General features: G+C 48.3%; 150 protein-coding genes, 2 tRNA genes, 1 rRNA gene, 1 other RNA gene and 1 riboswitch. Of the genes, 68 read left to right on the top strand and 86 right to left on the bottom strand.

Going from position 1 to position 176527, the window contains the following annotated elements; genetic code table 11:
* Window positions 1–72: 72 nt before the first annotated feature.
* A tRNA-Thr gene (locus A1OO_RS01665) sits at window positions 73–148 on the top strand.
* 116 nt (window positions 149–264) lie between these two features.
* Here A1OO_RS01665 and mrcB read toward each other — a convergent pair.
* Together mrcB and hrpB are read right to left on the bottom strand one after the other, a co-directional pair.
* Window positions 265–2607 (bottom strand): penicillin-binding protein 1B, encoded by a 2343-nt coding sequence (gene mrcB, locus A1OO_RS01670; RefSeq protein WP_017005065.1) that lies wholly within the window; start codon window positions 2605–2607, stop codon window positions 265–267.
* 11 nt (window positions 2608–2618) lie between these two features.
* The gene (gene hrpB / locus A1OO_RS01675; RefSeq protein ID WP_016960700.1) at window positions 2619–5078 is read right to left on the bottom strand and encodes an ATP-dependent helicase HrpB; all 2460 of its coding nucleotides are present in this window, start codon (window positions 5076–5078) and stop codon (window positions 2619–2621) included.
* Between the two features lie 161 nt (window positions 5079–5239).
* Between hrpB and sfsA the strand changes: the two genes are divergently transcribed.
* The 7 genes from sfsA (at window position 5240) to panC (ending at window position 11188) form a co-directional block, all read left to right on the top strand.
* Window positions 5240–5962, top strand: a complete 723-nt coding sequence (sfsA, locus tag A1OO_RS01680) for a DNA/RNA nuclease SfsA (RefSeq protein WP_016960701.1) — start codon at window positions 5240–5242, stop codon at window positions 5960–5962.
* 120 nt (window positions 5963–6082) lie between these two features.
* Window positions 6083–6532 (top strand): RNA polymerase-binding protein DksA, encoded by a 450-nt coding sequence (gene dksA, locus A1OO_RS01685; RefSeq protein ID WP_016960702.1) that lies wholly within the window; start codon window positions 6083–6085, stop codon window positions 6530–6532.
* 78 nt (window positions 6533–6610) lie between these two features.
* Window positions 6611–7483, top strand: coding sequence for a tRNA glutamyl-Q(34) synthetase GluQRS (gene gluQRS, locus A1OO_RS01690; protein WP_017005066.1), 873 nt, complete (start codon window positions 6611–6613; stop codon window positions 7481–7483).
* Between the two features lie 68 nt (window positions 7484–7551).
* A complete protein-coding gene (gene pcnB / locus A1OO_RS01695) occupies window positions 7552–8970 on the top strand; it encodes a polynucleotide adenylyltransferase PcnB (protein WP_083248027.1) in 1419 nt (472 codons plus the stop codon).
* Entirely contained in the window at window positions 8967–9449 is a 483-nt protein-coding gene (folK, locus tag A1OO_RS01700; RefSeq protein ID WP_016960705.1) for a 2-amino-4-hydroxy-6-hydroxymethyldihydropteridine diphosphokinase, read from the top strand. Before pcnB ends, folK begins: the two co-directional genes overlap by 4 nt.
* Window positions 9450–9500: 51 nt before the next feature.
* Window positions 9501–10295: a 3-methyl-2-oxobutanoate hydroxymethyltransferase gene (gene panB / locus A1OO_RS01705; RefSeq protein WP_016960706.1), complete on the top strand. Its 795-nt coding sequence runs from the start codon at window positions 9501–9503 to the stop codon at window positions 10293–10295.
* A gap of 14 nt (window positions 10296–10309) precedes the next feature.
* The gene (panC, locus tag A1OO_RS01710; RefSeq protein ID WP_016960707.1) at window positions 10310–11188 is read left to right on the top strand and encodes a pantoate--beta-alanine ligase; all 879 of its coding nucleotides are present in this window, start codon (window positions 10310–10312) and stop codon (window positions 11186–11188) included.
* A gap of 115 nt (window positions 11189–11303) precedes the next feature.
* On the opposite strand, the gene A1OO_RS01715 is transcribed toward panC, so the two are convergent.
* The 3 genes from A1OO_RS01715 to A1OO_RS01725 are packed head-to-tail and all read right to left on the bottom strand — an operon-like array spanning window position 11304 to window position 14664.
* Window positions 11304–12074 carry an ABC transporter permease gene (locus tag A1OO_RS01715; protein ID WP_016960709.1) on the bottom strand — a complete coding sequence of 257 codons (771 nt, stop codon included), beginning with the start codon at window positions 12072–12074 and terminating at the stop codon, window positions 11304–11306.
* The gene (locus A1OO_RS01720; RefSeq protein WP_016960710.1) at window positions 12071–12994 is read right to left on the bottom strand and encodes an ABC transporter ATP-binding protein; all 924 of its coding nucleotides are present in this window, start codon (window positions 12992–12994) and stop codon (window positions 12071–12073) included. The genes A1OO_RS01715 and A1OO_RS01720 overlap by 4 nt, the downstream gene beginning before the upstream one ends.
* Window positions 12995–13011: 17 nt before the next feature.
* Window positions 13012–14664, bottom strand: a complete 1653-nt coding sequence (locus A1OO_RS01725) for a SulP family inorganic anion transporter (RefSeq protein WP_016960711.1) — start codon at window positions 14662–14664, stop codon at window positions 13012–13014.
* 209 nt (window positions 14665–14873) lie between these two features.
* Here A1OO_RS01725 and can point away from each other — a divergent pair, with 209 nt between their 5' ends.
* Entirely contained in the window at window positions 14874–15524 is a 651-nt protein-coding gene (gene can / locus A1OO_RS01730) for a carbonate dehydratase (protein ID WP_016960712.1), read from the top strand.
* 64 nt (window positions 15525–15588) lie between these two features.
* Here can and hpt read toward each other — a convergent pair whose 3' ends face one another.
* A complete protein-coding gene (gene hpt / locus A1OO_RS01735) occupies window positions 15589–16122 on the bottom strand; it encodes a hypoxanthine phosphoribosyltransferase (RefSeq protein ID WP_016960713.1) in 534 nt (177 codons plus the stop codon).
* Between the two features lie 245 nt (window positions 16123–16367).
* Here hpt and A1OO_RS01740 point away from each other — a divergent pair, with 245 nt between their 5' ends.
* Entirely contained in the window at window positions 16368–16973 is a 606-nt protein-coding gene (locus tag A1OO_RS01740; protein WP_016960714.1) for a TetR/AcrR family transcriptional regulator, read from the top strand.
* A 99-nt stretch (window positions 16974–17072) separates the two neighbouring features.
* On the opposite strand, the gene A1OO_RS01745 is transcribed toward A1OO_RS01740, so the two are convergent.
* The 6 genes from A1OO_RS01745 to A1OO_RS01770 all read right to left on the bottom strand — a co-directional run bounded on the left by A1OO_RS01745 (window position 17073) and on the right by A1OO_RS01770 (window position 23237).
* Entirely contained in the window at window positions 17073–18101 is a 1029-nt protein-coding gene (locus A1OO_RS01745; RefSeq protein ID WP_017005067.1) for an ABC transporter ATP-binding protein, read from the bottom strand.
* Window positions 18098–19729 (bottom strand): ABC transporter permease, encoded by a 1632-nt coding sequence (locus A1OO_RS01750; RefSeq protein WP_016960716.1) that lies wholly within the window; start codon window positions 19727–19729, stop codon window positions 18098–18100. The genes A1OO_RS01745 and A1OO_RS01750 overlap by 4 nt, the downstream gene beginning before the upstream one ends.
* Window positions 19730–19803: 74 nt before the next feature.
* Window positions 19804–20820, bottom strand: coding sequence for a Fe(3+) ABC transporter substrate-binding protein (locus A1OO_RS01755; RefSeq protein WP_016960717.1), 1017 nt, complete (start codon window positions 20818–20820; stop codon window positions 19804–19806).
* A gap of 167 nt (window positions 20821–20987) precedes the next feature.
* Window positions 20988–22217: an ammonium transporter gene (locus A1OO_RS01760; protein ID WP_017005068.1), complete on the bottom strand. Its 1230-nt coding sequence runs from the start codon at window positions 22215–22217 to the stop codon at window positions 20988–20990.
* Between the two features lie 20 nt (window positions 22218–22237).
* On the bottom strand, window positions 22238–22576 hold the full coding sequence (gene glnK / locus A1OO_RS01765) for a P-II family nitrogen regulator (protein WP_002537421.1): 339 nt from the start codon (window positions 22574–22576) through the stop codon (window positions 22238–22240).
* 283 nt (window positions 22577–22859) lie between these two features.
* Entirely contained in the window at window positions 22860–23237 is a 378-nt protein-coding gene (locus A1OO_RS01770; RefSeq protein ID WP_016960719.1) for a YacL family protein, read from the bottom strand.
* A 97-nt stretch (window positions 23238–23334) separates the two neighbouring features.
* Here A1OO_RS01770 and A1OO_RS01775 point away from each other — a divergent pair, with 97 nt between their 5' ends.
* The 3 genes from A1OO_RS01775 to A1OO_RS01785 all read left to right on the top strand — a co-directional run bounded on the left by A1OO_RS01775 (window position 23335) and on the right by A1OO_RS01785 (window position 27022).
* Window positions 23335–24486: a sugar diacid recognition domain-containing protein gene (locus tag A1OO_RS01775; protein WP_016960720.1), complete on the top strand. Its 1152-nt coding sequence runs from the start codon at window positions 23335–23337 to the stop codon at window positions 24484–24486.
* 124 nt (window positions 24487–24610) lie between these two features.
* On the top strand, window positions 24611–25876 hold the full coding sequence (locus tag A1OO_RS01780) for a GntP family permease (protein ID WP_017005069.1): 1266 nt from the start codon (window positions 24611–24613) through the stop codon (window positions 25874–25876).
* Window positions 25877–25888: 12 nt separating this feature from the next.
* Entirely contained in the window at window positions 25889–27022 is a 1134-nt protein-coding gene (locus tag A1OO_RS01785) for a glycerate kinase (RefSeq protein WP_017005070.1), read from the top strand.
* A 161-nt stretch (window positions 27023–27183) separates the two neighbouring features.
* On the opposite strand, the gene acnB is transcribed toward A1OO_RS01785, so the two are convergent.
* The 8 genes from acnB to ampD all read right to left on the bottom strand — a co-directional run bounded on the left by acnB (window position 27184) and on the right by ampD (window position 42672).
* Window positions 27184–29781: a bifunctional aconitate hydratase 2/2-methylisocitrate dehydratase gene (gene acnB, locus A1OO_RS01790; protein ID WP_026024083.1), complete on the bottom strand. Its 2598-nt coding sequence runs from the start codon at window positions 29779–29781 to the stop codon at window positions 27184–27186.
* A 224-nt stretch (window positions 29782–30005) separates the two neighbouring features.
* A complete protein-coding gene (locus tag A1OO_RS01795) occupies window positions 30006–32276 on the bottom strand; it encodes a patatin-like phospholipase family protein (RefSeq protein WP_017005072.1) in 2271 nt (756 codons plus the stop codon).
* 352 nt (window positions 32277–32628) lie between these two features.
* Window positions 32629–34272 (bottom strand): methyl-accepting chemotaxis protein, encoded by a 1644-nt coding sequence (locus A1OO_RS01800; RefSeq protein ID WP_017005073.1) that lies wholly within the window; start codon window positions 34270–34272, stop codon window positions 32629–32631.
* A 393-nt stretch (window positions 34273–34665) separates the two neighbouring features.
* Complete coding sequence (gene lpdA / locus A1OO_RS01805) at window positions 34666–36096, bottom strand: dihydrolipoyl dehydrogenase (RefSeq protein ID WP_016960727.1); 1431 nt, start codon at window positions 36094–36096, stop codon at window positions 34666–34668.
* 241 nt (window positions 36097–36337) lie between these two features.
* The gene (gene aceF / locus A1OO_RS01810; RefSeq protein ID WP_016960728.1) at window positions 36338–38239 is read right to left on the bottom strand and encodes a pyruvate dehydrogenase complex dihydrolipoyllysine-residue acetyltransferase; all 1902 of its coding nucleotides are present in this window, start codon (window positions 38237–38239) and stop codon (window positions 36338–36340) included.
* Between the two features lie 13 nt (window positions 38240–38252).
* Window positions 38253–40916: a pyruvate dehydrogenase (acetyl-transferring), homodimeric type gene (gene aceE / locus A1OO_RS01815; protein WP_016960729.1), complete on the bottom strand. Its 2664-nt coding sequence runs from the start codon at window positions 40914–40916 to the stop codon at window positions 38253–38255.
* Between the two features lie 128 nt (window positions 40917–41044).
* Window positions 41045–41818, bottom strand: a complete 774-nt coding sequence (gene pdhR, locus A1OO_RS01820) for a pyruvate dehydrogenase complex transcriptional repressor PdhR (RefSeq protein WP_016960730.1) — start codon at window positions 41816–41818, stop codon at window positions 41045–41047.
* 311 nt (window positions 41819–42129) lie between these two features.
* A complete protein-coding gene (ampD, locus tag A1OO_RS01825; protein ID WP_026024084.1) occupies window positions 42130–42672 on the bottom strand; it encodes a 1,6-anhydro-N-acetylmuramyl-L-alanine amidase AmpD in 543 nt (180 codons plus the stop codon).
* A gap of 195 nt (window positions 42673–42867) precedes the next feature.
* On the opposite strand from ampD, the gene nadC reads away from it, so the two are divergent.
* From nadC to yacG, 8 genes are all read left to right on the top strand, one after another.
* Window positions 42868–43773 carry a carboxylating nicotinate-nucleotide diphosphorylase gene (gene nadC / locus A1OO_RS01830; RefSeq protein ID WP_017005076.1) on the top strand — a complete coding sequence of 302 codons (906 nt, stop codon included), beginning with the start codon at window positions 42868–42870 and terminating at the stop codon, window positions 43771–43773.
* A gap of 228 nt (window positions 43774–44001) precedes the next feature.
* Window positions 44002–44418: a prepilin-type N-terminal cleavage/methylation domain-containing protein gene (locus tag A1OO_RS23865; RefSeq protein ID WP_017005077.1), complete on the top strand. Its 417-nt coding sequence runs from the start codon at window positions 44002–44004 to the stop codon at window positions 44416–44418.
* A gap of 6 nt (window positions 44419–44424) precedes the next feature.
* Entirely contained in the window at window positions 44425–46119 is a 1695-nt protein-coding gene (pilB, locus tag A1OO_RS01840) for a type IV-A pilus assembly ATPase PilB (protein WP_026024085.1), read from the top strand.
* An 11-nt stretch (window positions 46120–46130) separates the two neighbouring features.
* Window positions 46131–47354 (top strand): type II secretion system F family protein, encoded by a 1224-nt coding sequence (locus A1OO_RS01845; RefSeq protein ID WP_017005079.1) that lies wholly within the window; start codon window positions 46131–46133, stop codon window positions 47352–47354.
* 139 nt (window positions 47355–47493) lie between these two features.
* The gene (locus tag A1OO_RS01850; protein WP_017005080.1) at window positions 47494–48366 is read left to right on the top strand and encodes a prepilin peptidase; all 873 of its coding nucleotides are present in this window, start codon (window positions 47494–47496) and stop codon (window positions 48364–48366) included.
* Window positions 48367–48987, top strand: coding sequence for a dephospho-CoA kinase (gene coaE / locus A1OO_RS01855; protein ID WP_017005081.1), 621 nt, complete (start codon window positions 48367–48369; stop codon window positions 48985–48987).
* Window positions 48980–49720, top strand: a complete 741-nt coding sequence (gene zapD / locus A1OO_RS01860) for a cell division protein ZapD (protein ID WP_016960738.1) — start codon at window positions 48980–48982, stop codon at window positions 49718–49720. Before coaE ends, zapD begins: the two co-directional genes overlap by 8 nt.
* Before the next feature lie 24 nt (window positions 49721–49744).
* Window positions 49745–49942 carry a DNA gyrase inhibitor YacG gene (yacG, locus tag A1OO_RS01865; protein WP_016960739.1) on the top strand — a complete coding sequence of 66 codons (198 nt, stop codon included), beginning with the start codon at window positions 49745–49747 and terminating at the stop codon, window positions 49940–49942.
* 99 nt (window positions 49943–50041) lie between these two features.
* Here the strand turns inward: yacG and mutT are convergent, their stop codons facing one another.
* Both mutT and secA read right to left on the bottom strand, forming a co-directional pair.
* Complete coding sequence (gene mutT / locus A1OO_RS01870) at window positions 50042–50446, bottom strand: 8-oxo-dGTP diphosphatase MutT (protein WP_016960740.1); 405 nt, start codon at window positions 50444–50446, stop codon at window positions 50042–50044.
* Window positions 50447–50531: 85 nt separating this feature from the next.
* Entirely contained in the window at window positions 50532–53252 is a 2721-nt protein-coding gene (secA, locus tag A1OO_RS01875; protein ID WP_017005082.1) for a preprotein translocase subunit SecA, read from the bottom strand.
* A 459-nt stretch (window positions 53253–53711) separates the two neighbouring features.
* Here secA and A1OO_RS01880 point away from each other — a divergent pair, with 459 nt between their 5' ends.
* Window positions 53712–54182: a DUF721 domain-containing protein gene (locus A1OO_RS01880; protein ID WP_017005083.1), complete on the top strand. Its 471-nt coding sequence runs from the start codon at window positions 53712–53714 to the stop codon at window positions 54180–54182.
* A 127-nt stretch (window positions 54183–54309) separates the two neighbouring features.
* Here the strand turns inward: A1OO_RS01880 and lpxC are convergent, their stop codons facing one another.
* From lpxC to mraZ, 15 genes are all read right to left on the bottom strand, one after another.
* Window positions 54310–55227 (bottom strand): UDP-3-O-acyl-N-acetylglucosamine deacetylase, encoded by a 918-nt coding sequence (lpxC, locus tag A1OO_RS01885; protein ID WP_016960744.1) that lies wholly within the window; start codon window positions 55225–55227, stop codon window positions 54310–54312.
* Window positions 55228–55345: 118 nt separating this feature from the next.
* The gene (gene ftsZ, locus A1OO_RS01890) at window positions 55346–56524 is read right to left on the bottom strand and encodes a cell division protein FtsZ (RefSeq protein ID WP_017005084.1); all 1179 of its coding nucleotides are present in this window, start codon (window positions 56522–56524) and stop codon (window positions 55346–55348) included.
* Between the two features lie 33 nt (window positions 56525–56557).
* Entirely contained in the window at window positions 56558–57814 is a 1257-nt protein-coding gene (gene ftsA, locus A1OO_RS01895) for a cell division protein FtsA (RefSeq protein WP_016960746.1), read from the bottom strand.
* 17 nt (window positions 57815–57831) lie between these two features.
* Window positions 57832–58602 (bottom strand): cell division protein FtsQ/DivIB, encoded by a 771-nt coding sequence (locus A1OO_RS01900; RefSeq protein WP_016960747.1) that lies wholly within the window; start codon window positions 58600–58602, stop codon window positions 57832–57834.
* A gap of 207 nt (window positions 58603–58809) precedes the next feature.
* Window positions 58810–60273, bottom strand: a complete 1464-nt coding sequence (gene murC / locus A1OO_RS01905; RefSeq protein WP_016960748.1) for a UDP-N-acetylmuramate--L-alanine ligase — start codon at window positions 60271–60273, stop codon at window positions 58810–58812.
* A 12-nt stretch (window positions 60274–60285) separates the two neighbouring features.
* Window positions 60286–61356 (bottom strand): undecaprenyldiphospho-muramoylpentapeptide beta-N-acetylglucosaminyltransferase, encoded by a 1071-nt coding sequence (gene murG, locus A1OO_RS01910; RefSeq protein WP_017005085.1) that lies wholly within the window; start codon window positions 61354–61356, stop codon window positions 60286–60288.
* Window positions 61328–62539, bottom strand: coding sequence for a cell division protein FtsW (gene ftsW, locus A1OO_RS01915; RefSeq protein WP_016960750.1), 1212 nt, complete (start codon window positions 62537–62539; stop codon window positions 61328–61330). The genes murG and ftsW overlap by 29 nt, the downstream gene beginning before the upstream one ends.
* Window positions 62536–63879 carry a UDP-N-acetylmuramoyl-L-alanine--D-glutamate ligase gene (gene murD, locus A1OO_RS01920; protein WP_017005086.1) on the bottom strand — a complete coding sequence of 448 codons (1344 nt, stop codon included), beginning with the start codon at window positions 63877–63879 and terminating at the stop codon, window positions 62536–62538. Before murD ends, ftsW begins: the two co-directional genes overlap by 4 nt.
* Window positions 63880–64962 (bottom strand): phospho-N-acetylmuramoyl-pentapeptide-transferase, encoded by a 1083-nt coding sequence (gene mraY, locus A1OO_RS01925; protein WP_016960752.1) that lies wholly within the window; start codon window positions 64960–64962, stop codon window positions 63880–63882. It lies immediately after the preceding gene.
* Window positions 64956–66317, bottom strand: a complete 1362-nt coding sequence (locus A1OO_RS01930) for a UDP-N-acetylmuramoyl-tripeptide--D-alanyl-D-alanine ligase (RefSeq protein WP_017005087.1) — start codon at window positions 66315–66317, stop codon at window positions 64956–64958. Before A1OO_RS01930 ends, mraY begins: the two co-directional genes overlap by 7 nt.
* Entirely contained in the window at window positions 66314–67801 is a 1488-nt protein-coding gene (gene murE, locus A1OO_RS01935) for a UDP-N-acetylmuramoyl-L-alanyl-D-glutamate--2,6-diaminopimelate ligase (protein WP_017005088.1), read from the bottom strand. The genes A1OO_RS01930 and murE overlap by 4 nt, the downstream gene beginning before the upstream one ends.
* A complete protein-coding gene (locus tag A1OO_RS01940; protein ID WP_017005089.1) occupies window positions 67801–69552 on the bottom strand; it encodes a penicillin-binding transpeptidase domain-containing protein in 1752 nt (583 codons plus the stop codon). Before A1OO_RS01940 ends, murE begins: the two co-directional genes overlap by 1 nt.
* Complete coding sequence (ftsL, locus tag A1OO_RS01945) at window positions 69552–69863, bottom strand: cell division protein FtsL (RefSeq protein WP_016960756.1); 312 nt, start codon at window positions 69861–69863, stop codon at window positions 69552–69554. The genes A1OO_RS01940 and ftsL overlap by 1 nt, the downstream gene beginning before the upstream one ends.
* Complete coding sequence (gene rsmH / locus A1OO_RS01950; RefSeq protein WP_017005090.1) at window positions 69863–70816, bottom strand: 16S rRNA (cytosine(1402)-N(4))-methyltransferase RsmH; 954 nt, start codon at window positions 70814–70816, stop codon at window positions 69863–69865. Before rsmH ends, ftsL begins: the two co-directional genes overlap by 1 nt.
* Window positions 70817–70828: 12 nt before the next feature.
* A complete protein-coding gene (mraZ, locus tag A1OO_RS01955) occupies window positions 70829–71287 on the bottom strand; it encodes a division/cell wall cluster transcriptional repressor MraZ (protein ID WP_016960758.1) in 459 nt (152 codons plus the stop codon).
* 123 nt (window positions 71288–71410) lie between these two features.
* Between mraZ and A1OO_RS01960 the strand changes: the two genes are divergently transcribed.
* Entirely contained in the window at window positions 71411–71596 is a 186-nt protein-coding gene (locus tag A1OO_RS01960; RefSeq protein WP_016960759.1) for a hypothetical protein, read from the top strand.
* Window positions 71597–71615: 19 nt separating this feature from the next.
* Here A1OO_RS01960 and rnpB read toward each other — a convergent pair.
* An RNA gene (gene rnpB / locus A1OO_RS01965) (RNase P RNA component class A) lies at window positions 71616–72014 on the bottom strand.
* 146 nt (window positions 72015–72160) lie between these two features.
* Window positions 72161–73021, bottom strand: coding sequence for a 16S rRNA (cytidine(1402)-2'-O)-methyltransferase (gene rsmI, locus A1OO_RS01970; RefSeq protein ID WP_016960760.1), 861 nt, complete (start codon window positions 73019–73021; stop codon window positions 72161–72163).
* Between the two features lie 55 nt (window positions 73022–73076).
* Here rsmI and A1OO_RS01975 point away from each other — a divergent pair, with 55 nt between their 5' ends.
* Genes A1OO_RS01975 through A1OO_RS01990 form a run of 4 tightly spaced genes read left to right on the top strand, consistent with a single transcriptional unit; the run spans window position 73077 to window position 76419 of the window.
* Complete coding sequence (locus tag A1OO_RS01975; protein WP_017005091.1) at window positions 73077–74918, top strand: penicillin-binding protein activator; 1842 nt, start codon at window positions 73077–73079, stop codon at window positions 74916–74918.
* Window positions 74902–75270 carry a YraN family protein gene (locus A1OO_RS01980; protein WP_017005092.1) on the top strand — a complete coding sequence of 123 codons (369 nt, stop codon included), beginning with the start codon at window positions 74902–74904 and terminating at the stop codon, window positions 75268–75270. Before A1OO_RS01975 ends, A1OO_RS01980 begins: the two co-directional genes overlap by 17 nt.
* 3 nt (window positions 75271–75273) lie before the next feature.
* The gene (locus A1OO_RS01985) at window positions 75274–75864 is read left to right on the top strand and encodes a phosphoheptose isomerase (protein WP_016960763.1); all 591 of its coding nucleotides are present in this window, start codon (window positions 75274–75276) and stop codon (window positions 75862–75864) included.
* 3 nt (window positions 75865–75867) lie between these two features.
* Complete coding sequence (locus tag A1OO_RS01990) at window positions 75868–76419, top strand: BON domain-containing protein (RefSeq protein ID WP_017005093.1); 552 nt, start codon at window positions 75868–75870, stop codon at window positions 76417–76419.
* A gap of 50 nt (window positions 76420–76469) precedes the next feature.
* Here A1OO_RS01990 and sspB read toward each other — a convergent pair whose 3' ends face one another.
* From sspB to zapE, 8 genes are all read right to left on the bottom strand, one after another.
* Window positions 76470–76961: a ClpXP protease specificity-enhancing factor gene (gene sspB, locus A1OO_RS01995; RefSeq protein WP_016960765.1), complete on the bottom strand. Its 492-nt coding sequence runs from the start codon at window positions 76959–76961 to the stop codon at window positions 76470–76472.
* The gene (gene sspA, locus A1OO_RS02000; RefSeq protein ID WP_016960766.1) at window positions 76961–77596 is read right to left on the bottom strand and encodes a stringent starvation protein SspA; all 636 of its coding nucleotides are present in this window, start codon (window positions 77594–77596) and stop codon (window positions 76961–76963) included. Before sspA ends, sspB begins: the two co-directional genes overlap by 1 nt.
* Window positions 77597–77682: 86 nt before the next feature.
* Complete coding sequence (locus A1OO_RS02005) at window positions 77683–78420, bottom strand: cytochrome c1 (protein ID WP_016960767.1); 738 nt, start codon at window positions 78418–78420, stop codon at window positions 77683–77685.
* Window positions 78420–79682, bottom strand: a complete 1263-nt coding sequence (locus tag A1OO_RS02010) for a cytochrome b (RefSeq protein WP_016960768.1) — start codon at window positions 79680–79682, stop codon at window positions 78420–78422. The genes A1OO_RS02005 and A1OO_RS02010 overlap by 1 nt, the downstream gene beginning before the upstream one ends.
* A complete protein-coding gene (gene petA, locus A1OO_RS02015) occupies window positions 79682–80272 on the bottom strand; it encodes a ubiquinol-cytochrome c reductase iron-sulfur subunit (protein ID WP_016960769.1) in 591 nt (196 codons plus the stop codon). Before petA ends, A1OO_RS02010 begins: the two co-directional genes overlap by 1 nt.
* Before the next feature lie 394 nt (window positions 80273–80666).
* Window positions 80667–81056, bottom strand: coding sequence for a 30S ribosomal protein S9 (gene rpsI / locus A1OO_RS02020; protein WP_016960770.1), 390 nt, complete (start codon window positions 81054–81056; stop codon window positions 80667–80669).
* 12 nt (window positions 81057–81068) lie between these two features.
* Complete coding sequence (gene rplM / locus A1OO_RS02025) at window positions 81069–81497, bottom strand: 50S ribosomal protein L13 (RefSeq protein ID WP_016960771.1); 429 nt, start codon at window positions 81495–81497, stop codon at window positions 81069–81071.
* Window positions 81498–81730: 233 nt separating this feature from the next.
* Window positions 81731–82834: a cell division protein ZapE gene (zapE, locus tag A1OO_RS02030; protein WP_016960772.1), complete on the bottom strand. Its 1104-nt coding sequence runs from the start codon at window positions 82832–82834 to the stop codon at window positions 81731–81733.
* Window positions 82835–83017: 183 nt separating this feature from the next.
* Between zapE and zapG the strand changes: the two genes are divergently transcribed.
* From zapG to degS, 3 genes are all read left to right on the top strand, one after another.
* Complete coding sequence (gene zapG, locus A1OO_RS02035) at window positions 83018–83431, top strand: Z-ring associated protein ZapG (RefSeq protein WP_016960773.1); 414 nt, start codon at window positions 83018–83020, stop codon at window positions 83429–83431.
* Window positions 83432–83517: 86 nt separating this feature from the next.
* Window positions 83518–84885 carry a Do family serine endopeptidase gene (locus tag A1OO_RS02040; RefSeq protein WP_017005094.1) on the top strand — a complete coding sequence of 456 codons (1368 nt, stop codon included), beginning with the start codon at window positions 83518–83520 and terminating at the stop codon, window positions 84883–84885.
* A gap of 128 nt (window positions 84886–85013) precedes the next feature.
* Entirely contained in the window at window positions 85014–86078 is a 1065-nt protein-coding gene (gene degS / locus A1OO_RS02045) for an outer membrane-stress sensor serine endopeptidase DegS (protein WP_016960775.1), read from the top strand.
* Window positions 86079–86207: 129 nt separating this feature from the next.
* Here the strand turns inward: degS and murA are convergent, their stop codons facing one another.
* Genes murA through mlaF form a run of 7 tightly spaced genes read right to left on the bottom strand, consistent with a single transcriptional unit; the run spans window position 86208 to window position 90772 of the window.
* Entirely contained in the window at window positions 86208–87464 is a 1257-nt protein-coding gene (gene murA, locus A1OO_RS02050; protein WP_017005095.1) for a UDP-N-acetylglucosamine 1-carboxyvinyltransferase, read from the bottom strand.
* Window positions 87465–87480: 16 nt separating this feature from the next.
* Window positions 87481–87714: a BolA family protein gene (locus A1OO_RS02055; protein WP_371733296.1), complete on the bottom strand. Its 234-nt coding sequence runs from the start codon at window positions 87712–87714 to the stop codon at window positions 87481–87483.
* Between the two features lie 26 nt (window positions 87715–87740).
* Complete coding sequence (locus tag A1OO_RS02060) at window positions 87741–88064, bottom strand: STAS domain-containing protein (protein WP_016960778.1); 324 nt, start codon at window positions 88062–88064, stop codon at window positions 87741–87743.
* On the bottom strand, window positions 88061–88708 hold the full coding sequence (gene mlaC, locus A1OO_RS02065; RefSeq protein WP_016960779.1) for a phospholipid-binding protein MlaC: 648 nt from the start codon (window positions 88706–88708) through the stop codon (window positions 88061–88063). The genes A1OO_RS02060 and mlaC overlap by 4 nt, the downstream gene beginning before the upstream one ends.
* Window positions 88709–88714: 6 nt before the next feature.
* Window positions 88715–89191, bottom strand: a complete 477-nt coding sequence (gene mlaD / locus A1OO_RS02070; protein WP_017005096.1) for an outer membrane lipid asymmetry maintenance protein MlaD — start codon at window positions 89189–89191, stop codon at window positions 88715–88717.
* 4 nt (window positions 89192–89195) lie between these two features.
* A complete protein-coding gene (gene mlaE / locus A1OO_RS02075) occupies window positions 89196–89966 on the bottom strand; it encodes a lipid asymmetry maintenance ABC transporter permease subunit MlaE (protein ID WP_198928352.1) in 771 nt (256 codons plus the stop codon).
* An 8-nt stretch (window positions 89967–89974) separates the two neighbouring features.
* Window positions 89975–90772 carry a phospholipid ABC transporter ATP-binding protein MlaF gene (gene mlaF / locus A1OO_RS02080; RefSeq protein WP_017005097.1) on the bottom strand — a complete coding sequence of 266 codons (798 nt, stop codon included), beginning with the start codon at window positions 90770–90772 and terminating at the stop codon, window positions 89975–89977.
* Between the two features lie 400 nt (window positions 90773–91172).
* Here mlaF and A1OO_RS02085 point away from each other — a divergent pair, with 400 nt between their 5' ends.
* The 12 genes from A1OO_RS02085 to mgtE all read left to right on the top strand — a co-directional run bounded on the left by A1OO_RS02085 (window position 91173) and on the right by mgtE (window position 100403).
* Window positions 91173–92135 (top strand): calcium/sodium antiporter, encoded by a 963-nt coding sequence (locus tag A1OO_RS02085; protein WP_016960783.1) that lies wholly within the window; start codon window positions 91173–91175, stop codon window positions 92133–92135.
* An 11-nt stretch (window positions 92136–92146) separates the two neighbouring features.
* Entirely contained in the window at window positions 92147–93115 is a 969-nt protein-coding gene (locus A1OO_RS02090) for a KpsF/GutQ family sugar-phosphate isomerase (RefSeq protein ID WP_016960784.1), read from the top strand.
* Window positions 93115–93672 carry a 3-deoxy-manno-octulosonate-8-phosphatase KdsC gene (kdsC, locus tag A1OO_RS02095; protein ID WP_016960785.1) on the top strand — a complete coding sequence of 186 codons (558 nt, stop codon included), beginning with the start codon at window positions 93115–93117 and terminating at the stop codon, window positions 93670–93672. The genes A1OO_RS02090 and kdsC overlap by 1 nt, the downstream gene beginning before the upstream one ends.
* Window positions 93669–94235, top strand: coding sequence for an LPS export ABC transporter periplasmic protein LptC (gene lptC / locus A1OO_RS02100; RefSeq protein WP_016960786.1), 567 nt, complete (start codon window positions 93669–93671; stop codon window positions 94233–94235). Before kdsC ends, lptC begins: the two co-directional genes overlap by 4 nt.
* A complete protein-coding gene (gene lptA, locus A1OO_RS02105) occupies window positions 94216–94725 on the top strand; it encodes a lipopolysaccharide transport periplasmic protein LptA (RefSeq protein ID WP_016960787.1) in 510 nt (169 codons plus the stop codon). Before lptC ends, lptA begins: the two co-directional genes overlap by 20 nt.
* Window positions 94726–94731: 6 nt before the next feature.
* Entirely contained in the window at window positions 94732–95457 is a 726-nt protein-coding gene (lptB, locus tag A1OO_RS02110) for an LPS export ABC transporter ATP-binding protein (RefSeq protein WP_016960788.1), read from the top strand.
* Window positions 95458–95531: 74 nt separating this feature from the next.
* On the top strand, window positions 95532–97007 hold the full coding sequence (locus A1OO_RS02115; protein WP_016960789.1) for an RNA polymerase factor sigma-54: 1476 nt from the start codon (window positions 95532–95534) through the stop codon (window positions 97005–97007).
* 25 nt (window positions 97008–97032) lie between these two features.
* Window positions 97033–97320 carry a ribosome hibernation promoting factor gene (hpf, locus tag A1OO_RS02120; RefSeq protein ID WP_016960790.1) on the top strand — a complete coding sequence of 96 codons (288 nt, stop codon included), beginning with the start codon at window positions 97033–97035 and terminating at the stop codon, window positions 97318–97320.
* 2 nt (window positions 97321–97322) lie between these two features.
* The gene (gene ptsN / locus A1OO_RS02125; RefSeq protein ID WP_016960791.1) at window positions 97323–97766 is read left to right on the top strand and encodes a PTS IIA-like nitrogen regulatory protein PtsN; all 444 of its coding nucleotides are present in this window, start codon (window positions 97323–97325) and stop codon (window positions 97764–97766) included.
* Window positions 97767–97784: 18 nt separating this feature from the next.
* Window positions 97785–98636, top strand: a complete 852-nt coding sequence (gene rapZ / locus A1OO_RS02130) for an RNase adapter RapZ (RefSeq protein ID WP_017005098.1) — start codon at window positions 97785–97787, stop codon at window positions 98634–98636.
* Complete coding sequence (locus tag A1OO_RS02135) at window positions 98633–98908, top strand: HPr family phosphocarrier protein (RefSeq protein WP_016960793.1); 276 nt, start codon at window positions 98633–98635, stop codon at window positions 98906–98908. Before rapZ ends, A1OO_RS02135 begins: the two co-directional genes overlap by 4 nt.
* 127 nt (window positions 98909–99035) lie before the next feature.
* A complete protein-coding gene (mgtE, locus tag A1OO_RS02140; RefSeq protein ID WP_016960794.1) occupies window positions 99036–100403 on the top strand; it encodes a magnesium transporter in 1368 nt (455 codons plus the stop codon).
* Between the two features lie 135 nt (window positions 100404–100538).
* Here mgtE and pmbA read toward each other — a convergent pair whose 3' ends face one another.
* Entirely contained in the window at window positions 100539–101879 is a 1341-nt protein-coding gene (pmbA, locus tag A1OO_RS02145) for a metalloprotease PmbA (RefSeq protein WP_016960795.1), read from the bottom strand.
* Between the two features lie 318 nt (window positions 101880–102197).
* Here pmbA and yjgA point away from each other — a divergent pair, with 318 nt between their 5' ends.
* Entirely contained in the window at window positions 102198–102728 is a 531-nt protein-coding gene (gene yjgA, locus A1OO_RS02150; RefSeq protein ID WP_016960796.1) for a ribosome biogenesis factor YjgA, read from the top strand.
* A 103-nt stretch (window positions 102729–102831) separates the two neighbouring features.
* On the opposite strand, the gene tldD is transcribed toward yjgA, so the two are convergent.
* From tldD to csrD, 24 genes are all read right to left on the bottom strand, one after another.
* Window positions 102832–104277: a metalloprotease TldD gene (gene tldD, locus A1OO_RS02155; RefSeq protein WP_016960797.1), complete on the bottom strand. Its 1446-nt coding sequence runs from the start codon at window positions 104275–104277 to the stop codon at window positions 102832–102834.
* An 82-nt stretch (window positions 104278–104359) separates the two neighbouring features.
* Window positions 104360–105178 carry a carbon-nitrogen hydrolase family protein gene (locus A1OO_RS02160; protein ID WP_016960798.1) on the bottom strand — a complete coding sequence of 273 codons (819 nt, stop codon included), beginning with the start codon at window positions 105176–105178 and terminating at the stop codon, window positions 104360–104362.
* Between the two features lie 2 nt (window positions 105179–105180).
* The gene (locus A1OO_RS02165) at window positions 105181–109053 is read right to left on the bottom strand and encodes a YhdP family protein (RefSeq protein ID WP_016960799.1); all 3873 of its coding nucleotides are present in this window, start codon (window positions 109051–109053) and stop codon (window positions 105181–105183) included.
* 51 nt (window positions 109054–109104) lie between these two features.
* Window positions 109105–110574, bottom strand: coding sequence for a ribonuclease G (gene rng / locus A1OO_RS02170; protein WP_016960800.1), 1470 nt, complete (start codon window positions 110572–110574; stop codon window positions 109105–109107).
* Entirely contained in the window at window positions 110571–111158 is a 588-nt protein-coding gene (locus A1OO_RS02175; protein ID WP_016960801.1) for a Maf family protein, read from the bottom strand. The genes rng and A1OO_RS02175 overlap by 4 nt, the downstream gene beginning before the upstream one ends.
* A 12-nt stretch (window positions 111159–111170) precedes the next feature.
* The gene (mreD, locus tag A1OO_RS02180) at window positions 111171–111659 is read right to left on the bottom strand and encodes a rod shape-determining protein MreD (RefSeq protein ID WP_016960802.1); all 489 of its coding nucleotides are present in this window, start codon (window positions 111657–111659) and stop codon (window positions 111171–111173) included.
* Window positions 111652–112632, bottom strand: coding sequence for a rod shape-determining protein MreC (gene mreC / locus A1OO_RS02185; protein ID WP_026024087.1), 981 nt, complete (start codon window positions 112630–112632; stop codon window positions 111652–111654). Before mreC ends, mreD begins: the two co-directional genes overlap by 8 nt.
* Window positions 112633–112673: 41 nt before the next feature.
* Window positions 112674–113717 carry a rod shape-determining protein gene (locus tag A1OO_RS02190; RefSeq protein ID WP_016960804.1) on the bottom strand — a complete coding sequence of 348 codons (1044 nt, stop codon included), beginning with the start codon at window positions 113715–113717 and terminating at the stop codon, window positions 112674–112676.
* A gap of 116 nt (window positions 113718–113833) precedes the next feature.
* Entirely contained in the window at window positions 113834–116875 is a 3042-nt protein-coding gene (locus A1OO_RS02195; protein WP_017005099.1) for a DUF6701 domain-containing protein, read from the bottom strand.
* Window positions 116875–117315 carry a hypothetical protein gene (locus A1OO_RS02200; protein WP_017005100.1) on the bottom strand — a complete coding sequence of 147 codons (441 nt, stop codon included), beginning with the start codon at window positions 117313–117315 and terminating at the stop codon, window positions 116875–116877. The genes A1OO_RS02195 and A1OO_RS02200 overlap by 1 nt, the downstream gene beginning before the upstream one ends.
* Window positions 117305–118060, bottom strand: coding sequence for a PilW family protein (locus A1OO_RS02205; protein ID WP_017005101.1), 756 nt, complete (start codon window positions 118058–118060; stop codon window positions 117305–117307). Before A1OO_RS02205 ends, A1OO_RS02200 begins: the two co-directional genes overlap by 11 nt.
* Entirely contained in the window at window positions 118060–118692 is a 633-nt protein-coding gene (locus A1OO_RS02210; protein WP_016960808.1) for a type IV pilus modification PilV family protein, read from the bottom strand. Before A1OO_RS02210 ends, A1OO_RS02205 begins: the two co-directional genes overlap by 1 nt.
* Window positions 118679–119140 (bottom strand): type II secretion system protein, encoded by a 462-nt coding sequence (locus A1OO_RS02215; protein WP_016960809.1) that lies wholly within the window; start codon window positions 119138–119140, stop codon window positions 118679–118681. Before A1OO_RS02215 ends, A1OO_RS02210 begins: the two co-directional genes overlap by 14 nt.
* Before the next feature lie 13 nt (window positions 119141–119153).
* A complete protein-coding gene (locus tag A1OO_RS23870; protein WP_016960810.1) occupies window positions 119154–119558 on the bottom strand; it encodes a type II secretion system protein in 405 nt (134 codons plus the stop codon).
* Between the two features lies 1 nt (window position 119559).
* The gene (locus tag A1OO_RS02225) at window positions 119560–120162 is read right to left on the bottom strand and encodes a hypothetical protein (RefSeq protein WP_016960811.1); all 603 of its coding nucleotides are present in this window, start codon (window positions 120160–120162) and stop codon (window positions 119560–119562) included.
* The gene (locus tag A1OO_RS02230) at window positions 120163–121380 is read right to left on the bottom strand and encodes a type II secretion system F family protein (protein WP_016960812.1); all 1218 of its coding nucleotides are present in this window, start codon (window positions 121378–121380) and stop codon (window positions 120163–120165) included.
* Complete coding sequence (locus A1OO_RS02235; RefSeq protein ID WP_017005102.1) at window positions 121380–123095, bottom strand: GspE/PulE family protein; 1716 nt, start codon at window positions 123093–123095, stop codon at window positions 121380–121382. Before A1OO_RS02235 ends, A1OO_RS02230 begins: the two co-directional genes overlap by 1 nt.
* Entirely contained in the window at window positions 123085–124230 is a 1146-nt protein-coding gene (locus A1OO_RS02240; protein ID WP_017005103.1) for a tetratricopeptide repeat protein, read from the bottom strand. Before A1OO_RS02240 ends, A1OO_RS02235 begins: the two co-directional genes overlap by 11 nt.
* Before the next feature lie 7 nt (window positions 124231–124237).
* Entirely contained in the window at window positions 124238–125071 is an 834-nt protein-coding gene (locus A1OO_RS02245; protein ID WP_017005104.1) for an ExeA family protein, read from the bottom strand.
* A gap of 16 nt (window positions 125072–125087) precedes the next feature.
* Window positions 125088–126698, bottom strand: a complete 1611-nt coding sequence (gene mshL / locus A1OO_RS02250; RefSeq protein ID WP_035008754.1) for a pilus (MSHA type) biogenesis protein MshL — start codon at window positions 126696–126698, stop codon at window positions 125088–125090.
* Window positions 126699–126703: 5 nt separating this feature from the next.
* The gene (locus A1OO_RS02255; RefSeq protein WP_017005106.1) at window positions 126704–127030 is read right to left on the bottom strand and encodes a hypothetical protein; all 327 of its coding nucleotides are present in this window, start codon (window positions 127028–127030) and stop codon (window positions 126704–126706) included.
* The gene (gene pilO, locus A1OO_RS02260; protein ID WP_017005107.1) at window positions 127014–127670 is read right to left on the bottom strand and encodes a type 4a pilus biogenesis protein PilO; all 657 of its coding nucleotides are present in this window, start codon (window positions 127668–127670) and stop codon (window positions 127014–127016) included. Before pilO ends, A1OO_RS02255 begins: the two co-directional genes overlap by 17 nt.
* A complete protein-coding gene (locus A1OO_RS02265; protein WP_017005108.1) occupies window positions 127670–129118 on the bottom strand; it encodes a hypothetical protein in 1449 nt (482 codons plus the stop codon). Before A1OO_RS02265 ends, pilO begins: the two co-directional genes overlap by 1 nt.
* A 154-nt stretch (window positions 129119–129272) precedes the next feature.
* Entirely contained in the window at window positions 129273–131225 is a 1953-nt protein-coding gene (csrD, locus tag A1OO_RS02270) for an RNase E specificity factor CsrD (protein WP_017005109.1), read from the bottom strand.
* Between the two features lie 219 nt (window positions 131226–131444).
* Between csrD and A1OO_RS02275 the strand changes: the two genes are divergently transcribed.
* Window positions 131445–132323: a LysR family transcriptional regulator gene (locus A1OO_RS02275; RefSeq protein ID WP_016960821.1), complete on the top strand. Its 879-nt coding sequence runs from the start codon at window positions 131445–131447 to the stop codon at window positions 132321–132323.
* 95 nt (window positions 132324–132418) lie between these two features.
* On the opposite strand, the gene A1OO_RS02280 is transcribed toward A1OO_RS02275, so the two are convergent.
* The gene (locus A1OO_RS02280) at window positions 132419–132982 is read right to left on the bottom strand and encodes a YbhB/YbcL family Raf kinase inhibitor-like protein (RefSeq protein ID WP_016960822.1); all 564 of its coding nucleotides are present in this window, start codon (window positions 132980–132982) and stop codon (window positions 132419–132421) included.
* 172 nt (window positions 132983–133154) lie between these two features.
* Window positions 133155–133688, bottom strand: coding sequence for a single-stranded DNA-binding protein (locus A1OO_RS02285; RefSeq protein ID WP_026024089.1), 534 nt, complete (start codon window positions 133686–133688; stop codon window positions 133155–133157).
* Between the two features lie 398 nt (window positions 133689–134086).
* On the opposite strand from A1OO_RS02285, the gene A1OO_RS02290 reads away from it, so the two are divergent.
* The 21 genes from A1OO_RS02290 (at window position 134087) to A1OO_RS02390 (ending at window position 161841) form a co-directional block, all read left to right on the top strand.
* The gene (locus A1OO_RS02290; RefSeq protein WP_016960824.1) at window positions 134087–134764 is read left to right on the top strand and encodes a LuxR C-terminal-related transcriptional regulator; all 678 of its coding nucleotides are present in this window, start codon (window positions 134087–134089) and stop codon (window positions 134762–134764) included.
* Between the two features lie 247 nt (window positions 134765–135011).
* Window positions 135012–135629: a calcium-binding protein gene (locus A1OO_RS02295; protein WP_016960825.1), complete on the top strand. Its 618-nt coding sequence runs from the start codon at window positions 135012–135014 to the stop codon at window positions 135627–135629.
* 320 nt (window positions 135630–135949) lie between these two features.
* Window positions 135950–136567, top strand: coding sequence for a calcium-binding protein (locus A1OO_RS02300; RefSeq protein ID WP_017005111.1), 618 nt, complete (start codon window positions 135950–135952; stop codon window positions 136565–136567).
* Window positions 136568–136689: 122 nt separating this feature from the next.
* A complete protein-coding gene (locus A1OO_RS02305; RefSeq protein WP_017005112.1) occupies window positions 136690–138402 on the top strand; it encodes a type I secretion system permease/ATPase in 1713 nt (570 codons plus the stop codon).
* Complete coding sequence (locus A1OO_RS02310) at window positions 138402–139691, top strand: HlyD family type I secretion periplasmic adaptor subunit (RefSeq protein WP_016960828.1); 1290 nt, start codon at window positions 138402–138404, stop codon at window positions 139689–139691. Before A1OO_RS02305 ends, A1OO_RS02310 begins: the two co-directional genes overlap by 1 nt.
* 422 nt (window positions 139692–140113) lie before the next feature.
* A complete protein-coding gene (locus A1OO_RS02315; protein WP_016960829.1) occupies window positions 140114–141511 on the top strand; it encodes an undecaprenyl-phosphate glucose phosphotransferase in 1398 nt (465 codons plus the stop codon).
* A gap of 3 nt (window positions 141512–141514) precedes the next feature.
* Window positions 141515–142729: an outer membrane beta-barrel protein gene (locus tag A1OO_RS02320; protein WP_016960830.1), complete on the top strand. Its 1215-nt coding sequence runs from the start codon at window positions 141515–141517 to the stop codon at window positions 142727–142729.
* A 26-nt stretch (window positions 142730–142755) separates the two neighbouring features.
* The gene (locus A1OO_RS02325) at window positions 142756–143247 is read left to right on the top strand and encodes a polysaccharide biosynthesis/export family protein (protein WP_198928378.1); all 492 of its coding nucleotides are present in this window, start codon (window positions 142756–142758) and stop codon (window positions 143245–143247) included.
* A 33-nt stretch (window positions 143248–143280) separates the two neighbouring features.
* The gene (locus A1OO_RS02330) at window positions 143281–145506 is read left to right on the top strand and encodes a GumC family protein (protein WP_017005113.1); all 2226 of its coding nucleotides are present in this window, start codon (window positions 143281–143283) and stop codon (window positions 145504–145506) included.
* A 32-nt stretch (window positions 145507–145538) separates the two neighbouring features.
* Complete coding sequence (locus A1OO_RS02335; protein WP_017005114.1) at window positions 145539–146510, top strand: DHH family phosphoesterase; 972 nt, start codon at window positions 145539–145541, stop codon at window positions 146508–146510.
* Between the two features lie 14 nt (window positions 146511–146524).
* Window positions 146525–147442 (top strand): sulfate adenylyltransferase subunit CysD, encoded by a 918-nt coding sequence (gene cysD / locus A1OO_RS02340; RefSeq protein WP_016960834.1) that lies wholly within the window; start codon window positions 146525–146527, stop codon window positions 147440–147442.
* Window positions 147443–147494: 52 nt separating this feature from the next.
* A complete protein-coding gene (gene cysN / locus A1OO_RS02345) occupies window positions 147495–148904 on the top strand; it encodes a sulfate adenylyltransferase subunit CysN (RefSeq protein ID WP_017005115.1) in 1410 nt (469 codons plus the stop codon).
* 64 nt (window positions 148905–148968) lie between these two features.
* Window positions 148969–150042, top strand: coding sequence for a glycosyltransferase (locus A1OO_RS02350; protein WP_016960836.1), 1074 nt, complete (start codon window positions 148969–148971; stop codon window positions 150040–150042).
* Window positions 150026–151276: an O-antigen ligase family protein gene (locus A1OO_RS02355; RefSeq protein ID WP_016960837.1), complete on the top strand. Its 1251-nt coding sequence runs from the start codon at window positions 150026–150028 to the stop codon at window positions 151274–151276. The genes A1OO_RS02350 and A1OO_RS02355 overlap by 17 nt, the downstream gene beginning before the upstream one ends.
* Entirely contained in the window at window positions 151273–152085 is an 813-nt protein-coding gene (locus A1OO_RS02360) for a putative capsular polysaccharide synthesis family protein (protein WP_016960838.1), read from the top strand. The genes A1OO_RS02355 and A1OO_RS02360 overlap by 4 nt, the downstream gene beginning before the upstream one ends.
* On the top strand, window positions 152085–153128 hold the full coding sequence (locus A1OO_RS02365) for a glycosyltransferase family 4 protein (protein WP_017005117.1): 1044 nt from the start codon (window positions 152085–152087) through the stop codon (window positions 153126–153128). The genes A1OO_RS02360 and A1OO_RS02365 overlap by 1 nt, the downstream gene beginning before the upstream one ends.
* Window positions 153129–153131: 3 nt before the next feature.
* Complete coding sequence (locus tag A1OO_RS02370) at window positions 153132–154853, top strand: SLC13 family permease (RefSeq protein ID WP_017007066.1); 1722 nt, start codon at window positions 153132–153134, stop codon at window positions 154851–154853.
* A 10-nt stretch (window positions 154854–154863) separates the two neighbouring features.
* The gene (locus tag A1OO_RS02375; protein ID WP_017005118.1) at window positions 154864–156177 is read left to right on the top strand and encodes a flippase; all 1314 of its coding nucleotides are present in this window, start codon (window positions 154864–154866) and stop codon (window positions 156175–156177) included.
* Window positions 156178–156293: 116 nt separating this feature from the next.
* Window positions 156294–157160 carry a UTP--glucose-1-phosphate uridylyltransferase GalU gene (gene galU / locus A1OO_RS02380; protein WP_017005119.1) on the top strand — a complete coding sequence of 289 codons (867 nt, stop codon included), beginning with the start codon at window positions 156294–156296 and terminating at the stop codon, window positions 157158–157160.
* 157 nt (window positions 157161–157317) lie between these two features.
* Window positions 157318–160140: an excinuclease ABC subunit UvrA gene (uvrA, locus tag A1OO_RS02385; protein ID WP_016960843.1), complete on the top strand. Its 2823-nt coding sequence runs from the start codon at window positions 157318–157320 to the stop codon at window positions 160138–160140.
* Between the two features lie 78 nt (window positions 160141–160218).
* Window positions 160219–161841 carry a Wzy polymerase domain-containing protein gene (locus A1OO_RS02390; RefSeq protein ID WP_017005120.1) on the top strand — a complete coding sequence of 541 codons (1623 nt, stop codon included), beginning with the start codon at window positions 160219–160221 and terminating at the stop codon, window positions 161839–161841.
* Between the two features lie 78 nt (window positions 161842–161919).
* On the opposite strand, the gene A1OO_RS02395 is transcribed toward A1OO_RS02390, so the two are convergent.
* Window positions 161920–163038 (bottom strand): pyridoxal-phosphate-dependent aminotransferase family protein, encoded by a 1119-nt coding sequence (locus A1OO_RS02395; RefSeq protein WP_017005121.1) that lies wholly within the window; start codon window positions 163036–163038, stop codon window positions 161920–161922.
* A 215-nt stretch (window positions 163039–163253) separates the two neighbouring features.
* Window positions 163254–163429: riboswitch (Lysine riboswitch) on the top strand.
* 107 nt (window positions 163430–163536) lie between these two features.
* Between A1OO_RS02395 and lysC the strand changes: the two genes are divergently transcribed.
* Both lysC and A1OO_RS02405 read left to right on the top strand, forming a co-directional pair.
* Window positions 163537–164892, top strand: coding sequence for a lysine-sensitive aspartokinase 3 (lysC, locus tag A1OO_RS02400; RefSeq protein ID WP_017005122.1), 1356 nt, complete (start codon window positions 163537–163539; stop codon window positions 164890–164892).
* A 239-nt stretch (window positions 164893–165131) separates the two neighbouring features.
* The gene (locus A1OO_RS02405; RefSeq protein WP_241819033.1) at window positions 165132–169790 is read left to right on the top strand and encodes an Ig-like domain-containing protein; all 4659 of its coding nucleotides are present in this window, start codon (window positions 165132–165134) and stop codon (window positions 169788–169790) included.
* 63 nt (window positions 169791–169853) lie between these two features.
* Here A1OO_RS02405 and metH read toward each other — a convergent pair whose 3' ends face one another.
* Entirely contained in the window at window positions 169854–173528 is a 3675-nt protein-coding gene (metH, locus tag A1OO_RS02410; RefSeq protein WP_016960847.1) for a methionine synthase, read from the bottom strand.
* 191 nt (window positions 173529–173719) lie between these two features.
* Between metH and A1OO_RS02415 the strand changes: the two genes are divergently transcribed.
* Window positions 173720–175060, top strand: a complete 1341-nt coding sequence (locus tag A1OO_RS02415; RefSeq protein WP_016960848.1) for a cation:proton antiporter — start codon at window positions 173720–173722, stop codon at window positions 175058–175060.
* A 39-nt stretch (window positions 175061–175099) separates the two neighbouring features.
* Here A1OO_RS02415 and metA read toward each other — a convergent pair whose 3' ends face one another.
* The 3 genes from metA to A1OO_RS02430 all read right to left on the bottom strand — a co-directional run bounded on the left by metA (window position 175100) and on the right by A1OO_RS02430 (window position 176404).
* Window positions 175100–176047 (bottom strand): homoserine O-acetyltransferase MetA, encoded by a 948-nt coding sequence (gene metA / locus A1OO_RS02420; RefSeq protein WP_016960849.1) that lies wholly within the window; start codon window positions 176045–176047, stop codon window positions 175100–175102.
* A gap of 152 nt (window positions 176048–176199) precedes the next feature.
* A 5S ribosomal RNA gene (gene rrf, locus A1OO_RS02425) occupies window positions 176200–176315 on the bottom strand.
* Window positions 176316–176328: 13 nt separating this feature from the next.
* Window positions 176329–176404 (bottom strand) — tRNA-Thr (locus tag A1OO_RS02430).
* Window positions 176405–176527: the final 123 nt, after the last annotated feature.

Genomic DNA, 176527 nt, shown 5'->3' on the forward strand with positions numbered 1-176527 from the left:
CTTTTAGTAATCGCTACTAGCGGTTACGAGGAAATGGTCTTCACGAAGAAGCAACGTTTCCAAAGTTTGTGTGCCGGCTTAGCTCAGTTGGTAGAGCAACTGACTTGTAATCAGTAGGTCACCAGTTCGACTCCGGTAGCCGGCACCATCTTTACGAAAGCCTCGTCATTGACGAGGCTTTTTCGTATCTGGATTTTGAATATCTTCGCTTACCAAACCCTAGGACTTTCCTTTCCTAGGGTCTGTTATTCGTAGTTTAAAGCCTCAATCAAACAAACTATTAAACCAACCCACCGGGTCCGGTTTATCACAACGCTTGCGCCAGTATCCTTTCGGATCCCACATTGGTAATTTCTGTTTGCTAAAGCAATTCGTCACGTATTGTCCCTCCTGTACTTGATACGGCACGCTAGTGACTTCTGAAGGCCAATTCAAAATGAGCTTTTTTGGCTGTCTCGCCGTGATGTAATCGGTGTAAACACGCAATGCACCCGAAGAGCCGGTGAGTTTCGTCGGCTTATTGTCATCTCTCCCCAACCATACCGTCACCACTTCGCGCCCATCAATACCGACGTACCAGCTGTCTCGGTTTTTATCTGTGGTCCCCGTTTTCCCTGCCAATGACGCCCAAGCAAGAGACGTATTGAGATATCGTGCCGTACCTTCTTTGACAACATGCTTCATGGCGTACATGGTCAGCCAACTGGCTTGCTCAGGTAGCGTTTGGCTTGATTTAGGCCAATTGCGATAAAGCACTTGGCCTTCTAGGGTCACGACAGCTCTTAGTGCCGTCAGTTCTGCCTTGCGTCCACCACTGCCTAGCGTTTGGAACATTTGCGTGACTTCCATCGGCGTTAAGGTAAATGCACCTAGCAGTAATGAAGGTACGCGGGTTATCTGATCTGGGTTCACGCCCAAATCATCAAAGGTGGACACGACCTTATCTAGCCCTAACGCCAAGCCAAGATTAACGGTAGGTATGTTATAAGAGTGCGCTAATGCTTGAAGTAAAGGCACTTGACCACGGTATTTTCTGTCGTAATTACGCGGACGCCATTCGCTGCCTTGATCGCCTTTGAGCACCAAAGGCTTGTCATCAAGTGGTGTCGCAAGGTTATATTTATCAGGCTGGGACAATGCGGCTAAGTAAACCGCTGGTTTGGACAACGAACCAATCTGGCGACTGCCATTCAGTGCACGGTTGAAACCCGCATAGCCGGGACGACTGCCGCCCACCATGGCGCGGATTTCACCGCTCTGGCGATCAGCAATGACAACGGCGGCTTCCAATTCCTCTCCAGCCACCTTCTTCAGCGCCTTAACCTTGTTAACCACGGTCTTTTCAATCAATGACTGTGACAGTGGATCTAAGGTACTGAATACACGGAGGCCACTTTCAGGGTTGAAGTCACTCCCGACTCGCTCACGAATTTCGCGCGTCAGCTGCTCAAAGTAAGCGGGCTGCCTGCTATTAAGGCTTGGCGATTTCTGCACATCGAGTTTACGCGCAGCGGCTTGCGCATACTGGTTGGCAGTCAGCACACCATTTTCCATCATCATTCGTAAGATGAGATCTCGACGCTCTTGCGCACGTTCAGGGTGGCGCCAAGGGTTATAGTAAGACGGTCCTTTTACCGTGCCCACCAGCATCGCCAATTGATCAATACGTAGCTCTTCGATCGGACGACCGAAATAGAGCCTTGCCCCTAACGGGAAACCATGTACCGACTGCCCACGCGCTTGACCTAAATAGACTTCATTGAGATAGGCTTCCAGAATACGGTCTTTGCTATATCGATAATCGAGAATAATCGCAATGTACGCTTCCTGCACTTTGCGCCACAGGGTGCGGTCACGGGTGAGAAACAGGTTTTTAGCCAACTGCTGCGTCAAGGTTGAACCACCTTGCACGGTACGTCCTGCTTTCAAGTTTACGACCATGGCGCGAGCGATGGCTAATGGCGACACGCCGTCATGGTGGTAGAAATCACGGTCTTCGGTTGTGAGCAAAGCATCAACCAAAAATTCAGGGAAACGCTCACGAGGCATGAAGATACGTTGCTCGTCAGTGTTGGACTCCATCATGCCGAGCAGTTTAGGCTCAATGCGCAAATAGCCGCGTTGTTTGCCGCTATCGAGTTGCTTAATAGAGGTAACACCTTGCGCGTCAAACGTTAGCATCACATGCTGTGCACTCTCAGGCCCATCTTCAAACTCGAAAGGACGACGAATAATTTCGACGCGGTTTTTAGATGCGGAGTATTCCCCCGCGCGAGTCGGTGAACGCACTTTATTGTAATTGAGCAGGTCTAATTCACGCTTTAAGGTGGTGATATCCACCGAATCGCCAGGCGCTAGATGTAATATTCGTCCATAAACCACCGCAGGCAGTTGCCAGATCTGTCCGTCAAAGCGGTCGCGAATTTTCCCATCAAGGTAAATACCCAGAATGGCGAGGGCTGCGATACCCACCAGCCCTAACTTAAAGCCCAGAGACAGCAGTTTCTTGCCCCAGCCTTTTGACGGTGGCGTTTTTTTCTTCTTGGCCGCGGGCGTAGAAGATTTACGCGTGCGGCTCGTGGTTTTCTTGGGAGTCTGTTTAGTCATGAATGTGGGGTTCAGGCGTCCGGTTTAAAATGGCGTTTGGTTAATGTCGTCGGCTGATGATTCGCAGGATCGTCCGGCCACACATGTTTCGGGTATCTACCCTTCATTTCTTTTTGCACGTCACGGTATGTGCCTTGCCAAAAGCCCGCGAGATCTTGCGTGATCTGCAAAGGGCGTTGCGCGGGACTCAGTAATTCCACCAGCAAAGTCACCTTGCCATCAGCAATCGCTGGAGACTGCGCCTGCCCATACATTTCCTGCATACGTACCGCGAGCGTTGGTTTTTGATCGAGTTGATAACGAATAGCGTGTCGAAACCCCGTTGGCACTTGATACGTTTCTGGCAACAATCGGTTCAGCTCTTTGGTCGTCGCCCAACCAAACCACGCTTCCAGCGCACTAAAGATATCGACTTTTTTCAGATCCTTCATTGAGCGCACGCCCGTCATAAAAGGCGCTAGCCACTCATCCAACGAAGAAAGCATACTTTCCTCATCGAGTGAAGGCAGTGTGATCGGCAGTTGCCATGCCTGCGCACAACGTGCACGTACCAACAGGCTTTCAGTTTTCTTCGGCAAATCCAAACACGCTAAGCCTTTTCGTTTGATGGCATGCAGTAATGCTTGCGTCATCATCTCATCGTTTCGCTGAGTGATGGGTTTGCGTGACAGGATAATCTCGCCACAGCACATTTGCATTTCCGCGACCAATGCGCCTTTTTTATCATCCCAGTCTACCCACTCTCGCTGAGAAAACAGTGAAGGCTGCAGGGTTTGTAGCGTTGAAAAGTCAGCTCTGCATGCAGTGAAAATACGGCTATCGCCTTGCGACACACTCATAAGATCAACGGCGATCAAAGCTTCTTCGCCTGAGAGCGGATGATCGGCATCGATCTGCGCACCATGGCCGTTACTTAATAAGAAGCGACCATTGTTGCCTCGAGATTTAGCGATACGGTCAGGCCACGCCGACGCTGCCAGCACAGGCAAGATATGTGGGTTAATGTCTGAAGACAATATTGCCCCCAAACGGCCCGCAAGCTGAGAAGCCCGTTGTCGATGCGGTCCTTTCTGCGCAGCAATCATGGAAAGTTGCAGTCTTAAATCAGGTTCTGTCTTTCCACGAAGTGGCTCTTCTGCCCAAGCAGCTAGCCAACATGCCGTTGAGATAGCGTCATCCCCCAACATGTTGGCGGTATAGAGCATGGCCCCGAGTCGTGCGTCCGTGCCAAACGCCACCACCTTCTTGCCTTTGGCGGTCAATGCACTATTTGTATCAAGTACGCCCAATTGCTGAAGTAGCTTAACGGCTTGCTGCCAATGTGCCGTGGGCGGAAGGTCAAGCCATTGCAAATCTTGCGCACCACAGCCCCACAGCACAACCTCCAACACCAGTTGCATCAGATCGCTGGTGACAATTTCAGGATCAGGCACGGCTCGCATACGCTGGAAAGTATCTTCACTATATAGACGAAGGCAAATCCCCTCGGATAATCGCCCTGCTCGCCCCATTCGCTGAATGGCGGATGAGCGAGAAATCTGAACCGTTTCCAGCTTGGTGATCCCAGATTTACGATTAAACCGCGCAACGCGCTCTAGGCCTGAATCCACCACTAGGCGAATACCTTCAATGGTCAAACTGGTTTCGGCAATATTGGTCGCCAGTACCACTTTACGTTTGCCATTGGGCGCTGGCGCAATCGCGTCTTGCTGTTCGTTGGCGGAAAGCTGCCCATATAAAGGACAAATCATCACATGACTTGGGACGATTTCAGCCAGCGCACTGGCAGTACGTTTGATTTCTGCCACACCCGGCAAGAAGACCAGTGCCGAACCTTCCTCTTTATTAATGAGTTTGGCTATTGCACTGGCAACGGCACTTTCATAACCATACTGCCGAGCAATTGTGAAATAGCGGGCCTCGACAGGAAAACTTCGACCTTCAGAAGACACAACGGCAGCATCAGGTAACAACCCACTTAACGCGTCGCTATCGAGCGTGGCAGACATCACCAGTAAGGTCAGGTCATCGCGCAGCCCCGCTTGAACATCCAGTGAGAGTGCTAGCGCCAAATCAGCGTGTAAGCTTCGCTCATGGAATTCATCAAAAATCACCAAGCTGACACCCTCAAGCTCAGGGTCAGATTGGATCATTTTTGTCAGCACCCCTTCGGTGACAATTTCAATGCGAGTTTTGTCACTTACACGGGTTTCACCGCGAACGCGCAAGCCAACGGTTTCGCCGACTCGCTCTCCGCGTTGCGATGCGAGAAAGCGAGCAATATTACGCGCGGCAAGACGACGGGGTTCAAGCAGGATAATTTTTCCGTCGAAAACCTCTCGCTCTAGCAGTACCAGCGGCAAGCGTGTTGACTTACCCGCACCTGGTGGTGCTTGTAAAATCACATGTGAACAAGTGTGCAATGCAGATATCACGTCATCAAGGACGCTATCGATGGGGAGCTGTGACAAATCAAAAGCCTTTGTGTCAGAATTACCTGCAGAGTATACCCGAGTCACTTCAAGATGCAGGGTTCCGATACCACCAAAACGAAGACACTGTATTCACTGCCCCAATCGCAGGGCACTGTCAGGATTACAATGCGTATTTCATTCGCACAGCAAGGACGTCCATGAAATTTGAACCCGCTTTAAAATCAGCAACCCTACTTCGCCGCTACAAACGCTTTCTGGCTGACGTGCAATTGCCCGATGGCAGTGAACGTACTATTCATTGTGCTAATACTGGGGCAATGACAGGCTGTGCGACTCCGGGCGACAAAGTGTGGTATTCCACATCAGATAACGTGAAGCGCAAATACCCAAACAGTTGGGAGCTGACTGAAACAAAAGCGGGCCATATGATTTGCGTCAACACTGCGCAGGCAAACCGTTTGGTTGTTGAGGCAATAAAAGAAGGGGCAATAAAAGAACTTGAAGGTTACCCCACCCTTCGAACTGAAGTGGCTTACGGAGAAGAAAAAAGCCGAATCGATGTCTTGTTGCAATCCCCGACGCGAGAAGACTGCTTTATAGAAGTGAAAAGTGTCACATTACTCGAAGACAATGATCAGGGCTATTTTCCCGATACAGTCACAACGCGAGGCCAAAAACACCTCAGAGAATTAGCAACCTTGGCGCAACAAGGAAAACGTGCCGTTCTCCTCTTCGCAGTGCTTCACTCTGGCATTGACAAGGTTTCACCAGCAAAACATATAGATGCGGTCTATAATCAGTTACTTATAGAAGCTGAGTCGCTTGGTGTGGAAATTCTGTGTTATCAAGCCTCACTCTCATCAGAGATGATGAGCATAAATAATAGGGTCCTGTTTTCCCAGTTTCGAGAAAAAATGTAGACATCTTCACACTGGGATTACATGAGGCGAAAACAAAGATTGCCTCACTATAGGGTTTCTGATATAGATACCGCCCTCTTTTGACCAAGCAGGTCAGGGTGTATTTAGGAGAACGCTTACATGCCAGAAAGCAAAGTTAAAAGATCGCTAGGCATCCTGGCTACGGCTGGGTTAGAACCTTACCAAGAGAAGGCTGGCGAGGAATACATGAATGATCTACAAGTAGATCATTTCCGTAAAATCCTCCAAGCGTGGCGCAACCAGCTCAGAGAAGAAGTTGACCGTACTGTGCACCATATGCAAGACGAAGCAGCAAACTTCCCTGATCCAGTAGACCGTGCTGCACAAGAAGAAGAATTCAGCCTTGAACTACGCAACCGTGACCGTGAGCGTAAGCTGATCAAGAAAATTGACAAAACATTGCAACGTCTGGAAGACGACGATTTCGGCTTCTGCGATTCATGTGGTGTAGAGATTGGCGTTCGCCGCCTTGAAGCTCGCCCGACCGCAGATATGTGCATCGATTGCAAAACTTTGGCAGAGATCAAAGAGAAGCAAATGGCAGGCTAAGCCTACCGCTTCATCGAGATTAATGGCAAAAAGGGAGCGGATGCTCCCTTTTTCCTTTTTACGGTAGGGTAAATCACCATGCAGTACGTCGGGCGCTTTGCCCCTTCTCCTTCAGGTCCTCTCCATTTTGGATCACTGGTCGCTGCTCTCGGCAGTTACTTGCAAGCACGTGCCAATCAAGGGCATTGGCTAGTACGTATAGAAGACATTGATCCACCTCGTGAAGTAAAAGGCTCCGCCGACGCGATTTTACACACGCTAGATGCCTACGGTTTGCATTGGGACGACACCGTGTTGTATCAACACACACGCTATGACGCCTATCAATCTCAAATCGAGACGTGGCTGAATGATGAAAACGCCTATTTCTGCCAATGTACACGTAGACAAATCAAGGATTCAGGTGGAATTTACCTCGGTACGTGTCGCCATAGAACCTTAAATAGCGAACATTCCGCCGTACGTATTTGTATCGATAATCCCGTTGCTGAATTCATCGACATCAAACATGGCACCATACAAATGGATAGCACCATGGCGACAGAAGATTTTATAATCAAACGTCGTGATGGTTTATTCGCTTATAATCTTGCTGTTGTCTTGGACGATATTTATCAAGGTGTGACCGAAGTTGTCAGAGGCGCCGATCTGATCGAGCCGACTGGCAGACAAGTTTCTCTTTATCAGAAACTCGACGCATCCCCTGTCAGTTATTTGCATTTGCCACTTGCACTCAACGCTGACGGGAATAAGCTTTCTAAACAAAACCACGCACCCGCAATCGACAATGCAAATCCAGGCCCAGCCTTGGAAGCGGCAATGGCCTTTTTAGGTCATCACGTTCCCGTCGACTTACACGGTGCGAATAGGGAAGAATTGTTACTTTGGGGCATCGAAAATTGGCAGATCCGTAAATTGCCAATTGCCACGGAAGTGATTACAGCTTTCTAAAATGCGAGGGCGTGATATATGATATGCCGTCGTTTTTATAGACCGACCTGTCAAATACGAGGTGAGTTATCTTTAATCGAGTTACCAGCTTTTGCCGTAAGGTATTGAATCGCGATAACAAAACACGCGAGGTTACTGACCTAAAGCTTGAAGTTATTCCTCGCCAAGAGCACGGTATATCAAGAAAAGGTATCAGCGAAAATGCGCTGAAAGTGCTTTACCGCCTGAATAAAGCGGGTTTTGAGGCATATCTTGTTGGCGGCGGCGTGCGTGATTTAATGCTAAATACGCAACCAAAAGACTTCGATATCGCAACCAATGCGACCCCGGAAGAGGTACGTAAGCTTTTCCGTAACTGCCGTTTAGTCGGCCGTCGCTTCCGCCTTGCTCATATCCTTTTTGGACGAGATGTCATTGAAGTGGCAACGTTCCGTGGACACCACGGCAGCGAAAAGGGCGAGAAAGGTGAAAAAAGTGAAAAGGGCGAGAAGAATGCCAGTCAATCAAATGATGGCATGCTACTTCGTGACAACGTCTATGGCTCTATTGATGAAGATGCCGAACGCCGCGACTTCACCGTTAATGCCCTGTATTACAACATCGACGATTTCTCGATACGCGATTATGCTGGCGGTGTTGAAGACCTTAACAACCGCGTGATACGCCTTATTGGCGATCCAGAAACACGCTATCGTGAAGATCCGGTTCGCATGCTTCGCGCCGTGCGCTTTGCTGCCAAGCTAGACATGACCGTGAATGAAGCCACTGCTGCTCCAATTCCAGCGCTGGCTCATTTGTTGCGGGATATTCCCGCTGCGCGTCTGTTTGAAGAAAGCTTGAAACTGCTTCAGTCTGGTTACGGTTCACAGACCTACAAACTGTTGCGTGATTTCAATCTATTTACGCCGCTGTTTCCTATCTTGAGTGAACACTTCACCGAAGATCGCAACAGCAAGTGCGAGCAAATGATAGAGCTTGTGCTGAAATCAACAGATGAACGTGTTGCTAGCGAACAACGTATCAATCCGGCCTTTATGTTTGCCGCGATGCTATGGTACCCGCTAGAAACTCGCGCGGAAGAAATTGCCTTCGAAAGCGGTCTAAGTTACTACGATGCCTTTATGGTCGCGGCAAACGACATACTGGACGAGCAAGTTAAAAGCATTGCTATTCCACGTCGATTTACCGCCATGATCCGAGACATCTGGCAACTTCAGCTTCGCCTGAGCCGTCGTTCTGGCACTCGCGCATACAAGCTACTGGAACAAAACAAGTTCCGCGCTGCGTTTGATTTCCTTGAGATGCGTGGTGAAATCGAAGGCGGTCAGTTGCAAGAACTGGCGCAGTGGTGGGATGACTTCCAAAAAGCTGACCGTGATGGACGTAACGACATGGTGCAAGTGCTGAACAAAGCCAGCTCGGCCAAGAAAGTACGCCGTCGTCGTAAAGCTAAGCCGCGTCGCCGGAAGCCGACCCAAGAATCATGATCCGAGCTTACATAGCGATAGGCAGCAATCTGGGTAATCCGGTAGAAAAAGCGCAGTGTGCTATTGAAGCACTGTCGCAGCTACCGGACAGCCAACTGACTGCTTGTTCATCGCTCTATAGTAGTAAGCCGATGGGTCCCTCAGACCAACCTGACTACGTGAATGCAGTGGTTTCTATTGACACCAAACTGCTTCCGTTGGATCTTCTTGATCACACACAACGTATTGAGTTGGCGTTTGGTCGAGAGCGCAAAGATGAGCGCTGGGGACCACGAACACTAGATTTGGATATTCTCCTTTATGGTGATGTCCAACTAGAGAGTGAACGGTTAACCGTTCCACACTACGGGATGAAAGTACGGGAATTCGTGCTTTTCCCTCTCGCCGAAATAGCCCCTGACTTGCACCTGCCCGATGGCAGTGCTGTCGCCGATTTAGTCGCCGTCACGGATAAGAACGGTCTGACTGCTATCGCGTAAGCACAAAAGCCTCAGCATCAACACCATAGCAAGCAGGGTTTGGGAGACGATATGAAAAAAATTACGATAAATACCTTAATGGCATGGAAGCAAGAGGGACGTAAATTTGCCTCGGCAACGGCTTATGATGCTAGCTTTGCTCAACTTTTTGAAGCACAAGAAATGCCCGTCCTGCTTGTTGGCGATTCACTCGGTATGGTATTGCAGGGTAAAAGTGACACCCTGACCGTATCCGTTGATGAAATTGCCTACCACACGCGCAGCGTTCGTGCAGGAAGCCCAAATTGCCTCCTAATGGCTGACATGCCTTTCATGTCTTTTGCCACGCCAGAGCAAGCCTGCGCTAATGCCGCCGAATTAATAAAGGCTGGCGCCAATATGGTGAAACTGGAAGGCGGTGCTTGGCTTGCCGAGACCGTAACCATGTTGACTCAGCGTGCCGTACCTGTGTGTGCTCACCTTGGTCTAACACCTCAATCTGTCAATGTTTTTGGTGGTTTCAGAGTGCAAGGTCGTGACGAAGTCAAAGCCGAGCAAATGGTACAAGATGCTTTGGCATTAGAAAAAGCAGGTGCACAAGTTATTTTGCTGGAATGCGTACCTAAAGCCTTAGCCGCACGTATCACTGACGCCGTGCGCGTCCCTGTGATTGGCATTGGTGCGGGCAACGCGACCGATGGTCAAATTCTGGTGATGCACGACATGTTTGGCATTTCAGCCAACTACATTCCGCGCTTTTCAAAAAACTACCTCGCGAGCACAGGCGACATGCGTCAAGCCGTTTCGCGATATATCGAAGAAGTTGCAACTGGCGAGTTTCCTGGCCCAGAGCAGACGTTTAATTAAGGAATGCTGAATTTATGCAAGTGATCGCTGACATTGCCCCACTACGAGATCAGATCCTTCAATGGCGTCGTGACGGGCAGCGAATTGCATTCGTCCCTACCATGGGGCATCTTCACGATGGCCACCTAACTTTGGTTCGACGAGCGCGTGAAAACGCCGATATTGTGGTAGTCAGCATTTTCGTCAACCCTATGCAATTCGACAAAGCAGACGATTTAGCGGCCTACCCTCGTACCTTAGATGAAGATGTTGCCAAGCTAAACAGCGAAGGGGTAGAAGTGGTGTTTACACCATCCCCAGAGATGATGTACCCCAATGGCATGGAACAACACTCATTTGTTGATGTACCTGGCCTTTCGAGCATTCTTGAAGGATCATCACGACCAGGACACTTCAAAGGTGTCGCGACGGTCGTCAGCAAACTATTTAACATGGTTCAGCCTGATGTTGCCTGCTTTGGTGAGAAAGACTACCAACAACTTGCCGTGATCAACAAAATGGTCAACGACCTGTGTATGCCGGTTGAGATTGTTCCCGTGCCCACGGTACGTGAAATGGATGGTCTGGCAATGAGTAGTCGAAACACTCGCTTGACGGTTGACGAGCGTCAACGTGCGCCCGTACTCGCCAAAACACTTCGTTGGATGAGCAGCCAAATGCGCGGTGGTCGCACCGATTACAGTGAATTGATCCTTGATGGCAACGACCAACTTCGAGCCGCAGGCTTGGAGCCCGATGACATTTTCATTCGTGATGCTCATACTCTGTTGCCTATCGTGGAGCAGTCTTCCAAAGCGGTTATCCTTGCGTCGTGCATGCTTGGACAAGTGCGTCTCATCGACAACCTGAGTGTGGACTTAGCGCCGCCCATCAGCGATGACAGCGAAGAGTGATGCAAAGCGCAACACCGAATAAACACGAGATAAACAAAAACCGCCGAAAGGCGGTTTTTGCTTTTTCGCATCAAACGCACCCGTTGATGCAAACTCATGTTGTGATTTCGGGTGACTAGCTTCTTAAACCAATACCTCGACTAATGAGATACCACGCGATGGTATACAGCACAGCAATCGCCCCAATGAGCACGGAAAATGAGGTATAGATACTCACATCTGACACGCCCAAGAAGCCATAACGGAAAGCATTCACCATGTAAACAATAGGATTTAGCTTAGACACGCCCTGCCAGAATTCAGGTAATAAGGACAGCGAATAGAATACACCGCCAAGGTAGGTCAACGGTGTCAGGATAAACGTTGGAATGATACTGATGTCATCGAACGTTTTCGCATACACCGCGTTAATCAAACCGCCGAGAGAAAACAAGATCGACGTGAGCAACACAGTCGCGACAATCACGCCAAGATGAGCGATGTTCAGATCGACAAAAAACATCGATACAACCGACACGATAAGCCCAACGGCCAAACCACGGCTCACTCCGCCGCCCACATAGCCCGCGATAATGATGTAATTCGGCACAGGCGCGACCATTAGCTCTTCAATGTTGCGCTGCATTTTGGTGCTAAAGAATGACGAGGCGACATTCGAATATGAATTGGTGATCACCGACATCATGATCAAACCCGGCACGATATACGCCATATAACTAAAACCGCCCATCTCACCGATGCGGCTACCGATAAGGTTACCGAAGATGACGAAATACAAGGTCATGGTAATGGCGGGGGGTACCAAGGTTTGCACCCAAATGCGGCTGTATCGCGTAATTTCTTTGATCAGCAAGCTTTTAAAAGCGACCCAATAGGCTTTGTTCATGCAGAAGTCCCCTCGCTGTTGCGCACTAAATTCACGAAGAGTTCTTCCAATCGGTTCGCTTTGTTTCGCATAGATTGCACTTGGATACCTTGTTCTGACAACTGTGCAAACACCGTATTCAACCCCGTGTTTTTATGGATTTCCACTTCCAACGTGTGATCATCAACTTGCTGCCACTTTACGTTTTCTAACTTCGTCACCTTACTGTCTGGCGCAAGGTCTAACACGAAGGTTTCCACATCCAGTTTTTTCAGCAGCGCCTTCATCGACGTATCTTCCACCAACTCTCCACGGTTAATAATGCCGATGTTTCGACACAGCATTTCCGCCTCTTCGAGGTAATGGGTGGTCAAGATAATGGTGATACCTTGCTCGTTGATTTCCTTCAAAAACGTCCACATTGATCGACGTAATTCGATATCAACGCCCGCTGTGGGTTCATCAAGGATGAGAAGCTTAGGCTCATGCATCAATGCACGCGCAATCATCAACCTACGTTTCATGCCACCAGATAACGTTCGAGAAGGTTCATCACGCTTCTCCCACAAATCCAGCAGTGTTAGGTACTTCTTCGAACGCACTTTAGCTTCTGCACGATCAACGCCGTAGTATCCCGCTTGGTTGAGAAGAATTTGTTCAACTTTTTCGTATTGGTTGAAATTAAACTCTTGCGGCACCAAGCCAAGCTGCCTTTTGGCATCAACAAGATGAGTATCAATGTCGTAACCAAAAATTTTCACTTTGCCGGACGTCTTATTCACCAAAGAGCTAATAATGCCAATGGTGGTGGACTTTCCTGCGCCGTTAGGGCCCAGCAGGGCATAAAAATCACCCTGTTGTACCGATAACGACACGCCTTTAAGTGCATGAACGTCCTTGCCATACACTTTGATCAGGTTATCTATCTCGATTGCTTTCATAAATAGTTTTAATTCTTTTAAGGCATGACTTCCGTTAACCGCTTTGCGGCATGCAATGCGTCGTGACGAGAGTCGAACGTGTGCGCATCATTGACCCAATCACCCACATGAAGGCGTTCCAATTGCTCTCTTGTTTGCTGATGAGGACATAAAAGGAAAACGGTGCAGTTCACTTCACGGGCATCTTTGATGGCATTTTCAAGCGCAAGACCAACGGTCATGTCGATCAGAGGCACATCGCTCAAATCCAAAATCATGACACGATATTCACCAATTCGGGCATGTTGCCGCGAAATAGCTTTTGATACGCTGAAGATCATTGGGCCGGACAGATAGAAAAACAACACCTTTCCATCAGAACTGTCTAATAGCGCCCGTTCATCTTCACTCAGGGGCACATCATCATCATCGGCATCACTGATGGCTTTCACTTGCTTGGCCTGCTCGCGACTCAAACGCTCAATAATCACGATGTTGGAGATAAAAACCCCAAGCCCCACCGCCACAATCAAATCCACAAACACAGTTAATGCCATCACTCCATACATGATGGCAGTTTGATGCAAACTGACCTTGTGCGCTCGTTGCAAAAAACTCCAATCAAGTATGTTGATACCGACATACAAAGCAATACCCGCCAACACAGCCATTGGAATCGGTTCGGTTAAAAAGCCGGCCACCAATACCACCGCTGCAAGGATCAAGGCGCGAACGATTCCCGAAAGCGGTGAACGCGCCCCCACCTGCACATTCACCACAGTTCCCATGGTGGCACCTGCGCCAGGCAATGCACCAAACAGACCCGAAATCATGTTTGCAATGCCTTGACCACGAAGCTCTTTATCTGAATTGTGCTCTTCACGAGTCAATGAATCCGCGATAACCGCAGTCAGCAAGGTATCAATACAACCGAGCGTGCCTAGAACCAGCGCGTCAATCACCATGGTTGTGAGCATTTCTGGCGTAAAGGTGGGCATGACCATTGAAGGTAGACCTGTAGGAATTTCACCGATACGGCGAATACTGTCGAGGTCGAACAACATGAGTGAAAGCAAGGTCACGAGTACCAACGCCACTAATTGAGCAGGCACGTAGCGGCGGTATTTTTTAGGAAAGAGGAAAAGAATGGCAAGGGTCGAAAGCCCAAGAAACAGCTCTTTAAAACTAAGATTAGCGACGGTATCAGGAAAGGCCTGAAGTGTCCCTATCACCCCTCCTGCCGGCGCTGCGTGCCCCATGAGCGGGCTGATTTGCAGCAAAATTAGAATGACACCGATACCCGACATAAAACCGGATATGACGCTATAGGGCATTAACGTGATGTACTTGCCCAGCTTGAGGGTGCCGAGAAGCACCTGAAATGCACCTGCCATCATGACCACAGTAAAGGTCATGGCCAACCCTGTTTCCGGATAACGCGCCATCATCGACGTCAATACTGCCGTCATGATCACAGTCATCGGCCCTGTAGGCTCTGAGATCAGACTTGATGAACCACCAAACAGAGCGGCAAATAATCCAACGAGAATTGCGCCCCATAAGCCCGCTTCAGCGCCAGCTCCCGACGCAACACCAAATGCGAGTGCGAGAGGTAAAGAAATAATCGCGGTCGTTACACCACCAAAAATGTCACCTTTTAGGCTCCATTGTTTGAATCGGTCAAAATTCACAACTTGCTCCCTTTTATTACTTCCTTTTCGGCAAGCCACCGAATTGCGCCGTTAGTATACCGATGAAACACAATTTGAGGGATCTGTTATACCAATGCTAATGCTGGTAAGAGGAGCTAATATGTTGAGAAGGAAGTGTTAAATTGTATCTAATTATGATCTTGAGTGGTGTATAGTATCTCGCAGCGCAAGTTTTGAGGGGAGTCTTCATGGCACAAATTAAGCAGCTTTTTGCGAACAATGTGAAATGGTCAAAAACCATCAAGAAAGACAGTCCGGCTTACTTTGCCGAGCTTGCTCAATCACAACATCCAGAATATTTATGGATTGGTTGTGCGGACAGCCGTGTTCCCGCAGAGCGGCTGACGGGCTTAGATTCTGGTGAGCTTTTCGTTCACCGTAACGTCGCCAACCAAGTCATTCACACTGATTTGAATTGCCTGTCCGTCGTGCAATATGCCGTGGATGTTCTCCAAGTCAAACACATCATTATCTGTGGTCATTACCGTTGTGGTGGTGTTCATGCCGCAATCGAAAACCTTGAACTTGGCCTAATTAACAACTGGCTCCTTCATATTCGTGACATTTACCGCAAGCACAAAAGCTACTTAAGCTCCCTCAGCCTTGAAGAGCAAGGCAACAGGCTGTGCGAAATAAATGTAGCGGAACAGGTATACAACCTTGGCAACTCCACCATTCTTCGATCAGCATGGGAACGAGGCCAGGACGTCAAGATACACGGCTGGTTCTATGATATCAGCGATGGCGTGTTAAAAGACTTGGGTATGAATGCCAACAGCCTTAAAACGTTAGAAGCGGTATATGAAGATGCAATGGCTGAATTGATCCCCGACAAATAGCCGAAGTAACGAAATATAAAATGAACACAAAAAAGCGACCAACGTGGTCGCTTTTTTCATGCCATCAATCTTCCAATGGAACGACTTTGCCAATGTATGGCAGATGACGATATTTCTGAGCGTAATCGATACCTACACCCACAACAAATTCATCTGGGATTTTAAAGCCATACCAATCAACATGAACATCCACTTCGCGACGCTCAGGTTTATCTAGCAAGGTACAGATGCGAATAGATTTAGGCTCACGAATAGACAAGATTTCACACACTTTGCTCAGCGTATTCCCTGTATCGATGATGTCCTCGACCAAAAGCACGTCTTTGCCTTTAATGTCATCATCCAAATCTTTCAGAATACGCACATCGCGAGTACTTTCCATCGCGTTGCCATAGCTAGAGGCTGTCATAAAATCAACGGTATGTGGCAATTCTATGGCGCGAGCAAGATCTGCCATAAAAACAAATGAGCCACGCAATAGGCCCACCATCACTAAATCTTCAGAGCCTTTATAGTGTTCTGTAATTTCAGCGCCTAGCACTTTCACGCGCTGTTGGACTTCCTGCTCTGAAATCATCACTTCTACGGTATGTTTCATTATAAACCTCGACGGTTTTCCGCCTGACTACCTGTGTAAATGAGGTTGAGTATTCTATCACTGTGCAAACTCGACGCCTACTCTCGATACACGTCAAAATTTCGACGCTTTATATGGACAGTTCGTTGTTCTGCAACTTGTTGCTGTTGTACACTTTGCAAGCAGTTGTTAAATATCACATTAAACCTATATAAATATTGCAAATTGCAAAAATTATTAGCGAGTTAAAGTTGGCAGGAACCAGGATGGCTACTTCAAGTGGACGTACAAGAACCCGATTGTCGCCGGAGCAGAGAAAAGAACAACTGCTCGGATATGCGCTTGAGGTGTTTTCAAAGCGCGGCATCGGACGCGCAGGGCATGCAGACATCGCCGATATGGCAAATGTCTCTGTGGCTACCGTATTTAACTATTTTTCAACCCGTGAAGAGTTGGTTGATGTTGTACTCAACCAAGCGGAAAAAGAGTTTCAACAACTCATTTCCCACAATATTAAACTTGGCAACGGCGATGCACATGCATCCCTATCTCACGTCGCATCAGCATTAATCAATGCGGCATTAGATGATAAAGAGTGGCTCAAAGTCTGGTTTGAATGGAGCACCTCCATTCGTGAGGATATTTGGCCAAACTTTGTCAATGGCAAGAACGTCGTACTGGAGCAATACGCAAGTTTGTTTGAGCAAGGCATTGCATCAAAAACACTGCCTGCTAATCGAGAGCCCATGGAAATGGCTCGGATGTTCGATGGCGTATGTTACATACTTTATTTGCAAGCCCATCAGCAACCTGACAAGGACGCATTAACCCGTCAGGCTGAAGGCTACATAGACATGCTTTGCAGTAAATAAGCGAAATATTGAGTACTAAGCAGTAAACCAATGTGCTTAATTAAAAAAACCGGCTATTCGCCGGTTTTCTTTTGTCTGCACATTATATACCGCGAACATTTACTGCGAAGCAAACAGGACAGGCGGGTGTGGACGGATATTGAGATTGACGGTATCGCCCATTTCCAGTAACTGGTTTGAATACACCATCAATGTCTGGTCATTCACTTTCACCAGATAGCGACAACTGTCTCCCATAAACTGGGCATCTATCACGACCCCTTCACCCGATGCATCGGATGAAATGGTCAGGTTTTGTGGACGAATGAGCCATTCGAGCATGGTTTCATTTTCAGCGTGCTCAATCGGCCACTCACCAAATGGAGTACTCATCGAGTTGTCACCATTCAGTGATACGGGTACATACGAACCGTGACCGAGAAAATCAGCCACAAAGCGACTGCTTGGCTGGTAATACAAGGTGGTGGCATTGCCATATTGCTCAATCACACCATGATTCATCACTGCCAGCTTATCGGCGAAAGCAAACGCCTCTTCTCGACTGTGTGTCACAAAGATCGCCGTCACGCCCTGCTCTTTGAAGATTTTACGGATTTCCTTTATCAAGCTATGACGCACTTGCGTGTCAATATTTGAAAACGGTTCATCTAGCAATAAGAGATCAGGTTTACACGCCAGTGCACGAGCAATCGCAACGCGTTGCTGCTGACCGCCAGACAATTGGTGTGGATAGCGACTTTCCAATCCCTCCAGCTTCACCAACACCAGCATTTCTTGCACCCGTGCCATCACATCAGCTTTCTTCCAGCCGGAGAGGCCAAAAGAAACATTTTCAGCCACGGTCAAGTGAGGGAACAAGGCATAATCTTGAAAAATCATGCCGATGTTACGCTGCTCAGGCGGAACATTGAGGTGATCGTCCATGATCGGGCGGCCATTGATGGTCATCTTTCCGCTATCTAATGGCAACAGACCTGCAATCGCTTTCAACAATGTCGTCTTGCCGCAACCGCTGGCACCCAACAAACAGACAATCTCGCCTTTTTCAACGCTAAACGACAAGTCGCTTAACACGGCCTGACCATTGTAACGACAGATTAAATTGCTAACAGTTAGCGCATCACTCATGAGTGGCTTTGCTCCAAAGAACGGTTAATCATGATCAGGGGGACCAGCCCCACCAGTACCAGAAGCACCGCGGGCAACGCTGCATATTCAAGATGCTCATCCGAGGCATAGTTGAACACGAAAGTCGCCAGCGTTTCGAAGTTGAACGGGCGCAGTAACAGCGCAGCATTCAGCTCTTTCATCGACTCGATGAACACCAATAACATCGCAATCAAACACCCTCGACGAACAAGCGGTAAATGCACACGCTGGATCATCCCACGCACGTTGCAGCCCATGGTTCGCGCCGCCATATCTAACGAGGGCGATACTTTCGCTAAACTTGATTCCACACTGCCAATCGCCACGGCACTGAATCGCACCACAAACGCCATTAACAACGCAAACATGGTGCCAGAGAAGAGCAGCCCTGGCCTGCCCCAGTCCATCGCTTTGGCAATGTCATTAATAAGATGATCGGCGCTGGTCAAAAAGATAAGTACACCAATGGCCAATACTGTTCCTGGCACGGCATAACCCAGTGATGCCATACGCATCGGAATGCTACTGACCGCATTGCCAGCAAGGCGGCGATAAAAATTAACGACAAGCGCGATAACCAATGCCGCAACTGCTGCAATAGTAGACACGTATAAGCTGTTTACGCTGTATTGCGCGAAATCTTGTATCGAGCTACTCGCATGGTAATCCCACGCGTAAATGACAAGTTGAGCCAAAGGGGCAACAAAAGCGATCACAAACAATCCCCAGCACCATATCGTCGCGAGGAATTTGTACTTCCCTTGTAATGGCGTTTTGGCGATCTTGTCTGGCGACACATTCTGGCTAAACAGTTTTTGCTTGCGGCGACTGTAACGCTCGGCACTTATCAGCAAGAAAATCACCACCAACATAATGGCCGATATTTTTGCTGCCGCATTAAGGTTGGAGTAACCCAGCCACGTATCGTATACCGCGGTCGTTAGTGTACTCACGGCAAAATAGCTGACGGTACCAAAGTCTCCAAGCGCTTCCATCGCTACTAAAGAAGCACCCACCGCAATGGCTGGACGCGCAAGTGGTAGAGAAATACGGAAAAAGCTTTGCAGCGGCGAGCATCCCATTAAACGAGCAGACTGGGTGAGCGTCAGGCTTTGCTCCATAAACGCAGCGCGAGCGAGCAAATAGATATATGGGTGCAGAACCAGTGACAGTACAAAACACGCACCTGGCAAGGTTCTTAAATCAGGAAACCAATATTGCGCGGCAGATGTCCACCCAGTTATGTCTCTAAGAAACATCTGAATGGGGCCAGCAAAATCAAACCAATCGGTATAGATATAACCCACGATATAGCCTGGCATCGCGAGTGGCAGTACAAGTGCCCACTGAAGCCAGCGGTCACCGGGTATCGAATAGTTGGCCATTAACCACGCTGAAGGGATCCCCATGAGCAGTGACAAACACACGGTGCCAACAACCAAAAGGGCAGTATTGAGGGTATAGGTTCCCATTACCGTCGACATCAGGTGACCAAACACTTGGTCGGATTCACCTATCGCGGTATAGAAGATCGCTAAAATCGGCAAAACCAGCAGTAAGGATAATACCCAGCTGCTGGTTTTCAAAAATCGGTTCTGTTCTAACATTGCCTACTACAAATTGGCGTCAGAGTGCTGCAAGGGGGAACAGTGCTCCCCCTTAACCGCTTAGATCGAAGCGATTACAAATCAAACTTCGTTTCATCAAGAAGCTTCATCGCCTTCTCATGATTCTCTGCAACGGTTTCCAGAGGCAGTTTGTCTGCACGGTAATCGCCCCATGATGCCACCAGCTCAGAGCTTGCTGCGCCCGGCTTAACTGGATCTTCATAGTTCAGTTCCGCGTACATTTTCTGTGCCACGTCTGACGTCAAAAACTCCATCAGTTTTTGCGCATTATCTTTATTAGGTGCGAATTTCGCCATGGCCATGCCACTCACGTTAACGTGAGCGCCTTGCGCATTTTGACCTGGGTAGTTCAGATAAACTGCTTCAGCCCATGCGTGCTGTTTTTCATCAGCCAGCATTTTGCCGAGGTAGTAACTGTTGCCCAGAGAAATGTCACACAGACCTTCGGAAATGGCTTTAACTTGCGCTCGGTCGTTGCCCTGTGGCTTACGTGCCAAGTTAGCTTTTACGCCTTCGAGCCATGCCTTTGCTTCTGCTTCGCCGTGATTTGCTATCACAGATGAAACAAGGGACACATTGTATGGGTGTTTACCTGAGCGAGTACAGATTTTTCCTTTCCATTCAGGCTTAGCGAGATCCATGTAGTCAAAATCGTCGCCTAATTTACCAACACGGTCGCGTGAAGAGTAAACACTGCGAGAGCGCAACGTCAGTGCAAACCAACGATCATCGCTATCACGAAACTGTGAAGGAACGTTTTCATCAATCACAGTGCTATCAACAGATTGGATCAAATCCTTATTGACCAATTCTTTCAAGCGAGCAATATCCACCGTCAGCAATACGTCGGCTGGGCTGTATTCGCCTTCCTGTTGAAGCTTTTCAGCCAAACCTTCTTTTGCAAACTTAACGTTTACTTTAATACCGGTTTCTTTGGTGAACGCGTCTAGCATTGGCTCTATCAAAAATGGCTGGCGGTAAGAATAGACATTCACTTCTTCCGCAGCGTTTGCCGCGCCCGCGCCTAAAACTCCTAGCATCAGTGCCGATGCTGACAGCAAATTTTTCATTCCTTGGCCTTCCTAAACTGTAATGAGAACGTTTATCAATGCGATTAGTATACACATCCTTATTTACGGTGCAACAAAATGTGCATGAACGAAAAGCAAAAAAAGCCCCGCATTTTGCAATGCAGGGCTAGCTATTGAGTTAAAGCGAACTCGTTTAGCGCTAAATATTATCTCACGCTGACGAACTCAGGGTAAGCATCCACACCACAATCGTGGAAATCCATGCCTTCAAGCTCTTCTTCCTCAGTGACACGAATACCCATGGTGGCTTTCAGTACAGCCCAGACCAAGAGGCTTGCACCAAATACCCAAGCGAAGATAACTGCCGCACCGAACAACTGTGCACCAAACGATGCATCTGCATTGCTGAATGGCACGACCATCAGACCGAACAAACCACACGTACCGTGCACTGAGATTGCACCCACTGGATCATCAATTTTCACTTTATCTAGGCCAACGATACTGATAACAACCAATGCACCTGCTAAGCCACCGATAACCAAGGCCGCAACTGGCGATGGTGACAATGGGTCAGCAGTGATGGCGACTAAGCCCGCCAAGGCGCCATTCAGAACCATGGTCAAGTCAGCTTTGCCCCACGTTGCTTTACAGACACCCAGCGCAACCAAAGCACCTGTCGCTGCCGCAGCATTGGTGTTCAAGAAAATTTGACCCACCGCTGTTGCGTTTTCAAAATCTGAAATCATCAGCTGTGAGCCGCCGTTAAAGCCGAACCAACCGAACCACAGGATAAAGGTACCCAAGGTTGCCAATGGCAGGTTTGAGCCTTGAATTGGATAGATTTGACCGTTCTTACCGTATTTACCTTTACGAGCACCTAGCAGCAACACACCCGCCAATGCGGCAGAAGCACCTGCCATGTGAACGATGCCTGAGCCAGCGAAATCGCTAAAGCCTGCTTCTGACAAGAAGCCACCGCCCCATGTCCAGTAACCTTCCATTGGGTAAATAAAGGCAGTCAGAATCACAGAGAAAACCAAGAAAGCCCACAGTTTCATGCGCTCAGCAACCGCGCCAGAAACCACAGACATTGCCGTTGCAACGAAGACAACTTGGAAGAAGAAGTCAGAAGCCAGAGAGTGATCCGCGCCTTCGCTTTGTACGCCAATCAACATGCCTAATGACGGCAACCAGCCACCTTCAGAGTTATCGACATACATGATGTTGTAGCCCACCAAAAGGTAAGTGGTACAGGCAATCGCATACAAACACACGTTTTTAGTTAATATTTCAGTGGTATTTTTTGAACGCACCAAGCCCGCTTCTAACATGGCAAAGCCTGCGGCCATCCACATCACCAGCGCACCAGAAATCAAGAAGAAAAAGGTATCGAGTGCGTAACGCAACTCTGTCACAGTGGTTGATAATTCCATTTTCAGTACTCCCTTAAACCTTAAATTGCTTCCGCATCCATCTCGCCAGTACGAATACGTACCGCTTGCTGGAGGTCATAAACAAAAATCTTTCCATCACCAATCTTGCCGGTCTGCGCCGCCTTGCTGATCGCTTCGATAATTTCGTCCACGTTTTCACTGTGCGCTGCAATTTCCAGCTTCACTTTTGGCAGAAAATCGACCTGATATTCTGCGCCGCGATACAGCTCTGTGTGACCTTTTTGACGACCAAAGCCTTTCACTTCAGATACCGTCATTCCATCCACGCCGACTTCGGCGAGTGCTTCACGCACGTCATCGAGCTTAAATGGCTTGATAATCGCATTGATAAGTTTCATTCCCGTCTCCTTGAAGAACCGTATTTAAGATGTTCTGTACAAATACATAACAAATCACGTGCCAGTTTTTATTATCGTTAAAATACAACAGCTTAACCAGACATCAGGTTGATCGGCAATTCATTGCGCACTAACTTGGTGCAGAGGGTTCACTAATTTCATGCAGAGAATGGCGTGCGGGGAATAGATGCACCAATACGTGGCGAATGGAAAAGCAGACAAGGATTAGAAAGGAAGTTGGGCATACAGCAGCAGCGCGCTGTATCACCCTTAAATCATAGTGTTAGCGACCGTATCGACGAATAAAGTCTTGCCATGCCTCTAGCACTAAAAGGAGATCTTCTGGTCCGCAAACAGACACGCTTTCTTCTTCATAGGTATGAAAATCATGCTCTGGCATTTCTTCATCGTGGTTTTCCAGCATTGCATTGGCTTGCACCACGGCTTCTTCTTGTGTCAACTGCAACAAAAATACCTTACCCGGGCGATCCCACTCGCCACCATGATTTATGACACGGTTAAGGTTTTCCAAAACCCTATCAATTTCAGCGTGATCTGTTGCCAGTTCATCAATGAGCCAACGTCCTAGCGCTTCATGTCCCATAGAGAGAGTGACATGAAAGCTGTCGTCTAAAGTATTGCGTCGAAATTCGTAATCCACGTGCTATCCTCGATATCACAACCTTTGCCAGCCGCAGGAATGCAAGGCACGCTGGCAAGTTAGAAAAGTTTGCTCATTTTCAGGATCTCGTCACGCAATGCAACTCAATACCATGATCGCGCGTCAAATCGTCGAACGCGCAATGAAAATCATCGGTCACTCCGTCAATGTCATGAATGAGCAGGGTCTTATTATAGGCTCCGGTGATCCTCATCGCCTGCATCAAAAGCACGAAGGCGCATTATTGACACTGGCAGAGAATCGCGTGGTCGAAATTGATGAAGCAACATCAAATTCTCTCAAAGGTGTTCGCCCAGGAATTAACTTACCTGTCATGTTCAATGGCAATGCCATCGGGGTAGTTGGCATATCCGGCCCCCCAGAGACAGTGCGAAGTTATGGCGAACTGGTCAAGATGACCGCTGAACTGATTGTCGAGCAAGCCGCACTGATTTCACAAATGCAATGGGACAAACGCCATCGCGAAGAATTGGTTTTGCAGCTTATTCGAGAATCTGAACTCAATGAGCGCCAGTTACTCTCCATTGCCCAGCGCTTAGATCTGGATTTAGAGCAACCTAGGGTTGCTGCCGTGGTAAGGCTTATCCCCAACAAAACCAATGCTCTCTCTTTAGAGCATCTTCAATCTATGGTCCATATGCTCGAAAATCCGGAACGGGATAACCTAGTGGGTATCACGTCTGTATCTCGTAACGAGATCGTCGTCCTCAAGCCTATATTGACGGACAATGGAGAGTGGTCCCGCCAATCTGAACAGAAAAAAGTACGCGCCTTACTCAAACGAGTCAGTTCTCAACAGGCTTTTCGCGTTCAGATAGCTTACGGCGGCTACTTCCCTTCTTTTCATGGGCTTGCACGTTCTTTTCAGACAGCGAGTGCAACGTTAGCGGCAAGTAGACAGCATGAAAGCGTGCTTTATTACGAAGATCATACTCTGCCAGTCTTACTCAGCGCGATGCCGGAGGACGATTGGCGCACGCGTCACCTCAACGAGCCCATGACATTGCTGGTCAATAAAGACGGTCGAGGCACGCTAATTAAGACCCTGACGTCATTTTTTGAACAAAATTGTGATTTAGTTCAAACGAGCGAAAACCTTCATATTCACCGCAATACTTTGCGCTATCGCCTACAACGCATATCCGAAATAACGTCCTTAGATATCAATAAATTAGAAGATAAAACACACCTCTATTTATCCTTCTTGAAATGGCAGCAAAAAACTTAAATGTGTGCAAACGCACAAATTTCTACGCTTTTTACCCGCTAACATCTGGTCTTTTGCCTAAAGATTGATACTGACAGTCAACGTACAGTGTCGACAGTTTTTCGTTTCAGCCGAGAAGTATGAGATGACCGAAGTATCTACCTTGGGCGCCCTCGCTGCCCTGATTGTTTCTATTACCCTGATCTTAAGAAAAGTTCCGCCAGCTTATGGCATGATCATTGGTGCACTCGTCGGCGGTATTGTCGGTGGTGTGTCTTTAACAGACACCGTGACCCTGATGATTGGCGGCGCACAAAGTATCGTAACAGCGGTACTTCGCATTCTTGCAGCGGGTATTCTCGCTGGCGTGCTGATTGAGTCTGGCGCAGCAACTACCATCGCTGAAACCATCGTCAAAAAAGTCGGTGAAACACGTGCTCTGCTTGCATTGGCTGTAGCGACCATGATTTTGACCGCTGTTGGCGTATTTGTTGATGTCGCCGTTATTACGGTCGCGCCCATCGCGCTGGCGATTGCACGCCGTGCCGACCTTTCCAAAATGGCTATTTTGCTCGCAATGGTCGGAGGCGGTAAGGCAGGCAACGTGATGTCACCAAACCCGAATGCCATTGCGGCGGCTGATGCATTCAATGTTCCCCTGACATCCGTGATGGCTGCAGGTGTCATCCCAGGCCTTTGCGGGATGATCGTGGCTTACTTCATCGCATTAAAACTGAAAAACCGTGGCAGCAAAGTAGAAGCCCATGAAGTGGTAACTGTCGACCTGAGTCGCCTACCGTCTTTTGCCACCGCCATGGTCGCGCCGCTAGTCGCGATTTCTTTGCTGGCACTTCGCCCCATAGCAGGCATTAACATCGACCCGCTCATTGCTTTGCCACTGGGTGGGTTGTTGGGTGCGCTGGCCATGCGCCGAGCACGTGACACTAATCACTTTGCGGTATCGGGTTTGAATCGCATGGCACCTGTTGCTGTCATGCTCTTAGGTACAGGCACCTTAGCTGGCATTATCGCAAACTCAGGCTTAAAGAATGGCCTAATTGATCTACTTACCACCTCAGGTCTACCGTCTTACCTGCTTGCACCTTTCTCAGGTGCGCTCATGTCCTTGGCCACTGCATCGACAACTGCTGGTACCGCAGTAGCGAGCAGTGTCTTTGCCAACACTATCCTTGAGTTAGGTGTACCCGCATTGGCAGGCGCTGCAATGATCCATGCTGGTGCAACGGTATTTGACCACATGCCACACGGTAGCTTCTTCCATGCCACGGGTGGTGCGGTTCATATGGATATGAAAGAACGTTTGAAATTAATCCCTTACGAGTCCGCTGTCGGTTTTGTGATTGCACTGGTCTCTACATTAATCTTTGGCGTGTTTGGCCTGTTTGTATAAGGATACCTGCTAATGAAAATTGTTATTGCCCCTGATTCTTATAAAGAAAGTCTCTCCGCGATGGATGTCGCGACTGCTATTGAGTGCGGCTTCCGACGCGTGATGGAAGATGTAGAGATCGTTAAGCTACCGATGGCAGACGGCGGTGAAGGCACGGTTCAATCTTTGGTTGATGCAACGGGTGGACACATCGTCGATGTGACCGTCACAGGCCCTTTAGGTCTTTCTGTTGAGGGCTTCTTTGGTCTACTCGGCGCGGGTGATACCGCGGTGATCGAAATGGCCGCGGCTTCCGGCCTACACTTAGTTCCCTCTGCTCAGCGTAATCCGCTCCAAACCACCAGCTATGGTACGGGCGAGCTAATCAAAGCCGCACTGGACCATGGTGCAAAACACTTGATCGTTGGCATTGGCGGCAGCGCCACTAATGATGGTGGTGCAGGGATGGCACAAGCATTGGGTGTAAAACTGCTAGACAAAGATGGTCATGCCATCGGTTATGGCGGTGGCGCACTGGCCAATCTACATACCATCGACATGACAGAAATAGACCCACGTCTTGCCAACGTAAAGCTGGAAGTAGCCTGTGACGTTGATAACCCACTGTGTGGTGAAAAAGGTGCATCTGCGGTGTTTGGCCCTCAAAAAGGCGCAACACCGGAGATGGTAAGCACCTTGGACAGCAACCTCGCACACTACGCAGAGATCATGAAAACTCAGCTCAACAGCGATGTGAAAAACCGTGCTGGCGCAGGTGCTGCAGGTGGCATGGGCGCAGCATTGCTGGGGATCTTCAACGCCGATCTTCGACCGGGTATTAATATCGTCATGGATGCCGTGGATTTGTCAGCACACGTTAAAGATGCCGATCTCGTGATCACTGGCGAAGGTCGTATCGACAGCCAGACTATTCACGGTAAAACACCGATTGGCGTCGCGCGTTGCGCCAAACAGTTTGGGATACCTGTTATCGGTATTGCAGGCAGCATTACCCAAGACAGCGTGGTGGTTTACGATCATGGCATAGATGCACTATTCAGTGTGGTCTCAGGCGCATGCACGTTGGAAGAAGCACTGGCTAACGCAAAAGAAAATGTCGAACTGACGGCAGAGAACGTGGCGAGAATGATAAAAATAAGGTGCTAGGAAGAACAAGTCCTAGTCCCTAGGAAAAGCTTTAGAGCAATGAGAAACCTAAACATTGCCTCAAAGCCCTAGGTCCGGTTTTCCTTCGATACAAAAAAGCCTCCAAATCTGGAGGCTTTCTCTTATCTAGCATCTCGTTTCTCGAGACTCACCACTGATGCTTATACCGCGGTTTGGATAATGACTTCATCCGCTTTTTTGGTGTACTCATCCATACGGTGGAAGTTCAGATAACGATAAGTATCTGCTGCCGTCGCATCGATTTGCTTCGCGTACTCTAGGTACTCTTCAACCGTTGGAATACGGCCAATAATCGCACCAACCGATGCCAACTCTGCAGAAGACAGATAAACATTCGCACCTGTACCCAAACGGTTCGGGAAGTTACGGGTAGAGGTAGAAATCACGGTCGCTTTATCAGCGACACGCGCTTGGTTACCCATACACAGTGAACACCCTGGCGTTTCGATACGCACACCAGCACGGCCGAAGATACCGTAGTAACCTTCTTCCGTTAGCTGATCACGGTCCATCTTCGTCGGTGGCGCAACCCATAAACGGGTCGACAAGGTGCCACCAAACTTCTCAAGCAATTTACCTGCCGCACGGAAGTGACCAATGTTGGTCATGCAGCTACCAATGAAGACTTCGTCAACTTTGTCGCCAGCAACATCAGACAGCAAACGCGCGTCATCAGGGTCGTTAGGTGCACACAGAATTGGCTCTTTAATATCAGCCAGATCGATTTCGATCACTTCTGCATATTCTGCGTCTTTGTCCGCTTCCATCAGTTCTGGATTCGCCAACCATGATTCCATTGCTGTGATACGACGCTCGATGGTACGGCGATCGCCATACCCTTCGCTGATCATCCACTTCAACATCACGATGTTTGACTGAAGGTACTCTGACACAGATTCTTGCGACAGTTTCACCGTACAGCCAGCAGCAGAACGCTCTGCAGAGGCATCTGAAAGTTCAAACGCTTGCTCAACCGTGAGATGTTCAACACCTTCGATTTCAAGAATTCGACCAGAGAATGCGTTGATCTTGCCTGCTTTCTCTACGTTCAACAGACCTTGCTTGATCGCAAAGTAAGGGATCGCATGGACCAGATCACGCAGTGTGATACCCGGTTGTAGTTCGCCTTTGAAACGCACCAAAATTGATTCTGGCATATCCAATGGCATAACACCTGTCGCAGCAGCAAACGCAACCAGACCTGATCCTGCAGGGAACGAGATGCCCAGCGGGAAACGGGTGTGTGAGTCACCCCCCGTACCGACGGTATCAGGCAGCAGCATACGGTTTAGCCATGAGTGGATAACACCATCACCCGGGCGCAGTGCTACACCACCACGGTTCTGAATGAAATCAGGCAGTGTGTGGTGAGTCACGACGTCAACAGGTTTCGGGTACGCTGAGGTGTGGCAGAAAGACTGCATCGTTAGGTCAGCAGAGAAGCCAAGACACGCCAAATCTTTCAACTCATCACGAGTCATAGGACCGGTGGTGTCTTGAGAACCTACTGTGGTCATTTTTGGCTCACAGTAAGTTCCAGGGCGAATACCCTGAACGCCACACGCTTTACCTACCATCTTCTGACCAAGGGTGAAGCCCTTATCAGATTCAACAGCAGGTAATGGACGGCGGAACACCTCAGAAGGTGAAAGACTCATTGCTTCACGAGCGCGATCAGTCAGACCACGGCCAATGATCAACGGAATACGGCCACCCGCGCGCACTTCATCGTACAGCACGTCAGTTTTCAATGAGAAGGTAGACAACACGTTGTCAGTGCCGTGGCTACATACTTCGCCTTTGAATGGATAGACGTCAATCACGTCACCCATGTTCAGCTTAGCAACGTCTAGCTCGATAGGCAGTGCGCCTGCATCTTCCATAGTGTTAAAGAAGATAGGTGCGATTTTACCGCCCAGACAAAAACCACCCGCACGCTTATTAGGCACGTTTGGAATGTCATCGCCCATAAACCAAAGCACAGAGTTAGTCGCAGATTTACGTGAAGAGCCCGTACCAACAACGTCACCAACGTAAACCAGTTGATGACCTTTTTCTTTCAAAGCATCAATTTGTTTGATTGGACCAACAACGCCAGCTTGATCAGGTTCGATACCGTCACGGGCGTTTTTCAGCATTGCCAGAGCATGCAATGGAATATCAGGACGTGACCAGGCATCAGGGGCTGGAGACAGGTCATCGGTGTTCGTTTCACCGGTCACCTTAAATACAGTCAGTGTGACTTTTTCAGGAACGTTTGGCTTAGACAGGAACCACTCCGCATCCGCCCAAGCTTGCATGACTTGTTTCGCGTACGCATTACCTGCTTTGGCTTTTTCTTCGATGTCATAGAAAGAATCAAATACTAGCAAGGTGTGTGACAGTGCTTTAGCAGCAATTGGCGCCAATGCCTCATCTTCTAGCATGTCAATCAGGGGCTCAATATTGTAGCCACCTTGCATGGTACCAAGCAGCTCAACCGCTTTTTCTTTGCTAACTAATGGTGAGCTTGCTTCGCCTTTTGATACAGCTGCCAAAAAGCCCGCTTTTACATATGCGGCTTCATCAACACCCGGTGGAATACGGTTTTCAAGCAGGTCAATAAGAATAGCTTCTTCGCCCGCAGGTGGGTTCTTGAGCAATGCAATTAGGCTTGCGGTTTGATCCGCATCAAGTGGTTTAGGGACAATACCCTGAGCAGCACGTTCTTCGACGTGTTTACGGTAGGCTTCAAGCACGACGTTTTCCTCATATTGCGGTCTGACCATCGCGGCCAGACATCCTTGGAATTAAGCTCGGCTTGCAGGCACCTTAACGAAACGTAGGGTAACTATCTTTCTATAGTGCCTTGCATGACGAAGCTGGTATGTTATCACTTTTTAACCAAATTTTAAATTCCAGCCATGGAATGAAACATTTGGTTTGATGATGAGAAAGTGGCTCTCACCTTCCTCGCAGTCCTTTAAAAATCAGACCCGACTATAAAATAGAACGAATCGAGATCATTTTCTGTACGACCATAGGCGACAATGATTGGGCCCAATGGCGAATCAACTCCCGCAAATATACTGCCTGCGGCATAAAACGGTACTTCTTTTAGCGAAAAATCTGGGTTGTTCCACACTCCGCCATACTCAATAGATGTCCCTAAATAAACAGGAGATTTAAACAAACCGAAGTCGTTATCCAGCAGACGATATCGATAAACAACTGCACCAAAAGCGATATTGTTTGCCCACAACGAGTCTCGCGGTATACCTGACAGGTTAAGGAACCCCCCTAATTCATGAGGTTCAATGGCAACGCTTCCGACTCGCGCATTAATGGTGCCGTACTTGGCTTTACCATAAACGGTATGTTTACCGATGTTCTTTGCGTAAATGCCCTCGATATTGAGCACACTGGCTTCGGCAATCGATCGCCCTTCGCTGCTGTCTAATTGATCTCTTGCGTAGCCCAACGACATATTAAGATAGCCGCCACGGTTCGGAAAAACACGATTATCCAACGCGTCTAACGTCACACTGATATAAGGCATTGCGCGCTGATATTTGAGTTCAGATAACCCACCCGCCAACTCTTCTTCACCATCGATATACCGGTAACCCAGCATAAACTCACCCCAAAGCTGAGGTTGCCAACCGATGCCAACATCTGCGATGACCTCACTGTAACGAGCATCCAAGGTGAATGTATCTTCGCCCAAATTGGGTTCATCAGAGCGGTAATACGCATCTCGCTCCCGCACTTCCAATCCACCAAGCACTTGCGCAAAGTAAAGCTGATCGGCAGAAAATGGGAGATACAACTCTGCCTGTGCGCGCTTGTCCGTGCCCAGCTCAAAGAGCGTTCTTAACTCTGCACCATAATCAGTAAGCCCTGTGCTGTTGATACTGACACCGGCAGAGAAATTGGTATCCGATTCAAAGTTGTCTTCTAATGCAAAACGGAAGTCGACAAAGTTAGGCCCCCAGCTTTTCTCTTTAACATCAACAACGAGAACATTTTCTTCACCTTGGCGCTCAAGGTGATAACGCACGGTTTCAAACCGATCTAAGGCGTAGAGATTTTGAACCGATTTCTCAAGTTCATTCGAGTCCACTCGCCCCGTTTCAAGGGATAATCTGGCTTTGAGGACGTCATCTGAAAAGCTGGTATCGTTATTGATGATAATGTTATCAACTGACAAAATATTGCCGTAAACCATCAATCTGCGGCGACGTTGTTTTTTCTCGATGTAAGTCTGATATTGCCCAGAGGTTAAGCCCAACTCTTTGAGCACGTCTTTGTGTTCAAACGCCACCAAATAGCCTTTCTCGTAAGCCTCGGGCATACGATCGAACTCGGTGGTTTCCATGTCTCCGACTTGTGGCGTCAGCAAGATATCGTCGTCGCTCATATTGGCTATCTGCTGATCGGTGCTATTTCGCACCATATAGTTAACCAGCTGATTCATGACCGAAAGGTAAGAACCGAGTTCAGCCGCAGGGCTGTAATCCGTACTGATATCCACCGCGATAACTATGTCTGCGCCCAGCGCTTTAGCGACATCAACCGGCATGTTGTTTACCGAGCCGCCGTCGACAAGGTAGCGCCCTTCAAGCTCAACAGGCGGCAATGCACCAGGCACGGCCATACTGGCCAGCATCGCCTCGGTTAACTGGCCGTCACCAATCACAACCGGAACTAATCTCTCGATATCCGTCGCAACCGCACGGTAAGGCACCACCATTTGATCGAAGGACTCAAAGGAAGGAAGATTACCCGTAGACTCACGCAGAATACGGATCATATTTTGGCCTTGGACAATCCCTTGGGGGGTTTTCAAGCTTTTGAAGTCAAAACCGAAATTCGTTGATAAGTTATAGCGATCTTCATGCTCTTTATCACGCGTGCGTCGATCTCCTCGATAGACGCGATCTTGATACCCGGCGTTCCAATCAATGGATTCCATCAGCACCGAGATTTCGTCAGCCGTCATACCAATGGCATACAGCCCACCAACATACGCCCCCATACTGGTCCCAGCGATATAGTCCACCGGGATCCGCATTTCTTCGAGAGCTTTAAGCACACCAACATGCGCAGCCCCTTTCGCGCCACCGCCGCCCAAGACTAACCCTACGGTAGGACGAGATATTTTCTCTTGTGAAAATGCGAATGATGCAAACAGCATGGCGACTGCAAGCACTAGGGTGGCGATGAATCTTCCTTTTAAAAGCCTAATCAACATGTTGTGCTGCCTTGCAATGTTAATATTTCTTTGCGCGTAATTAACACCGATGAACCATCGATACTACGGAGAAAACATGAATTCTGAGTATTTGGCGGTCTGTGAGATTAAGTAATACTGTTTGCGTGATTTTTTATTTTCAATCACTTAGCGTATTCACCTCGATAGCACACAGACTCTGGATGAATGGAACACAATATCATCTCACCTATGTATCAGGGAAATGTCTTACTGATGTTAATTAGCAAATGAGGAAGTGACAGAATAACGTGAACAACAATACCCTTTATATCCGTCATAAAAAAACGCCACAAATGTGGCGTTTTATCAACGAGAGATGAATATTTCTTTTTTAGACGCGAAAACCACTAACCACGTTATCTAACTGACGGCTCTTGTCTGCCAGTTCCGCGCATGTCTGCTCAACGCTCCCCAGATTCTGGTAAACACGCTGACCATTTTCGACAATACCGTGAATATTTCGGCTGATGTCTTCTGAAACTGCCTTTTGTTGCGATGACGCAGTAGCAACTTGTGCATTTTGATCGTTGATGGTGATGATCATCGAGGACACGGCATCAAGGTATTCAGACGTTTGTTGAATATGCGACACGGTGTCATTGCTTGCTTCGCTGCTTTCATTCATGGATGAAACCGCATTTCGGGTGCCTGTTTCCAGACGTTCGATCATGTTGCGGATCTCTTCTGTGCTTTGTTGCGTTTTATTTGCCAAGTTACGCACTTCATCCGCAACTACCGCAAACCCTCGACCTTGCTCGCCCGCACGTGCCGCTTCAATTGCCGCATTCAATGCGAGTAAGTTGGTTTGCTCTGCGATGCCACGAATCACATCAACGATTGACGCAATGCTATCTACATCGTGATTCAACGACGTGATCATAGTCTGTGACTGTTCAATACGGCTGCGTAACGAAGACATTGCCGCTACAGTGCCAGCAACACTGCTCTGCGCTGCACCAATCTCCTGCGTGGCCGTGCCTGTTGCATCTGCGGCATCCGACGCATTCTGGCTGATTTGCATGCTGCTTGCGCTCATCTCCTGCACCGCGGCGGCAATCATGTCACTCTCGCGATGCTGATTTTCCGTTTCCGTCACACTGCTGCGAATGGCGATTTCAATCTGTTCAGTGTGCTCACGAACATGATTAGATGCATCAACGACCTCTTTAATACTCGCCTGTATCTTAGCGACGAAGCGATTGAATGACTCGCCTAGCTGACCAATTTCATCCGTTGAACGCACCGTCAGACGCTGCGTGAGATCACCATCACCTGACGCAATATTTTCAAGAGCATCACCCATCTCTTTCACGGGTTTAAGTAGCATGTTCGACAGTAAAACACCGCCAAGCACCGCGAGAATTAGCGCGCCAATGGTGCCGCCGATAATCAAACGCTCGGCTTGAATGGTAGACGCATCGATATCTGCAGAAATTTGGGCTGATACCTGACTAATGGCTTTAGATAGAATTTTAATATCGCCGCGCAACTGAGCAAATGTATCTTCTATGCCTTCATAACTATTGGCATATTGGCGGCTCGCCGAATCAGGCGTTCGGATCAATCTTTCGAGCTCTGAAATCCATGAGTCTGTATTATTGATCAAACGATTCAGTGTCGCTTGATGGCTCACATCAATCACACCCGCATCGATAACACGCTGTACAACTTTCAAACGAGGAATGGTATTCGGTGCGTTGTCGTTAAACTCAAACGTCTGCTTCTCGACCATTTCTTGCGTCACGCCTTTCGCCAACAAACCTTCAACACTCCCTAGCACTTGATAGAGATCGCGATAAGCATCATCAATACTTTCAACCGTCGGATTAATCAGATCATTCAATGTCGAGTTAAGCGCGACCTGACGTTCGAACGTTTGGTAAGTCATCGCCAACACAATCGTAAAGATGACTGAAACAAACCCAAGGGGAATAAATAATTTGGTACGGAATGAAAGTTGACTAATGAACTGCATAATTCCTCAAGTGCGAATAGATGACGGCGTTAAATGATAGGAAAATAAGTGGATCTAGCGTCGATTCGCGAAATAAAGCGCGGCTATGAATATCCAAATAATCTGGCAGACACTGGGCGCCCTCTGCTGCAGCATATGCGTTGGCACCCAATATTCAGCATGGCGCATGGTATCAACTCAAACTATTGATACGAAATATAATATGCAGAATTATTGATATAACACACTAAAAAGTACAATGTACTTTTAATTTTCATTGCCTCCTTCCAAAATTCATCAACATAGCTAACCACCCCAGATTAACAGACAGTCGAATCAAAATAGCATGTGACAAATTGGCAAAAAAAAACGCCTCGAAAATCGAGGCGTTTCTAACAAATCAGCGAAAAATAATTACTTTTTCTTTTTCATTGCTTTTGCGTTTGGCAGGTCCGTGATTGAACCTTCAAATACTTCCGCAGCCAAGCCAACAGACTCATGCAGCGTTGGGTGAGCGTGGATAGTCAGTGCGATGTCTTCTGCATCACAGCCCATCTCAATCGCCAGACCAATTTCGCCCAGCAACTCGCCACCGTTAGTACCAACAACAGCACCACCGATTACACGGTGTGTGTCTTTGTCGAAGATCATCTTCGTCATGCCGTCTGAACAATCAGAGGCGATCGCACGACCAGAAGCAGCCCAAGGGAAAGTAGCAACTTCATAGTTGATGCCTTCTGCTTTCGCTTCTTTCTCGGTCTTACCTACCCAGGCAACTTCTGGCTCAGTGTACGCAATTGAAGGAATCACTTTCGGGTCAAAGTAGTGTTTCTTACCAGAAATCACTTCTGCCGCTACGTGGCCTTCATGAACACCTTTGTGTGCCAACATTGGTTGGCCAACAACGTCACCGATTGCATGGATGTGTGCAACATTGGTACGCAATTGCTTATCAACGTTGATGAAACCACGCTCATCAACTTCGATACCGGCTTTTTCTGCGTCCATCAGCTTACCGTTTGGTACGCGACCGATAGCCACCAGCACCGCATCATAACGTGTAGGCTCAGCGGGGGCTTTTTTGCCTTCCATTGAAACGTAAATGCCGTCTTCTTTTGCTTCAACCGCAGTCACTTTGGTTTCAAGCATCAGGTTGAATTTCTTGCTGATACGCTTAGTGAAGACTTTGATGATGTCTTTATCCGCAGCTGGGATAACTTGGTCAAACATTTCAACCACATCAACTTTAGAACCCAGTGCGTGGTATACGGTACCCATTTCTAGACCGATGATACCGCCACCCATCACCAACAGCTTTTCTGGAACTTCGTTCAGTTCTAGTGCGTCAGTTGAGTCCCAAATACGTGGGTCTTCATGGGGAATAAATGGCAATTCGATTGGACGCGAGCCCGCCGCGATGATCGCGTTGTCGAATTTGATGGTGGTTGCACCATCCGCGCCTTCAACCACGATGGTGTTAGGATCGGTAAATTTACCGTAACCATTGACCACGTTAACTTTACGCATCTTAGCCATACCGCCAAGACCGCCAGTCAGTTGATTAACCACTTTTTCTTTCCAAACACGGATCTTGTTAATGTCGGTTTGCGGCTCGCCGAAAACAACACCATGCTCAGACATTGCTTTGGCTTCTTCAATCACTTTTGCTACGTGTAGCAACGCTTTTGAAGGGATACAGCCCACGTTAAGACAAACACCGCCCAGCGTGCTGTATTTTTCTACCAGAACAGTTTCCAGACCCAAGTCCGCGCAACGGAATGCGGCTGAATAACCAGCAGGACCTGAACCCAGCACCACGACTTGGGTTTTGATTTCTTTACTCATTCTGACCTCGTTGTAGTCTTATATCCCTGACAGGCTAAGAGATTAATTTATTTTTCTATGACGGACTGTTATGTAGGAACAGTGTTGTTTCACTGCGAGCAGCAAGCCATTGGAAGATGCTCGTTTTGGCTCCACATTTTACAGCCGTGTTAACAAGCTGAAAAATAAAAACCCATAGCCTGTGAGCTATACATCAAATCAGCGTTCGCCATATGCAGACGAACGCAGATCGGGTGTCGTATTACAGTACCAAACGGCGAATGTCAGACAGACACTCGTTCAGGTACGTTACGAAACGTGCACCTTCTGCACCATCAACCACACGGTGGTCGTATGACAGTGACAGAGGCAACATCAGGCGAGGAACGAAATCCTTACCATTCCAAACCGGCTTCATTTCCGATTTAGATACACCCAGGATGCCAACTTCTGGCGCGTTAACAATAGGGGTAAACGCCGTACCACCCAAGCCACCAAGGCTAGAGATAGTAAAGCAACCGCCTTGCATGTCAGACGCAGTCAGCTTGCCTGAACGTGCCTTCTTAGACACTTCCATCAGTTCAGCAGACAGCTCGTAGATGCCTTTCTTGTTAACGTCACGGAATACAGGAACAACCAAACCATTTGGTGTGTCCACCGCGATACCGATGTTTACGTATTTCTTCAGGATCAGGCTCTCACCATCATCTGACAGCGAAGAGTTGAACGATGGGAACGCTTCAAGTGCTTTCGCAGCGGCTTTCATGATGAACACCAATGGGGTGATCTTCATGCCAGTATCTTTCTTCGCTTCCACGGCATTCTGCTCTTTGCGGAATGCTTCTAGCTCAGTGATGTCTGCGTTATCCCACTGTGTAACGTGCGGGATCATTACCCAGTTACGGTGCAGGTTAGCGCCAGAGATCTTCTTGATGCGAGACAGTGGTTTGGTTTCAGTTTCACCAAACTTGCTGAAATCAACTTTCGGCCAAGGAAGAAGACCCAGTGCTGCGCCATCGCCTTTGCCTGATGCAGACGCTGCTGCGCCAGATTCCAGACGCTTAAGCGCATCTTTCACGTAGCTCTGAACGTCTTCTTTCAGGATGCGGCTCTTACGGCCAGAACCCTTCACTTTCGACAAGTTAACGCCAAACTCACGTGCTAGACGACGAACCACTGGCGATGCATGTGCATATTCGTCGTTGTCGACGAAGTCTGCTGATGCTGCAGGGGCTGGTGCAGAAGCAGCTTGAGCGGCAGGCGCGGCTGCCGGAGCAGAAGCAACGGGTGCTGCTGCCGCAGGAGCAGGTGCTGCACCCGCTGCGCCAACGGTCTCAAATACCATGATCAAAGAACCGGTAGAGACTTTGTCGCCCGCTGCGATTTTGATTTCTTTCAGTACGCCAGCGAAGGGTGCAGGGACTTCCATTGAAGCCTTGTCACCTTCAACAGTGATCAGAGATTGCTCTTCTTCAATGCTGTCGCCAACCGCTACCATGATCTCGGTAACTTCAACTTCGTCGCCGCCGATATCAGGAACGTGAACTTCTTTCAGTTCAGCCGCCGCTGGTGCTGCTACTGCTGGAGCCGCCGCCACAGGTGCTGCTGCAACTACTGCGCCAGACCCTGCAATTTCGAAAACCATGATAAGAGAACCAGTAGACACTTTATCGCCAGTGTTCACTTTGATTTCTTTCAGCACACCCGCGAAAGGCGCTGGTACTTCCATTGACGCTTTGTCGCCTTCAACGGTAAGAAGAGATTGCTCTTCTTCGATGCTGTCGCCAACCGCTACCATGATTTCGGTAACTTCAACTTCATCACCGCCGATATCTGGCACATGAACTTCTTTCAGCTCAGCCGCTACTGGAGCTGCAGCAACAGGTGCTGCTGGCGCTTCAGCCGCTGGAGTTGGAGCAGGTGCCGCAGCGCCTGCCTCTTCAAAGATCATGATCAAAGAGCCAGTAGAAACCGTATCGCCTACGACGATTTTGATTTCTTTGATGATACCTGCTTGAGACGCAGGTACTTCCATTGACGCTTTATCACCTTCAACAGTGATCAGCGATTGCTCTTCTTCAACTTTGTCACCGACGCTAACGAGGATTTCTGTTACTTCAACCTCATCGGCACCGATGTCTGGTACATTAATTTCGATTGCCATTGATATATGCCTCTTACGCGTACAGTGGGTTCACTTTCTGAGTGTCGATATCGAACTTTGTAATCGCTTCAGCAACCACAGATTTTTCAATATCACCACGCTTAGCCAGTTCAGTCAGCGCAGCAACAACAACGTAGCCTGCGTTAACTTCGAAGTGACGGCGCAAGTTTTCACGGCTGTCTGAACGACCGAAGCCATCCGTACCCAGCACTTTGAAAGACTCAGAAGGCATGAACGCACGCACTTGTTCTGCGTAGTTTTTCATGTAATCCGTTGCTGCAATCGCTGGCTCAGACCCCATCACTTGAGTGATGTATGGCACTTTTTGCTCTGCGGTTGGGTTCAACATGTTGAAGCGCTCTGCATCTTGACCTTCACGCGTTAGCTCATTGAATGAGGTAACAGAGTAAATGTCAGACGCTACACCGTAGTCATCGCTCAGGATCTGCGCGGCTTTACGCACTTCGTTCATGATTGTGCCCGAGCTCATCAATTGAACTTTGTTTGCACCAGCATAAGACTCAAGCTTGTAAATACCTTTACGAATGCCTTCTTCAGCGCCTTCTGGCATGCCTGGCATTGCATAGTTCTCGTTCATCAGCGTCAGGTAGTAGAACACGTTTTCTTGTTCTGGACCGTACATGCGACGGATACCGTCTTGCATGATCACCGCTAGCTCGTACGCGAACGTTGGATCGTAAGAGATACAGTTAGGGATGGTGTTCGCCTGAATGTGGCTGTGACCATCTTCGTGCTGCAAACCTTCACCGTTCAAGGTAGTACGACCTGCCGTTGCACCCAGAAGGAAGCCACGTGCTTGTTGGTCGCCTGCCATCCACGCCATGTCGCCAACACGTTGGAAGCCGAACATTGAGTAGTAGATGTAGAACGGGATCATTGGCAAATCATTGGTGCTATAAGAAGTTGCTGCAGCGACCCATGAAGACATGGCGCCCAGTTCGTTGATACCTTCTTGCAGAACCTGACCAGAGGTTGCTTCTTTGTAGTAAGAAACGACGCTGCGATCTTCAGGCGTATAGTTCTGCCCATGTGGACAGTAAATACCAATTTGACGGAACAGACCTTCCATACCGAAAGTACGTGCTTCGTCGGCAATGATAGGAACGATGTTCTTACCAATACCTTTGTTTTTCAGGAGGATGTTCAGGGTACGAACAAACGCCATGGTGGTAGAGATGTCACGCTTCTGCTCATCAAGCAGTGGTTTGAACTCTTCCACTTCTGGAATAACAAGTGCTTCAGAGAACTTAGGCAAACGCTTAGGCGTATAACCGTGCAGCGCGTTACGACGTGCATGCATGTATTCGTACTCTGCTGAACCTTCTTCCAACTTCAAGTAAGGAAGTGCTTTCATGTCTTCATCAGACACAAGCTCTTGCAGGCCCAAACGATCGCGAAGGTGTTGAACATGCGTCATGTCCATTTTCTTCACGCCGTGTGCAATGTTTTTGCCTTCTGCCGCTTCACCCATGCCGTAACCTTTAACGGTTTTCGCTAGGATAACGGTTGGACGATCAGTGGTTTGCTCAGCATTTTTGAATGCGGCAAATAACTTAGACGGCTCATGACCACCACGCTTCAGCGCGAAGATCTCTTCGTCAGTCATGTCGGCAACCAATGCCAACGTCTCTGGGTATTTACCGAAGAAGTTCGCACGAACGTACGCGCCATCTTTAGACTTAAACGTCTGGTAGTCACCATCGATGGTTTCGTTCATCAACTGAAGCAGTTTACCAGTGGTGTCTTTCGCCAGCAGTTTGTCCCAACCGCTGCCCCAAACAACCTTGATAACGTTCCAGCCAGCGCCTTTAAATAGGCCTTCAAGCTCTTGGATGATCTTGCCGTTACCCATGACTGGGCCGTCAAGACGCTGCAAGTTACAGTTGATCAGGAAGCATAGGTTGCCCAGTTTTTCACGAGAAGCGAATGAAATCGCGCCACGTGATTCTGGCTCATCCATCTCGCCGTCACCCAAGAATGCGTAAACGCGTTGAGCGCCAGTTTCTTTCAAGCCACGGCCTTCAAGATACTTCAGGAAGCGCGCTTGGTAGATAGCAGAAATAGGACCCAGCCCCATAGAAACGGTCGGGAACTGCCAGAACTCAGGCATCAGTTTCGGGTGCGGGTAAGAAGGAATACCCTTGCCATCAACTTCCTGACGGAAGTTATCCAGCTGCTCTTCAGTCAAGCGGCCTTCAACAAACGCGCGAGAGTAAATACCCGGAGAGATGTGACCTTGGTAGTAAACCAAATCACCACCATCCACCTCGTTAGGTGCACGGAAGAAATGGTTAAAACATACTTCGTAGAATGCAGATGCAGACTGGTAAGACGCCATGTGGCCGCCCAGATCCAAGTCTTTTTTCGATGCACGCAACACGATCATGATCGCGTTCCAACGAATGATAGAACGAATACGACGCTCCAGGTTTACGTCACCTGGATATGCTGGTTCTTTATCCGCAGGGATGGTATTCACATAGTTGGTGGTGATGCCTGTTGGCATATCAACACCATCAAGGCGTGCCTTTTCCATAACTTGCTCAAGTAGGAACTGGGCACGTTCTACACCTTCTTCACGAACGACTGATGCAAGAGCTTCTAACCACTCTTGAGTTTCAAGTGCGTCCACGTCATTTTTCATGACTTCAGACATGGCGATTCTATCCTTTCGTTGATTGACTCGTACAAAACTAATGTTATCGCAGCTGAAAAAACGCATCCTGACAGCTACTTCGGCGTTGTCCTATTGGACACATACACTGACAAAGCTCTCAGGACGCGCTATTCCGACTCGTCCTTGCGTTGTTGAATCCGGCGAAGAGAGCGCTCACGGCGGCTTTCTTCCCTGCCCAGATCCAACAGGGTTTCTTCTATAAATGCTAAATGCGCATGCGATGCCTGACGGGCTTTTTCTGGTTCGCCAGCCGTGATCGCTTGCACAATGTTTGCTCTGTGTTTACTGACTTTATCAACGACATCTTCACGTCGATTCAGCAGTTCAAAATTCTGTAAAATGTTGTGCTCTAGCAACGGCGCCAAGCTGCGCATAATGTGCAGCAATACCACGTTGTGTGACGCTTCTGTCACCGCGATAAGGTATTGCATAACCGCAGCGGCTTCGGCTTTGATATCACCGAGTTGCTGAGCTTCGCGAATGTTATCGTGACAATGACACACTCGCGTTAAATCTTCTTCTGTGCCTCGTAATGCCGCAAAATAAGAGGAAACCCCCTCTAGAGCGTGCCGAGACTCCAGTAAATCCAATTGGCTTTCTGGGTGCTCTGCGAGCAAATCAATCAGCGGCTCAGAAAATCTCTGCCACAATCGCTCGCTGACAAATGTGCCACCACCTTGTTTCCGAGTCAGTAGCTTTTTAGCTTCTAATCGCTGAATTGCTTCTCGAACAGAAGGGCGTGAAACATCAAATTGTTTCGCTAACTCTCGCTCTGGTGGCAATTTCTGCCCCGGCGATAGCGTCCCTTCTAGAATCAGGCTTTCAAGCTCTTTCTCTATAACATCTGACAGTTTGGGTTGACGAATCCGTTGTATAGCCATCGTTCTTCTTCGTTATTTGGCGCCGGAGTGCCTGCGCGTCCTTTCCCATTTACCGACATTGTCAATTGGTAAGACCAATTACAAAACAGGTAAAAAGTTACCAGAATGCGGCTTAAGTGTCCACCGTAAACTTGATTTGCGTCATAGAAATTACAATTAGACTCGGGATGGCATTTAATCAACAAACTCGCAATGGTCAGACCAATTTATTTGGTCAAGCCAATGAAAATAGACTAGCGATTTCACTGTGGTGTCATTGAAGACGCAGTCTCGTCAACACAGCGTTACGCTATTAGGCTGTTTTTAATTTTTTATAAGTGATCACGAAACGTCTTCCAGTTAAATGACCGACCTGGATCCGTTTTCCTTCCCGGCGCTATATCTTGGTGCCCTGTGATACGTTCTTGAGTAATCGCGGGATAATGGTGCATTACCGCGGCGGCAACATTCCCTAGTGTTTGATATTGCACATCGGTGTACGGCAGGTCGTCAGTCCCTTCAAGCTCAATGCCAATGGAGAAATCATTGCACTGCTCTCGCCCTTCAAACACGGATACGCCGGCATGCCAAGCTCGTCGATTAAACGGAACAAATTGCACCACGCTGCCATCTCGCTTGATTAAGCAATGCGCAGAGACTTTCATATCGCGAATTTCATCAAAATACGGATGCGTGTTACAGGTTAGTTCACCTTGAAAAAATTGCTCAATGTAAGGCCCACCAAACTCGCCGGGCGGCAAGCTAATGTTGTGCACCACAAGCAATGACACATCGTCAGAAACTGGCCTGTCGTTGCAGTGTGGGGAGGGTAGATAGGAAGCGCTATCCAAAAGGTGGTGGGTAATCGTCAGCATGAAATGATTCTGTGTTTCATCCGTGTAAACAAGTGCTTTGTATTTTAGCGTATTCACACCAGATCCCTAGCAATTAAACCGGTTGATTTCAAAAAATGCATGCCTCGCAATCTCATTCCCTCACAGGTAAACTTGCACGCAACACGTTCAGGCTTTGCCTGTCTATATTCTGTATTTATCAGTGATGGAACCACCATGTCAGAACAAGCTAACGCGTCACGCGTTCATGATAGCCAAACCCGATTGGCCTACCTCAAAGAACACCTGCATGACGACATTGTTCGTTGTGTCACCGATACGTTAAAAGAAGACTTGGGCGGCAGCGTTGATGCAACGCACGACATCACTGCCAGCTTGATCCCTGCCAGCACTCACTCTACCGCGACCATTATTACCCGCGAACACGGCGTATTTTGTGGTCGAGCATTTGCTGATGAAGTTTTTCGCCAGTTAGGCGGCGAAGTCAGCATCACGTGGAAAGTAGATGATGGCGACAAGGTTGAACCTAACCAAGTGCTGTGTGAATTAAGCGGCCCAGCCCGCGCCCTGCTCACGGGCGAGCGCAACGCCATGAACTTCATTCAAACCCTGTCTGGCTGCGCAACAGAAACCGCGCGTTATGTTGAAAAACTGGCTGGCACCAAAACTCGCTTGCTGGATACCCGCAAAACCATTCCCGGCCTGCGCAATGCGCTGAAATATGCCGTGACCTGTGGTGGCGGTTTTAATCACCGTATCGGCGTTTATGACGCGTACCTTATTAAAGAGAACCACATCATTGCTTGTGGTGGCATTCAAGGTGCAGTCACTACTGCCAAAGCGCTCAACCCCGGCAAACCGGTTGAAGTGGAAACCGAAAGCTTAGAAGAGCTGCAACAAGCCATTGATGCAGGCGCAGACATTGTGATGCTGGATAACTTCACCACAGACATGATGCGTGAAGCCGTGGCGCTAAACCAAGGTCGCGTCGCGTTAGAGGTGTCCGGCAACGTGACGCTAGACACCCTTCGAGAGTTTGCTGAGACGGGCGTGGATTACATTTCTGTGGGCGCACTGACGAAGCACATCCGCGCGATGGATCTGTCGATGCGTCTCAAGTAAACGCCTAACATAACAAACAAAAGACCTTCTAAATTATTAATAATGCAGACATTACGTCTGCATTTTTCATCCCCTAATCACACTGCCGCAACTGACAAACACCTCAGTTACAAAAAAGACAATTCATCCCTCGAAAATCGCTTTTTATCCGCTGTTTTCCTATTTTTATCCGCCGTATCGTGACTCCACAACAGCACTTTGCTGCACATAAAAATGGAGAGAAAAGGCATGAGAAAACAAAAAGGTTTTAGCTTAATTGAGCTTTTGATTGTGGTGGGGATTATTGGTGCGTTGACGGCAATTGCAGTTCCAACTTATCAGGCACTACAAGAAAAAAGTGAAGTTGTAGCAGGTATTGGTACCTTGAAGAACCTTCGTTCAGTAATTGATTCTGACATCATAGATAGCAAAGGTTTCATAAGCGATGCCAATCTTACAGCTAATTATGGGATTGATACAGAAGTCAAAGCAACACCGGACGCTACTAATAAAAATGCTGGCAAAATAGAAACATCCAAAGTCAACATATTCATAGCTCAATACAGTCGTACCAATGCAGGCACCTGGACATGTAACTATAACGCCACAAGTTTCGCAGACCCTGTTGGAAGTTGTACTAAATTATCTACTTTAACAATTCCTTAGTAGATAATATTGAACAATTTACTATCTATCCTCCAACATGCAAATCTATTAAGTAGTGACCATGTGCAGGATTTGACAAAACAGCTGTCGCAGAACAATCATTCTGCGCCAGCTGCCCTCATTAATAATAACTTATTCTCAAGTGCTAGATTGGCAGAAGCTTTAAGTGAGTTGTTTTCCGAACCTATAGATACTATCCATAATTATCGGTTCGAATTGACAAACAAAGCTCTTCCCAACCACGAATTAATACTCAAACATCTTACACTACCTGTTGAAGTAACAAAGAATACACTAACACTTGCTGTCAGTGACCCCACCAACCTCGAAGCACAAGACGACTTCCGCTTTGCCACTGGCCTGCAAATAAAACCGGTTCTGGTAGACCACCAACAACTGGTGGGCGCGATTCGCAAACTCTACGGCAAGCAGATAGCATCAGGCCAGAGCGATTCAAAATCTGTTAGTGATTCAGAACTCGCCGATCTTGCTCAATTCGATGACGATGCCAACGCCGATGAACTGGTCACCGACGAAGCGCCTGTTAGCCGTTATATCCAGCAAGTGTTAATGGACGCCGTGCGCAAGCAAGCCTCTGATATTCATTTCGAGCCCTTTGAGCAGCGCTACCAAATTCGTTTTCGTTTAGACGGCATATTGCAAACCCACGGTACCCCACCAGTGGGCATTTCACGTCGCCTTTCGACTCGTTTGAAAATCCTCGCCAAGCTCAACATTGCTGAGCGCCGCTTGCCGCAAGATGGGCGCATTAAGCTTACCTTGGCAGACGGTAAATCTATCGACATGCGTGTTTCCACTTTGCCGACTTTGTTTGGCGAAAAGGTGGTGCTACGAATATTGGATGGCGGCAGTGTGGCGCTGGATATTGATTCGCTAGGTTATAGCGAAAAACAAAAACAAGATTACCTGACAGCACTAGATAAGCCGCAAGGGCTGATCTTGATGACTGGTCCAACCGGCAGCGGAAAAACCGTGTCGTTGTACACAGGGCTCAAATACCTCAATACCGCCGAGCGCAACATTTCTACTGCGGAAGATCCGGTGGAGATCAACTTACCCGGCATCAATCAGGTCAACATCAATAACGACATCAAGCTCGATTTCGCCACGGCGCTTCGTGCTTTTTTACGCCAAGATCCTGACGTGGTGATGGTGGGCGAGATGCGCGATCTTGAAACCGCTGAAATTGGCATCAAGGCCGCACAAACCGGACACCTCGTGTTATCGACACTACACACTAACTCGGCGGCAGAAAGCATTACCCGCCTAGCGAACATGGGGGTCGCACCTTATAACCTCGCCGCATCGCTAACCTTGATCATCGCCCAGCGTCTGGCGCGTCGTTTATGCCAACACTGTAAAGTGCCTCACGAAGTCGATGATCATCAACTGACCGCTTTGGCGCCGCTCTACCCCAGCTTAATGTTGAATCATGTTTATCAAGCTAACCCTGAAGGGTGTGACCATTGCAATAATGGCTATATTGGCCGAGTGGGCATTTACGAGGTAATGCGTATCGATCGCACGCTATCTGAAGCCATTGGTAACGGCGCATCGGCTTCGCAACTTGAAACTATCGCCCTCAATAATGGCATGCTCACGCTCTCGCTTTCCGGTATTGAAAAACTCAATCAAGGCATCACCAGCCTCGCAGAACTTCAACGCGTTATTAGTCTGTAAAGGGAATTACCATGGCCTCAAAACCCCGCAAGCTTTATGCATTCCAGTGGCGCGGCACGACCGCCAAAGGCGCCAAAGTCAAAGGCCAATTACTTGCTTACCATGAACAAGATGCCCGAAATTCATTAACCGAGCAGCGGGTTCGCATCATCAAAATCAAGCGTCGCTCGCCGTCTTCATGGGTAAAGCGCCGCAACACCGCCAATGCTAAAGACATCACACTATTTACGCGACAAATGGCCACCATGCTAGAAGCAGGTGTACCACTGGGAGAAACCCTGCAACTACTGAAAACAGGATCAAAGAAGGCTGAAATGAAGCTGATTATCGGCCAAATTTATAGCCATATTGAAGCAGGTTCCTCGTTATCGCAGGCAATGAAGTCAAGCTCAACGCTGTTTGATCAGTTCTACTGCGATCTGGTGGCAACGGGTGAGCAAACGGGTCGTTTAGAACAAATATTTGCGCGCATCTGCGTGTATCGTGAAAAGAGTGAGGATACCCGATCCAAAGTCATCAAGGCGATGATTTACCCCGGCATTGTCTGCTCCATTGCCATATTGGTGACCATCGGTATGCTGTTATTTGTTATCCCAACCTTTAAAGACATCTTCTCGTCGTTCAACGCCGAGTTGCCTTGGTTTACGCAAAAAGTTCTCGGTGTGTCTGATGCTATCCATGATTATGGCGTGTACATGCTGATTGGAATAATACTGGCGGCATTGGCGTTCAAAACCAGCTATCAAAAGAGTTACGCTTTTCGCCTCAAGGCCAGTCGATTTTCCCTGCGCATCCCTATTCTTGGCGACGTACTCACAAAAGCCACCCTCTCACGTTTTACGCGCACACTCGCCACCACGTTCAGTGCCGGTATCCCACTGCTCAATGGTTTGTCGGCAGCAGGGAAAACGGCGAACAACACCTACTTCAAACAGGTGATTGAAGAGGTTCACAAGCAAACCTCTGGCGGCCGCCCTTTGCATCGCGCCATCCGAGAAACTGATGCCTTCCCTGACATGATGATCCAAATGGTGATGATCGGCGAAGAGTCCGGCGCATTGGATGACATGTTGAATAAAGTCGCAGGGCTTTATGAAGCCGATGTCGACAACACGGTCGATAACTTGGGGAAAATCCTCGAGCCTATGATCATTGTGCTGCTTGGCGTGTTGATTGGCTCGTTAGTCGTGGCGATGTACTTGCCGATGTTCGATCTGATGAACGTCATGGGGTAGGCACTCCAAGCCTTCTGTTCTCTTATTTCACCTAAATACTCTGAGTATTCGATAGATGTTTAAATTCAGTTAATAAGAGGATAGAGGCGAGCCAAACAACCCGTTATCATGTCCCCATCAACTTACACTGGATTTCAACATGAATTGGCTGTTCGACTCTCCGAGTCTGTATGTATTTCTCGCGTCTGTGTTTGGGCTTATCGTCGGCAGCTTTCTCAACGTCGTGATTTATCGCTTTCCAAAAATGATGGAAGCGCAGTGGCGAGCGGAATGTCATGAGTGCTTTCCAAGCGAGATGCCTGCACCTAAAGATATGGGCGTATTTAACCTCAGCCTCCCCCGTTCGCATTGCCCTTCTTGTCAGGCGCCCGTTAAAGCGATTGATAACGTTCCCGTATTGAGCTGGCTGATCCTTGGTGGTAAGTGCCGACACTGCAAAACTCCGATTAGCATTCGCTACCCCTTTGTGGAATTGCTGACCGCACTGCTTGTGGGCACCACGGCGTATTTCCTGCCGGGCTCTTATTGGTCTCTCGCCGTGATTGCTGCGACGTTTGTGTTGGTCGCTCTGTGCTTTATCGATATCGATACCATGCTGCTGCCCGATCAAATGACTCTGCCTCTAATGTGGGCGGGTATTCTACTGGCGGTGATGGGTATATCGCCGGTTTCACTGCAAGATGCGGTGATTGGTGCCATGGCAGGCTATCTGTCGTTATGGAGCGTGTTCCAATTGTTTAAATTGCTGACTGGCAAAGAAGGCATGGGATACGGTGATTTCAAATTACTTGCCGCACTTGGCGCTTGGCTTGGCTGGCAACCGCTCCCTATGGTGATCCTCATTGCGTCGTTTGCGGGTGCAATCATTGGCATCATCATGATGCGTATAAAAGGGACAGGGAAAGAGACCCCGTTCTCGTTTGGACCATACCTTGCCATTGCGGGCTGGATTAGTCTGCTGTGGGGCAATAACATCATTGATTGGTATTTAACGTCGTATTTGGGTTATTAGATGACTTTTGTTGTTGGCGTCACGGGCGGCATTGGTAGCGGAAAAACCACCGTAGCAAACCTGTTTGCCGATAAACGCATTGAGGTTATTGATGCCGATGTGATCGCGCGTCAAGTCGTCGAGCCAGGTTCGGAAGGGCTAAACGCCATTGCTGCTAGGTTTGGTGACTCAATGGTATCCGCAAACGGCACACTGGATCGCGCTGCGCTGCGCGAGCACGTCTTTTCACATCCTGAAGACAAAGATTGGCTCAATAACCTGCTGCACCCAAAGATCCGCCAAGAAATGATTCGCCAAACAACTCAAGCACGTTCGCCATATTGTTTACTCGTGATCCCTCTTCTCGTTGAGAACGGACTTCAACGCTTGTGTGACCGCGTTTTGGTCGTGGATGTGTCAGAGCAAACACAAGTTGAACGTGCATCACGAAGAGACGGCGTCTCAAATGAGCAGGTTAAACGCATTTTGGCGGCTCAAGCGACGCGTGAGGATAGACTTGCCCTTGCTGATGACGTTATCGTAAACGAGTGCACGCAAGAAGAACTCAACGGTCAGGTTGACACCTTGCATCTGCACTACCTCACATTAGCCGGACACGATACTGAGAATCAACATGAGTAGCGATACCCTTTACGAGCACCCTTTGACTGAGCAGGTTCGCGTTTATCTGCGGCTCGAGTATTTGCTAAATCAAATCACCCAATCTGCAACGCTAACTGAGGATTCGCAATGGCGGGTTTTCTTTAAAAGCTTATTTGATTTAGCGGAGATCCTTGAACAAGTGCAAGTGAAAGGCGATCTGGCGAAAGATCTCGAAAAGCAGCGATCCAAGCTGGAAGCATGGCTCAATGTGCCCAATGTTGATACTGAGCAGCTAAATAGCCTGTTGCGCGAAAGTCGTCAGTTACAAAAAACCTTGCTGCAATCTCCTCGGTTGGGGCAAACGTTAAGAGAAGACAAGTTTCTTTCTTCTATTCGTCAGCGTTTCTCGATCCCAGGCGGCACCTGCAGTTTTGATTTGCCTTCGCTGCATCATTGGCTCAACCTACCATTGGCACACCGTCAATCAGATGCAAAGACTTGGTGCGACACACTTCATCCGTTAGAAAATGCGCTGACATTTTGGCTGCAACTCACACGTGGTGGTGCCACCATGCAGCCCCGCACAGTGAGCAATGGTTTTTATCAACAAGAGGTCGACGGCGCGAGTTTGTTGCGCATGAGAATCTCCCCCGATTACAATGCATACCCTTTGGTGTCTGGTCATAAATCTCGGTTTGCTATACGCTTCATGCCGTTTGATGAAAACCAAGCTATTGCCGAGAAAATGACACTCTCGATAGCGGTGTGCTGATCAGTTAGAAGAAATGAGGTTTCCGTGAACCAAGAAAAACCCATCGTCGTAAAATGCCCACAGTGTGGAATACCGGTTGTTTGGGGCGAAGTGAGTCCTTTTAGGCCATTTTGCAGCAAGCGCTGCCAGCTTATTGACCTCGGTGAATGGGCTGAAGAAGAAAAACGCATTGCGGGCGCGCCAGATATGTCCGACAGCGATGGCTGGTCGGAAAATCAATAGAGCCAAATGACGAGAACACGAGGTTCGAGTCATCAGGGCGACAATATCCAACGTTAGCGCTTTTACTCGTTCCTCGTTAATCTCAATGCCAGCCTAAGCCTAAGCAAACATCTCTTGTATCTTTGCCAACACAGGGCTGTTCGCTTCTGGAAATTCAAACCCAGAAAGCGCTAAGATCTCAACCCACTGTCCAGGTTGCCCTTCCTTGCCATACGGCACGCCATCAAACGCTTTAATAAGAAAGAAATCAAACGTCAGCGCTTTGTCAGGGTAGTCATGTGTCATCGACATAAACGCTTCGACGACGGTCGCGGTAATTCCAACCTCTTCTTCAAGCTCTCGGATCACCGCTTGTTCTGCCGTTTCCCCATGCTCGACTTGCCCTCCAGCAAATTCCCAAAACCCACCTTTGTGTGCTTTCGCTGGGCGCTGGGTAATGAAGATCTGACTGTAATCAGGATTGAGGATGATCCCTGCGGCGATGTGTATTCGTTTCTTATCCATGTTTGACGCGCTCTCGTCCCATAAAAAAGGCCGCTTAGCGGCCTTTTGTGTTTCGTTGTTAATGCCCTTTGATTCGCTAATTTTCTTAGCTCATCTTACCGTGGCATTGTTTGAATTTTTTACCTGAACCACAAGGGCAAGGATCGTTGCGACCGACCTTACGACCATCACGAACCACCGTTTCAGACGCTGGATCTTGATTGTCTTCCAGTTGGCTTCCCGCTTCCTCATGGCTCATTTGCTGGCGACGTGCTGCTTCTTCCGCTTGTGCACGACGCTGCTCTTCCATACGGTCAACTTCTTCTGGCTGCTGCACACGCACGCGACTTAGCGTCATCACGACATCAGACTTCAGTGAGTCAAGCATGCCTTCAAACAGCTCAAACGATTCACGCTTGTATTCCTGTTTCGGGTTTTTCTGTGCGTAGCCACGAAGATGGATACCTTGACGTAGATGATCCATCGCCGCTAGATGCTCTTTCCAAAGCGTGTCCAGCGTTTGCAGCATCACGGCTTTTTCAAAGTTACGTAGGGTTTCGGCGCCCACAGTACCTTCTTTCGATTGATAGACGTCGATAATCGTACTTAGAATGCGCTCACGTAGCTGCTCTTCATACAACTTGTCGTCATTTTCCAACCACTCGCGCAACGGCAAGTCAGCATCAAAGTCTGCCTTAAGGCGCGTTTCAAGACCTTCAACATCCCACATTTCTGCCAGAGATTGTGGTGGAATGTACTGATCAACCACATCACCCAACACATCCTCGCGGTTGTGTTCAATCATCTCGCTGATGTCCGTGCTGTTCATCAGTTCGTCACGCAGCTCATAAACCACTTTACGTTGGTCGTTGGCTACGTCATCAAACTCAAGAAGCTGTTTACGAATATCGAAGTTGCGGCCTTCAACTTTACGTTGTGCGTTTTCAATCGCTTTGTTCACCCATGGGTGCTCAATAGCTTCGCCTTCTTCCATACCTAGCTTCTTCATCATGTTAGATACACGCTCAGACGCGAAAATACGCATCAGTGAATCTTCCATAGACAGATAGAAACGGCTAGAACCCGGATCACCCTGACGACCAGAACGACCACGTAGCTGGTTATCAATACGGCGAGACTCATGACGCTCTGTACCGATGATGTGCAGGCCACCTGATGCTTTTACTGCTTCGTGCGTTTCACGCCATTTGGCTTTGATATCCGCAATTTGCTGCTCAGTCGGGTTTTCCAGCTTGGCAATGTCTGATTGCCAACTACCACCTAACACAATATCCGTACCACGACCCGCCATGTTGGTTGCGATGGTAACCGCACCTGGCGAACCCGCATCTGCAACTATATCCGCTTCGTGAGCGTGGAACTTCGCGTTCAATACTGCGTGTTTTACACCTGCTTTTTTCAGTGCTTCTGACAGCAGTTCAGATTTTTCTATCGACACAGTACCCACCAAACTAGGCTGGCCATTGGCGCTGCGAGTTTTGATGTCTTCAATGATAGCGTCGAATTTTTCGCGTTCAGTCATGTAAACCTGATCCGCCATGTCATCACGAACCATGGGTTTATTGGTCGGAATAACGACGGTGTCCAAACCATAAATGGATTGGAACTCGAACGCTTCGGTATCAGCCGTACCTGTCATGCCTGACAGTTTGTCGTACAAACGGAAGAAGTTCTGGAAAGTGATCGACGCCAGTGTTTGGTTTTCGTTCTGAATCTTAACGCCTTCTTTTGCCTCAATGGCTTGATGAAGACCTTCAGACCAACGACGACCCGGCATAGTACGTCCTGTGTGCTCATCAACGATGATAACTTCGTCGTCTTTAACGATGTAATCGACGTCTTTCTCAAACAGTACATGGGCACGTAATGCGGCATTGATATGGTGAAGCAATGAAATATTAGCAGGCGAGTACAGGGTATCGTTCTCGTCCATCAATTCATTTTTCTTCAGCATATCTTCAACAAACTCTTGACCATTTTCCGTCAGGTGAGCTTGCTTAGATTTTTCATCAACGGTGAAGTGGCCTTCTCCGCGATACTCTTCACTGTCTTCTTTTTCCTGACGGATCAGCTGTGGGATCAACGTATTAATACGCGCATACATCTCAGAGCTGTCTTCCGCAGGACCAGAAATAATCAGCGGTGTACGCGCTTCATCGATCAAGATGGAGTCGACTTCATCCACCACGGCAAAGTAACGCTCACGCTGAACGCGATCTTCTGGACGGAAGGCCATGTTGTCACGCAGGTAATCGAAACCAAACTCGTTGTTTGTTCCATAAAGAATGTCTGCAAGGTAAGCGGCTTTTTTCTCAGGTGGTGCCATATTTGGCACATTCACACCCACCGTCATATCAAGGAATTCAAACAGGGCACGGTTGGTTTCAGCATCACGCTTGGCCAGGTAGTCATTCACGGTAACAATGTGAACGCCTTTACCAGTCAACGCATGCAAATAGGCAGGCAAGGTCGCAGTCAGGGTTTTACCTTCACCAGTACGCATTTCAGCAATTTGGCCATTGTTCAGCACCATGCCGCCAATCAGCTGTACGTCGAAGTGGCGCATACCGAATACACGCTTTGATGCTTCGCGCACCGTTGCAAACGCTTCTGGCAGGATCAAATCTAGCGATTCGCCTTGCTCGATACGCTGGCGATATTCAGCGGTTTTCGCTTTCAGATCGTCATCGGTGAGGGCTTCAAATTGAGGCTCTAGATTGTTGATTTCATTTACGACTTTGCGAAGGCGACGCAGTGTACGGTCATTGCGGCTTCCGATTACTTTTGTGATTAATTTCGATAACATGGCTTTGCCGTTTCTCTCATTTTGTCGCTTTAGCGTCGGGGCCAAAGCCTGGATACTGCACGGCAGAGAAAGTCAGCATGTCCCTCTGCCCAAAATTCTTTTCAGAAGAATTAGCGATGATTAAAAAGCATGGTTCTTTTCGTAGTATTGATCTTGTGCCTTAAAATGATGTTTTCAAGGGCAATGATTCAATTAATAAAGCTAGGTTAGCACTAAGGCTATTTATAATAAGCCATAACTGCGGTGCATCCCACCTGTAATGCGGGTCGCATCAAGTTAGATAGTAAAAATTAGAACCTGTTCATTCACTAGAACCAAGTTAGTGCATTTTATGTTCAATCTTGGTGCGTTTTTTCTTCTCTTACGTGGAAGGCTGTTACTCAGTTATCTACAACAAGCATGGCCGGAACCCTAAAGCCCTGTTACTCTTTGAAGCAGTGCGACCACAGCGAATTGATTATGAGAGACCACAGACCCAAAGCGGCACAAGATTTACTGGAAAATGGCCTGACGGGACAAGTACGCCAGCGTGCGATGGTGTTGTCGCAACTCAGCCAGCAAGTGAAAGCGCTATTGCCCCAAGCCTCTGCAGAGCATTGCCGAGTGGCAAACTATCGTGATGGGATTTTAGTGTTGGAATGTGGCTCGTCGTCTTGGGCGACTCGGCTCAATTATGACCGCCATACGCTGATGTCAGCGCTTCGCCGTGGCACTTTGCCCTCGCTCATGACTATCGAAATCAAGGTTAACCCTGAACTGGCAAGACGAGAACGTGCAGAAGCGGAAAAAGTTGAGAAAGCGAAAGAGTGGCGAACAGTCAGTCCGGCTGCGGCTGAATACCTGAAAGCCATTGCTCAAAGCGCACCTGACAACGTGAGAAAGAAGCTGGAAGCTATTGCAGAATTAGCAGAGCGAAATAGGCACAAGTAATACAATTGACGACTGTTGCCCTGCCGCCTAGGGATCCTACCCAGTGAGCAAGTACGACGAATAGGGTTATACGGACATAAAAAAACCGGAGTGAATCACTCCGGTTTTTTTTGTATTCTTGATTTTCTTAGGCCAGAACCATACCGGGCTCTGCAAATCTAACGGGCAGAGTCTGCTCGTTTTCAAATGTCGCCCATTCCCAAGCTTCTTGGTCTGCAAGTACTGCGCGAAGTAGCTGATTATTCAACGCATGGCCTGACTTAAACGCACGCATTTCACCAATGATGTTATGACCACACATGTAAAGGTCGCCAATGGCGTCCAGTACTTTGTGTTTGACGAGTTCATTGTCAAAACGCAGGCCGTCTTCATTCAGGATGCGGTAATCATCAAGGACAATGGCACAGTCGAAACTACCACCAAGACACAGATTACGTGACTGGAGGTATTCGATATCGCGCATGAAACCAAAGGTTCGTGCTCGGCTAATGTCTTTGATAAACGCTTGTGAAGAAAAATCCATCACCAGGCTTTGCTGCTCTGATTCAATCGCTGGGTGATTGAAATCAATGGCGAAGTCTAAGCGGAAACCGTCATACGGTAACAACTCAGCCCATTTGTCGCCATCTTCGATGCGAACAGGCTTCTTAATGCGCACAAAGCGTTTTGGTGCATTAAGGGTTTCAATACCCGCTGATTGCAGCAAATATATGAATGGGCTTGCGCTGCCATCCATAATTGGAATCTCTGGTGCGTCTACTTCAACGATAACGTTGTCGATACCCATACCTGCCAATGCAGCATTAAGATGCTCAACGGTAGAAATACGAACACCATCGTCGTTAACCAGTGCAGTACACAGCATTGTATCGCGCACTGAAGCTGGATCCGCTGGGAAATCCACAGGAGGATTCAAGTCAGTACGACGATAGATAACGCCAGTGTTAGCTGCAGCTGGGCGCAGGATCAACGTGACCTTACGTCCAGAGTGCAAACCCACTCCTGTCGTTTGAACAATAGTCTTTAATGTTCGCTGTCTAATCATCTGTCATTCCCAACTGAAAATCTCTTTTTGCGCCCCATGTCACTCATTACAGTGTCACAACGAGACAAAACGGGCAGCATAATATCATGCTGCTGTACACAAACCAAGCACTGCCTGATTAATCCGCTTGCTTACGTAAAAACGCAGGGATATCCAGATAGTCTTGTTCTTGCTTAGGCTTAGGTGCAACGTTCGTTGTCTGTGTTTGAACAGATGATTCGACCGCATGTCCGCTTTGGACATTCGTTGCCACCTTCGTCTTTTCTTGCAAAGGTTGTGCCTTATTGTCCACTGGCGCTGGTTTTTGTGTACCCGGAACCAAAGTGATATCAGGCTTACGCTCGTTACCGATGCCAGTAGCAACAACGGTCACTCGAAGCTCATCACTCATCTCAGGATCCATCGACGAACCGATAACCACAGTGGCATTATCTGAGGCAAAAGCCTTAACAGTGTTGCCTACAGTTTCGAATTCATCCAGTCGCATATCGAATCCAGCTGTAATATTTACAAGAACACCTCGTGCTCCAGCCAAATCGATGTCTTCTAGTAGTGGGCTAGAAATCGCCATTTCAGCGGCTTCTTCTGCACGGTTTTCACCGGTTGCAATCCCACTACCCATCATGGCATGACCCATTTCCGACATCACGGTACGTACATCCGCAAAGTCGACGTTGATCAAGCCAGGACGCGTGATTAACTCAGCAATACCTTGGACTGCATTTCGCAGCACATCGTTCGCTTTTGCAAAAGCATCAAGTAGTGTAATTCCACGACCCAATACTTTCAGTAGCTTCTCATTCGGGATGGTGATCAGTGAATCGACGTGCTTAGATAGCTCTTCAATTCCCTGCTCAGCAAACGCAAGACGCTTCTTACCTTCAAAGCTAAATGGCTTAGTCACAACGGCTACGGTAAGAATACCCAGCTCTTTTGCGATTTCAGCGATAACCGGAGCAGCACCTGTACCTGTACCACCGCCCATTCCCGCTGCGATAAATACCATATCGGCACCTTCGAGCTCAGCTTTAATCGCTTCACGATCTTCAAGCGCTGACTCACGACCTACTTGTGGGTTTGCACCCGCACCTAAGCCTTTTGTGATATCGCCGCCAATTTGAATTACCGTGCTAACTGCCGTCTTACGAAGCGCCTGAGCGTCCGTATTGATGGTGATGAACTCCACCCCTTCAATTGACTCACGCACCATGTGCTCGACTGCATTACCACCGCCGCCGCCAACACCAACGACTTTAATTACCGCATCATTGGACATTTCCATCATCGGTTCAAACATGTGTTCTCTCCGTCATTCCTGTTCGCATCAGGTTCAAAATTCTTTCTTGAGCCAGCCACTAAACTTACTGAACATTCCTGATACAGTACGTTTAGGCTCTGGCTCGCTCGTTTCGTTCAATAGGTTGTCTTTGCCATAGTGCAGCAAACCCACCGCGGTAGCGTGATAAGGGGCATTGACGTAATCCGTCAAACCCGTCACGCCAGAAGGAAGGCCCACGCGGACTTGGTTTTGGAATACGCGTTCTGCGCACTCCACCAATCCTTGCATTTGCGCAGCACCGCCAGTCAGGACAATACCTGCGGCCAATTGATGCTTCACACCCTGCGCGCGTAAACGCTCCTGAACACGCTCCAATTCTTGCTGCACCAACCCCAGCAATTCACTGCAACGTGGCTCAATGACTTCAGCCAATGTTTGACGCTGTAGGCTTCGCGAAGGACGCCCACCGACGCTCGGTACATTGACCTTGGCATCTTTGTTCACCAGCTCACCTAACGCACACCCATGCTTCACTTTGATTTTCTCAGCGTCACTTAAGGGCGTACCGAATGCATAAGCAATGTCACTGGTGATTACATTACCTGCGTATGGGATCACCGCTGCATGTCGCAACGCACCACCTGTCCATACTGCAATGTCCATGGTTCCGCCGCCAATATCGACGACGCAAACGCCTAATTCTCTTTCATCAGCGGTGATCACCGCGTGGCTTGCCGCCAAACCGGAGAAAATCAACTGATCGACTTTCAGGCCACAACGCTCAACCGCTTTTTCAATGTTGCGTGCTGTGTCGCTGTGGCAGGTAATAAGATGCACGCTGGCTTCCATGCGCACACCCGATAATCCAACTGGGTTTTTGATCCCTTCTTGATAATCGATTTTGTATTCTTGCGGGATCACATGCAGCACGCGCTGCTCATCACTAATTTTTACAGACTTCGCGGTATGGATAACCATTTCCACGTCATCTTGAGTCACTTCTTCGTCAGAAATCGTGCCCATTCCACGCTCTGTTAAGCAATGGATATGTTTTCCTGACAGTGACAAAAACACGGAGCGAATTTTACAGTCAGACATCATTTCTGCGCCATTGACTGCACGTTCAACCGATTTTACTACAGATTCCAGGTCGTTCACGCCGCCTTTATCCATACCCTGAGACGGTGTTGTACCCACGCCCAGTATATTGACAGCACCGTCAGGCAATATCTCACTGACTAACACAGAGACTTTTGATGTCCCAATGTCTAATCCAACAATCAGCGGTCTGTCAGTTGCTTGCTTCATTCCATTTACTCTTAGGCTTACTCTTCACTGGGTGCTTCATCAGGGGCTTTCCAACCCACGGCAGCACCCGTGTCATAGCGCAAATCTACGTATTGAATATTTCGCCCTGTTGCGTTCATGTCATCAAACAAGTCCACAAAGCGATGTAATCTCTCATTTCTCGACTCTCGCCCTAACTCGATACGGACGCCGCCTCGAGTGACGATTCGCCATGAACGACGTTCATTTAGCGCCAGTGCCGTGATGTGAAGCTTTGTTGGTAGCAGAATGTCACGCATTTCACGCCATGCTGCCAACACTTCCTTTTCGCTGCCCTCGGGCCCATGCAAAGAGACTAAGCCTCTCTCTTTAACATCATCGGGGCTTGCGCTGAACGCAATACCACCAACATCCAGTAGCTGCGACCCATTCCAGACTGCTTCAGGCTGGTATTCAGTCACATCCACTTTAATGGTATCTGGCCATTGCTTTCGAACCGCCACATTGGCGACCCAAGGCAAAACTGAAATCGCACCGTGGATATCATCCACATCTTGCAGCATAAAGCTGTTTAATGGACCAATCTGAAGCACCGCATTTCGCACTTCAAGGGTCGACAAGTGTGCCAATTCACCTTGTACAACTATCTGGGACAACGGCAACTGCTTTTCGTCACCCATCCACGTCAGAACACGGAGCAATAACCAAAGAATCGCAAGAATGACAAATACCAAAAACACCAGCCCCCCCCAATGCGCTTTTAACATTGAAGGTTGAGCCGGTATGTCATTCGCGGTCACATTAGTCATATCAGGCTATTGCCTCGCCTCTCTTGGGCAACCTGTCGCTTTGTTGCGTACAAAGTCGACCGGATTATAACGGTCAGTTTGACAGGTCACCAAGCCTTGTTGACGCATAAGTGATAAAGCTGAGATCAAATACATGCAAAACACGCAAAATCAGGTTAAAAGTTAGACACAACTCTTTTCTCGGCTCTGCAACGCCTCACATTACACTTATTTCTCTTTGCTCAACGCTTTTTTATCAAGTTTCAATTCAGCCAGTTTTTTAGCTACTTTGCCAACATCGCCCGCACCTTGGGTCAAAACCAAATCTCCCGCTTGCAGCACAGCTGCTAACGCGGCAGGTAATGAGTCCACGTCAGGAACAAAGATTGGATCGATTTTCCCACGACCACGAAGAGTACGACAAAGGCTACGCCCGTCTGCGCCTGCGATAGGTGCTTCACCCGCTGAATATACATCCAACATCAGCAGCACATCGACATTCTCTAGTACATTGGCAAAGTCATCATACAAATCGCGTGTACGGCTATATCTATGCGGTTGGAATACCATTACCAGACGGTTATCTGGCCAGCCTGCTCGTGCAGCCTGAATGGTCACATCAACTTCACTCGGGTGATGACCGTAATCATCCACCAGCAATACTTCGCCATCGTCCACAGGGAACAAGCCCAATTGGTCGAAGCGGCGACCTGTGCCTTCAAAATTCACTAGCGCACGCCAAATCGCATCGTCTTCCACGCCATCTTCAGTCGCGACAGCAACCGCTGCTGCGGCATTGAGTGCATTGTGGCGTCCAGGAATATTCAGCTCAATATTCAGCGCAGGTTTGTCTTTACGCAAAATCGTGAAAATGCCCTTTTGGCCTTCTTGACGATAGTTCTCCAACTTCACATCAGCATCATCAGAAAAGCCGTACGTGATCACTTGGCGTCCAATGGACGGTATCACGTCTCGCACTACAGGATCGTCAATGCACATCACCGCCTGTCCGTAAAACGGCAACTGGTGCAGAAAATCAATGAAGGTCTGCTTTAAGACTTCAAAATCACCACCATAGGTGTCCATGTGATCCGCTTCGATGTTTGTCACAATCGCGACCATCGGCTGCAAATGCAGGAAGGAGGCATCACTTTCGTCAGCTTCAGCAATCAAGTAGCGGCTACAACCTAAACGCGCATTGGTGCCAGCACTTTTGACTAACCCACCATTCACAAATGTTGGGTCAAGGCCTGCCTCTTGATAAATCAGCGTGGTTAGTGCTGTGGTGGTGGTCTTTCCGTGCGTACCAGCCACTGCAATGCCATGGCGATAACGCATGAGTTCAGCCAGCATTTCTGCACGGCGAACCACGGGAATACGTGCCGCTTTTGCCGCAACCAGTTCCGGGTTATCTTGCTGAATGGCGGTAGACACTACCACCACGCTAGCGCCGTCCACATTGCTTTCAGCGTGACCGAAAAAGACCGTCGCACCTTTACTCACAAGGCGCTGAGTCACCGGGTTTTCTGACAAATCAGAACCCGATACTTCATAGCCTTCATTTAATAACACTTCGGCGATACCACACATTCCAGCGCCGCCAATACCGACAAAGTGAATGCGTTTTACACGGCGCATTTCTGGCACCATGGTTCGGATTTTTTCTAACTGATGACTATCAAACTTGCCCATCACTGTGTTCTCTTATTTCGCTACGTCTTTGATGACTGATGCAACTCGCGTGGCAGCATCGGTAATCGCTGCTTGTTTTGCCGAACGCGCCATCGTCATCAACGACTGTGAATCTAGGTTTTCCAATACCGTCGCCAGCTTTTCAGCGGTCAATTCCGGCTGCTCAATCATGATGGCTGCGCCACCTTGGACTAAATGCTCTGCGTTCAATGCTTGTTGGCGATCTTGGTGCTGAAACGGAACAAAAATCGCAGGGACACCGGCGGCGGCCACTTCTGAAACAGTTAACGCTCCAGAGCGGCAAATCAGGATGTCCGCCCAATGATAAGCTTCTGCAACGTCGTCAATAAACTCAGTAACATCTGTGTTAGCGACGCTTGCGTGACGAAACCGCTCTGCGGTGTCCGCTTGATTACCTTTACCCGCTTGATGGCGAACAACCACATCGCGTTTGAGCAATGCTAACGCCGCTGGCACGGTGTGGTTAAGAATACGCGCGCCTTGGCTACCGCCCATCACTAACACTTTAAGCGGCGTGCCATCCTGATAAGCCTTAGGGGCAGGCAACTCGCAAACATCTTTTCGTACTGGGTTTCCGACCACATCAGCATGAGGAAATGCGCCCGGAAAAGCCTGCAATACGCGCGTGGCAATCTTTGCCAGCCATTGGTTGGTTAATCCCGCCACGGCATTTTGCTCATGCAACACAACAGGAACACCGCTTAACCAAGCAGCCAAACCACCAGGTCCACTCACATATCCGCCCATGCCAAGAACAGCATCTGGTTGCCACTTCTTGATATGTTTTCGCGCTTGAATAACGGCATTCAGCACCATCCAGGGGGCGAGAAGTTTACGCGTAAAGCCTGAGCCACGCAGCCCTTTTACTTCAATAAAGTCGATCTCGATGCCATGTTTCGGCACCAGATCCGCTTCCATTCTATCCGCTGTACCTAACCAGCGGATTTCCCAACCTTGTTGCTGCAATTCACTGGCAACCGCAAGCCCTGGGAATACATGACCACCAGTCCCGCCGGCCATCACTAATAATCGTTTATGCTTTTGTTCGTTTTCGTTTTTCATGAGTCACAATTCGTTGGTGCGCTTGAGAGGTCTCTAGCCGGTATTCATGGTCAATACGAAGGAGAATAGCGACCGCTGTCGACATAATAAATAAACTGGAACCGCCATAACTGACCAGCGGCAAGGTCAAACCTTTGGTGGGCATAATGCCAGCCGCTGCACCGACATTGACGAGAGCTTGAAACGCAAACCAGATCCCAATACCAAAGGCGAGGAACCCACCGAAAAGCTGGTTACTTTCCAGGCAGCGTTTACCAATAAACAAGGCGCGAAATACCAGCCCAAAAACCATCAAAAGTACAGCAACCACGCCGACCAAACCTAACTCTTCAGCCAAAACGGCAATAACAAAGTCGGTGTGCGCTTCAGGTAAATATTCGAGTTTTTGAATCGAATTACCCAACCCCTGGCCCCACCAATCTCCACGACCAAAGGCCATTAAAGATTGCGTCAACTGATAGCCGCTCCCAAAAGGGTCTTGCCATGGGTCTAGAAATGAAGTGACACGCGCAACACGGTATGGCTCTGCGATGATCAGTAGACCGACTAGCCCCAAACCGCTAAATAGCAGGACACCAAACTGCCATAGCTTGGCACCAGCGATAAACAACATGCCAACAGTCGTGACAAACATTACCACCACGGAGCCCAAATCAGGCTGAATCAGTAAGAGGCCGGCAATGATCACCAGCACTGCCAGTGGCTTCAAAAAGCCCATCACACTCTCTCTCACCTCGCCATGGCGACGTACCAGGTAACCTGCCATAAACAGGAACAGTGACAGTTTCGCCACTTCTGCGGGTTGTAAGTTGATCACACCCAATGGCAACCAACGCACTGCGCCGTTAACAGAGCGGCCAACAACTAATACCGCGACGAGCAATACCAGTGAGATAAACAGCATTGGCACGCTGAATTGTTGCCAGCGAGTAAGCGGAATTTGCAAGGCGATCGCGGCAATGGCCAACGCACCGACTAAATAAATCCCTTGTCGCATAGCAAAGTAGAACGGCTGATCAACCAGACGTGTTGAAACTGGGATAGAGGCAGACGAGACCATGATCAGGCCCACCATCATTAAACCAAACGAGAGCCAAACGATATATCTGTCGTACAAAGCAGTGGGCGATGGTCGCGATAACCAGCGCAAGACATGCATGTCTTCCCACTTCATGCTCGTCATTCGGAAGCCGTCTCCAAGGCGCTATGTGCAGTAATAGCTTGTGCATAGGCCGCGAACGTCTCTCCGCGCACCATAAAATTAGTAAATTGATCGAAGCTAGCACACGCTGGCGATAGCAATACCATGTCTCCTGACTTCGCGGTTTGTGCGGCAATATCCATGGCTTGCTGCATGGTGTCGACGACAACAGGTGTCTCGACCAACCCTGCAAATGCTTGTCCATCGCGGCCATAGCAATACAAGGTGACATCAAGCGCTGCTAGTACAGGTTGTAGTGATGAAAACTCTGCCCCTTTTCCATCGCCGCCAACAAGAAGATGCAACTTACCTGGCAATTGCAGCCCATCTAATGCCGCTAGCGTGCTGGCTGGATTGGTAGCCTTTGAATCGTTGACCCACAAAATGCCGTTATGTTCCAACACTTGCTGACAACGGTGAGGCAAGCCACAGTATTCACGCATCGCCTGACATTGTGCGTCTCGCGCAATGCCAACAGAATCTGCCAACGCCATCGCAGCAAGGCAATTGGCAACGTTATGGCGCCCCACTAAGGCAATGTCAGACACTGCCATCACTGGTTCACCTTTTGCGGTCAACCACTCGTTACCCTCTTTCAAGGTGAGTGTGTAATCCCCTTGCGAGAAACCAAAACTTTCAGAGTATTTATCTTCAGGTGCTTTGGTTTGCAGATCGTCTTGATTCCACAGTGCCAGTTGGGTTTGATCAAAAATGCGCAGCTTGGCCTGTCGGTAATCTTCCATGCCGTCATAGCGATCCATATGATCTTCTGACAGGTTCAAAAACACGGCAGAAGCCATATCTAACGACGACGTGGTTTCTAACTGGAAGCTTGATAATTCGAGTACGTAAAGCGCGTGGTCATATGCCAGCATATCGAGCGCAGCAAAACCGATGTTGCCACCCACACCGACGTTAACACCCGCGGCCTTGGCCATTTCACCCAAAAGACTCGTGACCGTGCTTTTTCCGTTTGACCCGGTAATACCGATCACTGGTGCGGCAACATCACGAGCAAACAGCTCAATATCACCAACAATCTCGATGCCTTTTTCTGCCGCTGCTTTGAGCTCGGGAGTTGCCAATGCAATACCTGGGCTGGCGACGATCAGATCAGCATTGAGTAGCCAATCCATGTTCCAGCCGCCCGCATGAAGCGCCACGTTTTGCGGCAACTTGTCTGCGCCTGGAGCCGCATCTCGCGTATCAATCACACTGATCATCGCGCCATCATTTTTAGCGACAAGATGATTCACAACAGAGAGCCCGGTCATACCAAGCCCTATCACCACAATGTGCTTGTTCGCGGCGTCTGTCTTCATTTAACGCACCTTCAAGGTTGCAAGGCCGATGAGTACCAGCATCAAGGTAATGATCCAAAAACGGACAATCACACGCGGTTCAGGCCAGCCTTTCAGCTCGTAGTGATGGTGGATAGGTGCCATGCGGAAAATACGCTGTCCGCGCAGTTTGTAAGAACCGACCTGCAAAATCACAGACAAGGTCTCCATAACAAACACACCGCCCATGATCACCAGCAAGAATTCTTGACGCACCAATACAGCAATCGTGCCTAATGCACCACCCAACGCCAATGAGCCGACATCGCCCATAAAGACTTGTGCTGGGTAAGTGTTGAACCATAAAAAGCCAAGACCCGCCCCGACAATGGCGGCACACACCACCACCAGCTCGCCCGCGTCTTTGATATAAGGAATATGCAGATATTCGGCAAAGTTGACGTTGCCCGTTGCCCAAGCAATGAATGCGAAACCACTTGCTACCATGACGGTCGGCATGATGGCCAAGCCATCAAGACCATCCGTGAGGTTAACGGCGTTACTGGTACCAACAATCACGAAGTAAGTGAACACGACATAGAACAAGCCAAGCTGAGGCATGATGTCTTTGAAGAAAGGCACCACCAACTGCGTAGCGGCAGTATCTTTACCATGGGCATACAGCGCGAAAGCGACAATCAGCGCAATGGCGGATTGCCAAAAGTACTTCCAACGCGCAATAAGTCCGTCAGTGTTCTTGCGCACCACTTTACGGTAATCATCCACAAAGCCGATAGCACCGTAACCCAAGGTCACAAACAGCACGGCCCACACATACGGATTGGATAAATCGGCCCAAAGCAGCACAGTCACGGTAATGGCAGTTAAGATCATTAACCCACCCATCGTTGGTGTGCCACGTTTACTGAAGTGAGATTCAGGGCCTTCGTTACGAACAACCTGACCGATTTGCAGCATCTGCAAACGGGCAATCAAGCGCGGCCCCATCCAAAGTGACATCACTAAGGCGGTTAACACGCTTAAGATGGCGCGAAACGTCAGGTAATCAAACAGTCGGAAAAACGGTATGTGCTGGGCAAGAATGTCCGATAGCCAATCTAGCATGACGCTGTCTCCTCGATAGCTGCGACGACTTCTGACATTTTCATTCCGTTGGCCCCTTTGACCAAAACAGATACTTCACGTTTTGTTTTCATGAGTTCTACTACATGCGCTATCAGTGCGCTTTTATTATCAAAATGCTGTCCACCACAACGCTCGCTAATCGCGGCGCTGGCGGGTCCATATGTGAGTAAGGTTTGAATCGACGCCTGACTGAGATGCTCTGCCACTTCCTGATGCACAGCATCAGAGTGCTCTCCCATCTCACCCATATCTGCCAAGACGATCACCTTGTCGCCGTCAAAACCATCCAGTAAATCAACGGCGGCTTTCATCGCAGCAAGGCTTGCGTTGTAGCTATCGTCAATGAGACGAAGTCCAGGGCGCGGGAAGCTTATCGCGCCACGTCCCTTCACAGGCGACACAGATGCGAGACCGCGCGCCACATCGTCCATGGTAATGCCATCAACATTCAGCGCTGTCATTGCCGCCAAGACCGCATTCGCGACATTATGCGCACCGGGCAAGTTAACAAATAGTGGAGAAACAACGCCTTGTGTGACTAAATCAAACTGATAACAACCGTTTTCAGCTTGTTGAATATTCTCTGCGCGATAGTCAGCATCTTTACCCGCCACTGTCATGGTAAGTACTTGCTTACTTTTCAGCACGGCGTCCCAAGAATGCCCACCACAACTATCAAGGTTCACGATAGCAAGAGCGCCATCGGCCAATCCTTCAAAGATTTCGCCTTTGGCTTGTGCCACGCCTTCCAACGAGCCAAACCCTTCAAGGTGAGCTGCCGCAAGGTTAGTCACCATGGCAATATCTGGTTGTGCCAGTTGCGTGGTGTAGGCAATTTCACCGATATGATTTGCCCCTAATTCCATGACAGCAAAATCGTCGGAAGGTGTTAAACGAAGCAAGGTTAATGGCACGCCGATATCATTGTTAAAATTGCCCGCGGTATACAGGGTTTGCCCCTTTTGCGGCAAAATAGCCGCCAGCATTTCTTTGACCGTGGTTTTGCCACAGCTGCCTGTCAGTGCGATCGTTTTCACATCACATTGAGCTTTTACCCATGCACCGAGCTGACCTAAAGCCAACTTGGTGTCATTCACAACCAGCTGTGGCAACTCTGACGCAACAGGCGTGGAAACCAACAGTGCTGAGGCACCATTAGCTTCTGCAGTATCAACAAAATCGTGTGCATCGAAACGCTCACCGACCAGCGCCACAAAAAGTGCGCCTTGACCCAGTGTGCGCGTGTCGGTTGATACGGCATTGATGACGACGTCTTCACCTTTTAGGTCAGCCTGTAAAACAGACTGCAATGTCTGAAGTGAAACCGGGATCATCCCTTTACCTCCAAAAGATCGCGAACCGTTTCACGATCAGAATAATGAACCGTTCCTGATGCCAAGACTTGATAGTCTTCATGGCCTTTTCCTGCCACTAATATCACATCATCTTTTGATGCATTTTCAAAGGCATAACGGCAAGCTTCTGCGCGATCATGGAGGATAACAGCTTTCTCTGGCGAGACCATGCCCCTGAGCATGTCTGCCACGATGATTTCTGGAGATTCTGATCGCGGGTTATCGTCAGTTAAAATAGCGACATCGGCGAGACGTTCTGCAATTTCTGCCATCATAGGGCGCTTGCCCGTGTCTCTGTCTCCACCGCAACCGAATAAGCACCACAGCTTTCCTTCACAATGGCGACGTAATGCATGAAGCGCTTTTTCAAGCGCATCGGGCGTGTGAGCATAATCAACCACTAACATAGGTTTGTCAGCGTGGTGAAAAACTTCCATACGGCCGATAACGGCTTGAAGTTGTGGGGCGACATCCAGAAGCGCGGCTTTGTCATACCCCAAACCGAGCAATGTTGCCAAGCTAAGCAACAGGTTCATCACGTTGAATTCACCAACCAGTGGTGCTGTAAATTCCCCTTCTCCCCACGATGAAGAGAATGCAATAGATACACCGCTGGTCGCATAGCTCACGGAGGTCAACCAAAGCTTGCGTCCTTGGTGAGTGTTCACTGCGGCTTCGGACATGGACACCGCAATCGCTTCTGGCATATTTGCCACCCAGCTCGCCCCCACAACATCATCGGCGTTGATAACGGATACTGGCGTCCCATAGTGGGTAAACAAACGTAACTTGGCTTCGGCATACGCTTCCATGGTGCCGTGGTAATCAAGGTGATCACGACTTAAATTAGTAAAAATCGCCGCGTCAAAGGAAACCGCTTTCACCCGATCTTGTACTAAACCATGAGAAGACACTTCCATGGCGACATGCGTCGCGCCTTGTTGCTTGAATTGCGCCAGCTGGTGCTGAATATCTAGCGCACTACCCGTGGTGTTTAACGCGGGCTCAAGTGATGCCAGAAAGCCATTACCCGTGGTTCCCATGACGGCAGCTTTACTGCCAAGTAAATCAATCCACTGCGCGATAAGCTGACTAATTGTCGTTTTACCGTTCGTTCCCGTGATACCAATATTCGTCAGACCATGACTAGGCGCTTGATAAAAACGCGCGGCGATATCGGAAAGCGTCGATTTCATGTGCGGAAATGCCACGACAGGCACATGACCGTTTAGCGTAATGCCAAACTGACCGCTGGTATCGCCATCATCTGCAATCACTGCAACGGCACCCGCTGCAATCGCGTTAGGAATATACTGACGTGCATCTAGGCTGTGGCCTTGAACAGCCACAAACACATCACCAGGTTGGATCTGGCGGTTATCCAGTTTCAAGCCGGTTATCTCAATGTCTGGCACAACATCAAACCACGGTGCCAAAAGTTCTTTAAAGCTGGTAATAGACATCAGTTTTGCTTGTCCGTTTTAGCAATATGTAACGAGGGTTGCTGAGCGTCCGGCGCAATGTTCAATATCTGCAGTGCGCTCTTCATTACGTCTGAAAACACAGGGGCCGCAACCTGACCACCGTAATATTTATCGCCTTGTGGTTCATTGATGACCACGACTAAGGCAATGCGGGGATCGCTGATTGGAGCAATCCCTGCGGTATATCCGATATATTCGTCGCCGTAGCCACCAGCAATCGCAACTTTGGCCGTACCCGTTTTGGCACCAACACGATACCCATTAACCGCCGCGCGTCGCGCACTGCCGCCCTCTTGAGTCACCGACTCAAGCATATCAATGACCTTACGTGTGTTTTCCCGAGACGCGACTTGTTTACCGGGCACCACCGCTTCGGTTTTTAGAATCGATAATGGGCGATTAACACCTAAGCTACCAAGGACTGCATAAGCGCGTGCCAACTGAGCGGGCGTGATTGATAAGCCATAGCCAAATGACAAGGTGGCTCGCTCGAAATCAGACCAGCGACGGCGATTTGGAAATAGACCATAGGATTCACCCACAAGGTTGACCCCAGTGGCATCACCCATGCCAAAGCTGCTGTAAATGCCCAATAAGGCTTCAACCGGCATAGAAAGGGATAATTTACTGACGCCGATATTACTGGATTTTTTCAGTATCTTACGAAGGTCGGCTTTGCCCGCTTTTGACACGTCACGCACTCGGGCTCCGCCAATGGACATGACGCCATTGCCGGTATCGATAATGGTGCTCTCATCAGCCACACCATTTTCAAGGGCAGCTAATACCACCAGCGGTTTAATGGTTGAACCGGGTTCAAAAACATCCGTAATCGCACGGTTACGCATTTTGAAGCTTTTTAGGTCAGCGCGATTGTTGGGGTTGTATGATGGCGCATTGACCATCGCCAACACTTCTCCCGTTCGCACATCAACCATGACCAATGACCCTGATGTGGCTCGATAGTCAGCAACCGCTTGTTTTATTGCGCGATAAGAAATGGCTTGGAGACGTTGGTCGATACTCAACTGTAACGGCTTGCCTTCTTCTTTGGCTTCCAGTGAAATATTTTCAACCACGCGACCGTATCTGTCTTTGCGCACAGTTCGGCGCCCAGGCTCACCACTTAGCCAACCGTCATAACCTCGCTCAATACCTTCAAGACCGCGCCCATCGATACCCGTTACACCGACCAAATGGGCACTCACCTCTCCCGCAGGATAAAAGCGACGGGATTCATCATTCATACCGATGCCCGGCAATTTGAGTGCGGCAATGTAATTTGCCATGGCTGGGCCAACCTGACGCTGGAGATAGATAAATCGTTTTTTGCGGTTTTTCTCGATGCGATCCAGCATCTTTTGACGATCAAGCCCCAGTACATCAGCAAGCGCAAACCAACGGTCTTTTTCAACTAGCCCACCATTTTTAAACACAGTAACAGGGTCAACATACACCGCTTCGACAGGCACACTCACCGCAAGTGACTCGTCGTTTCTGTCAGTGATCATACCGCGAGCAGAAGGGAGGGCTTTGACGCGAACTGAACGCAAATCGCCTTCATAACGAAGGCGATCGGGTTCAATAACTTGAATGTAAGCAGCGCGGGCAATGAGCGCGAATAAGGCAAGAGAAATACAGACGCAAACCGTAACGAAACGCCACTTAATCAGCGTAGGCGCTTGCTTCTTAGCGCGTTGGTTGCCTGGTTTGCTCTTTCCCTTAAACACTATTGGCTCACTATGATTTCACGTCGACTATCAGGACGGATCATGTCCTGATCATTGCGTGCCATCGACTCGACACGGCTGTGTTCAGATAATGCATGTTCTTCGAGGATTTGGTTTCGCCATTCAACCTCTAGCCTTTCTCGCTCCATCAACAACTGATCTTGATGTGCAATGGCAGTCCGAGTTTGTTGAGTGACAAACACCACGGATAACGCAGAAATCAGCACCAGCAATAGCAACACCAAAGGCACCTTACCGACAGAGGTAAGATCCTGAAAAATTTGTCTGCTAAGTCCTGGTGCTCGTTCCATTAGTCACCCAATTTTTCTGCAATTCGCAATACAGAACTGCGAGAGCGTGTATTGTCTGACACTTCTCCGTCTGTTGGCTTTAAGGCCTTACCGACAGGTTTCATGCTCGCACTGCCCAAGGCTCGAATTTGCGCTTCCGTCAGAGGCAAGCCATGAGGTACTGATGGCCCTTTGCTTTGTTTTCGGATGAATTGCTTCACCAAGCGATCTTCCAACGAATGGAAGCTGATAACGGATAAGCGCCCTTCTGGTGCAAGAACATTTAATGCACCTTGCAGAGCGGTTTCAATTTCATCCAACTCACTGTTGATATAGATGCGGATAGCTTGGAAGCTTCGCGTGGCTGGATGTTTTTTGCGGTCACGAGACGGCGCGACGTTAGCGATCAGTTTCGCCAGTTGCAATGTACGTGTCAGCGGCTCTTTTTCTTCGTCTTCGCGATGCTCAACAATGGCGCGAGCGATACGCTTTGCAAAACGCTCCTCACCAAACACTTTCAACACCCAAGCAATATCGTCTGCATCCGCTTCTTGAAGCCACTGTGCGGCTGAAACACCTGACGTTGGATCCATGCGCATGTCCAACGGGCCGTCACGCATAAAGCTGAAACCACGTTCAGCGTCATCGAGCTGCGGCGAGGACACACCAAGATCAAGCAGTACGCCATTGATCTGACCACTCAAACCAAGATCTTCAATATATTGTTGAATACCTGAAAAAGGACCTTGGATAATGTTAAAGCGAGGATCATCAATCTTGGCCGCTTCGGCGATAGCTTGTGGATCTCGATCAATACTGTAAAGGCGCGCATTCTCGCCCAAACGAGATAAAATCTCGCGAGTGTGTCCACCACGTCCAAATGTGCCGTCGACATAAATGCCGTCAGGCTTAAGGGCCAAACCCTCAATGGATTCGTGGAGAAGAACGGAAATGTGTGAAAATTGCTCTGACATAATCTTGGGTACCTAAAGCGAGAAATTGCTGAGCCTGTCACTCAACGCTTCCGCTGATTCGGCTTGAATTTGAATATCTTGGTCAATCTGTTGTTGCCATTTATCGCTGTTCCACAACTCAAACTTATTGAGCTGCCCAACCAGCATGGCTTTTCCATCTAACCCCGCATAGTCACGAAGTGTAGGGGCAATCAGTATTCGACCCTGTCCGTCCATCTCGCACTCAAACGCATGCCCGAGCAACAAACGTTGCAATCGACGCTCTGCGGGATTGAGGCTGGATAGACGGGAAAGTTTGGCTTCAATCCGCTCCCATTCCGGTAACGGGTAAAGCAGCAGGCATGGTAACTGATGATCAATGGTGCACACAAACACGCCATCACAAAGCGCATCAAGATCTTCTCGATATCGCTTCGGCAATGCTACTCGACCTTTTACGTCGAGAGATATGGCGCTCACCCCTCTCAACATGTCACTTAATTCCCTTTCTCACCAGAATAACCCACTTTACTCCACAATTTCCCACTTAGAAGTGTAAGTATCAGGCAAAAAGAAAGTCAAGCAACCCTGTAGGGCGACACGGATCACGGTTTCGTGAACTACATTCTATTTCAACAGCTTGCCATCCATTTCGATGGTGCTGTTTTTTTAACCGCATATCATGCCGACGACAATATGGCTACTTTAGCAGTCGCTAAATCAAATTCTCCGGCATTTAAAGCTATTATTCCGATCAAGAAAATGGTTTTCCGATCTTTAAAACTAAAGAAGGCGAGCTAATGCTCGCCTTCTGGGGTATTAAGTGAGTCGGCCTGTAAGCCGGGTTCTGTACCGTAAAAAACGGTGGTAACCATTCGTCTAGGCCTGCAATCGCTCACAGGCTCAAGCAACCTACCCGTCCCCAACGCGGGCCGCGCCAATAGGGACCTATTTGGTCTTGCTCCGGGTGGAGTTTACCGTGCCACGAACTGTTGCCAGCCGCGCGGTGCGCTCTTACCGCACCCTTTCACCCTTACCTGTGCACTTTATCTCCTTGCGGAATATAAAGGCCATCGGCGGTTTGCTCTCTGTTGCACTGGTCGTAGGCTTGCGCCCCCCAGGCGTTACCTGGCACCCTGCCCTGTGGAGCCCGGACTTTCCTCCCCCCCGTCAGTCTCCCAAAGGACATCAACGAAGCAGCGGTTACCCAGCCAACTCAGGCCGCGGATTATATAGAAGTCTCTATAGCCGAGCAACCTCAAGACGCGCTTATCCGCAAATTTAAAAGCCTCAGTAAGTACATTCACCTATAAACGGCGTTTTAAACACCATTTACAGGTACAGGACTCGGTATAGCGCCTCTTACTAGTCGAGGTTTTCTAAGCCCCATTTGTACAAGGCATTCTTTTTCACGCTATAAAGTTCTGCTGCAATCGCAGCCGCTTTTTTCAACGGCAATTCCTTCGCGATCAATGCAACAGCATTGGTTGCTTCAACAGGCAGATCATCTTTCTCTGCACGGTGACCTGCAATCAAAAGAACCATTTCGCCACGGAGGCGATTTCTATCTTCATTCAACCACGCAATCAACTCGCCCAGTGGCGCGCCATGAATGGTTTCATACGTTTTTGTCAGTTCACGTGCCAAGACCACTTGGCGATCCGCACCCAGCACGGCAAGCATGTCATCCAAGGTATCGGTAATACGATGAGGTGACTCGTAGAATATTAAGGTACGCGGATCTTGCGCAATCTCAGTAAACTTATCACGTCGCCCTTTACTCTTTGGCGGCAAGAAGCCTTCAAAACTAAAACGATCAGAAGGTAAACCCGACGCACTTAACGCCGTGATCACCGCACAAGGACCCGGTAAGGGCACAACTTTGACACCGGCCTGACGACAACGCGTGACCAAGTGGTAACCTGGATCAGAGATCAACGGCGTACCCGCATCAGAAACCAACGCAATGGTTTGTCCACTGACCAATTTTTCTATCAGAAAATCCGCTTTTTGTTGTTCATTATGGTCATGAAGAGCAAAAGTTCGGGTCGTGATACCAAAATGGGACAGTAGTCTGCCAGTATGGCGGGTATCCTCGGCAGCGATGATGTCAACCTGCTGCAAAATTTCGAGTGCACGCTGGGTGATATCTCCCAGGTTTCCGATCGGTGTCGGCACGATATACAAAGTTGAGACGTCAACCACGGTTGAAGTTTCATCAGTCATTTGTTTCACAACCCTTCGGCGATTAATATAGAGGGCAACAAGTTACGGACAGAAGATGTTCATGCGTAAAATAACCCATAAGTGCAAAAGTGTATCACGACTTCTCTCTCCAATCGCGCTGGCATTGGTGCTTTCGGCCTGTCAGACAACGCCTCCTGTTGAGCAAGGACCTCAATATGACATCACTGCGCCTGCGCGTGAGTCATCAACATTCTACTTGCTGAAAGCTGAAACCAGTGACGCAGGAGAAAAAGCGGATTGGTACCTGTTGGCATTAAAGGCACTGATTGAAGAAAAACAAGTCGCGCAAGCGGATGTTTTAGTCGGTAGATTGGCAAAAATGCCGCTTACCCCATTGCAGCTTTCTGAATGGCAACTTGGCCGAGCGCACCTTCTTCAGCAAAAAGGAAACGCGCAAGCGGCGGTGGATAGCCTCAACTTTTTACCTGCATGGCAACTTCCTGCCATTCAGTATCAGCGCTATTACACGCTGAAAGGCGAACTGTATCAGCAATTGGGTAATCAACCTGGTGCTGCGTTGTCTTTTGCCGAAGCCTCTCCCTACCTGACTGATAGTTTCGATAAGCAACAAAATTGGAACCGCGTTTGGGATGCTTTGGTGAAAATGCCCCAATCAGAGCTAAACACGCTGTCCGCAAGCGGCAATCAAGTATTGGCTGGCTGGGTCGAGCTCGTCAACGTTTTACGCCGCTATGCAGGCCGTCCAGCAGAGCAACAAGAGGCACTTAATCAGTGGCTTTCTGCCAATCCAGCACATCCTGCTAATCGATACCTGCCAGAGAATTTGGCAACACTGAAATCGATGGAAATCGTACGTCCTGAGCGTATTGGCGTCATGCTGCCGCTTAGCGACAAATTTGCAGTGCAAGGTGAAGCCATCAGAAATGGGTTAGTTCAGGCATTACTTGATGATGACTCAGAAAGTATCGCCCCTTCTGTTATGTTTTATGATACCAACGCCATGCCAATGACAGAGATTGTCAACGCCATGCGTAACGATGGTATTCAATTCGTTGTTGGGCCACTGCAAAAAGACAAGGTGGACGCCTTCCTGACAACAAGCCAAAACAGCTTCCCTACGCTGGCACTCAATATCCCTAAGAATGAAGATGGAGAAGCCAACACCTGCTTCTTTACTTTGTCGCCAGAACAGGAAGCAGAACAAGCTGCGCTGCACATTGCTCAAAACAAGCATAAGTTTCCGTTGGTGATTGCACCTAACAACGGTTTTGGTCGTCGTGTTAGCGAGGCTTTTTCTAAGCAGTGGGAAGCCGAGACTGGCGAACCAGCCGAAGTGGAATTCTTTAAAAACCGCGCTGCAATGCAGAAAACCGTTCAGCGCGTCTTTGGTTTGACCGAGAGTCAGGGCCGTATCCAGCAAATGAACCAATTGCTAGGTTTGGACATGGAATCTGAACAACGCAGTCGTCGCGACGTGGATGCTGTCTATCTGGTTGCCAACGCGGGTGAATTAACGCTGTTGAAACCTTTTATTGAAGTGGCTATCAACCCAGACGTGAAACCGCCGAAACTATATGCAAGTTCTCGCAGTAACAATCGCGTCAATGGTGTGGGTGAAATTGGCGAGTTGCGCGGCATTGAATTCAGTGATGTCCCTTTACTTGTTGATGCAAACAATCCAACAGCTGCAAGATTTAACCAGCTTTGGCCAGACCTCGATAATGGCATGACGCGCCTGTATGCACTGGGGATGGATGCCTACGCTCTGATTGAAGCACTGCCTCAGATGCAAGCATTGCCACAATATCGCTATGAGGGTCACTCAGGTGAGCTATCACTGGGTGATTACTGCACGGTAAACCGCTCCGTGTCTTGGGCGATGTTTGGGGACCAAGGGATTGTTTCAGTTAAATAAGAAGCAAACTGGCGACCATTATGAACAACAGGCTTGCCGCTTCTTGGAGCAGCAAGGCCTGATAGCTCTCGACAAAAATGCTCGCTTCAAAGTGGGTGAACTAGACCTTGTCATGCGACAAGGTAGCTGCATCGTGTTTGTTGAAGTCAAATTTCGAAAACAATCTGGTTTTGGTGGTGCAGCCGCCACAATCTCACGCCAAAAACAGCGCCGCTTACTGAAATCTGCCTACCTTTGGCTAGCCAAACAAGGGCTTTCCGCGACACATACTGAATTTCGCTTTGACGCTGTGGCTTTTGAAGGTGGTATAAACGCTGTAAACTGGATAAAGAATATATTTATTGAAGGGTAATCAATGCTAGACAGCATCAAAGATAGCTTCACTGAGAGCATCCAAACACAGATCGCAGCCGCTGAAGCATTGCCAGAGCCAATATCAAAAGCTGCTATGGTCATGGTTCAGTGCCTGCTAAACGGCAATAAGATTCTTTGCTGCGGTAACGGTGGGTCGGCAGCAAATGCCCAACACTTCGCATCGTGCTTGCTTAATCGCTTTGAAACTGAGCGCCCTAGCTTGCCTGCTTTAGCACTGACCGCTGATACCGTTACCCTCACAGCCGTCGCCAATGATTATCACCATGACGAGGTGTTCTCAAAACAAGTGCGCGCCTTTGGCCAAGCCGGCGATGTTTTATTAGCACTATCGACCAGCGGTAACAGTAAAGACATTATCAAAGCCATGGAAGCGGCAGTAACACGTGATATGACTATCATTGCGTTTACAGGTAAAGATGGGGGCGAAATGGCTGGCTTACTGGGTGAACTGGATGTTGAAATCCGTGTTCCTTCACAACGCACAGCACGTATACAAGAAGTCCACCTTGTCACGCTTCATACACTTTGCGATTTAATCGACCAGTTTCTTTTCCCGACTCACGGAGAATAAGTCATGAAAAAGGCGCTTTTACTTGCAGCAGTCTTCGCGTTAAGTGCCTGTTCCGCCATTTATGAGCAGGACACACGAAACGCAAAAACAGAATGGACGGATACACAAATTTCAATGCAAGTGGCAGGGATCGCTAATAAAGCGCCTTATTTGGGCGAAACTCGAATCAATGCCGTGTCCTACGATGGGAAATTGTTGTTGATTGGTCAGGCCAAAACCGCTGCATTAAAGAAAACACTGGTGGCAAAAGCGCGTGAGCTGGATGGCGTTGAGACCGTTTACGATCAAATACGTGTAAAAGAGCCTCTATCGCTTACTGACGTGAGCAAAGACACCTGGCTAACCACCAAGGTGAAGTCGGCGTTGATTGGCAGCAAGAAGCTTAGAAGCGTCAATATCAAGGTGTTATCTGAAGATGGTGAAGTCTTTTTGCTAGGCTATGTCACTCGACAACAAGCAGAAGAAGCAACAGAGATTGCACGTAATCTTAGTGGCGTTAAACAGGTAGTAAAAGGCTTTCAATACTACGAGCCTCAAGCATCCACGGAAGAGTGAACTACGGTTGGTGCTCTAGATAAGAAAAAAGCAGCCATTGGCTGCTTTTTTTATTTCACGACCGTGAGTGTAGGGCGGCCTTTGAATTTATTGTCTGATTCTGCATCAACAGAGGTATCGTCATCGGATGCGACGTTACCAGAGATGACGGAGATATCAGTATCTTTAGGCTCAACTTCTGGCTCAAGTTCAATTCTCTCCAATTCTGCTTCATAAGCAGGCTCTGGATCGAACATAGTACCAGCGCCATTCTCTCGCGCATAAATGGCGAGTACGGCGTAAAGCGGTACAGACACCAACATTGGACGACCACCAAATCGAGCATTAAAGCAAACTTCATCATTTCCAAGATCAAGATTACCTATAGCCCGTGGTGCAACGTTCAACACTATTTGGCCATCCTGAACATACTCAGTCGGTACATTCACGTATGGCAGTGTTGCGTCTACAACCAAATGGGGAGTCAGATCGTTGTCTATCAACCAGTCGTAAAACGCCCGCAATAAATACGGGCGACGAGGTTTTAGCGTAGCATCATCCATTACTGAGCCAGACGCATCTCACGCTCAGCTTCGGTCAATGAAGCCAAGAATGAATCACGTTCAAAAACGCGAGCCATGTAAGTCTTAACTTCTTTCGAACCTGGGCCGCTTAGCTCGATACCCATGACAGGCAAGCGCCATAGCAAAGGTGCTAGGTAGCAATCAACCAAGCTAAATTCTTCACTCATGAAGAACGGATATTCAGCAAACACTGGCGCCAGAGCCAGCAATTCTTCACGTAACTGACGACGAGCTTTATCAGCTTCTTCCGCATTGCCTTTTTCGACTTTCACAGCCAATGTGTACCAGTTACGTTCAATACGGTACATCATTAGGCGACTGTTACCACGGGCAACAGGATAAACCGGCATTAGCGGTGGGTGCGGGAAACGCTCATCCAGGTATTCCATGATGATGTTCGCGTTATACAACGCCAATTCACGGTCAACCAAAGTCGGTACCGAGTTGTACGGATTTAGATCGAGTAAATCCTCTGGCAGGTTATTAGGATCAACAAGCTCAATCTCATAGGTCACACCTTTCTCAGCGAGAACGATGCGCACCTGATGGCTATACATGTCTGATGCGTCTGAATACAACGTCATCACCGAGCGTTTATTGGCAGCAACAGCCATTAACCCCTCCAGAATATTTCATCTATAGAAAAAACAATGGGAGCACCTGCCCCCATTGTGGATCAGCAACTCACTAGATTAACCGATCAGTGAACGTCACGCCAATACTCTTTCTTGAGCAGAATGGTCAAGATGAGCAAAATAACAAGGAAGCCAATCACCCAATAACCCATTTGTTGGCGTTCCAGTTTATTTGGCTCCCCCGAATACTCGAGAAAGTTAACCAAATCGCGGACGGCATCATCGTATTCTTCTGGGCTCAGTTCACCATTACCCAAAGATTCAATACCAACAAAGTCTTCCACTTGCTGACCATCAATCATCACAGATTTATACTGCTTGACTGGTGTGCCCTGAAGTTCTTCCAACACATGTGGCATCCCCACACTTGGGAATACGGTGTTGTTCACACCAAATGGACGTGATGGATCTGCATAGAAAGAACGCAGGTAGGTATAAATCCAATCTGTACCGCGAACACGTGCAACCAAGGTCAAGTCAGGAGCTGGGCCACCAAAGAAAGTGGCTGCATCATCAACAGTAATCGCATTGGTGACCAAGTCGCCAATCTTTGCATTCTCGTCAAAGACCAAATTTTCCATCATCAGTTCTTTGGGGATATCGAGATCTTCTGCGATACGCTCATAGCGCTGATACTGGGTAGCGTGACAGCCAAAGCAATAGTTCATGAAAAGCTTAGCGCCATTCTGTAATGAAGCTTTGTCTGACAAATCGTTATTCGCCGCTTCCAGCGGAACCTTCGCACCAGCTGCCATCGCGAGAGAAGGCAACAATGCGAACAAGATTACAATCCACTTCTTCATTAGTAGTTCACCCTCTCCGGTAATGGTTTCGTTGCCTCGTTTTTGCTGTAAACAAACAACAGAACAAAGAACATAAAGTAACCAAAGCTAAAGATCTGAGCCAACAGTGTGTAAAGGCTAGTCGCAGGTAAAGTACCTAAAACACCTAAAGCAATGAAGGAGATAACGAACTGAACAATGTTCGCCAGATGCAACTTGCTACGATAGCGATAAGAGCGCACTTTACAGCGATCTAGCCAAGGTAGTAGGAACAGCACAGCGATTGACAAGCCCATAAGTACAACGCCCGTCAACTTATCAGGGACCGCGCGCAAAATGGCGTAAAACGGCGTGAAGTACCATACCGGTGCAATGTGATCCGGTGTTTTTATCGGGTTCGCCGCTTCGAAGTTAGGTGGCTCAAGGAAATAGCCGCCCATTTCTGGATTGAAGAAAATAACGTAGGCAAACAAAATACCAAAACCTGCAACACCGATCAGATCCTTCACCGTTCCGTATGGGTGGAAAGGAACAGCATCAATGATGTCGTATTTCTTGGTGTAGTACTTGTGGAAAGCAAATTGGGTTTCGTACCCTTCGCCCTTCGCACCTTTTGGCAATTTGGTTTCAATGCCATCCGGATTATTCGAGCCAACTTCGTGCAGTGCAAGAATATGCAACACCACTAGCAATAGAATAACGATTGGCAACGCAACGACATGCAGCGCAAAGAAGCGATTTAGCGTTGCTCCCGAGAGGACAAAGTCACCACGGATCCACAACGTAAGATCATCACCAATAACAGGGATTGCGCCAAACAGCGAGATAATGACCTGGGCGCCCCAGTAAGACATTTGTCCCCAAGGTAGCAAGTAGCCCATGAACGCTTCTGCCATCAGCGCTAGGAAGATCAACATGCCGAACAGCCAAAGCAGTTCACGAGGCTTTTGATACGAACCATAAATCAGGCCGCGGAACATGTGCAGGTAGATAACGACAAAAAACGCTGACGCACCCGTAGAGTGCATGTAACGCAATAGCCAGCCGTACTCCACATCACGCATGATGTATTCAACCGAAGCAAACGCGCCTTCCGCAGAAGGGTTGTAACTCATAGTTAACCAAATACCGGTAAGCAGTTGGTTGACTAATACCAGCATGGCTAGCGAACCAAACAAGTACCAGAAGTTAAAGTTTTTCGGCATTGGGTATTCAGACAAATGCTTTTTGTAAGCATTCATCACAGGAAGGCGTTTCTCTATCCAGTTAAGAAAGTTTTCCATTACGCTGCTCCCTCATCGGCACCGACCAGAATACGTTTATCATTAAGATACGTATAAGGAGGTACCACTAGATTAAGTGGCGCCGGTACACTCTGGAATACACGACCCGCCATATCAAACTTCGAACCATGACACGGGCAGAAGAAACCGGACGTAACACCTTCAACTTGCTCACCAAAACTGTCTGGTAGATAGGTGGGCGAACAACCTAGATGCGTACACAATCCTACTGCGACAAAAAGCTCAGGCTTAATGGAACGGTAAGTATTGGTAATATATTCGGGCTGCTGTGGTTCAAGAGAGTCAGGATCGCGAAGCTTATCGCCAATCTCATTCAACGTCTCTAAGGTCTGTTCGCTACGACGAACAATCCATACAGGCTTGCCCTGCCAAATCACCCTGATTAACTGGCCTTCTTCAACTTTACTCACATCGACTTCAACCGGGGCACCGGCAGCCTTTGCTTTGGCGCTAGGGTTCCAAGACTTAATAAAAGGTACAGCGACTGCTGCTGCACCCACACCACCAACCACAGCGGTTGATAGAGTCAGGAAACGGCGTCGGCCGGAATTCACTGGCGCATTGCTCATCCAACATTCTCCCATGTGCTCCCGCATGGATTTTTAAAAACTGTCCTTATGCGTCCCTGGAGCGTACGGCTAACTCAAAAAAGTATATTTCTTACGTAAACAGCCTATTGATTATCTTAAGATAGCACAGGCATACGTGGGTTAAATGATAAGGAAAACCCCACTTTTTGACAAGATAAAGCTACTTTTTTGTAACAAATGTGAGGTATGCACCGTTTTTTTAACTAACTGCCAAAAAAGAAAAAAATCGGAAAAATATCAAAATGGAGAAGTGTAGAAAGAGAGAGGGATAGTGTGTCTTAAAAAAGCTATTGCGTTGAATTGGGACAATAAAAAGCCTGGCAATAAGCCAGGCTTTTTTTGACCATAATTCCCGAATAAATTCGGAAGCGAATTAACGCTTAGAGAATTGTGGACGACGACGTGCTTTACGTAGACCAACTTTCTTACGTTCAACTTTACGCGCGTCACGAGTAACGAAGCCAGCTGCACGAAGAGCAGGACGCAAAGTTTCATCGTATTCCATCAGTGCACGGGTAATACCGTGACGGATAGCGCCAGCTTGACCAGAGATACCACCACCAGAAACGGTGACGTATAGGTCTAGCTTGTCTAGCATTTCAACTAGTTCAAGCGGCTGACGAACAATCATACAAGCTGTTGGGCGACCGAAGTACTGCTCCAATTCACGCTTGTTGATTACGATGTTTCCGCTGCCCGGCTTGATGAATACACGAGCTGTGGAACTTTTGCGACGACCAGTGCCGTAGTATTGTTCTGCCATTGTTATATCCCCTTAGATGTCCAGTACTTGCGGCTGTTGTGCCGCGTGCTTGTGCTCAGCGCCCGCGTAAACTTTCAGTTTACGGAACATTGCACGACCTAGAGGACCACGTGGCAACATACCTTTAACGGCAAGTTCGATGATCATTTCTGGTTTCTTCACTTGCAGCTTATCAAAGCTGATTGACTTGATACCACCAATGTAGCCTGAGTGGCTGTAGTAGATCTTGTCAGTGAATTTCGCACCAGTTACGGTAACTTTGTCCGCGTTGATAACTACGATGTAGTCACCAGTGTCAACGTGCGGAGTGTATTCTGGCTTATGCTTACCACGCAGACGAGATGCGATCTCAGTTGCGATACGGCCCAGAGTTTTACCTTCTGCGTCTACAATATACCAGTCGCGTTTTACGCTTTCTGGTTTAGCAACGAAAGTTTTCATGCTAATAAATACCCGATAATTAAAAATTTCACTTAAGGAGCTTTCGCTCCCACTGTATAAGAGCCCATTCAACACCCCTTCGAGTGGTGTTCCCTCGGCCTTAGCCTTTCAACAGTAACGGTGGGTCGCAGGATTATAAGGAAGGGTGGAGAAAAAATCACCTTTTTTCCAAAAATAATCGCGACTTTTTCTTCTTCTCGACCCGAAAGATAATGCCAATAAATGGGATATCGCTAAGGAAGGTGTTCCAACGCCAGGTAATCATGGCTCTGCATCTCTTTTAAACGCGAACAACAGCGTTTAAATTCGAAAGACAACCTGTCGCCGACATACAGTGATGACAGGGCGACTTCCGCAGAAATGATCAGTTTCACGTGCCTTTCGTAAAATTCATCGATCATGGCAATAAATCGCCTCGCTGCATCATCTTTTTCCGCCCCCATTTGAGGAACATTGGCCAAAAGCACCGTGTGATAAAGCCGGGCAAGCTCAATATAGTCAGACTGGCTTCTTGGGCTGTCACACAAAGTGACAAAATCAAAATGCACCACCCCCTCCGCTTCCCTCACTGCATGCAATTGTCGATGATTGATCTCAATGTCATGAGCATCAAAGCAAGGCTCTGTCGCCAATTGATAAAAGTAGTCTTTCAAATTGGCATTGGCCGCATCGTCCAATGGGGAGTGATAGATTTCCGCCTGCTCCAATGTTCGTAAGCGATAATCTGTCCCCGCATCAACATTAACAACATCGCAGTGTTGATTAATTAACGCTATAGCAGGAAGAAAACGAGCACGCTGTAATCCATTACGATACAACTCATTTGGGATGATGTTTGATGTGGCAACTAAACAAATACCACGTTCAAATAGTGCTTCAAGCAACGTACCGAGGATCATGGCATCAGTGATGTCTGAAACAAAAAACTCATCGAAACAAAGGATATGCGCTTCGTCTGCTAACTTGTCTGCAATTTTCAGTAACGGATCTTGCTCACCATCAAGGCCTCTTAATTCATCGTGTATGCGATGCATAAATCGATGAAAGTGCATCCGCTGCTTTTTCTCAAACGGCAAGCTTTCAAAAAACGTATCAACCAAATACGTTTTGCCTCGCCCAACACCACCCCAAAAGTACAACCCACGCTCTGGGCGCGGTTTATTCTCTGTCTTTTTGAAAATAGACTGTAAAAGACTCGGCTTTTGTGCAGGCGCATTGGCACGCGCAATAAGGCGATGATACAAATCATCCAGCATCGTTACCGCTTGCTTTTGCGAAGCATCCTCGAAAAAATCTGGCCGCTGTAAATCGTGACTGTATTGCTCTAAAGGCGTCATTCCCTGAACCTAACCCTTACTGGTGACAATAATAATGTTCTCAAAATCAATAGTACCACGCGTAACTTTTGCCATGTATAGTAAAACCTGAACATTAAGGGGTATGCCACTTCCTAATTACTCCCCGCTAGACGGTGAGAATTGCATTACATTCAATTAGTTACGGAAAGCTAAGGAGCGCTTATGGCTTGGATAAACACACTTGTTTTTGTGATCATCGGTGTCGTGATTGGCTTCATCATCGCCCGTTTAACGATGCGCGATAACACACAACAAAAAGATTTAAAGAAAGAGCTCGAAAAATCACGTTACGAGCTTGAGCAGTATCGCCAAGAGTTGGTTGATCACTTTGCCCAAAGCGCTGAATTACTCGATAACATTTCCCGTGATTACAGTAAGCTTTATCAGCACATGGCGACCACTTCAGCGGAATTGATGCCTAACTTGCCAGAGCAAGACAATCCCTTTGCCAAGCGTATCAGTAACCTGTCAGAAGTCATTGACGATACGGCGTCAACACAAGAGCCACCTCGTGACTATTCAGATGGTGCTTCTGGTTTACTCAAAGATGCTGAAAAAACAAGCAAAGCGAGTTAAGTAGATCACAGATCTACCATACAAAGGCATTGAACTTTTTTGAACCATCCCCACTCTTAAAACGTACCTATAAGGGGAGTGTGGATATGAAGAAAACATCTTTGCTTACGCTAAGTGCAGTCGCGCTAGCGTTTAGTACAACTTTTACAGCCTTGCCAGCAACAGCAGCATTACCTGTCGCTATTGCTGGCGAGAGCCTGCCAAGCCTTGCGCCTATGCTAGAAACTGTCAGCCCTGCTGTTGTCAGTATTTCTGTCGAAGGTAGCCATGTTTCAAAACAACGCATCCCTGAATCTTTTCGCTTTTTCTTTGGTCCTGAGTTCGATGCAGAGCAAACCAGAGAAAGACCTTTTCGCGGTTTAGGTTCGGGCGTCATTATAGATGCCGATAAAGGGTATGTGATCACTAACCATCACGTTATCGATGGTGCCAATAAGATTTTGGTGCAACTTCATGATGGCCGCGAATACGACGCAGAGCTGATTGGCAGCGACAGCATGTCAGATGTGGCACTGTTAAAGCTTGAAAAAGCGGACAACCTGACACAAATCAAACTGTCTGACTCCGACGGACTGCGTGTTGGCGATTTTGCGATTGCAATCGGCAACCCGTTTGGACTCGGCCAAACTGTCACTTCTGGCATTATTTCTGCGCTAGGTCGTAGTGGTTTAAACCTCGAGAACTTTGAGAACTTCATTCAAACTGACGCCGCTATCAATAGCGGTAACTCAGGCGGAGCACTGGTTAATCTCAACGGTGAATTGATTGGTATCAATACCGCTATCCTTGGCCCGAATGGTGGTAACGTCGGTATCGGTTTTGCCATTCCGGTCAATATGGTGAAAAACCTCTCTGATCAAATTCTTGAGTTTGGCGAAGTCAAACGCGGCGTACTTGGGGTTCAAGGTGGCGAACTGACGTCTGAACTTGCAGAAGCGTTTGGGTATGAAACCAATCACGGCGCATTTGTCAGCCAAGTGGTACCCGATTCAGCGGCAGAAAAAGCTGGCATTGAAGCCGGCGATATCATTGTATCGGTTAACGGTAAAGATATTCGCACCTTCGGTGAACTGCGCGCTAAAGTAGCGACACTGGGTGCGGGTAAAAAAGTAAAATTGGGTATCATTCGTGACGGCAAAGAGAAAACCGTCACTGCTGAGCTAAAAGAAGCCGCACTAGCCAAAACCAATGCAGAAACCCTTCATGAAGCGTTAAAAGGCGCCAAGCTTGAACATTATTCAGAAGGAAAAATCAATGGTGTACGTGTTGCCAGTGTTGATAAAGATTCTGTTGCGGCGCGCTATGGCATGAAAGAAGGTGACATTATTGTTGGCCTAAATCGTGACAAAGTGAAAAACCTTGGTGATCTACGCAAACAGCTTGAAGACAAACCTAACGTCCTCGCGTTAAACATTGTGCGTGATGGCTCAACCATGTATTTAGTTATCCGTTAAGTAATTCATCGCAAAAACAGGAGCCTGTCCCGCTAAGGCTCCTGTTTCTTCCCGACCCAATCCCTACTCTTATTGCTGTTTCAATGGTATGCTCGTCGTTTTTCAATGATGGTCATTTAGGGAGTAGCATGCTGGCTTTTCTGGCACGTTCTGTAGTTTACGGCACCTTAGTCGCCGTCGTTTTGCTGCTTGCCCTTCCATCGTTACGAACCGGCCAATTGGTTTCTGATGTCGCCTTGGCACAGTTTGAAACCGATACTTCATTGCTTTCTTATAACTATGCCGTCCGCCGAGCCTCTCCTGCTGTCGTCAATATTTACACTCGCCGCTACAGCAGTGAAAACCGACTTCAGCTCAACGCTGAGGGTTTAGGCTCTGGCGTGATCATGAGTGACAAAGGCTATATCGTCACCAACTACCACGTTGTTGCACGCGCAGATCAAATTATCGTGGCCTTGCAAGACGGACGGATCAGCACGGCACAGCTCGTTGGTAAAGATCAACGCACCGATCTTGCCGTGGTGAAAATCGATCCAGATAGCTTACCCGTGATTCCCTTTAACGATAGTTATGAACCCGCGGTTGGCGATGTCGTGTTAGCAATAGGCAACCCTTATAACCTCGGACAAACCACCACCTTCGGGATTATTTCTGCTACGGGTCGCCCCGGTATGAGCTTTAATCGTCAGCAAGATTTTCTGCAAACAGATGCGGCTATCAACAAAGGAAACTCTGGTGGCGCATTGGTAAATAGCAGAGGGGAATTAGTCGGCATCAATACCGCCTCATTCCAACAAGCAACAGACACGGATACCTACGGCATTTCCTTTGCGATCCCCTATTCCCTGACAGTCAAGGTGATGCAAAAACTGATTGCTGATGGACGGGTGATCCGCGGCTATATCGGCGTTGAAGGACGAGAAGTGAATCCCGTGATGGCGCGACTATTAGACGCGGAGCAATTGCGTGGTGTGCTTATCGCAAGCACTGAGCCCAATGGCCCTGCAGATCGCTCTGGGCTTAAGGTAAATGATTTGATCATCGAGATTGATAATCTACCCATCAGCAGTTTTCGTAGTGCACTCGATGTTGTTGCTGACAACCGTCCCGGAACCAAGGTCCCGTTTAAGGTTATTCGAGAAGGCGAACCTCAAGAGATCATCGTCACTATCGGTGAAGAGCCGACGCAATAACCCTGTTATCTCTTTGATCTCTGGTTGGGCTTTTTTCAAATTAAGCATGATTTACAGCAACAAAAAAGGTCACCCCTGGGTGACCTTTTGCGTTTAGCCTGTTAGCAATTAGCCATTGATAATTAATGGTTAGTCGCTGAAGCGCTCAATCTGAACACCCAACTTCTGCAGTTTGTCTTCGATGTGCTCATAGCCACGATCGATATGGTAGATACGATCAACAACCGTCTCACCCGTTGCAATCGCACCGGCAAGCACCAAACTCGCTGATGCACGAAGATCAGTTGCCATCACTTGCGCACCACTTAAACCATCGCAATCACCGCAAACTACCGTGTTGCCTTCAATTTCAGCGTGTGCACCCATACGCTGTAATTCAGGTACGTGCATAAAGCGATTTTCGAAGATGGTTTCCGTAATAATGCCTGTTCCTTTTGCCATCAAATTGAGCAAAGTGAACTGTGCTTGCATATCGGTTGGGAAGCCAGGATGCGGCGCTGTGCGGATATTTACCGCTTTCAGTTCGCGATCCGTCATATCAAGCGAGATCCAATCATCACCCGTTTCTACTAGCGCACCCGATTCTTCGAGCTTAGCCAATACAGCTTCAAGCAATTTAGGTGACGTATTGCGGCACAATACTTTGCCACCCGATACTGCAGCACCAACAAGGAACGTGCCCGTTTCGATACGGTCAGCAACCACTTCGTGGTAACCACCACCTAGGCGTTCAACACCTTCGATAGTAATGGCATCAGTACCTGCCCCTGTAATTTTCGCACCTAAAGTGTTGAGGAATGTTGCACAATCAACAATTTCAGGCTCACGTGCTGCATTCTCGATAACCGTCGTACCTTCAGCAAGTGTTGCTGCTGACATAATAGTGACAGTTGCGCCAACGCTGACTTTATCCATCACAATATGGGCACCTTTAAGGCGACCATCAACGTGGGCTTTTACATAGCCTTCATCAAGCGTGATGGTTGCACCAAGTTGCTCTAAACCATGAATGTGTAAATCAACCGGACGCGCACCAATAGCGCAACCACCTGGCAAAGACACTTGGCCTTGACCAAATCGCGCGACCAGAGGGCCAAGCGCCCAAATAGATGCGCGCATGGTCTTAACCAGATCATACGGCGCGCAGTATTCAGTAATATTGCTAGCATCAACATGGACTGAACCATTGCGTGACACTTTCGCCCCTAGGCGGGATAGCAATTCCATCGAGGTATCGATATCGCGCAGTTTAGGGACGTTAGCAACTTCTACCGGCTCTTCAGCCAATAGAGCAGCAAATAAAATAGGCAATGCGGCGTTTTTAGCACCTGATATTGTGACTTCACCACGCAGTGGGCCACCACCGTGGACACGGAATTTTTGCATGCTGTTCCTCGTGGATTTATAGCGGTTGCATCAGTTTCTTGTCGCGAGCCCATTCAGTCGGGGTCAGCGCTTTGATGCTAAGAGCATGGATAGCATTTGTTCTAATGTGTTCCATCAACGGCCCATAGATGGTCTGTTGTTTTTTGACGCGTGACATACCGTCAAAGATGTCACCGACAGCAATAACTTCGAAGTGACTTCCGTCGCCTTTTACATGCAGTTCATCTAAAGATAAGGCGCCTTCGAGCATCGCTTTAATTTCTGTTGGTTCCACAATTATTCCTCGTGAACCGATGAGGTATCATCAGTAAAAAAACGTTCTACATTGCTCAGTTGTAACAGCACTTTCAATTGCGAAGGGATGTTACTTAATGCCAGCGTTTGCTGGTTAATCTTGAGCTGCTGTTGTAGGTGCAACAACATTGCCATTCCGGCCGAATCAACGCGCTTTACCGAAGATAAATCTAGGACGATATGCGAGTCTTTCGGCAACCAGTCGGTGCGGCGGCTCCAAAATGGAGGAACTGTGTCACGATCAAGCTCTCCTGACAAGCAGTAATCACCATTTATGCGCCTTTCAAACGCCAGTGATTCACTCACGATTCACTCTCGTCTTTGGTGATTGGAGCCTTGGCTCGCTCAGTCAGTTCTTTCGCAACAGCATCGATACCATTTCTGCGCAATTGACCACTCCATTCACTGGATTTAGTGTCCAACATGCTGACGCCTTCCACCTGCACATCAAAGCCCTGCCATTGCTCGGTTTTTCGATTCTTACGCAGCTTAAAATCCAAGCGAATAGGTGGGCGGGCAGCATCAACAATGTCTACGCGCACAGAAACCACCGTGCGATTCTCTGCAATGGATTTTGACGGCTCCACGTTCACGACTTGATCAGTATATTGGGTCAGTATTTGCGCATAAGATGCGACCAAATAATCGTAGAATGCATCCGTAAACTGATCGCGTTGTTCCTTACTCGCTTTTCTAGCCTGTGGCCCTAATACTTTCAGTGCCGCATAGCGCGCATTGATATAAGGCATTAACTCCTCTTCTACCACCACACGAAGCAACTCAGGATTTTCCTGATAGATCTCTTTATCTTTCTTTAACCGACTAAAAGCGTTCTCTGCTACGCCATCGATCAGTACATAGGGGTTTGTGGCATCTACTGTCGCTGCCACAGACAGCGACGGCAACATCATACTGATTGCTGCAAACACCAAAGCTATCCATTTTTTCATTATTGATTACTCCTTCGAGTCCCCGACGCTATACAAGAATTGACCAATCAAATCTTCTAACACCATTGCTGAACGGGTGTCTTCCAGTAAATCGCCGTCTTGAAGTAGCTCAATGTCTTCATCAAGAAAACCAGGACGGATACCGATGTATTGCTCTCCCAGCAGACCTGAGGTCAAAATTGCTGCGGAGCTTGTTTCTGGAAAAAAGCCGTATTGGCGATCAATTTCCATCGTCACCGACGGCACGTAATCTGGCACTGTCAGAGCAATACTACTAACACGACCGACCACAACGCCCCCCACTTTCACAGGAGAACGCACCTTTAAACCACCAATATTGTCGAAATGTGCTTCCAAACGATAGCTGTCGCCACGAGAAAAACTCTTCACATCAGCCACTTGAAAAATAAGCAGCATCACTGCGATGATCCCAACAATCACGAACGTGCCGACCCAAAATTCTGTTTTACGATTTTGTTGCATTTACTTAGCTCCCAAACATCAGTGCTGTAAGGATAAAATCCAACCCCAACACTGCTAAAGACGAATGCACGACAGTACGTGTCGTTGCTCGGCTGATCCCTTCTGAAGTGGGGATCGCATCGTAGCCGTTGAAAAGAGCAATCCAGGTGACCGTAATGGCAAACACCAAACTCTTAATGAAAGACTGGCCAATGTCATAGCCTAACTCGACTGAAGACTGCATGACGGACCAGTAGCTGCCGTAATCAATTCCTTTCCAATCAACACCGACAAGCTGACCACCCCAAATACCGACAATCATGAAGATCATGGTCAGTAGCGGCATAGAAATCACTCCCGCCCAAAAACGCGGTGCAATGACACGACGCAACGGATCCACTGCCATCATTTCCAAACTAGAAAGTTGTTCAGTGGTTTTCATCAAACCAATTTCAGCGGTCAACGCCGAACCGGCACGACCCGCAAACAAAAGCGCGGTGACAACAGGTCCTAATTCTCGCAATAAAGACAGTGCAACCATTTGTCCCAAAGAACTTTCAGCGCCAAAGCCGGCCAAAACCAGATAGCCTTGCAAGCTCAAAACCATGCCAATGAACAAACCAGACACCATAATGATCGCGAGTGAACGTACACCAACGGAATAGAGCTGAGTGATTAATAGCGGGAACATTTTCTTGGGTTGCGGCTTGCCAATTAACGCCCCCATTAAAACAAAGGTGGCACGCCCCATTGTCCGAGACACGGACATAACGCGGGCGCCAAGATCTTGGACCATATTAACGATCACGAAAACAGCTCCTGTGTGATGTCTTTGGCGGGATACCGAAATGGCACAGGGCCATCTGCATCGCCTTTAAGAAATTGACTAACCCTCGGGTCCGGATTGTCACGTAATGATTGCGGTGATCCTGATGCGATAATTTTGCCATCGGTGAGCAAATAGACATGATCAGCAATGCTCATTACCTCAGGTACATCATGCGACACCACTATCGCCGTAAGACCTAACGCTTGATTGAGATTGCGAATCAGAGAGACCAACACGCCCATAGTGATCGGATCTTGCCCAACAAAAGGCTCATCAAACATGATCATTTCTGGGTCAAGCGCAATCGCGCGCGCCAACGCGGCACGTCTCGCCATGCCGCCAGACAAACTGCTCGGCATCAAATCTGCCGCCCCTCGAAGCCCCACAGCCTCTAGCTTAAGTAAGACGATGGTTTTAATAAGCGCTTCAGATAGTTCTGTATGCTCTCGCAAAGGGAAAGCAACATTATCAAAAACGGTCATATCCGTGAACAGTGCGCCAGATTGAAACAGCATGCTCATGCGCTTTCGAACGTCATACAATTTGCGACGTGAAAGGGTCGGAATATCATGTCCAGCAAACTCGATAGTGCCGCGATCAGGCGGTAACTGGCCGCCAATCAAACGGAGTAATGTGGTTTTACCTATTCCGGATGGGCCCATGATTGCTGTGATTTTGCCGACGGGTACGGTCAAGCTCACATCATCAAATATCACCCGATCGCCACGGGAGAAGGACAGGCTATTGATTTCCACTAAGTTATTTGTACTCATCGACGGCCTTTGATAATAACGTCCTTGAATATTAAGTGCCCGATCATAGAGTTAACGGTATTGCAAAACAAGTAATTGAACAGTATTCATTTGTGATTTCTCAGTAAGAAAACTATCAATTTCCGCGCAAACACTGTCTTTTTATGTATGCATCACGTTGAATCAAGATCACTTCTTTAATCAGGCTAGAAAACTCCTCCCCACTACGCGCTGATAAAGACAGACTTTCCCCCAAGAATGTGACCTAACCTGCCTTAATTACTTGGCACGTCACCCCTTCATTAGCCTTTAACACTTAAGCCTGTCGCAACTATCACGCCGTTTTCCTTCACATTTACTCAATTAGCAGTCAAAATTGCTTTTTGATTCATCCGCACTATTTCTGATCAAAGGTAATTAAATGTTTGAAGCGACCGCCATTCTCGTCGTTGGACTGTGTTTGTTAGTATGGAGTGCTGACAGGCTGGTCTACGGTGCAGCCGCTATAGCCCGTAATGTTGGGATTTCACCGCTAGTCATCGGTATGACTATTCTTGCGATGGGCAGCTCAGCCCCTGAAATGGTGGTGTCAGCAACTGCGGCTCTTAGTGGTAAAACCGACACGGCAGTGGGCAACGTTCTTGGTTCGAACATCGCTAATATTGCTTTGATTTTAGGCGTAACTGCGCTTATCAAGCCACTTGCTATCAGTTCGGGCATCCTTCGCCGCGAATTGCCATTGATGCTTGCCGTTACCTTGGTCGCCGGCGCCATGCTATGGGATAATTACCTTGGCTACTTTGAAGGTATCGCGCTCGCCGTTATGTTTGTCATTTTCCTACTTATCATGATGAAATTTGGTAAAGAAAGTGACAAAGAAGACCCTATGCTTACAGAACAAGAAGCAGAGATCCCTCAAGGGGTAAGCAATGTTTCCGCTGGTATATGGGTTGTTATCGGGCTGGCACTACTTATTTTCAGCGCCGACATGGTCGTAGGCTCAGCCGTGATTATCGCTAAGTCATTCGGTATGAGTGATCTGGTCATCGGTCTAACCATTGTCGCTGTAGGTACAAGCCTTCCTGAACTCGCCGCTTCTGTCGCTGGCGTATTGAAAGGTGAAGACGATCTGGCGGTGGGTAACATCATCGGCTCAAACATCTTCAATATTCTTGCCGTCATGGGCATCCCAGCGATTCTGGCACCATCATCCCTTAACCCACTTGCGATGGAACGTGACTTCTATGTCATGCTCGCCCTCTCTGTATTGCTATTTTTGTTTGCTGCAGGCAAAAACAGAATCATCAGACGCTGGGAAGGTATCGTGCTGTTGATTTGTTTCGTCGGCTATCAAGGCTACTTGCTCACTAACTTTGCATCCTGATCGGATTACCTATGACTGATTTTGATTTTTGCCAAGCAGGCATCACCACACTAAAAATCGAACTGGATGCCATTGCTCAATTGGAGCAATACATCAACCAAGATTTCGAACAAGCTTGTCAGCTGATTCAAAGTGCTACAGGTAAGGTCGTTGTCATGGGGATGGGCAAATCTGGTCACATTGGCAATAAAATCGCGGCGACGCTGGCAAGTACCGGTACGCCGTCCTTTTTTGTGCACCCTGGTGAAGCCAGTCATGGCGATCTTGGCATGATCGAAAAAGGCGATGTGGTGTTAGCAATATCAAACTCAGGGGAAGCAGCGGAGATCATTACGTTGCTGCCCGTCGTTAAACGTCGTGGCATTTCACTGATCACCATGACGGGCAACCCATCATCAACCATGGCGCGTTTGGCACAAGTTAACCTTTGTATCAAAGTACCAAAAGAAGCCTGCCCTATTGGCCTTGCACCAACCTCGAGCACCACGGCGACATTGGTGATGGGTGATGCACTCGCTATTGCGCTAATGCAAGCCAAAGGCTTTACTGCCGATGACTTTGCTCTGTCTCATCCCGGTGGCGCACTTGGTAGAAAACTGCTGCTGCGCATTTCTGATGTGATGCACTCCGGTGATGCGCTACCGACGGTCATACCCGATGCTACCGTTCGCGATGCCCTGCTCGAGATATCTGCCAAAGGGCTAGGTATGACAGCCATTGTGGAGCATGATGGTGCGCTATGCGGTATTTTCACTGACGGTGATTTACGCCGCTTACTCGACCAACGCTTGGATTTACACACCACACGCATTGGCGATGTGATGGGTCAAAACCCACAGTCTGTCAGTGCCGACTTACTGGCGGCTGAAGGCCTTAAGCAAATGGAAGAGAAAAAGATCAATGGTTTGCTGGTCACTGAAAACGGCAAGCTGATTGGCGCGCTAAATATGCACGACCTGCTTAAAGCTGGAGTCATGTAATGCATACTGAGACCGAAACGCTATACGGCCCCGTTCCCACCCGCATCGTCGAACGTGCGGCATCGATAAAGCTGCTGATCTGCGATGTGGATGGTGTGTTCTCTGATGGACGCATCTATATGGGTAACGACGGTGAGGAGCTTAAAACGTTCCACACCCGAGACGGCTACGGCATCAAAGCACTAATGAGCGCAGGTATCGACATCGCTATCATTACGGGCCGAAAGTCAGCCATCGTTGAACGACGCATGTCTGCCCTTGGTATCACCCACATTTATCAAGGCCAAGATGACAAGGCTTCGGCTTATCAAGATCTTGCGGCAAAGCTGGGTGTACCTGCCGAGCAAACGGCCTACATGGGTGACGATTTAATTGACTGGGCGGTCATGTCACAAGTGGGTCTGTCAGTCTGCGTCAATGACGGACACCCTTTGCTCGCACAACGTGCTGATTGGGTAACACGTATTCCAGGCGGCTACGGCGCGGTTCGTGAAGTGTGCGATCTTATCCTTGAAGCGCGAGGAGAGCTCGATGCGCATAAAGGACTGAGCATATGATGCTGCAACGTCTCGGTATGGTTGTACTGCTGGCGGTGTGCGGTTACACAGGCTATTACCTGTTGAACCAACACTACTGGCAAACCGAAGCACAAGTGGCTCCCGATGCTGAAAAACCCCTATTCACGGCGGAAGATGTGAAATCTACCTCCTACAACGAACAAGGTATTCGCAATTACACGCTGGACTCAACACATCTAGAGTATTATCAGCAAATTGACGAGACCCATTTTAATGAACCCGTCTTGTGGACTTATAAAGATGGCACTGCCGAAGAGTGGCGGATAAGCTCTGAGTTTGCTGTTCTTGAGAATAAGCACATTCTAGTGATGACAGGTCGCGTCAGGATCTTTAACCTGTTGCCAGACGCACAGATAAAAGTTGTCACCACAGAGAAACTCACCCTCAACCTTACCTCACATGATTTTTGGTCAGATACAGAAACCGAAATCACAGGAACAGGGCTTCAAACGAGTGGGCTCAGGGCGAAAGGCAATTTTGGCTCCCATCAGATGGAACTGATTGAACAAGTGAAGAGTAGGTATGAAGCAAAAACGAAATAAATTCTTTGCCGTCATTGTGATGCTAATTTCAAGCAGTGCTATGGCCTTGTCAACAGATGCTGAGCAGCCAATTTATATTGACTCCGACTCGCAAAACCTAGACATGACAACCAACACCGTGATTTTCACGGGCAATGTTTATCTCCGTCAAGGCTCTATTCGCCTGAACGCCGACAAAGTTGTGGTGACTCGTCCATCGGGTCAAGAAGGCGCTGAAATTATTGACGCTTATGGTAAGCCTGCGACCTTTGAACAAACGTTGGATGATGGCAAAAAGATAAACGGTGAAGCGCTCGATCTTCAGTACGAAACAGCAAAAAGCTTCCTGACGATGACCAACAGGGCCGTATTGACCCAAGAAGGTGGCAATCAGGTCGAAGGTCAAAAGATCACCTATAACATCGATAAACAGCTTTTGGTCGCAGAAAGTGATTCAAGCAGTCGCGTCACGACTGTACTGCAACCACAAACCAAACAAGATAAGAAATAAATCTGAATGGCCATACTCACCGCTAAAAATCTTGCGAAAAGCTATAACGGACGAAAAGTCGTTACTGATGTCAGCCTCGAAGTGAAATCTGGCGAAATTGTTGGCTTACTTGGCCCTAATGGCGCCGGTAAAACCACCTCTTTCTACATGATTGTTGGCCTAGTGGCCCGCGATGAAGGCACGATTCATATTGATGATCTCGACATCAGCATCCAGCCCATGCACAACCGCTCTCGCATGGGAATTGGCTATTTACCCCAAGAAGCCTCTATTTTTCGTAAGCTCAGTGTTTACGATAATTTGATGGCGGTATTGCAAACCCGTTCAGATTTATCAAAAGAAGAGAAACAAGACAAAGCTGAGGACTTACTCGATGAGTTCAACATCCAACATATCCGAAACAGCATGGGTATGGCATTGTCCGGTGGTGAACGTCGCCGTGTGGAAATCGCCCGAGCACTCGCGGCAAACCCAAAATTTATTCTTCTTGATGAACCATTTGCGGGTGTTGACCCCATTTCGGTTATTGATATCAAAAAAATCATTGAACATCTTCGAGACCGTGGCTTAGGTGTCTTAATTACGGACCACAACGTACGTGAAACGCTCAGTGTGTGTGAGCACGCCTATATTGTGAGTCAAGGACACTTGATTGCGCATGGTACTCCTGATGAAGTGCTCAACGATGAGCATGTAAAACGAGTCTATCTCGGAGACCAGTTCAGGCTATAGTTATAGAGTTCGGTTGGCGAACCGCTCCAAATATATGCACTAATAATAAAATTAGGAAAGGTGCCAGAATCAGTATGAAACCCTCGCTTCAGCTTAAGCTTGGCCAACAACTTGCGATGACGCCGCAGTTGCAACAGGCGATCCGCCTATTGCAGTTGTCGACGCTCGATCTGCAACAAGAAATCCAAGAAGCATTGGAAGCTAACCCTCTCCTAGAGCAGGACGAGTCGACGGATAGCGAAGACGGTGAGGGTGAAGAGACGTTTAACGGTGATGACAACACAAGCGCCACTGCCGACAGTCAACAAGACACGCTCGATAGCTCTGATGCCATGGAACAACAGGAAATGCCCGAAGATCTTCCTGTTGATACAACATGGGATGACATGTACAGCGCCAACACCGGCAGTACAGGTATTTCCCTCGGTGATGACATACCTGTCTATCAGGGAGAAACCACCGAAACCCTGCACGATTACCTCACTTGGCAAGTCCAGCTCACACCATTTTCTGAAGTCGACCTCGCAATCGCTACGGCTATCATTGATGCAGTCGATGATAAAGGCTACCTCACCGTAACTTGCGAAGACATCTTAGAGAGCATGGGCGCTGAAGATGACGACATTGAATTAGATGAAGTTGAAGCCGTTCTTAAACGCGTTCAGCAATTCGACCCTCTCGGTGTCGCATCCCGATCTTTGCAAGAGTGTCTGCTGCTCCAACTCGCCGCCTTTGCGGAAGATACGCCATGGCTTGCTGAAGCCCGTATGGTGCTAAAAGGCCACATGAACGCGTTGGCTAATCGCGATTTCCGGCTGATAATGAAAGAAAGTAAACTTCGCGAGCCCGAGCTCAAAGAAGTGATGCAACTCATTCACACGCTTGAGCCTCGCCCTGGCAACCTCATTGTGACCAATGAAGCGGAATATGTGATCCCAGATGTGTCTGTGATCAAAGATCGTGGCAAGTGGATGGTTAACATCAACCCTGACAGCGTGCCTCGTCTAAAGGTGAATCAGCAATACGCCGCGCTCACCAAAAATGGCTGTAGTGCAGCAGATAGCCAATTTATTCGCAGCCACTTACAAGATGCTAAGTGGTTGATAAAAAGCTTAGAAAGTCGAAATGAAACCTTGCTCAAAGTGGCACGATGCATCGTTGAGCATCAGCAAGATTTCTTTGAATTCGGCGAAGAAGCGATGAAGCCAATGGTACTAAACGATATCGCCATGGCAGTGGAAATGCATGAATCCACCATCTCTCGGGTGACGACCCAAAAATACATGCATACCCCTAGGGGCATTTTTGAACTGAAATACTTCTTCTCGAGCCATGTCAGTACTGACAATGGCGGTGAATGCAGCTCTACGGCAATTCGTGCATTGGTCAAAAAGTTGGTAGCCGCCGAAAATCAGGCAAAACCACTTAGCGACAGCAAGATTGCCACACTGCTGGCGGAGCAAGGGATCCAGGTCGCAAGGCGAACAATCGCCAAATATCGCGAGTCTCTGGGTATTGCCCCGTCAAATCAGCGTAAACGCCTTATCTAGGCGTCCAATCAAAAGGAAGATGTTTATGCAAATCAATCTCACCGGTCACCACGTAGAGATCACCGACGCCCTTAGGGAATATGTGACAACCAAGTTTGATAAGCTCGAACGATTTTTTGATCATATCAATAACGTTCATGTTGTGCTTAACGTCGAAAAACTCCAACAGATTGCCGAAGCGACCCTGCATGTAAACAACGGCGAGATTTTCGCAAAAGCAGATTCAGAGAACATGTACGCTGCCATCGATTCGCTTACAGACAAGCTAATTAAGCAGTTAAGTAAACACAAAGAAAAGATGAATCACCATTAATCATGGAACTTAAAGACGTACTTAAATTGGACTGCACGAAAAGTGCAGTCCTTTGTTCAAGTAAGAAACGCGCACTTGAAATGATCAGTGAATTCGCTGCCATCGAATTGGATCAAAACCCACAGAAACTCTTTGAGTGCATGTTGGGCAGAGAAAAAATGGGCAGTACGGGCATTGGGAATGGAATAGCCATTCCCCATGGCCGTATCTTCAACAGCGATCACGCCGTCGGTGTATTCATTCAATGTGCTGAACCTATTGAGTTTGATGCCATTGATAACCAACCCGTCGATCTCTTATTCGCGCTACTGGTTCCTGATGATCAATGCAAAGAGCACTTGAAGACCCTGTCTTTGATCGCGCAGAAACTCGGCGACAAACAAATTTGTCGGCAGCTACGTCATGCAAACTCAGATCAAGAGCTTTACGACATCATTACCGGATAACGCCACCAGGAATACACCATGCAGTTGAAAATCGTCAGTGGCCGTTCGGGTTCAGGAAAGTCTGTTGCGCTCCGTGTTTTAGAAGATCTCGGCTACTACTGTGTCGATAACCTTCCTGTAAATTTGTTGCCTCAGTTTGTCGCGGCTCAAAATGGCGACGACTCTCAAATTGCCGTCAGCATCGATATTCGCAACATGCCGGCCGACCCAGAAGAGATCACCCAGACCCTCGCCCAATTGCCTGATGACGTTGATGTCGATATCTTCTTTCTTGATGCTGATGACAACGAATTGGTGAAACGCTTTAGCGAAACCCGACGCCTACACCCGTTATCTCGCGACAACCTCTCGCTCGAACAAGCTATCGACAAAGAGAAGCAACTGCTGACGCCGTTGAAAGAGCGTGCCGATAAAGTTATCAACACCTCCAAACATTCCATCCATGATCTCAGTGAAGCGGTTCGTGCGTTAGTGTTAGGAAGAACCAACCGAGATCTGGTGATGGTGTTTGAATCTTTCGGCTTCAAGCATGGCTTGCCGTCTGACGCTGATTTTGTGTTTGATGTGCGTTTTTTGCCAAACCCACATTGGGAACCGGCACTACGCCCGCTCACTGGTCTCGATGAACCTGTCAAAATGTTCCTCGCCGCAGAGCAAGACGTTGCCATGTTGATCGCGCAAGTCAAAAGCTTTCTCGAGTCTTGGTTACCGGCACTTGAGAAAAATAACCGCAGCTACCTGACCGTCGCTATCGGTTGTACGGGTGGGCAACATCGCTCTGTATATATCGCGCAATTTTTAGCCGATTACTTCGCCGCGCACAACCATCAAGTCCAAATTAGACACCGCACACTCGAAGGGAAAATATGAATCATGTCAGCAAGGAAGTGCTGATTCAAAATCGACTTGGGTTACACGCTCGTGCAGCCGTCAAACTGGTAGAAATGGCACAAAGCTTTGAAGCCGAAGTGATGATTTCTAAAGACGACCAAACCGTCACTGCTGACAGCGTGATGGCTATCCTTTTGCTGGATTCTAGTCAGGGTGAGCAAATTACAATATCAGCCGAAGGGCAACAGGCACAGCAAGCCTTAGACGCGGTTACCGCGCTCATCGAAGCGGGCTTTGACGAAGAAAGCTGAGTAAATTCTCATCTGAGACGCAACCGCCCATTTCGTTCTGCTTGGGACAAAAAACGCATAAGACAGCCTGTTCAGATTACGTTAATATTCATACCATTGCGCCACTCGCCGTCACACGGACATTTCCATGGCAGAGAATTACGAAGTAGAAGCGTCAAGTCAGACGCATCAAACCTTGCAGGAAGTTAGCCGCGCCTTAGAAAACGGCATGTTTGTTCACGTCCGTCGTTTACTTGAGGACATGGAACCTGAGGACATTGCTCACCTTCTAGAAGCCTCCCCACCAAAGAGCCGCTTGGTTCTGTGGCAGCTTACCGATCCCGAAGAACAAGGTGAAATCCTCGAAGAGCTTTCCGAAGATGTAAAAGACGGCATCATGGTCCGTATGCAACCGGAGCAGCTTGCCGCTGCAACGGAAGGCATGGATACAGATGATGTCGCTTATCTACTTCGAAGCCTACCGAATAGCGTCTCTCAAGACGTTCTTGCCCAAATGGATGCACAAGATCGTGCACGGGTTGAGCAAGCTCTGGCATACCCAGAGGACACCGCAGGCGGGATGATGAACACCGACGTGGTGACCATTCGCTCTGATGTTACCGTGGATGTAGTACTGCGTTACCTGCGTATGAAAGGCGAACTGCCTGAAGCCACTGATACCCTCTATGTGGTGGATGAAAACAGCCATCTTATCGGTTCATTACCTATCACTGCCCTGTTGACCACGCAGCCCGACACCGACATTCTCGACATCATGGAAGACGCAGACGAAGCGATTCCTGTTGATATGGATGATGGTGAAGTCGCGAGCCTTTTCGAACGCCGAAATTGGGTCTCCGCACCTGTCGTTGACGAAAATCAACACCTTGTGGGGCGTATCACCATCGATGACGTGGTAGATATTATTCGTGAAGACGCCGAGCATTCCATGATGAGCATGGCGGGTCTGGATGACGAAGAAGATACCTTTGCACCCGTACTCAAATCTGCCCGTAGCCGTAGCATTTGGCTCGGCGCCAACGTTCTCGCAGCCCTTGCCGCTGCATCCGTCTCTAATCTATTTGAAAACACACTCGAGCAAATGGCTGCTATTGCTGTTTTGATGACCATCGTACCCTCGATGGGTGGCGTTGCCGGTAACCAAACCGTGGCACTGGTTATTCGCGGCTTGGCCGTCGGACACATTGGTGACTCCAACACGCGTTGGTTGCTAAGAAAAGAAGCACTCGTTGGCTTACTCAACGGCGTTATTTGGGCGTGTATCATTGGTGGCGTGGTCGTTCTCTGGAAAGGTAGCCTCATGCTAGGGGCAATTATCGCGGCAGCGATGTTGACCAACTTAGTGGTGGCTGGTGTTGCAGGTGTGACTGTACCCATCATGCTCAAGAAGATGAAAATCGACCCCGCTCTTGCTGGCGGCATGGCACTGACCACGATTACCGATATGATTGGCTTGTCTGTTTTCCTCGGTCTGGCGACGGTTTTCTTAGTTTAACGAGATCTTAGATGCCAAACCTTAGATCCTAGGTCCTGAATAAAAGCTTAACTGAACTCGATACAAAAAAGCGGCTTCTGAAAACAGAGCCGCTTTTTCTTTTCCTAGGATCGGCTATTCCTAGCCTTTAACCTATCACTCACCGCCAATTTTCAGTGATTCCACCAAAATCGATCCGGTTTGGATTTGGCTGCGATATTCTATATCAGCACCGACAGCAACAATCTGTTTGTAAATATCGGCAAGATTTCCTGCGATGGTAATTTCACTGACTGGATATTGAATTTCACCATTCTCTACCCAAAAGCCCGCGGCGCCACGCGAATAGTCGCCCGTAACAATATTCACGCCTTGGCCCATCACTTCAGTGACCAACAACCCAGTGCCTAGGGCTTTCAGCATTTGCTCAAAAGATTGCCCCGTGTTACCCACAAACCAGTTATGAATCCCACCCGCGTGACCTGTCGGTTGCATTCCCAACTTACGCGCTGCGTAGCTGGTCGCCAAGTAGGTTTGTAGCGTGCCATCTTTGATAATATCGAGATCTTTGGTGATCACCCCTTCGCTATCAAACGGAGAGCTGGCCATCCCTTTAAGGATATGTGGACGCTCATAGATAGAAAACCACTCAGGTAAAATCTGATGGCCTAGCTTATCCAACAAGAACGAAGACTTACGATACAAACTTGAACCGCTAATCGCGCCAACTAAGTGACCAAGCAGCCCTGTTGCTACATCAGCAGAGAACATCACAGGCACTTTGCGCGTGGTTAGGCGACGCGGCTCCATACGATCAATCGTGCGTTGTGCCGCTTCGATACCGACTTTTTCAGGAGCCCAAAGCTCGTTTTTATCACGAGAAACCGTGTAGCTATAATCTCGCTCCATGCCTTTGCTGTCTTCAGCAATCACGCTACAGCTAATGCTGTGACGGCTTGAAGCGTAGCTACCCAGCATGCCATGGCTGTTGCCATACACACGCACGCCGTAATGGCTGTCGTAACTCGCACCATCACTGAACTTGATACGCTTATCGTAATCCAGTGCCGCACGTTCGGCGGCAATCGCTTTTTCAGCGGCATGATCAGGCTCAGGTTCGTCAGGGTAGAACAAATCTAAATCGGGGTAATCGTAAGCCATCAATTCAGCTGGTGCGGGACCTGAAAACGGATCTTCTGACGTGTAGTTAGCAATATCTAACGCAGCAGCAACAGTTTGGGCAATGGCTTTTTCAGACAGATCAGACGTTGATGCGCTGCCTTTACGCTGGCCACGATATACCGTGATACCCAGAGCACCGTCGCTGTTAAATTCGACGCTTTCCACTTCGCACATACGAGTAGCAACGCTGATCCCCGTGGTTTTGGTGATCGCGACTTCAGCGGCATCTGCTTTTTTCCCAGCCAGCTCTAAAGCACGGGTGACCGCAGCTTCTAACTCAGCACGTTGCTGAGCAACCTGTTGTTTCACGTCCATAAAGTCTTAAATTGATGTGTGTTGCTAATAAGCATACCATTCGAAGCCATTACCGTGCTTATAAAACACCTGCAAAACTCCACATTCTTGACCATACCAACATGAATCAATCTCCCTAATTCACATCCCGCACTGTCCCAACATCCTGCCACAATGAAACAATCACAATGGGCGAGCAACCACAGAAGTGGCTGAACACGCTCATATCAATGCTCATCACATAATATTCGATGATTTTAAGCGCTAAGAATGAGCGAATATTTGTAGATATTGGTATAAACTAAGGCGCTAAAGTAAGCGATAACCTCGGGAAAGATTATGGGCCGTAAGAACAAACGTGAGCCTTGGGAAGAGGAAGAAGAGATCATCTGGGTCAGCAAATCCGAGATGAAGCGAGACATGGAAGCATTGCAAAAACTAGGTCAAGAGCTGGTCGAGCTTAGGCCGTCAGTACTGGCAAAGTTTCCACTGGACGACGATCTGCGTACCGCAGTGACGGATGCACAACGCTTTGAAAAAGAAGCACGACGTCGCCAGTTTCAGCTTATCGGCAAAATGATGCGTACCCGCGACATTGAGCCTATTCAAGCTGCAATAGATCTTCTACAGAACAAGCACAATCAGCAAACCATCGAGCTGCATAAGCTTGAAAAAATGCGTGACCGCATGATTGCTGATGGTGATGACGTCATTAATGAAGTCATGGATGCGCACCCTAATGCCGATCGTCAGAAGCTTCGTCAATTGGCTCGTCAGGCGAAAAAAGAGCAAGAAAGCAACAAGCCCCCTAAAGCGTCTCGTGAGATTTTCAAAATCCTACGAGCACTCAAAGCAGAAGCCGATAAATAGGTACTTCTGTTTTGCGACCAATCAGGGCGACATTGCTATCTATAAAAAAAACCGGGAGATCCCCGGTTTTTTTGTTTCTGCTTCAACGCACAATATCTGGCGGTTATTCTGTTCCACCGACGGTCATCGCATCGATTTTCAGCGTTGGCTGTCCAACCCCGACTGGAACACTTTGACCCGCTTTACCACACACGCCCACACCACGATCCAGTTTAAGATCGTTACCGACCATCGAAATCTGTTGCATCGCTTCAATGCCGCTGCCGATTAAGGTCGCCCCTTTCACTGGCGTTGTCACTTTACCGTTTTCAATCAGATACGCTTCACTGGTAGAGAACACAAATTTGCCAGATGTAATATCGACCTGACCACCGCCAAAGTTCGGTGCATAAAGGCCGTATTCAACACTGCTGATCATCTCTTCCGGTGTGCTTTCACCACCCAACATGTAGGTATTGGTCATGCGTGGCATGGGCAGGTGCGCATACGATTCACGACGGCCATTCCCTGTTGGCGCAACCCCCATCAGATGTGCATTATGCTTATCTTGCATATAGCCTTTCAAAATGCCGTTTTCAATCAGCACATTGTATTGGCCTGGAACACCCTCATCATCGATGTTTAACGAACCACGTCGATCTTGCAGCGTACCGTCATCAACAATAGTGCAAAGCGTTGATGTTACTTGCTCACCGATTTGTCCGGTAAACACAGAGGACTCTTTACGGTTAAAGTCACCTTCCAAACCATGGCCTACCGCTTCATGAAGCAGCACGCCTGGCCAACCTGCACCTAATACCACGGGCATAGTGCCTGCAGGTGCTGCTTTCGCATGAAGATTAACCAATGCTTGACGGACAGCTTCATCGGCATAATGCATCGCCACTGTTTTTCCGTCTTCATCTGACACGAAGTATTGATACCCAAATCGACCGCCACCACCTGCAGAGCCACGCTCACGACGTCCGTCTTTTTCTACTAGTACGCTAATAGATAAACGCACTAATGGGCGAGTATCTGCAGCATAAGTGCCATCTGTTGCTGCAATCAACACTTGTTCATACACGCCACTAATGCTGACCGAGACTTCCTGGATCAAAGGCTCTTTCGCGCGAATATACACATCCACTTCTTTTAGCAGCGCAATTTTATCTTGCTTTGACATGCTTTGAAGCGGGTCAATAGCTTGATAAATCATAGGATATGCGCGATTAGCAAAAGCAGAAACTTTGAGCTTACCGCCTTTATCTGCAATACCGCGCGCCGCCGTTGCGCTTTGCATCAAGGCATCAGCATTGATTTGGTCTGAATACGCAAAACCGGTTTTCTCACCGCTAATAGCACGAACGCCAACACCACGATCAATGTTGAAAGAACCATCTTTAATAATGCTGTCTTCCAAGACGAGCGACTCATGCCAGCAAGACTGGAAGTAAACGTCACCGTAATCGATGTTTCTTGCGGCCAGATGCTCCAGCGTTTGGCTGAGTTGACTTTTGCTCACACCCGACAGGTGCAGCATCGTTTCTTCGACGTGTTCCAGACTCATGGATAAATTGCTCTTTAGCGCTGAAAAAAGAAATGTCCCGTCACGGGTTTAGTCACGGGATTAATAATGAATTGAGGTTGCGCTATTTCATCACGCATTGCAACTGAGCATGCTGTAATAGCGGCATTTTGCTGCGTATCGCGCTGTTAGAAGCCAAATCCACATCGGCCCACGCAGTGCCAATATTGTTGTTTAGCTCGCACGCAACTTGCCCCCAAGGGTCAATAATCATTGAGTGCCCATAAGTTTCGCGTCCGCCTTGATGCTCACCGCATTGCGCTGCTGCAAGTACCCAACACTGGGTCTCAATGGCACGAGCACGAAGTAAAACTTCCCAATGCGCCGCACCCGTTACCTTGGTAAACGCCGCAGGCACAACAATGATGTCAGCGCCGCGCTGACGAAGTGCCGCGTAAAGTTGCGGGAAGCGAATGTCGTAACATATGGATAAGCCAAGCATGCCAAATGGCGTATCAACCAGTGCAAGATTTTCACCGGCACGGAAAGTATCTGACTCGCGATAACTGCGATGATTATCCGCAATATCAACATCAAACATGTGCAGCTTTTCGTAAGAAGCACGCAAATTGCCGGCAGCGTCATAGACTAAACACGTGGTACTCAATGTGCCGTCATGATTACGGATCGGAAACGAACCCATCACTAGCCAAATACCGAGTTCAAACGCTAACTCTGATAATCGCTTTTGAAGCGGACCATGGCCCAATTCTTCTGCATACTTCTCATAGTCTTCTTTGCGGCCGAAAACGAGTGCATTTTCAGGCGTCAAAATCAAACGGGCACCTTGTGCTTGTAAATGCTTGAGCTGACTTTCCAGCACATCAAGGTTATCTTCAGCATTTACACCCGAGTTCATTTGTACAACACCAAACTTGGTCATTACTATTTGCTCCCTTGCTGCTCGGTACGCAGGCGCTCTGTGGCCTGCTCCGGTAACGTCACTTCGCTTGAACTTCGCGACACTTCCCTGACTAATGGGTCATCAATTGCCCCAGTTACTTGATATCGGACTTGCGTAAACGCATCCACGACAGGCGAGAGAACGGTTGTCACCGCCAAGACATAGAGCGCAGTCTGAGGCGCCACAGCAAACGCGGTTAAGACCGGAATGCCCGACGTTATATCAGGGATGAAGCGCACCTCAGCATTTACCTGATTTTTCACCAGATTCGCTATCCCTTTAATAAACATATCACCTGCCAGCGCTTTCATCTGGATATTATCCGTGACAACGACCCCGTTAGTGATTGATGCGCTACCGCTGATCTCATCAAAAGCAAGACCATCCTCAAACACGCCGGTAAAGTCGAGCTGCATTTTTCGCAGAATAGAATCTAGGCTAAACAGACCAAGCAAGCGCCCTGCGCCACCCACACCGCTGACGTATCCATCTTCTATCTTGGTCTCTAACATACCGTTCAAACTGGCGATATCCATCGACCACGGCGCCCCCTCAAAGCGCAGATCGCCTTTGGTTTTTACGCTGGCATCTTGAATGCCCCCCGTCACCGCAAAGCGCCCCATCAAATCGCTGCTGTTTTCACCCTGAATATCAAAAGTTAACTGACTCTTGTTTATCCCTTGAGGGGTAATTTCCCAATCACCATTGGCCGTTAATTGGGTACTACCGCTGCCGAGGTTAAATTTGGATAACGTCAGTTTTTCACCCGATTTCAAAAGCTGTGATTCCACACGACCAATACGATAGCCTTGCAGCCACAATTCGTTGATCACGAGATCGGTCGAGGGGATTTTCGCCATCAACGCGCGATCCATATCAGTTGCGGTCGGGTTTTTCTTTGTCGAATCGCGCAGTTTTACGTCATCATCTAGATCAATATTGAGGAATAAATGCTCGATAGAGACGGTTAGGAATTTATCTTCATCCCACCACGCATCACCTGAGAGCTCCTCACTGCCCACAAGAATATGGAAGCCATCACTTTTCTCTCTAGCAGCCAGCGAGAAATGGTTAAACGTCAGCTCACCAGCTAGGACTTTTTCCGCTTTCACGTTCACTCGAGAAGGCGAAGGCACGTTAACTGGCATTTCCTGCTTCTTACCTACCAGGCTTTGCTGGTAACGGGCAAGTACTTCCTTCCATGCCAAAACATCCAGTAAGGGAACATCCACGCTCACAGCATTGCCAGAAAGCGGCTTTAACGAGAGCTCTCCTTCTCCCATGAGTATTCGGCTGCGCGTAATCGTGGGTTTCTCACCACTGATATCCACGTCCGCTTGGTATTTGAGTTGCGGTAGCTCGACTTGCCCGACCAAAGCTTGCCCATTCCCCGACGCTTTGAGGTAGCCATGGCCTTTAATAAATGACGACTTTTCAAGTGGTGCAGGCAGGTTCACATCCATTTGAGTGAGGTCTGCATCCAAAAGTACATCGTAGGTAAAACCAATGTCTCGCAATGCAATACCGACATCAAGATCCCATGATGAGCGTCCTTCAATGAAATCAAGATCCGGCAATTCCAGCGCAGCTTTTAGCTTATCGGCCTGCCATTTTCCTGCAATGTCGATATTGACCAAGTAATTATCCGCTTCACTTTCCCCTTTAAACCCAACGCTAATAGGCTGATTGAGCAAATTGGCTTTAAGGTTTTTTGCCCAAATCAAATCGTTATCAAACTCTAGTTTGCCTTTCACGTTGTTAAGGGTGATTGGCGGGCTAACAATCGCCACCTTGCTATCATTTAATGAAGCGGAACCCTTAACGCTGACATCATCTCCATTGAGCGGAATAGCCAACGAGATGTCGCCCATGACCTGGCCATCTACCTGTACATGGGTCAGTGCTGCGCCGACTGAATCAACCAATGGTGTTGCGAGCATATATTGGTGCAAATCTTTACCGCTAGAAGCGATTTTTGCATCAATAAACAATTTGCCATTCTCATTGCTGAGCGACGGAATTTCACCTTTCAGATCATAGCCTCGGGCACCCATCAGATCGACGTTACTGGCTTCCAAGAAAAGCGTGTCGTTTTGAAACAATAAATCGAGATCGAGACCTGTCAGCGTCGGCCATTGGGTATCGAAGCTAAATTTTGCATTTCTGATCGGCACAAATGCTTGAAAAACGCCTTGATGCTCTGGGTAAGGGAATGTACTGAAATCGCCGTACCACACCAATTTAGCAAGATCCGCTTGCCCGCCTCTAATAGCCGCAGAAAGAAAGTCCGTCAGATCATGACCGAGTGCCAAGGTCGGTAAATAGCGCCATGTTTCCCCAGCATCACTCAGACTCGCTTCGGCGTAAAAAGCCAGCCAACTGTTTCCTTCAAACGGAATATCGAGTTTAAACTCACCCACTACATCCAAATGCGGAGAGCGCACGGCAACACTGTCTGACCAAATCACAACGCGATCGTCGTTATAGTCCCAAAACGCCGTGACATCACCTTGCTTAATATCCAATGGCGCTTGGAAAAACTCGCCATAAGGTAAGGTGTCATCTTGCATTGCCAGCGTCACTTTGCCGTTGGTCCCTTCGCCAACCAACGCCAATTGAAGCTTGTGCACTTCTGGTAAATAGCTCCAGTGTTTAAATGCTAGATCCTCAAACGTCGCCGAGTAAGCAATATCTGATGTTGTTGGCTTAGTAATACGAATGTCTTTTGCTTGTCCTGATGGTGCGAGGGAGGTGATGGCCTGCTCTACGCCGGAAGGAATATCGAACACTTCCCTCAGTGGCAGCAATAAAGGCAGGTCTAGCATCGCCAGATTCATCTTCCATTCATTGTCAGAAAATTCAGCACGCAGCCCCGGATCGGGCCAAAGCTCCTTTCCGGTTTTAATCGCTAGATTATCTGTCGCCACTCGCCAGCCCGCATCGTCTGACCGTTCCAGGAGGATATGGCCGTTCTCAATCGAGACCGACTGCAACGTATCATGCGCTTGCAACGAGGGCGTCTTTGAATGCCACGCCATGGCGCTGTTGGTTAGGCTCACTAGCGCAGTTTTTGGCATACCATCTGCAACCGTTAACCACGCCTCACCCGCCACTTTCGCATGCGATAAAGTGATCTTTGGATTAATGAATTTGGCAATCCAAGCCCGTAAAGATACGTCCTCAGCATGAAGGTAAAAATCACCATCGAGTGAGCCAAGCCCATTGCTTTCCGTGAAGACACCACGAATATCGACCTGATTGAGCGATGTTCCAACCACACTCACCACGCCTTGAACATGATGTTGACCGGATTGGTTATCCCAACGCAGTGACTCAATGTTGATGGTTTTACGCTCGTCAGACGGTGACATCACAGTGACGCGAGCATTGTGAACCGCAAACTGTCCCAGTCCTACTAAGAACAAGCGCTCTAGCTGTGTTTTTAAGCTGCCATCAGGGGTGTTTTTTCGTTCAGGTATTTGCGTAACGTCAACATTCAACCCATCAATACTGATATTGGAAAACGTTGGCTCTCGACGCTGCAAGCTGGCAAACAGGTCGAATTGCATGTCGATGCTGTCAGCCGTAAGAATTTTTTGCCCGCCCTCTGTCGAAGAAAGCGAGAAATCATGGAGGGATAACGAGGGCACCAGATAGCGCCAATGCCCTTTAAATGTGCTGAATTCGACGTGAAAACCACTGGCATCACTTGCCCAACGCTGGATAGGCGCCTTGGCCGTATCCAAATTGGGTAAAACAAGCCGCATGGCAGCAGTCAAAATAGCGATAGCCACCAGCAGAACAACTACCAGCCAAGTGACAATTGCGCCTAAACGCCTGGCAAATCTCACCATGTTACTCTATTCACCGTGCCACTATTCATCACGCTAAATCTGCGCCCATCACTACATCATGACCACATCAAACTGCTCTTGGGTATACAGCGGCTCAACATGGACTTTGACTTGCTTACCGATAAAGACTTCTAGCTCAGCGACAGCATGAGACTCTTCACCTTCCAGTGCCTCACCGACAGCAGGTGATGCATACACAACAAATTTGTCGGCATCGTAAGCGCGATTAACGCGGGTAATTTCACGCAGCACTTCATAACACACGGTTTCTACCGTTTTAACCGAACCACGTCCGACACAGGTTGGGCACTGTCCACACAGCACGTGTTCTATGCTTTCGCGGGTACGCTTACGTGTCATTTCCACCAAACCAAGTTGAGTGAAACCATTGATGTTGGTTTTAACGCGGTCTTTTTGCAGCGCTTGCTCAAGCGATTGAACCACACGCTGACGGTGCTCATCAGAAATCATATCAATGAAATCGATAATGATAATGCCACCGAGGTTACGCAAACGAAGCTGACGGGCGATGGCCTTTGTCGCTTCAGTATTGGTGTTGAAAATTGTCTCTTCGAGGTTTCGACGACCAACAAACGCACCCGTATTAATGTCGATAGTTGTCATCGCCTCGGTCTGATCGATGATGATGTAGCCGCCAGATTTCAATTCAACTTTACGATCCAATGAGCGCTGAATTTCATTTTCTGTGTCATACATGTCGAAGATAGGCTGCTCGCCAGTGTAAAGCTCTAGCTTATCCGTCAGCTCAGGAACGAACTCTTCCGTAAACTCACGCAGTGCTTCCATACCCGTGCGGGAATCAACACGAATAATGCTCAGTTCCGTTCCAACAAAGTCACGCAGAATACGCTGAGCCAAACCCAGTTCGCCATATAACATAGATTTTGACGGGCGCTTCGAGCGACGTTCAATCACTTTGTTCCACAAGCGCTTGAGGAAAGCCGCATCTTGATTCATCTCTTCATCAGAGGCACCTTCTGCTGCGGTTCGGATAATAAAACCACCCAAATCATCACAGTAACGCGACACGATTTTTTTCAGACGATCGCGCTCTTTCTCGCTCTCAATACGCTGTGAAACCCCAACATGGGATGCCCCTGGCATAAAGACTAAATAACGGGAGGGTAAGGTGATATCCGTAGTCAGGCGCGCGCCTTTGGTTCCTAGCGGGTCTTTAACCACTTGCACCACGATGTCTTGTCCTTGACGGACCAACTCAGAAATGTCGCGAACCTGAAATTGCTGCTTTTCGTTTTCTGACACACATTCGGTATGAGGAACAATGTCTGACGCATGAAGAAAGGCGGCCTTATCAAGACCAATATCCACGAATGCGGCCTGCATGCCAGGAAGTACTCGACTGACTTTACCTTTGTAAATATTGCCGACAATACCGCGCTTCGCTTCACGCTCAATATGAATTTCCTGAAGGCTACCACCCTCAATCATGGCAACTCGGGTTTCCGTAGGCGTAACGTTGATCAATAACTCTGCGTTCATAGGGATTCACCACATAATTTTTGGAATTCTTTCAACAGAGCATCTGTCTCGTAAAGTGGCAAGCCCACCACAGCATGGTAACTGCCGTCGATACGTATGACGAAACGGCCACCCAGCCCTTGAATTGCGTAACTGCCAGCTTTATCGCAAGGCTCGCCACTTTGCCAATAGGCATCAATTTCCTCGACGCACAATGGCTTAAACCATACCTGAGTTGTGACAAGCGTCGTGAGTGATTGGTTCCTGTCGGCCAAAGTGACTGCCGTCATAACTTGATGCTGACGCCCAGAGAGCATACTCAGCATACGGCGAGAATCATTAAGATCTCTGGGTTTTTCCAACACATCGCCATCACACACCACGATGGTGTCCGAACCCAAAACAGGATGTGGAGATGGCGCAACCAGCACGCCAGCCTTTGCTTTATCAAGTGACAAACGGCGGACATAGTCCGCCGCTTCTTCATGGGGTTGTCGTTGCTCTTCTACGTCAACGCTCAGCACAGAGAAGGATACGGAGAGCTGTTCAAGCAACGCCTTCCTGCGAGGTGAAGCAGACGCGAGGTAAAGCTGAATATCTGCCATTGCTTCTCCAGATTATCGGATAGAAAACTGACGGCGAACCCGTCGCAGCAATAAAAATAGCCAAGGCCACAATAAGAAGTTAAGCACACCCGCCCAAAGCTGTGTTGGATCAAACTGCACGTTGGACACCAAGTATTCTGCCCAAAACTCTAACACCTTCCCGGCTAAAGTCAGCAAGGCCAAAATGGCGGCTTGTTGCCACAAAGACATGTTGCGTAGCATCTGGAAGTTCAGCGCGACAATGTAGACTAGAACAGACATCATCAAACCGCGCACGCCCAGTGTTGAACCGAGCATGAGGTCCCACAGTAAGCCAACCACAAGAGCTGTACCCACATTCACACGATGTGGCAAGGCGAGTACCCAGTAGAAAGCCACCAATAGCACCCAAGAAGGACGAAAAGGCGCGAGCTCTCCAGGCCAAGGAGCCGCTTGCAAAATCAAAGCAACAACAAACGAGAGCCAGATGAACACATGACCGCGAAACGTAGAATTAGCCATTGGTTATCTCTTTTTGTGCATCTGCTGCAGGTGCTTGTTGTTCGGCTTCTGGCCTTTGGCCTTCAGGCATTTTCTTATCGGTCTCTGGCGCTAAATCGCCTTCGGCGTTAAGCGACATATTCGCTTCGGCTGCCGGAGCATGACCTTTTTCAACATTGCTTGGCCATACCAACAACAGATAACGCAGACGATCAAACTGCACTTCAGGCTTAGAATCTACCTGTGCAAACGGACGACGATTGTCAAAAGAAAACGACGTCACTTTCGCCACTGGGTAGCCTTCAGGAAACACGCCACCCAAGCCAGACGTCACTAACATATCGCCAGGTTCAATATCCGCACTGCTTGGAATGTTCTCAAGCTGAATATTGTCAGTTTGCCCACGACCTGCTGCGATAACACGTACGTCGTTACGCACGACTTGAACAGGAATAGCGTGGGTTGGGTCGGTGATCAACAGCACTCGGCTATTGTGAGCACCAACGTAAGAAATTTGCCCAACAATCCCGCGTTCATTAATCACGGGTTGTCCTTCGTATACGCCGTTTGTTCGCCCTTTATCGATCATGACCTGATGCTTGTAAGGGTCAGAATCGACTGCCATCACCTCTGCCACCATTTTGCGTTCATCACGCACAAACGGAGAACCAAGAAGTTCGCGCAATCGTTGATTCTCCTGCTCCATCTGATCAAACAGCAATTGGCTGCTGCGAAGCATCAAGACTTCTTCTTTCAACTGGGTGTTATCAATCAAAAGTTGTTGATGAGACGAAAATTGACGGAACAGGTTATCAAGGAGGTCTCGCGGCATATTCGACGCGTATTGCAGCGGAGCGACCACTGAATTAAGCAGATAGCGAAAATTAGTGAAGGCACCAAGACGACTATCAGCCAGCATAAGGCTGGCTGATATCAAAAGAGCAAACAACAGGCGTAATTGTAAAGATGGCCCACGGCCAAACATTGGTTTCATTCAGTTACAACCTGTTAAACCGATTAGTTGATCGAAGAGGTTTAATCTTCGCTGAATAGATCGCCACCATGCATGTCGATCATTTCCAGTGCCTTACCACCACCACGAGCAACACAAGTGAGGGGGTCTTCAGCCACAACAACAGGAATACCGGTTTCTTCTGTCAGCAAGCGATCTAGGTCGCGCAGTAATGCACCACCGCCCGTCAATACCATGCCGCGCTCAGAAATATCTGACGCTAGCTCTGGTGGACACTGCTCAAGGGCTACCATCACAGCTGAAACGATACCGGATAGCGGCTCTTGCAGCGCTTCCAAAATTTCATTTGAGTTCAACGTAAAGCTACGCGGCACACCTTCAGCAAGGTTACGACCACGCACTTCAATTTCAAGCACTTCATCACCTGGGTAAGCAGAGCCGATTTCGTGTTTGATGCGTTCAGCGGTTGCTTCACCAATCAAGCTACCGTAGTTACGACGCACATAGTTGATCACAGACTCATCAAAACGGTCACCACCAATACGAACAGACGAAGAGTAAACCACACCGTTCAGTGAGATAACGGCCACTTCTGTCGTACCGCCACCGATATCGACAACCATAGAACCGGTTGCTTCTGATACAGGTAAGCCAGCACCAATCGCCGCGGCCATTGGCTCATCAATCAAATACACTTCACGTGCGCCAGCACCCAGTGCCGATTCACGAATCGCACGACGCTCAACTTGTGTAGAACCACAAGGAACGGCAACCAACACGCGAGGGCTTGGGCGCATGAAGCTGTTGTCATGCACGGTTTTGATGAAGTGCTGCAGCATTTTTTCAGTCACGTAGAAGTCAGCGATAACGCCGTCTTTCATTGGACGAATGGCTGCAATGTTTCCTGGCGTACGGCCCAGCATTTGTTTTGCTTCATGACCGACTGCCGCAACGCTTTTTGGTGAGCCTGCACGATCTTGACGGATAGCAACAACGGAAGGTTCATCAAGAACAATTCCTTGTCCTTTAACATAGATAAGGGTGTTAGCGGTTCCCAGATCGATAGACAGATCGTTGGAGAACATACCACGAAGTTTCTTAAACATAGTCTTCGGTTAATCCTGCAAGCGTTAAAATTCTTCAAATTGCGCTAAATGTACCAACGCAGACGGGGCGCGGCAAGGTGATGATCTACAAACCTGAATGAGATCAGTCTTTTTTTTCATTCCCCTGTCAAAGTGATGTTTTTTTCACCTTTATAGATAACCCGATCACTTCCTCGATAAAAACCGAATGTTCCTATTGCAGAAGGATCATCATCAAACTGGGTTCCTTGCCAATTATGCTGTAACCAAGTTTGCGGCACCACACCACTGACAGCCTTATCCAGTTGCTGCCAGTAACGGAACTGCTCGCGGTTTAATCCTGAACTTTGGTCGGGTGCGATCACGTGAAAATCGGCACGGCCCTCTTTAACGTTTTTTGTAGCCACGACGTTTTTTGCATCGTCACGCAGCTCTATCTTAGCCTGTAAAGCGGCGTTATCACTGAACAACACGTCTTTCTTACCAATGTCCGTAGAAACAATTGTCGCGTTGTCTCGTGTATTGGTAACAAAGTGCGTGCCGTTAAAGACTTCGACTGCAACAGGCTGGGTTTGTTCATTCGTTAAATCTTGAGTTTCAGCGAAACCTTCAATGCGCATACGGCCAAAGAAGAAGTCGCCTTTGCCGAATTTGGCGCCGTCGCTTCCCCCTTTGGGGTTTGGAACATTTTCTACGCACTGAGCACCGACATTTTCATCGCAGAACGTAAATCCCGTTCCGTCCCGATCCGGCGATTTAACCCCAACAGCAAAACGTAGCGATTCAAAAGGCCCATCCGGCAAAGCGCTTTTTTGCATCATCATGCTTCCATCAATCGCGACCTCGCTCGCTCGGCCAGCACCGGCTTTCCATTGCTGCGCAGCCTGCGAAGGCAATGCGGGATGCTCCCATCGAGAGGTCAAATCAGTCGTATTGTGGAGCGCCCAGTCTTCAAACGCGGCTTTGTCGTTGGCACCCGAGAACAAGTGGTAATTTTTAACGGGCTTATTGTCCGTCGTCATCGCATTAATGACATAATTGCCACTAAACGGCTGCTCGAGATAGGTAAATCCTTTGCTCTCAGCATCGTAAGCTGGCTCAATACCGGGGCTTATTTTCGCACTGAGCCCAAAATGGGAGGGATAAAAACGGCCAATTTCGCGTTCGCTAGGAGTGACCTCCATCCCTAGATAGGTAGATAGAAGTTCTGAATGAAATTTATAGCTACCCACATCATTGACGACAATATCGTTAAACGCATATCGTCCATTGACCGCATCAGTATGAGGCTTGGATAAGTCCCCAATAGAAACATCGTCTCCCCCTGCAGGTGCACTAATTTTCGCTGTGGGATTTAAAGCAACAGAAGCAGATGGTGCACCACCTTTCCAGAAGTTAGGTGTACTTGCCCAATCAGAATCACAATGCTCTAGCCGCCATTGAATGACAGACGCCCCGCCTTTTTTAGGTCCTATCATATGTTCTTTACTCCAGATGATAGGTTTTAATGCCAAGCTGAATGACTCTCCCGCTTTTATAAATTTGTTGTCAGAACCAATCTCACTATCATCAGGCAACGAGGATCCTGCTTCACAGATCGCCAACGTATAAGGGCGAGCATAAATAGTTGCTCGTGCTTTCTCAGGGGGAGTTTCAGGTAAGGGCTTTCGTTGATTATCTATATGTTCGATTATCTCTGCGCTTGGAGATAGCGCAACCTCTAAATCAACACTGATATGCCCCGCATCCAGATAGTCGATATCAATTTCTCCCACACCTTTTTTAAATTTAATTTCAGTGAGGTTATTCCCATCGCCAGTTTCAACACCATTGAGTACCGCTTTTCGCATCCCGGAATTTGGACTCTCGAAGTTAGTCTTGGTATTGAAGTAAAATTTTCCATCTATGCCTTCCTCAGTTTCACATTGCCCTCCTCCGATTGATGTAACTACTTTTATATTTACAGTATTTGTTTTACCAGCAATTAGTTCAACCGGCCTACCTTCGTTCACCAAATAGCCAGATGGGGAAAACGAGAAGGGGCCTGCAGAGCCCATAAGACTTTTTGCACTGGATGAGGTTGGGTCATAAAAACCAACAATATCAATGCTTCCACCCCATCCGGACAATAGCAAGTTAGCAACGCCATTTTTTACTTCTACTTCTCTAAGAGATATGGCATGGCAAGTTTCTGTGGCGTCATCAGGTTTCGTCCAGCAAATATCCTTATTTTCTGACGTCACAAATACATCCAGGAGGCCATTTGCATTCCTGTTCAGATTACCGTTGGAATCTTTCACACTGAATGTTAATGGAATACGTTCGCAGGCGGATGCTGAATAAGAGATGGGAGAGATATCTAGCTGCTCGCCATAAAGTTCACCCGAGTAAACAATTTTTGCATTGCCTTGCATGAAGATTTGTCGGGCTGTTACCGAGCCAAATAAAGTCCCATCCCATGGAATTTGCACCACTCCAGAGGAATAAACATAAGCTTTAATATCAGCAGGCGTATTAAACGTAAACATGTCCTCCACACTGACAGTCGGAGCTTCATTGAAAACATAGTTCTTTTCAAACTCTTGATTATGATGATAAAAAACAAGATTCCTTGGCTGCCCACTTGCATTAACATCATTGTCCCCCCCTGCGGAAAATTGGTTGACATGAATTTCAACCTCTCCGTTAACAACAAGCTTTGCGCCATTATTTAGTCGAAAGGAACCGAAGTAATAGATTCCTGGCTCAAGCGTTAACGTGGCACCATATACGGTGTAACTCGAGAATTTGTTATTTGATGATGTCAGCGTGCATTTCTTCCCCCACTGACAAGAGCCAGTTGCTGACCCGAACTCCTTGCTAGTGAGAAGCTCAAGACCGATATTAGCAGCTCTGTAATTCGGAGCATGGGTACAGGCAAACGTTTTAAAACCATCAGAACAAAATGTATTTTTTTCCCATGGCGGCGGATAAACATAACGCTCAAAGCCAATCTTAACTTTGTCCCGCCCAAACCACTCAACAACTCCCGTATCCGCCTTAAACGCAAAAACGGTGGTATTCATGCCAGCAGGGCTTTGAGCAGGACCCGGAAAGAGTGTATCTGCACCTGAAAAAGCTGGTAATGACAAAGCTGGTAATGACAAAGCCATCAGCAAAAGAAAACAAAAGGTTTTCATCACAACATCAACTCCCTCGCCCAACTCTCTTGCACGCGCACCACGTTCAAATGCGCACTTCCGCACTCGCCTTTGCTCTCAATACGATATTGCGCCAAGGGTGCAACGCCAACGGTTTCACAGGTGACAGAAACAGAACAGCCCGTCAGGCCAGCGGCATTAAAATTGGTGGTTATCACCGCCGCACTGCAGCTGGCTTCTGGGAGGTTATCTGCATCTTTTGCTATTGGAAACAACCTTGCCATCGCCATTTCCGTTCCGCTGTTCGCTGCCAACCACGCGCGCGTACCTAACACCTCTCGGGTCGTGGTGTCGCTTTGTGACCAAGTGATTTGCATCAAGGCTGCGCCAAGCGCAGCCAATGCAGTAATCGCAAACACCGCGACAATCAACATGCTGCCCTGTTGGCGTTGTAAAGAAGACAAAGAACTAAGGCGCATTGAGAACCTGCACTTGTTGGTTGTAGATCGAGGTTTCACCGGATTGGGTAAAGCGATAATAAATGTTAATCAGGTTACCGCTTGAGAGTGATTCGCCAGAAAGATTGAAACGACTACCCGCCGCGATATTTTGTGCCAGTGTGACATTCTTGGGCGTCGCGCCATTGTTCACGCGTCGAAGAAGCTCACCATTATCAAAGCAAAGTGTCACTGAATGATGATAGATGTAGATCCGCTTAGATGGCGAAGGTGCGGGCCATTCGTCTGTAAGAGGTTTATCAAGCTTCAGGGTGCTCCCCGACGCATCAGTAATCGCAAAACTGTTCGCCGCACCACCGACAAGATCAGACGGCGTCATGGGTAGAAAGACCAAGCGATGATCACCGCCTTTGACTGCGTCTTGCCAATCTGTTTGCTCGGTAGAAAGGACGACATCCAGTGTGTTCGAATTTTCTTCTAACTGGTTATACACACCTGAGTAACGAATTGGGGTATAGGTTAAACACGAACCGCCATCCCACACCGTCATGCTGTTTGGCACAGCATGGCGAAGTTCTCGTCCTAACCGCTCAACCGCAAAACGCGCTTGCGATTGCAAGGCTTCACGGTCACGAGATTCAACGTAACCCGTGGCGCTCGATTCAATAAAGCCAAAGATGCCCACAGACACAATCGCCAGAATTGTCATGGTGACGATAAGCTCAACCAGCGTAAATCCGCGTTGTTTGCGAGAGAGCAAAGCCATCAGAAGTTGCTCCGATAGGCGGTGAAGTCATATCGGCCAAAGTTGCCGGTATCCACATACAAATCAATGCGCTTGTACAATTTGCTGTTGTTTGTCGAATCATCAAACGTGCTGTTGTCATACACCACGTTAATATCTACCGTAAAACCACGGTAATCATCGGCTGCGCCGCCAATCAATTTATCTAGCGCGCCGCGATGTGTTCGTGGACAGGAACCGAGGTCACCCCAACAGCCAATGTAATCTTCTGTGGCAATGAAACCTTCGTTCGCTGAGAGCGATGTCGGTATCGGTATCGGTGTGCATACCGGCACAGGGTTGGGGGAAATAATACCTTGCGCGAGCAGCGCTCCGGCATCTTCATCACAGCGCCAACGGCTGCCATTAGGATCAGAATTGCGATCAAACTGTCGCGCCAATACTTGGTTCATCACCGCTTGCCCTAGCGCAGCAGCGCGAGCTTCGAAATGCGGGTTGGCTGATTTGGCGAACATGGGGAATAAGGTTGTGCTGATCAGCACCATGGCAACGCCGAATACGACGATGCCGATAACTAATTCCACCAGCGTATAACCACGCTGATGGCGAGAAATTGGGTTTGAAGCTCTATGCAATTTTTCAGCGACAGGCATAAAAATAACCCTCGCTGTTTAAACAGATACTAGCAGAACTAGAACCTTGCGAGAAGGTGATTTTGCATACCGATGAGATGCACAGGCGTTTGCCATCATTGTTAACGCGGCGACCGAGCAAATCAAAACGATACGTTTGTGCTGGTGACACACGAACAGAAGAATCAGATAAGTCCACCACATCACTGCGATCGGTTTTGAAACCACAGCCAGAAGCAGCACTGCCCCCCATGCGGGTGGCAGTGCTGCTCAGGGTATGGCAATCAGCAGACGGCGTCTCCTGCTGCATCGCCCTAAGCTGAACTTGCCTTGCGACAGACAAGCCCGCATCCCGCGCCCCGATCACTGAAAAGGCTTCAGATCCCGACAGGCGCGGTACGGCAAACACACTAATAATACCGAGGATAACCAAGACGGTGATGAGTTCGATTAGTGTGAAGCCTTTCATCTAATTACCCCAATTAACAACCTGAAGTATCTGAAGGGTAAGTTGGTTCTGCGTTTGCTTCAGCAGGCGCTTGATAGCCTGCATAGCAGGTATCGCTGTAACTCCAAACATAACCAACATCTGTGAGTGCTTTAACTGTCAAATCATCGCTCACTGATACTAGCTTCCCAATACCACCAGCATCTGCTGTTGGATACTGATGAATGTCAGTAAATTCATCAGTAGTAGGATTCAAAAGCAAGACACCATGCGCCATGCTTGCCGCACTTACTATTGCAGCTTCAATACCTTTCAGAGTTCCAGCTTTCGCTTCTTTTTCCAAACTCAAAAACTTAGGCGCAGCCGTTACCGCCAAAATACCCAAAATTACAATCACCACGATCATTTCGATCAGTGTAAAACCGCCTTGACGTTTCATTTTATAACTCCTGATTTTCTCTCAAAACCTCTACGCGGCCAGTCACCGGGTAGTAAGCAAAAATATGACGCGTCAGGTGTTCTGACGAGTCATCACTCCAAATACCGGTGCGAACCGGCCTTTCAAATCGGCAATAGGGCTGCGGAGAGTCTTTTTCTTTACCCAACATCACCACTGCGCGAATCTGTGGCTGAGGGCGCTTTAACGCCTCCGGCCTTGTATCTGTCTCCAACCAATAGGATTGGTTGGTAAAGTTTGCCAAAAGCTCACCACAATCTTTTGATGACATCGCCATCAAGGTGGTTGCGCCTTGCACCAGCGCAAAAGGAAAGCCCGCTTGTGCATGTTGGCTTGGCGATAATCTGAAACTGACATTATCGACAGTAACGATATCGCTTTGTTTATTCTCTGTTTTTAATGCAGATCGCATTTGTACGCTTCTGGCTGAACCTTCGAAGGCATTCGCCAGATAACGAAACTCGACTTCATCAGCAAACAGCATCACCCGATCGAAAACAGGGACAGTTGCCAATGCCAGAACGCCAATGATTAACGTAACAATCCCCCACTCTGTCGGGGTGCGATCCCAGCTTAGAAATCCCATTTATCCGCCACGGATCAGGTCGAGCATGCCCCACATCGGCAAGAAAATACCCAGCGCGAGGATCAACACCATACCTGCCACGATCATCAGCAAAATAGGCTCCATGCGCGCCGACAGTGTTTTCAGGTCGTAATCCACTTCGCGGTCATAAAAATCGCTCGCTTCTAACAGCAGGTTATCTATCTGCCCCGTTTCTTCACCGACTTGGATCATCTGGTGTACCAGCGGCGTAAACAGCTTGCTGTCTGCAGTAACGGAACTAAGGTTGATACCGGATTCAATCGCCGCCTTCATTTTGTCCACTTCTGCCGCGAGGAAGTGGTTGTCTAACGCTTCGCCAGACATCTGCAAGGCCGTGTTAAGCGGCACGCCTGCGCGTAGCATCAAGGCAAACGTGCGTGAAAAGCGCGACATCAAGGCGCGGTTGACCAAGGGCCCTACCAAAGGTATGCGCAGTTTGAATTGGTCCCACTTCACGCGCCCGTTGTCGGTTTGCTTCCACAAATGCCAGCCCATAAACAGGCACGCGGTGGAGAACACAATCAGCCACCAGAAATCGACAAAGAAGCTCGATGTCGCCATCAATATCTTGGTCGGCAGCGGCAAATCCGAACCAAACTTGGCAAACATGCCCGCAAACTGCGGCACGACTTTGACGTTCAAAAATGCCATTGCCGCCACGATCACCATCAGTACAAATGTGGGGTAACGCAGCGCCGATTTAATGCGTCGGCGGGTCTCCATTTCTTGTTCGTAGTATTCCGCAAGCTGCAACATGGCCTCATCCAATCGACCCGTGTTCTCACCCACTTGGATTAAAGACACGAACAGATCGCTGAACACGTTGCTGTGATCGCGCATTGCCGATGACATAGGGCGACCATTGGAAAGCTCGCTGCCGACGCTATCTAACGCCTCTTTAAGTGACTTATCCGTGGTGCTTTGCGACAAACCTTTAATGGCACGAAGCAAAGGCACGCCTGCTTTGGTCAGGCTGTACATTTGGCGACAAAACACCACCAGTGATTCGAGTTTCACTTTGCGCTGAAACAGCGGCGTCGAGGCTTTTTTCACACTCGCTTTCGTCGGCTCAAGCGAGAGCAATACCATGCCTAAATCGCCTACTGATGCGATCGCTTCTCGCTCGCTCGCCGCATCAACAACCGCAGTGATGCGCTTGCCTTTAGCGTTACGTGCCGTGTAGCGAAAACGCGCCATTACGCACTCGCCATCGACAAGGTCGCAGCCTCAGAAAGCTTCATGGCTTCTTCCAGCGAGGTTTGTCCTTGCTTAGCGAACTCTAGCGCGCAGTGCACTAGCGGCTTGTAGCCCGACTGCTGCTCCGCCAACATCGCAAAGGCTTGGGTATCATTGGCGCGTAAGGCATCCATCAAATCAGGCGTAATTTCAAGCAGCTCAAACACACCGATTCGGCCTTTGTAGCCCGTGAAGTTACAGCTTTGACAACCGCGGCCTTTATAAAACCCCTGATTGACCATGTCGAGTTGGGTCACGCTCAGCCACATCTTCTCCATGTCTTCTGTCGCATGGGGAACTTTGCAATCGGGGCAGATACGGCGGATCAGACGCTGCGCCAATACGGTGCGTACTGCACTCGCCACCAGATAACCCGGCGCTTCCATATCCAAAAGACGCAACGCACTGTCGATGGCATTGTTGGTGTGCAACGTCGACAAGACCAAGTGTCCTGTCAGAGCGGCGCGAAGGCCGATTTCGACGGTTTCGAGATCGCGCATTTCACCGACCAAAATGATATCGGGATCTTGGCGCAAGAAGGTGCGCAGCGCTGACGAAAACGTCAGGCCAATTTTGTTCGCGATCTGTACTTGGTTGATACGCGGCAGACGGTATTCCACCGGATCTTCCGCGGTCAGTATTTTCTTGCCCGGCACGTTGAGTTCATTCAATGCGCCATACAGCGTGGTGGTTTTACCGGAACCTGTTGGCCCCGTGACCAAAATCATGCCGTGTGGACGACGCAATTGATTGCGAAAACGCTGCAGCATGTGTGCATCCATGCCGACGTCTTCCAGTTGCAATATGCCTGCGGATTGATTCAGCAAACGCATCACCACCGACTCACCGTATTGCACGGGTAGCGTAGACACACGCACGTCAATGGCATTACCACGCACCGTGAGGTTAAAGCGCCCATCTTGCGGCAAACGCTTTTCCGAAATATCCATGCCGCTCATGAGTTTGAGGCGCAGCACCAGCGCAGAGGCAATGGCGCGCTCTTTCAATAGAGTCTCATGCAACACGCCATCGATACGCTGGCGAATACGCAGCATGTCGGCGTCAGGTTCGATATGAATATCTGAGGCGTTGACCTGAACGGCGTCTTCAAACAAAGAATTAATCAGCTTAACAACGGTGACTTCTTCCGACTGATCGTCTTCCGCGCCAAAGTTTTGCTCAAGCTTCACGCCGTGTTCGGCTTGCAAACGCTCAGCAAATGAGGCGATATCGCTGGTGCGGCGATAGTAGCGATCAAACGCGTCGATCAATGATTGTTCGGCTGCGATCAATAGCTCTACTTGGTATTGATTGAGCAGATTAAGTACGCTTTCCTGCGACGCGAGATCGGCAGGATCAGACATCACCACGCGCACTGTGTTGCCAATACGGCCAATCACCAATGCTCGCAAACGGCGAGCATGCACTTCAGGTATTAAGGTCACCGCACTTGGATCAACCTGAGTCAGACTGAGATCGATCAGCGGAACGCCTAACTGACGCGCCAAAAAGTCCAGCATCTGGCTTTCAGAAAGAATACCCATCTCAATCAAGGTATCACCGAGCTTGTTGCCAGTTTGAGATTGACGGTTCAGCGCAGCGTTCAGATTCTCATCAGTAATGATGTGATCTTCTACCAGCAAATCACCGAGACGCTTTCGCAGTTTAACGGTCATTTTCGGCTCCTTTTGCAAGCTGACTATTGAGATAAGCCAAGCGCTGACGAGCAAATTGCACCGACTCATTGCTGAGGCCACCTGCCGTTATCGCTTTCGCGTAACCGCGCTTCGCAGCGTCATCGTCTTTTTCGCGCTCGGCTGAAATAGCTAAACCCAACCACCAGCGACCATCGGCAGGCTCGCGCTCAGCCAACCATTGATAGCTTTGTTTGGCGATGTCATATTTCGCTAGTTTCTGTGCCAATGCCGCGCGCAAAGACACATAGCGAACGTGTTCGCCATCTAGTCCATGCTCAGGTGCCATCAGCACATTCAGCGCAGATTCTTCACGCTGACTTTGTTGATACATACGCGCCAGCGTGAGTTTCAGTGACGCCGACGATGGGTTCGCGCTGATGCCTTTTCGCAGTACCGATTCCGCATCACGCAGCTTATTACGACCATAAAGCAAACCCGCCAATTGATTGGTCGCAGCGATATGATTTGAATCGTATTTCACGGCATCGCGCAAGTAGGCAATGGCTTTTTGGGTATCACCCACTTGTGCGCGTTTTTGCGCTTTGTCGTAGGCGATATCCGCCAATTGCTCGCCGCTCAATGCGATGGTTTCTACCGACAAGGAGGATTCAGGTGCAACCTCTTCCACCATTGGCTCAGTAACCAATTCGGGGATTACCGCAGCCTTTGCAGGTGTCGCTTTGATTGGCAAAGCATCAGCTTTCGGCGACTGAACTTGCACGACCAAGACTGGCTCAGGCACATCAGCAACGGGGGTCGGTGTCGGTGTGACGCGAACGCGCTCTTCCACAGTGTTTACATGCACAAAGTTTCTATCACGCGTCGACACTTTTTGCGTCGGTGACGGAGCGGCAATCGCAGGCGTTTCTGTTTCTTGAGGTGCTAGCGCCAGAACTTGAGATGGCACTGAAACTTCAGTAGAAACGGCAGCATGATGGTCACCACTCGATACCGCCCACGCAATACCCGTCGCACACACCAAGGTGGCCACTAGTGCCAGCACAACACGAGCGAAACGAAATCCCCACGTAGAAGGAATGGTTGCCGCGGCGACACGATTGGCGTTGTTATCTGGCGATGTCAGATCGCTCAGCATGCGGTTCAATTCACTCATGTGATTCCTACCCCCACATCGCTTGCAGCATGGTGTGCTGCTTGGCAAGTGGCGTATCTTTAATGGCTAATCGGACAGCGCGGCTTGATACCTTTTTCTGTCCTTTACCGAAACTCAGCAACAGCGCTTTATGGCAAAGCTGGTGCATTAAACGGGGAATGCCATGACTGGCAACCCAAATACGTCGTTTGGCCCACACACTGAACAAACGCGTTGAAGCGCCTTGCTCGCGAATGCGGTGATCGATATACGCCGAAGCTTCGGCAAACGTCAGCGGCGCTAAACGGGCACTGAAGCTAATGCGTTGCAACAGTTGGCGCATGTTGTGCTGAGACAATCTCTCATCAAGCTCGGGCTGGCCCAGCATGATCAGTTGAATGAGTTTTTGTTGCTCGGTTTCTAGGTTACCCAGCAACCTAATGGCTTCTAGTACGTCATCGGGCAAGGTCTGCGCTTCATCGCACAAGATCACGACGGGTTTTTCTTGGCGCGCGGATTCAATAGCCGCGTGCTGAATAGCGCCCAGTAATTTGTCTTGTGACAATGCCCCATCAACGCCAAGTTCATCGGCGATCATGCGATGTAAGCTTGCCACCGTGTTGGCGGGATTGGGCAAAAAAACCAGTGTGAATGCATCGGTCAAAGCTTTAACCAGCAGACGGCACACCATGGTTTTTCCCGTGCCAACCTCTCCAGTGACTTTCACCAGTCCTTCACCCATTTCCATTGCAGACATACAGGTATTGATGGCATCCACATGTGAGCGGACACCAAAAAAGCACCGAGTATCTGGGGTCAGGCTAAAAGGAGCGGCATTGAGGCCAAAGTGCGCTAAATACATCTGCGTTCAGTGACGATTAGTTTTCAGGAAACCAGTCGTTCAGCAGATCGCGTGAACGCTGAATTTCTTCTTGCCATGTCTGATCGCCCACCACCGACGGCTGCAGCAAAATCACCAATTCGGTTTTTTGCTTCATGCGATTCACGTTGCGGAATAAGTGACCAAGACCGGGAATATCGCCCAACAAAGGCACCTTCGAGACCGCCTCTTCGTAGCTCGATTTCATCAAGCCACCGATCACCACCACATCCCCCGAGCGGGCATGAATAATCGAATCTGATTCGCGGATCGAAGTTTTCGCCAATGGCAACACATAAGGCACAGAGGAGCTGCCTAGCTGAATCGTTTTCTCTTCGGTGATCACATCAATCACGGCAGGATGGACATGCAGCAAGACACCGTTATCGTCATCAATTTGCGGCGTCACATCGAGCGAAATACCCGAGAAGAACGGCGTGAGTTCGATATTGGGCCCAGAGTCTGAGTTGTCACCTGAAGAATCGCTAGAGGAAATGTCCGTCACGAAGTATTCATCGCCACCGACTTTGATCACCGCTTTTTGGTTGTTTGCCGCCGTCACGCGAGGGCTAGAGAGCACGTTCACGTCGCCCTGCGTATCAAGAAAGCTCAGTACCGCATCAAAATGCCCATCGGTGATGGTGACATTGGTCTGCCCGCCAATGGCGTTGGAAATCAAATCGCCAGCGAGATCTGTGACTGGACGACTGATATTCACCCCGCCATTTCCAATGGCCTTGCCAATATTGCTCCAACTAACACCTTGCTGATAACCGTCACTGAGGGTCACTTCGAGGATTTTAGCTTCGAGGATAACCTGACGCTTTAAGCGTTTTTGTGACACTTCAAGGAAACGCTTCACTTCACGCAGTTCACTCGGAAACGCTTTGACCGTGATAAGACTCGCCTGCGGTGACACTACAATGCTTCGCCCTTCACCCGGGCCAATCATGGCGCTGACGGCGCGTTCAAGTTGCCCCCAGAAATTACTTTCTGCGCGCGTTTCAATCACAGTGCCACCGGTTGATACCGATGAACGTTCCGTGCTTTCGCTGTCGCCACTACTTGACGTTGAATCGGTAGAAATAGCCCCAGTGCTAATCGATGTCAGCGATACGCCTGAGCGTTGCAATTGCAGGTAATCAACCGGAAAGGTTTCAGTGCGCAAAATGGCGGGGAAAATTTGGATCAGGCGCCCTTGCATCTCGACGTTGTAGCCATAGATATCAGACACCACGTCCAGCGCCTCTGGAACCGTCACGTCTTTAAGCGATACGGTGACTTTCCCGCTCACATCCGGATGTATCACTAAGTTGTAATCCGTGCCCTGTACTAAGCTGCCAAAAAAAGCTTTTGCATCAACATGATTGGCATTAATACGCAGACGGTTTTCCGACAATTCACCGCTGCCGGAACGATCAGAAAAATCGCCCATGAGATCTTGAGAAACCGCATCGGGTAACTCACTCAGCGGCTGACCACTGTTTTGCGCATACGCTTGGTTCAGCGCTTCTTGCACTTCCGTCGGTTTCTGGTGGCCGACACTTTGACACGCTGATAACAGCAAGCCTGCAAAACATATTATCAATCGCTTGCTCAATAGATTCATGTTGCTCACTGTACTACCTGCTCGTTAAATACTGTCAGTGACCAGCGACGCTCGCCACGTTTCAACGTCACACTGCTGTCATTGATCGCGCTAATAACATACCCATTAATGGATTGCCCTGCGGTTAGGCTGCGCCCATTCATCACCGCCGAACAGCGGTTGTCACTGCTGCACAAAATGGCGTTTAAGTTCGGTAAACGTTGCGTGGTGGCTTTCTTCGCCTGACTCGGCGCTTGATAGCCCAATGGCGCGGTCGGATCGTTATCCGCAAACACCAAAAACGGCATCACACTCATGGCAAATAACACGGCCAGTTTATTCAGTACTTTCACTCGCACCTCCAATAAACACGGCGCTTTCGCCCAAGGTATAAACCTGCACAGTCACTTCAGCCCAAGGGTAATCAGTGACGCGATAATCCAACCCCTTCCAGTAGTATTTCACCGGAAGGTTTTCGAGCGCTGTCAGGTATTCCACAATGTCGAAATAGCGCCCTTTAAGCGTCATTTCGATAGGATGAATAAAGTAACCCGCATCTTCGGTGTGTGTCAGTTGCTCGGCGGGCAGTGATGCCATCGAAAGGAGCGTGAGACGATCAGATTGATTGAGCACACTTTCCATCAAGGACGCCATTTGATCGGCATTGACCAAGCCTTCCACTTTGTCAGCCATGCGCTGATCTAAATCAACAAGCTGCTGTGACAATTGAGCAAGCTTTTGTTCAAGCTCGACGCTTGGTGAAACGCTCAGTTTTTCTTGTTTAAGCTGATTCAGCGTCAGTAAATCTTGAGTGCTTTGTTGCTGCTGCGTGATTTGATGGCTGATCTGAGTCAGCGTCTTGGTCATGGGTTCAAGAAATAACAGTGCACCCATGGCGATAATTGCGGCCCAACCCGCCAGTGCAATCAGCCATTGTTCACGGCCAGAGAGACCGTCGAAGCCCTGCTTCATGCGTTCAATCAATGGATTCATCACAACGTTTCCCCCTTCTCACGCTTAGAGGTCAAGCTAAACGACAGGCGATTATTGTCATCGCGACTTAATGCCATTTGCTCAAACACACGCCCCGCAAGTGGCGGCTGAGTTTGAAAGCTTTGAAGCCACGCAGGTACAGACGAAGGGGTGGCTGCCAACCCTTTCACATCCAATGCATCTTGGCTGATCGCAATGTCTGACACTGAGATATCTCGGCGTGACACATCGGACAGCGCGCGAAATACCGATGCGTAGCCTTGCTGCAAAGCAATGTCGTGTTGGCGAACAGCTTCCAGTGCCTTACGTTTCGCCGCAATCGCTTCTTCAGTGCGATTGACGTCATTGACCAAATTCAAAGAAGGAACATGAAGTTTGAGTTGCTCATTCAACTGATTGGATAGCGACTCTGCCGTGCTTTGCTCCTGTGTCGCAATACTCAACATCTTGTCAGATTGCGCCAATTGCCATTGTTGGTAAGCGGCCACTAACACGATGAGAAGCCCTGTCAGTCCCCACGTCACCACCATTTTCTCGAACGTCAGCAAAGCTCCGCGAGGCGTAAGATCATCGCTGAACAGGTTAATATCAGGCGAGCATTCTCGATTCAGCGCGGCTAATGCAATGTGCTGGTGATGCTCGCCAGAATCAAACAGGGTTTGCGGACGAACGGCGACGGTAAGCCTTGAAGAAAGCTGGAATGCCAGCTCGGTATCATCGATGTTCTGAACGCCCACGACCAAGCCACTGACTTGCGCATTTTTAAGCTGTGAGCGTAAATAATCGAGCGATCGCTGAATTTCCAAAGCCAGATCGTCGACCACCAATGGTTGCAGCTGCTGACCTTCAAATATCACGCCACGAACTTGGCGCTGAAAGCACAACTTACCCTGGTCAAACACGGCGATCTGGAGCATGCCCTGACCATCACGGGTCAGCACCATTTCGGTTTTATCCAGTTGCGTCCACTGGCGCAACACCACATCCTCCAACGAGACATTGGCTAATTGGCATTGACGCTTTTCAAGTGCGTGACTGAGCTGAATTAAGGGTAACTTATGGCAAACAAACGCTTGGTAACGGTTAGCGATAGGGGAAGAAAAACCATCAGCGACAATGTCGGACGGAGAATCAGAAATGAAATCTTTGAGCTTAAACGGCAACGCTGCACGTTTGTCCTCATCGGACAATTGTGGGTCATCAATCAGCAAGGTTTGATAGAGCCCATGCCCTAATACCAAATGAATGTCTGACTTGGTGATCTCATGCCGCTTCAGCAGCTGTAATGCAGCCGTCCAAGGATCAGATTGCGTGATGGGCTGGCAATCAACTTGCGCACTCCCATCAACACGAAAGCCAATAACAACCTGACTGGCAGATACAACAAGGCTAACAACATTTCGCTGCCTTGATGAAGAAAAACGCGCAAGAAGAGTGGGAACGGCCATTTACGACTAATAATTACTCTAAGCTGTTAAAAGGATGGTTGTAAATCATTTTTGGCGTACAGCATATTCTATCAAAATTCCCGCCAAAAAATAAGTCTGTGAGCGACAGTTTTATGACACAATTGAGTGCTTTATAAACAATCTTCGAGCTGGGTCATTTTTTACGCCAGCGTTGGCGCTTCAAAGTTACCGGATTGCCAGACAATTCCGCACCGAATAAACGACCTTGTCCACCTTGAACGCCTAGCTGTAAAAGCACATTCCATTCAGGCTCAGATTCCACGCCAACGGCCAGAACTTCGGTCGGTGTCGCCTCACAGGCTCCCAGCATACTGCGAACGTAAAGCTGATTTTCTGGGCGTTGATGAATATCTCGGATCAGGCTTCGATGAAGCTTGATGTACTTAGGTTGAATATCTTTGACGTAGTGGGTACTTACCACTGAGCGCCCTGCTTGATCGACAACCAGTGGACACCCTAGCGCACGAACCATGCGTAATGCGGGACGAGCAGCGTCAAAATGCTTCACCAATGGCCCTTCTGACACTTCAAATTGCATACGGTTCAGTACGCTTCGAGGCGTTTGCAATAAAATATCTCGTAACCATATTTGAAAGGTCCGCTGTCGCAACGAATCGGCGCAGATATTCAATGACAAGACTTCGCGACCATCGCCGTTGCGCAGTTGATGCAGCGTCTTACTCACCACACTACGATCAAGGACTGTGTTCATTCCAACCAATTCAATGCCATTCAAAAAACGGGACGCTTTAATCACCAAACCATTTTCGTCTTTGATACGGGCAAGCAATTCGGTATGAAGTAACTCTCCCTGCGTGTTTTGCACCACTTGTCGATAAAGCTCAGGGCCACCGTTTTCAAACACTCTGCCTAACAGTGTTCTCCAGCGAACACTGCCGCGTGCCTCGTCAGCGACCACATCTTTTTTGAAGGCATGCCAGCCGTTACTGCGTTGCAGCACCGCACTGCGCTTGGCCATATCCGCCTCTTCCATTAACCGCCCGCGACGCTCACCGGTGCTGAAAAAGGTCATGCCCATGTGCGCCCAATTTTCCTCTTCCAAGGGATCTGGCGGTGATAATCGTGCTAACGCTTTCATCAGTTGATTGGCAAAAAGACGCGCATCTTTCGCAGATTGATGAGTCAGCAAAATGGCAAATTCCGTGTCGTAATAACGTGCCAGTATGGCATCGGGGAAACGTTGAATGGCGTTAGATAAGACGTTACCCACCTCCTTCACCCATTCATCTGCACCCGATTTCCCGCTATTCTGAGTAAGCGTTTCCCAATCGCCAATTCGAAGCATCAATACTGCGCCTTGCGCGCCTTTGTCTTGCAATAGCGTTTGCAGACGGTTATCAAACATCACGCGGTTTGCCGCGCCTGTGAGTTTATCCAAAAAGGTATTACTTCGAATAAAGGTGTCAAAACGGCTTCGCTCTTGCCGAGCGTCACGCAATTCAACAATCATCTGATCCAACGCGATACTTGCCGTCGATGGCCACTCTCTGTCATCGCCTGTTTGCACATCTTCGGCTCGCCCAGCCAAAATGAGTCGCCCTCGATGTTCAAGCAATTCAGCACCAAGTAACTGCGTACGCAACCATTTAATCCCCCACGTCAGCGCGAGCACAATGACGAGTACGGCAAGAGATAACGAGGACATTGCACCGATGGAGTAGGCAAAATCGGCATAGGGCGGGACGGATTTTATCGTAATGAAAAAGCCAGGGTTACTCGGTAAGTCATAGCGATTTTCAATCAATTCAAGCGGCTTGACTGCCGTTTGGATCTGCTCATAACGATAGAGCATCCCTGTTTTACTGCTGATTTCCAGTTCAACGACGTCACTCGCTTTTAACAGCTGGGGCAGCCAAAGGCCGATATTTTCATTGGTGTTAGGATCGGCAATGGCTTGGTCAATTTCGACCACCACTTTCCCGAGATAATGAGAAAGAAAATCCGTGCCTAATTTACGAAAACTCACTGCACCGCCAATAAATAAAACAAACATGGCACAGACAACGATTAACGTAACGAAAGCGACCAAACGGTTGGTCAGCTTCATCCCTGCAACTTTTCGCATTCGATATCCAACTAAAGGAATGTACGGCTTACTGTTCAGCAATTTTAACGGCTTAACGCTTTTTTACGCCGCCCAATTGGCTATTATACCCAAACAACCTCAAGATGCTGGATTCAGAATCATTCATCACGTTCAATTTGAGGTTGCTTGGATATATCTATCGTTTTTCACGTAGCGAAAGTGAACGCAAACTCGATACACAATGGAAAGAATCAGTAGATGGATTGGATTACCTGCGCCAAAAGCTATATCACCGTTGTTGAGATGGGTTCGTTGGCGCAAGCCGCAACCAAGCTCAACACGTCCAGCTCTGCGTTATCAAAGCGCCTAGCATGGCTAGAAAACCAACTTGGTGTGCAGCTACTAAAACGCACCACCCGTAACCTCACCATGACGGATGCGGGACGTTTGTTTTACCAGCGAGGAAAGCTGTTACTCGATGATTGGACACAGTTAGTATCAGAAACCACCTCAACCTATGGTGAAGTCAGTGGGGTGTTGCGTATTGGTGCTCCACTGGCAACGGGCAGTCGATTGCTGGTAAACAACATCGGGGAGTTTCTTGCCACTTACCCCAATATTCAAGTTGAGCTGCACACGCTAGCGCCCGGTCAGTTACCTGACCCGAATTTAGACATAGTGATCACTCGCGAACTCGCGGATTTTAATTCATCCAGTTTTATTGCCACCAAGCTGTTTGATTTCCAGCCGCGTTTTTTTGCATCCCCCACCTATCTCGCTCAACATCCACCGATCATTGAGCCCGAGCAACTGCTCCACCATAATTGCTTGCTGTACGGTTCAACAAGCCACCCACAAGAGCATGAATTTGAACATGGTCGTCGACTGCGTTTAAGCGGAAACTTTGTCTCGCCAAATCCAGAAGCGCTCGTCAATGCTGCCGTAGCAGGACTTGGCATTATTTTGGTGGGCGATGTCACCATCCGAAAAGAGCTCGACCAAGGATTGCTCGTTCCCGTCTTGTCCGATGTACGTCAACCCAAAAGCCCAGCCTACGCGTATTATCCCAAACTGGAATACAACCACACCAAAACACGATTGTTTATCGATTTCCTCAAGCAAAAAGTGGTGCATTAACGAAGAAGCGCCAACGCATCACGCTGACGTTTGCATCATTGAACTAAGACAATGTCACTACGATAACCGTGAATTGCCAATAGAGAGCAAATTGGCTATTTCCGCGCCTTGGTTGGCGCGATTAACTGCGCCTCTCCCACTCGGTGTTGGAGAATATAATAGCCTGCGAGAGCTGGAGAACCATTGACGGGAACCCCCAGTTTTTCAACATCAAGCGCATAAACCGTGATCTGATAATTATGGGGTGATGCTTTGGGCGGTGGACATGCACCACCAAAACCGTGAAAGCCGAAGTCATTGCGCTGCATTTGCGCACCCGCTGGCATCAATTTGCCACCTTCATCACCGGCATTAAGCTGCAAATGATGGACATCGGCTGGAATGTTGATCATCGACCAATGCCACCAACCACTGCCTGTCGGTGCATCCGGATCATACATGGTGACCGCGAAACTTTTTGTTCCTTCAGGAATATCTGTCCACCTAAGTTCGGGGGATTTGTTATCGCCTTCGCAACCCCATTGATTGAATATCTGCTGTGTTTTTAACGTTTCACCTTCAACAACCTGAGGGCTAGTTAAGGTTAACGCTGACGTTCCCATCGACACCAACACCATTGACAGGGCGATGCCTAATCCATTTCGTTTCGCTTTATTCATCGTATTCACTCCGATTGATTAATGCACGTTAGGGCGATCGAAGTATCGTAGCGATGCATATGGATAAATGACTCATACCTAATACTTGTTGCACTTAATTCGTCATACCATCGAAACAAAAAAGCCCCGTAGATACGGGGCTTTTGAATGTCTTTAGCTAACTGATTTATTCCTAGAATGGAATATCATCATCAAAATCAGGCATTTCGTTGTATTGCTGAGGCGCCTGTTGCGGAGCCTGCTGAGGGGCTTTTTGTTGCGCAGGTTGCTGCTGGTAAGCAGGCTGTTGCGGCTGTTGCGGCTGGCCCCAATTACCTTGTTGCTGGTTTTGCTGCGCAGGCTGACCTTGACCCATACCACCACCGGCACGGCTATCTAGCATCTGCATTTCATTCGCAACAATTTCCGTTGTGTAACGGTCTTGTCCGTCTTGGCCTTGCCATTTGCGTGTTTGCAGACGGCCTTCCAAATACACTTTTGACCCTTTTTTCAGGTACTCACCGGCAATTTCAGCTAAACGACGATACATCACCACACGGTGCCATTCCGTCATTTCTTTGTTTTCACCAGTGCTCTTGTCACGCCACGTTTCTGAGGTCGCAACAGTCAGATTGGCAACCGCACCGCCATTTGGCAGATAGCGAACTTCAGGATCGTTACCCAAGTTGCCAATCAAAATTACTTTGTTTACACCACGGCTGGCCATATTTTGCTCCCAAACCTTCTTCATTGCGTCATCAGGTACATTGCGCCACTCAGTGCGCGGATGACAATTCAACGGCGATGATAACAGAAGCCAGAACATTGATCACAGGCTTTCAATTGAAACTTCGAAGACCGCTCAGTCCCAGCGCAACATGATGAAAACCTCACTTTAAAGATGAAAAGTAGAAGGCATAAATCAGCGATAAGAACGAATTTGTATTAGACTAACAAAGAGTTTGAGATAGTTGCTGCGAGCAAAGCTCAGTCTGAGAGTTCTAAAAATGATACGAAAGGCTTTCCGATTGCGCTTTAGAATGCTGCGAAATGCGTTTTTTAATCTGTTACCGTGAGATAGCGAGGAAAAACGCGAAGTCATCATCAAAAGCATTAGGGATACACATGCAGAACATTGAGACCACCTCTGACAAATACACGATTCTCCTTGTTTCCGAGCCAAGCATGACGATCACTGCGCTAATTTCATGCCTCGAAAAAGAAATTAAGAGTAGTGTATCTCTGGTAGAGAAGCAGACCATTAGCGAAAAGCTCGCTACCTCTTCAGGTCTGGTCTTGATCGATTTAAGCGCTTTTGAAGGCGATACCGTGAATTTTGTTAAACAGAGCCTGTCTCCTTTTAGTGAGCAGCATGTTTTTGCACTGTTTAATGCTCATGATTTATCTGCCAAAGAACTCGCCAGTTGGCCGTTTATTAAAGGCGTTTTTAAGAAAGAGGATGATCTCGAACACCTTTGCCACGGCATTGAAAAAATGTTGTCAGGTGAATATTGGTTGCCAAGGCAAAAACTGGCTGAGCTCATTCATTACTACCAACAGAACAATAACAACGCCATCGACTACTCAGAAATCTGCCTGACCAACCGTGAGCAGCAAATTCTGCGCAAGCTCGTCACTGGCGCATCCAACAGCGAAATTGCGGATGGCCTTTTTGTATCAGAACACACGGTGAAATCGCACTTATATAATATTTTCAAAAAGATAAATGTTAAAAACCGCGTACAAGCTGTGTTTTGGGCAAAAAACAATTTGTCAGTAATCGGATTAGACTATCAAGGCTAACCCACTGAGACCTTTCCCCTTTATAAGTAGGCGCTCATGTATCTTCATGAGTGAGACACTTACCTAAGCGCTTTTACGCCATAGTTAGAATTGCAAAGCGTAGGTAAGCAATATCTAATAATTCCCCATAATTCGCTTGCCTCGTTGATGTTTGCACTGATGCGAGGACTGCTCCTCAATGTCGACGTACGCATCCCATCTATTCGTTTTGTGACTTAGGTATATTCAAAAATAGAGGGTTAGCATTATGGCTAATATAAACGGTACCGCTTACGCGGAGACACTATTAGGCACCAGTGAAAGCGACAATATTTTCAGCTTCGGTGGAGATGATGTAAAAGTCGGCTACGGTGGAGACGATTTTGTCTTCGGTGGTCGAGGCCATGACACCATGACTGGTGGTGCAGGTAACGATTTCGTCAGCGGTGGTATTGGTAACGATATCGTTGGCGGTGGTAGCGGCGACGACATTCTGTTTGGCGGTGAAGGCCATGACATTGTATTGGGTGGCGTCGGTAACGATCTACTGTTCGCCGTATCGGGCAATGACGTGCTTTATGGCGGCGACGGTGACGACTGGCTAGTCAGCGGCATAGATAATGATTTCCTTGTCGGTGGCGCAGGAGCTGATACCTTCCTGTTCGATAACATTCTTGGTTTTCACACTGGGAACGATCGTGTGGTTGATTTTGAAATCGGGGTCGATCTGCTCTTTATCAGAGCAACGGGAGATACTGATTTCGCTTCTCTTTCCATGACTCAGGTGGGCAGTAACACGCTCGTTGATCTGGCTGATGGTTCTAGTTTTATCCTGAACGGTATTACTGCTGCAGATCTCTCTGCCAGTGATTTCCATATTGTCTAACAAACTCAAGGTCTAACACCTAATGGGCAATAACGAATTTGACCTATTGCCCATTTTTATTATCTCACAGTCCATTGTAAGTATTAAATAACTAGAAACCCCTCCATATCAGACTGTTATTTCTGCATTGAATATTAGGCATTATTTTCCCACCACAACTCACCAATGAGACACCATTCTCGCGTCAACTCGTTCAAAGTGTTACAGCCATTTTTCGGCAAGCTCATGATGGCTAATTGCAGCTTGCCTAAGGCAACGTGCTGACCATGTCGGCCGTACATCATGACAAAGGTATGAAATAACTATAAAGGGAAGAAGTAATGGCTGACATTAATGGAACCGCAACTACAGATACGTTGGATGGAACCAGTGACACAGATGTAATCAATGGTTTAGGCGGTGATGACCGCATCATTGGCTATGGTGGCGACGACACGATATTTGGCGGTAGCGGTGATGATTTTCTGATTGGCGGTGGCGGTAATGACGTTATTAGCGGCGGGTCAGGTGACGATTACGTTGGCGGCGGTAGCGGCGATGACACCTTGTATGGCGGAGAAGGCAACGATGACCTTCTTGGTGGAACGGGGAACGATTCCCTTTACGCAGGTTCAGGCGCAAACAGATTGTTTGGCGGTTCAGGTGATGATTGGTTAGTCAGTGGATCAGGCAATGACTTTCTAATTGGTGGTGCAGGTGCTGACACTTTCCTGTTTGACAATATTCTTAACATGCACACTGGCAATGATCGCGTGGTGGATTTTGAAATTGGTATTGACACTATCTTTATCCGTGCAACCGGTGACACTGATTTTGGTTCGCTCGACCTTGCACAAGCTGGTAACAATACTTTGATCAGTTTGGCCGACGGTTCAAACGTTATACTTAACAATATTTCAGTCGGGGATCTCTCTGCCGACGACTTTCAAATCGTCTGATTTAAGCAAGCTATACTCAAGGCAATCAGTGCATAAACTGGTTGCCTTTTTTAGGGTCATTTAAGCATTCGCTTCGTTGCAGTATAAAAAAGACAAAGTGATTAGAAATCATTGGATACGACATGTCTCTTTCTACAGAAAAACAGCTACAAACAACCATCGAACAATGTAAAAAAGCCATGGTATTTGTTATCGCTTTCAGCTTTTTCATCAATATTCTGGTGCTGAGCGTTCCCATTTACATGCTGCAAATCTATGACCGTGTCATCAGCTCTCGCTCAATAGACACACTACTACTGCTGACGATGATCACCGTGTTTGCCCTACTCACCATGGCAATACTAGAAAACGTGCGAACCCGCATCATGGTGCGAATCGGTGCGTGGTTTGATCAAAGCTTATCCCCCGACATTTTAAGCGGCAGCATTGCGCTGCAGCTTCGACAAGGGCTATCAGCCTCCGTGCAAAGTCTGCGTGATATCGCCGCCATTCGAGCATTTATCGGTGGCAATGCAGTCATACCCGCCTTAGATGCACCTTGGACTCCTGTATTCCTAGCCTTTGTTTTTCTCTTGCATCCTTTGCTCGGTATCATCGCGACGGCAGGGGCACTCATACTATTTTCTATCGCCATCATTAATGATGCCACCACGCGAAAAGCTCACAAAAGCGCTAACGAATCAGCGATTCTCGCCATGCAACAAGCAGAGTCAGCAGCCCGAAACGCAGATGCCATTGAAGCCATGGGTATTATGCCAAACTTCATCAAAAACTGGTCTGAGCTGAATAACAAAAGCATCGATAGCCAAGTCAGCGCAAACTCCAAAGGCGCACTACTGACTGCCACGTCTAAATTCATCCGAATGCTGCTACAAATTGCGATGCTGGGTGTGGGTGCTTGGCTTGTCATCGAAAACGAACTCACTGCGGGCGCCATGATTGCCGGTTCCATTTTGATGGCACGCGCATTGGCGCCAGTAGAGCAATCCATTAGTGCATGGGGGACTGCTATCTCTGCAAGACAAAGCTATCAGCGCCTCAAAGAGCAAATCCCAGCGTTTCCAGAACGTGCCAAATCAATGCCATTGCCAAAACCACAAGGTGTCATATCGGTAGAAAAAGTGACCTACTTCCATGCGGGCCAACCTGAGCCAGTGCTGCATGGCATCACTTTCAAACTCAATGCCGGAGAAGCACTTGGGATCATTGGACCATCCGGTACAGGGAAATCAACACTTGCACGTTTAATGCTCGGAAACTTGACAGCAACTGCTGGCACAATTCGACTGGATAATATGGATGTGGCCAAATGGGATCCCGATGATCTTGGCCCCCATTGCGGCTATTTGCCACAAGATGTAGAACTGTTTCCTGGCACGATCCGTCAGAACATTGCACGCATGTCAGAAGGCGAGCCTGAGCTTGTCATTCAAGCCGCAAAACTTGCGGGCTGTCATGAGCTCATCTTGCGTCAGCGTCAGGGTTACGACACCGTTGTCGGCGAGCGAGGCCTTGGCTTATCAGGCGGTGAACGTCAACGTGTAGCGCTTGCCAGAGCACTTTACGGCGACCCAAGCTTGGTGATCCTCGATGAAGCCAATGCCAACCTTGATGGTGTTGGAGAGATCGCACTACAGCGTGCCATCGCCTATCTTAAATCTCGCAAAGCCACTGTTATCTTAGTGGGACACAGACCCAGCATGATGCAATCGATGGACAAATTACTCGTACTGCAAGATAGCCAAGTTCGCGCCTTTGGTGAGCGAGACGAAGTACTCAAACCGTTAATGGAGCAAAGCGCAGCCATTTCTTCCAACAAAGGAGGGAAGCAGTAATGGGCATTCCTGCTATTCGCCAACTCGCTTTGTTCGGTTTCGGTGTCATCGCACTTTTCTTTGGCACATTTGGTGTCTGGTCCGTATTTAGTCCGCTCGAGGGAGCATCTATCGCACCCGGCGTTGTTACTGTGGATAGTCAGCGCAAAACCGTGCAGCACCTTGAAGGTGGCATTATTGACAAAATAACCGTCACAGAAGGGGCAAATGTCACCAAAGGTCAAACGCTTATTTTGCTTGATGACACACAAGCGCGTGGTCAATTGGAGCAATACAATAGTCGTCAGCGTAATGCATTGGCACGTGAAGCAAGACTGATCGCCGAGCGCGATAATCTCGACACGATTGTATTTACCGAGCAACTTGAATCAAATAAACAAGACCCACGCGTAGAGGAGATCCTCACCAATCAGCGTCGGATCTTCCAAGCCAGAAATGATTTCTACGCCTCTCAACAGGAAGTCCTAAAAACACAACTCGCGCAGAATCGCGCAGAGCTTGATGGACAGAAGCAGCGCTTCGTGATTGAAAAACGTCGATTAGCCATCATTGGCGAAGAAATTGCTGGCAACCGAAAATTGGCAGAAAAAGGCTATGCGAGCAAGACTCAAGTGTTGCGGTTAGAACGTGAGGAAAGCCAAATATTAAGTACCATCAGCCAATTGCAATCCAATGCTAGTCGCTTGGCACAAAACGTGGCTGAAAGTCAGGCTCAATTAAAAGAGCAAGAACTTGAACGTATTAAAGAAGTGGTGGAACAGTTACGTGAAACTCGGCAAGAGCGTTATGAATTAGATGAACAATTGGCAACGGCGCAAGATATTCTCAATCGCACAAAAATTGTTGCCCCACTGTCAGGAACGGTATTAAACCTTCAGGTGTACTCGGAAGAAGGTGTCATTTCCCCCGGGCAACCGCTACTCGATATCGTGCCTAACAACGAAAGCTTGATGATTGAAGCGCGTGTTGATCCTTCAGATATCGACCAAGTACGCGCTGGCATGAAAGCACAAATCCGTCTTACTGCCTTGAGTATGCGAAGCATCAAGCCCCTCAACGGTGAGTTACTAACCGTGTCTGCAGATAGGCTCATCGATGAGCAATCAGGGTTGGCTTATTATCTGGCGCGCGTCAAGCTCATCGACAATGTTAACGAGCTTCTTAACGGCATCGTTCTTTATCCCGGCATGCAAGCTGAAGTCATGTTGCTTACAGAGCCTCGAACTCCGATAGAATATTTGGCCAAACCACTCACTGAGAGCCTCAATCGAGCATTTCGAGAAGAGTGATCTCTATCATGCGCTCTCATACTTAACTCACACCTAAGAATGAGGGCGCTTAATACTGTGCAAAATAGACTGATAACTTGTTAGATACTTTTCGAATCAAAATCTTTTCATTGATACAAGTCACCCTTAAAAGTGTGATCTGGATCACTGCGCATACAACTCGATTCAACGCCAATTTATAGGGCAAAGTATGTTCCATTTTCTGGCAACATAAATGTCACAAGTGAAAATCGGACAAAGTTCATCTTCTTTCTGTCTTCTCATACTGTTCTACTTGCTGCGTCTTGTTGGAAAAATAAACCAATCGTCAAAGGCACCTCCCTAGCGAGGTTGCGATGCGTGGTTTACTTTTAAGAGTAAGAAATGAAATAAAAAAGTGATCGAATAATCGAGAACACAAAAAAATATGAGCTTTATATCTTATGGACAGCAGAAAAATTCGTACACATGGAACCGAATCCGCCATTCTTTACCGTCTTTGTGATCTTGCGGTAATTGGTGGGTCACTTGTCGTCGCAAGTTTTCTCTACTTAGGAGCCGTCAGTGAAGACTGTCTCTTGCTCGCCACACTGACATCCATTTTCTACCTGCTTTTTGCCGAAAGCTCCCACCTTTATCGTTCGTGGCGCATCAGTAATTTTCAAGGCCAAATGGTCGCAACTCTGCTTCCTTGGTTGGGTGCATGCCTTGTTCTGGTCGCTTACTTTTTCTTTACGCAACGCGGCATCGAGTTTTCCCGCATTGTGATGACAATGTGGTTTGTACTTGGCGGTATTGGCCTCGTACTTTGGCGCTATCTTGCCCGTATTGCATTAAGTCGCCTTCGCAATCATGGCATTAACACTCGTTGCGCTGCCATTATTGGCACCACCGCAAACGGCATCGAATTGGCTCAAGAGTTTCAACGCAACCATGCACTTGGCATAAAGTTAGTTGGTTTTTATGAAGACCGCAGTAGCGATCGTATTGAAGGAAGCTTGCCCGCACCAATGCTGGGCAAAGTAAGTGATGCGCTAGAGCAAGCAAAACAAGGCAAGCTTCAGCATGTCTATATTGCCATGCCTATGCATGCGAAAGACCGCATTGCTCGCTATCTCAACCAATTTGCAGACACCACTGCTACCACCTATTTGGTACCAGACTTTTTCACGTACAACCTATTACACAGCCGTTGGCAAACCATTGGTCACGTGCACACATTAAGTGTTCACGACACGCCATTCAGTGGCATCGCTGCGTGGGCTAAACGCCTTGAAGACATTATTCTATCGACGCTCATCATCATTTTGATCTCTCCGGTTCTGATCGCTGTTGCGGTTGGCGTGAAAATGTCATCACCCGGAAAAGTCATCTTCAAACAGCACCGATACGGGCTAGATGGTCGACAAATCAAAGTGTGGAAGTTTCGTTCCATGTCCACCACTGACAATGGTGACGTAGTGAAACAAGCGACAAAAAATGATCCTCGAGTCACGCCCTTTGGTGCATTTATTCGCCGTACGTCGCTCGACGAACTTCCGCAATTTTTTAACGTATTGCGCGGCTCTATGTCTATTGTTGGTCCTCGTCCTCACGCTGTTGCCCACAACGAACAATACCGTGCCATTGTTGATCGCTACATGCTACGCCACAAAGTGAAACCCGGAATTACCGGATGGGCGCAGATCAATGGTTATCGCGGTGAAACAGACACACTAGATAAGATGGAAAAACGCATCCAATTTGATCTGGAATATATCCAAAACTGGTCTTTATGGATGGATATTAAGATCGTCTTTGCCACTGTGTTTAAAGGCTTTGTTGGCAAATCGGCGTACTAGGAGATGGGTGTGATTCGCAATAATTTTTGGGTGTGTCCCCTTGTCTTGCTGCCGCTCTCAGTGGCAGCCGTCGAACCTTTGGCATACCAAACTGAAAATGGCATTGACATCATTCCAACGCTAAAAGTCAGCGCGGGACACAACGACAATGTTCGCCGAACAACCAAGGATCCGGTCAGTTCGCCGATGACGCTCATTTCCCCTAAAGTTATCGCGTTACTGGAAACAGAAAGCACTGCCTATCAATTCGATTATCGTATGGATGCGTTGTATTTCACCGATAGCAGCGATGACAACACTGTTGACCAACAAGCTCATGCCGCTGGGTTGTGGCTTTTCAATATCCGGAATCGTCTACGTCTAGATTACCTTTATAAAATCGTTAGCGAACCAAGAGGTACTGGCTTGACCGAAGGTAATAGTCTGGCCGTTGAAGAACCTCTACGTTTTCACTTTCAAGATTTCAATGCCCGCTACACCTATGGTGCAGCGGGTGCCAAAGGTCGTTTAGTCGGTATCGCGGGCTACGAGAGCAAAGACTACAAAGACGTGACCTACGTAAACAATGGCGGTCAAACCGATGAAAGCCGCTATTACAATTGGGAGCAGCCTTATCTAAGTGGCGAATTCTATTATGCCTTCTCAAGCTATTTCCATGCTATCGCCATGGCGCGTGTTGAAGATCGTAGCTATGAGTTTGTTCCGCCGACATCAGGCTCCCGTGATAACCAAAACACCTTGCTGTATGGCGGTCTGGAATGGGACATCACAGGAAAAACCCAAGGCAAGCTACTCGTCGGCATGCAAAATAAAGACTTTGATGACTCTAATCGCAAGGATTTTCAAGGATTTAGCTGGCGCGCGAATGTAAGTTGGGCACCAACAGATTACAGCACGTTCAAATTGGAAGGACGCGATTATGCTCGCGATCCCGACATTAATGCTGACTACGTTCAAGATCGTTCAATTAAGCTCGATTGGGAGCACAGTTGGACACCACAACTAACATCCATTGCCACTGCCCGTTATGGCACCAACGACTACCCTGGCGGGTTGCGAAATGATGACGACACATTACTTGAGCTTTCCGTGGTTTATAGCTTAACGAGATGGTGGGATGTGTCTGTGGGTGCAAGCAAATTTGAGCGCGATTCAAGCTTTGCAGGATACAGCTACGACCAAACACGTATTTTCATTGGCATGGAGGTGAGTTTGTGATCCATCGATTTCTATTACTCCTTTTAATGTTTCTACCCTTCTTTAGTGGAGCCGCAGAGACAGAGCAATATGTGTTAGATGATGGAGATCGTATCTCCATCAAAGTGTACGGGGAAGAAGACCTTTCCATGGACATTTTGCTCAGCACACGAGGGCGTTTTGATTACCCTTATCTAGGCCGCCTTGAGGCTGCTGGGAAATCCGTCGGTCAACTGCAACGCATTATCGAACAGGGACTTCGGGGTGATTATTTAATCGACCCGAAGGTAACGGTTAACGTTATTCAGTTTCGCAAGTTTTATGTTAACGGTGAAGTAAATCAGCCTGGTGGTTATGACTATCAACCAGGGCTGACCATTGGTAAAGCGATTGCGATTGCGGGCGGATTTACCGACCGAGCATCACGTAAAAAAATTCAAAAGACAGAAGCCAAAAATGGAAGAACACAAAAAAATGTTGGCCTGTCACAAACTGTGGGCCCCGGTGACATCATCGTGGTTGATCAGAGCTTTTTTTAGATAGCGCTGCGAGAATAAAAGGAAATTACCACCATGAAATTGACCGAGCCTAACCCGGCAAGCGGGCAATCACGTATCGATCTTAAACGGTATTTCAGCGTGATCGGGCGTTACTGGATGCCCATCACCTTGTTTGTCATTGTTGTTACGCTCATTGCTACGCTGCTGATCCTTGCCATCACACCAGTTTACCGCGCGACAGCCACACTGCTTATCGAGTCTCAGGCCAGTAAAACAATTTCTATCGAAGAAGTGTACGCGCTCGATACCAGCAAGAAGGAATATTACCAAACACAGTTTGAGATCCTTCGCTCGGATTACCTATCAGAAAAAGTTATCGAAGAATTGGGTATATCGCAAATTAGAGAGTTCAATAATCTCGTCGGAAAACCTTCTGCGCGAGATAAATTGCTCGCCATGCTCCATCAAGTAGAGTTTTTACAGGGCTTTTTACCCAAGCAAAAGCCGCTAACTGACGCCGTTGATAAGGGTGCAGCAGATCAAGCTGTCTTGAAGAAATTCAAATCCCATTTAGCAATAGAGCCTATTCGCAACACACAGTTAGTCAGAATTCAATTTGGTTCAGCCGACCCCGTGCTAGCCGCGAATGTCGCCAACGCACTCGGTCAAGCGTATATAGAGTCAAACCTTGAAGCACGACTGGTTGCAACACAGACTGCATCAGGCTGGATTACAGATCGATTGGGTGAGCTTAAAAACAACTTGGACATCTCCGAGCTAGCCTTGACTCAATACCTGCAAGACGAAGGACTGATTGAGCTAGATGATATCGATGAACTCGCGGGTACCGAGCTCACTAACTTAACCATTCGCGTGGCTGAAGCCAGAGAAAAACGCGTCGCCGCTGAAAGTTTGTATTCACTGATGCAAGGCAACGGTGCAGGCAGTGCAGCCTTGCTGTCGGTACCTGAAATCTCAAACCATCCACAGGTTCGTGATGTCAAAAATGCCGAGACCGATGCGCAGCGCAAAGTTTCAGAGCTGTCAAAACGTTATGGCGAAAAACACGACAAGATGATCCAGGCTCGTGCTCAGCTGACGGCTGTCCGCAATCGCGCCAACTCTGTGATCAACGAATTGGCACGCGGTATCGAAAAAGAACTCACCAATGCACGCAAACAAGAAGCGTCGCTGATGACTTCGCTCGCCAACAAAAAGAACGATTATCAACACATTAGTTCAAAGCGTGCACAATACGAATCGCTCAAGCGCGATGTTGACTCCAGTCGTCAGCTTTACGATATGTTCTTGAGTCGGCAGAAAGAAACGACTGCAACCAGTGACTTTGAATCGGTGATTGCTCGGTTTACCGACAAAGCGAAAACAGCACAAGACCCCTTCCGTCCGCAAACCACCAAATTAATCGTGATCAGCGCCGCATTCGCTCTTCTGATCGCTATCGCGGGTGCATTTTTGGCAGATGCTTACCGCAACACGATTGAAAAACCCGATGATGTTGAGGAGAAACTCGGTTTGCAGCATTTAGGCTTTCTTCCCCGGGTCAAAGCGAAGCGATTCAAAAATACGCCACTGGATCACACCCTTTATCTTGACCCCGATGCCGCCCTATTCAGTGAGTCAGTGAGGACAATACGCACCTCGATACTACTCACTTTAACAAACAGTAAACGCAAAATATTGGCGGTAACGTCTTCTTTGCCGGCTGAAGGCAAAACCACCGTAGCACTTAACTTGGCTCAATCATTGGCGAAGATGGAGCGCACTTTGCTGATTGATTGTGATCTGCGCATGCCCGCTATTGGTGGTCGCTATGGTTTACCACGTAACCAAGCAGGCCTCACCAATGCACTGGTCATGGGCACACCGATAAGCGAGTGTATTTACCATGATGACGAGTCGTCACTGGATCTCTTGCCAGCCGGTCTGTTGCCACCGAATCCGCAAGAATTGCTAGGCTCGCCCAAGTTTGCCGCGTTAATTGATCAGTTAAAGCAAAGCTATGACCGCATCATTCTTGATACGCCGCCAGTGCATGTTGTGAGTGACAGCTTGCTCCTCGGACGCTTAGCCGGTGGCATGGTGCTTGTCGTGAAAGCGGAGTCGACCACAGAGAAGCAAATCAACTTTACGGTCTCTCAGCTCGTACGCCATGACATCGCCATAGACGGAGTGGTGCTCAATCAGCTCTCCAGCAAGTTTGCCGAAGAAAAATACAAGCTGCACTATGGGTACTACAACGCTAACAAACAAAGTGATGACGCGCTCGAAGCCAGCTAAGGCTCGAGTGTTGACAAGGACATATAACAAGAATGAAGACAAGTTTTGATGTATTTAACGGCGATGCCGATGGGATTTGCGCACTCTTACAGCTTCGATTAGCCACCCCAAAAGACAGCGTGCTGATCACGGGTGTGAAACGTGATATTGCTTTGCTCAAGCAAGTCGATCCTGCCATTGCACAAGATGTCACTGTGCTGGATGTCGCCATGGGCAAAAACCGGGCTGCGTTGGATAATCTCCTGTCGCAAGGCGTGCGGGTATTTTATGCCGACCACCACAATCCAGACGATATCCCTGAGCACAATGGGTTAACCACGCACATCAACACTGCAGCCAATACATGCACTAGCTTGATCGTCGATAAGCTGCTTGATGGCCGATACCGCGAATGGGCTTTGGTTGGTGCTTATGGTGACAATTTGTTTGCAGTTGCCGATACGCTGGCAAATAAAGCGGATCTTTGCGATCAAGATAGGCTCACGCTCAAGCAATTTGGTACTTATCTCAACTACAACGGTTATGGCTCGTCGCTGGCAGATTTGTTGTTCTCTCCTGCTGAGATTTACAAACTGATGTCGCCATATCCTTCGCCATTTAACTTTATAACTGAACGCCCTGATGTATACGACACACTAGAGAATGGCTTTATGAATGACAGTGAGAAAGCGGCTGCCATTGTGCCTTTTTCTGAGCAATCAGGTTCGCGCGTTTACATGTTGCCTGATGAAGCTTGGGCTCGCCGTATTAGCGGCGTGTATTCAAACGATCTTGCTAACCAAGACCCCAGTGTCGCCAATGCCGTTATTACCGAAAAAGCAGACGGTAGCTACTTGGTCAGTATTCGAGCGCCACTGAAAAATCGCATCGGTGCAGACGAACTTGCCGCTGCATTTCCAACTGGGGGTGGCAGAAAAGCCGCCGCCGGCATCAATGCTCTGCCCGCAGAATTACTCCCTGAATTTATAAAAGCGTTCCACCAGCGTTATCCGCTGGCAACGTAACAAAAGGATACACAATGGTGGATAAGATTTCGCTAAACCAGACCCATCTCAAACAGCTTGAAAACGAATCGATTCACATCATTCGTGAAGTCGCTGCTGAGTTCGATAACCCCGTGATGATGTACTCCATCGGCAAAGACTCAGCGGTGATGCTGCATCTTGCCATGAAGGCATTTTATCCCGGTAAGCCGCCCTTCCCGCTACTCCACGTCGATACGACGTGGAAGTTTAAGGAAATGATTCAGTTTCGCGATGAATTCACCAAAAAACTGGGACTAGATCTTCTTGTTCACATTAATCAAGACGGCGTCGACATGGGGATCAGTCCCTTTGAACACGGCAGTGCAAAACACACTGACATCATGAAGACACAAGGTCTAAAACAGGCGCTGGACAAGCATGGTTTTGATGCTGCATTTGGTGGTGCCCGTCGCGATGAAGAAAAGAGCCGCGCCAAAGAACGCGTGTACTCATTCCGAGATAAACACCATCGCTGGGATCCGAAGAATCAACGTCCGGAGCTTTGGGATACTTACAACGGCCGTGTAAACAAAGGCGAAAGCATTCGCGTGTTCCCTTTGTCTAACTGGACTGAATTGGATATCTGGCAATACATTTACATGGAAAATATCGATATCGTTCCTTTGTATTTCGCCAAACAGCGCCCGGTTGTCGAGCGTGATGGCACGCTAATCATGGTAGATGACGAGCGCATGCCATTAGAAAAAGGCGAGAAGGTTGAAATGAAATCCGTGCGTTTTCGCACCCTGGGTTGCTACCCATTAACGGGCGCGGTGGAATCTACCGCTGCGACCTTGCCTGAAATCATTCAAGAGATGCTGTTAACCAAAACCTCTGAGCGTCAAGGTCGGGTTATCGATCACGATCAGTCTGGTTCTATGGAGCAGAAAAAACGAGAAGGCTACTTCTAAAAGCCTCACCACTTTACTGAATGAATTTGCTTGTTTGCATAAGGAATGCCCCATGAGCCATAGCTCAACTCTGATAGCCTCGGATATCGAAGCGTATCTCCATCAGCATGAAAATAAAGATCTGCTGCGTCTTTTGACCTGCGGCAGTGTCGACGACGGTAAATCTACATTGATCGGCCGCCTACTTTACGACACGAAGCTGATCTTTGAAGATCATCTTTCCACCTTACACAAAGACAATGCACGTGTCGGTAACGCGGGCGAATCACTCGACCTTGCCTTGTTGGTCGATGGCCTGCAATCCGAGCGCGAGCAAGGCATCACCATTGATGTGGCCTACCGCTATTTCTCGACCGAAAAGCGCAAATTCATCATTGCCGATTGCCCAGGGCATGAACAGTACACACGGAACATGGCAACAGGCGCATCTAACTGTGAATTAGCTATTGTGATGATTGATGCACGTAAAGGGCTGTTAACCCAAACTCGCCGCCATAGCTATATCGTCAATAAGCTAGGGATTCGACACGTTGTTGTCGCGATCAACAAAATGGATTTGGTCAATTTCGACCAAGCTGTGTTTGATGGCATTAAAGCTGACTATCAGGCAATGGCTGCACAACTTGGGATCAAAGACGTGCATTACGTCCCTCTTTCAGCGCTCACTGGCGACAATGTCGTGTCCAACAGTGACAACATGCCGTGGTACACAGGTCCATCTTTGATGGCGCTTTTAGAAGGCATGGAAATCAATCGAGATCAGAATCTTGATTTGATGCGTTTTCCTGTTCAGTTCGTTAATCGCCCTGACGATGGATTTCGCGGTTACTGCGGTACGCTCGCTTCTGGCATTTTGCGCAAAGGCGATGAAGTCGTAGCACTGCCTTCAGGTCAGAAGAGTACTGTCACCGCCATTGTGACTTTCGACGGCGAACTGGAAAGCATTGCCCCAAACAATGCCATCACCGTCACCCTTGCTAATGAAATTGATATCTCACGTGGCGACATGTTGGTTCACGCAGACACGGCTCCGGTATCTACAGACCGCCTTACAGCCAGTCTGGTTTGGATGGCGCAAGATACGCTGAAATCCCGTCACGATTATGACTTCAAGTTCGCGACACATAATGTCACTGGGCGAATCACGAACATCGTGCATAAAATCGATATCAACAATTTCGAAACGCTGACTGCCAACGAACTAGCACTGAATGAAATTGGTGTGGTTGAGCTTCAACTCAATGCACCAGTCGCGGTCGATCACTACGCAGACATTCGTAAAACGGGCGCCTTTATTGTCATTGACCGACTGAGCAATATTACCGTTGCCGCTGGCATGGTTGAAGCATTGCATTCGTCGCAAGACGCACAGCAAAGCCGCAGCTACACTGCCGCTGAAGTCGCGCTTAATCACTATATTCGTGAACACTTCCCAGAGTGGGAAACCAAACCGATTAAGTGATCTGCGAGAAAGAAACAGCATGGACACTGTGTCTTTACACGCTGACAAGGAGAGCGAACCACCCATGACCGTCAAGGTTTTGCATATTATCAATGACTTGTCACGCAATGGCGGCGCACAGCGTTTCGTGATCGATTTGATCTCACCGCCGCCTGACGGTTATGAAATTCGCGTGATCACGCTGGAAGACACCAATGACTTCCGTGCTGAAATAGAAGCACAAGGTGTGGCCTGTTATGTGTGGGATAGGCTGTCACTAAAAGAAAAATGGCAACTTTTACGTTGGCCAGATTTGGTGCACGGGCATCTGTTCCCGTCTATCTACATCGCCTTGGCGGCCTTTGGGAAGAAGCGTATTCAAACTGAGCACGCCACTCACAATCGTCGTCGTGATCATGCATGGATGAAGCCGTTCGAGTTTTTCCTCTACTGGCGCTATCACACCACAGTGTGTATTACCGAACAGGTTCAGCATGCGTTAGAAGCATTTTTGCCACAGTGGAAAAGTCATTATCAGGTGATCTTAAACGGGATTGATTTAAGTAAGTATCCGTTAATTGCCAAGTCAAGACCTGAATCGGATTCGCCGATCCGCATCGGTATGGTCGGACGTTTTCATGTGTATAAAGATCATCCGACGTTGATCCGCGCACTTGCCCTGTTACCGGCAAAGTACGAACTTCATTTTGCTGGTGACGGCGACCGACGAGAGGAATACCAAACATTGGTTAAATCGCTTGGGTTAGATGATCGCGTTATCTTTCATGGTGTCCGGGCGGATATTCCTGCGTTTCTCGACGGAGTGGATATTTATGTTCAAAGCTCCATTGTCGAAGGATTTGGTCTAGCCGCAGTGGAAGCCATGGCTGCGGGCTTGCCTGTTTTAGCGTCACGGGTGCAAGGCATGAGTGAGGTTATCGACAACGAGGCATCTCTGTTCAACGTGGGTGATGAAAAGATGCTGGCACAAATGGTCGCCTCGCTGTGCGACGATGCCGCTAGCTACCAAACATCTGCACAATATTCGGTTTCGCGCTGCCAACACTTCACCTTATCGGCATTTCGTGAACAGTACTACGACACCTATCAATCATTAGTCGACAACAAACAGAGGTTAGCCGATGGCAAGGCCTCTTGAGCATTTGGCGGCACTTGCCGTCATCTTGTTTTTTGTTCCACTAAAAGTGAATGTGTCTGGCATTTCACTGTATCTGGCGGATCTCGAAAGTATTGCAGCCCTAGGCATTCTTACCATTATCCTGTTTCGAGGCAAGTTGAAGCAAACGACCATCAAAGCAACCGGTTTTATTCTGGTGTTTGTGGCTTACATACTGCTCGCTGGGGTGCTCAGTGATGTCTCCTTCAAGCTGGTCATGATTGAAATGATCCAATGGCTATCTGTGGCCGCATTTCTCGGCGTGCTTCATCAAGCAGGCCTGCTTGCTTCACCACGCTTTTTGTCCATCGTGGCACTTTATGCATTCGCTGGCGCAGTCTATACCGCCATCTGGCACTTAATGCAGCCAGGCATGCCCGATTTCAAACAGCTCGCTAACACCAAGTACTTCTTTGGTTTCTGCTGCGTGATGTTGTATCTGATGCGTGATCACATCCGTTTCAGCCATATTCTACTTGGCATCGCGTTGGTTTTATTAGTGATGTCTGGCGAGCGAAAAGCGTTACTTGGCGTCATGCTGATGATTGCATGTGACTACGCATTTTGTCGCAAGGTGGGCGATGCCAAGACGCAACGCGCCTTTCATACTCTCGGCTTTATGGTTTTTTTTGGTGCCATTATCGCCCTGTTTTCTATCTGGTCTCTGATGGGGCTCCCTGCCATATTAAACCATCTAGAGTTTACACAGTTTGACATTCTGTTTGCCGACCAAGAGCAAGCCCGTTGGGATTCTGAAGTGTGGCGAAAACTGCTCCTTGCTAATGGCTTCTCGCTGTTTTTAGAGCACCCCATTTTTGGTGTCGGCCCCAAAATGCTGCCGGAATACATGGCGAATTATTTCCATAATCAGGAACTGGCCATCTATACCCATAATTTTGCGCTTGATGTTGCGATCGAGTACGGCCTTGTGGGTCTTACGATCCTCATTGGCGGTTTTGTGCTTAGCATGCGCCAGCTATTCCATCAGCGCATGCTAAACCCTGTCGCGTTTCTTATGGCCGTCTACATTCTTGCGATGGTGCTGTTTGTTGCCATCAACAGCACCATCATGCTGATGTTTTTATTCCCGTTCTTCGTCAACACTCGCGCAGAGACTCAAGAGTCACCAGACCCATCGATAAATACTCGATCAATAAAAACCACCGTCACCGCTAAACCATTTTCAAACGTCGTTATGCATAAGGATAAGCAATGAAATTCAGTCTGGCCCGACAACGCGCCTTCGACCAAACTCTGCGCGAAAAGGATTTCGTTTTGGTATACCAAATGGGCAAAGTTGGCTCGTCATCTATCGAAGCATCACTCGAACATGCAGGGATCCCAAGCTGGCACATTCATACCTTTGATGACAATGAAGAGTTCCAGATGTACCGCAATACCGCTGATGTTGCCTGTTTCTTTGATTGGCCAGTACGAACCGCATATAGATTGACGTTGGCGCATCGCTGCCGCGTGCTGCAAAAACGTGATTACCTCAAAATCATCACCTTGGTTCGTGATCCTGTGGCCACCGTGGTTTCTCGTTTCTTTCAAGATCTGCACATCCAGTTTATTTCGGGTAAAAAGAATGATGCGATTCACGGTGACATCGATGCCACGCTAAAGCACCTCACCGATGCGTTTGAAAACCAAATGCATTTGGATTATTTCACTGAATGGTTTGACCGAGAGCTAAAGCGTCGGTTTGGCGTAGATGTGCTCAAGCACATTTCCGATCCAACACAAACCCATTGGCACATTGAACAAAATGGTTGCGATGTCTTGCTGATGAAATGCGAAGCTATCAATCAATCTGCCGATGTGTTGGCCACTTTTTTAGATCATCCGGAGTTCACGCTTGAGTCCAGCAACGAAGGTTCTAACAAGTGGTATTCTGCGCTTTACCAACGCTTTAAAGAAACCTATTCGTTTGAACGTTTGTTCCATCTTTATGACGCGCCACTGTATCGCGCAGTCTACAGTGAAGAAGAAATCACACGCTTTAAAAACAAATGGAGCAAGTGATGAAAACGGTTCTCCATATCACCGAGGCATTTGGTGGCGGTATTCAAACTGCCCTGTGTAGCTATGCTCGCTCGACAAAAGATGATCCAATTCATCATAATTTGCTCGCCCGTTTGCGCCCTAAAGACAATACGGGCATGGCAATCCAGTCACTGTTTGATGAGGTAAAAACCGTAGAAGGCGGACTGCTCGCTTTCTATCGCGCAGCGCGTCATGCAGTAAAAGAAATTCAGCCCGATATCATTCATCTGCATTCGAGCTTCGCTGGCTTTCTCGGGCGCTATTTGCCCAAAGGCAACGCTAGCATTGTTTATACGCCGCACTGTTATGCATTTGAACGACGCGACATTTCTGATTTGATGCAAAACGCGTACATGCGCCTTGAACAGCTAGGATTATCGCGTATTGATGTGGTGGCAGGGTGCAGTGAGCGTGAATGCGAGCTGGCATTAGAACTTGGCGCCAAGCGCGCTGTTCATCTCAATAATTACGCCGATTTACCCAGCGAATTAATAAACAATAAAGCGGAAAAGTCAGCGCCTCCTCCCTTCAATGTCGTCGTGGTTGGTCGCGTGTCTGCACAAAAAGACCCAGGTTTTTTGCTCGAAACCGTAAGAAGTTTAAAAGCCTACCCCGAGTATGAGCAGATACATATCCGCTGGTTGGGGGGGGGCGATCAGGAACAAGAAGACGCACTAAGAAAGGTTGGCATAGAAGTAACGGGGATGATTCCCCACCAACAGGTCATGCAAACACTGCAAAATGCCGATCTCTATCTGCATGCTGCAGCATGGGAGGGCATGCCATTAACACTTCTTGAAGCTGCTCGCATGCAGGTACCGATGATTTTGCGCATTATTGGCGCAACGCAAAGCCTACCGTATCCATATATGGTTAGCTCACCAGAAACGATGGCAAAGCAAATCGTGGAATTTTGTCGCCATCCCGAACACCCGGACTACCAAAGCGCACTTATGCTATTTAACAACGATTTCAGTGCCGATAAGCAACGTAACACCTTACTGTCCATCTACGAGGTGTAGCCGGTGAGTTGGTTAGTCGCACTCATTATAGTGGGATTACTGGTGACATTGGTTTTCACCAGCCTTCGTCCTGCATTGGTGTTTGGTGCAGTTTTCACGGTATTGCTTCTCGCAGATATCGTGCCGGCTAATCAACTTTTTAATAACTTCACCAATCCGGCACTCATCACTTTGGTTTTGCTGATACTGGTGTCAGTGATACTGGAACGCACAGTTTTAATCAGCGCTCTCGGTCACTGGTGCACTCGCGGAAGCTTGCGTCGTGTCGTATTGCAAACCACAGTGTCAGCCGGATTGTTATCGGCGGTCATTAACAACACGGCCGTAGTATCAACACTGATGCGCAGCATGACACGCACCAAGCATCCAGGCAGTAAGCTGCTTATTCCGCTCTCTTATGCCGCGATCCTTGGTGGCACCATGACCTTAATTGGGACATCTACCAATTTGCTGGTTAATGGCTTCACCCTCAATGCCGGATTTGAGGGGATCAATTTCTTCGATTTCACCTTGGTCGGTGGTCCGTTGTTTGTCATTGGTATTGTGGTGATTGTTTTTCTTTCACTGCCTCTTTTACCAAGCCGCGATACGGCTCCCGACAACGACACAAACCAGTACTTACTCGAATCCCGCCTTGATGCTGACTCCCCCATGATAGGCCTTAGCGTTGAAGCCAGCGGACTCCGGCACCTAGAAAGACTATTTCTCGTGGAGATCATTCGAGGGGATCGAATCATTTCCCCCGTCACGCCCAGTGAACCACTGCAAGCAAATGACGTTTTAGTGTTTTCTGGTGATCTTGAGGCTACGCCACTGTTGGCTCGCTTTAAAGGCCTCACCCTTCACTCCCAAGGCGAGAAATTGCCCTCTGATAACTTAATGGACGTGGTGGTGGCACCGCATGCCATGGTGTCAGGGAAGACCATTAAATCTCTCAATTTTCGCACGCAATTTGACGCAGCAGTTGTTGCCGTAAAGCGCGGTGACCATCAACTTCGAGGCGGTCTCGGTCAAGTCAGACTGCAAGGCGGTGATTTGTTGGTATTGGCAGTGGGTGACGATTTTTATCGTCGCGATACGCTAGTACAAAACTTCGTCTTAGTCGGAGAGCGCCAACACGGGACATTTCTCAGCGCACGACAATCCGCGTTATTTTGCTTAGGTGCTGTCATTGCATTGCTCGCGAGCTTCGTTGAAGTGTTGCCGCTGTACAAAGGACTGATTTTACTTCTGGCAGCCGCAATTGGTAGTCGACTGGTGTCGATACACGACCTTCGTCGTCGATTCCCATTTGAATTGGTCTTGGTCGTCGGCTCAGCGCTTGGACTTGCTCAGGCCATTAGCCAGACAGGATTGGCAGATAATATTGCCTCTAACATGATGTCATGGAGCCAAAACAGTGGCCCGTTTGGGGCTTTAGTCATGTTGTACCTCGCCACATGGGTAATGACGGAACTTATCACCAACAATGCCGCAGCGGCGATTGCATTTCCTATTGGGCTCGCCATTGCCGCCCAGTACCAAGTTGATCCCATGCCTTATATCATGACCGTCGCTTTCGCAGCCAGCGCCAGCTTTCTCTCGCCGTTTGGTTACCAAACCAACCTCATGGTGTTTACAGCCGGACGCTACCAACCCAAAGACTATATCAAAGCGGGTTTGCCCCTGACTGTGATTTACGGACTTGGCGTTATCACTCTTGTTCCACTTGCATTCCCTTGGTGAGGATCGAGTCATGCTTTCCACCCTCATAAACCGCGTTCAATCCATGTCGCCAGATCGTCGGCAGTTTCTTTACCATGCTGCCCTAGCCGCACTATTTCGCGTGTTCGCAGCAGGCGCTGCTTTTTTACTTAGTGTTGTCGTCGCGCGGATACTCGGCGCTGAACAATCAGGTTTGTTTTTCCTTGGTTTAAGCCTTGCCACATTGATGGGCACTTTGTGTTTACTCGGTATGGATAACGCCATGCTACGCTTTATTGGTCAATCCCATACTTCCGATAACCCGGTGCAAACCAATCAGGTATTTACCAATGCTTACGCAGCGGTCGTGCCCGTTTCAGTGTTATCTGGCGTGATTATCTATCTCTGTTCGCCCTGGCTAGCTGATGCAGTGTTCAATAAACCCGAAGCGACAGCAACGTTGCGTTATTTTGCAGCGGCTATCCCTTTTGTCAGCCTATTTTTCTTAAATGGGTACGCCCTTCAAGCAACACGAAAAGTGATTGCATCGGTCTGTTCAATGCAACTTGGGGTTACGATAATTGCGCTCCCCGCGCTACTTTATTTGCCACACTATCAAGCGGTTCCTCTCGCCAGCAGCGCTTCTTTCGTCTATGTCTTGGCGTCAGTGCTGGTTGTTATCGCTGGCTTATGGCTGTGGTTCAACGTGCCTGAACATCGCATCGATAGTACCCATTTACGTATGCCTGCCCTTTGGGGAGCAGCCCCCAACCTTTGGCTTATTTCAGCAACCGGGCAGGCGATCCCCTGGGCATCAGTCGTGATCGTTGGCTTTTTTGTAACCAGCGAGGAGGTTGCATTTTTTTCTGCGGCGCAGCGCACCTCTATGCTCATCAGTTTTATGTTGATGGTGGTAAACTTCGTCGCGGCACCTCGATTCTCAGCGTTGTATAAAGCCGGTGAATTCAATCAGCTTAAGAGATTGGCACAGTTATCAACACGGTTGATGATTGGCTTTTCACTCCCCGTATTGTTTATCGTACTTATTTGGCCAAATGCCATCATGTCTTTGTTTGGAAATGCCTTTTCTCAATCAGGGCAACTGCTTGTTATTCTGGCTATCGGTCAGACGATCAACGTGATGACAGGCTCGGTCGGTTTCTTGCTGACCATGTGTGGCTATGAAAAAGACATGCGTAACGTCACCGTTTTTGCTGGGGTTTTAACCGTGACTCTAACGGTTATATTTACGTCTATATGGGGAATACTCGGTGCGGCTATTGCGGTGAGCTTAGGTGTCAGCACTCAGAATCTGTTAGCGCTGCACAAAGTGAAAAAGCGCCTCGGCTTTTGGCCTATAGGCTGAACGAAGCCATACTCTAAGAAACAATCAATATTGTCATGGGTTAGTGGTAGTATTTATTGCCCAATTAAAACGACATGACCCACAGTTAGTTAGATGTGAAAAATTAAGGATATCTGATGATTAAGAAGTGCCTATTCCCGGCAGCGGGTTACGGAACCCGCTTTTTGCCTGCCACAAAATCCATGCCCAAAGAGATGATGCCAATCGTCAACAAACCGTTAATTGAATACGGCGTCGACGAAGCCATTGAGGCAGGAATTGACGGTATGTGTATCGTGACGGGACGTGGTAAGCACAGCCTGATGGATCATTTCGATAAAAACTACGAACTTGAGCATCAGATAAAAGGCACCAATAAAGAAGCCCTGCTGGAAGATATTCGCGCCACCATTGATGCCGCATCTTTTACGTATATTCGCCAAAAAGAAATGCGCGGTCTTGGACACGCCATACTGACCGGACGTGATTTGGTCGGTGACGAAGCCTTTGCCGTTGTCCTTGCCGATGACCTTTGTGTCAACCAAGATCAAGGCGTTTTGTCGCAAATGGTCGCACTGTACAAACAGTTCCGTTGCTCAATTGTCGCCGTTGAAGAAGTGCCAGACGACGAGACACATAAATACGGCGTTATTTCAGGCCAAGAAATCAAAGATAACCTGTTTCGCGTTGATAATATGGTTGAAAAACCTGAGCCGGGCACAGCGCCAAGTAACCTTGCCATCATTGGCCGTTACATCCTAACTCCAGATATTTTTGATATTCTGGAGACAACGGAGCCGGGTAAAAACGGAGAAATCCAGATCACCGATGCATTGCTACAACAAGCGCAAAGCGGTTGTGTGCTCGCATACAAATTCAAAGGCGAACGTTTTGACTGTGGCAGTGTAGAAGGCTTTATTGAAGCGACTAACTACTGTTATCAAAATATTTACCTTCAATCTGACGCGCCTAAACAGCCTCAGAAAACCGTCAAATTCGAATGATCTTTTTTCGCGAGTTTCACGTTTAATATCGTCGCTATTCAAACCAAGAAGGCTGTATATTTATACAGCTTTCTTCTTTTTCATTACACGATATTGTGGGATACTCCTCTCATCCGTTTTTCTTCAGACTCAGGTCTGATAAGTAGGCAAGGTAGACATGGATACAATTGACGTCAGAGGGGCTCGCACCCATAACCTGAAAAACATTAACCTGACGATCCCTCGCGATAAGCTGATTGTGATCACAGGGCTTTCCGGTTCAGGAAAATCCTCTCTCGCATTCGATACCTTGTATGCGGAAGGCCAACGTCGTTATGTTGAATCGCTGTCTGCTTATGCTCGTCAGTTTTTGTCACTGATGGAAAAACCAGATGTTGACCACATCGAGGGCCTTTCGCCCGCGATCTCCATTGAGCAAAAATCCACTTCGCATAACCCGCGCTCAACCGTGGGTACCATCACTGAAATTTACGATTACCTGCGTCTGCTCTACGCGCGAGTCGGCGATCCGCGCTGTCCCACGCACAACGTGACATTGGAAGCACAAACCGTCAGTCAGATGGTAGATAAAGCGCTGGAGATGGAAGAAGGCACCAAACTGATGTTGCTGGCGCCAATTGTCAAAGAGCGCAAAGGCGAGCACCTCAAAACCCTTGAAAACTTGGTCGCCCATGGCTTTATTCGTGCCCGTATCGACGGAGAAGTGTGCGATCTTTCCGATCCACCGACACTTGAACTTCATAAAAAACACACGATTGAAGTGGTCGTTGATCGCTTTAAAGTGCGCAACGACCTTCATCAGCGCCTAGCGGAATCATTTGAAACTGCACTGGAATTAACCGGCGGCACGGCGGTGATTAGCCACATGGATGGCGATGGCGACGATCTTATTTTCTCTGCAAACTTTGCCTGTCCGCACTGCGGCTACAGTATGCAGGAATTGGAACCACGCCTGTTTTCATTCAACAACCCAGCGGGCGCCTGCCCGACTTGCGATGGCTTGGGCGTGCAGCAGTATTTCGATGAAAATCGCGTTGTGCAAAATGTCGCGGTTAGCTTGGCGGGTGGTGCTATTCGTGGCTGGGACCGTCGCAATTTTTACTATTTTCAAATGTTAACTTCATTGGCAGAGCACTATAAGTTCGACATCGAAACGCCATGGCAAGACTTGCCTGACGCGATTCGCGATGTGGTACTCGACGGCTCAGGTAAAACCAACATCGACTTTAAATATGTCAATGACCGCGGCGATCTCACCGTACGCAAGCACCCATTCGAAGGCATCTTAAATAACCTTAATCGGCGCTATCGCGACACTGAATCTATGGCAGTACGTGAAGAGTTAGCGAAATATATTGCCAACAAGCCTTGCTCTAGCTGCGGCGGATCTCGACTTCGCGAAGAAGCACGTCATGTATTTATTGGCGAAACCAATTTGCCGACCGTGTGCGAAATGAGCATTCATCAAGCATTGACGTTTTTTGCAGATCTCTCTTTGACCGGGCAACGTGCGCAGATCGCCGACAAGGTGATGAAAGAGATTCATGACCGCTTGCACTTTTTGGTCAATGTCGGCTTGAACTACCTCAACCTATCGCGCAGTGCAGATACACTCTCCGGCGGTGAAGCTCAGCGTATTCGCTTGGCCAGCCAAATTGGTGCGGGCTTAGTCGGTGTGATGTATGTGCTTGATGAACCTTCAATTGGTCTTCACCAACGTGACAATGAACGTCTGCTCAGCACACTGAACCACCTGCGTAACCTCGGTAATACAGTGATCGTGGTTGAGCATGATGAAGATGCTATTCGTGCGGCTGACCACATTATTGATATTGGCCCCGGAGCTGGTGTTCACGGCGGTTTCGTCGTTGCAGAAGGCACCTATGAAGACATCATTACTAATGAGGCTTCACTAACAGGTCAGTACCTTAGTGGTAAGAAGAAAATCGATATTCCAGCTAAACGTGTGCCGTATGACAAAACGAAAGTAGTGAAGCTCAAAGGTGCATCGGGTAATAACTTGAAAAACGTTAACCTGACACTGCCTGTCGGTTTGTTTACGTGTGTCACTGGTGTATCTGGCTCAGGTAAATCGACACTTATCAATGACACCTTTTACAAAATTGCCCACCAGCGTTTAAATGGCGCGACCACTGGCGAGCCCGCCCCGTTTAAAGATATTGAAGGGATTAACCACTTTGACAAGGTGATCGACATTGATCAGAGCCCGATAGGTCGTACACCTCGCTCAAACCCCGCAACTTATACCGGTATTTTTACCCCTATTCGTGAGCTGTTTGCAGGTACTCAAGAGTCGCGCACGCGTGGCTATAAAGTGGGGCGCTTCAGCTTTAACGTCAAAGGGGGTCGCTGTGAAGCATGTCAGGGCGATGGCGTGATTAAAGTTGAAATGCACTTCTTACCTGATGTTTATGTTCCTTGTGATCTCTGTAAGGGCAAACGCTATAATCGAGAAACATTGGAAATTCGCTACAAAGGAAAAACCATCGACGAAGTGCTGCAAATGACGGTCGAGGATGCACGTGAATACTTTGATGCAGTACCAGCCATTGCACGTAAGCTGCAAACCTTAATGGATGTGGGTCTGTCATACATTCGTCTGGGCCAAGCGGCAACGACGTTATCTGGCGGTGAAGCGCAACGTGTTAAGCTTGCAAAAGAGCTTTCTAAGCGAGATACCGGTAAGACGTTGTATATTTTGGATGAACCAACAACGGGGCTGCATTTTCACGACATCCAACAGCTACTGAATGTGTTGCATCGTCTTCGCGATCACGGGAACACTATCGTGGTTATCGAACATAATTTGGATGTCATTAAGACCGCAGACTGGATTGTTGATTTGGGTCCTGAAGGTGGTAATGGCGGCGGAATGATCATTGCTGAAGGCACACCTGAGAAAGTAGCGAAATCGAAAGAATCGCATACTGCACGCTTTTTGAAGCCGCTTCTCGCGTAAAAAGCCTATATCATCGAACGTTAGGTACTGAATAAGTTAAGCATGCCAACAACACGACTCCATCTTCACTGGCCATCAATGGTGGCCAGTAAGCCATTGGTCAAGCCAGTATTGATTGCTATGGCCGCACTGTTTCTGTTCTGTCTTCCTTTGAATCAGATCCAGCTTGCGGTGTCTGGCATACAGCACCCCTCTATTGCGCTCACTTTTTTATTAGCGGTCGCCATCGTTTGTTTTGGGCTTTGGGAAATTGCACGCCAAAAACGTTTTTGCAGGACATCTCTCACTGGATGGCTGTCACTCAGTGCGCTGTTTTCCGTTGTACCCGCGTTTTACCTTCACGCTAGTTTTGGTGCATCGCTTTGGCATGTCTCCAGTATTGCCATCGCGCTACTCACATTTAGCACCTTACAACAATTCAGTTTCAACCATTTACAGCGCCAATACTTGCTTTGGCTACCGTTACTGTCGGGTTGGCTAGTTGCATTTTTGTTTTTCCTACCCAGTATTCTGAATACGTCAGGATTACAAGAATTGGCTTGGCAAACTGATAGCTTGTACCAAGACACCGCCAGTATTGTGTTACTCACATCAGTGGCACTGTCGGCATATCTACTCGCGCGTACTCGCGTCTACAAACGCAACATTGCGCCCGTTCACATCCTATTATTGGCAACACCAACAGTGACGTTATGCGCCCTTATGGCCTTACGCCAAGCATGGCTAGTTACCATTGCAGTGCTGATCATTATTCTCATCCAGCCATTCTTGTATCGCTTTTGTCGTAAGCTTCATCATGGGCTTTGGAACTGCGCCGTTTTTTTAGGTTTTTTGATCGCAGGTTATGCTGACTGGCTACCGTCTGCCGCCTTGTTCTCTCCCCGCTTTTCAACGCAAGAGTTTTCCGTTGTCGAACAATCCTTAGCGCTGCTAAAAAGTGCACAATTTGAAGGGGTAGGCCTTGGTCAACAGTTCACTGCACAGTTACTTTTCGGTGTTGAATCTCAACATGTATTAGCAATGCCCACCCTTCACCCTAGTTGGTTAGTCAAATCGCTCACCGAAGGTGGACTTGCTCTTTGCGCAGGTATTGGGTTGCTCACTGTATTGGTGATTCGACGCCTAAATGATGCCCCTTGGGGGACACGTTTAATGCTAACGGCCATCATGTTGCCATCATTAATCGGCATTGTTGTAACGCCTTTTGTCAGTGTGAATCCGGCGTTGGCTTTGCTATTTGTGGTCTTGCTCTATTGGATTGATAACCTGTCAGCTCGCTATCAACGCATTTCCGTACGCCCAATAAAAACCGTCAAACTGGTTGCCTCTTCAAGTTTGATTTTGGCATCCACCGTTGTGTTAAGTTCTGTGTATCTTGGTGAGCAGGCGCTGCATACCTATCAAATCAGTGATAGCAAACTGGCTCAATATCAGGCACACCCATGGTGGCGCAGTTTCTATCATGAAGAAGCTGGAAAACGTGCATTTCTTACCAGCGTAGAGCGCAGAGATATACGTGCGCAGGAGGCTTATTTACGCCAGCAAGTACAGCGACTAACGTTAAATCCGAACGCCGATGATTATCAGTCACTGATTGAGCTTGCAATGTTAACGGGCAACAAAGCGATGGCGAAACAGATAAAACAGGAAGCCAACTCATTGTTTCCTAACCGTGTATTTCAACCCTCGTTTTCTGAGTAACTATCCCGCGCGACCAAACACTGACAATAAAAAACGCCCCGAGAGGCGTTTTTTGTTAATTGATGATGGGGTCTATGACTAACCCAATACGTCCTTTAATGCTTTGGCGCACAGGGCAACATTTTCTTTTCTCGCGGTGTATCCCATCAAGCCAATACGCCATGCTTTGCCTGCTAATGCGCCGAGTCCTGCGCCTATCTCAAGGTTGTATTCATTGAGCAAACGGCTACGCACGCTGGCATCATCAATACCATCAGGCACTGACACTGCATTTAGCTGTGGAAGACGATCGGCTTCATCGACAAGAAAGCGAATGCCCAACGATTCAAGTTCGGCTTTCAACAACGCATGCATATCGCGATGACGCTGCCATGCATTTTCTAGCCCTTCTTGTTTGAGCATCAGCAGCGATTCATGGAGCGCGTATAAGCTATTTACAGGTGCAGTGTGATGGTAACTGCGCTTACCTGTGCCGCTCCAATATGCGAGCACCAGGCTCTGATCGAGGAACCAGCTTTGCACTTTCTCCGTGCGCTTCTGCATTTTCTCAACCGCGCGTGGAGAGAAGGTCACGGGCGATAGTCCTGGTACGCAAGACAGGCATTTTTGGCTGCCGGAATACACCGCATCCAGTTGCCATTCATCCACCAGCAATGGCACACCGCCTAACGAAGTCACAGCGTCGACAATGGTCAAGCAATCATGCTCTCTCGCTAAAGCCGATAACGTTTTTGCGTCACTAAGCGCACCGGTAGAGGTTTCTGCATGCACAAATGCCAACAATGACGCCTGAGGGTTGTCACGCAATGCTTGTTCAACTTTGGCTGGGTCAACTGGCTTACCCCACTCATCGTCTACCATTACCGCCGTTGCACCGCAGCGTTCAACGTTTTCCCGCATACGGTCGCCAAACACGCCATTGCGGCAAACGATAACGGTATCGCCCGGCTCAATCAGGTTAACAAAGCACGTTTCCATGCCCGCGCTGCCGGGGGCAGAAACAGCAATGGTGAACGCGTTTTCAGTTTGGAATGCGTATTGAAGTAGCGCCTTAACCTCATCCATCATGCCGACAAAAAGTGGGTCTAAGTGACCAATCGTTGGCTGGGACAAAGCTTGCAATACCCGCGGTGATACGTCTGAAGGGCCAGGGCCCATCAAGGTACGTTGCGGCGGAATAAATCGGGATATTGTCATTGTCGGCTCTCCATAAGCATCCATTCGTTTACTTACCCTATCACCGGAACTGCATTTGCCAAACCCCCGTCCACGCATAAACCAAAGCTTCGTCATGCTTCATTTGATCGACTCAATCGAAAAGAGATGCAAGTTGATGCAATCGGTAATTGACAAAAACGTCACAAAACATTATCAATAGAGAGCAATTTTTGCGCAGTGCATTTTTGCCACGCAAAAGCAGAAGAGGCGCGTCTATCAGGCAGTCTGTTTGCGGAGCCCCAACTCCAAAGCAAACCGATCAGGGGATAAGACGCCGAGACAAAGCCAAACCTTGGGGGTTGGATTGTCGGTCTTGAGGGTTGAATCCTTCGGATTGTCATCTCTAATGAGATGGAGCGCTTCTGGAGAAATATCCTTTCTTCCGTACCCGCCCTCTTACTGCCATACAATTTTTACTATTTTAAGTTTCAAATATTTTGGGATAACTCCATTCGCAATTAAGGGAGATAAAGGGAAGTGAACGCATTAAATGTCGCAAAATTTGGCGGCACGAGTGTCGCCGACTACGCTGCTATGACAAACAGCGCATCGGTGATCAAAGGGAATTCAGACACTCGACTGGTAGTGATTAGCGCTTGTTCTGGCGTGACAAATTTACTGGTTGAATTGGCAAATGGTGTTGCCGATGCAAAAAAACAACAAGATGTGTTGGCCAAAATTGCCGATATTCACTTCAGCATTTTGGAACACTTGCCTGCGAACGCAGCGGTGGACATTGCCATCAATGACGTTCTTGATGACGTTGCGACTTTCGCAACTACCGCTGCAACGTCCCCTTCTGACCGTTTAACGGATAGCCTGGTTGCATGCGGCGAATTGATGTCTACGCATATTTTCACGCACCTGTTAAATGCCCAAGGCATTGATGCTGAACGCGTCGATGTACGCCAAGTATTAAAAACAGACAATGTCTTTGGCAATGCAACCCCAGATTTGGTTGAAACTGCCTTTCATGCTCAAGGAATTCTGCGCCCGCTGTGTGATGCAAAGGTCGCGGTAACCCAAGGTTTCATTGGCGCGGACAATGACGGCAATACCACCACCCTAGGCCGTGGTGGTTCAGATTATAGCGCCGCGTTGCTGGCAGAAGCCGTGCAAGCAACCTCACTGGAAATCTGGACGGATGTGCCTGGTATCTACAGTACCGATCCTCGAATTGCGCCTGCAGCCAGCCCCATTGATGAAATCAGCTTCAGTGAAGCGTCTGAGATGGCCAATTTTGGTGCGAAAATCTTGCACCCATCCACCTTAGTACCCGCAATGCGCCACGATATACCGGTGTTTGTTGGCTCATCAAAAGCGCCTGAGCAAGGTGGAACTTGGATTCGCGATACCGCGAAACAATCTCCTCTATTTCGCGCACTGGCACTGCGTTGCAACCAAACCATGGTGACGCTCACTAGCCTGAATATGTTCCACGCTTACGGTTTTCTTGCCGAGGTCTTCAACATTCTGGCCAAGCACAAGGTCTCCGTGGATCTCATCACCACTTCTGAAGTCAGTGTTTCCTTGACTCTTGATCAGACAAACACCCGTGGCGGGGCACCCACCTTACCGGACGGTGCAGAAAAAGAGTTAGCAAAACTGTGTAAGGTCACCGTGGAGCAAGATATGTGCTTAGTTGCTTTGATTGGTAACCATATGGGCGAGTCACGCGGCGCAGCTGCCAAAATTTTCGGAACACTCGAAGACTATAATCTGCGTATGATTTGCTATGGTGCCAGCAGCCATAATCTGTGTTTTTTGACGAGCACAAACGAATCAAAAGACGTAGTAAGAGCACTTCATAAAGAGCTGTTTGAAAACGAATAATCGAAAGGATAAACACTCACTTTAAACAAGCAGGAACTTCCTGCTTGTTTGATTTTTAACGACACTACTCCCCCTTCCCTCCTAAAAACACGCTCTAACACAATCAATAAAGTCATCACGTTTATTAGTTTTGAAACACGTTAAATCCAACTTGCTTCATAAGCTTATTGCCAGCCCGCACCTGCGGAGCCGCGATATAAGCCTTGTCTATGAACATTGAATTGATAAGTGGGTTTCGTATGAGTGATGGCACTTCTGCAGCGATAAAACGTTGGCTGAATTTTCGATGGTTTTTGATCGCGAGTCTTTCTGTGTTGTTTGGTTGTGACCATCACGATAACTATGACGTCATCGAGTGCCTCGATGATAACGCTGTTTCAGTACAAATCTCACCGTTCCCCATTAACACCAAAGGCTCATCTGCGCTTGTTCTCGCCAAAGGCAATACCCAGCCTTTTATTGCATTAGCCACTTATCCCGACGGACAAGTAGTCAATGTGACCAACATGGCACAATGGATAAGCAGCCATCCTGAAATTATTTCTATCGACAACAGCGGGATTGCCACCTTGCTGTCGTCAGCCGCTACTATCGAGATCGTCGCATGCTTAGGCGGCGTAAACAGTAATTCATCAACAATTACTGGCACAACAGCACGCTTAACCAAGATTCAAATCACGCCACCAGCGATAACATTAGCCAAAGGGTTGTCACAATCGCTCACGGCGATTGGCACATACAGTGATGGCACGACGGCCAACATATCCAGTCGTGTGACTTGGCAGAATACCTCATCAAATATTACGATCAGCCAAGAAGGGTTGCTGACCACAATCCGAGCAGGGGCAGAGAGCACTATCTCAGCCTCGTTAAGTGGCATCACCAGCAATACAATTGGTATTGAAGTCACTTCCGCTGTGCTTGAAGCCATTCAAGTCACCCCTGCCCTCGTTAGTATTGCAAAAGGAAATAGTCAGCAACTTCGAGCTATTGGGTTATATAGCGACAATGCTTTCGTCGATTTAACGAACAGGGTCACGTGGAGTAGCAGCGTCCCGAAGTCCATATCAATCAGCAAGATTGGAATAGCCGAAGGTCAACAGGAAACCTCTGAAGCCATCGTCTTTGCTTCGTTAGAAAGCATCACCAGTAACCGTGTCAATATGACGGTGACACCAGCAACGCTAACGTCCATCCAAATCACCCCAAACAAGCTGGCTGTCGCTAAAGGCATTCAACAACAAATGTCGGCCATTGGTACATACAGTGACAATACCAATGCTGATCTCACAACACGAGTCCATTGGAACAGTACCAATACATCTGGATTAACAGTAGATAACCTCGGGCTGATCAGCACCACAAACGTTGCAAACGACATCGTGGTGTCCGCTTTTTTGAATGGCATTACCAGTAATCAGGCCGAAGTTGATGTGACGTCAGCGGCGCTGCAGTCTATCCAAATTACCCCAGCGAGCATCACGCTGGCAAAGGGGCTGCAACAACCACTCATAGCAACGGGAACATTTAGTGATAACACCAGCCAAAACATGACCTCCCTGGTTGCATGGGAAAGTTCAAACACAGCGATCGCGACAGTTGGTCAAAACGGGGAAGTCGAAGCCGTTAATGAGGGCATGATAGCCACCATTACTGCAACCCTAGATGGTATCGACAGCAACCTTGCTCAAGTCGATGTGACCGTCGCTATTCTAGAATCAATTCAAGTAACGCCAGCACAGCTTCAATTGGCGAAAGGCAATTCAGGTGGGCTCACGGCGACAGGGATTTATAGCGACAAAACATCGGCTGATTTAACGTCTCAAGTGACCTGGAAAAGCACCAACACGAGCTTCGCGACTGTGACATCAAAAGGAAAAGTCACGGCTATTAACCCAACAAGTAGCATCAAAGTGTCTGCCGCTTTAGGTCATGTCGGCAGTAACGCTGCATCGATTACGATCACCGAAGCAGAACTAGAAGCCATTCAAGTTACACCAACAAGCTTTAGCGCTGCCAAAGGCGTTCCTAAGCAATTAGCTGCCATTGGCATATTTAGTGACAACACCAAGCTTAATTTGACTAATTCTGTGGCGTGGTCAAGCCGCGACAATACCATCGTAACCATATCGCCAACGGGCTTGGCAAAGGGTGTTGAAATTTCAAATGGTATAGCAATTACTGCCAATATGAATGGCATTACCAGTAATACCGCGACTATGTCTATCTTAGCGGCGGCATTAGAATCCATTCAAATCACGCCCGCCATTATCACTGTCGCAAAAGGACTCACTCAGCAATTAACGGCGATGGGCACTTATTCAGATAACACCTCCGCTAATATCACCAGCACAGTGTCATGGTCATCAACAGATATCAGCAATGTGACGGTGACACCAACAGGTCTTGCTCACGGTGTCGATATCACCACCGACACCGAAATCACTGCAAATCTTGATGACGTAGTCAGTAACTCAGCGTCTGTTGCAGTGGGGTCAGCTGATTTAGTTAGCATTCAGATCACGCCCGCATTTGCCACCCTACCCGAAGGTCTGACACAAACCTTGACTGCCACAGGTATCTTGAGTGATGGCACCATGGCTAATCTGTCAGATAAAGTGACTTGGATCAGTGCAAATACATCGAACGTGACCGTGACACCACAAGGCATTGCCCGCGCGATCACCGTTTCTAGCGGCACTCGAGTCACCGCGACACTGCAAGGTATTACCAGCAATTCAGCGACTATTGATGTGGTTGATGCGGTGTTGACGGCGTTGCAAATTACTCCCGCTAACAGTCAACTGGCCAAAGGCGTCAGCCAACAATTAACGGCAATCGGAGCATTCAGTGACGGAAACAATGCCAATTTGACAGACGTCGTGGTTTGGAAAAGCAGCAACATGGCCAATGTGACTGTAACAGAAAATGGCTTAGCCAAAGGAGTCCGTGTTTCAGCGGGCACAACCATCACTGCGAACTTGGAAAAGATCACCAGTAACACGGCAATCGTTGATGTTATCGATGCCACGCTCACAGCCATTCAAATTACTCCCGCTAACGCCATCATTGCTAAAGGAATAACGACTCAGCTTACCGCCACGGGGCTTTATACTGATGCAACGACAGCAAATATAACGACGTCAGTGAATTGGAAAAGCGCTGACACGAAACGAGCGACAGTGACACCGTCTGGCCAAGTTCGTGGCATCAATGTTAGTAACGGCACTGCCGTCACTGCATCACTGGATGGAGTGACCAGCAACACCTCTGCGATTGTGGTCAATGTAGCTGCATTGAACGCAATACAAATCACGCCTTCTGTCGTGCTTATTGCTAAGGGTCAAACAACCACGTTTACGGCAATCGGCACTTATAGTGATGACACCAGTGTAAAATTAACGGAAGCCGTGACCTGGAAAGTAAGTGCACCCGAAGCGCTAACCATCACAACTAACGGCGTCGCCAACGGAGTAAGTGTTGCTAGTGACATTTCTGTCAAAGCGAACTTTCAAGGTGTGTTCAGTAATAGTGCGTTAGTTACCGTTACGGCAGCGGTATTGACCGCGATTGAAGTCACGCCAACAGAAGCGTCAATAGCTAAAGGTCAATCCCAACAAATGCGTGCGAATGGGAGGTACAGCGACGGTACAACATCGAACTTGGTCAACAATGTCAATTGGCTCAGCACAAACACGCAAGCGGTAACCATCAATGAAGCGGGTTATATCACGGGCATCAATGAGGCGACGGATATAACGATCTCCGCAAGCGCCGAGGATATCACCAGTGATAACGCATTGATCACAGTTACCTCTGCTGTACTCACTGGAATAACCGTAACACCAACGAGTGTGACCATCGCCAAGGGTCTGACCCAACAACTGTCGGCAGTTGGTGATTACAGCGATGGGACAAACGTTCCGATAAGCTCAGATTTAAGTTGGGCGAGCAGCAACCCCAGAGCCGTCACAGTGTCTTCTGGAGGGCTTATTACTGCGATAGAACCCACCGCAAATACTAATATTTCAGTGACATTTGACGGTATGACGAGTTCATCCGTTCCGATTGAAGTGTTGTCGGCAGCCTTAACATCTATCGATGTGATCCCTGCCAGCGATAGCATCGCACAAGGCAGCACTCAACAACTGTCAGCATCTGGGTATTATTCCGATAATTCAACGGCATCCATCACAGAAAATGTCGTATGGAAAAGCGCAAACACTGCAAATGTTACCGTGAGTCAAGCGGGGGTCGCAGCGGGCGTCGTGCAATCCGACAATACCGTGATCACAGCGTCGCTAAACAACATCATTAGTAATGACGCTGAAATCGACGTGACAGCACCAGCAGTAAAAATCCCAGTTTGCGGAAACAAGCTCAATGATACAACGAGCAATAATGCCTCCGGATTTTGCGTAAAAGTGACGTCTGACTCTCGAGGAAACTGGTTCACATCATCACCTAGCCTCACCGTACTGCAAAATATCCATTTCACTCGGCAAAATGGTACACAGAATGGCGTAATGACCTATTCCAGTACCTACAGTGAAAGTCATCTGATAGGCCCGACGGGTTCATTTGGGCTGTTTGATCAAATTGATGGGGCATTTGTAGGAACCAATGGTCAAGCGGATCGCTGGTGTCAGCATCTAGCCTCGATAAAATTTGCAGGCCAACAAAATTGGACCCGTCCCACTATATTTGAGCTTAAGTACTTCAACGGCGTATTCTTTAATTTCATATTGAGTTATGGCTGGCCTGATGGAAAACGCTATTGGTCAAGTTCGTTTAACTCTGCGAGCACGCTTTCTACGCTCAATCTGTCCGTGTTTGATAGTGTTACTTCTGTGCCAGCTAGCACGGCACTTTATGTAACCTGTATTTCAGAGCCTTAAAACGAAATAAGCCCAACCCCTGAGGGCTGAGCTTATTCTTAGTCTCGAAACCGTCGTTATTTATCAGCTAAGGTTAGGACCTAGCCATTTTTCAGCTTCGATCAGATCCCACCCTTTGCGATCTGCGTAGCTATCACGTTGATCTTCTTGGATCTGCGCTACCGCAAAATAACGCGATTCTGGGTGTGAGAAGTACCAGCCTGATACCGCGGCTCCTGGCCACATTGCATAACTTTCCGTTAATACCATGCCCGTGTTTGCTTCAGCATTCAGCAACGACCAAATTGCACCTTTCTCTGTATGCTCTGGACATGCAGGATAACCAGGTGCAGGACGGATTCCTTGATACTTTTCTCGGATCAAGTCTTCTCTATCCAACGCTTCATCTGGTGAGTATCCCCATAGGTCTTTACGTACCGCTTCATGCATATATTCCGCAAACGCTTCCGCCAAGCGATCAGCAACTGCCTGAACAAGAATCGCGTTGTAGTCATCGCCTTGGGCTTTGTATTGCTCTGCGATGTCATACTCACCGATCCCCCCCGTCACCGCAAACGCGCCAATCCAGTCCGCTTTCCCACTGTCTTTTGGTGCAATGTAATCAGACAAGCAGTAGTTCGGCCCTTTCGGCTTTTTCGTTTGTTGACGCAGGCCGTGCAACACCGTCAACACCTCGGTACGGGATTCATCGGTATACACTTCCACGTCATCATCAATGCTATTTGCAGGAAATAATCCGCAAACGCCATTGGCTTTAATCATGCCAGTACGTTCGATTTCATCCAGCATCTCATTGGCATCATCAAACACGCGCTGAGCTTCTTCCCCCACCACTTCATGGCGAAGAATGGTCGGGTATTTACCACTTAACGACCACGTCATGAAGAAAGGCGTCCAATCGATATACTGACGGATTTCTGAGATAGGAAAGTCAGTGAACACGTGTACACCGGGTTTCTTTGGCTGTGGCGGTGTATATCCGTCCCAATCCAATGGCACCTTGTTCGCACGCGCCATTTCTAATGTGATAGGAGCGGTACGCGGTTTTTTGCGAGCATGTTGCTCTCGAACAGTGACATATTCTTTTGCGATACGATCTATAAAGCCAGGGCGATGCTCGTCAGACAGGAGCGAAGAACACACCCCTACCGCACGAGAGGCATTTGAAACATACACGACAGGCGCGTGGTAGTTCTCTTCGATCTTCACCGCGGTATGCGCCTTAGATGTCGTTGCACCGCCAATCAGCAAAGGAATATCAAACCCGCGACGTTCCATTTCCTTGGCAACATGCACCATTTCATCGAGTGATGGTGTGATAAGGCCGGACAAACCAATGATGTCGACATTCTCTTCAATCGCCACTTTTAGGATTTTATCCGTGGGTACCATGACACCAAGATCGATGATTTCGTAGTTATTACATTGGAGTACTACGCCAACAATGTTCTTACCGATGTCATGAACATCGCCTTTTACTGTCGCGAGGAGAATTTTTCCGTTGGTGTAACCCGCTTGCTTCTCTGCATTGATGTAAGGTTCTAAATACCCCACAGCTTGTTTCATTACACGGGCTGATTTCACCACTTGCGGCAAGAACATTTTCCCTTCACCAAACAAATCACCCACGATGTTCATGCCTGCCATAAGCGGGCCTTCAATCACTTCGAGAGGCTTACTCGCATTGGATCGTGCTTCTTCTGTATCTTCAACAATAAACTCAGTGATCCCTTTGACCAATGCGTGCGCCAAACGTTTATCAACAGGCCAACCGCGCCACTCTTGCGCGGTGCGGTCTTCTTCTACCGCACCGCTATCGCGATAGTTTGCCGCAATATCAAGCAAGCGTTCGGTACTGTCATCACGACGGTTCAATACAACGTCTTCAACCGCTTCGCGAAGTTCATCCGGCAGATCATCATAGATGGCAAGCTGACCTGCATTCACGATGCCCATGTCCATGCCGTTCTTAAAACAGTAATACAAGAACACTGCATGAATGGCTTCACGGACCGCGTTATTGCCCCTGAATGAAAATGACACATTAGACACGCCGCCAGATACCATGGCATGGGGCAAGGTGCGTTTTATATCGCCCACTGCTTCAATGAAATCAACCGCGTAGTTATTGTGCTCTTCGATGCCAGTTGCGACTGCAAAAATATTAGGGTCAAAGATTATATCTTCAGGCGGAAAGCCAACCTGATCCACAAGGATGTTATACGCATTGGTACATATTTCGATTTTGCGTTCGCGCGTATCTGCCTGACCAACTTCATCAAATGCCATCACAATGACTGCGGCACCATAGCGACGAATTAATTTCGCTTGTTCGATGAACCTATCAACACCCTCTTTCATTGAAATAGAGTTAACGATGGGTTTGCCTTGAACACACTTCAGGCCTGCTTCCAATATTTCCCATTTCGAGGAATCGACCATGATAGGTACTTTGGAAATATCAGGCTCTGTCGCACACAAATTGAGGAAGCGAACCATGGCTGCTTCTGCATCCAGCATCCCTTCATCCATGTTGATGTCGATAATTTGGGCGCCGGATTCAACTTGTTGGCGAGCCACTTCAAGCGCTTCGTCATAGAGCTCTTCTTTAATCAGACGCTTAAAACGTGCAGAGCCTGTCACGTTGGTACGTTCACCCACATTGACGAACAAGGTGTCAGGCGCAATGTTTAAAGGTTCTAGACCCGACAAACGGCAGTATTTCGGCAATTCAGGAAGTGAACGCGGCACGACATTTCGTGTTGCCACTTCCATTTGCCGAATATGCTCAGGCGTCGTACCACAGCAACCACCGACTAAATTGAGAAACCCGCTTTTCGCCCATTCTTCAATATGCTCGGCCATGTCTTCAGGGCTAAGGTCATATTCGCCAAATGCATTTGGGAGGCCTGCATTCGGGTGGGCAGAAACAGAACACTCCGAAATGCGAGACAGTTCTTCAACATACTGGCGTAATTCATCAGGGCCCAACGCACAGTTAAGTCCAAAAGAGATCGGTTTAACATGACGTAGAGAGTTATAGAAAGCTTCCGTAGTTTGCCCGGATAACGTGCGACCTGAGGCATCCGTGATCGTGCCAGAAATCATCACAGGCAGAATGATGCCATCTTCATCGAACACCGTCTCGATCGCGAAAGTACATGCCTTGGCATTCAGGGTATCAAATATGGTCTCAACTAAGATGATGTCAGCCCCGCCTGCAATCAATGCACGCGTGGATTCTGAATAGGCTTCAACCAATTGGTCAAATGATACATTCCGAAAGCCCGGATCATTTACGTCAGGCGAAATCGAACACGTTCGGTTTGTTGGCCCTAATACGCCAGCAACAAAACGCGGCTTTTGAGGCGTTTTTGCGGTCCATTCATCGGCCATTTGGCGCGCTAGCTTGGCAGCTTCGAGGTTAATCTCAGCACTCAAGCTTTCCATGTCATAGTCAGCCATCGCGATGGTGGTTGCATTGAAGGTATTGGTTTCCAGGATATCCGCACCTGCTTCGAGGTACTCACCATGAATCTGCTTGATAAGCTCTGGCTGCGTCAAAACCAAAAGGTCATTGTTTCCTTTTAGGTCCGAGTGCCAATCAGAAAAGCGCTCACCACGATAGTCAGATTCATCCAGTTTGTAGTCCTGGATCATGGTACCCATTCCACCATCGATAATCAGAATGCGCTCAGCCAACAGTTTTTTTAGAATGTCCTTACTACTCACAGCCACAAATTCCTTCTTATATTGCTCGCTACTCGCATAGTATCACAGCTCAAATGGAAATCTAGACGTCTATGAGTGGCTCACTTCTAACGGATCCCCGAAAACACTCAGATTTGTTGTAGTTTTCTTCATCACATCGATTTATATTTCGTTACAACTCATTTTAATTTCTCATATTATCCGACACGGGGTCATCCATGACCGTCTATACCACTCTCTGTTTCTTAGCTGCAGCAGCGATGCTCATTGCCTTTATCAACAGTAAAATAGGGCAGATGCAAACCACTATCGCGATCACTGCCGGTGCTCTGATCCTTTCTCTAGGTATTGTGATTTCCGGTCATAATAACTGGTTCCAATTAAAAGACTTTGCCGCAGAGACTTTGAACGAAGTGCACTTCGACGACTTTTTACTAAAAGGTGTACTTGGATTTTTACTCTTTGCGGGAGGTCTTGGTGTAAAACTGCCAAACCTTAAAGATCAGAAGTGGGAAATAACTGTACTCGCACTATTAGCGACACTCATCTCCACGTTCTTTATTGGAGGAGTAACTTGGCTGTTCTTTCAGTTAATTGGTATTCCTTTCGCGTTTATCTATTGCCTACTGTTCGGCGCACTCATCTCTCCAACGGATCCAATTGCTGTTTTAGCGATTGTTAAGAAGCTAAATGCACCAAGACGTATTTCAACACAGATTGAAGGTGAATCGCTGTTCAATGATGGCTTTGGCCTCGTCATCTTTATGACTCTTTTCACAGTGGCTTTTGGCTCTGAAACACCAACAGCGTTCGGCGTGGTAGAGTTGTTCTTGCATGAAGCCATTGGCGGTATTGTTTATGGGTTTCTCTTAGGGCTGCTATTTCACTATCTGATATGTCATACCGATGATCACTCTATGGAGTTATTGCTGACACTCGGCATTCCAACTGCTGGGTATGTATTTGCAAGTTTAATCGGCGTTTCAGGTCCTCTTGCGATGGTAGTGGCAGGGATAATGATTGGTAACTGGACCCGCTACATTGGTTTTTCAAAAGAAAGTGAAGATCATCTCGATCACTTCTGGGAGCTCGTTGACGAGTTCCTCAATGGAGTGCTGTTCTTATTAATTGGCCTTAGCATGCTGACCTTCACTTTCCACAAGGAAGATTGGATCATCATGGCATTTGCCATACCGGCAGTGCTCATCGCACGCTATATCAGTATTCGGATATGCTATCTGGGTTTTAACCGTTACCGCGACTATAACCCATACTCAATACGCATTCTAACTTGGGGGGGGCTACGCGGAGGGTTAGCGATTGCAATGGCAATGGCGGTACCTGCAGGCTATATGATTGTTCCCGAGAAGAACATCGATGTGCGAGAGATCATTCTTGTCATGACCTACGCTGTTGTTGTTTTCTCAATCCTCATTCAAGGCTCAACCATCACCAAGTTAATCGAAAAAGCCAAAATTGCTGAACGCGATATGGGTATACAACCCAGCACTTACAAACAGGCTGAGACGAAGACTCAAAGAGAAACGGCAAAAGAATAGAGATATACAAAAAAAAGGCCTGCAATGCAGGCCGTTTTTTTAATCGTCTTTAGTAAATGCCGCTTCCGAGAACTGGTCGAGATCGTATGGTGTTTGTTGGTATACGCAGTAGTTAAGCCAATTACAGAACAAGAGGTGTCCGTGACTTCGCCAGCTAACATAAGGCTCTTTAGATGGGTCATCGTTAGGGTAGTAATTCATTGGAACAACTGGCTCCATCCCCTCACCCACATCTCGGGCATACTCATGATGAAGAGTGTGAGAATCATATTCAGGGTGACCCGTCACGAATACGTTTCGCTTATCTTTCGTCGCGGCAAGATAAACACCTGCAGTGTCTGAGGTAGCCAGAATATCGAGGTCTGTATTGTCTGCAAGGTACTCTGGAGAAAAATCCGCATAGCGCGAGTGAGGTGCCAGAAACGAATCATCAAATCCACGCAATATAGGATTATGACTTAACGCTTTATTGATGCTGTGCCAATACACGCCGGAGAGCTTATCTTTTCTTGTTTTCTTTGGAAGATCATAAAGAAGCTTAAGACCTGCTTGTGCTGCCCAACAGACATACAAGGTCGAAGTAACGTGCTCCTTCGCCCAAGTCATGATGTCCTGAAGATGCTCCCAATAAATCACATCCTCAAACTGAACTAGCCCGAGCGGTGCACCAGTCACAATCAGCCCATCGAAATTACGCTCACGGATGGATTGAAACTGTCTATAAAACGTATCTAAGTGCTCAGTCGGTGTATTTTTACTTGGCCTGTCGTCTATACGAAGTAGTTCTACGTCCACTTGCAGCGGGCTGTTAGAAAGCATCCGCATAAACTGCGTTTCGGTCTCAATCTTTTTAGGCATAAGATTGAGCAATAGTACTTTCAGTGGACGGATATTCTGACTTTCTGCGCGCGTCGCTGACATCACGAAGATTTTCTCCTGACGCAGAATACTGGCCGCAGGTAACTGATCAGGAATTTTAATGGGCATCTTAAAGCACTCCCTTTTAAGATGTATAGACGTCTAGAATTCCAATAACCCTATAACATCCCCAATCAGGGTTCAAGAACATTTGTGAGATAGATCGTTAAGCGCTAGAAATGAAAAAACCCGCAGCGTTTCCGCTACGGGTTTGAAGAGGTATCTGGCAGTGACCTACTCTCACATGGGGAGACCCCACACTACCATCGGCGCAGCAACGTTTCACTTCTGAGTTCGGCATGGGATCAGGTGGTACCATTGCGCTATGGCTGCCAGAAAAATTTTAAAGCTGGTGCTGATACCCAGATTCGAACTGGGGACCTCACCCTTACCAAGGGTGCACTCTACCAACTGAGCTATATCAGCAAATTTTTCTCTAACAAAGTCTTACTCATTGATGCTTTGTTTAAGAACCTATCGTTTGCGAAGCAAAATGACAGATTGAATTTGAAGCCTGGCGATGTCCTACTCTCACATGGGGAGACCCCA

The sequence above is a fragment of the Enterovibrio norvegicus FF-33 genome, assembly GCF_000286835.2.
Taxonomy (GTDB): domain Bacteria; phylum Pseudomonadota; class Gammaproteobacteria; order Enterobacterales; family Vibrionaceae; genus Enterovibrio; species Enterovibrio norvegicus_A.

What these genes read in the sequence shown, in the direction of transcription:
- secA (WP_017005082.1), bottom strand. Translation starts at nt 53,252, where the DNA reads ATGTTATCGAAATTAATCACAAAAGTAATCGGAAGCCGCAATGACCGT.
- A1OO_RS02115 (WP_016960789.1), top strand. Translation starts at nt 95,532, where the DNA reads ATGAAACCCTCGCTTCAGCTTAAGCTTGGCCAACAACTTGCGATGACG.
- A1OO_RS01720 (WP_016960710.1), bottom strand. Translation starts at nt 12,994, where the DNA reads ATGAAAGCAATCGAGATAGATAACCTGATCAAAGTGTATGGCAAGGAC.
- dksA (WP_016960702.1), top strand. Translation starts at nt 6,083, where the DNA reads ATGCCAGAAAGCAAAGTTAAAAGATCGCTAGGCATCCTGGCTACGGCT.
- A1OO_RS02240 (WP_017005103.1), bottom strand. Translation starts at nt 124,230, where the DNA reads ATGAGTGAATTGAACCGCATGCTGAGCGATCTGACATCGCCAGATAAC.
- rsmI (WP_016960760.1), bottom strand. Translation starts at nt 73,021, where the DNA reads ATGACTGATGAAACTTCAACCGTGGTTGACGTCTCAACTTTGTATATC.
- mrcB (WP_017005065.1), bottom strand. Translation starts at nt 2,607, where the DNA reads ATGACTAAACAGACTCCCAAGAAAACCACGAGCCGCACGCGTAAATCT.
- A1OO_RS02200 (WP_017005100.1), bottom strand. Translation starts at nt 117,315, where the DNA reads ATGCGCCTTAGTTCTTTGTCTTCTTTACAACGCCAACAGGGCAGCATG.
- murG (WP_017005085.1), bottom strand. Translation starts at nt 61,356, where the DNA reads ATGAAAAACGAAAACGAACAAAAGCATAAACGATTATTAGTGATGGCC.
- A1OO_RS02315 (WP_016960829.1), top strand. Translation starts at nt 140,114, where the DNA reads ATGGACAGCAGAAAAATTCGTACACATGGAACCGAATCCGCCATTCTT.
- cysD (WP_016960834.1), top strand. Translation starts at nt 146,525, where the DNA reads ATGGTGGATAAGATTTCGCTAAACCAGACCCATCTCAAACAGCTTGAA.
- murC (WP_016960748.1), bottom strand. Translation starts at nt 60,273, where the DNA reads ATGGGCAAGTTTGATAGTCATCAGTTAGAAAAAATCCGAACCATGGTG.
- yjgA (WP_016960796.1), top strand. Translation starts at nt 102,198, where the DNA reads ATGGGCCGTAAGAACAAACGTGAGCCTTGGGAAGAGGAAGAAGAGATC.
- mreC (WP_026024087.1), bottom strand. Translation starts at nt 112,632, where the DNA reads ATGAAACCAATGTTTGGCCGTGGGCCATCTTTACAATTACGCCTGTTG.
- A1OO_RS02090 (WP_016960784.1), top strand. Translation starts at nt 92,147, where the DNA reads ATGACTGATTTTGATTTTTGCCAAGCAGGCATCACCACACTAAAAATC.
- A1OO_RS02360 (WP_016960838.1), top strand. Translation starts at nt 151,273, where the DNA reads ATGAAATTCAGTCTGGCCCGACAACGCGCCTTCGACCAAACTCTGCGC.
- A1OO_RS02085 (WP_016960783.1), top strand. Translation starts at nt 91,173, where the DNA reads ATGTTTGAAGCGACCGCCATTCTCGTCGTTGGACTGTGTTTGTTAGTA.
- A1OO_RS02405 (WP_241819033.1), top strand. Translation starts at nt 165,132, where the DNA reads ATGAGTGATGGCACTTCTGCAGCGATAAAACGTTGGCTGAATTTTCGA.
- A1OO_RS02335 (WP_017005114.1), top strand. Translation starts at nt 145,539, where the DNA reads ATGAAGACAAGTTTTGATGTATTTAACGGCGATGCCGATGGGATTTGC.
- mshL (WP_035008754.1), bottom strand. Translation starts at nt 126,698, where the DNA reads ATGAATCTATTGAGCAAGCGATTGATAATATGTTTTGCAGGCTTGCTG.
- folK (WP_016960705.1), top strand. Translation starts at nt 8,967, where the DNA reads ATGATCCGAGCTTACATAGCGATAGGCAGCAATCTGGGTAATCCGGTA.
- A1OO_RS01740 (WP_016960714.1), top strand. Translation starts at nt 16,368, where the DNA reads ATGGCTACTTCAAGTGGACGTACAAGAACCCGATTGTCGCCGGAGCAG.
- can (WP_016960712.1), top strand. Translation starts at nt 14,874, where the DNA reads ATGGCACAAATTAAGCAGCTTTTTGCGAACAATGTGAAATGGTCAAAA.
- gluQRS (WP_017005066.1), top strand. Translation starts at nt 6,611, where the DNA reads ATGCAGTACGTCGGGCGCTTTGCCCCTTCTCCTTCAGGTCCTCTCCAT.
- A1OO_RS02275 (WP_016960821.1), top strand. Translation starts at nt 131,445, where the DNA reads ATGGATTGGATTACCTGCGCCAAAAGCTATATCACCGTTGTTGAGATG.
- A1OO_RS02225 (WP_016960811.1), bottom strand. Translation starts at nt 120,162, where the DNA reads ATGGGATTTCTAAGCTGGGATCGCACCCCGACAGAGTGGGGGATTGTT.
- A1OO_RS02350 (WP_016960836.1), top strand. Translation starts at nt 148,969, where the DNA reads ATGACCGTCAAGGTTTTGCATATTATCAATGACTTGTCACGCAATGGC.
- csrD (WP_017005109.1), bottom strand. Translation starts at nt 131,225, where the DNA reads ATGCGAAAAGTTGCAGGGATGAAGCTGACCAACCGTTTGGTCGCTTTC.
- A1OO_RS02190 (WP_016960804.1), bottom strand. Translation starts at nt 113,717, where the DNA reads ATGTTTAAGAAACTTCGTGGTATGTTCTCCAACGATCTGTCTATCGAT.
- A1OO_RS02010 (WP_016960768.1), bottom strand. Translation starts at nt 79,682, where the DNA reads ATGGAAAACTTTCTTAACTGGATAGAGAAACGCCTTCCTGTGATGAAT.
- A1OO_RS01715 (WP_016960709.1), bottom strand. Translation starts at nt 12,074, where the DNA reads ATGAACAAAGCCTATTGGGTCGCTTTTAAAAGCTTGCTGATCAAAGAA.
- A1OO_RS01780 (WP_017005069.1), top strand. Translation starts at nt 24,611, where the DNA reads ATGACCGAAGTATCTACCTTGGGCGCCCTCGCTGCCCTGATTGTTTCT.
- A1OO_RS02375 (WP_017005118.1), top strand. Translation starts at nt 154,864, where the DNA reads ATGCTTTCCACCCTCATAAACCGCGTTCAATCCATGTCGCCAGATCGT.
- A1OO_RS02290 (WP_016960824.1), top strand. Translation starts at nt 134,087, where the DNA reads ATGCAGAACATTGAGACCACCTCTGACAAATACACGATTCTCCTTGTT.
- A1OO_RS23865 (WP_017005077.1), top strand. Translation starts at nt 44,002, where the DNA reads ATGAGAAAACAAAAAGGTTTTAGCTTAATTGAGCTTTTGATTGTGGTG.
- A1OO_RS02005 (WP_016960767.1), bottom strand. Translation starts at nt 78,420, where the DNA reads ATGAAGAAGTGGATTGTAATCTTGTTCGCATTGTTGCCTTCTCTCGCG.
- A1OO_RS02300 (WP_017005111.1), top strand. Translation starts at nt 135,950, where the DNA reads ATGGCTGACATTAATGGAACCGCAACTACAGATACGTTGGATGGAACC.
- A1OO_RS01795 (WP_017005072.1), bottom strand. Translation starts at nt 32,276, where the DNA reads ATGTTGATTAGGCTTTTAAAAGGAAGATTCATCGCCACCCTAGTGCTT.
- A1OO_RS02390 (WP_017005120.1), top strand. Translation starts at nt 160,219, where the DNA reads ATGGTGGCCAGTAAGCCATTGGTCAAGCCAGTATTGATTGCTATGGCC.
- ftsW (WP_016960750.1), bottom strand. Translation starts at nt 62,539, where the DNA reads ATGACGAGCATGAAGTGGGAAGACATGCATGTCTTGCGCTGGTTATCG.
- A1OO_RS01845 (WP_017005079.1), top strand. Translation starts at nt 46,131, where the DNA reads ATGGCCTCAAAACCCCGCAAGCTTTATGCATTCCAGTGGCGCGGCACG.
- panC (WP_016960707.1), top strand. Translation starts at nt 10,310, where the DNA reads ATGCAAGTGATCGCTGACATTGCCCCACTACGAGATCAGATCCTTCAA.
- A1OO_RS01750 (WP_016960716.1), bottom strand. Translation starts at nt 19,729, where the DNA reads ATGTTAGAACAGAACCGATTTTTGAAAACCAGCAGCTGGGTATTATCC.
- galU (WP_017005119.1), top strand. Translation starts at nt 156,294, where the DNA reads ATGATTAAGAAGTGCCTATTCCCGGCAGCGGGTTACGGAACCCGCTTT.
- A1OO_RS02330 (WP_017005113.1), top strand. Translation starts at nt 143,281, where the DNA reads ATGAAATTGACCGAGCCTAACCCGGCAAGCGGGCAATCACGTATCGAT.
- A1OO_RS02310 (WP_016960828.1), top strand. Translation starts at nt 138,402, where the DNA reads ATGGGCATTCCTGCTATTCGCCAACTCGCTTTGTTCGGTTTCGGTGTC.
- A1OO_RS02285 (WP_026024089.1), bottom strand. Translation starts at nt 133,688, where the DNA reads ATGGCCAGCCGTGGTGTAAACAAAGTAATTTTGATTGGCAACTTGGGT.
- A1OO_RS01985 (WP_016960763.1), top strand. Translation starts at nt 75,274, where the DNA reads ATGCTAGACAGCATCAAAGATAGCTTCACTGAGAGCATCCAAACACAG.
- hpf (WP_016960790.1), top strand. Translation starts at nt 97,033, where the DNA reads ATGCAAATCAATCTCACCGGTCACCACGTAGAGATCACCGACGCCCTT.
- mgtE (WP_016960794.1), top strand. Translation starts at nt 99,036, where the DNA reads ATGGCAGAGAATTACGAAGTAGAAGCGTCAAGTCAGACGCATCAAACC.
- sspA (WP_016960766.1), bottom strand. Translation starts at nt 77,596, where the DNA reads ATGGCTGTTGCTGCCAATAAACGCTCGGTGATGACGTTGTATTCAGAC.
- A1OO_RS02365 (WP_017005117.1), top strand. Translation starts at nt 152,085, where the DNA reads ATGAAAACGGTTCTCCATATCACCGAGGCATTTGGTGGCGGTATTCAA.
- hpt (WP_016960713.1), bottom strand. Translation starts at nt 16,122, where the DNA reads ATGAAACATACCGTAGAAGTGATGATTTCAGAGCAGGAAGTCCAACAG.
- A1OO_RS02175 (WP_016960801.1), bottom strand. Translation starts at nt 111,158, where the DNA reads ATGGCAGATATTCAGCTTTACCTCGCGTCTGCTTCACCTCGCAGGAAG.
- ptsN (WP_016960791.1), top strand. Translation starts at nt 97,323, where the DNA reads ATGGAACTTAAAGACGTACTTAAATTGGACTGCACGAAAAGTGCAGTC.
- cysN (WP_017005115.1), top strand. Translation starts at nt 147,495, where the DNA reads ATGAGCCATAGCTCAACTCTGATAGCCTCGGATATCGAAGCGTATCTC.
- A1OO_RS01975 (WP_017005091.1), top strand. Translation starts at nt 73,077, where the DNA reads ATGTTCATGCGTAAAATAACCCATAAGTGCAAAAGTGTATCACGACTT.
- A1OO_RS01785 (WP_017005070.1), top strand. Translation starts at nt 25,889, where the DNA reads ATGAAAATTGTTATTGCCCCTGATTCTTATAAAGAAAGTCTCTCCGCG.
- rapZ (WP_017005098.1), top strand. Translation starts at nt 97,785, where the DNA reads ATGCAGTTGAAAATCGTCAGTGGCCGTTCGGGTTCAGGAAAGTCTGTT.
- pilO (WP_017005107.1), bottom strand. Translation starts at nt 127,670, where the DNA reads ATGAATCCATTGATTGAACGCATGAAGCAGGGCTTCGACGGTCTCTCT.
- A1OO_RS02415 (WP_016960848.1), top strand. Translation starts at nt 173,720, where the DNA reads ATGACCGTCTATACCACTCTCTGTTTCTTAGCTGCAGCAGCGATGCTC.
- A1OO_RS02210 (WP_016960808.1), bottom strand. Translation starts at nt 118,692, where the DNA reads ATGCCTGTCGCTGAAAAATTGCATAGAGCTTCAAACCCAATTTCTCGC.
- zapE (WP_016960772.1), bottom strand. Translation starts at nt 82,834, where the DNA reads ATGACGCCTTTAGAGCAATACAGTCACGATTTACAGCGGCCAGATTTT.
- A1OO_RS01760 (WP_017005068.1), bottom strand. Translation starts at nt 22,217, where the DNA reads ATGGAATTATCAACCACTGTGACAGAGTTGCGTTACGCACTCGATACC.
- A1OO_RS01745 (WP_017005067.1), bottom strand. Translation starts at nt 18,101, where the DNA reads ATGAGTGATGCGCTAACTGTTAGCAATTTAATCTGTCGTTACAATGGT.
- aceF (WP_016960728.1), bottom strand. Translation starts at nt 38,239, where the DNA reads ATGGCAATCGAAATTAATGTACCAGACATCGGTGCCGATGAGGTTGAA.
- A1OO_RS02295 (WP_016960825.1), top strand. Translation starts at nt 135,012, where the DNA reads ATGGCTAATATAAACGGTACCGCTTACGCGGAGACACTATTAGGCACC.
- lptC (WP_016960786.1), top strand. Translation starts at nt 93,669, where the DNA reads ATGATGCTGCAACGTCTCGGTATGGTTGTACTGCTGGCGGTGTGCGGT.
- zapG (WP_016960773.1), top strand. Translation starts at nt 83,018, where the DNA reads ATGGCTTGGATAAACACACTTGTTTTTGTGATCATCGGTGTCGTGATT.
- murA (WP_017005095.1), bottom strand. Translation starts at nt 87,464, where the DNA reads ATGCAAAAATTCCGTGTCCACGGTGGTGGCCCACTGCGTGGTGAAGTC.
- ftsL (WP_016960756.1), bottom strand. Translation starts at nt 69,863, where the DNA reads ATGGAACGAGCACCAGGACTTAGCAGACAAATTTTTCAGGATCTTACC.
- A1OO_RS02265 (WP_017005108.1), bottom strand. Translation starts at nt 129,118, where the DNA reads ATGGCCGTTCCCACTCTTCTTGCGCGTTTTTCTTCATCAAGGCAGCGA.
- A1OO_RS01880 (WP_017005083.1), top strand. Translation starts at nt 53,712, where the DNA reads ATGAGAGACCACAGACCCAAAGCGGCACAAGATTTACTGGAAAATGGC.
- A1OO_RS23870 (WP_016960810.1), bottom strand. Translation starts at nt 119,558, where the DNA reads ATGAAACGTCAAGGCGGTTTTACACTGATCGAAATGATCGTGGTGATT.
- A1OO_RS02165 (WP_016960799.1), bottom strand. Translation starts at nt 109,053, where the DNA reads ATGGTGAGATTTGCCAGGCGTTTAGGCGCAATTGTCACTTGGCTGGTA.
- A1OO_RS02135 (WP_016960793.1), top strand. Translation starts at nt 98,633, where the DNA reads ATGAATCATGTCAGCAAGGAAGTGCTGATTCAAAATCGACTTGGGTTA.
- A1OO_RS02305 (WP_017005112.1), top strand. Translation starts at nt 136,690, where the DNA reads ATGTCTCTTTCTACAGAAAAACAGCTACAAACAACCATCGAACAATGT.
- A1OO_RS02215 (WP_016960809.1), bottom strand. Translation starts at nt 119,140, where the DNA reads ATGAAAGGCTTCACACTAATCGAACTCATCACCGTCTTGGTTATCCTC.
- tldD (WP_016960797.1), bottom strand. Translation starts at nt 104,277, where the DNA reads ATGAGTCTGGAACACGTCGAAGAAACGATGCTGCACCTGTCGGGTGTG.
- A1OO_RS02040 (WP_017005094.1), top strand. Translation starts at nt 83,518, where the DNA reads ATGAAGAAAACATCTTTGCTTACGCTAAGTGCAGTCGCGCTAGCGTTT.
- A1OO_RS01930 (WP_017005087.1), bottom strand. Translation starts at nt 66,317, where the DNA reads ATGATCCCGGTTTCACTTCAGACATTGCAGTCTGTTTTACAGGCTGAC.
- lptA (WP_016960787.1), top strand. Translation starts at nt 94,216, where the DNA reads ATGAAGCAAAAACGAAATAAATTCTTTGCCGTCATTGTGATGCTAATT.
- murD (WP_017005086.1), bottom strand. Translation starts at nt 63,879, where the DNA reads ATGAAGACAGACGCCGCGAACAAGCACATTGTGGTGATAGGGCTTGGT.
- A1OO_RS02235 (WP_017005102.1), bottom strand. Translation starts at nt 123,095, where the DNA reads ATGACCGTTAAACTGCGAAAGCGTCTCGGTGATTTGCTGGTAGAAGAT.
- rsmH (WP_017005090.1), bottom strand. Translation starts at nt 70,816, where the DNA reads ATGTCAGAGCAATTTTCACACATTTCCGTTCTTCTCCACGAATCCATT.
- mlaF (WP_017005097.1), bottom strand. Translation starts at nt 90,772, where the DNA reads ATGAGTACAAATAACTTAGTGGAAATCAATAGCCTGTCCTTCTCCCGT.
- mlaE (WP_198928352.1), bottom strand. Translation starts at nt 89,966, where the DNA reads ATGGTCCAAGATCTTGGCGCCCGCGTTATGTCCGTGTCTCGGACAATG.
- coaE (WP_017005081.1), top strand. Translation starts at nt 48,367, where the DNA reads ATGACTTTTGTTGTTGGCGTCACGGGCGGCATTGGTAGCGGAAAAACC.
- A1OO_RS02205 (WP_017005101.1), bottom strand. Translation starts at nt 118,060, where the DNA reads ATGGCTTTGCTCTCTCGCAAACAACGCGGATTTACGCTGGTTGAGCTT.
- aceE (WP_016960729.1), bottom strand. Translation starts at nt 40,916, where the DNA reads ATGTCTGAAGTCATGAAAAATGACGTGGACGCACTTGAAACTCAAGAG.
- A1OO_RS02355 (WP_016960837.1), top strand. Translation starts at nt 150,026, where the DNA reads ATGGCAAGGCCTCTTGAGCATTTGGCGGCACTTGCCGTCATCTTGTTT.
- lpxC (WP_016960744.1), bottom strand. Translation starts at nt 55,227, where the DNA reads ATGATTAGACAGCGAACATTAAAGACTATTGTTCAAACGACAGGAGTG.
- pmbA (WP_016960795.1), bottom strand. Translation starts at nt 101,879, where the DNA reads ATGGACGTGAAACAACAGGTTGCTCAGCAACGTGCTGAGTTAGAAGCT.
- A1OO_RS01850 (WP_017005080.1), top strand. Translation starts at nt 47,494, where the DNA reads ATGAATTGGCTGTTCGACTCTCCGAGTCTGTATGTATTTCTCGCGTCT.
- mutT (WP_016960740.1), bottom strand. Translation starts at nt 50,446, where the DNA reads ATGGATAAGAAACGAATACACATCGCCGCAGGGATCATCCTCAATCCT.
- mlaC (WP_016960779.1), bottom strand. Translation starts at nt 88,708, where the DNA reads ATGAAAAAATGGATAGCTTTGGTGTTTGCAGCAATCAGTATGATGTTG.
- sfsA (WP_016960701.1), top strand. Translation starts at nt 5,240, where the DNA reads ATGAAATTTGAACCCGCTTTAAAATCAGCAACCCTACTTCGCCGCTAC.
- A1OO_RS02245 (WP_017005104.1), bottom strand. Translation starts at nt 125,071, where the DNA reads ATGTATTTAGCGCACTTTGGCCTCAATGCCGCTCCTTTTAGCCTGACC.
- mraZ (WP_016960758.1), bottom strand. Translation starts at nt 71,287, where the DNA reads ATGTTGAGAGGGGTGAGCGCCATATCTCTCGACGTAAAAGGTCGAGTA.
- A1OO_RS02160 (WP_016960798.1), bottom strand. Translation starts at nt 105,178, where the DNA reads ATGACCAAGTTTGGTGTTGTACAAATGAACTCGGGTGTAAATGCTGAA.
- A1OO_RS02320 (WP_016960830.1), top strand. Translation starts at nt 141,515, where the DNA reads ATGGGTGTGATTCGCAATAATTTTTGGGTGTGTCCCCTTGTCTTGCTG.
- uvrA (WP_016960843.1), top strand. Translation starts at nt 157,318, where the DNA reads ATGGATACAATTGACGTCAGAGGGGCTCGCACCCATAACCTGAAAAAC.
- petA (WP_016960769.1), bottom strand. Translation starts at nt 80,272, where the DNA reads ATGAGCAATGCGCCAGTGAATTCCGGCCGACGCCGTTTCCTGACTCTA.
- rng (WP_016960800.1), bottom strand. Translation starts at nt 110,574, where the DNA reads ATGAACGCAGAGTTATTGATCAACGTTACGCCTACGGAAACCCGAGTT.
- A1OO_RS02280 (WP_016960822.1), bottom strand. Translation starts at nt 132,982, where the DNA reads ATGAATAAAGCGAAACGAAATGGATTAGGCATCGCCCTGTCAATGGTG.
- mraY (WP_016960752.1), bottom strand. Translation starts at nt 64,962, where the DNA reads ATGCTAGATTGGCTATCGGACATTCTTGCCCAGCACATACCGTTTTTC.
- metA (WP_016960849.1), bottom strand. Translation starts at nt 176,047, where the DNA reads ATGCCCATTAAAATTCCTGATCAGTTACCTGCGGCCAGTATTCTGCGT.
- lptB (WP_016960788.1), top strand. Translation starts at nt 94,732, where the DNA reads ATGGCCATACTCACCGCTAAAAATCTTGCGAAAAGCTATAACGGACGA.
- mlaD (WP_017005096.1), bottom strand. Translation starts at nt 89,191, where the DNA reads ATGCAACAAAATCGTAAAACAGAATTTTGGGTCGGCACGTTCGTGATT.
- A1OO_RS02325 (WP_198928378.1), top strand. Translation starts at nt 142,756, where the DNA reads ATGTTTCTACCCTTCTTTAGTGGAGCCGCAGAGACAGAGCAATATGTG.
- A1OO_RS02195 (WP_017005099.1), bottom strand. Translation starts at nt 116,875, where the DNA reads ATGAAAACCTTTTGTTTTCTTTTGCTGATGGCTTTGTCATTACCAGCT.
- pdhR (WP_016960730.1), bottom strand. Translation starts at nt 41,818, where the DNA reads ATGGCTATACAACGGATTCGTCAACCCAAACTGTCAGATGTTATAGAG.
- A1OO_RS01900 (WP_016960747.1), bottom strand. Translation starts at nt 58,602, where the DNA reads ATGACTAATGTGACCGCGAATGACATACCGGCTCAACCTTCAATGTTA.
- ampD (WP_026024084.1), bottom strand. Translation starts at nt 42,672, where the DNA reads ATGCTGACGATTACCCACCACCTTTTGGATAGCGCTTCCTATCTACCC.
- ftsA (WP_016960746.1), bottom strand. Translation starts at nt 57,814, where the DNA reads ATGAAGCAAGCAACTGACAGACCGCTGATTGTTGGATTAGACATTGGG.
- murE (WP_017005088.1), bottom strand. Translation starts at nt 67,801, where the DNA reads ATGTCTATTACCAGCTTTAAAGAACTTTTGGCACCGTGGTTTGATGTT.
- panB (WP_016960706.1), top strand. Translation starts at nt 9,501, where the DNA reads ATGAAAAAAATTACGATAAATACCTTAATGGCATGGAAGCAAGAGGGA.
- glnK (WP_002537421.1), bottom strand. Translation starts at nt 22,576, where the DNA reads ATGAAACTTATCAATGCGATTATCAAGCCATTTAAGCTCGATGACGTG.
- A1OO_RS02055 (WP_371733296.1), bottom strand. Translation starts at nt 87,714, where the DNA reads ATGCTCGAAGGCGCCTTATCTTTAGATGAACTGCATGTAAAAGGCGAC.
- lpdA (WP_016960727.1), bottom strand. Translation starts at nt 36,096, where the DNA reads ATGAGTAAAGAAATCAAAACCCAAGTCGTGGTGCTGGGTTCAGGTCCT.
- A1OO_RS01755 (WP_016960717.1), bottom strand. Translation starts at nt 20,820, where the DNA reads ATGAAAAATTTGCTGTCAGCATCGGCACTGATGCTAGGAGTTTTAGGC.
- kdsC (WP_016960785.1), top strand. Translation starts at nt 93,115, where the DNA reads ATGCATACTGAGACCGAAACGCTATACGGCCCCGTTCCCACCCGCATC.
- degS (WP_016960775.1), top strand. Translation starts at nt 85,014, where the DNA reads ATGCTGGCTTTTCTGGCACGTTCTGTAGTTTACGGCACCTTAGTCGCC.
- mreD (WP_016960802.1), bottom strand. Translation starts at nt 111,659, where the DNA reads ATGGCTAATTCTACGTTTCGCGGTCATGTGTTCATCTGGCTCTCGTTT.
- rpsI (WP_016960770.1), bottom strand. Translation starts at nt 81,056, where the DNA reads ATGGCAGAACAATACTACGGCACTGGTCGTCGCAAAAGTTCCACAGCT.
- A1OO_RS02395 (WP_017005121.1), bottom strand. Translation starts at nt 163,038, where the DNA reads ATGACAATATCCCGATTTATTCCGCCGCAACGTACCTTGATGGGCCCT.
- nadC (WP_017005076.1), top strand. Translation starts at nt 42,868, where the DNA reads ATGTCAGAACAAGCTAACGCGTCACGCGTTCATGATAGCCAAACCCGA.
- A1OO_RS01990 (WP_017005093.1), top strand. Translation starts at nt 75,868, where the DNA reads ATGAAAAAGGCGCTTTTACTTGCAGCAGTCTTCGCGTTAAGTGCCTGT.
- sspB (WP_016960765.1), bottom strand. Translation starts at nt 76,961, where the DNA reads ATGGATGATGCTACGCTAAAACCTCGTCGCCCGTATTTATTGCGGGCG.
- ftsZ (WP_017005084.1), bottom strand. Translation starts at nt 56,524, where the DNA reads ATGTTTGAACCGATGATGGAAATGTCCAATGATGCGGTAATTAAAGTC.
- rplM (WP_016960771.1), bottom strand. Translation starts at nt 81,497, where the DNA reads ATGAAAACTTTCGTTGCTAAACCAGAAAGCGTAAAACGCGACTGGTAT.
- A1OO_RS02230 (WP_016960812.1), bottom strand. Translation starts at nt 121,380, where the DNA reads ATGGCGCGTTTTCGCTACACGGCACGTAACGCTAAAGGCAAGCGCATC.
- A1OO_RS01775 (WP_016960720.1), top strand. Translation starts at nt 23,335, where the DNA reads ATGCAACTCAATACCATGATCGCGCGTCAAATCGTCGAACGCGCAATG.
- A1OO_RS01800 (WP_017005073.1), bottom strand. Translation starts at nt 34,272, where the DNA reads ATGCAGTTCATTAGTCAACTTTCATTCCGTACCAAATTATTTATTCCC.
- zapD (WP_016960738.1), top strand. Translation starts at nt 48,980, where the DNA reads ATGAGTAGCGATACCCTTTACGAGCACCCTTTGACTGAGCAGGTTCGC.